Origin of the sequence: Kocuria sp., from assembly GCF_030530945.1 — a bacterium.
In the GTDB taxonomy this organism is placed as follows: domain Bacteria; phylum Actinomycetota; class Actinomycetes; order Actinomycetales; family Micrococcaceae; genus Kocuria.
On the sequence record NZ_JAUMTZ010000001.1, the window covers coordinates 144546 to 360634 of the forward strand.

196 protein-coding genes, 4 tRNA genes, 1 other RNA gene and 3 riboswitches are annotated in these 216089 nt (G+C 71.6%); of the genes, 93 read left to right on the forward strand and 108 right to left on the reverse strand.

What is annotated here, in order from left to right:
• Window positions 1-234: 234 nt before the first annotated feature.
• The gene (locus tag Q4A22_RS00650; protein WP_303176602.1) at window positions 235-1245 is read left to right on the forward strand and encodes a hypothetical protein; all 1011 of its coding nucleotides are present in this window, start codon (window positions 235-237) and stop codon (window positions 1243-1245) included.
• Between the two features lie 163 nt (window positions 1246-1408).
• On the opposite strand, the gene Q4A22_RS00655 is transcribed toward Q4A22_RS00650, so the two are convergent.
• Together Q4A22_RS00655 and Q4A22_RS00660 are read right to left on the reverse strand one after the other, a co-directional pair.
• Complete coding sequence (locus Q4A22_RS00655; protein WP_303176603.1) at window positions 1409-2323, reverse strand: hypothetical protein; 915 nt, start codon at window positions 2321-2323, stop codon at window positions 1409-1411.
• A gap of 4 nt (window positions 2324-2327) precedes the next feature.
• Window positions 2328-3134, reverse strand: coding sequence for an exodeoxyribonuclease III (locus tag Q4A22_RS00660; protein WP_303176604.1), 807 nt, complete (start codon window positions 3132-3134; stop codon window positions 2328-2330).
• Window positions 3135-3220: 86 nt separating this feature from the next.
• Here Q4A22_RS00660 and Q4A22_RS00665 point away from each other — a divergent pair, with 86 nt between their 5' ends.
• Window positions 3221-4480 carry a phosphatidylserine/phosphatidylglycerophosphate/cardiolipin synthase family protein gene (locus tag Q4A22_RS00665; RefSeq protein ID WP_303176605.1) on the forward strand — a complete coding sequence of 420 codons (1260 nt, stop codon included), beginning with the start codon at window positions 3221-3223 and terminating at the stop codon, window positions 4478-4480.
• A 139-nt stretch (window positions 4481-4619) separates the two neighbouring features.
• Here the strand turns inward: Q4A22_RS00665 and Q4A22_RS00670 are convergent, their stop codons facing one another.
• Window positions 4620-5960 (reverse strand): LLM class flavin-dependent oxidoreductase, encoded by a 1341-nt coding sequence (locus Q4A22_RS00670; RefSeq protein WP_303176606.1) that lies wholly within the window; start codon window positions 5958-5960, stop codon window positions 4620-4622.
• 1 nt (window position 5961) lies between these two features.
• Window positions 5962-6726 carry a 3-oxoacyl-ACP reductase gene (locus Q4A22_RS00675; RefSeq protein WP_303176945.1) on the reverse strand — a complete coding sequence of 255 codons (765 nt, stop codon included), beginning with the start codon at window positions 6724-6726 and terminating at the stop codon, window positions 5962-5964.
• A 47-nt stretch (window positions 6727-6773) separates the two neighbouring features.
• Window positions 6774-6911: riboswitch (TPP riboswitch) on the reverse strand.
• Window positions 6912-7072: 161 nt separating this feature from the next.
• Between Q4A22_RS00675 and Q4A22_RS00680 the strand changes: the two genes are divergently transcribed.
• The gene (locus tag Q4A22_RS00680; protein ID WP_303176607.1) at window positions 7073-7933 is read left to right on the forward strand and encodes a PadR family transcriptional regulator; all 861 of its coding nucleotides are present in this window, start codon (window positions 7073-7075) and stop codon (window positions 7931-7933) included.
• A 152-nt stretch (window positions 7934-8085) separates the two neighbouring features.
• On the opposite strand, the gene Q4A22_RS00685 is transcribed toward Q4A22_RS00680, so the two are convergent.
• The gene (locus Q4A22_RS00685; protein WP_303176608.1) at window positions 8086-8295 is read right to left on the reverse strand and encodes a hypothetical protein; all 210 of its coding nucleotides are present in this window, start codon (window positions 8293-8295) and stop codon (window positions 8086-8088) included.
• Window positions 8296-8691: 396 nt separating this feature from the next.
• Between Q4A22_RS00685 and nhaA the strand changes: the two genes are divergently transcribed.
• Window positions 8692-10050 carry a Na+/H+ antiporter NhaA gene (gene nhaA / locus Q4A22_RS00690; protein ID WP_303176609.1) on the forward strand — a complete coding sequence of 453 codons (1359 nt, stop codon included), beginning with the start codon at window positions 8692-8694 and terminating at the stop codon, window positions 10048-10050.
• 12 nt (window positions 10051-10062) lie between these two features.
• On the opposite strand, the gene nadE is transcribed toward nhaA, so the two are convergent.
• Complete coding sequence (gene nadE / locus Q4A22_RS00695) at window positions 10063-10890, reverse strand: ammonia-dependent NAD(+) synthetase (RefSeq protein ID WP_303176610.1); 828 nt, start codon at window positions 10888-10890, stop codon at window positions 10063-10065.
• Window positions 10891-11025: 135 nt separating this feature from the next.
• Here nadE and Q4A22_RS00700 point away from each other — a divergent pair, with 135 nt between their 5' ends.
• The 4 genes from Q4A22_RS00700 (at window position 11026) to Q4A22_RS11810 (ending at window position 15020) form a co-directional block, all read left to right on the forward strand.
• The gene (locus Q4A22_RS00700) at window positions 11026-11808 is read left to right on the forward strand and encodes an enoyl-CoA hydratase (protein WP_303176611.1); all 783 of its coding nucleotides are present in this window, start codon (window positions 11026-11028) and stop codon (window positions 11806-11808) included.
• A gap of 265 nt (window positions 11809-12073) precedes the next feature.
• Window positions 12074-12475: a molybdopterin-binding protein gene (locus tag Q4A22_RS00705; protein ID WP_303176612.1), complete on the forward strand. Its 402-nt coding sequence runs from the start codon at window positions 12074-12076 to the stop codon at window positions 12473-12475.
• 32 nt (window positions 12476-12507) lie between these two features.
• Complete coding sequence (modA, locus tag Q4A22_RS00710) at window positions 12508-13353, forward strand: molybdate ABC transporter substrate-binding protein (RefSeq protein ID WP_303176946.1); 846 nt, start codon at window positions 12508-12510, stop codon at window positions 13351-13353.
• Window positions 13354-13367: 14 nt separating this feature from the next.
• Window positions 13368-15020 carry an ABC transporter permease gene (locus Q4A22_RS11810; protein WP_368410534.1) on the forward strand — a complete coding sequence of 551 codons (1653 nt, stop codon included), beginning with the start codon at window positions 13368-13370 and terminating at the stop codon, window positions 15018-15020.
• Between the two features lie 22 nt (window positions 15021-15042).
• Here the strand turns inward: Q4A22_RS11810 and Q4A22_RS00725 are convergent, their stop codons facing one another.
• Together Q4A22_RS00725 and Q4A22_RS00730 are read right to left on the reverse strand one after the other, a co-directional pair.
• Window positions 15043-15846 carry a hypothetical protein gene (locus tag Q4A22_RS00725; protein WP_303176613.1) on the reverse strand — a complete coding sequence of 268 codons (804 nt, stop codon included), beginning with the start codon at window positions 15844-15846 and terminating at the stop codon, window positions 15043-15045.
• On the reverse strand, window positions 15843-16820 hold the full coding sequence (locus Q4A22_RS00730) for an ABC transporter ATP-binding protein (RefSeq protein WP_303176614.1): 978 nt from the start codon (window positions 16818-16820) through the stop codon (window positions 15843-15845). The genes Q4A22_RS00725 and Q4A22_RS00730 overlap by 4 nt, the downstream gene beginning before the upstream one ends.
• Before the next feature lie 188 nt (window positions 16821-17008).
• Here Q4A22_RS00730 and Q4A22_RS00735 point away from each other — a divergent pair, with 188 nt between their 5' ends.
• The gene (locus tag Q4A22_RS00735; protein WP_303176615.1) at window positions 17009-17302 is read left to right on the forward strand and encodes a putative quinol monooxygenase; all 294 of its coding nucleotides are present in this window, start codon (window positions 17009-17011) and stop codon (window positions 17300-17302) included.
• A gap of 79 nt (window positions 17303-17381) precedes the next feature.
• Here the strand turns inward: Q4A22_RS00735 and Q4A22_RS00740 are convergent, their stop codons facing one another.
• A complete protein-coding gene (locus Q4A22_RS00740; protein WP_303176616.1) occupies window positions 17382-18455 on the reverse strand; it encodes a permease in 1074 nt (357 codons plus the stop codon).
• Window positions 18456-18624: 169 nt separating this feature from the next.
• On the opposite strand from Q4A22_RS00740, the gene Q4A22_RS00745 reads away from it, so the two are divergent.
• Window positions 18625-19170, forward strand: coding sequence for a hypothetical protein (locus tag Q4A22_RS00745; RefSeq protein ID WP_303176617.1), 546 nt, complete (start codon window positions 18625-18627; stop codon window positions 19168-19170).
• A gap of 95 nt (window positions 19171-19265) precedes the next feature.
• Here the strand turns inward: Q4A22_RS00745 and Q4A22_RS00750 are convergent, their stop codons facing one another.
• The 3 genes from Q4A22_RS00750 to Q4A22_RS00760 form a co-directional block, all read right to left on the reverse strand.
• Window positions 19266-19727 carry a hypothetical protein gene (locus Q4A22_RS00750; protein WP_303176618.1) on the reverse strand — a complete coding sequence of 154 codons (462 nt, stop codon included), beginning with the start codon at window positions 19725-19727 and terminating at the stop codon, window positions 19266-19268.
• Between the two features lie 151 nt (window positions 19728-19878).
• Window positions 19879-20898, reverse strand: a complete 1020-nt coding sequence (locus Q4A22_RS00755) for an LLM class flavin-dependent oxidoreductase (protein WP_303176949.1) — start codon at window positions 20896-20898, stop codon at window positions 19879-19881.
• Between the two features lie 113 nt (window positions 20899-21011).
• Window positions 21012-22997 (reverse strand): AMP-binding protein, encoded by a 1986-nt coding sequence (locus Q4A22_RS00760; protein ID WP_303176619.1) that lies wholly within the window; start codon window positions 22995-22997, stop codon window positions 21012-21014.
• 341 nt (window positions 22998-23338) lie between these two features.
• On the opposite strand from Q4A22_RS00760, the gene Q4A22_RS00765 reads away from it, so the two are divergent.
• Window positions 23339-24097: an SDR family NAD(P)-dependent oxidoreductase gene (locus Q4A22_RS00765; protein ID WP_303176620.1), complete on the forward strand. Its 759-nt coding sequence runs from the start codon at window positions 23339-23341 to the stop codon at window positions 24095-24097.
• A 74-nt stretch (window positions 24098-24171) separates the two neighbouring features.
• Here Q4A22_RS00765 and Q4A22_RS00770 read toward each other — a convergent pair whose 3' ends face one another.
• Window positions 24172-25092 (reverse strand): NADP-dependent oxidoreductase, encoded by a 921-nt coding sequence (locus Q4A22_RS00770; protein ID WP_303176952.1) that lies wholly within the window; start codon window positions 25090-25092, stop codon window positions 24172-24174.
• Between the two features lie 179 nt (window positions 25093-25271).
• Entirely contained in the window at window positions 25272-26201 is a 930-nt protein-coding gene (locus tag Q4A22_RS00775) for a DMT family transporter (RefSeq protein WP_303176621.1), read from the reverse strand.
• Between the two features lie 333 nt (window positions 26202-26534).
• On the opposite strand from Q4A22_RS00775, the gene Q4A22_RS00780 reads away from it, so the two are divergent.
• The 5 genes from Q4A22_RS00780 (at window position 26535) to Q4A22_RS00800 (ending at window position 31023) form a co-directional block, all read left to right on the forward strand.
• Complete coding sequence (locus Q4A22_RS00780) at window positions 26535-27455, forward strand: CPBP family intramembrane glutamic endopeptidase (protein ID WP_303176622.1); 921 nt, start codon at window positions 26535-26537, stop codon at window positions 27453-27455.
• A 28-nt stretch (window positions 27456-27483) separates the two neighbouring features.
• Window positions 27484-28851 (forward strand): agmatine deiminase family protein, encoded by a 1368-nt coding sequence (locus tag Q4A22_RS00785; RefSeq protein WP_303176623.1) that lies wholly within the window; start codon window positions 27484-27486, stop codon window positions 28849-28851.
• Window positions 28852-28984: 133 nt separating this feature from the next.
• Window positions 28985-29608 carry a thymidine kinase gene (locus tag Q4A22_RS00790; RefSeq protein ID WP_303176624.1) on the forward strand — a complete coding sequence of 208 codons (624 nt, stop codon included), beginning with the start codon at window positions 28985-28987 and terminating at the stop codon, window positions 29606-29608.
• Between the two features lie 67 nt (window positions 29609-29675).
• Window positions 29676-30257: an orotate phosphoribosyltransferase gene (gene pyrE / locus Q4A22_RS00795; protein WP_303176625.1), complete on the forward strand. Its 582-nt coding sequence runs from the start codon at window positions 29676-29678 to the stop codon at window positions 30255-30257.
• 130 nt (window positions 30258-30387) lie between these two features.
• Window positions 30388-31023, forward strand: coding sequence for an RNA methyltransferase (locus Q4A22_RS00800; protein ID WP_303176954.1), 636 nt, complete (start codon window positions 30388-30390; stop codon window positions 31021-31023).
• Here the strand turns inward: Q4A22_RS00800 and Q4A22_RS00805 are convergent.
• Together Q4A22_RS00805 and Q4A22_RS00810 are read right to left on the reverse strand one after the other, a co-directional pair.
• Window positions 31002-31925: a LysR family transcriptional regulator gene (locus tag Q4A22_RS00805; protein ID WP_303176626.1), complete on the reverse strand. Its 924-nt coding sequence runs from the start codon at window positions 31923-31925 to the stop codon at window positions 31002-31004. The genes Q4A22_RS00800 and Q4A22_RS00805 overlap by 22 nt on opposite strands.
• A 38-nt stretch (window positions 31926-31963) precedes the next feature.
• Window positions 31964-33100, reverse strand: a complete 1137-nt coding sequence (locus Q4A22_RS00810) for a diaminopropionate ammonia-lyase (RefSeq protein ID WP_303176627.1) — start codon at window positions 33098-33100, stop codon at window positions 31964-31966.
• A gap of 193 nt (window positions 33101-33293) precedes the next feature.
• On the opposite strand from Q4A22_RS00810, the gene Q4A22_RS00815 reads away from it, so the two are divergent.
• The 3 genes from Q4A22_RS00815 to Q4A22_RS00825 all read left to right on the forward strand — a co-directional run bounded on the left by Q4A22_RS00815 (window position 33294) and on the right by Q4A22_RS00825 (window position 36571).
• The gene (locus Q4A22_RS00815; RefSeq protein WP_303176628.1) at window positions 33294-34655 is read left to right on the forward strand and encodes a lipase family protein; all 1362 of its coding nucleotides are present in this window, start codon (window positions 33294-33296) and stop codon (window positions 34653-34655) included.
• A gap of 232 nt (window positions 34656-34887) precedes the next feature.
• Entirely contained in the window at window positions 34888-35910 is a 1023-nt protein-coding gene (gene fbaA / locus Q4A22_RS00820; protein WP_303176629.1) for a class II fructose-bisphosphate aldolase, read from the forward strand.
• A 238-nt stretch (window positions 35911-36148) separates the two neighbouring features.
• Window positions 36149-36571: a DUF3151 domain-containing protein gene (locus tag Q4A22_RS00825; RefSeq protein WP_303176630.1), complete on the forward strand. Its 423-nt coding sequence runs from the start codon at window positions 36149-36151 to the stop codon at window positions 36569-36571.
• Window positions 36572-36775: 204 nt separating this feature from the next.
• On the opposite strand, the gene Q4A22_RS00830 is transcribed toward Q4A22_RS00825, so the two are convergent.
• Window positions 36776-38161 (reverse strand): amino acid permease, encoded by a 1386-nt coding sequence (locus tag Q4A22_RS00830; protein WP_368410535.1) that lies wholly within the window; start codon window positions 38159-38161, stop codon window positions 36776-36778.
• Window positions 38162-38300: 139 nt separating this feature from the next.
• On the opposite strand from Q4A22_RS00830, the gene Q4A22_RS00835 reads away from it, so the two are divergent.
• Window positions 38301-39479, forward strand: a complete 1179-nt coding sequence (locus tag Q4A22_RS00835; RefSeq protein ID WP_303176632.1) for a polysaccharide pyruvyl transferase family protein — start codon at window positions 38301-38303, stop codon at window positions 39477-39479.
• 169 nt (window positions 39480-39648) lie between these two features.
• Here the strand turns inward: Q4A22_RS00835 and Q4A22_RS00840 are convergent, their stop codons facing one another.
• On the reverse strand, window positions 39649-43509 hold the full coding sequence (locus tag Q4A22_RS00840) for a S8 family serine peptidase (RefSeq protein WP_303176633.1): 3861 nt from the start codon (window positions 43507-43509) through the stop codon (window positions 39649-39651).
• A gap of 283 nt (window positions 43510-43792) precedes the next feature.
• Between Q4A22_RS00840 and Q4A22_RS00845 the strand changes: the two genes are divergently transcribed.
• Window positions 43793-45082: an adenylosuccinate synthase gene (locus tag Q4A22_RS00845; protein WP_303176634.1), complete on the forward strand. Its 1290-nt coding sequence runs from the start codon at window positions 43793-43795 to the stop codon at window positions 45080-45082.
• Between the two features lie 205 nt (window positions 45083-45287).
• On the opposite strand, the gene Q4A22_RS00850 is transcribed toward Q4A22_RS00845, so the two are convergent.
• The 4 genes from Q4A22_RS00850 to Q4A22_RS00865 all read right to left on the reverse strand — a co-directional run bounded on the left by Q4A22_RS00850 (window position 45288) and on the right by Q4A22_RS00865 (window position 49717).
• Window positions 45288-46679, reverse strand: coding sequence for an amino acid permease (locus Q4A22_RS00850; RefSeq protein ID WP_303176955.1), 1392 nt, complete (start codon window positions 46677-46679; stop codon window positions 45288-45290).
• 271 nt (window positions 46680-46950) lie between these two features.
• The gene (locus Q4A22_RS00855) at window positions 46951-47292 is read right to left on the reverse strand and encodes a DUF202 domain-containing protein (protein ID WP_303176635.1); all 342 of its coding nucleotides are present in this window, start codon (window positions 47290-47292) and stop codon (window positions 46951-46953) included.
• A complete protein-coding gene (locus Q4A22_RS00860; protein ID WP_303176636.1) occupies window positions 47289-47681 on the reverse strand; it encodes a YidH family protein in 393 nt (130 codons plus the stop codon). The genes Q4A22_RS00855 and Q4A22_RS00860 overlap by 4 nt, the downstream gene beginning before the upstream one ends.
• Before the next feature lie 41 nt (window positions 47682-47722).
• Complete coding sequence (locus tag Q4A22_RS00865; RefSeq protein ID WP_303176637.1) at window positions 47723-49717, reverse strand: M13 family metallopeptidase; 1995 nt, start codon at window positions 49715-49717, stop codon at window positions 47723-47725.
• Between the two features lie 292 nt (window positions 49718-50009).
• Here Q4A22_RS00865 and Q4A22_RS00870 point away from each other — a divergent pair, with 292 nt between their 5' ends.
• Window positions 50010-50699, forward strand: a complete 690-nt coding sequence (locus Q4A22_RS00870; RefSeq protein ID WP_303176638.1) for a hypothetical protein — start codon at window positions 50010-50012, stop codon at window positions 50697-50699.
• Window positions 50700-50744: 45 nt separating this feature from the next.
• On the opposite strand, the gene Q4A22_RS00875 is transcribed toward Q4A22_RS00870, so the two are convergent.
• The 6 genes from Q4A22_RS00875 to paaA form a co-directional block, all read right to left on the reverse strand.
• Window positions 50745-51518 carry an enoyl-CoA hydratase/isomerase family protein gene (locus Q4A22_RS00875; protein WP_303176639.1) on the reverse strand — a complete coding sequence of 258 codons (774 nt, stop codon included), beginning with the start codon at window positions 51516-51518 and terminating at the stop codon, window positions 50745-50747.
• A 107-nt stretch (window positions 51519-51625) separates the two neighbouring features.
• The gene (paaE, locus tag Q4A22_RS00880) at window positions 51626-52828 is read right to left on the reverse strand and encodes a 1,2-phenylacetyl-CoA epoxidase subunit PaaE (RefSeq protein WP_303176640.1); all 1203 of its coding nucleotides are present in this window, start codon (window positions 52826-52828) and stop codon (window positions 51626-51628) included.
• Window positions 52828-53349, reverse strand: a complete 522-nt coding sequence (gene paaD, locus Q4A22_RS00885; protein WP_303176956.1) for a 1,2-phenylacetyl-CoA epoxidase subunit PaaD — start codon at window positions 53347-53349, stop codon at window positions 52828-52830. Before paaD ends, paaE begins: the two co-directional genes overlap by 1 nt.
• A gap of 65 nt (window positions 53350-53414) precedes the next feature.
• Window positions 53415-54251, reverse strand: coding sequence for a 1,2-phenylacetyl-CoA epoxidase subunit PaaC (gene paaC, locus Q4A22_RS00890; protein ID WP_303176641.1), 837 nt, complete (start codon window positions 54249-54251; stop codon window positions 53415-53417).
• Window positions 54248-54544 (reverse strand): 1,2-phenylacetyl-CoA epoxidase subunit PaaB, encoded by a 297-nt coding sequence (gene paaB / locus Q4A22_RS00895; RefSeq protein WP_055082364.1) that lies wholly within the window; start codon window positions 54542-54544, stop codon window positions 54248-54250. The genes paaC and paaB overlap by 4 nt, the downstream gene beginning before the upstream one ends.
• A 2-nt stretch (window positions 54545-54546) precedes the next feature.
• Entirely contained in the window at window positions 54547-55608 is a 1062-nt protein-coding gene (gene paaA / locus Q4A22_RS00900) for a 1,2-phenylacetyl-CoA epoxidase subunit PaaA (protein ID WP_303176642.1), read from the reverse strand.
• Between the two features lie 244 nt (window positions 55609-55852).
• On the opposite strand from paaA, the gene Q4A22_RS00905 reads away from it, so the two are divergent.
• The 4 genes from Q4A22_RS00905 (at window position 55853) to Q4A22_RS00920 (ending at window position 58786) form a co-directional block, all read left to right on the forward strand.
• Window positions 55853-56263 carry a PaaI family thioesterase gene (locus Q4A22_RS00905; RefSeq protein WP_303176643.1) on the forward strand — a complete coding sequence of 137 codons (411 nt, stop codon included), beginning with the start codon at window positions 55853-55855 and terminating at the stop codon, window positions 56261-56263.
• Window positions 56264-56268: 5 nt separating this feature from the next.
• Window positions 56269-57606, forward strand: a complete 1338-nt coding sequence (locus Q4A22_RS00910) for an AMP-binding protein (RefSeq protein WP_303176644.1) — start codon at window positions 56269-56271, stop codon at window positions 57604-57606.
• A 95-nt stretch (window positions 57607-57701) separates the two neighbouring features.
• On the forward strand, window positions 57702-58325 hold the full coding sequence (locus Q4A22_RS00915) for a TetR/AcrR family transcriptional regulator (protein WP_303176645.1): 624 nt from the start codon (window positions 57702-57704) through the stop codon (window positions 58323-58325).
• Between the two features lie 47 nt (window positions 58326-58372).
• Window positions 58373-58786, forward strand: a complete 414-nt coding sequence (locus Q4A22_RS00920) for a GNAT family N-acetyltransferase (RefSeq protein ID WP_303176646.1) — start codon at window positions 58373-58375, stop codon at window positions 58784-58786.
• 76 nt (window positions 58787-58862) lie between these two features.
• Here the strand turns inward: Q4A22_RS00920 and paaZ are convergent, their stop codons facing one another.
• Window positions 58863-60977, reverse strand: coding sequence for a phenylacetic acid degradation bifunctional protein PaaZ (paaZ, locus tag Q4A22_RS00925; RefSeq protein WP_303176647.1), 2115 nt, complete (start codon window positions 60975-60977; stop codon window positions 58863-58865).
• A gap of 236 nt (window positions 60978-61213) precedes the next feature.
• Between paaZ and Q4A22_RS00930 the strand changes: the two genes are divergently transcribed.
• Window positions 61214-61675 carry a hotdog fold thioesterase gene (locus Q4A22_RS00930; RefSeq protein WP_303176648.1) on the forward strand — a complete coding sequence of 154 codons (462 nt, stop codon included), beginning with the start codon at window positions 61214-61216 and terminating at the stop codon, window positions 61673-61675.
• Between the two features lie 36 nt (window positions 61676-61711).
• On the opposite strand, the gene Q4A22_RS00935 is transcribed toward Q4A22_RS00930, so the two are convergent.
• The 5 genes from Q4A22_RS00935 to Q4A22_RS00955 form a co-directional block, all read right to left on the reverse strand.
• Window positions 61712-62578: a 3-hydroxyacyl-CoA dehydrogenase family protein gene (locus Q4A22_RS00935; RefSeq protein ID WP_303176649.1), complete on the reverse strand. Its 867-nt coding sequence runs from the start codon at window positions 62576-62578 to the stop codon at window positions 61712-61714.
• The gene (locus Q4A22_RS00940; RefSeq protein ID WP_303176957.1) at window positions 62575-63321 is read right to left on the reverse strand and encodes an enoyl-CoA hydratase/isomerase family protein; all 747 of its coding nucleotides are present in this window, start codon (window positions 63319-63321) and stop codon (window positions 62575-62577) included. The genes Q4A22_RS00935 and Q4A22_RS00940 overlap by 4 nt, the downstream gene beginning before the upstream one ends.
• Before the next feature lie 181 nt (window positions 63322-63502).
• Entirely contained in the window at window positions 63503-64726 is a 1224-nt protein-coding gene (locus tag Q4A22_RS00945) for an acetyl-CoA C-acyltransferase (protein WP_303176650.1), read from the reverse strand.
• A gap of 67 nt (window positions 64727-64793) precedes the next feature.
• A complete protein-coding gene (locus tag Q4A22_RS00950) occupies window positions 64794-66206 on the reverse strand; it encodes an MFS transporter (RefSeq protein WP_303176651.1) in 1413 nt (470 codons plus the stop codon).
• Between the two features lie 225 nt (window positions 66207-66431).
• Complete coding sequence (locus tag Q4A22_RS00955) at window positions 66432-67643, reverse strand: cobalamin-independent methionine synthase II family protein (protein WP_303176652.1); 1212 nt, start codon at window positions 67641-67643, stop codon at window positions 66432-66434.
• A 13-nt stretch (window positions 67644-67656) separates the two neighbouring features.
• A riboswitch (SAM riboswitch) is annotated at window positions 67657-67747 on the reverse strand.
• Between the two features lie 295 nt (window positions 67748-68042).
• On the opposite strand from Q4A22_RS00955, the gene Q4A22_RS00960 reads away from it, so the two are divergent.
• From Q4A22_RS00960 to Q4A22_RS00970, 3 genes are all read left to right on the forward strand, one after another.
• Complete coding sequence (locus tag Q4A22_RS00960) at window positions 68043-69233, forward strand: acetyl-CoA C-acetyltransferase (protein ID WP_303176653.1); 1191 nt, start codon at window positions 68043-68045, stop codon at window positions 69231-69233.
• Between the two features lie 156 nt (window positions 69234-69389).
• A complete protein-coding gene (locus tag Q4A22_RS00965) occupies window positions 69390-69923 on the forward strand; it encodes a DUF2243 domain-containing protein (protein ID WP_303176654.1) in 534 nt (177 codons plus the stop codon).
• A gap of 116 nt (window positions 69924-70039) precedes the next feature.
• On the forward strand, window positions 70040-70882 hold the full coding sequence (locus Q4A22_RS00970; RefSeq protein WP_303176958.1) for a cytochrome c oxidase assembly protein: 843 nt from the start codon (window positions 70040-70042) through the stop codon (window positions 70880-70882).
• Here Q4A22_RS00970 and Q4A22_RS00975 read toward each other — a convergent pair.
• Window positions 70795-71292, reverse strand: a complete 498-nt coding sequence (locus Q4A22_RS00975; protein WP_303176655.1) for a GNAT family N-acetyltransferase — start codon at window positions 71290-71292, stop codon at window positions 70795-70797. The two genes, Q4A22_RS00970 and Q4A22_RS00975, sit on opposite strands and share 88 nt — an antisense overlap.
• 258 nt (window positions 71293-71550) lie before the next feature.
• Entirely contained in the window at window positions 71551-72057 is a 507-nt protein-coding gene (locus Q4A22_RS00980) for a TetR family transcriptional regulator (protein ID WP_303176656.1), read from the reverse strand.
• 123 nt (window positions 72058-72180) lie between these two features.
• Between Q4A22_RS00980 and bioB the strand changes: the two genes are divergently transcribed.
• From bioB to bioD, 4 genes are read left to right on the forward strand one after another with little or no spacing between them, the layout of a single operon-like run.
• Window positions 72181-73353 (forward strand): biotin synthase BioB, encoded by a 1173-nt coding sequence (bioB, locus tag Q4A22_RS00985; RefSeq protein ID WP_303176657.1) that lies wholly within the window; start codon window positions 72181-72183, stop codon window positions 73351-73353.
• On the forward strand, window positions 73346-74824 hold the full coding sequence (gene bioA / locus Q4A22_RS00990; RefSeq protein ID WP_303176658.1) for an adenosylmethionine--8-amino-7-oxononanoate transaminase: 1479 nt from the start codon (window positions 73346-73348) through the stop codon (window positions 74822-74824). The genes bioB and bioA overlap by 8 nt, the downstream gene beginning before the upstream one ends.
• Window positions 74821-76005, forward strand: a complete 1185-nt coding sequence (locus Q4A22_RS00995) for an 8-amino-7-oxononanoate synthase (protein WP_303176659.1) — start codon at window positions 74821-74823, stop codon at window positions 76003-76005. Before bioA ends, Q4A22_RS00995 begins: the two co-directional genes overlap by 4 nt.
• Window positions 76002-76823 carry an ATP-dependent dethiobiotin synthetase BioD gene (gene bioD / locus Q4A22_RS01000; RefSeq protein ID WP_303176660.1) on the forward strand — a complete coding sequence of 274 codons (822 nt, stop codon included), beginning with the start codon at window positions 76002-76004 and terminating at the stop codon, window positions 76821-76823. Before Q4A22_RS00995 ends, bioD begins: the two co-directional genes overlap by 4 nt.
• Before the next feature lie 33 nt (window positions 76824-76856).
• Here the strand turns inward: bioD and Q4A22_RS01005 are convergent, their stop codons facing one another.
• The gene (locus Q4A22_RS01005) at window positions 76857-78383 is read right to left on the reverse strand and encodes a gluconokinase (RefSeq protein ID WP_303176661.1); all 1527 of its coding nucleotides are present in this window, start codon (window positions 78381-78383) and stop codon (window positions 76857-76859) included.
• Window positions 78384-78705: 322 nt separating this feature from the next.
• On the opposite strand from Q4A22_RS01005, the gene ilvD reads away from it, so the two are divergent.
• Entirely contained in the window at window positions 78706-80544 is a 1839-nt protein-coding gene (gene ilvD, locus Q4A22_RS01010) for a dihydroxy-acid dehydratase (RefSeq protein ID WP_303176662.1), read from the forward strand.
• 207 nt (window positions 80545-80751) lie between these two features.
• On the forward strand, window positions 80752-82239 hold the full coding sequence (locus Q4A22_RS01015) for a sodium:alanine symporter family protein (RefSeq protein ID WP_303176663.1): 1488 nt from the start codon (window positions 80752-80754) through the stop codon (window positions 82237-82239).
• 167 nt (window positions 82240-82406) lie between these two features.
• Here the strand turns inward: Q4A22_RS01015 and Q4A22_RS01020 are convergent, their stop codons facing one another.
• The gene (locus tag Q4A22_RS01020; RefSeq protein ID WP_303176664.1) at window positions 82407-83648 is read right to left on the reverse strand and encodes a hypothetical protein; all 1242 of its coding nucleotides are present in this window, start codon (window positions 83646-83648) and stop codon (window positions 82407-82409) included.
• A 159-nt stretch (window positions 83649-83807) separates the two neighbouring features.
• Between Q4A22_RS01020 and Q4A22_RS01025 the strand changes: the two genes are divergently transcribed.
• On the forward strand, window positions 83808-84368 hold the full coding sequence (locus tag Q4A22_RS01025) for a hypothetical protein (RefSeq protein WP_303176665.1): 561 nt from the start codon (window positions 83808-83810) through the stop codon (window positions 84366-84368).
• A gap of 24 nt (window positions 84369-84392) precedes the next feature.
• Here the strand turns inward: Q4A22_RS01025 and Q4A22_RS01030 are convergent, their stop codons facing one another.
• Together Q4A22_RS01030 and Q4A22_RS01035 are read right to left on the reverse strand one after the other, a co-directional pair.
• Window positions 84393-85112, reverse strand: coding sequence for a succinate dehydrogenase/fumarate reductase iron-sulfur subunit (locus Q4A22_RS01030; RefSeq protein ID WP_303176666.1), 720 nt, complete (start codon window positions 85110-85112; stop codon window positions 84393-84395).
• Complete coding sequence (locus Q4A22_RS01035; protein WP_303176667.1) at window positions 85112-86104, reverse strand: hypothetical protein; 993 nt, start codon at window positions 86102-86104, stop codon at window positions 85112-85114. The genes Q4A22_RS01030 and Q4A22_RS01035 overlap by 1 nt, the downstream gene beginning before the upstream one ends.
• A gap of 142 nt (window positions 86105-86246) precedes the next feature.
• Between Q4A22_RS01035 and Q4A22_RS01040 the strand changes: the two genes are divergently transcribed.
• Window positions 86247-86966 carry a trans-aconitate 2-methyltransferase gene (locus tag Q4A22_RS01040; protein ID WP_303176668.1) on the forward strand — a complete coding sequence of 240 codons (720 nt, stop codon included), beginning with the start codon at window positions 86247-86249 and terminating at the stop codon, window positions 86964-86966.
• Between the two features lie 89 nt (window positions 86967-87055).
• Here the strand turns inward: Q4A22_RS01040 and Q4A22_RS01045 are convergent, their stop codons facing one another.
• From Q4A22_RS01045 to Q4A22_RS01095, 11 genes are all read right to left on the reverse strand, one after another.
• Window positions 87056-87601, reverse strand: coding sequence for a DinB family protein (locus Q4A22_RS01045; RefSeq protein WP_303176669.1), 546 nt, complete (start codon window positions 87599-87601; stop codon window positions 87056-87058).
• Between the two features lie 71 nt (window positions 87602-87672).
• The gene (cls, locus tag Q4A22_RS01050) at window positions 87673-89163 is read right to left on the reverse strand and encodes a cardiolipin synthase (RefSeq protein ID WP_303176670.1); all 1491 of its coding nucleotides are present in this window, start codon (window positions 89161-89163) and stop codon (window positions 87673-87675) included.
• Window positions 89164-89176: 13 nt separating this feature from the next.
• A complete protein-coding gene (locus tag Q4A22_RS01055; RefSeq protein WP_303176671.1) occupies window positions 89177-89692 on the reverse strand; it encodes a GNAT family N-acetyltransferase in 516 nt (171 codons plus the stop codon).
• Between the two features lie 41 nt (window positions 89693-89733).
• Window positions 89734-92031, reverse strand: a complete 2298-nt coding sequence (gene purL / locus Q4A22_RS01060) for a phosphoribosylformylglycinamidine synthase subunit PurL (protein ID WP_303176672.1) — start codon at window positions 92029-92031, stop codon at window positions 89734-89736.
• Between the two features lie 169 nt (window positions 92032-92200).
• Complete coding sequence (purQ, locus tag Q4A22_RS01065) at window positions 92201-92992, reverse strand: phosphoribosylformylglycinamidine synthase subunit PurQ (protein ID WP_303176673.1); 792 nt, start codon at window positions 92990-92992, stop codon at window positions 92201-92203.
• A gap of 2 nt (window positions 92993-92994) precedes the next feature.
• Window positions 92995-93252, reverse strand: a complete 258-nt coding sequence (purS, locus tag Q4A22_RS01070; RefSeq protein ID WP_303176674.1) for a phosphoribosylformylglycinamidine synthase subunit PurS — start codon at window positions 93250-93252, stop codon at window positions 92995-92997.
• Between the two features lie 267 nt (window positions 93253-93519).
• Entirely contained in the window at window positions 93520-94569 is a 1050-nt protein-coding gene (gene fepB / locus Q4A22_RS01075) for a Fe2+-enterobactin ABC transporter substrate-binding protein (protein WP_303176675.1), read from the reverse strand.
• Window positions 94570-94793: 224 nt separating this feature from the next.
• The gene (locus Q4A22_RS01080; RefSeq protein WP_303176676.1) at window positions 94794-95570 is read right to left on the reverse strand and encodes an ABC transporter ATP-binding protein; all 777 of its coding nucleotides are present in this window, start codon (window positions 95568-95570) and stop codon (window positions 94794-94796) included.
• Window positions 95567-96691 (reverse strand): iron chelate uptake ABC transporter family permease subunit, encoded by a 1125-nt coding sequence (locus Q4A22_RS01085; protein ID WP_303176677.1) that lies wholly within the window; start codon window positions 96689-96691, stop codon window positions 95567-95569. Before Q4A22_RS01085 ends, Q4A22_RS01080 begins: the two co-directional genes overlap by 4 nt.
• The gene (locus Q4A22_RS01090; RefSeq protein WP_303176678.1) at window positions 96688-97839 is read right to left on the reverse strand and encodes an iron ABC transporter permease; all 1152 of its coding nucleotides are present in this window, start codon (window positions 97837-97839) and stop codon (window positions 96688-96690) included. Before Q4A22_RS01090 ends, Q4A22_RS01085 begins: the two co-directional genes overlap by 4 nt.
• Before the next feature lie 68 nt (window positions 97840-97907).
• Window positions 97908-99287 (reverse strand): CitMHS family transporter, encoded by a 1380-nt coding sequence (locus Q4A22_RS01095; RefSeq protein ID WP_303176679.1) that lies wholly within the window; start codon window positions 99285-99287, stop codon window positions 97908-97910.
• 224 nt (window positions 99288-99511) lie between these two features.
• Between Q4A22_RS01095 and Q4A22_RS01100 the strand changes: the two genes are divergently transcribed.
• Window positions 99512-100966 carry an esterase-like activity of phytase family protein gene (locus Q4A22_RS01100; RefSeq protein ID WP_303176680.1) on the forward strand — a complete coding sequence of 485 codons (1455 nt, stop codon included), beginning with the start codon at window positions 99512-99514 and terminating at the stop codon, window positions 100964-100966.
• Window positions 100967-100994: 28 nt separating this feature from the next.
• On the opposite strand, the gene Q4A22_RS01105 is transcribed toward Q4A22_RS01100, so the two are convergent.
• The 6 genes from Q4A22_RS01105 to ffs all read right to left on the reverse strand — a co-directional run bounded on the left by Q4A22_RS01105 (window position 100995) and on the right by ffs (window position 107700).
• Window positions 100995-101354, reverse strand: coding sequence for a Rieske 2Fe-2S domain-containing protein (locus Q4A22_RS01105; RefSeq protein WP_303176681.1), 360 nt, complete (start codon window positions 101352-101354; stop codon window positions 100995-100997).
• Window positions 101351-102199 (reverse strand): 3-methyladenine DNA glycosylase, encoded by an 849-nt coding sequence (locus Q4A22_RS01110; RefSeq protein ID WP_303176959.1) that lies wholly within the window; start codon window positions 102197-102199, stop codon window positions 101351-101353. The genes Q4A22_RS01105 and Q4A22_RS01110 overlap by 4 nt, the downstream gene beginning before the upstream one ends.
• A gap of 148 nt (window positions 102200-102347) precedes the next feature.
• Window positions 102348-103634 (reverse strand): aspartate kinase, encoded by a 1287-nt coding sequence (locus Q4A22_RS01115; protein ID WP_303176682.1) that lies wholly within the window; start codon window positions 103632-103634, stop codon window positions 102348-102350.
• A gap of 155 nt (window positions 103635-103789) precedes the next feature.
• Window positions 103790-104395: a recombination mediator RecR gene (gene recR, locus Q4A22_RS01120; protein WP_303176683.1), complete on the reverse strand. Its 606-nt coding sequence runs from the start codon at window positions 104393-104395 to the stop codon at window positions 103790-103792.
• A 49-nt stretch (window positions 104396-104444) separates the two neighbouring features.
• A complete protein-coding gene (locus Q4A22_RS01125; protein ID WP_303176684.1) occupies window positions 104445-107540 on the reverse strand; it encodes a DNA polymerase III subunit gamma and tau in 3096 nt (1031 codons plus the stop codon).
• A gap of 63 nt (window positions 107541-107603) precedes the next feature.
• Window positions 107604-107700: signal recognition particle sRNA small type (gene ffs / locus Q4A22_RS01130), an RNA gene on the reverse strand.
• A 205-nt stretch (window positions 107701-107905) separates the two neighbouring features.
• Here ffs and Q4A22_RS01135 point away from each other — a divergent pair.
• Window positions 107906-107990: transfer RNA gene (locus Q4A22_RS01135), tRNA-Ser, on the forward strand.
• A 173-nt stretch (window positions 107991-108163) separates the two neighbouring features.
• On the opposite strand, the gene Q4A22_RS01140 is transcribed toward Q4A22_RS01135, so the two are convergent.
• The 3 genes from Q4A22_RS01140 to Q4A22_RS01150 all read right to left on the reverse strand — a co-directional run bounded on the left by Q4A22_RS01140 (window position 108164) and on the right by Q4A22_RS01150 (window position 110487).
• Complete coding sequence (locus Q4A22_RS01140) at window positions 108164-108556, reverse strand: hypothetical protein (RefSeq protein ID WP_303176685.1); 393 nt, start codon at window positions 108554-108556, stop codon at window positions 108164-108166.
• A 285-nt stretch (window positions 108557-108841) separates the two neighbouring features.
• A complete protein-coding gene (locus Q4A22_RS01145) occupies window positions 108842-109507 on the reverse strand; it encodes a TetR/AcrR family transcriptional regulator (protein ID WP_303176686.1) in 666 nt (221 codons plus the stop codon).
• A 152-nt stretch (window positions 109508-109659) separates the two neighbouring features.
• Complete coding sequence (locus Q4A22_RS01150) at window positions 109660-110487, reverse strand: hydroxymethylpyrimidine/phosphomethylpyrimidine kinase (RefSeq protein ID WP_303176687.1); 828 nt, start codon at window positions 110485-110487, stop codon at window positions 109660-109662.
• A 183-nt stretch (window positions 110488-110670) separates the two neighbouring features.
• Here Q4A22_RS01150 and Q4A22_RS01155 point away from each other — a divergent pair, with 183 nt between their 5' ends.
• Window positions 110671-111405, forward strand: a complete 735-nt coding sequence (locus Q4A22_RS01155) for a queuosine precursor transporter (RefSeq protein ID WP_303176688.1) — start codon at window positions 110671-110673, stop codon at window positions 111403-111405.
• Window positions 111406-111447: 42 nt separating this feature from the next.
• Here the strand turns inward: Q4A22_RS01155 and Q4A22_RS01160 are convergent, their stop codons facing one another.
• Window positions 111448-112272 (reverse strand): MBL fold metallo-hydrolase, encoded by an 825-nt coding sequence (locus Q4A22_RS01160; protein ID WP_303176689.1) that lies wholly within the window; start codon window positions 112270-112272, stop codon window positions 111448-111450.
• Window positions 112273-112821: 549 nt separating this feature from the next.
• Between Q4A22_RS01160 and Q4A22_RS01165 the strand changes: the two genes are divergently transcribed.
• Window positions 112822-113589, forward strand: coding sequence for a dienelactone hydrolase family protein (locus Q4A22_RS01165; protein WP_303176690.1), 768 nt, complete (start codon window positions 112822-112824; stop codon window positions 113587-113589).
• A 37-nt stretch (window positions 113590-113626) separates the two neighbouring features.
• Here Q4A22_RS01165 and tgt read toward each other — a convergent pair whose 3' ends face one another.
• Window positions 113627-114913 carry a tRNA guanosine(34) transglycosylase Tgt gene (gene tgt, locus Q4A22_RS01170; RefSeq protein ID WP_303176691.1) on the reverse strand — a complete coding sequence of 429 codons (1287 nt, stop codon included), beginning with the start codon at window positions 114911-114913 and terminating at the stop codon, window positions 113627-113629.
• A gap of 73 nt (window positions 114914-114986) precedes the next feature.
• Between tgt and Q4A22_RS01175 the strand changes: the two genes are divergently transcribed.
• The gene (locus Q4A22_RS01175; RefSeq protein WP_303176692.1) at window positions 114987-116063 is read left to right on the forward strand and encodes an FUSC family protein; all 1077 of its coding nucleotides are present in this window, start codon (window positions 114987-114989) and stop codon (window positions 116061-116063) included.
• Window positions 116064-116066: 3 nt separating this feature from the next.
• Here the strand turns inward: Q4A22_RS01175 and Q4A22_RS01180 are convergent, their stop codons facing one another.
• The 5 genes from Q4A22_RS01180 to Q4A22_RS01200 form a co-directional block, all read right to left on the reverse strand.
• Window positions 116067-116609, reverse strand: coding sequence for an NUDIX hydrolase family protein (locus Q4A22_RS01180; RefSeq protein WP_303176693.1), 543 nt, complete (start codon window positions 116607-116609; stop codon window positions 116067-116069).
• A 62-nt stretch (window positions 116610-116671) separates the two neighbouring features.
• Entirely contained in the window at window positions 116672-117844 is a 1173-nt protein-coding gene (locus Q4A22_RS01185) for a glycoside hydrolase family 76 protein (protein ID WP_303176694.1), read from the reverse strand.
• Window positions 117845-118050: 206 nt separating this feature from the next.
• Window positions 118051-118974, reverse strand: coding sequence for an NAD-dependent epimerase/dehydratase family protein (locus Q4A22_RS01190; protein ID WP_303176695.1), 924 nt, complete (start codon window positions 118972-118974; stop codon window positions 118051-118053).
• Between the two features lie 66 nt (window positions 118975-119040).
• Window positions 119041-119946: an acetoacetate decarboxylase family protein gene (locus Q4A22_RS01195; protein WP_303176696.1), complete on the reverse strand. Its 906-nt coding sequence runs from the start codon at window positions 119944-119946 to the stop codon at window positions 119041-119043.
• A 107-nt stretch (window positions 119947-120053) separates the two neighbouring features.
• On the reverse strand, window positions 120054-120644 hold the full coding sequence (locus Q4A22_RS01200; RefSeq protein ID WP_303176697.1) for a TetR/AcrR family transcriptional regulator: 591 nt from the start codon (window positions 120642-120644) through the stop codon (window positions 120054-120056).
• 134 nt (window positions 120645-120778) lie between these two features.
• On the opposite strand from Q4A22_RS01200, the gene Q4A22_RS01205 reads away from it, so the two are divergent.
• The gene (locus tag Q4A22_RS01205; protein WP_303176698.1) at window positions 120779-121477 is read left to right on the forward strand and encodes a type 1 glutamine amidotransferase domain-containing protein; all 699 of its coding nucleotides are present in this window, start codon (window positions 120779-120781) and stop codon (window positions 121475-121477) included.
• Window positions 121478-121510: 33 nt separating this feature from the next.
• Here Q4A22_RS01205 and Q4A22_RS01210 read toward each other — a convergent pair whose 3' ends face one another.
• Together Q4A22_RS01210 and idi are read right to left on the reverse strand one after the other, a co-directional pair.
• Window positions 121511-122449, reverse strand: coding sequence for a GDSL-type esterase/lipase family protein (locus Q4A22_RS01210; protein ID WP_303176699.1), 939 nt, complete (start codon window positions 122447-122449; stop codon window positions 121511-121513).
• A gap of 83 nt (window positions 122450-122532) precedes the next feature.
• Window positions 122533-123075: an isopentenyl-diphosphate Delta-isomerase gene (gene idi, locus Q4A22_RS01215; protein WP_303176700.1), complete on the reverse strand. Its 543-nt coding sequence runs from the start codon at window positions 123073-123075 to the stop codon at window positions 122533-122535.
• A gap of 74 nt (window positions 123076-123149) precedes the next feature.
• Between idi and Q4A22_RS01220 the strand changes: the two genes are divergently transcribed.
• Complete coding sequence (locus Q4A22_RS01220; protein WP_303176701.1) at window positions 123150-124130, forward strand: pseudouridine synthase; 981 nt, start codon at window positions 123150-123152, stop codon at window positions 124128-124130.
• A 209-nt stretch (window positions 124131-124339) separates the two neighbouring features.
• Window positions 124340-125347: a CAP domain-containing protein gene (locus Q4A22_RS01225; protein ID WP_303176702.1), complete on the forward strand. Its 1008-nt coding sequence runs from the start codon at window positions 124340-124342 to the stop codon at window positions 125345-125347.
• Window positions 125348-125454: 107 nt separating this feature from the next.
• On the opposite strand, the gene Q4A22_RS01230 is transcribed toward Q4A22_RS01225, so the two are convergent.
• The gene (locus Q4A22_RS01230) at window positions 125455-126552 is read right to left on the reverse strand and encodes a DNA-formamidopyrimidine glycosylase family protein (RefSeq protein WP_303176703.1); all 1098 of its coding nucleotides are present in this window, start codon (window positions 126550-126552) and stop codon (window positions 125455-125457) included.
• A gap of 131 nt (window positions 126553-126683) precedes the next feature.
• Between Q4A22_RS01230 and Q4A22_RS01235 the strand changes: the two genes are divergently transcribed.
• Complete coding sequence (locus Q4A22_RS01235; RefSeq protein ID WP_303176704.1) at window positions 126684-126887, forward strand: hypothetical protein; 204 nt, start codon at window positions 126684-126686, stop codon at window positions 126885-126887.
• Window positions 126888-126974: 87 nt separating this feature from the next.
• Here Q4A22_RS01235 and Q4A22_RS01240 read toward each other — a convergent pair whose 3' ends face one another.
• From Q4A22_RS01240 to Q4A22_RS01275, 8 genes are all read right to left on the reverse strand, one after another.
• Window positions 126975-127265, reverse strand: coding sequence for a hypothetical protein (locus Q4A22_RS01240; RefSeq protein ID WP_303176705.1), 291 nt, complete (start codon window positions 127263-127265; stop codon window positions 126975-126977).
• Window positions 127266-127326: 61 nt separating this feature from the next.
• Window positions 127327-127530 (reverse strand): CopG family transcriptional regulator, encoded by a 204-nt coding sequence (locus Q4A22_RS01245; RefSeq protein ID WP_303176706.1) that lies wholly within the window; start codon window positions 127528-127530, stop codon window positions 127327-127329.
• A gap of 86 nt (window positions 127531-127616) precedes the next feature.
• Window positions 127617-132662 (reverse strand): DEAD/DEAH box helicase, encoded by a 5046-nt coding sequence (locus Q4A22_RS01250; protein ID WP_303176707.1) that lies wholly within the window; start codon window positions 132660-132662, stop codon window positions 127617-127619.
• Window positions 132652-133446, reverse strand: coding sequence for a DUF4232 domain-containing protein (locus Q4A22_RS01255; RefSeq protein ID WP_303176708.1), 795 nt, complete (start codon window positions 133444-133446; stop codon window positions 132652-132654). Before Q4A22_RS01255 ends, Q4A22_RS01250 begins: the two co-directional genes overlap by 11 nt.
• Window positions 133447-133458: 12 nt before the next feature.
• Window positions 133459-136314: an FAD-binding and (Fe-S)-binding domain-containing protein gene (locus tag Q4A22_RS01260; protein WP_303176709.1), complete on the reverse strand. Its 2856-nt coding sequence runs from the start codon at window positions 136312-136314 to the stop codon at window positions 133459-133461.
• Between the two features lie 57 nt (window positions 136315-136371).
• Window positions 136372-136698: a 2Fe-2S iron-sulfur cluster-binding protein gene (locus Q4A22_RS01265; protein WP_303176710.1), complete on the reverse strand. Its 327-nt coding sequence runs from the start codon at window positions 136696-136698 to the stop codon at window positions 136372-136374.
• A 124-nt stretch (window positions 136699-136822) separates the two neighbouring features.
• Window positions 136823-137647, reverse strand: coding sequence for a thioesterase family protein (locus Q4A22_RS01270; protein ID WP_303176711.1), 825 nt, complete (start codon window positions 137645-137647; stop codon window positions 136823-136825).
• Window positions 137648-137833: 186 nt separating this feature from the next.
• Window positions 137834-138460, reverse strand: a complete 627-nt coding sequence (locus Q4A22_RS01275; protein WP_303176712.1) for a LysE family translocator — start codon at window positions 138458-138460, stop codon at window positions 137834-137836.
• Window positions 138461-138557: 97 nt separating this feature from the next.
• Here Q4A22_RS01275 and Q4A22_RS01280 point away from each other — a divergent pair, with 97 nt between their 5' ends.
• Window positions 138558-139010: an Lrp/AsnC family transcriptional regulator gene (locus Q4A22_RS01280; protein WP_303176713.1), complete on the forward strand. Its 453-nt coding sequence runs from the start codon at window positions 138558-138560 to the stop codon at window positions 139008-139010.
• 74 nt (window positions 139011-139084) lie between these two features.
• Here the strand turns inward: Q4A22_RS01280 and Q4A22_RS01285 are convergent.
• The 5 genes from Q4A22_RS01285 to Q4A22_RS01305 all read right to left on the reverse strand — a co-directional run bounded on the left by Q4A22_RS01285 (window position 139085) and on the right by Q4A22_RS01305 (window position 142772).
• A tRNA-Ser gene (locus tag Q4A22_RS01285) sits at window positions 139085-139174 on the reverse strand.
• Window positions 139175-139375: 201 nt separating this feature from the next.
• Window positions 139376-139807, reverse strand: coding sequence for a tRNA adenosine(34) deaminase TadA (tadA, locus tag Q4A22_RS01290; protein ID WP_303176960.1), 432 nt, complete (start codon window positions 139805-139807; stop codon window positions 139376-139378).
• A 50-nt stretch (window positions 139808-139857) separates the two neighbouring features.
• Window positions 139858-140538: a hypothetical protein gene (locus Q4A22_RS01295; protein WP_303176714.1), complete on the reverse strand. Its 681-nt coding sequence runs from the start codon at window positions 140536-140538 to the stop codon at window positions 139858-139860.
• Window positions 140539-140586: 48 nt separating this feature from the next.
• Window positions 140587-141867, reverse strand: coding sequence for an ABC transporter permease (locus Q4A22_RS01300; protein ID WP_303176715.1), 1281 nt, complete (start codon window positions 141865-141867; stop codon window positions 140587-140589).
• Window positions 141864-142772 (reverse strand): ABC transporter ATP-binding protein, encoded by a 909-nt coding sequence (locus Q4A22_RS01305; RefSeq protein WP_303176716.1) that lies wholly within the window; start codon window positions 142770-142772, stop codon window positions 141864-141866. Before Q4A22_RS01305 ends, Q4A22_RS01300 begins: the two co-directional genes overlap by 4 nt.
• Window positions 142773-142965: 193 nt before the next feature.
• Between Q4A22_RS01305 and upp the strand changes: the two genes are divergently transcribed.
• The 3 genes from upp to Q4A22_RS01320 all read left to right on the forward strand — a co-directional run bounded on the left by upp (window position 142966) and on the right by Q4A22_RS01320 (window position 145318).
• Window positions 142966-143601, forward strand: a complete 636-nt coding sequence (upp, locus tag Q4A22_RS01310; protein ID WP_303176717.1) for a uracil phosphoribosyltransferase — start codon at window positions 142966-142968, stop codon at window positions 143599-143601.
• 313 nt (window positions 143602-143914) lie between these two features.
• Window positions 143915-144703, forward strand: coding sequence for a winged helix-turn-helix domain-containing protein (locus Q4A22_RS01315; protein WP_303176718.1), 789 nt, complete (start codon window positions 143915-143917; stop codon window positions 144701-144703).
• A 93-nt stretch (window positions 144704-144796) separates the two neighbouring features.
• The gene (locus tag Q4A22_RS01320; protein WP_303176719.1) at window positions 144797-145318 is read left to right on the forward strand and encodes a histidine phosphatase family protein; all 522 of its coding nucleotides are present in this window, start codon (window positions 144797-144799) and stop codon (window positions 145316-145318) included.
• A 40-nt stretch (window positions 145319-145358) separates the two neighbouring features.
• On the opposite strand, the gene Q4A22_RS01325 is transcribed toward Q4A22_RS01320, so the two are convergent.
• Both Q4A22_RS01325 and Q4A22_RS01330 read right to left on the reverse strand, forming a co-directional pair.
• Window positions 145359-146594, reverse strand: a complete 1236-nt coding sequence (locus tag Q4A22_RS01325) for a DUF1524 domain-containing protein (RefSeq protein ID WP_303176720.1) — start codon at window positions 146592-146594, stop codon at window positions 145359-145361.
• Window positions 146595-146611: 17 nt separating this feature from the next.
• Window positions 146612-146687: transfer RNA gene (locus tag Q4A22_RS01330), tRNA-Arg, on the reverse strand.
• Window positions 146688-146961: 274 nt separating this feature from the next.
• Between Q4A22_RS01330 and Q4A22_RS01335 the strand changes: the two genes are divergently transcribed.
• The 3 genes from Q4A22_RS01335 to Q4A22_RS01345 all read left to right on the forward strand — a co-directional run bounded on the left by Q4A22_RS01335 (window position 146962) and on the right by Q4A22_RS01345 (window position 150666).
• Window positions 146962-148827, forward strand: coding sequence for a phosphoenolpyruvate carboxykinase (GTP) (locus Q4A22_RS01335; RefSeq protein WP_303176721.1), 1866 nt, complete (start codon window positions 146962-146964; stop codon window positions 148825-148827).
• Between the two features lie 121 nt (window positions 148828-148948).
• Window positions 148949-149425, forward strand: coding sequence for an Rrf2 family transcriptional regulator (locus Q4A22_RS01340; RefSeq protein WP_303176722.1), 477 nt, complete (start codon window positions 148949-148951; stop codon window positions 149423-149425).
• Between the two features lie 56 nt (window positions 149426-149481).
• Entirely contained in the window at window positions 149482-150666 is a 1185-nt protein-coding gene (locus Q4A22_RS01345; protein WP_303176723.1) for a globin domain-containing protein, read from the forward strand.
• Window positions 150667-150766: 100 nt separating this feature from the next.
• Here the strand turns inward: Q4A22_RS01345 and Q4A22_RS01350 are convergent, their stop codons facing one another.
• Entirely contained in the window at window positions 150767-152176 is a 1410-nt protein-coding gene (locus tag Q4A22_RS01350) for a phosphomannomutase/phosphoglucomutase (protein WP_303176724.1), read from the reverse strand.
• Between the two features lie 93 nt (window positions 152177-152269).
• Here Q4A22_RS01350 and manA point away from each other — a divergent pair, with 93 nt between their 5' ends.
• The 6 genes from manA to Q4A22_RS01380 all read left to right on the forward strand — a co-directional run bounded on the left by manA (window position 152270) and on the right by Q4A22_RS01380 (window position 157477).
• Window positions 152270-153520, forward strand: coding sequence for a mannose-6-phosphate isomerase, class I (manA, locus tag Q4A22_RS01355; RefSeq protein WP_303176725.1), 1251 nt, complete (start codon window positions 152270-152272; stop codon window positions 153518-153520).
• A 97-nt stretch (window positions 153521-153617) separates the two neighbouring features.
• Complete coding sequence (locus Q4A22_RS01360; RefSeq protein WP_303176726.1) at window positions 153618-154163, forward strand: TetR/AcrR family transcriptional regulator; 546 nt, start codon at window positions 153618-153620, stop codon at window positions 154161-154163.
• A 117-nt stretch (window positions 154164-154280) separates the two neighbouring features.
• Window positions 154281-154943, forward strand: coding sequence for an SDR family oxidoreductase (locus Q4A22_RS01365; protein ID WP_303176727.1), 663 nt, complete (start codon window positions 154281-154283; stop codon window positions 154941-154943).
• 85 nt (window positions 154944-155028) lie between these two features.
• Window positions 155029-155367 carry an acylphosphatase gene (locus Q4A22_RS01370; protein ID WP_303176728.1) on the forward strand — a complete coding sequence of 113 codons (339 nt, stop codon included), beginning with the start codon at window positions 155029-155031 and terminating at the stop codon, window positions 155365-155367.
• A 159-nt stretch (window positions 155368-155526) separates the two neighbouring features.
• On the forward strand, window positions 155527-156336 hold the full coding sequence (locus Q4A22_RS01375) for a di- and tripeptidase (RefSeq protein ID WP_303176729.1): 810 nt from the start codon (window positions 155527-155529) through the stop codon (window positions 156334-156336).
• Window positions 156337-156517: 181 nt separating this feature from the next.
• Window positions 156518-157477: a glycerophosphodiester phosphodiesterase family protein gene (locus tag Q4A22_RS01380; RefSeq protein WP_303176730.1), complete on the forward strand. Its 960-nt coding sequence runs from the start codon at window positions 156518-156520 to the stop codon at window positions 157475-157477.
• Here the strand turns inward: Q4A22_RS01380 and purB are convergent.
• Entirely contained in the window at window positions 157465-158898 is a 1434-nt protein-coding gene (gene purB, locus Q4A22_RS01385; protein WP_303176731.1) for an adenylosuccinate lyase, read from the reverse strand. The genes Q4A22_RS01380 and purB overlap by 13 nt on opposite strands.
• Window positions 158899-159085: 187 nt before the next feature.
• Here purB and Q4A22_RS01390 point away from each other — a divergent pair, with 187 nt between their 5' ends.
• The 6 genes from Q4A22_RS01390 to Q4A22_RS01415 all read left to right on the forward strand — a co-directional run bounded on the left by Q4A22_RS01390 (window position 159086) and on the right by Q4A22_RS01415 (window position 166679).
• Window positions 159086-159526 (forward strand): hypothetical protein, encoded by a 441-nt coding sequence (locus tag Q4A22_RS01390; RefSeq protein WP_303176732.1) that lies wholly within the window; start codon window positions 159086-159088, stop codon window positions 159524-159526.
• The gene (locus Q4A22_RS01395) at window positions 159523-161586 is read left to right on the forward strand and encodes a hypothetical protein (RefSeq protein WP_303176733.1); all 2064 of its coding nucleotides are present in this window, start codon (window positions 159523-159525) and stop codon (window positions 161584-161586) included. The genes Q4A22_RS01390 and Q4A22_RS01395 overlap by 4 nt, the downstream gene beginning before the upstream one ends.
• 61 nt (window positions 161587-161647) lie before the next feature.
• Window positions 161648-162808, forward strand: coding sequence for a histidinol-phosphate transaminase (locus Q4A22_RS01400; RefSeq protein WP_303176734.1), 1161 nt, complete (start codon window positions 161648-161650; stop codon window positions 162806-162808).
• A 95-nt stretch (window positions 162809-162903) separates the two neighbouring features.
• Window positions 162904-164085: a thiamine pyrophosphate-dependent enzyme gene (locus tag Q4A22_RS01405; RefSeq protein WP_303176735.1), complete on the forward strand. Its 1182-nt coding sequence runs from the start codon at window positions 162904-162906 to the stop codon at window positions 164083-164085.
• Entirely contained in the window at window positions 164082-165056 is a 975-nt protein-coding gene (locus tag Q4A22_RS01410; protein ID WP_303176736.1) for an alpha-ketoacid dehydrogenase subunit beta, read from the forward strand. Before Q4A22_RS01405 ends, Q4A22_RS01410 begins: the two co-directional genes overlap by 4 nt.
• Window positions 165057-165110: 54 nt before the next feature.
• Window positions 165111-166679: a dihydrolipoamide acetyltransferase family protein gene (locus Q4A22_RS01415; RefSeq protein WP_303176737.1), complete on the forward strand. Its 1569-nt coding sequence runs from the start codon at window positions 165111-165113 to the stop codon at window positions 166677-166679.
• Window positions 166680-166774: 95 nt separating this feature from the next.
• On the opposite strand, the gene Q4A22_RS01420 is transcribed toward Q4A22_RS01415, so the two are convergent.
• From Q4A22_RS01420 to Q4A22_RS01440, 5 genes are all read right to left on the reverse strand, one after another.
• Entirely contained in the window at window positions 166775-167449 is a 675-nt protein-coding gene (locus Q4A22_RS01420; RefSeq protein WP_303176738.1) for a DNA-3-methyladenine glycosylase I, read from the reverse strand.
• 120 nt (window positions 167450-167569) lie between these two features.
• Window positions 167570-168595 (reverse strand): hypothetical protein, encoded by a 1026-nt coding sequence (locus tag Q4A22_RS01425; protein ID WP_303176739.1) that lies wholly within the window; start codon window positions 168593-168595, stop codon window positions 167570-167572.
• Window positions 168592-169899 (reverse strand): ATP-binding protein, encoded by a 1308-nt coding sequence (locus Q4A22_RS01430; protein WP_303176740.1) that lies wholly within the window; start codon window positions 169897-169899, stop codon window positions 168592-168594. Before Q4A22_RS01430 ends, Q4A22_RS01425 begins: the two co-directional genes overlap by 4 nt.
• Window positions 169900-169918: 19 nt before the next feature.
• Window positions 169919-170635: a response regulator transcription factor gene (locus Q4A22_RS01435; RefSeq protein ID WP_303176741.1), complete on the reverse strand. Its 717-nt coding sequence runs from the start codon at window positions 170633-170635 to the stop codon at window positions 169919-169921.
• A 63-nt stretch (window positions 170636-170698) separates the two neighbouring features.
• Complete coding sequence (locus Q4A22_RS01440; RefSeq protein WP_303176742.1) at window positions 170699-171664, reverse strand: hypothetical protein; 966 nt, start codon at window positions 171662-171664, stop codon at window positions 170699-170701.
• 154 nt (window positions 171665-171818) lie between these two features.
• Here Q4A22_RS01440 and Q4A22_RS01445 point away from each other — a divergent pair, with 154 nt between their 5' ends.
• A complete protein-coding gene (locus Q4A22_RS01445; protein WP_303176743.1) occupies window positions 171819-173528 on the forward strand; it encodes a long-chain-fatty-acid--CoA ligase in 1710 nt (569 codons plus the stop codon).
• A 356-nt stretch (window positions 173529-173884) separates the two neighbouring features.
• Here the strand turns inward: Q4A22_RS01445 and Q4A22_RS01450 are convergent, their stop codons facing one another.
• Window positions 173885-174370, reverse strand: a complete 486-nt coding sequence (locus Q4A22_RS01450) for a MarR family winged helix-turn-helix transcriptional regulator (RefSeq protein WP_303176744.1) — start codon at window positions 174368-174370, stop codon at window positions 173885-173887.
• 49 nt (window positions 174371-174419) lie between these two features.
• Window positions 174420-175280, reverse strand: a complete 861-nt coding sequence (locus Q4A22_RS01455) for a hypothetical protein (protein ID WP_303176745.1) — start codon at window positions 175278-175280, stop codon at window positions 174420-174422.
• A gap of 161 nt (window positions 175281-175441) precedes the next feature.
• Between Q4A22_RS01455 and Q4A22_RS01460 the strand changes: the two genes are divergently transcribed.
• Both Q4A22_RS01460 and Q4A22_RS01465 read left to right on the forward strand, forming a co-directional pair.
• Complete coding sequence (locus Q4A22_RS01460) at window positions 175442-176518, forward strand: glutathione S-transferase family protein (RefSeq protein ID WP_303176746.1); 1077 nt, start codon at window positions 175442-175444, stop codon at window positions 176516-176518.
• Window positions 176519-176712: 194 nt separating this feature from the next.
• Window positions 176713-177558, forward strand: a complete 846-nt coding sequence (locus tag Q4A22_RS01465; RefSeq protein WP_303176747.1) for a CoA ester lyase — start codon at window positions 176713-176715, stop codon at window positions 177556-177558.
• An 81-nt stretch (window positions 177559-177639) separates the two neighbouring features.
• On the opposite strand, the gene Q4A22_RS01470 is transcribed toward Q4A22_RS01465, so the two are convergent.
• Window positions 177640-178350 (reverse strand): HAD family phosphatase, encoded by a 711-nt coding sequence (locus tag Q4A22_RS01470; protein WP_303176748.1) that lies wholly within the window; start codon window positions 178348-178350, stop codon window positions 177640-177642.
• A gap of 99 nt (window positions 178351-178449) precedes the next feature.
• Between Q4A22_RS01470 and malQ the strand changes: the two genes are divergently transcribed.
• From malQ to Q4A22_RS01525, 11 genes are all read left to right on the forward strand, one after another.
• The gene (malQ, locus tag Q4A22_RS01475) at window positions 178450-180681 is read left to right on the forward strand and encodes a 4-alpha-glucanotransferase (protein WP_303176749.1); all 2232 of its coding nucleotides are present in this window, start codon (window positions 178450-178452) and stop codon (window positions 180679-180681) included.
• A 513-nt stretch (window positions 180682-181194) separates the two neighbouring features.
• Complete coding sequence (gene rpmB / locus Q4A22_RS01480) at window positions 181195-181431, forward strand: 50S ribosomal protein L28 (RefSeq protein ID WP_012397434.1); 237 nt, start codon at window positions 181195-181197, stop codon at window positions 181429-181431.
• 1 nt (window position 181432) lies between these two features.
• Complete coding sequence (gene rpmG / locus Q4A22_RS01485; protein WP_012397435.1) at window positions 181433-181600, forward strand: 50S ribosomal protein L33; 168 nt, start codon at window positions 181433-181435, stop codon at window positions 181598-181600.
• A 4-nt stretch (window positions 181601-181604) separates the two neighbouring features.
• The gene (gene rpsN, locus Q4A22_RS01490) at window positions 181605-181910 is read left to right on the forward strand and encodes a 30S ribosomal protein S14 (protein ID WP_303176750.1); all 306 of its coding nucleotides are present in this window, start codon (window positions 181605-181607) and stop codon (window positions 181908-181910) included.
• A gap of 77 nt (window positions 181911-181987) precedes the next feature.
• Window positions 181988-182272, forward strand: coding sequence for an HU family DNA-binding protein (locus tag Q4A22_RS01495; RefSeq protein WP_303176751.1), 285 nt, complete (start codon window positions 181988-181990; stop codon window positions 182270-182272).
• A gap of 221 nt (window positions 182273-182493) precedes the next feature.
• Window positions 182494-183090 (forward strand): hypothetical protein, encoded by a 597-nt coding sequence (locus Q4A22_RS01500; RefSeq protein WP_303176752.1) that lies wholly within the window; start codon window positions 182494-182496, stop codon window positions 183088-183090.
• A 109-nt stretch (window positions 183091-183199) separates the two neighbouring features.
• Complete coding sequence (locus Q4A22_RS01505; protein ID WP_303176753.1) at window positions 183200-183838, forward strand: copper resistance CopC family protein; 639 nt, start codon at window positions 183200-183202, stop codon at window positions 183836-183838.
• 224 nt (window positions 183839-184062) lie between these two features.
• Window positions 184063-184803: a copper chaperone PCu(A)C gene (locus Q4A22_RS01510; RefSeq protein ID WP_303176754.1), complete on the forward strand. Its 741-nt coding sequence runs from the start codon at window positions 184063-184065 to the stop codon at window positions 184801-184803.
• On the forward strand, window positions 184793-186061 hold the full coding sequence (locus tag Q4A22_RS01515; RefSeq protein WP_303176755.1) for a Dyp-type peroxidase: 1269 nt from the start codon (window positions 184793-184795) through the stop codon (window positions 186059-186061). Before Q4A22_RS01510 ends, Q4A22_RS01515 begins: the two co-directional genes overlap by 11 nt.
• An 85-nt stretch (window positions 186062-186146) precedes the next feature.
• Window positions 186147-188315: a cytochrome c oxidase assembly protein gene (locus tag Q4A22_RS01520; RefSeq protein WP_303176756.1), complete on the forward strand. Its 2169-nt coding sequence runs from the start codon at window positions 186147-186149 to the stop codon at window positions 188313-188315.
• A gap of 125 nt (window positions 188316-188440) precedes the next feature.
• On the forward strand, window positions 188441-190396 hold the full coding sequence (locus tag Q4A22_RS01525; protein ID WP_303176961.1) for an NHL domain-containing thioredoxin family protein: 1956 nt from the start codon (window positions 188441-188443) through the stop codon (window positions 190394-190396).
• Window positions 190397-190433: 37 nt separating this feature from the next.
• Here the strand turns inward: Q4A22_RS01525 and Q4A22_RS01530 are convergent, their stop codons facing one another.
• Window positions 190434-191414, reverse strand: a complete 981-nt coding sequence (locus Q4A22_RS01530) for a hypothetical protein (protein ID WP_303176757.1) — start codon at window positions 191412-191414, stop codon at window positions 190434-190436.
• A 135-nt stretch (window positions 191415-191549) separates the two neighbouring features.
• Here Q4A22_RS01530 and Q4A22_RS01535 point away from each other — a divergent pair, with 135 nt between their 5' ends.
• Window positions 191550-192200, forward strand: a complete 651-nt coding sequence (locus tag Q4A22_RS01535) for a hypothetical protein (protein WP_303176758.1) — start codon at window positions 191550-191552, stop codon at window positions 192198-192200.
• Between the two features lie 224 nt (window positions 192201-192424).
• Here the strand turns inward: Q4A22_RS01535 and Q4A22_RS01540 are convergent, their stop codons facing one another.
• The 7 genes from Q4A22_RS01540 to Q4A22_RS01570 form a co-directional block, all read right to left on the reverse strand.
• Complete coding sequence (locus tag Q4A22_RS01540) at window positions 192425-193774, reverse strand: ABC transporter ATP-binding protein (RefSeq protein WP_303176759.1); 1350 nt, start codon at window positions 193772-193774, stop codon at window positions 192425-192427.
• A 45-nt stretch (window positions 193775-193819) separates the two neighbouring features.
• Window positions 193820-194656 (reverse strand): carbohydrate ABC transporter permease, encoded by an 837-nt coding sequence (locus Q4A22_RS01545; RefSeq protein ID WP_303176760.1) that lies wholly within the window; start codon window positions 194654-194656, stop codon window positions 193820-193822.
• Window positions 194657-194662: 6 nt separating this feature from the next.
• The gene (locus tag Q4A22_RS01550; RefSeq protein WP_303176761.1) at window positions 194663-195634 is read right to left on the reverse strand and encodes a carbohydrate ABC transporter permease; all 972 of its coding nucleotides are present in this window, start codon (window positions 195632-195634) and stop codon (window positions 194663-194665) included.
• The gene (locus Q4A22_RS01555) at window positions 195631-196947 is read right to left on the reverse strand and encodes an extracellular solute-binding protein (RefSeq protein ID WP_303176762.1); all 1317 of its coding nucleotides are present in this window, start codon (window positions 196945-196947) and stop codon (window positions 195631-195633) included. The genes Q4A22_RS01550 and Q4A22_RS01555 overlap by 4 nt, the downstream gene beginning before the upstream one ends.
• A gap of 130 nt (window positions 196948-197077) precedes the next feature.
• Window positions 197078-197998 carry an AEC family transporter gene (locus Q4A22_RS01560; protein WP_303176763.1) on the reverse strand — a complete coding sequence of 307 codons (921 nt, stop codon included), beginning with the start codon at window positions 197996-197998 and terminating at the stop codon, window positions 197078-197080.
• 54 nt (window positions 197999-198052) lie between these two features.
• On the reverse strand, window positions 198053-198505 hold the full coding sequence (gene panD / locus Q4A22_RS01565) for an aspartate 1-decarboxylase (protein ID WP_303176764.1): 453 nt from the start codon (window positions 198503-198505) through the stop codon (window positions 198053-198055).
• A gap of 89 nt (window positions 198506-198594) precedes the next feature.
• Window positions 198595-198665 (reverse strand) — tRNA-Gly (locus Q4A22_RS01570).
• A 125-nt stretch (window positions 198666-198790) separates the two neighbouring features.
• Between Q4A22_RS01570 and dcd the strand changes: the two genes are divergently transcribed.
• Window positions 198791-199369 carry a dCTP deaminase gene (gene dcd / locus Q4A22_RS01575; protein ID WP_303176765.1) on the forward strand — a complete coding sequence of 193 codons (579 nt, stop codon included), beginning with the start codon at window positions 198791-198793 and terminating at the stop codon, window positions 199367-199369.
• A 10-nt stretch (window positions 199370-199379) separates the two neighbouring features.
• On the opposite strand, the gene Q4A22_RS01580 is transcribed toward dcd, so the two are convergent.
• Window positions 199380-200750, reverse strand: coding sequence for an MFS transporter (locus Q4A22_RS01580; RefSeq protein WP_303176766.1), 1371 nt, complete (start codon window positions 200748-200750; stop codon window positions 199380-199382).
• Between the two features lie 212 nt (window positions 200751-200962).
• On the opposite strand from Q4A22_RS01580, the gene Q4A22_RS01585 reads away from it, so the two are divergent.
• The 10 genes from Q4A22_RS01585 to Q4A22_RS01630 all read left to right on the forward strand — a co-directional run bounded on the left by Q4A22_RS01585 (window position 200963) and on the right by Q4A22_RS01630 (window position 211418).
• Window positions 200963-204064 (forward strand): Na+/H+ antiporter subunit A, encoded by a 3102-nt coding sequence (locus tag Q4A22_RS01585; protein WP_303176767.1) that lies wholly within the window; start codon window positions 200963-200965, stop codon window positions 204062-204064.
• Complete coding sequence (locus Q4A22_RS01590) at window positions 204061-204591, forward strand: Na(+)/H(+) antiporter subunit C (protein ID WP_303176768.1); 531 nt, start codon at window positions 204061-204063, stop codon at window positions 204589-204591. Before Q4A22_RS01585 ends, Q4A22_RS01590 begins: the two co-directional genes overlap by 4 nt.
• Entirely contained in the window at window positions 204581-206218 is a 1638-nt protein-coding gene (locus Q4A22_RS01595) for a Na+/H+ antiporter subunit D (RefSeq protein WP_303176769.1), read from the forward strand. The genes Q4A22_RS01590 and Q4A22_RS01595 overlap by 11 nt, the downstream gene beginning before the upstream one ends.
• Complete coding sequence (locus tag Q4A22_RS01600) at window positions 206215-206883, forward strand: Na+/H+ antiporter subunit E (protein ID WP_303176770.1); 669 nt, start codon at window positions 206215-206217, stop codon at window positions 206881-206883. The genes Q4A22_RS01595 and Q4A22_RS01600 overlap by 4 nt, the downstream gene beginning before the upstream one ends.
• Entirely contained in the window at window positions 206880-207149 is a 270-nt protein-coding gene (locus Q4A22_RS01605; protein WP_303176771.1) for a monovalent cation/H+ antiporter complex subunit F, read from the forward strand. Before Q4A22_RS01600 ends, Q4A22_RS01605 begins: the two co-directional genes overlap by 4 nt.
• The gene (gene mnhG / locus Q4A22_RS01610; RefSeq protein WP_303176772.1) at window positions 207146-207511 is read left to right on the forward strand and encodes a monovalent cation/H(+) antiporter subunit G; all 366 of its coding nucleotides are present in this window, start codon (window positions 207146-207148) and stop codon (window positions 207509-207511) included. Before Q4A22_RS01605 ends, mnhG begins: the two co-directional genes overlap by 4 nt.
• A gap of 131 nt (window positions 207512-207642) precedes the next feature.
• The gene (locus Q4A22_RS01615; protein WP_303176773.1) at window positions 207643-207915 is read left to right on the forward strand and encodes a DUF4235 domain-containing protein; all 273 of its coding nucleotides are present in this window, start codon (window positions 207643-207645) and stop codon (window positions 207913-207915) included.
• Between the two features lie 69 nt (window positions 207916-207984).
• A riboswitch (TPP riboswitch) is annotated at window positions 207985-208091 on the forward strand.
• A 56-nt stretch (window positions 208092-208147) separates the two neighbouring features.
• Window positions 208148-208768 carry an ECF transporter S component gene (locus tag Q4A22_RS01620; protein ID WP_303176774.1) on the forward strand — a complete coding sequence of 207 codons (621 nt, stop codon included), beginning with the start codon at window positions 208148-208150 and terminating at the stop codon, window positions 208766-208768.
• A 119-nt stretch (window positions 208769-208887) separates the two neighbouring features.
• Entirely contained in the window at window positions 208888-210618 is a 1731-nt protein-coding gene (locus Q4A22_RS01625; RefSeq protein ID WP_303176963.1) for an ABC transporter ATP-binding protein, read from the forward strand.
• Complete coding sequence (locus tag Q4A22_RS01630) at window positions 210615-211418, forward strand: energy-coupling factor transporter transmembrane protein EcfT (RefSeq protein ID WP_303176775.1); 804 nt, start codon at window positions 210615-210617, stop codon at window positions 211416-211418. The genes Q4A22_RS01625 and Q4A22_RS01630 overlap by 4 nt, the downstream gene beginning before the upstream one ends.
• Before the next feature lie 12 nt (window positions 211419-211430).
• Here Q4A22_RS01630 and Q4A22_RS01635 read toward each other — a convergent pair whose 3' ends face one another.
• From Q4A22_RS01635 to Q4A22_RS01650, 4 genes are all read right to left on the reverse strand, one after another.
• Window positions 211431-212351 carry an aminotransferase class IV gene (locus Q4A22_RS01635; RefSeq protein WP_303176776.1) on the reverse strand — a complete coding sequence of 307 codons (921 nt, stop codon included), beginning with the start codon at window positions 212349-212351 and terminating at the stop codon, window positions 211431-211433.
• Window positions 212348-212974 (reverse strand): uridine kinase, encoded by a 627-nt coding sequence (locus Q4A22_RS01640; RefSeq protein WP_303176777.1) that lies wholly within the window; start codon window positions 212972-212974, stop codon window positions 212348-212350. Before Q4A22_RS01640 ends, Q4A22_RS01635 begins: the two co-directional genes overlap by 4 nt.
• Window positions 212971-213462, reverse strand: coding sequence for a low molecular weight protein-tyrosine-phosphatase (locus Q4A22_RS01645; RefSeq protein ID WP_303176778.1), 492 nt, complete (start codon window positions 213460-213462; stop codon window positions 212971-212973). The genes Q4A22_RS01640 and Q4A22_RS01645 overlap by 4 nt, the downstream gene beginning before the upstream one ends.
• A gap of 108 nt (window positions 213463-213570) precedes the next feature.
• Window positions 213571-214503 (reverse strand): TetR/AcrR family transcriptional regulator, encoded by a 933-nt coding sequence (locus Q4A22_RS01650; RefSeq protein ID WP_303176779.1) that lies wholly within the window; start codon window positions 214501-214503, stop codon window positions 213571-213573.
• A gap of 105 nt (window positions 214504-214608) precedes the next feature.
• Between Q4A22_RS01650 and Q4A22_RS01655 the strand changes: the two genes are divergently transcribed.
• Window positions 214609-216072: an MFS transporter gene (locus Q4A22_RS01655; protein ID WP_303176780.1), complete on the forward strand. Its 1464-nt coding sequence runs from the start codon at window positions 214609-214611 to the stop codon at window positions 216070-216072.
• Window positions 216073-216089 lie beyond the last annotated feature (17 nt).

A 216089-nucleotide genomic window follows, 5' to 3' on the forward strand; every position in this document is an offset into this window, starting at 1 on the left:
CGGCGAGAGGTAGAAGGGGGAGAGCCACACGGCTTCACCCAGACGCTTCCGGACCCCGCGCCCCCGCCCTCCGCCCCGTGTTGCCGCAATTGCTCCGTTGTTGCGGATTTCTGCGCCCCCGCGTGCATCTGCTCCACCTCACAGCGCGACAATGGGCGCATCAGCCCACGGAGGAAGCCGGTGGCCTGTGGACAGCTCCCGCCGGCGGGAGGCTTTTCTCCCTAGAGTCCGGACATGGCGACGTACCAGCAGCACCCCGTTCCGTTCCACCCCGAACCCGCCGTGGTGACCACCGCAGAAGCGGGTGGGCGGGCGTCCCAGCTCGTCAAAGCCTCGGGAATCCACCGGCTGGCACGGGGACTGTGGGTGCTGCGGGACCAGCCGCTCACCGGCGTGGAGAGAGCGGTTCTGCTGCAAAAGCATCTGGGTGGGCCCGGGGCTGGGCTCGTGGTGAGCGGGGTGCGGGGACTGGAGCTGCTGCGTCTTCCCGTGGGGGACACCGAGGCGTGGGTGCACGGTCTCCTCGCCTCAGGGCCGGTGCAGAGACCCTCACGGAGTTCTGCCGCCGCGGCCCAGGCACTCACGGCGGCCCAGCAACGGGTGGACCTGCTGTGGCGGGAGCGCCGGGTGCAGTCGCAGCAGGAGGGGATCAGGATCGCCAGGTCCCACGGCCTGCCCGCCCTGGAGGGCCCGTGGGGCAGCCGGATCGCGCATCCCCTGGAGTCCCTGGCGCGGCTCGCCCCCGCGCTGTCCCCGTGGCGGCTCACGGCCTGCCTGGATGCGCTGCTCTCCACACGGTTCGTCGTCCCGGGAACCTTTCAGCCGGTGGTGTTCACACGGGATCACCTGGAGGAGTGTCTGGGGATGCTTCCTCCCCACGCCCGCGGGGTCATCCGGCTGCACCGTGCGTGGCGGGAGGCTCGCCCCTCCTGCTGGTCCCCGGCGGAGACCCTCACCCGTCTGATCATCGCCCGCCGCGGACTGCCCGAACCCGAGCTCAACCATCGAGTGGACGCGGCGGGTCACGCCTTCCTCCTGGACCTCGCATGGCCCGGGAAGCGTGTGGCTCTCGAGTACAACGGTGCCGTGCACGCCCAGGAGATCGGTCAGTACCGGGACGAGATGTACCGCCTCTCCCTCCTGCGGGACGCAGGGTGGGACGTCTCGGTCCTCACGTGGGACGACCTCCGGTCACCGGCCCGCCGAGAGGCGTGGCTCACCCGTCTCCGGAGGGAACTCGACTGAGCGGCGCGCTTTCCTGTGGAGCAAACGCACGCCAGGGCGCCAAAATCGGCATTAGCGGAGCAAACGCAGCAAGAGATCGTGGGGCCTTGGGGCGGGGAGGGTTCTGCCGCTGGGGCTGGGGCTACCGCTGGGGGGGGCGACGGCGCGGCGTCGGGGTTTCGGGTCAGTTCGCCTGCTGCAGCTGGGCCAGGGGGGCCCAGCGCACGAAGATGCGGCGCAGCCCGGCGGTGGCCGATCCGAAGTCCCCCTCGCGCAGCAGCTCCACGGCGTCGGCCATGTCCTGCGGGGACTCGTCCGGCTGGATCCGGTCCGCCAGGGACCCGTAGTCCAGGCTCACCAGGGAGTCGGGGCCGAACGAGTCCAGCCACCGGCCCAGGCGGGTGAGGTCCTGGGCGAAGGCGGCGGCCTGCCGGGCCTCGTCCGGGAGGTCGTCCTCGGGGGCGTCGCCGGAGACGGCCCGGCCGGCGTCGTCCACGATGCCCGCGGCGCGGATGGTGCGCTGCGCGGCGGTGTCCGCAGGGGCGATCAGGCGGTGGACCTCGCGTCCGGAGTGCAGGGAGCTCACGTGGTCCGAGGGTGCGAAAGCTGCGAACCAGGACAGCGGCACCACGTACGCGGACTCGCGGGTGTGGACGGGCAGGAAGCTCTCCCGGTGGTTGGCCTTGGCGGCGGCGTCCACCTGGTCCTCGGGGACCAGCAGGGGCAGCAGCTGGGCGCTGTCCTCGTTCTCCGCGGCGGTGAACAGGCGCAGGGAGCGGCGCAGCCGCTGGGTGGGGTGGAACACGGGGAAGTCGCCGGCCCCGCGCGCCACCCGTCGGGCTCCGGCGGGTGCGGCGGAGAACGGCATGCTCCACAGCGGCTCGCGGGCGGGCGGGAGCAGGGGCTGGGAGGTGTCCGCCAGCCGGGCGAGCTGCTCGGAGAGCTCGTGCACCCCCGCGGTGAAGGGGTCCAGGGCCCGGGGGATGCCCGGGGCGTAGACGGCGTCGAGATCCTGCTGGGGGACGTAGACGCGCAGGGCGAAGCGCATGGGCGCGCCCGTGACGCTGCGGTAGGCGCTGCCCGCGTTGATCAGGGGCACGGGCTCAGTCGATCTCGATCACGACGGGGGCGTGATCCGACGCGCCCTTGCCCTTGCGCTCGTCGCGGTCGATCCACGCGTCCGTCACGCGCGCTGCGAGCGCCGGGGAGCACAGCTGGAAGTCGATGCGCATGCCCTCCTTCTTGGGGAAGCGCAGCTGCGTGTAGTCCCAGTAGGTGTACACGCCGGGGCCGGGGTGGCGCTCGCGGACCACGTCCTGGAACCCGGCGTTCTCGAGGAACGCGTGGAACGCCTCGCGCTCGGGCGGGGACACGTGGGTGTAGCCGCCGTCGCGGAAGAGCTGGATGTCCCAGACGTCCTCGTCCCGCGGGGCCACGTTCCAGTCCCCCACCAGGGCGATCTGCGCCTGGGGGTCCTCCCGCAGCCACTGCTCGGCGTGGCCCTCCAGGACCTTCAGCCACTCGAGCTTGTACGCCATGTGCGGGTCCTCCAGGCCGCGCCCGTTGGGCACGTAGAGGGACCACACGCGCACGCCGTCGCACGTGGCGGCGATCGCGCGGGCCTCCTGGACGGGCTCCTGCCCGGGCTTGCCGAACGCGGGCTGGCCGGGGAACGTGCGCTCCACGTCCGTGAGTCCCACGCGGGACGCGATGGCGACGCCGTTCCACTGGTTCAGCCCGAAGTGCGCCACCTCGTACCCCGCGAACTCGAACAGCTCCCACGGGAAGTTCTCGTCCTTGGCCTTGGTCTCCTGGATGGCCAGGACGTCCACGTCCGAACGCTCCAGCCACGCCTCGATGCGGTCGGCGCGGGCCCGGATGGAGTTCACGTTCCACGTGGCGATTCTCATGGCCTCCACGGTAGCCACCCGCACGGCGGGGGAGAAACCGGTGCGCCACCCCTCGGGGTGGAGATGGGGGGCAGTAGTGTGTGCTCATGAGTGCAATGCGGGCGCTGTCCGAGATCAGAGAACGCCGGATCCTCCTCAAGGCCGCCGGCGTGGGTGCAGGGTCCCTGCTGGGGGCGCAGGCGGTGGTGGTGGCGTCCCTGGCGGGGATCGACTGGTGGAAGCAGCGTGGCCGCAAGCAGCGCGACGCCCCCCGTCCGGGCACGTTCACGGCGCAGGTGCAGGACTCGGAGCTGACCATCTACACCTCCGGCCAGGACGTGTACGAGGACATGCTGGAGGCCATCGACAACGCCCAGCACTCCATCCACATGGAGACCTTCATCTGGAAGGGCGACGAGCTGGGGCAGCGCTTCCTGGACGCCATGAACCGGGCCGCGGACCGCGGGGTGGAGGTCTTCGTGATCTTCGACGGCTTCGCGAACCTGGTGGTGCCGAACACCTTCTACCGCTTCTCCGACAAGGTCAACGTGTTCCGGGTGCCGTTCCTGCGCCGGCCCTTCTGGAAGGGGCCGCTGCGCTTCTCGGGGCTGAACCACTCCAAGATCCTGGTGGTGGACGACGAGACCGGCTTCGTGGGCGGGTTCAACATCGGCTCCATGTACTCCCGGCAGTGGCGGGACACGCACATCCGGGAAGTGGGCCCCGCCGTGTGGGGGCTGCGCAACTCGATCGCCACGGTGTGGAACGAGGACCGCACGCCCGAGAAGGCGATCGAGTGGATCCCACCGCGCAGCTGGGACCCGGAGGTGTGGGTCTCCGCGAACCTGCCCATCCAGCTGGTGTACCCCATCCGCGGGATGTACATGAACGCGATCGACCGGGCGCAGGACCACATCTGGATCAACACCCCGTACTTCATCCCGGACCAGCAGATCCTGGACACCCTCCTGGACGCCGCCAAGCGCGGGGTGGACGTGCGGATCATGGTGCCGCGGGACTCCAACCACATCCTGGCGGACTGGGTGTCCCGCGGGTTCTACGGCCAGCTGCTGGAGGGCGGGGTGACCATCCTGCTGTACGCCGCGTGCATGATCCACTCCAAGACGGCCACGATCGACGGCAAGTGGTCCACGGTGGGCACCGCCAACTTGGACCGGTTGTCCCTGTCCTTCAACTACGAGACCAACGTGGAGATCGTGGACCCGGACTTCGCCGCGGAGATGGAGAAGGTCTTCCTCGCGGACAGCGAGCACTGCGAGGAGCTCACCTCCCCGCGCTGGCGGGACCGCCACCCCATGGCGCGTGTGGCGGAGACCATCCTGATCCCGCTGCGCCCCCTGCTCTAGACCGACGACGCCGCCGCACCCGGCCTCTCGCCCGCCTCGCACCGACTCCCCGCGGCGGGGTCACGGGGAGCGCCGAGGCCGGCACGAGCAACGCCGCCGTGCCCCGGGGAGGGGCGCGGCGGCGTCGTCGTCCGGCGGGTCAGACCGCGGTGAGGTGACCGCGCAGGGTGGAGGCGGTGTACCCGGTGCGGAACAGGCCGCGGCGCTGCAGCTCGGGGACCACCAGGTCCACGAAGTCCGTGAGCGAGTCCGGCTGGACGGGCGGCATGAGGTTGAAGCCGTCCGCGCCGCCGTTCTCGAACCACTCCTGCATCCGGTCCGCGATGGACTCCGGGGTGCCCACCATGGTGCAGTGCCCGCCGCCCGCAGCCAGGCGCCCGAGCAGCTGGCGGACCGTGGGGTTCTCGGCCTCCACGATCCGCAGGATGGTGCCGTAGCGGCCCTGCGGCCCGGTGAACTCCTCCAGGGGCGGCAGCGCGGGGACGGGGGCGTCCAGCTCCCACCCGGAGCAGTCCTGGCCCACGAACGTGGAGAGCTGCGCCAGGGACTGCTCCACCGGCAGCAGCCGGTCCACGCGCTCCTGCTTGGCCAGGGCCTCCTCGTGGGTGCGGCCCACGTAGGTCACCAGTCCCGGCATGACCACCACGGACTCCGGGTCCCGGCCGGCCGCGGCCACGTGCGACTTCACGTCCGCGTAGTACTCCTGGGCGGCCGGGAGGTCGTAGGCCACGGCGTAGATGCCCTCCGCGACGTCCCCCGCCAGGGCCTTCCCCGGCCCGGACGCGCCCGCCTGGAAGAGCACCGGCTCGCCCTGCGGGCAGCGCGGCACCGTGAGGGGGCCGTCCACCAGGAAGTGGCGGCCCACGTGGTCCACCGGGTGCACCTTGGCTGGATCCGCCCACTGGCCGTTGCGGTCCGCGGACACGGCGTCCTGGTCCCAGCTGGCCCACAGGGCACGGGCCACCGCCACGAACTCCCGGGCGCGCTCGTACCGCTCGTCCTTGGGAGGCATGGCCTCGTAGCCGTGGTTGCGGGCCTCCGCGTCCCACATGGAGGTCACCACGTTCCAGCCCGCGCGCCCGCCCGAGATGTGGTCCAGGGAGGCCAGCATCCGGGCCGCGTGGAACGGGGTGAAGAACGTGGCGGACACCGTGCACACCAGGCCGATGCGCTCGGTGGCCCGCGCCATCGCGGACAGCGTGGTCAGCGGCTCCAGGGACCACTGGGGTCCGCCGGAGACGTTGCCCACGCTGTGGCCGTCCGCGAAGAACACGGCGTCGAACAGCCCGCGCTCCGCGGTCCGGGCCAGCTCCTCCCAGTAGGCGATGTCCGTGAGGCGATCCACCGCGGAGTCCGGGGCGCGCCAGGCGGCCTGGTGGTGGCCCGTGCCGTAGAGGAAGGCGTTGAGGTGCAGTCGGCGGCCGGACCGGACCGCGGGACTCGGCGCCGCGGCGTCGTCGTGCTCGGAGGGTGCCGTCATGTCAGTCCACCACCAGCCCGCCGTCGACCACCAGGTTCTGCCCGGTTACGCCGCGGGACCAGTCCGAGGCGAAGAACAGGGCGGTGTCCGCGAACTCCTCCGGCGTGGTGACGCGGCCCAGGGGAGTGCCGGCGGCGATGTAGTCGAAGACCTCGTCCGGGGTGGCGGCGCTCGCGTCCGTGGTGCGCAGCAGGCCGCCGGAGATCATGTTCACGGTGATGCCCTGGGGGCCCAGGTCCTTGGCGGCGGTGCGGGTGAGGGAGAGCAGGGCGGCCTTCGCTGCGGTGTAGTCGTGGTAGGGAACCACGGGGTTCTGGAACAGGTTGGTGCCGATGTTGACGATCCGGCCCCGCCCCGCCTCCACCATGCCGGGGGTCACCGCCTGCATCACGTTGAGGGCGCCCACCACGGCGCCGTGGAACTGCTGGGTCAGGTTCTCCGCGGTCAGGGTGTCCAGGGTGGGGCGGGCATCCCCGTTGAAGCTGAAGTCCACCAGTGCGTTGTTCACGGCCACCGTGACGGGCGCCCCGAAGTGCTGGCGCGCCCGGACCGCCATGTCCCGGACCTGCTGGGCGTCCCGCACGTCCGCCTGGACAGCGAACGCCCGATCCTCCCCGAGCTCCCGGACCAGCGCGCGGGCGCGGTCCTCGCTCGCGTGGTAGTTGACGACGACGCGTGCGCCCTCCCGCGCGAACGCCCGGCTGAGGTGCTCCCCCAGGCCGCGGGCGCCCCCGGTGATCAGGACGATGTTGTTGTCGATCCGCATGCTCACTCCTGCGTGGCTCACGGCGAAGAACGCGGTGCGCCCGCTGGGCGGAGCCACCGTGACATCCCTTCGCCAGTACTAACTGGACAGGTTCGACGGGTGTGGTCTCAGCCGCTGCGGTCCTCCGCCCCGCGCCAGTACGGGCGCGGGGGTGAGGACGGGCAACGGCACCCCGTGTCACTGGGGCCAGTGTAGCCAGCGAGTTCTGCGAAGGGCCAAGGGCCTTGTGGGGGGTCTTGCGCCGGGCGAGAAGTGGCGATACTGTTCCGATATATCGGCGACAGAACGAAGAACATCGGGCGTCGTCGGTGCTCATCAGTAGAACAACGATTCAGGAGGATCGACCATGATGAACGTCAACGAGAGCGGCGAGGGCCGCGGAGGCTTCGACGAGCAGCAGGATCCCCGCCAGTTCGGCGGGCACGGTTTCGGTCGCGGGGGACACCGCGGGGCCGGGCGCCCCGGGTTCGGTGGCCCCGGCTTCGACGGGCAGGAGTTCGGCGGCGCCGGGCACCGTGGGTGGGGTCAGGCACCGGGATCTGATTCCCACGGTCCGCGCATGGGCTTCCAGCCCCAGGGGCCCGGCCGGGAGCAGGGCCCCGATGGCCCCGGCCAGGACTTCGGCTTCGGCGGTCCCGGTGGGGGAGACCCCCGCTTCGGTGGGCAGGAGGGCCCCATGGGCGGCTTCGGTCCCGGCGGGATGGGAAGGGGTCGTGGCCCCCGCGGCGGCGGACACCGGCGCGGCCCGGGCCGGGGTCGCCGCGGGGACGTGCGCAACGCCATCCTGGCTCTCCTCTCGGAGGAGGACCTCAACGGCTACGGCATGATCAACGCCATCGCCGAGAAGTCCAACGGCCTGTGGCGCCCCAGCCCCGGATCCATCTACCCCGCGCTGGGCCTGCTGGAGGACGAGGGCCTGATCGAGGCCACCACGGTGGACGGCAAGAAGGCCTACACCCTCAGCGAGGCCGGGCGCTCCCACGTGGCGGAGCACGCCGAGGAGGTCGCGGACCCCTGGGACCGCGTGGCCCAGCCCTACCAGGGCTTCCTGGACGTGCGCGGCGACCTGCGCCAGCTCGAGATGGCCGTGCAGCAGGTGGTCGTCACCAGCGACCGTGAGCAGATCGAAGCGGCCCGGAAGATCGTGGAGCGTGCCCGCAAGGACATCTACCGGCTCCTGGCCGGCGATGCCCCCACCGACGCCTGATGGCCCCGCGGCCACCGCGCGACAGCCCCTCTCCGCCCCCCGCCACCGCGCACGCACCCGGGTCATCCGGGTGCCGCGGCCGGGGGGAGAGGGGCTTTTCGGGTGCCTGGGACAGTGCGAGCCCGCTCCGGGAGGTGCTGCCGGACCGCGGGTCAGGAGCGGGCGACGTCGTCTGCTCGGCGACGCCGCCGGCGGGCCTCCGCGCGAAGAGCCCGGCCGGCGCCGATGAAGGCGAGGAGGGCCAGAACCAACTCCATGGTCATGACCACCCAGGCATCCCTGGCGCCGACGAAGGTCAAGACGAAGAGGACCAGCAGCGCCGAGCCCTGAACGAGGTACCCCGCCGATTTCCGCGTGACCATCTGGCCATCCTCAATGGACGCCGGGCCACGCGTCAACAAGGGAAGACGGCACGGCTGCTGGGTGGGTGAGGGTGCTACGGGCCTGGGTTGGCCGAAGAATCGGAGAACCTCACGACTCTTGAGAGCTGTTGCTAGCGTGTTCGCATGAGCCCAATGATGTGGGTCGCAGTTGTCATCGCGGTATTCGTGGGCGCGGGTGCTGTGTGGTGGTTTGCACGGCAGGACTTGAGGGGGCCTAGGAAAGGCGCCCCCACGCACGAGAAGCAGCCTTTCAACGGGCGCGAATGAGAACTTCCGGGGGTGACGCAGGGTCCTCCTGCTACCCTCAATGGCTGGTGTGCCGGGAAGTCTGGTCGGCGGAAGTGTCATGTTGCCCGTCGACTCCCGGAGGCCCACTTGCCCCCTCATCCTTCGCCCACCCCTGCCCTGGACACGCCCGGCGCCGCTGAGGCGCCCGCAGCGAATGGCTCTGCAGGATCCGCGCCGGCCCGTTCCCCCGAGGCTGAGACCGCCCCGGAGGGCCGGAAGCCCTCCGCCTTCTCCCGCCTCCTGGCTTTTCTCCGCCGTGAGACCGTGGCCGGCATCCTCCTGGTGGCCGCCGCGGCCGTAGCCATCGTGTGGGCCAACTCGCCGTTCGCGGACGGCTACTTCGCCCTGCGGGACCACGAGATCGGCCACGAGCCCTGGCACCTCCACCTGAGCCTGGGGTCCTGGGCCGCGGACGGTCTGCTCGCCATCTTCTTCTTCCTCGTGGGCCTGGAGCTCAAGCGCGAGTTCGTCGCCGGTGACCTGCGGGACCTCGGCAAGGCGGCGGTGCCGGTCGCGGCGGCCGTGGGCGGCGTCGTCGTCCCCGCGCTGATCTACGCGGCGGTCAACCTCTCGACCCCCGAGACCCTGGGCGGGTGGGCGATCCCCACCGCCACGGACATCGCGTTCGCCGTGGCGGTCCTCGCCATCGTGGGCTCGCACCTGCCCAGCGCGCTGCGCCTGTTCCTGCTGACACTCGCGGTGGTGGACGATCTCCTGGCCATCACCATCATCGCCGTCTTCTACACCGACGAGGTGCACGTCCTCCCGCTGCTGCTCGCCCTGCTCCCGCTGGCCCTGTTCGCGCTCCTGACCCACCGCTTTCCACGCTTCTTCGCGCGCCGTGCATGGGCCGCCTGGGTCATCCTGGTGCCACTGGCCGCGGTCACGTGGGCTCTGGTGCACGAGGCCGGGATCCACGCCACGGTCGCCGGCGTCCTGCTCGGTTTCGCGGTGCCCGTCCTTGGGGCGCGCTCCTCCGCGGAGCCGGTGGAGCTCGTGCACCTCCTGGAGCACCGCGTCCGGCCCCTGTCCGCCGGGTTCGCGGTGCCGGTCTTCGCGTTCTTCTCCGCGGGCGTCGCGGTGGGCGGCTGGGACGGCTTGACGACGTCGCTCGCGTCCTCCGTGACCCTCGGCACCGTCGCGGGGCTCGTGGTGGGCAAGCCGCTCGGGATCATGGGCGCCACGTGGCTCACCACGAAGCTCACGGGCCGCAGGCTCGACCCCTCGTTCCAGTGGCTCGACCTGACCGGGATCGCACTGCTGGCGGGCATCGGGTTCACGGTGTCCCTGCTGATCTCCGAGCTCAGCTTCGACCCGTCCGCAGGTTTCGACGACCAGGCCAAGGTGGCCGTCCTGACCGCCTCGGTGCTGGCGGCCGCGCTGGCCGGAGGGTTGCTGGCGTGGCGCAACCGCCGCTACGGGGACGCCGCCCCGGCCACGGCATAGGTCAGCGGGGCCTCAGCCTTCCCGCCACCAGTCGTCAGCCGGGGTGACCGGCACGGTGCGCTTGTGGCGGGAGCGCAGGAAGATCTGCTCCAGCTTCTCCGCGACCTGCTCGGGGACGTCCCTGCCCTCCAGGTAGTCGTCGATGTCCTCGTACGTGAGGCCCAGCTCGTCCTCGTCCGTGCGGCCGGGGTTGTCGTTGAGCAGGTCCGCGGTGGGAACCTTTCCGACCAGCCGCTCGGAGGCTCCCAGGTACTCCAGCAGCTGCCGGTTCTGCCGCTTGTCCAGCCCGGCCAGGGGGAGCAGGTCCGCCCCGCCGTCCCCGAACTTGGTGAAGAACCCGGTGATGGACTCCGCAGCGTGGTCGGTGCCGATCACCAGCAGGCTGTGGTCCCCGCCCACCGCGTACTGCGCGGTCATCCGCACGCGCGCCTTGGTGTTGCCGCGCGTGAAGTCGGTGAGCGTGTCCCCGGTGGCCGCGGTGTAGGCGGCCTCGAACCCGTCCACGGCCGGGGCGACGTCGTACGTGAGCACCCGGTCCGGCGCGATGAACGCAAGGGCGGCCTGGGCGTCGTCCTCGTCCTGCTGGGTGCGGTACGGCAGGCGCATGGCCACGAACTCCGCGGGAACCTCGTCCTCGCGCAGCTTCTCCACGGCCAGCTGCGCGAGCCGCCCCGCCAGGGTGGAGTCCACGCCGCCGCTGATGCCCAGCACGAAGCCCCTGGTGTGCGTGGCCCGGAGGTAGTCGCACAGGAAGTCCACGCGCCGCGCGGCCTCTCGCTCGGGGTCGATCTGAGGGGCCACGCCGAGTTCGGCGATGATCTGTGCCTGCAATTCACGCATGCGGCCATCGTACCGAGCGCGTGTTTCGGGGGTGTGACGGGCCTTCCCGGCGCACGACGCCGCCGGGCCACCTGCCGCGGGCCGGGCGCCCTGCGCGGACGAAGGGGCGCGGCGGCGTCGTGAGATGCTGGTCACATGAGCGAGAACACCTACGAAACCATCCTGGTCCGCCGCGAGGGGCGCGTGGGCGTGATCACGCTGAACCGCCCGAAGGCGCTGAACGCCCTGAACGAGCAGACCATGCGGGACGTCGTGGCGGCCGCCACCGGGCTGGACCGCGACCCCGGGATCGGCGCGATCGTCCTCACCGGCTCCGAGAAGGCATTCGCGGCCGGCGCGGACATCAAGGAGATGAGCTCCCGGTCCGGGCAGGACATGTACCGGGACGACTTCTTCTCCGACTGGGACGGCTTCGCCCGGCTGCGTACTCCCAAGGTCGCCGCGGTGGCAGGCTACGCGCTCGGCGGTGGCTGCGAGGTGGCCATGATGTGCGACGTGATCCTCGCCGCGGACACCGCGACGTTCGGCCAGCCCGAGATCACGCTGGGCGTCATTCCCGGCATGGGCGGCACGCAGCGGCTCACCCGTGCGGTGGGCAGGGCCAAGGCCATGGACCTCATCCTCACCGGCCGCCAGATGGACGCCGAGGAGGCCGAGCGCTCCGGACTCGTCTCCCGCGTGGTCCCAGCGGACTCCCTCGTGGACACCGCCCTGGAGGTGGCCGGGAGGATCGCGAGCATGTCCAAGCCCGTGGCCCAGCACGCCGTGGAGTCGGTCAACACCGCGTACGAGACCACCCTGGCCGCAGGCCTGCAGTACGAGCGCCGGGTGTTCCACGGCCTGTTCTCCACCGCCGACCAGAAGGAGGGCATGGCGGCCTTCGCGGAGAAGCGGAAACCGAACTTCTCGCACGAGTGAGCACCGGCACCGAACCGCGCGGGGTGGTGCCCGCCCGGTGACACGCGCCGACGGCGCCGTTCGGGGGAGACCCGGGGCGGCGCCGTCGTGCTGCCCGGTGGCTGCTGCAATAACGGAGCAGATGCAGAAATCGGGCGGTTCTGGTGCATTTGCTCCGTTGATGCAGGGGAAGGTGCAGGGGTGGACGTGGGTGCGCCTTGGTGATCAGTCCGCAGGTGCGGTCACAGGACCTCCAGACAGCCGCATCTGCGGATAGGCTGAGCGCATGACCTTCCTCCGTGTTGCCCAGGCGGCCACCTTCATGGGTGTCAGCGACGACACCGTGCGGCGGTGGATCGAGCAGGGGACGCTCACCCGGCAGAAGAACCCCGCGGGGCACACCGTGGTGGACGGCGGGGAACTCGCGCAGCTGGCCCGGCGCAGCGCCGTGCACCCCGAGGACCCCGCGAACGTGAGCAGCTCGGCCCGCAACCGGCTGGTGGGGCTGGTCACGGCGGTCACGTCCGACCGCGTGATGTCCCAGGTGGAGCTGCAGTGCGGGCCCCACCGGATCGTGTCCCTCATGAGCACGGAGGCAGTGCATGACCTCGGCCTGGAACCCGGTTCCGTGGCCACGGCCGTGGTGAAGTCCACCGCGGTGATCGTCGAGACGGAGGGACGCAAGTGACGGGACGTGAACGGGACACCAGCCCGCAGGGCATGAGCCCGGCTACCGGGGGAGCCCGATCGGGGAAGCGTGCGTCGGCCGCCGCCAGGATCACGGCGGTCACCGCCGCCGCCACCTTGGTGTTCGCGGTGCTCGCCGGGTGCTCCACCGGTTCGGGTGACGGGGGCGGGGGAGGTGACGCCTCGGCGTCGTCGTCCGGCGGGGACAGGACCCTGCGCGTGTCCGCGGCGGCGTCCCTGACCAAGTCCTTCGACGAGCTGTCCCAGGACTTCGAGAAGGACCACCCGGGCGTGCACGTGGACGTGAACTACGGGGGGTCCTCGAGCCTGGTGCAGCAGCTCACCGAGGGGGCACCGGCGGACGTGTTCGCCTCCGCGGACGAGAAGAACATGGAGAAGCTCACGGACGCTGGTCTCGCGAAGGGCGAGCCCGAGGTGTTCGCCACGAACGTGCTCACCCTGGTGGTGCCCGAGGGCAACCCGGCGGGGATCAAGAGCTTCCAGGACGTGGTGGACAAGGACGTCAAGCTCGTCACGTGCGCCCCGGAGGTCCCGTGCGGCGCGGCCACCGAGAAGGTGGAGAAGGCGGACGGTGTGACCCTGAAGCCCGTGAGCCAGGAGAACGCGGTGACGGACGTGCTCGGCAAGGTGACCAGTGGCCAGGCGGACGCGGGGATCGTGTACGTCACGGACGCGAAGTCCGCCGGGGACGAGGTGGAGACCATCGACATCCCCAAGGCGGACGAGGCCGTGAACAAGTACCCCGTCGTGGCCCTGGACAAGGCGCAGGACCCAGAGCTGGCCAAGGAGTTCGTGGACCTGGTCACGGGTGAGCGCGGCCAGAAGGTCCTGAAGGACGCGGGCTTCGGCGCCCCGTGACCCGCCGGCGCCCCGTGACCCACGGTTTCGCCGCGACCCCGCGGTGGGTGGTGCTGCCGGCAGCGGTGGGAGGTGCGCTGATCCTCCTGCCGCTGGTCGGCATGCTGCTGCGCATCGACTGGGGGCGCCTGGGAGGGCTGCTCACCAGCGAGTCGTCGGTGGCGGCGCTGTCCCTGAGCCTGCGCACGGCGGTGGCCTCCACGGTGCTGTGCGTGGTGCTGGGCTGCCCGCTGGCGCTCGTGCTGGCGCGCTCCAAGGCCCGGGGTCTCACGCTCTTCCGCTCCCTGGTGCTGCTGCCGCTCGTGCTGCCCCCGGTGGTGGGCGGCATCGCCCTGCTCCACACCTTCGGGCGCATGGGCTTCCTGGGGCGTCCGCTCGCCGCCGCCGGGGTGGACATCGCGTTCTCCACCACGGCGGTGGTGCTCGCCCAGACGTTCGTGGCGCTGCCCTTCCTGGTGGTGTCCCTGGAGGGCGCGCTGCGCACGGTGGGCACCCGCTACGAGCAGACGGCGGCCGGGCTGGGCGCCTCACCCACCCGCACCCTGTTCCGGGTGACCCTCCCCCTCGTGCTGCCCGCCCTGGCGTCCGGGGCGGCGCTGTCCTTCGCGCGCTGCCTGGGCGAGTTCGGGGCCACCCTCACGTTCGCGGGCAGCCTCCAGGGCGTCACCCGCACCCTCCCGCTGGAGATCTACCTGCAGCGGGAGACCGATCCCGACGCCGCCGTGGCGCTCTCGCTGCTGCTCGTCCTGGTCGCGCTGCTGGTCGTGGGTCTCAGCACCCCGGCACGACGACGCCGCGGCGCAGGCTTCCGCGCCACCCTCACCGGGTGGTTCGCACGGGACGGCGCTCAGGAACCGGGCGGCCCGTCCCATGAGGGGCCGCATGCAGGGGGCCACTCCCCGGAGGCGGGTGCGGAGCTGGCTGGTGCTCCGACCCCTTCCGTGGCGGAATCGAGAGGTGGGCCTCCGGACCCCGGCGTGGGCGCGGTCGAGGGCCCGGAGGAGACACCGGGCGGACCTGCCGGGCTGCGCGTGGACGTGGCCCACGACCGGCGCAGGGTGGCGGCGGAGTTCACGGTGGCTCCCGGCACCACGGTTGCACTGCTCGGGGCCAACGGTGCGGGGAAGTCCACCGTCCTCGGGATCATCGCCGGGCTTTTCGCCCCGGACCGGGGGAGCGTGCACGTGGGTTCCCGGTGCGTGGTGTCCGCTGAGTCGGGTGAGCGTCCCGTGTGGGTTCCCGCGCACCGCCGCGGGGTGGCCCTTATGGCGCAGGAGCCCCTGCTGTTCCCGCACCTGAGCGTCCTGGACAACGTGGCGTTCGGCCCCCGGGTGAGGGGCGTGGGGAAGGCGGCCGGGCGGCGTCGTGCGCTGGAGTGGCTGCGGGAGGTGGGCGCGGAGGAGTTCGCGGACCGGCGCCCGGAGGAACTCTCGGGAGGTCAGGCGCAGCGGGTGGCGATTGCGCGCGTGCTGGCGGCGGAGCCCCGGGTGATCCTGCTGGACGAGCCCCTCAGTGCGCTGGACGTGGCCGCCCGGCCGCGCATGCGCGCGGTGCTGCGGCGTGTGCTCGCGGGGCGCACGGCGGTGGTCGTGACCCACGACGACACGGACGTGGCCGAGCTCGCGGACGGCGTGGTGCGGATGGAGCGGGCTGCCTCCCGGGCCTGAGAGGAGCCCGCCCGTGATGGCCCTACTTCACCTCGCGCGTGAGCACCCGCCAGAGCCCGATCAGCAGCGGCACGCCGATCCACAGCAGCGAGGAGGTCCCCAGCTGACCCCACTGCGCGGCAGTGAGGTCCACGCCCGCCGCCAGCGGAGCGGCCGCCACCTTCAGGTCCACCCAGGCGCCGAGGTCCTGGAGGGCCGGCACGAGCATGGTGGCGGTGGTGAACAGCACGGGCAGGATGAAGTAGGCCACGATCGCCAGCGGCACGGACAGCAGCGCCAGACCGAACGCCACACCCTGCAGCACCACGAGCATCTGGGTGAGCCAGCCACCGGCGAGCTGTCCCCAGTCGGGGTCCGGCGTGAGGGGCTGGCCGGTGATCGCGGCCAGGACGAGGAAGGCCACGAGCGCGAGCACCCACGCCAGGAGCACGGCAACGGTGCCCAGCACCACGGCGGAGAGCAGCTTGGCGAGCACCACCCGGAGCCTTCGCGGCTCCTGGGTGAACGTGATCAGAGCGGTGCGCTGGCTCCACTCGTTGCACGCGGTGATGATGCCGAGCACGGGGAGCAGGAGGCCCTGCGGGGTGGTGGTGAGGTCGAACAGCAGCGAGAGGGGTGCCCCTGACTCCCGCGCCGCCCACATGAAGCCGCCCAGCACGAGCACCGTGAGGACGCCGATGGCGATCAGGAGGCCGCGGCCGGCACGGGTGTCCACCTGCTTGCGCAGCTCCACGCGCAGGAGGGTGGTGAAGGGCAGACCCCGCCCCTCCAGAGCGGGCTGCCCCCAGGGAGTGCTGGTCTTCGGAGTAGCGGGTGCGGTGCTCATGCGCGGGTCTCCTCTCGGACGGTGTCCTGCCGGACGGGTGCGTTCCGATCCGTCGGGTCCTGGTGGGGAATGCTGCCGCCCGGCGAGGTGCGGGCAGTGTCCGCGGTGAGCCGCAGGAACATGTCCTCCAACCGGGTGCCATCGGCGGGGCGGAGCAGGGTGAGGGGCACGCCGGCGTCGAGCGCCACGCGACCCACGCGGGCGGCGTCGGCCTCGATCTCCGCGGCACCGTCCGTGCGTCCCGAGAACGAGATGCCCGCGCCGCTCAGCGCGTTCGCGAAGGCCGCCCGGTCCTCGGCGTCCGCCACGCAGCCGGGGCGGGAGGTGAGCAGGTCTGCCATGCGGCCCTGCGCCACGATGCGGCCGTGGCCGATCATCACGAGGTCGTCCGCGATGAGCTCCACCTCGTGCAGCAGGTGAGAACTGAGCAGCACCGTACCGCCCTGCTCCGCGAAGTCCCGCAGCAGGCCCCGCATCCAGTGGATGCCCGCGGGGTCCAGACCGTTGGCGGGCTCGTCCAGGACGAGCACCTGCGGGCGGCCCATGAGAGCCCCGGCGAGGCCCAGGCGCTGGCGCATGCCCAGGGAGTAGTTCTTGACCCGGCGGGAGGCCTCGGAGCGTTCAAGCCCCACCAGGTCCAGCATCTCGTCCACCCGGGACCGGCCCATGCCGGTGATCGTGGCGGCGAGTTGGAGTACCTCCCGCCCGGTGCGCCCGGGGTGCTGGGCGGCGGCGTCGAGCATCACGCCCACGTGGCGGCTCGGGTTGGGGAGGTCCTCGTAGCGGCGTCCCAGCACCAGTGCGCTCCCGGAGGTGGCGGGCGTGAGGTGGGTGAGCATCCGCAGCGCGGTGGACTTGCCCGCCCCGTTGGGGCCCAGGAACCCGGTGACCCGCCCGGGCTGCGCCACGAAAGAGATGTCGTCCACCGCGGTGAACCCGCCGTAGCGCTTGGTCAAGTGCTCGATCCGAATCATGCCCACCATCCTGACCGCCGGACGGGGCGAGACGGCGGAGGTGGGGGATGCAGGCGAGTCCCGGAGTCCCGCATGCGCCCTCGGCTACAGGGGTGCCGGCCAGTTCCATCACAAACCCCACCCGCGCGGATCGGTAGCATGAGCCGGGCCGGTGACCGTCCGGCGTCGACGTCGAGAGAGGACACCCCATGGCCTTCGTCTGCAGCGCCACCTGGACCGCGAAGCCCGGCGAGGAGGAGACCGTTCGCGACGCGCTCGCCCAGCTCTCCCCGGCGGCGCGCGAGGAGCCCGGGAACCTCTACTACCAGGCGTACCAGAGCCCGGAGGAGCCCCGCGTGTTCCGCATCTTCGAGGTCTACGCGGACAAGGACGCCTTCAAGGCACACGTGAACTCCGAGCACTTCACTCGCTGGGGTGTGGGGCAGGCAATCCCTGCGCTGGAGAACAACGAGCACGAGACGTACCAGACGCTCGACTTCTGAGTCACCCACGCGGTCACCGGGGACGGTCTGACGCCACCGCGGCGCACGGTTTCTGCTCGGACCTCACGGGGCGGCGTCGTCAGCCCAGCACCACCAGGACCCCGGCTGCCAGGAGACCGCCCACCACGGCCCAGCCGGTGACGAGCAGCGTGGTGCGCACCCCGAAGTGGCGGGCCACCATCACGATGGATGGGATGCTCAGCGCGGGCAGGGTGATGAGCAGGACCCCGGCCACGCCGTAGCTGGCGCCCGCTGCGGTGAGACCCACGAGCACGGGGATCTCGCCGCCCGTGGGGATCACCAGGGCGGCGCCGATCACGCCCACCAGGAGCAGCGCGAGCGGTCCGGCGTGCTGGCTCAGTGCCGCGAAGTTCGAGAGCCACCCGGAGAAGAACCCGACGAGCAGGACGAGCACCACGTACTCCGGCACCAGCACCACCAGGTAGCGGCCCAGCGCCCTGCCGAAGCGGGCGAGCATCTCGCCCCACGTCTGCGGATCGGCGGGCAGCGCCTCGGGCGTCTCCACCTCCACCGTGGCGAAGCGCCGACTCACGAGCACGGCCCCCACCAGCACCACCAGGATGCCCACCACCACGCGCGTGGTCACGAACGGCCAGGACATGGTGAGCCCCAGGAAGACGAGCACCGCGGGGTTGAGCAGCGGGTTGGCCAGCCAGTAGGCCATGGTCGCGCCCGCGGGCGCCCCGGACCGGCGCAGACCCACGGCCACGGGGGCTGTGCAGCACGTGCACATCATGCTGGGCAGAGCGAGCAGCGCGCCGGAGATGCCCTGTCCCCAGGACGTCCGGCGGCTCAGGGCCCGCAGCAGCCAGCGCCGGGGCACCAGGGACTCCAGCGCGGCGGCCACCAGCAGGGCGACGGTCGCCGCTTTCCACACGGCCTTGAGGTAGACCACGGTGAAGTCGAGCGCGCCCCGCAGTGACGGCGAGGAACCGGCCGCGCCGAAGATCGCCTTCCCGTCCCACACTCCCGACTCCGCGAGCTTGTGCGCCTTCAGGTCGTAGGGGAGCCACTTGGCCCACAGCAAGCCCGCCACGAGGAGCAGGAGCGTGAGCGCCAGTCCCGCCCAGCCCAGGCGTCGTGCGGGAGCGGTGGTCTCGGGGGTTTCAGCGGGCGAGGTAGAGGTGCTCACCGGGGGCCTTTCGCGGCGGGGCTGGACGCGGCGTCGCCACCGGAGGACGACGACGCCCGGCAAGCCTACGCCCGGGTCTCGCCACCGCGCGGGGTGGCAGGAATGCGCTACGGGCACTGGGACGTGTCTATCTGCACCGGGTGGGTGTGGCCGGTGTCATACTGCCCCTGTGGAGAACCCCCAGCAGCGGCTGCAACCCCTACTGCGTCCCGGCGAGAAGCTTCTGTGGTCGGGCCAGCCCGACCCGCGCGTGCACTTCATGCCCTTCGACGCCTTCCTGGTGCCCTTCAGCGTCCTGTGGTGCGCGTTCGCGGTGTGGTGGACGTGGTTGGCGTTCACAAAGGACGGCCGTCCCGGGTGGTTTCCCCTTGTGGGGCTGCTCTTCGTGGCAATGGGCCTGTACTTCGTTGTCGGGCGGTTTGTCGTCAAGGCCCGGCGCAAACGGCACACGGTCTACGGCCTCACGGACACCCGCGCCATCGTCGTTGAGGGTGACCGAAAAATCTCGGACGTCCGCGTGGAGGACGAGTCCGCGCAGGTGCGGAAACACCGTGACGGCGTGCACGTGGAAGTCATTTTCGGCAGCTCAGGCCTCCAGACCGCCTACCTCAACAGTGGCATGGAGGGCTTCTCACCCGGGCGCCCCTCGCCCGTGGCCTTCTTCGACGTGGCGGACGGGGACGCGCTGCTGCGGGAACTGAACCGCGCGCGCTGAGAGCGGGGAGCAACGCACGCCGGGAGCACCGCAACCCGGCAGCGTCGCGGTTCGTCCCCGCCCGGCGACGGCAAGAGATCGCCTCCGCTGGGGGATCACACCGCCCTGAGGTACTTCCCGCTGGGCTCCCCGTCCGGGAAGGTGCCCCTCAGCTCTTCCATGAACCCGGTGGGGATCTTGTCGTCCCAGAAGGCGTTTCCTCCCTGCGGCTCCGCGCTTGGGTCCTGGTGGGTGAGGTCGAGTGCGACGGGCGGGCGGTCCACGGGGATAATCTCGTGCCGGTACTCGCGCTGCGTGGTTCCGTCCGACACGACGAAGTGCCCGTAGCCGCCCCGCAGGTGGGCCGAGACAACCCGGAGGTCGGGGTGCAGGTCGTCCACCAGCGCGGGTGTCAGCGAGAGGTCGTAGAGAAAACCCGCCCAGTTGCACCGCAGGTTCTCGGGGAGCTCCCCGTACTCCAGTTCCACGTTGCCGTTCTCCCGCACCGTGATGCCCACGATGTCCTCCCCGGAGGCGATGTCGCACGCGCGGTGGTAGAAGTTGTGCCCTGTGCCCATGGGTGCTCCTCCGTTGGTGGGTGGCCTGCTGGGCCGTGCAGCCGGCAGGCGCGGTATCGCCAGGATGCCAGTACGCGACCCTGCCCGCGCACAGGGTCGACGCCGCGGCGGAACCTGTCCGCCGCGTCGTCACCCCTGGCGCGTATGGCCGTCAGCGCCAGCCCAGCTCCGGTGCCACGTGGGTCAGGATCGACTCGATGACGTGCGCGTTGTACGCCACGCCCAGCTGGTTGGGAACCGTGAGGAGCAGGGTGTCCGCCTCCGCGATCGCCTCGTCCTGCCCGAGCTCCCGCACAAGCTGCTCCGGCTCTGCGGCGTAGCTGCGGCCGAACACGGAGCGGACGTCGTCGATCACACCCACCTGGTCCGAGTTCTCCCTGTTCACCCCGAAGTACGCGCGGTCGGTGTCGTTGACCAGCGCGAAGATGCTGCGCGAGACCGAGACGCGGGGTTCGTGGCCGTGCCCGGCCTCCGCCCACGCCTCACGGAACGCGCGGATCTGCTTGGCCTGCTGCACGTGGAACGGCTCCCCGGACTCGTCGGTCTTGAGCGTGGAGCTCATGAGGTTCATTCCCCGGGCGGCCGCCCAGCGCGCGGTGGAGTCCGACGCCGCTCCCCACCACATGCGGTCCCGGAGCCCCTCGGAGTGGGGTTCCAATCGCAGCAGTCCGGGAGGGTTGGGGAACATGGGCCGCGGATTCGGCTGCGCGAAACCCCTGCCCTCGAGCAGCTCCAGGGTCTTCTCGGTGTGGCGGCGGGCCATGTCCGCCTCGGTCTCGCCCTCGGCGGGTTCCATGCCGAAGTGGCGCCAGCCGTCGACCACCTGCTCGGGGGACCCCCGGGAGACGCCGAGCTGGAGCCTCTCGCCGGAGATGAGGTCCGCGGATCCCGCATCCTCCACGAACGCGTACGGGTTGACGTAGCGCATGTCGATCACGCCGGTGCCGATCTCGATGCTGGAGGTCCTGGCCCCCACCGCGGCCAGCAGCGGGAAGGGAGCACCCAGCTGGTGCGCGAAGTGGTGGACGCGGAAGTACGCGCCGTCTGCCCCGAGCTCCTCTGCCGCGACCGCCAGGTCGATGCTCTGCAGCAGGACGTCCGCCCCGGAGCGGGTGGCCGAGTGCGGGCTGGGTGTCCAGTGCCCGAAGGACAGGAAGCCGATCTTCTTCACGTCGTCTCGCTTTCTGGTGTGCGGTGGCTCGGGCCCCGCGGTGGCGGTGGTGGCGGCCACGGGGCCGTTCACCCACCAGAAGTCCTCGGGACCGCAAGTTATTCCCACAGAAACTATTGTCCCCGCAACGACGCGAAATCCGTGTCCGCGTACTCCACCGACTCGTGCGCCGTGGACTCCGAGCCGGACCCACCGTCGGCCCCACCCGCTGCGGCACCGGAACCGTCCAGTGCGTCCGGGTGCAGCAGCGCCTCCCGGTTCCGCAGCTCCACCCGGCGGATCTTGCCGGAGATGGTCTTGGGCAGCTCGGCGAACTCCAGGCGGCGGATGCGCTTGTACGGCGCGAGGTTCACCCGGCAGTGGTGCAGGATGCTCTCCGCGGTCTCCGCCGTGGGCTCGTGACCGTCCGCGAGCACCACGTACGCCTTGGGCACGGCCAGGCGGAGGGGGTCCGGGGAGGGGACCACGGCAACCTCCACCACGGCGGGGTGCTCGATCACCACGGACTCCAGTTCGAACGGGGACAGCCGGTAGTCGGAGGCCTTGAACACGTCGTCCGCGCGTCCCACGTACGTGAACACCCCGTGGGTGTCCCGGGAGACCACGTCGCCCGTGTGGTAGAGCCCGCCCCGGAACGCCTCCGCGGTCTTCTCGGGGTCCCCGGCATACCCGGGGGTGAGTCCCACGGGTCGGGGGTCCAGGCGCAGGCACAGCTCGCCCTCGGTCTCGTTCTCCTCCTCCGTGCTGGGGTCGATCAGCACCACGTCGTACCCCGGCAGCGCCCGCCCCATGGCCCCGGGCTTCACGGGCATCCCAGGTGTGTTGGCGATCTGCAGGGAGGACTCGGTCTGCCCGAACCCGTCCTGGATGTCCGTGCCCCACGCGGCCTTCACCCGCGAGATGATCTCCGGGTTCAGCGGCTCCCCTGCGGACACGGTCTTGCGCGGCGGGTGCTTCAGGTGGCCCAGGTCCGACTGGATGAGCATGCGCCACACCGTGGGCGGCGCGCAGAACGAGGACACGTGCTCCCGCTCCATCTGGTCCATCAGTGCCGCGGCGTTGAAGCGCGTGTAGTTGTAGAGGAACACGGTGGCCCCGGCGATGAACGGTGCGAAGAAGTTGGACCACGCGTGCTTGGCCCACCCCGGGGACGCCACGTTCAGGTGCACGTCCCCCGGCTCCAGCCCGATCCAGTACATCGTGGACAGGTGCCCCACCGGGTAGGACGTGTTGGTGTGCTCCACGAGCTTGGGCAGGGACGTGGTCCCGGACGTGAAGTACAGCAGCAGCGTGGCGTCCGCGGGGGAGGGCTCCAGCACCTCGAACGTCTCCGGCCCCTCGATGGACCGCGTCCAGTCCAGCACCCGGTGCCCGCCGATCGGTTCCAGCTCCGCCTCCCCGGACGACGACGCCGCTGCGCCGCCTTCCCCGCCCGCCGCCCTGTTCGGGGTGCTCGCCGCTGCGCTTTCCCGGGCCAACTCGGAGCTGGATGCGGCGTCGTCGTCGCGCGCCGGTCCCGCGGCGGGGGACGAGAACGCGTTGGAGGTGGGGCGCACCCGGTGGTCGGGCCGGTCCGGGACCACCACGAGCGTGAAGTCCCCGGGGACGTCCGCGAACTTCTGGGCGTTGCCGCGGGAGGTGACCACCCACGAGGCGTTGCCGCGGTCCACGCGGTCCCGGAGGTCGTTCTCCCCGAGCATCACCGTGGTGGGGATCATGGGCGCGCCCAGCTTGGTGCACGCGAGCATGGTCTCCCACAGCTCCACCTGGTTGCCGAGCATGAGGATCACCCGGTCCCCGCGCCGCACGCCCTGCGAGCGCAGCCAGGTGGCCAGCTGGGACGAGCGCCGGGAGAGCTCGGCGTAGGTGCGCCGCGTCTGGGTGCCGTCCTCCTCCACGATCACCAGCGCCTCGCGCCCCGCCTCCTCGCCCGTGCCGAGGGCGTCGAACCAGTCCAGGGCGAAGTTGAAGTGCGTGAACCGCGGCCACTCGAACTCGGCGTGCGCGGCGTCCAGGTCGGTGCGCAGCCGCAGCAACTGGTCCCGTGCGGCGCGGAAGCGTTCGGTGACGGACTGCTCGGTCGCGGTGGTCTCGCTCATGGGCTCCTCGTTCCGGTGCTGGGGTTCCGGTGCCGCGCCGGCGAGCAGTGAGGCTGGGTGGCCGCAGGGTCGCCGGGACCCGGGGGAGAACTTTCCCCCAAGGTACTGCAGGGGCCGGGAACAGTGTGGTCGCGGTCACAAAAAATGCAGCGGTCGGGGGAGGCGGACCGGATTGGTAGAGATGGAGAAGGCGTGCCGCACGGCGGCCCGGCGGAGAGGGGAGGAAAACCTGTGGGTGTCAGCCGGAATGTGACGTGAACTACTCCGCACGGACCGTACGATCGGCCGGGACAGCAACCGGGCGGCGTCGTGCGCCGCGCACCACAAGGGCAGGAGCGAGCATGGACATCACGGGGACCTCGGCCATCGTCACGGGAGCGGCCTCCGGGCTGGGGGCGGCAACCGCGGCGCGGCTCACCTCACTCGGCGCGCACGTCGTGGGCATCGACCTGCCCGGCGGGATCGAGAAGGCCCCCCGGGTGGAGGGGCTCACGTACGTGGCCGCGGACGTGACCAGCGAGGACGAGGTGCGGGCCGCCGTCGCCCGGGCCGCGGAGATCGCGCCGCTGCGCACCGTGGTGAACTGCGCCGGCATCGGACCCTCCGCGCGCGTGGTGGGCCGCAACGGCGTGCACGACCTCGCGCTGTTCGAGCGCGTGGTGCGCATCAACCTGGTGGGCACGTTCACGGTGCTCGCGCTCGCCGCTGAGGTGATGACCGCCCAGGACCCCGTGGACGAGGCCGGGCAGCGCGGTGTCATCATCAACACCGCATCCGTAGCCGCGTTCGAGGGGCAGGTGGGCCAGGCGGCGTACGCGGCGTCCAAGGGCGGCGTGCACTCCCTGACCATCGCCGCGGCGCGCGACCTCTCGTCCAAGGGCGTGCGCGTGATGACGATCGCCCCCGGCATCGTGGACACCCCCATGCTCGGCAGCGTGGGTGAGGACTTCCGGGCAGCGCTCGCCGAGTCCGTGCCCTTCCCGCACCGCCTCGCGCAGCCCGCGGAGTTCGCGCAGCTCGCAGGGATGATCGTGGAGCACGACTACCTCAACGGCGAGACCATCCGCATGGACGGTGCCCTGCGCATGGCCCCGCGCTGATCCGGTCGGCGGCGTCCGGGCCCCGGGGGTCGTGCCGCTGAGGTCGGCGCGGCCCCCGGGGAGCAAGGTGCGGCTCAGTCCACCGTGACCACGATCTTCCCCACGGTGTGGCCCTCCTGGCTGGCCGCGAACGCCTCCGGGAGCTGCTCGAGCGGGAAGGTGCGGTCCACGCGGACGGTGAGCTCGCCGGCGTCGGCGAGGCGGGCGAGCTCGGTGAGCTGCCCGGAGTCCGGGGTGACCCACATGTAGTGGCCGCCGTGCTCTTCCACCGAGGGGTCCGCGATGGAGCCGTGCCGGCCGCCCTCGGCGAGCACGGCCAGGGTGTCCTCCAGGACGCCGCCCACGAAGTCCGCCACGATGTCCACGCCGTTCGGGGCGAGCTCCCGCACGCGCTCCGCGAGGCCGTCACCGTACTCCACGGGCTCTGCGCCGAGCCCGCGCACGTAGTCGTGGTTCCGGGCGGACGCGGTGCCGATCACGCGGGCGCCGAAGGCCTTGGCGATCTGCGCACCCATGCTGCCCACGCCGCCGGAGGCCGCGTGGATGAGCACGGTCTTGCCCTCCGCGAGGCCCAGCCGGGTGAGCACCTGGTACGCGGTGAGCCCCGCCAGCGGCAGGCCCCCGGCCTGCTCCCAGGACATGCTCTCCGGCTTGGGAGCGAGCGCCCGCACGGGTACCGAGACGTACTGTGCGAACGTGCCGCCGTGGACCCAGTCCTTGCGGGCGTAGGCGATCACCTCGTCCCCCTCGGAGACGCCGGGGGTGTCGAAGCCCTTCTGCACCACCACACCGGCCACGTCCCAGCCCGGGACCACCGGGAACTGCGCGTTCATCACGGGGTCCAGCCCGCCGGACATCACCTTCCAGTCCACCGGGTTGATCCCCGCCGCCCTGACCCGCACCAGGACCTCGCCGGGCCCCACCTTGGGCAGGGGCTGCTCGGAGAGCTCCAGGACGGACGGGTCGCCGTACTGCTGATAGGTCTGCGCCTTCATCGTGGTCATGCCACGCGCAACGGCCCGCTCCCGGGGCCTTATTCCATGCCGTGGCAAGTTTCTTCTGGGCCCAGCCGGGCGACGATGCCCGGTCGCCGCGGTCCCGCACCGCCCCCTGGCTCGGGTCACCCCGCCCAGGCCCGCTCGGGTGGGGCCTGTGCGGGCCGAGCGGGTCCCGGTCAGACGGAGATCAGTGCGATGCCCGCCAGCACCGCCGCGCAGCCGATGAGCCGTGGCACCAGACGGTTCTCCTTGTAGATCCACCACGCGAGCAGCGAGCCCACCACGATGCTCGACTCCCGCAGCGGCGCCACCAGGGCCACCGGGGTGGACTGCATGGCGAAGAGCACCAGGATGTATGCGAGCGGGGAGAGCAGACCCACGGTCACGATCTTCACGCGGTCCAGCCGCCAGGACTCCACCATCCGGGTGCGCTGCCGCCACGCCCGGGGGGTCAGGGTCAGCACGAGCACCACGGAGGTCAGCGCGAAGTACAGCACGGGCGGGAGGTCCAGCGTGGCCATCGAGTGGTCGTCCCACAGTGTGTACCCCGCGATGCACGCACCCACCACGGCACCCCAGAGCACGCCGGTCAGGGACGCGCCATGCTTCGGGGCGGGGGCGGCGTCGTGCCCCGTGGAGGGGCGGTCGGCGGGCGCGGCGGCGTCGTCCTCGGCGGAGGTGGTGGGGGTGCCGAACGTGGCCACCACGGCCACGCCCACCAGCACCGCGACGGCCCCGGCGGCGGCGGTGGGGGACAGCGCCTCGCCCAGGAGCAGCACCGCGACGAGCATGGTGATCATGGGCCCGGTGCCGCGTGCCACGGCGTAGACCACGCCCAGGGGAGCGCGCTCGTACCCGGTCTGCAGGGCGATTCCGTACACGGTGTGCAGCAGCCCGGAGACCACCGCGGCGCCCACGAGCGGCCAGCCCCAGGCCTGCCACGCCCCGGGCTCCAAAAGGCTTGCGGGAACCAGCACCACGGCGGAGACGAGCCCGTACCACCAGACGAACAGCGTCCCGTCCCCGCGGATCCCCTTGGCGAGGATGTTCCAGGCCGCGTGGGCCACGGCGGCCAGGAGGATCAGGGAGACGCTGAGAGTGGACATATCCGTCCATTGGAGCGCACGGGGGAGGCTCGGGGCCAACTGGGTGGCGAAGTGTGTCGTCCCAGAATGACCGTGACCTGGCTCTGGTATGAACGGTTCGTGAACTCCGGCGCCCGGTGGTCCGCCCGGTGCGTCACCGGCTCAGCCGCGGCCTTCACCGTCTGGTGGGCGGCGACAGCCAGCCAGCACAGAGCTCCCCGCAGGTCCTCGTCCCCGGGGGCGCTGCCGCGGCGCCCCCGTCCGCCGCGGTCACGGATGCGGTGATCCGCGGCGGGCCACGTACCGTGGGGAGCACGCTCGGCCCTTCCCCCGTTCATCCCCTCAGGAGCAGCCATGGACGCACCAGCCCAGAGAACCCCGGACCGGGTGCTTCCCCCGCGCCCGTCCCGCTCCGCCCTGGAGGGCATGTCCGAGGCGCGGCGCCCCACCGGCCCCGTCCTGGCCATCGTGGTGGCGGTGCTGATCCCGCTGCTCGGCCAGCTCCCGGCGCTGCCGCTGGTGTCCCTCTTCCCGGATGACTCCTTCGGGGGTCAGCTGATTCTCACCGCCTCGTTCGTGCTGCCCATGCTGCTGTTCTTCGCCTGGGTGCGCTTCAAGGAGAAGCGGCCCGTGGCATCCCTGGGCTTCCGGGGTCCCGCCGGGCGCAGCATCGCGCTGGGTGCGCTGCTCGCGGTGGCACTGACCACCGTCACGGTCCTGCTCAACGTCCTCCTGGGCACGGCGAGTCTCGCGGCGCCCACGTGGGCGGCCCTGCCGCTCGCCCTCGTGCTGCTGCTCGGCTTCGCCATCCAGTCCTCCACGGAGGAGATCACGGACCGGGGCTACCTCATGCAGGCCGTGGCACCCCGCTGGGGCCTCGTGCTCGCCGTCGTCGTCCAGACCGTCGCCTTCGCCGCCCTGCACGGCGCGAACGGCGGTCTCACCTGGGTCGCGTGGGGCAACCTCTGCATGGTCGCGGTGTTCCTGGCCCTGTGGGTCTGGGTCACCGGCAGCCTGTGGGGCGCGTGCGCGTTCCACACGTTCTGGAACTGGAGCCAGGGCAACCTGTGGGGCGCGCCGGTCTCCCACATGAGGATGAGCACGTCCGTGGGCCACTACACGCCCGGTGAGCACAGCCCCACCCTGCTCACCGGCGGGGCGTTCGGCCTGGAGGGCTCCGTGATCCCGCTCGTCGTCTTCATCGTCCTCTCCGCACTCCTCGTGGTGGTGGGCCGACGCCGCCGCGCAGCCGCCGGCCGCGTCCGCAGCCGCTGATCCCCGCGCCGACCCGAAGAAGGACACCGTGAAGAAACGACTCGTTGCCGAGTGGGAGCCCGCTCTGGGCGCCTTCGTGACCTGGCCCGCGGCGCTGCCCGCCGCGCTGCTGCGGGACCTCGCGCTGGACGAGCACCTGTGGGTGCTCGTGACGGATGCCGCCTCCGAGGGCGACGCCGCCGCATGGTTCGCCTCGCAGGGGGTCGCCCCGGACCGGGTCACGTTCGTCCGCGCCCCCCAGGGCGACGACGCCGTGTGGGTCCGCGACTGGGGCCCCCACCCGGTGGTGGACGAGACCGGGCAGCTGTGGTGCGTGGGCGCGCGCTACGTGTACGCCACACCGTTCAGCGGCCCCGAGCCCGGTGACCCGCTGCTCACCGTGGACGGCGAGCCCCTGGCCCAGCTGGCCTACGAGCCCGTGGACCAGCGCGCCCAGCCGGTGCTCGCGCGTGCCCTGGGCCGCCCGTTCGCCCGGCTGCCCCACGCGTTCACGGGCGGCAACGTGCTCTCGGACGGCCACGACCTGCTGATCAGCACCGAGATCCTCGTGGCGGAGAACGAGTTCGCCGGGGCCACGCGCACGGAGGTGCTGGAGGACGTCACGGCGGTCACGGGCATGTCCCAGCAGGTGGTGCTGCCGAACTACGAGGACCACGGCATCCAGCACGCGGACTGCTTCCTGAAGGTGCTGGACGAGGAACGGCTGCTGGTGCTGCGTCCACCGTCCGGGCACCCCCTGCGGGAGCGCTACGACGGCATCGTGCGGGAGCACCTGGAACCGCTGCTCACCCGCTACGGGCGCCCCTTCGAGATCCTGCGCCTGGACACCGGGGTCAGCCCCCACGGCGGGCTGGCGCCCTACGTGAACTCGGTGATCCTCAACGAGACGGTCTACGTGCCCCAGTACGGCATCCCGGAGGACACCACCGCGCTGGAGCAGTGGCGCCTGGCCATGCCCGGGTACACGGTGCGCGGCTACACGTTCGAGTTCGCGGACGAACCCCACGCCGTGCACAACCCCCGCAACACCGGCCCCACGGGCTGGCGGGACGGGGACGTGCTGCACTGCCGGGTGCGCGGGGTGTTCGACCCGCGGATGGTGCAGCTCTCGGTGCGTCGGCCCGGACCCGAGAACTCGGCACTGGTGCGCGTGCACGCGGCGGGCGCCGGGGGCACCCGTGTGGTCTCCGTGACCCTGCTCTCCCGCACCTCTCAGGGCGCGGCGGTCACCCGCACGAGCATGCCCGCCACGGCCCTCGCGGGGGAGCACGCGGCGGAGCTGCCGCCCTCCGCGGGCGCGGTGGAGTACGCCGTGGAGGTCACCACCGAGGACGGCCGCGTGCAGCGCTGGCCCCGCCCGGCGGACGCGTGGCTGCGGGCGACGCCGCGTGCGTGAGGCGCTGCCCGCCGGGGCCCCCGCGCGTGGTCGCCCTCGGTGCGGGGCGCGCGGAACCCGGCGCGGCGGCGTCGTCCGCCCGGGGCGCGTGCCCGGGCAGGTGGCGAGCGCGGCGCCGATAGACTGACCGACCGTGGCCAAGCTCTACTTCCGCTACGGCGCGATGAACTCCGGGAAATCCACGGCGCTGCTGCAGGCCGCCTACAACTACGAGGAGCGCGGGCAGCGCGTGCTGCTGGCCAAGCCCCAGGTGGACACCAGGGGCGAGGACCAGATCCTGTCCCGGCTGGGTGTCACCCGCACCGTGGACTTCCTGATCCCGCCCGGCGAGAGCGCCATGGGCCTGTTCAAGCGCCACGCACTGGGGGACGACCCGGACGCCCTGCTCGAGCACGTGGCGGCGCAGCCCGTGGCGTGCCTGCTGGTGGACGAGGCGCAGTTCCTGGAGACCGGGCAGGTGGACGACCTCCTGCGCATCGCCGTGCTCCTGGAGGTTCCCGTGATGGCCTACGGCATCCGCACGGACTTCCGCACCCGCTCCTTCCCGGGCTCCGAGCGGCTCATGGAGCTCGCCCACACGCTGGAGGAGCTCAAGACCATCTGCCGCTGCGGCCGCAAGGCGCTGTTCAACACCCGCAGGGTGGGGGAGGACTTCGTGTTCGAGGGGGACCAGGTGGCCATCGACGGCGTGGCCGTGACCTACGAGTCCCTGTGCGCGGCGTGCTACCTGCGCGAGTCCGGTGGCCGACTGGGCTGAGGGCGCCGGCGGAGGGCGCCGCGGCGTCGTCCCCGCCGGCCCCGGCCCCGCCACGTAAGCTGGGGCCATGAGCACCGACTTCTCTCCCGTGGACCTGGACACCGCCCGCGAGCGCCTGCGCGACCTCATCAAGGACCTCGCCGTGGTGCGGGGCAGGGTCACCCTGGCCAGCGGCATCGAGGCGGACTACTACGTGGACCTGCGGCGGGTGACCCTGCACCACGAGGCGTCCCGGTACGTGGGCCAGGTGATGCTGGGCCTGCTGGACCAGGCGGGCATCGAGTTCGACGCCGCCGGCGGCCTCACCATGGGCGCGGATCCGGTGGGCAACGCGATCATGCGCACCGCCGGGGACCAGAGCCGTGCAATCGACACGTTCGTGGTGCGCAAGGCCCAGAAGTCCTACGGCATGGGCCGCCAGGTGGAGGGCCCCAGCGTGGTGGGGCGCAACGTGGTGGTCGTGGAGGACACCTCCACCACGGGTGGCTCCGCCCTCACCGCGGTGGAGGCCCTGCAGAAGGCGGGCGCGAACGTGGTGGCCGTGGCGGTGATCGTGGACCGCCGCACCGGCGCCAAGGAGCGCATCGAGGAGACCGCGGGCGTCCCGTGCCTGTACGCCTACTCCAAGGACGAGCTGGGGCTTGACTGAGCCGGGTCTCCCTGAGCCCGACGACGCCGCCCGCGCGCGGCACCGGCCCGACCGCACCGTGACGGCCGCGGCGTCGGCGACACCGTCCGCGGGTGACGGCAGGGCCGCGCAGGACTCCGGTGAGGATGTCTTGCCCGCCGCGCAGGCCCGTGAGGTCGGCGTGGGGCCGTGGCAGGGCGAGTGGCCCACCGGGGACCACTGGGACCCGGAGCTGCTGCGCGAGGGGGACCGCCGCAACGTGGCGGACCCCTACCGCTACTGGCGCATGGACGCGATCGTCGCGGACCTGGACTCCCGGCGGCACGCGTTCCACGTGGCGGTGGAGAACTGGGAGCACGACTTCAACATCGGCTCCGTGGTGCGCACCGCGAACGCGTTCCTGGCGCGCGAGGTGCACATCATCGGGCGCCGCCGCTGGAACCGCCGCGGGGCCATGGTCACGGACCGCTACCAGCACGTGAGGCACCACGCGAGCGTGGCCGAGTTCCTGGACTGGGCGCGCGCCGAGGGCCTGGCGGTGCTCGCGGTGGACAACGTTCCCGGCTCGCAGCTGATCGAGACGTTCGACCTCCCCGAGCACTGCGTGCTGGTGTTCGGCCAGGAGGGCCCGGGGGTCTCGGCGGAGCTGGTCGCTCAGGCGGATGCCGTCCTGGCGATCGAACAGTTCGGTTCCACCCGCTCCATCAACGCGGGAGCCGCCGCCGCGGTGACCATGCACGCCTGGATCCGGCGGCACGTCTTCGGTCAGCGGGTCACGGCCGACTGAACCTCTTGCGCGGCCCGCCGCAGCGCCTCCAGCACCGCCTGGGCCGCGCGGTGGTTCCGGGCACTCTCCCGCCACGCCGCCGTGACGGTCCGGCACGGCGGGGGGTCGCCCAGGGGCAGGGTCACGATCCCCTCGGGCGCGGATCCCAGCGCCAGCTCCGGCAGCACGGCCACCGCGTGGCCGCCCGCCACGAACGCCGCCTGCACCGCGAGGTCCTCGGAGACGCACGTGACGCGCGGTTCGAAGCCGCGGCGTCGGCACTGCTCCGCCAGCCACGCGCGCGGCGGGGTGTGCTCCGGCTCGCCCGCCCACGCGGCGTCGGCCAGCTGGGCCAGGACGTCCCGGCCCGGGTCCAGCGACGCCGCCCGCGCAGCACCCACGGCCAGTCGCAGCGGGTCCTGGAGCAGCGGCACCAGCACCACACCGGGTGCGGGCGGGGTGACCGCCCCCGGGTAGCTCTCCGCGAGCACCACGTCCACGCCCGCACCGGGCAGCGCGGCGAGCGCCTCGTCCGTCTCCCCGAGCCGGAACAGGACCTCCACCCCGGGGTGCTCCCGCCGCAGCACGGCCAGGGCTGCGGGCACCAGCGTGGTGGCCGCGGACTGGAACCCGGCCACGGTCACGGTGCCCCGCGGTTCGCTCGTGGCGGCGAGGACGTCGGCCTCCGCGCGCTCCATGTCCGCGAGGATCGTGTGGGCGTGCGCGGCGAGGACCGTGCCCTGGTCCGTGAGCACGAGCCGCCGTCCCGCGCGCGCCACGAGTAGGACCCCCACGTCCCTCTCGAGCTGGTGCAGCTGCTGGGAGACCGCGGACGTGCTGTAGGACAGGGACTCGGCTACCGCGCGCAGCGTGCCGCGGCGGCTGAGCTCGGCCAGGACCCTGAGCCGGTCCACGTTGAGCACGCTGGACCTCCTTGGTGGAAGACGGTCCGGTCAGTGTGTCACGCGGTCGGGAGGGGATTGGCGCGCAGGCCCTCGGTGCTGATGAGCAGCACGGTGGACCCGCCGTCCAGCCCCAGCTCCTCCCGGGCCCCCGGGGCTCCCAGCAGCTCCCGCACCCCCGCCAACGACGCCGCTCCGCAGGGTCCCGAGTCCTGGCCCAGCTCCTGCAGGTCGGCCACGGCGCGGCGGCACTCGTCCTCGGTCACGGAAACGGCGGCGCTCACCCCGTCCCGGAGCGCGGGCCACCCGATCCCGGAGGGGGTGCCGCAGTTGAGCCCGGCCATCACGGTGGGGGTGGAGGTGTCCACGGTGACGGGTTCACCGGCCTTCAGGGACTGCGCCACGCAGTCCGCGGTGCGGGGTTCCACCGCGAGCAGGACGGCGCTGCTGCGGATGATGCCCCGGTAGTGCTCCACCATGGCGTGCGCGAGGGCACCCACGCCCACGGGGCAGGCCACGAGGTCCGGGCCGTGGGCCCCCGCGGCCGCGAGCTGCTCGTCCGCCTCCGCGAACAGGGTGGTGTAGCCCTCCACGATCCACCGCGGCACCTCCTCGTAGCCGGGCCAGGAGGTGTCCTGCACCAGCAGCTGGTCGGGGCCGGTGGCCGAGGCGGCGGCGGTGGCCACGGCGTCGTCGTACGTGGGTCCGCCCGGCAGCACCGGGGCACCCTCTGCCTCGATGGCGGCGACGGCGGCATCCCCCACGCCCCGGGGGATGTAGACGCGCGCCCGCAGCCCGAGCAGTGCGGCCATGCGCGCCACGGCGCGCCCGTGGTTGCCGTCGGTCGCGGTCACGATGGTCAGTTCCGGGGAGCCGGCGGCGTCCAGCGCGGCGCGCAGGGACCCCACGGTGAGGCCCTCTGCGGGTGCCTCGATGCGCTGGGCCACCGCTCGGCACACGGCCCAGGAGGCGCCGAGGATCTTGAAGGCCGGCAGCCCCAGCCGGTCCGACTCGTCCTTGACGAACACGCGGCCCACGCCGAGTTCCCGCGCCAGAGCGGACAGTTCCCGCAGGGCGGTGGGTTCGTATCCGGCCATGCTGCGGTGCAGCTCGTGGGCACGCGCCTCCGCGGGAACGGTGCGCCACCGGGCGGCGCGGGCGTTGAGGTACGGGGCGGGGGTCTGGGTGGTGGTCATGCCTCCATGCTTCCGGGACGGGACCCGCAAGAAAAGCGGGATTTTGCGGACCGTACCGTCCGTTTTTGCTTCATGTTTTGGGCGATGGGAGAGACCCTGGCGGGGCAGAGCCGTCCGAACAGCTCTGGCCGTGAGCTGACATGTGCCGTAGGATTTTGTGAGTTGCATCACACTACGAGAGGGCCGTCCGACCATGTCTCGATCGACCACCCGACCACCGTTCCTGCGACGCTCCGCCGGAGCCCTGGTGCTCGGTGCCGGGCTGCTCCTGGCTGGACTGCCCCCAGCTCATGCGAGCACGCCCTCGGACGGCGGCCTCTCCGCGCTGACGCGCAGCGAGCAGGACCAGAAGCTGGAGGAGCAGGGCCTCACACGCGAGGACGTGGCCCGCGAGGACGCCCTGCAGAAGCTGCGCAGCTCCACGGATGCGGACTTCTACACCACCCCGGCCCAGCTGCCCGCCGCGGACGGCGACGTGGTGCGCTCCGAGCCCTCCACGTTCTACATGGACCCGGTCAAGCTCATCAAACCCGATGCCTCCGCCACCCGCATCCTGTACAAGACCACCAGCAGCAAGAACCAGGCCGTGGCCGCCAGCGGCACGGTGATGCAGTCCAGGAAGCCGTGGAAGAAGGCCACCCCGCGGCCGTTGGTGGTGCTGTCCCCGGGCACCCAGGGGATGGGTGACTCCTGCGCGCCCTCCCGCCAGCTGGCCATGGGCACGAACTACGAGGGCATCAACGTCTCGGGCCTGGTCAACGCCGGGTACAACGTGGTGGTGCCGGACTACATCGGGCTGGGCACGGCGGGCACCCACACCTACATGAACCGTGTGGACCAGGCCCACGCCGTGCTGGACGCGGTGCGCGCCGCGCAGCGCCTCGGCATGAAGGGCGTGGACGCCACCACCCCTGTGGCCGCGGTGGGGTACTCGCAGGGTGGCGGGGCCACGGCGTCGGCGGTGGAGAGCGCCGCAGAGTACGCCCCCGAGCTGCAGCTCAAGAGCGCCTGGGTGGGCGCGCCGCCCGCGGACCTCACGCGCACCGGCAAGCAGATCGACTCCTCCCTGTTCACGGGTCTGTCCTTCTACGTGATGGGGGCCGCCCAGGACTCCGGTGTGGACGTGCGCGGCAGGCTCAACGCGGACGGTCAGAAGCGCTACGACAGGGCGCAGGATAGCTGCATCATCCCCACGGTCCTGGGTGAGGCCCTCGTGCCGTCCACGAGGCTCACCGCGGACGGGCGTTCGTTCTCCCAGCTGCTGGGCGACCCGGAGCTGAAGGCGTACCTGGACGCGCAGACCAATGGCGTGGCGGGCCGGCACCCCCGCGTTCCGGTGCGCATCGCGCACGGGCTCGCCGACGACGTCGTCCCCTACCAGGCGGGGCGCACCCTCGCCCAGAACTGGTGCGGCCAGGGCACGAACGTCTCGCTGCAGACCCTCGCCACGCCCAGCCACCTGGGCGGGTACGTGGAGGGCATCCCCTCGATGCTCGCCTACCTGGACGCCCGCTTCAACGGCATCCCGCAGACCAGCTCGTGCTGGCGGCTGTGACCGGCCGGCGCAGCGGGGCCCGCCCGGGCCACAGGTGACCAGCCCCGGTCGGTGCTGATCCCCATGCACCCCCACCGGGTGGGTGGGACGCCCAGATGGCTCGCCCCGCGCCCATTCCCCCGTTTCCACTCGGCGCTTCCCCGGGCCAGGGGAGCGGCGGAGCACTAGAGTGGGAAGAGGCCTCAGGCCACGGTCCAACCGTGCATCGGGAACCCAGAAGAAGGAGCACTCCATGCCCATCGCAACCCCTGACGTTTACTCCGAGATGATCGACCGGGCCAAGGAGAAGGGCTTCGCCTACCCGGCCATCAACGTCACCTCCTCCCAGACCCTCAACGCCGCGATCCGCGGTTTCGCCGAGGCCGGTTCGGACGGCATCATCCAGGCCTCCACCGGTGGCGCGGCCTACTGGTCCGGTGCGTCCGTGAAGGACATGGTCACCGGCTCGCTGGCCATGGCGGCCTTCGCCCGCGAGGTGGCCAAGCAGTACGACGTCAACATCGCCCTGCACACCGACCACTGCCCGCAGGACAAGCTAGAGGGCTTCGTGCTCCCGCTGCTGGCCGAGTCCGAGAAGGCCGTGGCCCGCGGCGAGGACCCCATCTTCCAGTCCCACATGTGGGACGGCTCCGCGATCGCCCTGGACGAGAACCTCAAGATCGCCCAGGAGCTGCTGGAGCGCACCAACAAGGCGCACATCATCCTGGAGGTGGAGATCGGCGCCGTCGGCGGCGAGGAGGACGGCGTGGTCGGGGAGATCAACGACTCCCTCTACACCACCGTGGCGGACGGCATGAAGACCATCGAGGCCCTCGGCGCCGGTGAGAAGGGCCGGTACATCACCGCGCTGACCTTCGGCAACGTCCACGGCGTCTACAAGCCGGGCAACGTGCGCCTGCGCCCCGAGCTGCTCAAGGAGATCCAGGACGAGGTGGGCAGGCAGATCGGCAAGGACCGCCCCTTCGACCTCGTGTTCCACGGCGGCTCCGGCTCCACCCCCCAGGAGATCGCGGACGCCGTGTCCTACGGCGTGATCAAGATGAACGTGGACACGGACACCCAGTACGCGTTCACCCGTCCCGTGGCCGGCTTCATGCTGAGCAACTACGACGGCGTCCTCAAGATCGACGGCGAGGTCGGCAACAAGAAGAAGTACGACCCCCGCGTGTGGGGCGGCGAGGCCGAAGCCGGCATGGCCGCCCGCGTGGTGCAGGCGTGCCAGGACCTCGGCTCGGCGGGCACCTCCCTCAAGTAGGTCCCAGCCCCGCGTCCTCGGTGCCCCGCACGTCCGCGTGCGGGGCACCGCCGCGTTTTCGGGCCGCGCGCAGGGAACACCGCACCCGCGGGAGACCGCGGACGGAATGCGCAAAGCGGACGGTGTGCGCACGGGGACCGCGGGCGGAGGCGACGTCCGCGGCGGGCGGCGTGGAGCGGCGTCGTCCGGTCTGCGTACAGTGGCAGCGGACCCTGCACGATCGTGGAAAGGAACCACCGTGGCACTGCTCGGCAAGAACCTCCTGGACGAACCGGAGCCCACCTACCTGGAGGAGAACCAGGACCTCACCGCCCGCATCGAGGCCGGGGACGAGGCCGAGGACCTCGCGGCCGCGTTCCCCAAGGAGCAGCTGCCGTGGGCCGTCCTCGCGGAGGAGGCGCTCTCGGACGGCCGCACGCTGGAGGGCTACGCCTACGCGCGCGTGGGCTACCACCGCGGCCTGGACTCGCTGCGCGGCCACGGCTGGAAGGGCCACGGCGCCGTGCCGTACTCCCACGAGCCCAACCGCGGGTTCCTGCGCGCTCTCGCCGCCCTGGGCCAGGCCGCCGCGCAGATCGGGGAGCTGGACGAGGCCCAGCGCATCGCGAAGTTCCTGGACGACTCCGATCCTGAGGCGGCCGCACAGATCAAGGCCCGCTGAACTGTGGCCCGCTGCACCGCGGCCTGCGCCGGCCGCCTCGCAGCCCGCTGACCCGCTGCGACCGAGCGCCCGTCCCCTCACGGGGATGGGCGCTCGGTCGCAGTTCCGGTGTTCTGCCGCCCACCGCCGGGCACGGGCTCTCCCTGCGGTGCCCCTGCCCGCAGGGACCGCGCCCCTGCGGGTGGCGCAAAGCTGCGGGAGGGATCAGGCGGAGGCAACGGCGTCGTCCGCGGGGGTGTTCTCCGGGGCGCGGTCACGGATGAGCAGCTTGCACGCCAGGGCGATCAGGCACACCAGCACGAACGTGGCGATGAACTGGATGCGCACGGCGGGATCCAGCAGGCCCAGGACCACGATGGCCGCGAGCAGGGCCAGCGCGAAGTACGAGAGCCACGGGAACGCCCACATCCGCAGCGGCGAGGAGACGCCGGCCCGGTCCGCGCGCCGGCGGAGGATGATCTGGGAGACGAGGGCGACCCCCCACACCACCAGGCACGTGGAGCCGAGCAGGTTGAGCATGACGTTGAGCACCGTCTCCGGCCACAGGTAGTTCAGCACCACGGCGATGAAGCCGAAGACCACGGACGCCACCACGGCGGCCCGGGGCACATCGCGCGCGGTCGTGACCCCCAGGGCGCGGGGAGCGGAACCCCGGCGGGCCAGGGAGAAGAGCATGCGGGAGCTGCCGTAGATGTTGGCGTTCAGCGCGGACAGCAGCGCCAGGATGATCACCACGGTCATCAGCACGTCCGCGCCGGGAATCCCGGCCTCCGTGAGCACCGCGACGAACGGGCTGGCGGAGAGCCCCTCGTTGTTCCACGGCAGCACCAGGACCATCACGCTCACCGACCCCACGTAGAAGATCAGGATGCGCACCAGGATGGTGCGGATGGCGTGCGCCACGTTGGTCTGCGGGTCCTCGGTCTCCGCCGCGGCGATCGTGACCAGCTCGGTGCCGCCGAACGCGAAGACCACCACGAGCAGCGCGGAGGCCACTCCCGTGAACCCGTTGGGCATGAACCCGCCGTGCTCCGTGAGGTTGGACAGCCCCGGGCCCGGGGAGGGGAGCGCGTTGAGCAGGAAGAGGATCCCCACCACCAGGAAACCCAGCACGGCCGCCACCTTGAGGAGCGCGAACCAGAACTCCGCCTCGCCCAGCGTGCCCACCCGCACCAGGTTGATCACCGTGAACCCGGCCATGAAGATCAGGGCCCACGCCCACTGCGGCAGGTCCGGCCACAGCTCGGTCACCAGCTGGGCCGCAGCGGTGGCCTCGGCGGCCACCACCACCACGATCTGTGCCCACCACAGCCAGCCGAGGGCTCGCCCGGTTGTGGGCCCCAGAGCCTTTCCCGCGTAGGTGGAGAACGCCCCGGAGGAGGGGTCCGCCGCGGCCATCTCGCCCAGCGCCCGCATCACGAGCACCAGGAGCGTGCACGCCACCAGGTAGGAGATCAGCACCGCGGGGCCCGCCGTCCTGATCGCCGAGCCCGTGCCCACGAACAGCCCCGTGCCGATCGCGGACCCCAGGGCCATCATGATCAGGTGGCGCGGCTTGAGGTAGTCGCCCTGCTTCGGTCCCGAAGGCACGTGCGGGGTGTGCTCGCGGTTTCCCCCTTCCGTCACACTGGACGAGCTTCGGGTGGCGGAAGCACCGTGGGGGGTGCGGGGCGTGGTCATGGGAGACAAGGTTACCGGCCGCGCACCGGCTCACGGATAGCCTGCATGCATGCGCAACCTCCTGCAGGATCCCCGGCGGGTCCGGCCCTCCCGCAACCCACCCGTCTACCTGATCTCCTGGGCGGGCCACCCGAACTTCGGGGACGAGCTCATCGCGGCCACCTGGCTCACCCACCTGGCCAGGGTGGCGCCCACCACGGACGTGTGGCTGGACGTGCGCGAACCGGGGACCGTCAGCGCCCTGCTGCGCAGCATCCACCCGCGCCTGCACGTGGTCAACACGATCTTCCGCGCGCTGCACGAGATCGACCACGGGCTGGAGCGCACGGTGCGCAGCCTCGTCCAGGACCTCGGCTCCCCGAGGTACGACGCCGGTCTGGTCGCCTTCCGGGAGGCAGGCACCGTCCACCTGCTGGGCGGCGGGGTGCTGCACCGGGACTGGATCGAGAACCTGCGGGTGGTCGAGGCCATGCGCGCGGTGCGCGAGGTCTCCGGTGCACGGCTGGTCGCCACCGGTCAGGGGCTGATGCCCTGGGCCGGGGACACGCTCTCGGACCTGGACCACCTCAGCGTGCGGGACCGACCCAGCGCCGAGGCGGCCGGGGTGCCCCTGGGCTTCGACGACGCGTTCCTCCTGGCCGCGAATCCCCGTCACGCGCGCACCCTCGGGCTCCTCGCCGGGCACCGGGGGGACGGTCTGGCCACCGGTGCGACGGGGCGGGGAACGCCGCGCGAGGTGGTGGTCTGCGTGCAGTCCGACACCCTGGCTGAGGGCGCCTTCGAGCGCATGGTGGACTTCGCGGGGGCGCAGCTGCGGCGCTGGGGCGTGCCCCGGGAGTCCGTGCGCTACCTCGAGGCCATCCCCGGGGACGACCGCGTGGCCTACGAGCGGCTGCGGGACCTCGTGGCCCCGGACGGCTTCATCCCGTTCCAGGCCGCGTGGGAGGGGGACTTCACCTTCCGCCCGGACCAGGTGTGGCTGACCACCCGCTTCCACCACCACCTGGTTGCCGCCCTCCACGGGGCCAGGGGCGTGGCGCTCAGCGGCAAGCCCGGGTACTACGACGTGAAGCACCGGTCGGTGGTGGACGCGGGCTCCAACTGGTCCGTGGTCCACGCCGGGCAGCGGACGGAGACCGTGGGTCTGGAGGAGCTGGCGGCTCCCACGGGCTTCGCCGAGGCGGTGCGTGCCAAGCGGGACGAGGCGCGGGAGCTCTACGGCCGGTGACTGCGCGCCGCTGAGCCGCGTGCGGTGAGCGCCGGTCAGGGCGCCGGACGGGGCGTCGGCCGGACGTGAGCGGGAGCACGAGGACGGGCCCCCGGCAACCACGTGGTGGCTGCCGGGGGCCCGTCCCGGGTCTGGAACCGTGCGGTGCACGTCCCGGGGGGGTGCTCGGCTACTTCATCTGGTCGTAGCGGTAGAGGAACGCGGCCATCTGGTCACGCTGCACGGGCTGGGTGGGGCGGAAGGTGCCGTCCGGCCAGCCGCGGCCGATGCCCTGCGCGTTCATCCAGGAGATCTCCTTGTAGAACACGTGGGTGGTGGGCACGTCCTTGAACGGGGAGGTCTTCGGCGCGGTGTACGCCGGGGAGCCCGCCATCCGGTAGAAGAACGCGGCCATCTGCTCGCGGCTGATGCTCTGGTTCGGGCGGAAGGTCCCGTCCGACCAGCCCTTGGTGATGCCCTGCTCGCTCATCCAGGAGATCTCCTTGTAGAAGACGTGGCTGGTGGGCACGTCCTTGAAGGGGGACTTCGTGGGAGGCGTGTACTGCGGGGAACCGGCCATCCGGTAGAGGAACGCGGCCATCTGGTCACGCTGCACGGCCTGGTTCGGGCGGAAGGTCCCGTCCGGCCACCCCTTGGTGATGCCCTTGTTCGCGAGCCAGGAGATCTCCGAGTAGAAGACCCGGTCCTTGGGGACGTCCTTGAACATGGGGTTCTGGGTGTCGGGTGCCTTCGCGGCGGGCTGGAACCGCTTCACCTCGGCCTTGGCGCCGTCCTCCTCCTTCCGGATGCCGGCCAGGTCACCGGTGCCGTTGTGCAGGTGCAGGAACAGGGCCTCGCCCTCAGCGGTGGACGAACCGCGCTGGGCGGTCAGCTTCTTGCCGGGGAGGTCCGTGAACAGCGAGTCGTTGAACTTCTCGCCACTGAAGGAGACCTTGGGGTTCACCGGGTTGTAGCTGATGGTGCTCGAACGGTCCACCGCGCCGTCCACGTTCGCGGAGTAGGTGGCCACCCGGTAGCTCAGCCTGGTGTCCTTCTTGGTGGGGTCGATCCCCAGCTTCGCGGTGCTGGCCGGCAGCACCACGGCGTTGGTGTCGAAGGTGTTGGTGTCGGCGTCGCCCCAGGAGCCGTTGACCGGCTGACGGTCGATCACCGTGAGCTCACCGTTGACGAAGCCGTACAGGTTCGCCACCGGGTAGTCCAGACCGTCCACCCGGCCCAGGGCCACGTAGTTGTCGGGCCGGCTGTCACCGGTGGTGTCGATGGCGATCTCCATCTCCACGTCGGGCTTCATCGTGGAGGCGTTGCCCCAGCTGGAGACACCGAAGTTGATCATGCCGTTCTTGGCGGCGTCCCCGCCCTCGGCCTTGAGCTGCGGGAGGTTGGAGGAGGCGCCCACGTACTGCAGGTCGGCGAACTGGGAGTTGCCGCCCGCGAGCTTGGTGGAGTCCAGACGGTCCGACTTCCCTCCCAGCTCGAAGGCGCCCACGGCGGACTTCCAGCCGCCCTGGTCCAGTCCGGTGCCGGTCAGGGACACAGTGGCCCTGCCGTCCTTGTCCCACTGGTCCAGGGCGGCGTTGTCCACGCGCATGTCTGCGGCGGGCTTCGGGGCGATGGACATGGGCAGGCGCATGTCCTGGCCGTTCTCGGTCAGGACCAGGCGGCCGGACTCGGAGGCCAGGAACTGACGGGCGAGGCCCAGCTGGGTCACGGCCTCCGAGGGGTCGTGGGTCTTCTCGAGCCGCGCCCGGTCCACGGTGGCGGTCACCTTGACGGTGGCCCTGCCGCCCTTGGGAACGGTGACCGAGCTCGGCGCGGAGATGCTCACACCGGGGACGTCCGTGGAGGCGTCGAAGCGCACCGTGTAGGTGTGGGCGGCGGCACCGGTGTTGTCCAGCACCACCTCCCGGGCAAAGGTCTCCTTGCCGTTCTTGATCTCGGTGACCCCGAAGGTGGAGGAGACCACTGAGGGGTCCGCCTTGTCGTAGACCATCACCTCCTGGTTCACGGCGCGCAGCGCATCCACGCGGCCCGAGCCCACGCGGTCCACCGCGGAGGTCTTGCCGTTCGCGGCGTGCACGTCCTGGACGGCCGAGTTCATGATGGCGGCCTTGACGTTCTGGACGCTGTAGTTCTGGTGCTTCTGCTGCACGAGTGCGGCAATGCCCGCCACGTGCGGGGTGGCCATGGAGGTTCCGGTCATGACCGCCACGCCGTTGCCCCGGGCCACGCCGGCGGAGCCGATGTTCGTGCCGGGAGCCGCGACGTCCGGCTTGATCACGCCGTTGCTGCCGTGCTGGCCGCGGGAGGTGGAGTCGTTGACCTGGTCCTTGTGGCCGGTCTCCGCCCGCGCGGCCCCGATCCACTCCGGAGCCAGCTTGATCTTCGCTCCGCCGGCCTGGACCGCGGGCCTGATCTTGTCCACGGAGTTCTTGCCCATCAGCAGACCCGGGATCTTGGCGTTGCCCGCGATGGCCGAGGGGTCCACGGCGTAGTCGGACTCGAGAACCACTCCCTTGCCACCCGCGGCTGCCACGTTGTCGAAGCGGACCTTGGAGCCGCACGGGAACGGAGCGTTGTCTTCCCAGTCGAGCATGACCCACTTGCCCGCGAAGTTCTGCGAGAAGGGGGTGCAGCCGAACTTGTTGTCCGCGGGGGCGGCCACCACGTCACCCGGGAGGTCCTCTGGCTTGGCTCCCTGGTAGTCGTAGCTGCCGCTGTACGAACCGGTCAGCTCACCCTTGGCGCTGTCCGGGGAGAGGCCCTCGGCCTTGTCCTGCACGGCGGTGCTGCCCTGCGAGTTTGCGACCGTCAGGGCCGAGCGGGCGCTGCCCGGGGACCCGGAGATCTCGTGGAAGTCCCCGGCGTTGCCCGCGGCGATCACGGAGAGGACGCCCTGACGGGACAGGGCGTCCACGAGGTCGTTCTGAGGATCCGTGGCCGGCCCGAAGTCGGAGCCCAGGGACATGTTGACGATGTCCGCCTTGTCCGAGAAGTCCCCGTCCATGTTGGGGTCCAGGGTGCGGTCCAGCGCCTGCATGGTCAGGTTCGTGGAACCCTCGCAGCCGAAGACGCGGAAGCTCATCAGCTGGGCCTCGGGCGCGGTGCCCGGGCCGATCTTCATGGCCTTCACCTGCTCGGCGGTGAGCTTGGTGAAGTCACCCTTGAACGTCTTGCCGTCCGCGCCCACGCCGTAGCCGGCGGTGGTGCCGGCCACGTGGGTGCCGTGGCCGCCCGCCTCGCAGTCCAGCGGGTTGCTGTCCGGCGTGGGCAGGCTGCTGCTCACACGGGCGTCGTAGGCGTCTCCGGCGAGGTCGTACCCGCCCACGAACTTCTTGGAGTCGTACAGGCCCGAGTCCTTGCCGGGCAGGTCGGTGGAGGCCTTGGCCTTCTTGTAGGCGTCGGTGGTGCCCGGCCCGCCGAAGTCCGCGTGGGTGTAGTCCAGACCGGAGTCGATGACTGCCACCTTGATGCCCCTGCCGGTCTGGCCGGTCTGGGTCCAGGAGTTCAGCGCGGCGGTGTCCACCACCGAGCCGGCGTTCTCGCGGTACTTGGGGACGATCTTGGAGATCTTGACCACGTCGGAGCGCTTGCTCAGCTCCCGCAGCTGCGCGGCGTCGCCCTCCAGGGCCACCCCTCGCAGGGCGTTGGCGGTGGTGTAGAGCTGCTTCGCCCCGGATGCCGAGGCCATGTCTGATGCGGCGGTGTCCACCGCCTGACGGATGGCCTTGACCTGGGCCGCGGCCTGCACGGGGTCCTTGCCGCCCGAGCGGACGCCTGCCGGCTGGGTTGCCTCGAAGGCGCTGGGCCCCCGCAGCTGCACGAACACCGCCACCTGGCCCTTGGCGTCCCGCAGCTCGGAGCTGACCAGGTCGTCGGGGTTCTGGGGGCCGAGGTCGTCCGTCGCGGGGGCGGGGGTGATGTCCGCGGCGTTGGCGGGCAGCGCCGTGCCCAGGGCCAGTGTCAGGCCCAGGGCCGTGACCAGGCAGGTCTTGGCGGTTCTCCCGCGACCGGCTCGCATCTCATGGTTCATGTCTTGTCCTTTGACATCGGGCGATGCAGTGACATGCATCACAATGTCCCCAAGAATGATCCTCACCCCATCGAAAAGCAACAATTTCCTCAAAATTCCCTGTGTTACACCTGGTGAGAGCGGGTGCACCCCCGCCGCGGCGTCGGTTCCGGCGTCCCGTTCGTCCCGGTCCGCGCCCGTCCGTCCCGGGTGCTGCGAACCCCGCTCCGCGAAAGCGGTGCCGGGTAGAGTGGGCCGTTGATTCCCCCGGCCACCGGGCCGCACCCGCACAGAGAGTGTTTCCATGCCAGCAATCGTGATCGTCGGCGCCCAGTGGGGCGATGAGGGCAAGGGCAAAGCCACGGATCTCCTGGGTGGCCGCGTGGACTACGTGGTCAAGCCCAACGGCGGCAACAACGCCGGGCACACCGTGGTGGTGGGCGGCGAGAAGTTCGAGCTGAAGCTGCTTCCCGCCGGCATCCTCAGTCCCAACGCCACCTCCGTGATCGGCAACGGCGTGGTGATCAACCCGCAGGCGCTGTTCGAGGAGATCGACGGCCTCGAGGCCCGTGGGGCGGACACCTCCCACCTGCGGATCTCCGCCAACGCGCACCTGGTGGCCCCGTACCACCAGACCCTGGACCAGGTCAGCGAGCGGTTCCTGGGCAAGCGCGCCATCGGCACCACCGGCCGCGGCATCGGACCCACCTACATGGACAAGGTGGGTCGCCTCGGTATCCGCGTGCAGGACGTCCTGGACGAGTCCATCCTGCGCCAGAAGATCGAGGGCGCCCTGCGGCAGAAGAACGAGTTGCTGGTGAAGCTCTACAACCGCCGCGCGTTCGAGGTGGACGAGATCGCCGAGTACTTCATGGGCTTCGCGGACCGGCTCGCGCCCATGATCGTGGACTCCACGCGCCTGCTCAACGAGGCCCTGGACCGCGACGAGGTGGTTCTCATGGAGGGCGGGCAGGCCACCTACCTGGACGTGGACCACGGCACCTACCCGTTCGTGACCTCCTCCAACCCCACCGCGGGTGGGGCGTCCGTGGGTTCGGGCGTGGGGCCCACGCGGATCACGCGTGTGATCGGGATCCAGAAGGCGTACACCACGCGCGTGGGTGCCGGCCCGTTCCCCACCGAGCTCTTCGACGAGATGGGTGAGCGGCTGCGCACCACGGGCGGCGAGTTCGGCGTGAACACGGGCCGCCCCCGCCGCACCGGGTGGTACGACGCCGTCATGGCCCGCCAGGCCGTGCGCATCAACGGCTTCACGGACCTGTTCATCACCAAGCTGGACGTGCTCACGGGGCTCCGCGAGATCCCCGTGTGCGTGGCCTACGAGGTGGACGGTCAGCGCTTCGACGAGATGCCCATGGCCCAGTCCGACTTCCACCACGCCAAGCCCGTCTACGAGACCTTCCCCGGCTGGACCGAGGACATCACCGGCGCGCGCTCCATCGCAGACCTCCCGCGCAACGCGCAGGACTACGTCCGGGCGCTGGAGGGGATGTCCGGGTGCCGGATCTCCGCGATCGGCGTGGGCCCGGACCGGGACGACACCATCGTGGTGCGGGACCTCATCGCGGACTGATTCCGCGCTGCCAGCAGGCCCACCACGTGAAACCGCCCCGTTCCCTGTCAGGGAGCGGGGCGGTTTTCCCGGTCCAGGCTCAGAGCTTGGTCCGGGTGTCGCGGCACCTGCCGCGCTGCCGGGTCGGCGTGCGCTGCGGGAGGGGCCCGGTTGGGTGAGCGGGCGGCGTCGTACGACGGCGCCCGCGCACCTCCCCGGCGCGGGCTCAGTGCCCGGGGGTCACGTCCGCGGTGCGCAGGTCCACGCCCTTGTCCTTGGTGACCAGCTTGTGGACGAGCCACAGGGCCAGGAAGATCGGCAGGCCCAGGTAGGAGGACAGCAGGCTCAGGGGGTTGACGTCCCCGGAGGTGAAGATGCTGTACCCCTGGCCCACGATCACGATGGCGCACATGATGAGCGCCACCACGGGGCCGATGGGGAAGAACCGCGCCCGGTAGGTGAGGTTCTCCGGGTCCCCACCCTGCAGCACGTACGCCTTGCGGAAGCGGTAGTGGCTCCATGCGATGCCCATCCACACGATGAAGCCGGCCAGGCCGGAGGCGTTGATGAGCCACACGTAGGCCTCGCCCTCGCCGATCAGGGTGGTGAGGAAGCAGAACATGCCGATCAGCGTGGTGACCAGCAGGGCCGGCATGGGCACGCCGCGGCGGTTGACCCGCGCCAGGAACCGCGGGGCCTTGCCGGACCTCGCCAGCGCGTAGAGCATGCGCGTGGAAGCATAGAGGCCGGAGTTTCCCGCGGACAGGATGGCGGTGAGGATCACGGCGTTCATCACGGACGCCGCGGCCAGCACACCGGCGTGCTCGAACACCAGGGTGAACGGGGAGATCGAAACGTCCTCCACCTCGCTCGCCAGCAGGTGGGGATCGGTGTAGGGGATCAGGAACCCGATCACGGCGATGGCGCCGATGTAGAACAGCAGGATGCGCAGGAACACCGTGCGGATGGCCCGGGGAACGGTCTCGCCAGGATTCTCCGCCTCGCCGGCGGCCACTCCCACGAGCTCCGTGCCTTGGAAGGAGAAGCCCGCGACCATGAAGATGGACATGATGCCGGTGAACCCGTTCACGAACGGCGCCTCACCTGCGGTCCAGTTGTGGAACCCGGGCGTGGGGCCACCCAGGATCCCCAGGATCATCAGCACGCCCAGGGCCAGGAAGACCAGGACGGTGACCACCTTGATCAGGGAGAACCAGAACTCGCCCTCGCCGTACGCGCGGGCGCTGAGGGCGTTGAGCGAGAACAGGATGGCCAGGAACGCCGCGGACCAGATCCACGCGGGCACGTCCGGGAACCAGTACCGCATCACCAGGGCCGCGGCCACGAGCTCGGCGGCCACGGTGATCGCCCAGTTGTACCAGTAGTTCCAGCCGATGGCGAAGCCGAAGGAGCGGCTGATGTACCGGGTGGAGTACTCCTCGAAGGAGCCCGCCACGGGCAGGTGCGTGGCCATTTCGCCCAGGGACTGCATGAGCAGGAAGACCATCAGGCCGATTGCGGCGTAGGCCACGAGGGCGCCGCCCGGGCCGGCGGTGTTGATGGAGTTGCCGGAGGCCACGAACAGGCCGGTGCCGATCGCACCGCCCATGGCGATCATGGTCAGGTGGCGGGGCTTGAGCGTGCGCTGCAGGGAGCCTTCACCAGGGGAGTCCTGCGGTGTGCTCCGCGGGTCTGCGTGCTGGGGATCGGGCGGCCCGGAGGTCGCTGTCGTGGTCGCCCCACGGGACGAGGATGAAGACACTGGGCCCTCCCGGGAATTGTTGGTCCGGTGTCGAGCAGGTGTGCTGCGACGTCCCGTCATTATGCGGTGCGGGCCGCGCGGACGTGTTCCTCCCACGCCAGGGAGCCGCTGAAGTGGCCACAACTTCTCAGAAAAGAAGCATGGTGGTGATTCCCAGCGCGCCCAGGAGCAGGCACGCACCGGCCGTCACGAAGACCGCCACCACATCCGGGGTGAGGTTCTCCCCGTGGAGGCCCACCGTGGACCGACGGTACCGCATGCGCTGCGTGACATATATGCCCAGTGCCAGCAGCAGCGCCACGGTGAACAGGCTCAGCACGAACGGCCCGTGGGCGGGCAGCCAGCGGAGGTAGAGGGCTGCGGCGGTGCACAGGGCCATCATGGTGCGCCCCCAGGAGAGCACCGTCCGCTCGGGCTGCAGCCCCGGGTCCTCGTGGCAGCGGGCGGCCGGGGGCGGGGAGTCGCTCACCGGGTCAGGACCGCCACCACGAGCACCCCGGAGGCGACGGCCCCGCCCACCGCCACGAGGGGCGCGACCAGTGGCAGGGGCAGGGGTGCGCCGTGGCGCATGGAGCGTTCCACCCGCAGCCACCGGACGGCCGCCCCCGCGCTGAGCAGCATGCCCAGCAGCAGAAGGACCACGGCCAGGAACCGGCGCACCGGGACGGAGAAGACGTCACCGGCGAACGCCTCAATGGCGATGCCCCCGGCCAGGAACGCGAGGGACGTGCGGATCCACGCGAGGAACGTGCGCTCGTTGGCCAGGGTGAACCGCGGGTCCGGTTCCCTGCCGCCGCGCAGCAGCCGTTCACTGACGGTACGGCGACGCCGCTCGTCCGGGTCCTCGGGGTGGCTCACGGTTCTCCTCGGGTGCTCGTCGCCGCTCGTGTGCGGGGGCGTCACCAGATGGTGACGCGCTCGCCCTCCGGCAGCCACATGCCGTCGCCCTCCTGCACGTCGAACGCCTCGTAGAACGCGGCCACGTTGCGCGGCGTCTGTCCGGCCCGGAACTCCGCGGGGGAGTGCGGGTCCGTGGCGATGCGCGTGCGCAGGGCCTCATCCCGGGACTTCTCCTGCCACACGGCGCCCCAGGAGATGAACAGGCGCTGCGCCGGAGTGTAGCCGTCGATGCTCTCGGTGTCCGGGTCCGCCCTCTTCTCCTGCGCCCGCTTCCATGCCTTGTAGGCAATGGAGAGTCCGCCCAGGTCGCCGATGTTCTCGCCCAGGGTGAGCTCGCCGTTCACGTGCGGGGCGTCGTCGTCGCCCGCGAACTGTGCGGGGGACAACGCCGCGTACTGGCCCACCAGGCGCGCGGTGCGCTCCTCGAAGGCCGCGCGGTCCTCATCCGTCCACCAGTTGCGCAGCCTGCCCTCGCCGTCGCAGGTGGAGCCCTTGTCGTCGAAGCCGTGGCCGATCTCGTGGCCGATCACCGAGCCGATGCCGCCGTAGTTCACGGCGTCGTCCGCGGCCTCGTCGAAGAACGGAGGCTGCAGGATGGCGGCGGGGAACACGATCTCGTTGCGCAGCGGGTGGTAGTAGGCGTTCACGGTCTGCGGGGTCATCAGCCACTCGTGCTTCTCCACGGGCTTCCCGGCCTTGCGCGCGAGCTCCGCCACCGCGAACTCGGAGGTGCGCACCACGTTGCCCACCAGGTCGTCCCCGCGGACCTCCAGCGCGGAGTAGTCCCGCCACTTTTCCGGATAGCCGATCTTGGGGGTGAAGCCGGAGAGCTTCTTCAGCGCCTCCGCCCGGGTGTCCTCGGTCATCCAATCCAGGTGCTCGATGGAGTCGCGGTAGGCGTCCAGCAGGTTGGCCACGAGCTCGTCCATGCGGGCCTTGGCGGTGGGGGAGAAGTGCTGCGCCACGTACAGCTTGCCCACGGCCTCGCCCAGTGCGCCGTTCACCAGGCCCACGCCGCGCTTCCAGCGCTCCCGCAGCTGCGGTGTGCCGGAGAGCACCGTGCCGTAGAACGCGAAGTTCTGCGCCACGAACGTCTCGGGGAGGTACGCCGCGCGCGCCGAGACCACGTGCCAGCGGGCCCAGGACTTCCACGCCTCCAGCTCGTCCTGGGTGAGCAGCCCGTCCAGGCCGGTGAAGAAGCTGGGCTGGGCGTTGACCACGGTGGCCAGGTGCTCCGGGGTCAGCCCCACGCCCTCCAGCACCGCGTCCCAGTCCAGGTTCTGCGTCTGGCCCGCCAGCTGGGCGTAGTCCATGGGGTTGTACATCTTGGTGAGGTCCCGGACCGTGACCTTGTCCCAGTGGTGGGAGGCGATGCGCGTCTCCAGGTCCATGACAGCGCGGGCCTGCTGCGCGGCGTCGTCGAACCCCGCGAGCTCCAGCATCTTCTGGACGTGCGCCACGTACTGCTCGCGGATCGTCGCGTACTGCTCCTCGCGGTAGTACTCCTCGTCCGGCAGTCCCAGCCCGGACTGGCCCACGAACACCAGGTTGCGCCGCGGGTCCCCGGGATCCGAGTCCAGGTCGATGTCCAGCGCGGCACCGATGCCCCGTCGCATGGCCGTGCCGAACCAGCGGGACAGGGCACGCGGTGAGTCGATCGCGGCCACCGCGGCCAGGTCCTCGCGCAACGGCTCGGTGCCCAGCTCCTCGATGCGAGCGGTGTCCATGAAGGACCGGTAGAGCAGCGCGATCTTGGTCTCCGCGCTCTGCTCCCCGGACGACGCCGTCTGCTCGCCCCCCGTGCTCGCTCCCGTGATGATCTCGCGCACCGCCTGCTCGGCCTGGTCCCGCAGCTCGATGAAGCTGCCGGTGCTGGCCTTGTCGTCGGGGATCTGCGCGGTGCGCAGCCACGTGCCGTTGACGTGACGGAAGAGGTCGTCCTGGGGGCGGACCGAGCGGTCGAAGGCGTCGAGGTCGAACACGGAAGTCGTCATGGTCACACGCTATCGACCCGCGCGGTGCGGCTCCACGGGGGCGCGGGGACGTTTTCGGACAGCTAAACGGCAACGGCTCGGGGCCAGCGGAGGTGCGGGGGCGACGTCGCCCCCCCATCTCCCGCGCGGCGGTCCCCACGCCCTGCAATCCAGCTGCAACAACGGAGCAGACGCGGTTTCGGGGCCCGCTCGGTGCATGTGCTCCACTTTGCAGCGTGTGAGGAGGCCGTGGTTCGAGTCGTGCCACTATGTCTGTGGGCCTTTCGGGCCCGGACACGTGGAGCGGAGGGGCATGACGGCGAGCGCACTGGTGGGTGGCACGGTCTCCGTGCTGGGGCTCGGTCTGGTCATGGGGTTCTCCCCGACCAGCTACGCCCTGGTGCTGCGGATCCTCACCCACCACGCCCGGCCCGCCCGCGCCGTCCACTTCCTCACACTGGGCATGGCACTGGGGACCACGCTGCTGCTCGTGGTCTTCCGCACCGTGGACCCGCAGACGCTCACGGCGCTGCTCGAGGACCGCACCAAGGAGCTGCTGGTCCGTCGCGGCGTGGACCTGGTGGCCGGCGCGCTGCTCGCGGTCCTGGCGGTGGTCCAGTTCTTCCGGTGGCGCACCCGCCCCCGCAGGCCCCGCAGGACGCCCCGGGTGCGGGAGACGGAGTCATCCCGCCGCATGGTTGCCCTGGGCTTCCTCAACACCGTGGTGGGGGTGAGCGGCCCTGCCACCATGTACATCGCGGGACGTCTCTTCACGGGCCTGAGCCACCACCTGACCGGGCAGGCGGTGTACTTCGCGGTGTTCCTGGTGGCCGTGGTGGGGCCCTACTGGCTCATCACCTGGGCGTGGGGAAGGATCCCCGCCCTCTCACGCACCGTGGAGCGGGCCACCGGGTGGGTGGCCGCCCAGGACCCGCGCCCTCTCCTGGCACTGGGACTGGCGGTGGCCGCCGCCGTGTTCCTGGTGATGGGGGTGAGGGGATGAGCACCCGGGCAACCCACCTCTCCCCAGGAGCGAACCGGGTGCAGCTCAGCCCCTGCCCGTGAACTCCGGGGTCCGCTTCTCCTGGAAGGCCTTGAAGCCCTCGCTGTAGTCGGCGGTGGCGCACAGGGCGGTCTGGGCGGCGTTCTCCGCCTCCATGGACTCCCACAGCCCAATCCGCTGGTCCCGGATCTGTGCCACGAGCTCCTTGGAGGCCACGAACGCCTGCGTGGCACCGCGGGCCGCCTTCCGCACCCGCTCGAGCGTGAAGTCGAGCAGCTCCTCCGCGGGCACGGCGCGGGAGAACAGCCCTGCGGCCACAGCCTCCGCGCCGGTCATCAGCTCCGCCGTGTAGATCAGGTCCAGCGTGCGGTGCGCGCCCAGCCGCTCGGTGAACAGCGCGTGCCCGCCGGAGTCCAGGGTGGCCCCCAGGTTGGCGAACGGCGAGCCGATCTTCGCGTTCTCCGCCACGTACACCACGTCCGTGGCGATCGCCAGGCCCAGCCCCACACCCAGGCACGCCCCCTGCACCGCGGCGAACGTGGGTGCTGGGAAGCTCGACATCTGCCGCAGCAGGGGCGTGAGGGTTCCGGCCAGGTACCCCTCGGTGTCGTCCGTGGCGGGGTCCACCCCGGAGATGTCCCGCCCGGCGCAGAAGCCCCTGCCCTCCCCGGTCAGCAGCAGCGCGCGGACGCCCGCCCCCGCCGCCTCGGTGTACGCGGCGGCGAGCTCGCGCAGCGCGTCCTGGTCCAGCGAGTTCATCTTCTGCGGTGCGTTGAGCACCACGCGAGCGATCTCGTCCTCGATGGTCAGCTCGATCACGGTGTTCTCCTCGGCGTTCTCGGGTCCCCCGCGCGGTGCGGGAGCGGGCTCAGACGGCGACGACGCCGCCCGGGTGCCGGTGCGGCGTCGTCGTCGTGATCGGTGGGTCAGGCGTCGAAGTCCACGCTCAACTCGTCCGAGGTGGGGCGGGTCTGGCACGTGAGCACGTAGCCTGCGTCCACCTCGTCCTTCTCGAGCGCGAAGTTCTCCTCCATCTCGAAGTCGCCCCGGGTGACCTTGGCGCGGCACGTGCCGCACACACCGCCCGCACACGCGAAGGGGACGTCCGGGCGCACGCGCAGCGCGGCGTTGAGCACGGTCTCCGCCGCGGACTTGGGGGACTCCACCTGGGCGGAGGTGCCGTCCAGGTTGAAGACGATCTTGTAGTTCTCGCCCTTGGGGTCCGCCACGACCGGGCGGCCCTGCTGACCCTGCGGCGCGGTGGGCCTGCCCGTGGTGAACAGCTCGAAGCGCACGCGGGACTCGTCCACGCCGCGCTCCCTGAGCACGTCCCGGCACAGCTGCACGAGCTCGAACGGCCCGCACAAGAACCACTCGTCCGCGGAGTCCACCTGGATCACGTGGTCCAGCAGCTCCTCGAGCTTGTCGTGGTCGATCCGCCCGGACATCAGCGGGGAGATCCGCTGCTCGCGGGAGAGCACGTGGTGCACGGCCAGGCGCGCGGGGTACTTGTCCTTGAGGTCCCCCAGCTCCTCCGCGAACATCACGTCCATGGACGAGCGGTTGGCGTAGACCACGTCCATCTGGGCGGTGTCCGAGGCGCGCAGCAACGCGCGGGCGATCGCCATGATGGGAGTGATCCCGGAACCGGCGGCGAAGGCCACCAGGTGCACGTTGCGCTTCCTGGCCACCTCCTTCTCCGCGAGCTTCTCGGGATCGTTCATGGAGGTGATGTTGACCTTGGAGGTGAACGCACCCTGCGGGTTCATCACGTCCAGGGTGTCCCCGGCGGCCAGCTGCTCGTTGGCCCACGTGGAGAACACGCCGCCCATGTCCTTCTTGACGGCCACGCGGATCTCACCCGGGGTGGGCTCCGCGCAGATCGAGTAGGAGCGGCGCACCTCGTGGCCGTCGATCATGGCGCGGATGGCCACGTACTGGCCCGGGAGGTAGTCGTAGTCCGCCACGAGGTCCTCGGGGACGTCGAACGTGACCTCCACGGAGTCGGAGGTCAGCCTGCGCACCTCCGAGACGGTGAGGGTGTTGAACGTGGCGCGGCGCCTGCCGCCCCCCGCGCTGGCCTCGGTGGCGTCCTCCAGAGCGGAGGTGTCCGCGGTTTCGCTCGTCATCAATGCACCTTGAAGTAGTCGAATGGTTCTTTGCAGTCGTCGCAGACCCACAGGGCCTTGCAGGAGGTGGAGCCGAAGCGGGTCATCTCGTGCGTGCGCAGGGACTGGCACCGCGGGCACTTCACCGCGAGGCTCAGCCGCACCGGTCCGGAGTTGTGGCCGGCGGCGGTGCGTCCCGTGGGCGGGGCGATCCCGTACTCGGCGAGCTTGGCCCGACCCCCGGGGGACATCCAGTCCGTGGTCCACGCGGGGCGCAGCACCTGCACCACGCGCACGTTCTGGTAGCCCGCGGCGGTGACCACCGCCTCCAGGTCCGCGGCCATGGTGTCCATGGCGGGACAGCCGGAGTACGTGGGAGTGATCACCACCACGGTCTCGTCCTCCCCGGCGACGACGTCCCGCAGGACGCCCAGGTCCTCGAGCGTGAGCACGGGAACCTCGGGATCGCACACCGTGGCCGCGACGTCCCACAGGGCGGCGTCACGCGGATCGCTGGGTCGCCGCGAGGGTCCCAGGGGCACCTCGCGGGGCGCCACGCCCCCCGTGGGGGGCAGCGAGCGGGGCGGAACGCGGGAGAACACGGAGCTCACCACGTGGCGCCGGGATGCTGGCGGGCGAGCCACTGCATCTCGGCGAGGATGTACCCGCGGTACTCGGAGTAGGCGCCGTCCCGCGGGGCGGCGGACAGCCGCGCCTGGGCCACGTTCGGAACCTCCAGCCCTGCCTCGGCCAGCAGCGCGTTCACGCGGTCCATGGTGGGCTCGCGCAGCGTGGAGGGGCGCACGGCGACGCCCTCGAGCTCGTCGTGCAGCGGCTCGTCCGCGAACAGCTCGTCCAGGTAGGGCCACATGTAGTAGAGCCCCTCCTGGATCCGCCGCTTGGACTCCTCGGTGCCGAGCCCCAGGCGCAGGATCCACTGGGCCGCGTGGTCCTGGTGGTACTCCACCTCCTTGAGGGCCTTGTCCGCGATGGCCGCGAGCGTCTGGTCCGTGGAGGACTGCAGCGCCGAGTAGAGCTCGTACTGGTAGAAGGAGAACAGCAGCTGACGGGCGATGGTTTGCCCGAAGTCCCCGTTCTCCTGCTCCACGAGGCGCACGGAGCGGAACTCCTCCTCGTTGCGGAAGTACGCGAGCTCGTCCTCGGTCTTGCCCCACGCGGAGCCCGCGTAGGTGAGCAGGAACCGCGCGTGGCCGATGAGGTCCAGCGCGATGTTGCCGAGCGCGATGTCCTCCTCGAGCTCAGGGGCGCGGGAGATCCACCAGCCCAGACGCTGGGACAGCATCAGGGCGTCGTCGCCGAGCCGCAGCGCGTACTGGGCCACGGCCTCCGGCGCGCGACCACCCGTCTCCGCGATCTCCTCGGCGGTGATGGCGTCCCCCGCGGACTGCTTGGTGGCGGAGTCGTGGGAGGCGAAGGCGCTCACAGGTGCTTCACCCCTTCGCTCTTGGTGTAGTACGTGGCGTGGCGGTAGCTCTTGCCCTGCGCGGACTCGAAGTACCCGCCCTTGGAGTCGGGGTCCGAGGCCGTGATGGCGTCCGCGGGCACCACCCACACGCTCGTGCCCTCGTTGCGGCGCGTGTACAGGTCACGCGCGTTGCGCACGGCCATGGTGGCGTCCGGGGCGTGCAGCGAGCCCGCGTGCACGTGGGACAGCCCGCGCGAGGAGCGCACGAAGACCTCCCACAGGGGCCAGTTGCCGGTCTGGTTCTCGCTCATGCTCAGGCTCCGATCAGCTCGGCGGAGCCGCGGCCCGCCATCACGGTGGTCTCGTCGATCCCGGTCTCCGCCCCGGCGGACGACGCCGCCGCGCTGGCCTCTGCGGCCTCGCGCGCCTGCCGCTGGGCGTACGCCTCCGCGGCCTCGCGGACCCATGCGCCCTGGGCGTGGGCCTCGCGGCGGCGCTTCATGCGCTGCACGTTGCACGGGCCGGAACCCTTGATCACGGACATGAACTCGTTCCAGTCCAGCTGGCCGTAGTCGTAGTGCCCGCGCTCCTCGTTCCACTTCAGGTCCGGGTCCGGCAGGGTCAGGCCCAGGGCCTCGGCCTGCGGCACGATCATGTCCACGAAGCGCTGGCGCAGCTCGTCGTTGGAGAAGCGCTTGATGTTCCACTCCATGGACTGCTGCGAGTTGGGGGAGTCCGCGTCCGGCGGGCCGAACATCTGCAGGGCGGGGCCGTAGAAGCGGTTCACGGCGTCCTGTGCCATCTGCTTCTGCGCCTCGGTGCCGTGGGAGAGCTCGTAGAGGATCTCCCAGCCCTGGCGCTGGTGGAAGGACTCCTCCTTGCAGATGCGCACCATGGCGCGACCGTACGGGCCGTAGGAGGCGCGGCACAGCGGGACCTGGTTGCAGATCGCGGCGCCGTCCACGAGCCAGCCGATCGCGCCCATGTCCGCCCAGGTGCGGGCCGGGTAGTTGAAGATCGAGGAGTACTTGGCCTTGCCGCTCAGCAGCTGCTCGTTGAGCACGGAGCGCGGGGTGCCCAGGGTCTCCGCGGCGGAGTAGAGGTACAGCCCGTGGCCGGCCTCGTCCTGGACCTTGGCCATGAGCACGGCCTTGCGCTTGAGGCTCGGGGCGCGGGTGATCCAGTTGGCCTCCGGCTGCATGCCGATGATCTCCGAGTGCGCGTGCTGGGAGACCTGGCGGGTCAGGCTCTTGCGGTAGGCCTCCGGCATCCAGTCGCGGGGCTCCACGCGGGAGTCCTCGCTGATGAGGTGCTCGAAGTGCTGCTGCTCGGCGGAGGTCTCCGCCTGGTTCGCAGCGGTGGTCTGCTCAGTCATGGTGTGTCCTCGGGTCACGGGTGAGATGGGAGCGGAGGGTGAACTCGGTACGCTGCCGACGATAATAACTGACCGCTCGTTCAGAATATAGGCCCTCCGTGTGGTCGTCAACACATTCTGCGCCCGCCGGGGCGGAGCCCGTCAACGACCGCAGCGGCGCAACGGAACGGGAGCACGTTGACACGCGTCACATTTCGGGGTTGTCTACTGACCGATCGTTCACGAAATCTCCGAGGAGCGCACCGTGCCACACCATCCTGTTCTCGATGGAGACCGAGCCTCCGAGTGGCTGGGCATCACGGTGCGGCGGGCGGACCCCGGGCACTGCGAGATCTCCATGGTGGTGCGGGAGGAGATGGTCAACGGCTTCGGCATCGCCCACGGCGGCATGATCTTCTCCCTGGCGGACACCTGCTTCGCCATGACCTGCAACGACCCGGACCCGGACGGCACCACCATGACCGTGGCGCAGGGCGTTGACATCAACTTCCTCAGCTCAGCCCACCCCGGGCAGACGCTGGTGGCCGAGGGCCGCCAGATCGCCACCACGGGGCGCAGCAGCCTCTGCGACATCACCGTCACCACCGCCGAGGGCGAGGTCATCGCCCAGTTCCGTGGCCGCAGCCGCACCGTTCCCCGCCGTCAGAAAGCGTGACCACCATGACCACCTGCTCCGTGCCCAATCCGTACCGTCCCGTGGACTCGCAGGACCCCTCCCAGCCGGATCCCGAGGAGCTCATGAGCCGGGACCAGATCGAGGCGCTGCAGACCGAGCGGCTGAACTGGACCCTCCACTACGCCTACGAGAACGTCCCCGCCTACCGGGAGCTCTTCGACGACCACGGCGTGCACCCGGACGACTTCCGCGAGCTCGAGGACCTGGCCAAGTTCCCGTACACGGACAAGGAGTTCCTGCGGCGGGCGTACCCCTTCAAGGCGCTGGCCACGCCCATGTCCGAGGTGCGCAGGATCCACGCGTCCTCCGGCACCACGGGCCAGCCCACCGTGGTGGCCTACACCGAGGAGGACCTGCAGACGTGGGGCACCCTGGTGGCGCGCTGCTTCCGGCTGTCCGGGATCGCCCCCGGTGACAAGGTGCACAACGCGTACGGCTACGGGCTCTTCACGGGCGGTCTGGGCGCGCACTACGGCGCCGAGCGGCTGAAGTGCGCCGTGATCCCCATGTCCGGCGGGCAGACCGAGAAGCAGGTCCAGCTGATCCGTGACTTCGAGCCGCAGGCCATCCTCTCCACGCCCACCTACCTGCTGACCATCGCGGACGGCTTCCGCAAGCTCGGTCTGGACCCGCGGGAGACCTCCCTGCGGCACGCCGTGCTGGGGGCGGAGCCGTGGACAGAGGAGATGCGCCACGAGATCGAGAAGACGTTCAACATCACGGCGTGCGACATCTACGGGCTCTCCGAGGTGATGGGCCCCGGCGTGGCCGGGGAGTCGTGCGAGTCCAAGGACGGCTCGCACATCTGGGAGGACCACTTCCGCCCGGAGATCATCGACCCCTTCGACGACACCGTGCTGCCCACCGGCCGCCCCGGGGAACTGGTCTTCACCGCGCTGACCAAGCAGGCGCTGCCGATCATCCGCTACCGCACGCACGACCTCACCCGGCTGCTGCCCGGCACCGCCCGCCCGGGCCACCGCCGCATGGGCCGCATCACGGGGCGCTCGGACGACATGATCATCCTGCGCGGTGTGAACCTGTTCCCGTCCCAGATCGAGGAGCTCGCGCTGAAGATCCCGGCGCTCTCACCCCACTTCACCCTGGAGATCACCCGGCCGAACCGCATGGACCAGATGACCATCCACATCGAGCGCCGCGAGGACGCCACCCTGGAGGACGCCCAGGAGGGCGGGCGCCGGCTGCAGCACGAGATCAAGACGAAGATCGGCTCCAGTGCCGCGATCGACATCGCCGAGCCCGGCACCCTGGAGCGCTCCTCCGGGAAGCTGCGCCGCATCTACGACCGCCGCGACAAGTAGCCCTCGCCGTGGCCCCGGTCCCCGGTGGGACGGGCCCAGGTGACGACCCGGTAGCCTGGACATCCCGTTCCCCCGGAAGATCGAGGCCCGCGTCCATGCCCACCGAGCTCCAGCCCGCCGCCGACGACGGCGTCTCCGCGCCCCGGCGCGGCCGTCCCGGCTACGACCGCGAGACCCTGCTGTCCGTGTGCGTGGACGTCTTCAACCGCTACGGCTACGACGCGACCTCCATGGGGATGCTGTCCAAGCACCTGGGCATCTCCAAGTCCGCGATCTACCACCACGTGGAGTCCAAGGAGGAGATTCTCGGGCAGGCCCTGGACCGGGCACTGGATGCCCTGGAGGAGACCTTCGCCGCCGTGCTCTCGGGTGGCGGGGGCCCGGTGATCCAGCTCGAGCAGATCCTGGACGGCACCGTGCGGGTGCTCGTGGCTCAGATGCCGTACGTGACCCTGCTGCTGCGGCTGCGCGGGAACTCGGAGGTGGAGGAGGCGGCCCTGCAGCGCCGTCGTGCCTTGACCCGCACGGTGGAGGACCTGGTGCGGCAGGCGCAGGAGCGGGGGGAGCTGCGCACGGACATCTCCGGGAAGTCCGCGCCGCGTCTGATGCTGGGCATGGTCAACTCGATCGTGGACTGGTACCAGCCCGGCCGCTCGGGCAGCGTGGACCAGCTCGCGGCCACCGTGGTGACCATGGTCTTCGCGGGCCTGCGGGCGTAGGCAGCCCTCCGCGGGATCCTCCGCCCCGTCCGATCTAGGGTGCGCCCATGGAGTTCTCCCGTTCCCGAGCCATCGACCGCGCCGCGCTGCTCCGCCTGTACGACGCCGTGGGGTGGAGCTCCTACACGCAGCGCCCAGAGGACTTCGGGCCGATGGTCGAGAACTCCTGGCTGGTGCTCTCCGCATGGGACGCGGGCGAGTTCGTGGGACTGGTGCGCGTGGTGGGGGACGGCGCCACGGTCGCCTACATCCAGGACCTCCTGGTGGCCCCGGGGCACCAGCGCCGCGGCATCGGACGGGCCCTGCTGACCGAGGTGCTGACCGACACGGCACGCATCCGCCAGGTCTACATCACCACGGACGACCCCGCCTGGAACCGCCACGTGGTGGCGCTCTACCGTTCCCTGGGCTTCCGCCCCACCCCGGACCTCGGCTGCACCACGCTCGCGATCATGCGCTGACACGGCGGAGAGACCCCGCCTCGCGGGGCCTCTCCGCCACCCACGGGATTGCGGGGAGTCGACTCTCAGCGGATGCTCACACCTCCGGCGTGGGCCACTGCTTGGCCACCAGGGTCAGGACGTCGTAGGTGGCCACGATCTCGTCCTTCTGGTTGGTCAGCCGGGCGTCCCACGCGACCTCGCCGTACTCGTCCGTGACGCGCGGGGTGATCTTCTTGGCGGTCAGGGTCACGCGGATGGCGTCGTCGTACGTCACCGGGGTGATGAAGCGCAGGTTCTCCAGCCCGTAGTTGGCGAGCACCGGTCCCGGGGCGGGCTCCACGAACAGCCCGGCGGCCCAGGAGACCAGCAGGTAGCCGTGGGCCACGCGGCGCGGGAAGAACGGGTTGGCCGTGGCGGCCTCCTCGTCCGTGTGGGCGTAGAACGTGTCCCCGGTCTTCTCCGCGAACTCCAGGATGTCCTCTAGGCTCACGGTGCGCAGGTCGGAGACGAACTGGTCCCCGATCCGCAGGGTTTCCAGGGACTTGCGGAAGGGGTGCTCACCGGTGCCGTTCTCGACGTCCTCGCGGGTCACGGTGTTGGCGGCCGCGCCCCAGTGCCACTGCCCGGTGATCCCGGTCAGCAGGTCCGGGGAGCCCTGCACGGCGGTGCGCTGCATGTAGTGCTTCACGGCGCGCACACCACCCAGCTCCTCGCCACCGCCGGCGCGGCCGGGTCCGCCGTGCACCAGGTGCGGCACGGGGGAGCCGTGGCCGGTGGTGGTCTTGGCGTCGTCGCGGTCCAGGAAGAGCACGCGACCGTGGTGGGCGCCGATCCCGGAGAGGAACTGCGCCGCGAGCTCGGGGGAGTGGGTGCACACGGTGGCCACCAGGGAGCCCCCGCCCAGTGCGGCGATCTCCACCGCGTCCGCCACGTCACCCGAGTAGCCGAGCACGGAGGTGACGGGGCCGAACGCCTCGACCTCGTGGGCGGCGGGGGTGCGGGCGTCGTCGAAGGAGAGAACCGTGACCGGGAAGAACGCTCCGTCCTGGGGCACGGACGAGAGCTCCTCGGGCCCGCCGAGCTCCACGGAGGCGCCGGCGTCGATCAGGGCGCGCACGGAGCGCAGCACCTCGTAGTACTGGTCCTCGGATGCGAGCGGGCCCACGGTGGTGGCGGCGTCGCGGGGGTCCCCCACGACGGCGCGGGCGGTCACGCGCTCCTTGATCGCCTCCACCACGGCCCCGCGCATCGGCTGGGGCACGATCACACGGCGGATCGCGGTGCACTTCTGTCCGGCCTTGGCGGTGATCTCCAGGACCACGGACTTCACGAACGCCTCGAACTCGGGGGAGTCCTCGGTGACGTCCGGGGCCATGATCGCGGCGTTGAGGGAGTCCGTCTCCGCTGTGAAGCGCACGCCCCTCTCCTGCACGTTGGAGTGCGCCCGCAGGGACCGTGCGGTGGCCGCGGAGCCGGTGAACGCCACGTGGTCGCGGGCGTCCAGGTGGTCCAGCAGGTCACGGGCGGAGCCGGAGATCAGCTGCAGGGATCCCTCGGGCAGCAGCCCGGAGTCCAGCATGAGCCGCACGCACGCCTCGGTCACGTACCCGGTGGGGGTGGCGGGCTTCACGATGGTGGGCACCCCGGCGATGAACGCGGGCGCGAACTTCTCCAGCATGCCCCAGACGGGGAAGTTGAAGGCGTTGATCTGCACGGCCACGCCCGGCAGCCGCGTGTAGACGTGCTCGCCCAGGAACGAGCCGTCCCGCGAGAGCTGCTCCACGGGGCCGTCCACGATCACATTGGCGTTGGGCAGCTCGCGGCGGCCCTTGGAGGAGAACGTGAACAGCGTGCCGATGCCGCCGTCCACGTCGATCAGGTGGTCCTTCGCCGTGGAGCCGGTCGAGTAGGAGAGCTCGTACAGCTCCTCCTTGTGCTCCCCCAGGTACTGGGCGAGCTGCTTGAGGATGAGTGCGCGGTCGTGGATGCGCAGGGTCCCCAGGGACGCCTGTCCCACGGTGCGCGCGTGCTCCACGGCGCCGGCGGTGTCGATCCCGTCCGTGCTCACGCGGGCCACGAGCTCCCCGGTGGTGGCGTCGCGCACGTCCGCCACCTTCTGCGGGTCTTCCGGGCGCCACCACTGCCCCTGCACGAAGCTGGGCAGGATCTGCGGCTGCTGGGTTTCGGGTGCCTGGTTCTGGGTGCTCACGCGGGGTCCTCCGGACGGTCGCGGCCTCAGGCCGAACGATCGGTCAGTATTCAGGCCAGGATAACCTAGGTCACACAGAGGCACCATGGTCACCATGAGGGCCGCGCGGCGCCCGACGCCGCCCGGTCGACTTCCCAGGGAAGCGCACCCGGGCGGCGTCGCCCGCCCACCCCCGGTGCGGAGCCCCCTGGAGAAGTGCCCGTGGCACGGCAGAGACCCGGAACGAAGGAGCAGACATGCACGAGGACCCGACCCCCGCGGACACGCGCGCGGAGAACGAGCACCCGGCGAAGACGTTCGATCCCTGGAGCATCGAGCTCGGGGAGCTGGACCGCAAGATGGGCGTGGAGGTGGAGGAGCAGTCGGCTGAGCGGATCGTGGCCACCATGCCCGTGGAGGGCAACCGGCAGTCCCTCGGGCTGCTGCACGGCGGGGCGTCCGTGGCGCTGGGGGAGATGCTGGGGTCGTGGGCCGCGGTGATCCACGGCTCCACCATGGGCAAGGTGGCCGTGGGCACGGACATCAACGCCACCCACCACGCCTCCGCCACGAGCGGCAGGGTCCGCGGGGTGGCCACCGCCATCCGTCTGGGCCGCACGATGACCAGCCACGAGGTGGTCATCACCCACATCGACACCGGGCGTCGGCTGTGCACGGTGCGGATCACCAACTACCTGAAGGACGCCCCGAGCGCGTGAGGTGACGAACGCGCCCGGGGCGGTTCCCGGAGGACGTCAGGAGTAGTCGTAGAAGCCCTTCCCGGACTTCTTGCCCAGCTCCCCACGCTCCACCATGTCCCGCATGAGCTGCGGGGGCGCGAAGCGGGGGCCGAGCTCCTTCTCCAGGTACTCCGCGATCCCCAGGCGCACGTCCAGGCCCACCAGGTCCGTGAGGGCGAGCGGGCCCACCGGGTGCTTGTATCCGAGGACCATGGCGTTGTCGATGTCCTCGGCAGACGCCACGCCCTCCTGGACCATGCGGATGGCCTCCAGCCCCAGCGCCACTCCCAGCCGGGAGGAGGCGAAACCGGGGGCGTCCTTCACGGTCACCGGGGTCTTGCCGATCCCGGCGACCCACTGCTGCGTGAGGTCCCGCAGCTGCTGGCTGGTCCGCTCACCCATCACGATCTCCACGAGCTTGGACGCGGGGACCGGGTTGAAGAAGTGCAGCCCGCAGAAGCGCTCGGGCCGCTGCAGCTCGGCGGCCAGGCCGTCGATGGACAGGGAGGAGGTGTTCGAGGCCAGCCAGGCATCCGCGCGGAGGTTGGCCTCCACGTTCTGCAGGGACGAGACCTTCAGGTCCCAGATCTCCGGAACGGCCTCGACCACCAGGTCGCACTCCGCGAAGTCCGCGTAGTCCACGCTCACGGCGAAGTTCTCGGTCCACACGTCCAGGTTGCCGTCGATCTTCCCGCGCTCCAGGGACGCGGCGAGGTCCGACTCCACGCGCTCCTTCGCGGCCTCCGCGGCCTGGGCGTCCACCTCCACCACGGTCACGTGCGCGCCGGCGATCAGGAACGCGTGGGCGATCCCCGCTCCCATGCGTCCGCCGCCCAGCACCCCCACGGTTCCGGGAACGGCTGCTGCGGTGCTCTCGCTCATCTCTTCATCTCCTTCTTGCGGTCCAGGAATGCTTGCATGCGGTCGAACTTGGCCTGCGACTCGAACAGGACGGCCTGCGCGAGCTCGTCCACGTGCGGGTGGGCCTCGCGCGGCATGGCGAACACGCGCTTGCTCACGCGCACCGCCAGCGGGTCCTGCGCGGCGATGCGGTCCGCGAGGGCGTCAGCCGCCGCGAGCAGGGCGTCCGGCTCGTGGATCTCGGTGATGAGCCGCGCCTCCAGGGCCTCCTCCGCGGACAGGATGCGTCCCGCCATGAGGATGTCCTTCGCCAGGGCCTCCCCGGCGAGCTCCCTGAGCCGCCACAGTGCCCCGGCCGCGGCGATGATCCCCAGTCCGGTCTCCGGCTGCCCCACCTTCACGCGGGGTGTGCCGATCCGGAAGTCCGCGGCCCACGCGAGCTCCGCGCCGCCTCCCAGGGCGTAGCCGTCCAGGGCCGCGATCACCGGCATGGGCAGCTTGGCGATCCGGTCGAAGACCTGCGAGTTCACCCCGCGCAGCGCGTCCTCACGACGCCGCTCGCGCAGCTGGGCGATGTCCGCGCCCGAGGCGAAGATCCCCTTGCCGTTGACCCGCGTGCCGCTCAGCACCAGAATCTTGGGCTCGCGCTCCAGGTGCCCGCACACGGTGTGCAGCTCGTCCACCATGACCTGGTCGATCGCGTTGCGCACCTCCGGGCGGTCCAGGGCCACGTGCAGCCGGTCCGGGCGCTCGCCCACGCGCAGCGCCTCGAAGTCCGAGGCCCACGAGGGAGTCCGGTCCGTGCCGGCCGCCGGTGCGGGGTCACCGGCGGAGGGTCCGCCCGCAGCGGTCCCGTCCACCGGGGTCGACGCCGCGGAGGGGCCGTCCGCGCGCGGGTTGCGGGCGGCGTCGTCGTGGGGGGCGTTCGCGTCCGTCACGGCCGGATCACACCCGCTCGATCAGCATGGCGGCACCCTGGCCCACGCCGATGCACATGGTGGCGAGGCCCTTGCCGGTCCGCTCGCGCTCCATGCGCCCCATGAGCGTGATGACGATGCGCGAGCCCGAGGAGCCCAGCGGGTGGCCCAGGGCGATGGCGCCGCCGTCACGGTTCACGATCTCGGCGTCCAGGCCCAGGCGGCGGATGGAGCCGAGGGACTGGGTGGCGAAGGCCTCGTTGATCTCCACGGAGCCGAGGTCCCCCACGGTCCACCCGGCGCGCTCGAGGACCTTCTCCGAGGCGGGAACCGGGCCCAGGCCCATGATCTCGGGGGCGAGTCCCGCGGAGGCGCCGTCCACCACGCGGGCGCGGGCGTTGAGACCGTACCTGGTCACGGCGCGCTCGCTGGCCACGATCACGGCCGAGGCGCCGTCGTTGAGCGAGGACGAGTTGCCCGCGGTGACCACGGAGCCGCCCTTGACCACGGGCCGCAGCTTGGCGAGCACCTCCACGGTGGAGCCCTCGCGGGGGCCCTCGTCCGTGTCCACCACGGTCACGGCGCCCTTGCGGCCCTTGACCTCCACAGGGACGATCTCCTGGGTGAAGTGGCCCGCAGCGATGGCCGCCAGCGCCTTCTCGTGGGACTGCGCCGCGAAGGCGTCCGCGTCCTCCCGGGAGATGCCGTCCACGCGGGCGACCTCCTCGGCCGTCTCCGGCATGGAGTAGGTCATCTTGCCCCCGCGGGAGAGCGGGCCCTCCTGGAACGCCGGGTTGGTGAAGCGCCACCCGATCGAGGTGTCGAAGACCTCACCCGGTTTGGCGAACGCGGTGGTGGGCTTCTCCATGACCCACGGGGCGCGGGACATGGACTCCACGCCACCGGCCACCACGATGTCCGCCGCACCGGACTTGACCATCTGCGAGGCGATCGTGATGGCGGACATGCCCGAGGCGCACAGCCGGTTCACCGTGATGCCGGGGACGGTGTCCGGGTAGCCGTTGAGCAGCCACGCCATGCGGGCCACGTTGCGGTTCTCCTCGCCCGCGCCGTTGGCGTTGCCCAGGATCACCTCGTCCACGAGGGCAGGGTCGATCCCGGAGTCCTCGACCACGGAGCGGATGCACAGCGCCGCGAGGTCGTCCGGGCGCACCGAGGACAGCGCCCCGCCGTAACGGCCCACGGGAGTACGGGCGCCCCCGACGAGGAAGGCTTGTGGCATCTCGGACATGTGTCTCCTCATGCTGGAATAACTGACCGTTCGTTCATGCTCAGGTTCCCCGATCGTGTGAGCCACGTCAATTGCGCGCGCCGGTGTCCTGGGAGCCACCGTGCACCGGGGAGGTGGTCTCACCGGGGTGGGACTTCACGTACTCCTCGTGGACCTCGGCCACGTGGAGGTCCTTGCCCTGGTCCGACTTCCGCACGAAGCACACGGCGATGAAGGAGACCAGCGACAGCAGGGAGATGTAGAGCCCGATGGTCCACGCCTGGCCCGTGCGGCCCAGCAGCAGCTCGGCGATCATGGGGGCGAACGCGCCGCCGATGATCGATCCCAGGGCGTAGCCGATCGAGACGCCCGAGTACCGCACGCGGGCCGGGAACATCTCGGCGTACATGGCGGACTGCGGGCCGTAGGAGGGCCCCAGGCCGATGGTCAGGACGAAGATGGCGAGCGCGAACAGCGGCAGGGACGCCGTGTTGAGCAGCCACCACATGGGAACGGCCCACAGGATGATGATGCCGTAGCCGATCTGGAAGGTGCGCCTGCGCCCGACCTTGTCCGACATCCACCCGCCGAGCATGGTGAACACGAGCCACCCGACGCCGCCCACCAGGGAGGCGATCAGGGTCTCCGGGCGGGACATGTGCAGCGCCTTGGTGCCGTAGGAGGCGAAGAACGCGATCACCAGGTACCCCGCGGCGTTGTTGCCCGCGAAGATGAGCGCCGCGAGGAGCACCTCGCGGGGGTTCTTGCGGAACAGCTGGCCCAGCGGGGCGGACGACTCCTTGGCGCGCTGCTGCATCTCCAGGAACACGGGGGACTCGTCCACGGACCGTCGGATGAGCCAGCCCACGAAGATCAGCACCACGGAGAACAGGAAAGGCACGCGCCAGCCCCAGGACTCGAACTGCTCGGGGGTCAGGGCGGTGCTCAGTCCGAACATGAACAGGGTGGCCAGGAGCATGCCGATCGGCACGCCGATCTGCGGGTAGGCGCCGAACAGTCCGCGCTTGTCCACGGGGGCGTGCTCCACGGACATCAGGGCCGCCCCGCCCCACTCGCCACCGGCGGAGAAGCCCTGCAGGACGCGCAGCAGGATCAGGAGGACGGGTGCGGCCACCCCGATCTGGCCGTAGGTGGGCAGCAGGCCGATGAGCGTGGTGGCCGCCCCCATGCCGAACAGGGTCATCACCAGGGTGATCTTGCGGCCGAACCGGTCCCCGATGTGCCCGGCCACGATGGCGCCCAGGGGGCGGAAGAGGAAGCTGATGCCCAGGGTGGCCCACGTGACGATCTGGGCCAGCTGGGGGTTGTCCACGCTGAGGGGCTTGAAGAAGTGGGTGGCCAGGATGAACGCGGCGGCCTGGGCGTAGATGAAGAAGTCGTACCACTCGATGGTGGTGCCCACGAGGGTGCCCGCGAGGACCTTGCGCTCTTCTCGGGACATGGAGTGGCCCTGTGCGGGGGCTGCGGTGGTGGATGCCATGCGGATCTCCAGGATCGTCGGACCGTGAGGTCCGTGGGGAATCGGGGCGGTGGTGAGGGACCGAATAACCGACCGATTGGTCGTGAGGGGAATTCTAGCCATTGTGTGAGTCAGGTCACTTCACACGGTCCGGGAAATCGCGCATGTTACGCGGGCCCGCCACCTCCGCAGAGGTGGCGGGCCCGCGGGAAGGGGGGCGGCGGCGTCGTCCGGGGCGTTGCGCCCTCAGAAGAGCCGCTGCGAGGCGAGGCGCGCACCCGCCACCAGGGACTCGAGCTTGGCCAGTGCGATCTGGGGGTGCAGCCGCCCGCCCAGGCCGCAGTCGGTGGAGGCCACCACGTTCTCCCGGCCCACCACCGAGGCGAACTGCTCGATCCGGTCCGCCACGAGCTCCGGGTGCTCCACCACGTTGGTGGAGTGCGAGACCACGCCGGGGCAGAGCACGGTTCCCTCGGGCAGCTCGTGGTCCCGCCACACCTTCCACTCGTGGCCGTGGCGCGGGCTGGCGGCCTCGAAGCTGTACGCGCCCGCATCGATCGTGAGCATGAGCTCCACCAGGTGCTTGAGCTCCAGGTCCGTGGTGTGCGGGCCGTGCCACGAGCCCCAGCACAGGTGGAAGCGGACCTGCTCACGGGGCAGGCCCCGCAGGGCGTAGTTCAGGGCCTCCACGCGCAGCCGGGTGAAGTCCAGGTAGTCCGCCACGGTGGGCTCCGGGTTGACCTGGTCCCAGGACTCGGCGATGGACGGGTCGTCGATCTGCACCGTCAGCCCCGCGGCCACGATCGCCTGGTACTCCTCCCGCATGGCGTCCGCACACGCGTAGACGAGCTCCTCGTCCGTGGCGTAGTACTCGTTGCGCACGCGGGCGCAGGACCCGGGGGAGAGGGCGGCCAGGAACCCCTCGGTGGCGCCCGTGCGTTCCATGGCGTCCTTGAGCCGGCGGATGTCCCCGGCCACGGCCTCCTGGCCGGTGTAGGTCAGAGGCCCGGTGATCTTGGGCTGGGTCACCGACGCCCGGTGGGCGAGCACCCCGGATGCAGGGTCCTCGTACGCGTCCCGGAAGCGCTGCCGGTCCCGGCGGTCCGGGAAGCTCGTGAGCACCACGTGGCCGGGGGAGGAGCGGCGCACCTCCGCGGCCTGCCAGCGGTCCTCGTCCGTGGGTGTCAGCCCGCCCAGGCGGTGGAACGAGTAGTTCCACCAGGCGCCGTAGTCCACCGCGCCCGAGGTGGTGTGGCCGTACTCGCCGTCGTTGACCACGTCCAGCCCGATCTCCCGCTGGGTGCGCACGATGTCGACGACGCCCTCGTCCAGTGCCGCTCCCAGCTGGGCGAGGTCGATCTCCCCGGCCCGGAAACGGTCGTTCTCCGCCAGCAGCTCGGGGGTGCGGGGCAGGGAGCCCACGTGGGTGGTCTGGATGCGGTCGGTGTTCGGGTGCATGGGGCACCTGTCCTTTCCATCGGTCCTGGCGGTAGCACCGTGGGCGGAAGCCCTGGTTGCTGCGGCGTCGTCGAGCCAGATCTCTCGGCCGCTCTGGATGGGTGCCGCCCATTCAACAGCACGGACGGGGCGGGGTCCAGCCCCACGCCGTCACGAAGGCCCTGGCCAGGGGCGCCACCCGTGCGTGCGCCGCACTCCGGAGGGTGGCTTTGACCACGCGGTGCACCGTTCTACTCTGAGAGGCGCATCACAGTTGCGGGACGGAAGGGGCAACCGCGCCCGGGCTCGGGGACGACGTCACGGGGCTGTCGCCCGAGAACCCGCAGGCAGGTTCGAAGCGACCCACCGGGTGGAGCTGGTGGGCGTGACCCCCAATTCCGTACCCGTTCAGGAGGAACAGTGACCGACAACGCCAACGACATCGTGATCGTCAACGGGGCCCGCACCCCGCAGGGCAAGCTGCTGGGAGCGCTCGCGTCCCTGAGTGCCGTGGACTTGGGCGCGCACGCCATCAAGCACGCGCTGCGGCGTGCCGGGGTGGCCCCGGAGGACGTGGACCACGTCTACATGGGCAACGTGGTGCAGGCCGGCAACGGCCAGAACCCGGCCAAGCAGGCGGCCGTGGCTGCAGGGCTGCCCATGAACGTCCCCGCCATGAGCCTGAACAAGGTGTGCCTGTCCGGTCTGGTGGCCGTGACGGAGGCGGCCCGCATGATCCGCGCGGGCGAGGCGGACGTCGTCGTCGCCGGCGGCATGGAGTCCATGACCAACGCGCCGCACCTGGCCCTGGGCGCCCGGAAGGGCAAGTCCTACGGGGACATGACGCTCGCGGACTCGCTGGCCCACGACGGCCTGGTGGACGTGGAGCTGCAGATCCCCATGGGGGAGCTCACCGAGACCGGCAACGCCGAGCGCTCCATCACCCGTCAGGAGCAGGACGAGGTGGCCGCGCGCAGCCACCAGCTGGCCGGGAAGGCGCAGCAGGGCGGGGTCTTCGCGGACGAGATCGCGCCGATCGAGGTCCCGCAGCGCAAGGGTGACCCGGTGACCGTGTCCGAGGACCAGGGCGTGCGTCCGGACTCCACCGCCGAGGGACTCGGCAGGCTCCGGGCAGCCTTCACGAAGGACGGCACCGTCACCGCGGGCAACTCGTCCCCCATCTCCGACGGCGCCGCGGCCCTCGTGCTCACCACGCGCGGCTACGCCCAGGAGCACGGCCTGGACTGGCTCGCCGTGGTGGGCCGGCCCGGCCAGGTGGCCGGCCCGGACACCTCCCTGCACTCGCAGCCCTCCCGCGCGATCGAGCACGCGCTGGAACGGGCCGGGTGGACGGCGGCGGAGCTGGACTTCATCGAGATCAACGAGGCCTTCGCCGCGGTGTCCGTGCAGTCCGTGCGGGACCTCGGGGTGGAGATGGAGAAGGTGAACATCCACGGCGGCGCCATCGCCCTGGGCCACCCCATCGGGGCGTCCGGCGCGCGGCTCGCGCTGCACGCCGCCATGGAGCTGGCCCGGCGCGGCTCCGGCAGGGCCGCGGTGTCCCTGTGCGGCGGCGGTGGCCAGGGGGAGGCGCTGCTGCTGAGCCGCTGAGCGGGTGAGCCGCACTGCGCCGCTCCCCGCCGTCCGAGTCATCCGTCAGTATGCTGATGGTTGCACACGGTCGCATGGTGGGCGGCCCGGCGTGGCCGCCGCCTCCCAGGGCGCACGCCCCTCGGGTCCGGCCGAGAACGCGTTCCAGGAGAAAACATGGCGCACCCAGAACCCGCATCCGCAACGGCTTCCGCAAGGCCCGGGGACTCCGGCTCCGGCGCTCCCCGCACCACGGGCGACGCCGCCCGCACCCGCAGGCGCGCGGCGCTGTCCGGGCTCCTGTTCGGCTGCGGCATCGCGGCAGCCATGATCGACCTGTTCATCTTCCACCTGGGCCTGCAGTGGCACCACTTCTACGACCTCTCCACGCACGAGGTGGCGCTCGTGACGGACGGGTTCTTCCACGCCTTCGGCTGGTTCATCACCGTGTGGGGGCTGTTCCTGCTCGCGGAAGTGCGCCGGGGCGGCGGGGTCCACTGGCCTCACTGGGCTGGTGCCGTGGTCCTGGGCGTGGGGGCGTTCCAGCTGTTCGACGGCGTGGTGGACCACAAGTTGCTGCGGATCCACCAGATCCGCTACGGCGTGGACCTGCTGCCCTACGACCTCGTGTGGAACGGCACGGCGGTGATCCTGATGCTCATCGGATTCCTGCTGCTGCGACGCGGCGCCCGCGCCTACCGGGGCGCGTGATGCCCGTGGGGACTCCCCTCTTCTTCCCCGCGTTCCTGGCCCCTCTCAGGCACGAGGGGCACTCGGGGCACGGCGGACACGGCCAGCACGACGGCGCCGCGCACGCGAACCACGCGATGGTGGCCGGGTGGCCCGTCTTCGAGGGGCTCGTGGTGCTGCTCCTGGTCGCCGCCGCCGCGTACGGCTGGTCGCTGTGGGCCGGGCGCGGACGACGCCAAGTGAACCCCTGGCGTCCGGTCGGCTTCTTCGCGGGGCTGCTGTGCGTGGGTGCGGGACTCGTGGGCCCCCTGGCCCAGGCCGGACACGCGAGCTTCACCGCCCACATGGCGGGTCACCTGCTGGTCGGAATGCTCGGGCCACTGCTGCTGGTGCTGGGGGCGCCCGTACGGGTGCTGCTGCGCGGTCTGCCCACTACGGCCGCCCGGCGGGTCACGCGGGTGCTGCGATTCCGGTTCATCCGCGTCGTCACGCACCCTGTGGTGGCCGCTGTGCTCAATGCGGGCGGGCTGTGGCTGCTCTACACCACCGGACTGTTCCACTGGATGCATGCGTCCGCCCTGGGCCACGCGGTGGTCCACACGCACATCCTCCTGGCCGGGTACGTGTTCACCGCGGCAGTCGTCGGGTCGGACCCGGATCCCCACCGCTCTTCGTTCCGGGTGCGCGCGGTGGTGCTCGTTCTGTTCATCGCCGTGCACTCGGTGCTGGCCAAGTGGCTCTACGTGCACCCGCCTGCCGGTGTGCCCACCGGGGACGCCCAGGCTGGCGCCCAGCTCATGTACTACGGCGGGGACGTTGTGGACGTGGCGCTGATCGTTCTGCTGTTCCTGGGGCACTACCGGGACACGGCACCGCGTCCGGCTGCCCGGCTTCAGCGCACCATGCGGATCTCCCGCAGGTCCTCCAGCGCCGGGTCCACCAGTGCAGTCCCGTCCGCTCGGAAGCCGTTGCGCTCGTAGAAGCGGATGGCGCGCGGGTTGGCCTCTGCAACCCACAGCTGCGCGGGCCGCTCACCCAGAACGGCGTCGAGCAGCGCCTGCCCCGCACCCGTGCCGTGGTGCTCGCGCAGGACGTAGAGCATGTGGAGGGCGCACTCGCGGGCGGGCGCTGCCTCGCTGGGCCGCCCAGTGCCCGCGAACCCGATGAGCGCCCCGTCCGCCTCGGCCACGCGGATCCTGCCGCGGGTGTCCGGGTCCGCGAGCAACCCCGTCCACAGGTCCTGGCGGGCCCGCAGGGCTGCGTCCCCGAAGAACCGTGCGGGGACGAGCCCGGCATACGTCTCCCGCCAGGCACGGACGTGCACTGCCGCGACCTCCTGGGCGTCCTCGGGCGCGGGTGGACGCAGGGTGAAGGGGGCCTCCGTGGTCATGCAGACATTGTGGTCACTGCCCGGCCGGAGCAACACCCGTTCGCCGCTCTTTCCTGTCGCGGGGGAGGGGTTTGTCAGTTCCTCCACCCCGTGCAACAACGGAGCAAATGCGGTTTGGCGGGCGCTGCGGCGCATTTGCTCCACACCACAGCAGCAATTCCGGGCCCGCCCCTGCCTTTCATGCGCCCCGCCGTACGGCCCGGCCTGGCCCGGCCCGGCCCGGCTCACCGTATTGCGAGCGAGCGGGCGACGCCGCCGCTACGCGAGGATCGCGCGCACCCCCGCCTCGAACTCGGCCGCCATGGTGGCGGTGGGCAGGTCCATGGACTCGCGGGTCTGCTGCGCGGTCACCGAGCCGAGGGTGAAGCGCACGAGGGTGAGGGCGGTCGTCTCGGCGCCCTCCGGGGGAAGACCCTGGGCGGTCAGCTCCGCCACGAGCAGGGGCACGGGCTGCATGCCCAGGGGGTCCAGGGCGTGGGCCACGCTCACCACGTCCGCGCCGTCCCGCACGGCGAGCACGAGGGAGCGGAACCGGGTGGTGAGAAGGGCGGGGCCCTGGGCCCCGGCGGGGGTTTCCCCGAGCGGCGCCACCATCCGCCGGGCGAGGACCGCCAGGAGCTCCTGCTTGTTGGCCACGTGCCAGTAGAGCGCCCCGGGCTGCACGCCCAGCTCCCGGGCCAGCCGCCGCATGGAGAGGTCCCCGAGGCCGTAGTCCTGCAGGATGTGCCACGCGGCGTCCAGCACGCGGTCGCGGTCCAGGGCCACGGCGTTCCTCCTGCTCCCGGGCCCGGGCGGGCCACCCGCCAACTGTACCGAGCGGCGTCGTGGGACCGTCCGGAGGAGTGGGGCCTGAATTGACTTTGCTGAACGGTGTTCAATAATTGAACAATGTTCAAGAACCCCGCCCAGCTGGCCGAGCGCGTTCTCGCCGGCCACCCCGTGACCCCGGACGAAGCCCTGGACCTGCTGCACACTCCCGAGACCGGGATGCTGGACCTCGTGGCCGCGGCCGCCCGGCTGCGCCGTGAGCACTTCGGCATGACCGTGAAGGTGAACTACCTGGTCAACCTGAAGTCCGGGCTGTGCGCGGAGGACTGCGGCTACTGCTCGCAGCGCCTGAATGCCGGAACGGACATCCTCAAGTACTCGTGGCTGAGCCCCGAGCAGGCCGTGGAGCAGGCCGAGTACGGCATCAGGGGCGGTGCGAGCCGCGTGTGCCTCGTGGCCAGTGGCCGCGGTCCCTCCAACAGGGAGGTCGGCACCGTGGCCCGCACGGTCGAGGCGCTGAAGGAGAGCCACCCGGACGTGGAGGTCTGTGCGTGCCTGGGCCTGCTCAAGGACGGCCAGGCGGAGGCGCTCAGCGGGGCGGGTGTGGACGCCTACAACCACAACCTCAACACCGCGGAGTCCAACTACGCCTCCATCTGCTCCACGCACACCTACCAGGACCGCGTGGACACCGTGGAGCGCGCCAAGGGTGCGGGGCTGTCCCCGTGCTCCGGGCTGATCGTGGGGATGCGGGAGACGAACGAGCAGCTCGTGGAGGCACTGTTCGCCCTGCGGGAGCTGGACTCGGACTCCGTGCCCGTGAACTTCCTCATGCCGTTCGAGGGCACGCCCCTGGCCGGGACCTGGCAGCTGAGCCCGCAGAAGTGTTTGACCATCCTCGCCGTGGTGCGCTTCGTGTGCCCGGACAAGGAGATCCGCATGGCCGGTGGGCGTGAGATGCACCTGCGCTCCCTGCAGCCGCTCGCCCTGCACGTGGTCAACTCCCTCTTCCTGGGCGACTACCTCACCTCCGAGGGCCAGGCCGCCCAGGCGGACCTGGACATGATCGCCGACGCCGGGTTCACCGTTCTCGGCGCTCGTCCCGACCACGCCGCGGACGGTGCCGCCGCCCCCGGTTCCACGACCACCGGCACCGCGCTCTCCTCGGCCGCGGCCGCGCAGCTGAGTTCGGGGGAGGGCCCGGAGCGGGGCGAGGGCACGAAGGTGCGGATCGAGCTGAACCCCACGGTGCGGCGTCGGGGGGCGGGGACAGAGGTGGCGCCGAATGCCTGAGCCCGGAACGGGGGAGGACATGCCGCGTGGGGAAAGTCTTGCCTCGCGGGACCGGGGTCTGCTGTGGCACCCGTACGAGGCGCTCGACGGCCCCGCGCCGTACACCGTGGAGGCCGCGCAGGGGGTGACCCTCACGCTCGTGAGCCCCGAGGGGGAGCGGGTGGAGGCCCTCGACGGCATGGCGTCGTGGTGGTGCGCGGTGCACGGCTACCGCAACCCGGAGCTGGACCGCGCGGCCGTGGACCAGATCACCGAGTTCTCGCACGTCATGTTCGGCGGGCTGACCCACCGGCCCGCGGTGGAGCTCGCGGAGCTGCTGGTGGAGGTCACCCCTCCCGAGCTGCAGCACGTGTTCCTCGCGGACTCCGGATCGGTGAGCGTGGAGGTGGCGCTCAAGCTGGCCGTGCAGTACCAGGCCGCGAAGGGCCACCCCGGCCGGCGGCGCATCCTCACGGTGCGCGGCGGCTACCACGGGGACACCACCGGGGCCATGAGCGTGTGCGATCCCGAGGGCGGCATGCACGCGCAGTTCTCCGGGCTGGTGGCGGAGCAGCTGTTCGTGGCGCCCCCGCCCGCCGCGGCCACCGCCGATGGCCGGGCATGGGAGTCCGACGCCGCCGCCGTGCAGCGCTGGATCGCGGACCTGCGGGCCACGGCGGCCGCGCACCGGGACGAGCTCGCGGGCATCATCGTGGAACCCGTGCTGCAGGGCGCGGGGGGCATGCGCACCTACGACCCACGGTGCCTGCGGGCGCTGCGGGCGCTGGCGGACGAGCAGGACCTGGTGCTCATCGCGGACGAGATCGCCACGGGGTTCGGCCGGACGGGCGCGTGGTTCGCGTGCGAGTGGGCGGACGTGGTCCCGGACGTGATGTGCGTGGGCAAGGCGCTGACCGGCGGGTACATGACCCTCGCCGCGGTGCTCGTCTCCCGGGCCGTGGGGGCGGTCATCACCGCATCCGAGCAGCGGGCGCTCATGCACGGCCCCACGTTCATGGCCAATCCACTCGCCTGCGCGGTGGCGCTGCAGTCCGTGCGGATGCTCCGGGACACGTGGCGCGAGAGCACCGCCCGCCTGGAGAATGCCCTGCGGGACATCCTTCCGGTGGCCGCGGAGCTGCACGTGGTCAAGGACGTGCGGGTGCTCGGAGGGGTGGGGGTCATCGAGTTCCACCGCGCCCCGGACCCGGCTCTGCTCACGCGCACCGCCCTGGAGCAGGGGGTGTGGCTCCGGCCCTTCGGGCGGCTGCTCTACACCATGCCCCCCTACGTGTGCTCGGACGAGGAGGTCCGGGCGATCGCCTACGCCATGCTGCGCGCCGCGCAGGAGGTCGAGCTGCGCCGCAACGAGCCCGGCGCCGCGACGACGCCGCCCGCCCACTCCGGGCGCGGGCACGAACCAGGAGGCGCCACCCCCACAGGGACCGGTGCCGCGCCCGCTCCGGAAGCGGGTTCGGGGGACCACCCGTGACGGGACCCCTCGACGACTGGCTCCGGGAACGGGGCGCCCGGCGCGAGGAGGCGGGACTGCGGCGTCGGCTGCGGACGCTTCCCGGACGATGCGTGGACCTGGCCTCGAACGACTACCTGGGACTGTCCCGGGACCCGCGGGTCGTGGCGGCCGCCCGTGGAGCGCTGGACCAGTACGGCGCGGGATCGCGGGCGTCCAGGCTGGTCACGGGAACACTCGGGGTCCACGAGGCCCTGGAGCGCGAGCTGTGCGAGCTCACGGGCCAGCCCGCCGCCCTCGTGTTCTCGAGCGGGTACGCGGCGAACACCGGGGTGCTCACCGCGCTGGGGGACCCGGACACGCTCATCGTCTCGGAAGCGCACGTCCACGCGTCCCTCGTGGACGGGGCACGGCTGTCCCGCTCGCCCGTGCGGATTGCGCGGCACTCGGACGTGGCCCACGTGGCGCAGCTGCTGGCAGAGCGTACGGAGACCCGCGCCATTGTGGTGGTGGAGTCCGTGTACTCGGTGTGGGGTGACCACGCCCCGCTGGTGGAGCTGGCGGAGACATGCCGGCGGTGGAACGCTCTGCTGCTCGTGGACGAGGCGCACGGGATCGGCGTGGCCGGGGAGGGGCGGGGACTCGTGCACGGTCTCGGGCTGGCGGGCTCGCCGCACGTGGCCCTCACCGTGACGCTGTCCAAGGCGCTCGGGGCGCAGGGTGGGGCGGTGCTCGGCTCGCCCGCCCTGCGGGAGCACCTGGTGAACACGGCGCGCCCGTTCATCTTCGACACCGCGCTCGCGCCCACGAGTGCGGCGGCTGCGGCGGAGGCGGCGCGGATCGTGCGGGCCCACCCGGAGCTGACCGGGGGACTGCACGAGCGGGCGGGTCTCGTGGCGGCGACCCTGGGTGTGCCACGGGCCCGTGCAGCGGTGCAGTCGGTTCCCCTGGGCGGCGCGGACGCCGCGGTGCGGGCCGCAGACGAGCTGCGCACGCGGGGCATCGTGGTGGGCTGCTTCCGCCCGCCCTCGGTCCCGGACGGCATCAGCAGACTCCGCATCACGGCGCCCGGAAACATGGAATTACACGAATTGTCGGGGGCTCTGGGGGCTGTCGAGGAGGTCCTCCGGGACGTGGGCGGGGCCGCAGCCACCGCGCGGCCCCTCAACATCCCACCCACGAAACCGCAGGAGACACCGTGAACGATCCGCTGTCCGGCAACTTCACCACCCTGGGCCGCACGGTCCTGGTCACCGGCACGGACACGGACGTGGGCAAGACCTACGCCACGGCCGCGCTCGCGGTGGCCGGGTGGCACGCCGGGCGGCGACGGATCGCGGTCTACAAGCCGCAGCAGACCGGGATGCGCGGGGACGACCCGGGGGACGTTCACGACGTCGCCCGGCTGGTCCGCGCCGCCGGCGTCCCGCCCGAGGTGCTCACCGTGGCGGAGGGGCAGCGGCTGACCGAGCCCATGGCACCCCCGCCCGCCGCGGCCCTCGACGGAGTGGAGCTGCTGCCGCTCACCACCCACGTGGCGAAGATCCTGGAACTGCAGGAATCCCACGACCTCGTCCTGGTGGAGGGCAGCGGTGGTGTGCTCGTGGAACTGGACGGGGATCGCCGCACCATCGCGGACCTGGCGGTGGCACTGCAGGGGGTGGCTCCCCAGGAGACGGTTGACCGGGGCCCAACGACTCAGGGGCCAGACCCCGTGGGCCGGGCTGACGCGAGAGAAGAACGAGCGAGCGTCCCAACTGCCGCTGGCCCGGCCCCGGTGAGCACCGTGCTGGTGGCCCGCCCGGACCTCGGCACCCTGAACCACACGCTGCTGAGCCTGGAGGCCCTGCTGCACCGCGGGGTGCACGTGGCCGGTGTGGTGCTGGGCAGCTGGCCCGCAGAACCGGACCGCCTGCAGGAGACCAACCGTGAGTACCTGGCAGACCTGCCGGAGATCCTGGGACGGCGCATCCCGCTGCTCGGCGCGGTACCCCTGGGCTGGGGCGCGGAGGTCGGCTGACCCCGGGAGGCGGGTACCCGCGTCGTCGTCCGGTCAGGACCCCGCCGTGGTCGCCTCGTACAGCCGCTCGAAGCGGTCGTGGACCGCCCGGTAGTGCTCACGCGCCGACTCGCGTGGGGAGTACGTGCCCGCCGGCTCCGGGGAGGAGCGTTCCACCTCCGGCGCGAGGGACTCCAGCATGAGCAGCGCGTTGCCCCGGCACGTGGAGCGCTTCATGGTCTGGTGGATCACGGGGGTCTCCAGGTAGTCGCCCAGGATCTGCAGCCAGGACGGCAGCTCCTGGGTGACCCGCCCGGCGGCCACCACGCGCTCCACGTGGGGCGCGGCCCGCTCCAGCTCGTCCGCGACCCTGCGGTAGGACCCGGCGATCCCCTCGAGCATCCCCCGGGCCATGGCGGGGGCGTCCGTGGCGGCGGAGACGTCCGCGAAGACCGCCCGCGCGCTGCCCGCCCAGCCCGTGGAGCGCTCGCCGGTGAGGAAGGGCAGCACTCCGGGGGTGGCGGGGTCTGCGGGGGCGGCGGCGATGTCGTCCAGCACGGCGTGGTCCAGGGCCAGGGTGTCCCGCAGCCAGGAGACGGCCCGGCCCACGTCGTTGAGCGCACCCCCCAGCAGGCACCGGGAGGAGTCGACGCGGTAGCACCACAGTCCCGGCGGGATGTCCTGGGGGCGGTGGTGCAGCAGCACGCGCATGGCCCCGGAGGTGGCGGCGGAGGCCACGATGGTGCGCTCGTCCGTGCCGCCCACGCCGATGTTGGCGCACAGCCCGTCCGCCACCGGCGCGAACCACTGCGCCTCGGACAGTCCCCGCCAGCGGGCGGTGCGCTCCGGGTCCACGTCCGGCAGCGGCTCGTGGGGTTCGAGGACCGGGGACAGCTTCTCCTCGCCGACCCCCGCGGCGCGCAGCATCCGCTGGTCCCAGTGCCCGGACCTCCGGTTGAGAAGACCCGTCCACGCGGCGGTCGCGGTTCCGGCGGCGGTGGTCCCGAGCAGCCGCAGCCACACGTACTCGCCGATGCTCAGCCAGCGCGCGGCGGCACGGAAGGCCTCGGGCCGGGTCTGCGCGAGCCACCGGAAGCGCGGCGCCAGGTAGCTGGTGTGCAGCCGCGCGCCCATCTTCTGCTGCACCTCGAGCTCGTCCAGCTCCTCCCGCAGCTCGGCCAGCTGCGGGGCGCACCGGGAGTCCGCGTACGTGAAGCACTCGGTGACCGGGTGGCCCTCGGCGTCCACGCCCACCAGGGAGGACGCGAAGGAGTCCAGGCCCACCCCACGCACCCGCCCCGCGAGCTCCGGGCGGTCGCACACGCGGTCCAGGAGGGTGGCGACCTCGTCCGCGACCTGGTCCGGGTCCATCACGGAGGTGCCGTCCCCCGCGGTGGTGAACGCGTGCGGAATCTTGTCCCGGTAGTGCCGCACGGGTGTCCCCGTGGCGTCGTACAGCGAGCCGCGCGTGGCGGTGGAGCCGATGTCCAGCGTCATCACCAGGGGATCCCGCGCATCCGCCAGATCCACCGCGAAGTCCGTGCCGTCCCCGGGTCGCGGCGTCCTGCTGTGCTTGCCCATGCTTCTCCTGCTCCCCGCGCGTGCGCCTCGGTCCTGGTGGTCTGCGCCCAGTCTATGAACGGCCCCGGGTGCCGCGCACCGCCGCGGACGACGCCGCCCTCCGGGCCCCGCGCGCCCGGCACATCGGGCGCGGGGCCGGCCGGGCGGCGTCGTGGTGCGGGGCCTCGGCAGAGGGGAAACGAGACGGGTGTTCACAATGTGAGACCAGTGCCCGCGATGTGAAATCGGGTCGGGGGCTGCGCGTATTCTGGTGGTCACTGTGCGCCGGGGTGCGGCTTCCATGACGAGCCCGCTCCGGCCGGTTCTTCGGGAAGGAGTCGCAGTGCCCCAGCTGCGTTCAGCTACGTCAACCACCGGCCGCAACATGGCGGGTGCGCGTGCCCTGTGGCGCGCCACCGGAATGGGCAGCGAGGACTTCGGCAAGCCCATCGTGGCCATCGCGAACTCCTTCACCCAGTTCGTCCCCGGCCACGTGCACCTCAAGAACATGGGTGACCTGGTGGCGTCCGCGGTCCAGGAGGCCGGGGGTGTGGCCAAGGAGTTCAACACGATCGCCGTGGACGACGGCATCGCCATGGGCCACGACGGCATGCTCTACTCGCTCCCGTCCCGGGACATCATCGCGGACTCCGTGGAGTACATGGTCAACGCGCACTGCGCGGACGCCCTGGTGTGCATCTCCAACTGCGACAAGATCACCCCGGGCATGCTCATGGCCGCGCTGCGGCTGAACATCCCCGTGGTGTTCGTCTCGGGCGGGCCCATGGAGTCCGGTGAGGGCGTGGAAGGTGTGATCGAGCACCGCGTGGACCTGGTGGACGCCATGGCCCTGGCCGTGGACGAGTCCGTCACGGACGCTCAGCTGGCCCAGATCGAGGAGAACGCGTGCCCCACGTGCGGCTCGTGCTCCGGGATGTTCACGGCCAACTCCATGAACTGCCTCACCGAGGCGCTGGGGCTCTCGCTGCCGGGCAACGGCACCACCCTGGCCACCCACGCGAACCGCAGGCGGCTGTTCCTGGAGGCCGGGCGCCGTGCCGTGGAGTCCGCCAAGAGGTACTACGAGCAGGACGACGAGTCCGTGCTGCCCCGCAGCATCGCCACCAAGGCCGCGTTCGAGAACGCCATGGCCCTGGACATCGCCATGGGTGGGTCCACCAACACCGTGCTCCACATCCTGGCCGCCGCCCAGGAGGCGGAGGTGGACTACACCCTCTCGGACATCGACACCCTCTCCCGCCGGGTGCCGTGCCTGGCCAAGGTTGCCCCGAACTCCACCAGGTTCCACATCGAGCACGTGCACCGGGCCGGCGGCATCCCCGCGATCCTGGGGGAGCTGCGCCGCGGCGGGCTGCTCAACGAGGACGTCCACACCGTCCACTCCCAGACCATGGGGGAGTGGCTGGACGAGTGGGACATCCGCTCGGGGAAGGCTTCGGCGGAGGCCAAGGAGTTCTTCCTGGCCGCTCCCGGCGGGGTGCGCACCACCCAGGCGTTCTCGCAGGCCAACGAGTACGAGGACCACGACGTGGACGCCGCCGAGGGCTGCATCCGCTCCGTGGAGCACGCCTACACCGCGGAGGGCGGGCTGTGCGTGCTGTTCGGCAACATCGCCGAGGACGGCGCCGTCATCAAGACCGCGGGCATCGACCCGGAGCTGTTCCACTTCACCGGACGCGCCTTCGTGGTGGAGTCCCAGGACGAGGCCGTGCACGAGATCCTCTCCAAGAACGTGAAGGAGGGGGACATCGTGGTGATCTCGTACGAGGGGCCCAGGGGCGGACCCGGGATGCAGGAGATGCTCTACCCCACCAGCTACCTGAAGGGCCTGGGGCTGGGGAAGAAGTGCGCGCTCATCACGGACGGGCGCTTCTCGGGCGGCACGTCCGGGCTCTCGATCGGGCACATCTCCCCGGAGGCGGCCGCGGGTGGGGCCATCGGTCTCATCGAGCACGGGGACGAGATCGAGATCGACGTGGAGAACCGTGTGCTGCGGGTCAACGTGGACGACGCCGAGCTCGCCCGCCGCCGCCAGGAGCGGGGTGCAGCCCCCTGGAAGCCCACCAGGCCCCGCGAGCGCAAGGTCTCCAAGGCGCTGCGCGCGTACGCCTCCATGGTCACGTCCGCGGACAAGGGCGCGGTGCGGGTCGTCGAGGACTGAGCCGGGCGAGGCTCGGAAGATACAGGCACCGTCCCGGCGGGCGGGTCCCCGGGGCGGTGCCTGGCGCCGTCCCGGGGACTCTCGGCCGCGCACGGGAATCGGATACTGTGTCCTGAATCGGTGCGACAGCACCTCCCCTTCCCTGCCCGGACCCCGTGGCCACCCCACGCACGGACCGGGTGCTCCCCGTAGATCCCGGAGTTTTTCATGGACGCACTGACAGAGCTCGTCGGAACGGTGGGTGGCTACGTCTGGTACGTGGTCTTCGCCATCCTCATCGGCGTGGGCCTGTACCTGACCATCCGCACCAAGGCGATCCAGCTGAGGGGCATCCCGGAGATGTTCCGGGTCCTCACCGACCCCGCGGGTGAGGAGGACGGCCGCAAGGGCATCTCCTCGTTCCGCGCGTTCACCGTCTCGGCGGCCGCGCGCGTGGGCACGGGCAACATCGCCGGTGTGGCCATCGCCATCTCCCTGGGCGGGCCCGGTGCGGTGTTCTGGATGTGGGTCATCGCGGCGATCGGCGCGGCGAGCGCGTTCGTGGAGTCCCTGCTGGGTCAGCTCTACAAGGTCAAGACCGCGGACGGGTACGTGGGCGGTCCCGCGTACTACATGGAACGTGGGCTCAACAAGCGGTGGATGGGCATGCTCTTCGCCGTGATCATCACCGTGACCTACGGCTTCGTGTTCAACTCGGTGCAGTCCAACTCGATCGTGGACGCCGTGAGCGGCTCCTTCAACGTGGACATCACCAACGGCCAGGGCATGTGGTTCCGCGTGGTCCTGGGCCTGGCCGTGGTGGCGCTGACCGCCGCTGTGATCTTCGGCGGCATCCGCTCCATCTCCTCCGTCACCCAGATCCTGGTGCCCGCCATGGCCGTGCTGTACCTGGTGCTGGGGCTGCTGGTGGTGGTCCTGAACATCACCCAGGTTCCCGCGATGCTGGGGATGATCGTCCAGGGCGCCTTCGGCATCAAGGAGTTCGTGACGGGCAGCGTGCTGGGCGTGATCATCCAGGGCATGAAGCGCGGGCTGTTCTCCAACGAGGCCGGCATGGGCTCCGCCCCGAACGCCGGTGCCACCGCCTCCATCTCCCACCCCGCGAAGCAGGGCTTCGTGCAGTCGCTGGGCGTCTTCTTCGACACCATGCTGGTGTGCTCCATCACCGCGTTCATCGTGCTGCTGTCCAACCCCACCTTCGGGGACCAGCGCCAGGGCGCCTCGCTCACGCAGACCGCGCTGGGCATGCAGCTGGGCGAGTGGGCCGTGCACTTCCTCACGCTCGCCATCTTCCTGTTCGCGTGGTCCTCGGTGATCGGCAACTACTACTACGGCGAGTCCAACATCCGCTTCATGACCTCCTCCCGCACCGCCATGGGCGTCTACCGCTTCGCCGTGCTGGTGTGCGTGTTCCTGGGCTCGGTCCTGGCCCTGGACCTCGTGTGGTCCCTGGCGGACCTGTTCATGGCGTTCATGGCCACGCTGAACCTGGTGGCCCTGGTGATGCTCGCCGGGGTGGCCGCCAAGGTCCTGCAGAACTACATGGACCAGCGCAGGGCCGGTGTGGAGCCCGTGTTCAAGGCCGGGGACGTCCCCGGCATCCACGGTCTCGCCGCGTGGGACGGCACGGACACCGTGACCCTGCCCATCTTCTGGGAGCAGCGCGACCGCGACAGGAACACCGCGCGCGGCTGACCCGGTCCGGGCCGTCGCGTCCCACCCCGTGCGGGGACGACGACGCCGCCCGCTCGGCCCACACGAAAAGCCCCCGGCTGCGAGCCGGGGGCTTTTCGTGTGCCCTGCACGTGGCAGGGCGGGCGGGGTGCCCGGGGTGGGTGACCCCGCGGCATCGTCCGGGAAGGCTACTTCCCCTCGCCCAGGTCCTTGGCCACCTGGACCTCGATGGCCCCGGTGAGGGCCTGGTCGTCCGCGGGGGACTCCTGGGCGGCGTCGCGCAGCTGGGTCTCGTTGTAGGAGGAGAACTCCTTGGACTCGTCAACGCGCTTGGTGAGCAGGGCGCGCATGCGGGTGCGGCGTCCGGCCTCCTCGCGGATCTTGGAGCGGTTGCGGAACCACCACACGAACATGACGACCACCAGGACCATGCCCACGTAGCCGATGGCCGGGTAGACCACGCTCATCAGCGTGCCGAAGCCCACCAGGCTGACCACGTACCCCAGGGCGCACAGGCCCAGGAACACGGGGACGTAGCGCCTGCGGTGGTTCACGGTCACGCGGCGGCCCAGGGCGTAGAACATGCTGATGCAGGTGTTGTAGATCATCAGGAACGTCACCACCACCATGGCGATCGCGGCCACGGGGTGGATGGTCTCGAAGAGCTTGAGCATGGGCACGTCCGCGTCCCCCACGGCCTCGAAGTTCACGAGCAGCGCGAACGCGTTCATGAGCAGCAGCACGGTGTAGACCACGCCGCCCAGCAGCCCGCCGCGGCCGGCGTCCCGGGGGTCCACGGTGTTGCCGCCGATCATGAGGGACATGGACACCCCCAGCATCAGGGCCATGCAGGTGTAGTTGACGGCCGAGAGCCACCAGGGGCTCACGGGGGACTCCGCCTGGACGGCGAGGTCGTTGACGGTGCCCAGGTCCACGGGCAGCTGCAGGAGGGCGTACACGAACGCCACGATCACGGCCACGAAGATCACGGGGGTCACCGCGGAGATGATGTTGGTGACCTTGTTGACGTCCAGCAGCCCGGTGAGCATGACCACGCCCACCATGACGGCCGAGCCGATCCACGCCGGGAGGCCGAACTGCTGCTCCAGGGTGGAGCCCGCGCCGGCGAGCATCACGATGCCCATGGCCAGCAGGGTCAGGGACACGGAGATGTCCAGGAAGCGGGAGACCACCGGGGCGGACACGGAGCGGAAGACCATGAGGTGCTCGTCCGCCAGGAAGTAGCTGCCGATGTTGATGATCACGGCACCCGCGGTGATCATGAGGATCCCGGCGACAACCGCCCCGGCCAGACCCCACACCCCGAACGAGATGAAGTACTGGATGACCTCCTGGCCTGTGGCGAAGCCTGCGCCCACCATGAGGCCGATGAAGGCCAGGGCGACTTGCATGGTTTTCTTGGCGGACACGGGAACGACTCCTCGGGAGTGGGCGGTGAGTGGAGGACACGCTCACGACGGCGGGAGCACGTACCCGGACAAGCATAGAGAATGCGTCGTACCCGGTTCACGGGTGCGCCTGCGGCCCGGTGGCATACTCGAATCAGATCTCGAGTGGGAGGAGCCGTCGTGGCGCAGCAGTGGGAGGCAGACCTTCAGGCCTGGGCGCAGGGGTGGGACGCGGTGCTGGACGGCGCCGGGCCCGCGGTGCACGCGTGGAGCGGGGAGGTGCCCTCCGAGGAGGGCGCCGTGGTGGTCTGCCCGCCCGAGCAGCTTCGGGACGTCCGGGCGGCGGTGGCCGCCGCCGGCAGGAGCGTGGCCGCGGAGCAGGTGCTGCTGGGAGGGGCCGTCCGGGAGCTGGACCGCGGTCTGGGCTTCCCCGGGGAGTCCGGGATGTTCGACGCACCCATGGGCGAGTACTCCCGCTTCGAGGTGGACGAGTGGGGCCACCCCGTGGCGCACTCCACCATGTCGGTGCAGGGGGAGGTGGCCTTCGTGGGTCCGCTGCGCACGGACGCGAACCAGGACCGTGATCCCGCGGAGGTGCTGGACCCGCTGGTGGCGGCCATGGCGAACGAGGCATTCCTGGCGGACGCCGAGCGGCTCTACACCGTGGTCGACGAGGGTGAGGTGACCGGCCGCGAGTCCCAGGGCTGGGAGCGTGCGGCTGCGGTGCTCCGCCTGGCCTGAGCTGGGCGGGCCACACCCCGTGGCCTACTCCTGCTCGGGGCCCTCCGGTGCGGGGTAGCGCTCCGGGAACCTGCGGTGCAGGTTCTCCCGGGTCACGGCCGAGAGGTTCTGCAGGGGCAGCCCGGCCGGACAGACCTCGGTGCAGTCCCCCAGCAGGGAGCACGGCCCGAACTCCTGCTCCGCGGCGTCCAGGACCTTGGCGGCGCGCTCGTCCCGCTCCTCCGGGGTCTTGGCCAGCGGCGGCAGGTGCTTGAGCATGGTCCCCACGAACAGCTGCCCGGAGCCGTTGGGGCACGCGGCGATGCACGCGCCGCAGCTGATGCACCCGGCGTCGTTCAGGGCCTTCATGGCCACCGGGAACTTGGCCTCCTTGGACACCCTGCGGAGGGACTTCTTGTCCACGGCGAGGTCCTTCTTCACCGGCAGCGCACCCGCGCGCATGGGCTCGAGGAAGATCTCGTCCCCGTCCCGGTACGCCTTCAGGGACTGCATGCAGGACGCCCTGTTCCGGTCCGGACCGTGGGGGACGCCGTCCACAGTGACCCCGCACTTGCCGCAGATGCCCTCGCGGCAGCCGTCGTCGTAGCTCACCGGCTCGTCCCCCTGGCGCTGCAGGGTCTCGTTGACGGCGTCGATCAGCTCCAGGATGCTCATCTCCTCGCGCGCCTCCACCGGGTGCACGGTCTGGAAACCGCCCGGATCCTCGGCGTGGGCCTGACGCCACACGTGCACGGTCAGCAGCATCAGCGCACCACCTTGATCTGTACGGCCACGGGAATGCTCAGGTTGCCCACGGCGACGACGGCGCCCACGGCCTTCGCGGCCACGTCCACCCGGCGCAGCCGCTGCGCACTGGTGGTGAGCCCGGTGTCCAGTGCGGCGGTCCGCAGCCCGTGGACCATGTGTCCCGCGAGCGCGGCCATGGAGGCGGCGTAGAACGCGGCGGTCACCGGCCGGGAGAGGCTGCCCACCAGGTTGCCGTATGCGTCCCCGTGCTCGAACGAGCGGGCCGCCGCTGGGCGGGCACCCACGGTCAGGTCCAGCACGTGGTAGGTCACGAACAGTCCCAGCACCCCGCCCGTGGAGCGCATGGAGCGGGCGATGACCTGGGGGACCGAGCGGCGTCGTCCGCGGGGGCGTCGGCGGGGAGCGTGCGCGTCGAAGGTGTCGGGGAGGAAGGCACCGTTGAGGGCCGCGCGCCGGTAGCGGACGGGGCGGCCGCGCTCGGTGCCCCGGGGGAGCAGGACCGGGCGGGGGAGGCGGGCGGTCACCCTGCGCACCTGTGCCACGGCGTTGCGGGTGCCCTGCCGGGCCACCTCACCGGGGGTGCGACCCTCGGCCCGCCACGCGCGCAGGGTCAGTTCGGTGCCCGCCAGCACGTGGGCGCCCGCGCTCGCGAGCAGTCCCACGCGTGCCGCCCACAGCAGCGTGTTCGGCGGCAGCACCGGGGCGCCCGCGCCGCGCAGCAGCAGGGCGTAGCGGTTGTAGCGCTCACGGCCCGCGTACACCTGCATGTTCCCGGCCATGTGGCCCACCGTGAACACGCTCAGCGCGGTGCCGGAGGCCGCCATGACCAGCTTGAGGTCCGGGCCCGACGCCGCACCCAGCGTCCGCTGCCACACGCTCGCGGGTGCCGGGGCGGCGTCGTCCGCGGCGGCCGGAGCAGGGGCGGACGCGCGTGCGGCGGGACCGGGCGCGGCGGCGCGCTCACGCGCGGAGGCTGGGGTGGGAGTCATCACCGACCAATCCTAGGAGTTCGGGCGGCGATCATCAGTTCCGGCGGTCACACGCGGTCATTGCGGGGTGTGCGGGCGGCGTGGGGATGGTTCAGCGGGGGGCGTGGTTGTGGGGCGGGGTCCCGTGTGTGACGGTGGAGCCATGCAGCCCGGATACGACCGTCTCGCCGCGCAGTACAGTGAGGCCTTTCCCGACGCCTTCCGCACGCCCCTGGAGCGCCACGCCGTGGAGGCCTTCGCCGATCAGGTGGCGCTGTCCGGGCTCACCGGGCCCGTGGTGGACGTGGGGTGCGGGACCGGGCACGTGACCGCGGCGCTCGCGGACCGGGGCCTGCCCGTGATCGGGGTGGACCCCTCGGAGGCCATGCTGGAGATCGCCCGGGCCGCCCACCCCGGGGTGACCTTCGTCAACGGCACAGCGGACCCCCGCACGTGGGACGCCGCGCTCGCGGACGGCCTCGCGGACGCCGCCGCCGGAGGTGCTCCCGGGGGCGAGGTGCGGCCCGCGGCCGTGCTGGCACGGTACAGCCTCATCCACGTGACCCCGGACCGGGTCCCGGGCATCGTGCGCTCCTGGGCGGAGCGGCTGCCGGTCGGTGGACTGGTGCTCACGGCGTTCCAGTCCGTGGACGGCGGGCGGGCGGTGGTGTCCTTCGACCACGCCGTGGCTCCCGCGTGGCGCTGGCACCCCGAGGTGATGGCGGACCACGTCCTGTATGCCGGGCTCACGGAGCAGTGGCGCATCCTCAGCCGCCCGGACACCGAGCACCGCTTCCCGGAGTGCCACGTGCTTGCCGCCAAGGAGAGCGAGGAGACCCCGGCCATCCCGGTGAGCAGGGGCTGCGCGCCTGAAGGGTGCTGACCGATCTCAGATCGGTCGCCCCTCACGTGCAGGTGCCATCGTGGATCTCCTCGCACGGCGCGGGGAAAGCGGACTTGGCCGCCCGGCGCTCACTCTCCCGTGGCGCCGTCGATCGCCTCGCGCAGCAGGTCAGCGTGGCCGCAGTGGCGCGCGTACTCCTCGACCATGTGGGTGAGGACCCAGCGGGCGCTCATGTCCCCGCGGACGGGCCGTTCCACTGGGGCGTCCAGCGGGTTGGCGTGCTCGGCGGCGAAGAGGCCCCACTGCTGCCGGGAGGCGTCCACGGCGGTGGACCACAGGGCGCGCAGGTCCGCGGCGTCGTCCTCCAGGGCCGAGTCCCAGTCCCAGTCCGGGTCTTCCTGCCACTCCACGGCGTCCCACGGGGAGGCGGGCTCCCGGCCGCTCAGCACGTGGCGGAACCAGTGGTCCTCCACGTACGCGAGGTGCTTGAGCATCCCGCCCAGGGACATGGTGCTGGACAGCGGGCGGCTGTGCAGCTGCGCCGTGCTCAGCCCGTCCGTCTTCCACGCGATCGTGGCCCGCAGGTGCTCCAGGAAACCGAAGAGGGTGGTGACCTCGTCCCCGCGCTGCGGCGGTTCGGGGCGGCCGTGCTCGTCCACTGAGGGTGACGTCATGGGGCTCACCCTAGCCGGTGCCGTGCCCCGCGCACCCGGCCGGGCGGCGTCGTCCTCCGGAAGGAGTGTGCTCAGAGCAGGCCGGAGGTCAGGCGGCACACGTTCTCCAGGAACTTGCGCGGCAGCGGGCGCGCCTCCCAGGCGGTGACGTCCAGCAGCGTGGAGTGCACGGTGAACTGCTCCACGATCGTCTCCATGCGCTCGCGGACGTGCTCGTCCACGATCAGCACGGACACCTCCAGGTCCAGGGCGAAGGAGCGCTCGTCCATGTTGGAGGAGCCGATCACGGAGACGATGTCGTCCACGAGCACGAACTTGGCGTGCAGGACGGTGGGGGAGCTGTACCGGTAGATCTCCACCCCGGCGCGCGCGAGCTCCGAGTAGTACGAGTTCTGGGCGTGCTGGGCCAGGAACTGGTCCGAGGTCTCGCCCACGAACAGCTGGATCCGCACGCCCGCCTGCGCCTCGGTGGTGAGGGCGTGCAGCAGGGACTCGTCCGGCACGAAGTACGGGCTGGAGATCACCACGCGGTGGTTCGCGTTGTAGATGAGGTGGTTGAACAGCCGCAGGTTGTTCTCGGTCTCGAACCCCGGACCGGAGGGCACCACCTGCGCGAACACAGGACCGGTGGTCTGCTCCAGGGCGGCGGGGGACTCGTCCAGGAGCAGGTCCTCCGTCTCCGAGTACCAGTCCGAGACGAACACCGCGTTGAGCTCCGTGACCACGGCCCCGGTGGCCCGGACCATCAGGTCCTTCCACTCCAGGCCCCTGCGCACGTTCTTCCGCTTGTTGTACGAGCGGTGGATGATGTTCTGCGACCCCGTGTAGCCCACGAGCCCGTCCACCACCAGGATCTTGCGGTGGTTGCGCAGGTCCGGGCGCTGCCACTCGCCGCGCCACGGGCGGACGGGCAGCATCCGGCGCCAGGGCACACCGCTGCGGTCGAACTCCCTGACCAGCTCGGCGTAGCCCGGGTACCCCAGGGAGCCCACGTGGTCGATGAGGATGCGCACCCGAACCCCGCGCTCGTGGGCGCGGATCAGGGCGTTCAGCAGGTCCCGGGAGGTCCGGTCCACGGCCACGATGTAGAACTCGAAGTGCACGTAGTCCGTGGCGGCGTCCACGTCCGCGGCCATCCGGGCCATGCTCCCGTGGTTGTCGGTCAAGATCTCGAAGTCGTTGCCGCCCACCATGGGCAGGGCGCCCAGGTTCTGGTTCAGCTCCGCGGCGGTGCGCACCCACCCCGGGAACCGGTCCAGCTCGGGGCCCAGCGTGACGCCCTCCGGGGTGTTCTCCTGGATCACGTGGTTCATCCGCGCCTGCCTGGCCATGCGGCGGCGCGGCAACCTGCTGGAGCCGATCACCACGAACAGCAGGATCCCGGCGTACGGCACCAGGAAGATGGCCAGCAACCACGCCAGGGCCACGGAGGGGCGGCGCTGGTGGGGGATCCACCCCAGGGCCACGAGCTTCAGCAGCAGGTCCAGCGCCGCCAGCACCACCAGGATCCACTCCGGCACGGTGTCCGCCGGGAGCAGGTCGAAGGGTATCCAGGGATTCACGCGGGGCCTGCCGTCACGGGCGGGGGAGCCGGTAGACGTCCTCCGACCCGGGAGAGGGAACGGGGGCGAAACCGCAGTGCAGCAGGACCCGGCGGGCCGCCGCGCGGTCCTCGGGGACGGAGGCGTGCACGGCCTCGATGTCCGGATCCTCGAACGCCCGCTCCACCAGCGCCCGCAGCGCCTCCGTGGCCAGCCCGAGCCCCTGGCGGGACGGGACCACGGAGCCCTCGACCTCCAGCGCACCCTCCATGGGTGGGCCCACGAACCCGGCAATCCCCACCAGCTGACCGGAGGAGCGCTCCACCATGGCGAGCAGCGTGTGCTCAGACTCCGTGAAGAAGTGCTCTCCAGCCGCGATCACACCGCGGGCCCAGTCCACGTTCTCCGCGGAGGGGAACCCGTCCGCGAACCCTGGCGAGCGGCGGCCGCCCGCGACCGCCTCCAGCTCGTCACGGGTGAACGCCCGCAGCTCCAGCCGCTCGGTGCGCAGCGGTCGCGGGGGCTCCGGCTCCAGCAGCAGATCCACCATGGTCCAACCTCCCGTCCTGTGGTGTCCCGGGACGCCCGCCGTCAGCCGAAGTGACGGGGCAGCGTGGCCTCGTGGACCCGGCGCAGCTCGTCCAGGGGCACCCGGAACTCGCCCTGCACGTCCAGGGCGTTGTTCTGCGCGTCCACCACGCCGATCCGCGCGAACGGGAAGTTCCGCACGGTGCACATGTCGCTGAAGCGGACCTCCTCCGAGCGGGGGACGGCCACCACCGCACGGGCCTGGGACTCGGAGAACAGCAGGGTGAACAGGTCCACCCCGTCCCGCTCGGCCACCTCGCCCAGCCCGATCCGCGCGCCCACACCGAAGCGCAGGGCCATCTCGGCGAGCGTGGCACCCAGCCCGCCCTCGGCGACGTCGTGCGCGGCGTCGATCATGCCGTCCCGGGACATGTTGATGAGCATGTCACCCAGGGTGCGCTCCCGCGCGAGGTCGACGCGCGGCGGCAGCCCGCCCAGGTGGCCGCGCAGCCGCGCCCACTCGGAGCCGTCCAGCTCGTCCGCGGTCTCGCCCAGCAGGTAGATGGCCTGGCCGTCCTCGCGCCAGCCCGACGGCGTGCGGCGGGTGACGTCGTCGAACACGCCCAGCATGGCCACCACCGGGGTGGGGTTGATGGCCACGCCGCCGGTCTGGTTGTACAGGGACACGTTGCCGCCGGTCACGGGCACCCCCACCTCCTGGCAGCCGTCCGAGAGTCCGCGCACGGCCTCCGCGAACTGCCACATGATGTCCGGGTCCTCGGGGGAGCCGAAGTTCAGGCAGTCCGAGACCGCCACGGGCCGGGCGCCCGCGGTGGCCACGTTGCGGTACGCCTGGGCCAGGGACAGCTGAGCGCCCCGGTACGGGTCCAGGCGGGTGTAGCGCGGGTTCGCGTCCGTGGACAGCGCCACCCCCAGGTTGGTGCTCTCGTCCACGCGGACCACACCGGCGTCGTCCGGCATGGCCATGGCGGTGTTGCCCTGCACGTAGCGGTCGTACTGGCTGGTGACCCACTCCTTGGAGCACAGGTTCGGGGAGCCCATCAGCTCCAGCAGGGCGGGGCCGAGCTCGGCCCCGGAGGGGCGGGCTGCGTCCTCGGGGGAGCCCGTGAAGTGGTTCTCCTGCAGGGTGTCCTGGGACTCCGGCCGGGCATAGGGGCGCTCGTACACCGGGCCGTCGTGGGCCACGGTGCGCGGGTCCACGTCCACGATGACCTCGCCGTGGTGGTCGATGACCAGGCGGCCGGTGTCCGTGACCTCACCGATCCACGAGTACTCCACGTCCCACTTGTCCATCACGGCCTCGAAGTCCGCCACCTTCTCGGGGGTGACCACGGCCATCATCCGCTCCTGGGACTCGGACATGAGGATCTCGCCAGGCGTCAGGGAGGGGTCCCGCAGCAGCACCGAGGTGAGGTCCACGTGCATGCCGCCGTCACCGTTGGAGGCCAGCTCGGAGGTGGCGCAGGAGATGCCCGCGGCCCCCAGGTCCTGGATGCCCTCCACCAGGGAGGACTTGAACAGCTCCATGCAGCACTCGATGAGCACCTTCTCCGCGAACGGGTCCCCCACCTGCACGGCGGGGCGCTTGGAGGGCTTGGAGTCGTCGAAGGACTCGGAGGCCAGCACCGAGGCGCCGCCGATCCCGTCCCCGCCGGTGCGGGCGCCGAAGAGCACCACCTTGTTCCCCGTGCCGGAGGCGTTGGCCAGGCGGATGTCCTCGTGGCGCATCACGCCCACCGCGAGGGCGTTGACCAGCGGGTTGCCCTGGTAGCAGGGGTCGAACTCCACCTCGCCGCCGATGTTCGGCAGGCCCAGCGAGTTGCCGTAGCCGCCCACGCCGGCCACGATCCCGTGCACCACGCGCTGGGTGTCCGGGTGGTCGATGGCCCCGAAGCGCAGCGGGTCCATCACGGCCACCGGGCGGGCCCCCATGGAGATGATGTCGCGCACGATGCCGCCCACGCCCGTGGCCGCACCCTGGTAGGGCTCCACGTAGGACGGGTGGTTGTGGGACTCGATCTTGAACGTCACGGCCCAGCCGTCCCCGATGTCCGTGACACCGGCGTTCTCCCCGATGCCCACCATCATGTTCTTGCGCATCTCGTCCGTGACCTTGTCCCCGAACTGCCGCAGGTGCACCTTGGAGGACTTGTAGGAGCAGTGCTCGGACCACATCACCGAGTACATGGCCAGCTCCGCGGCGGTGGGGCGGCGGCCCAGGATCTCCTTGATCCGCTGGAACTCCTCCGCGTTCAGCCCCAGCTCCGCCCAGGGCAGCTCAGTGTCCGGGGTGGCGGCGGCGTGCTCCACGGTGTCCAGGTTGAAGTGCGTTTCACTCATGACGTCTGCGGTGTCCCTTACGTGAACGAGGCGCGGCACGACGGTGCGGTCACGCCGCTGCGTGGTGGTCTCTGGTGGTGGCCCGGTGCGGTGGACGGCGACGCCGCGGCGTCGCCTCCCGCGGGGCGGCGGTGGTCCCGCGGCGCGGTGCATCAGCGGGCCGGGCGGGTCAGCGGGTCAGGTGCTCCAGGGCGGAGACGAACACGTCCAGCCCGTCCGTGCCCTCGCGCATGCCCACGGCGCCGGTGCCGGAGAGGTCCGCGCCGAAGCCCGGTTCCACGGCGTGCTCCGGGTGGGGCATGAGACCCACCACGTTGCCCCGGGCGTTGGTGATCCCGGCGATGTCGTTGCGGGAGCCGTTGGGGTTCCCACCCGTGTAGCGGAACACCACGCGGTGCTCGGCCTCCAGCTCGTCCAGGGTGCGCTGGTCCGCCACGTACTGCCCGTCCTGGTTCTTCAGCGGCACCACGATCTCTTGGCCCGGGGCGAACCGCCCGGTCCAGACGGTATCCGTGGTCTCCACCCGCAGGCCCTGGTCGCGGCAGATGAACTTCAGGCGCTCGTTCTTGATCATGGAGCCGGGCAGCAGGTGCGCTTCCGTGAGCACCTGGAAGCCGTTGCAGATGCCCAGCACGGGCATGGCGTGCTCGGAGTTCGCGGCGGCCACGATCCGCTCCATGAGCGGGGCGAAGCGCGCGATCGCACCGGCGCGGAGGTAGTCCCCGTAGGAGAAGCCCCCGGGCAGGATCACGGCGTCCACGCCCTGCAGGTCTTCGTCCGCGTACCAGAGCGGCACCGCGGTGCCGCCGGCGAGCTCCACGGCCCGGGCGGCGTCGCGGTCGTCCAGGGTGCCCGGGAAGGTCACCACGCCCACGCGCACGTCCGCCAGGCGGGCGTCCGGGGCAGGCTGGTCCAGGTCCGCCACCAGGGGCGTCTGCTCTGCGGTGAGGTTCTGGGCCACGCTCAGTCCTCCTCGGGGAGCACGGAGACGTTCACCACGTCCTCGATGACCGGGTTGGAGAGCAGCTTCTCCGCGGCCTCACGGGCCTGCGCAAGCGCCTGCTCGGTGGCCTCGCCCTCCACCGTGAGCTCGAACCGGCGGCCCTGGCGGACCCCGGTGAACCCGGTCAGCCCGATGCGGGGCAGCTCGTTGGCGATGGCCTTGCCCTGCGGGTCGAGGATCTCCGGCTTGGGCATGACGTCGACGACAATTCGGGCCATGGAACGCTCCTGTACGCGGTGTGACGATGTTCGGCGCGCGGAGCCGGTGCCGTCTCACGCCGGGCGCTCCCGGGAGGGTTCCCAGGACGACGACGACGCTCCGCGAGCTTGCGCTCCCCACTCTAGTGGGTGCCCGTCACCCGCCGCGCCGCGGCACCGGGCGCGGCACGGCGCGGGTCCCGCAGCGCGAGCACCCCGCGCGTTCCGAGGTGCTCGGAACGCGCGGGGTGCTGGTGCCGCACGGTCGGTGGGCCGCCCGGTGCACGACTACTTCTTCAGCTGGGTCTCGATCGTGTCCAGCACGTTGTTGGACGAGTAGTAGTCCAGGCGGAACGAGTCCTGACCCAGCGCGTACACGGCCTTGTTCTTCACGGCCTCGGTGTTGGCCACCAGGCTGTCCTTCTCGTAGGTCTCCACGCCCTTGTCGTCCGAGGCGAAGAGGAAGACCGTCTTGCCGGTCGCGGCCTTGGACAGGTTCTCGCCGGTGATGGGCTTGATGTCGCTGCGCTTGCCCATCTTGGAGTTCGTGTCCACGGCGTCCTCGGGGACCTCGGCCAGCTTGAAGCCGAGCTGCTCGAGCAGCTTGCCCTGCGCGGAGTCGGCGGTCCAGATGTTGGCGCCGGAGTCGTCCTTGAAGGAGCCGGCGTTGTAGACCATGCCGGTCACGGGCTGCTCGGGCTCCTTGATGCTGTCCTTGACCTCGTTCACGCGGTCGTCGAAGGACTTCACGACCTCGTCGGCCTTCTGCTCGTGGCCGGTGAGCTCACCCAGCTTCCGGGCGACCTCCTGCCAGTCCTTGTCGCTGTAGTCCATCACGTAGACGGGGACGCCGGCGTCCTTGAGCTGGTCGTAGATGTCCATGGCGGAGTCCGCACCGCTCCTGGAGACGATGATCAGGTCCGGGTTCTCGGAGAGGACCTTCTCGGCGTTGGGATCGCCCGTGTACAGGGACGTGACGTTCTTCTCCTTGGCCCGGTCGCTCCACTGCGTGAAGAAGCCCTTGTCGTCCGAGATGGACGTGTTCGCGGAGGTGCCGCCGGAGGCGATGACCGGGGCGTCGATGGCGAGCAGCGAGCCGGTCAGCGTGACGGAGGTGGACACGATCTTCTCGGGTTTGGCGTCCAGCTTCACCTCCTGGTCGTTGTCGTCCTTGACGGTCTTGGGCCAGTTCTCGTCCGCGCTGGAGGCGGAGGCGGAGGCGCTGGAGTCCGCAGACGAGTTCTGGGAACCTCCGCACGCGGTAAGGGCGAAGACGGCGCAGAGGCCGACGACGAGTGCCGCGAACAGGCGGCGCAGGGTGGATGTCTGTGAGGTCACGAGGTTCCTCCGTGAAGTGGCGACTGGGTTGGAGCGCCGTTTCCGGGGCCGGTCCACGACGCACAAATTAGCTTAGCCTTAGCTAACTTATTCGCGAACGCCGAAACGCGCGTTGTGACGCAGATGTGTCGTAGAAACCTCGGTGCAACATCGCGCTGCGGCACGGCGGCGGTCGCCACGCCGCCTCTGCAGAGCACCCCGGCGGGGGTTCTGACGGGACGCCCTCAGCGGGGCACGACGAGTGGCCCGTCGGTCACCGGGTCCGGCACCACCAGGGCGTCCAGCCCGAACACGTCCCGCAGCAGCCGCGGTGTGACGACGTCCGCCGGTACGCCCTGCGCCGCCACGCGCCCGTCGCACAGCGCCACCAGGTGGTCCGAGAAGCGGATGGCCAGGTTGAGGTCGTGCAGGACCATCACCACGGTCTTCCCCTGCTCAAGCTGTAGGCCGCGCACCAGTCGCAGCACCTCGATGCTGTACGCGAGGTCCAGGTAGGTGGTGGGCTCGTCCAGCAGCAGCGTGGGGGTGTCCTGCGCGAGGGCCATGGCGATCCAGACGCGCTGCCGCTGGCCCCCGGACAGCGCCGAGACCGGACGGGTGCCCAGGTGGCTCAGACCCGTGGCCTGCAGGGCCTGGCGGACCCCCTCCTCGTCCTGCGAGGACCAGCGGCTCATCCAGGACTGGTGGGGGTGCCGACCGCGGGCCACGAGTCCCGCCACGGTCAGCCCCTCGGGAGCCACCGGTGCCTGGGGGAGCATGGTCAGGCGGCGGGCCCGGTCCGTGCGCCGGATCCCCTGGAGGTCCTCGCCCGCCAGCTCGACCGCGCCCCGGTAGGGCAGCAGTCCGCACAGGGACTTCAGCAGGGTGGACTTGCCGCACCCGTTCGGTCCGATCAGGGTGGTCACCCTGTCGGCGGGGATCTCCAGGTCCAGGTCGCGGAGCACGGGGTCCTGGCCGTAGCCCACGGTGAGGGAGCGTGCGGCGAGTCTGGCGGGGCTCATGCGCTGGCCTTCCGGTTGGTCTTCACGACCAGGTAGATGAGGACGGGGGCGCCGCAGAAGGCGGTCACGATGCCCACGGGCAGCTCCCACGGCAGGACGGTGCGGGCGAGCAGGTCCGCCCCGGAGACGAGCAGAGCGCCGCTGAGTGCGGAGCACAGCAGCGGGGGAGTGGGGGACCCGGCCATGCGCTGGGCGATCTGCGGCGCCACGAACGCGACGAAGGGCACGGGGCCCGCGGCGGAGACCGCCACGGCCACGAGCACCACTCCCACGAGCAGCTGCACGGCCTGCGCGGCACGGATGCCGTGGCCCAGCACCTGGGCCACCTCCGGGCCCAGGGCCAGGGCGTCCAGGCGGAAGGAGAGCCAGCCGGCGAACGCCACCGCCACGAGCAGGCACCCGAGGACCGGCCACGCCTGGTCCCAGCCGCGGCCGTTGAGCGACCCGGTGAGCCACAGCTTGGCGGTGGCCGCCTGGTCCACGCTTGTGGTGGCCATGAGCCACGTGGAGACCGCCCCCAGGAACATGGAGACGCCCACCCCGATGAGCACCAGGCGGATCATGGAGTCCCTGTCTTTTCCGGCGATGAACCACACGGCCACCGCCGTGAGGGCCGAGCCGATCACGGAGACCACGGGGACGCCCAGGACGTCGTTGCCGAAGCCGGCGACGGCGGCCACGATCCCGGTGCCGCCGGACGCGGTGATCACGAAGACCGCGGCGGTGGAGGCGCCGTTGGTGATGCCCAGGACGTCCGGGCTGGCCAGCGGGTTGCGTGCCACGGACTGGGTGAGAGCGCCCGCGAAGGCCAGGGCCGCTCCCACGAGCAGACCGACCACGGCGCGGCCCATGCGCCACTTGAAGACCACGGTCTCCTCGATGTGGCTCCCGCCGCCGAGCAGCGTGCGCAGCACCCGCGGCATGCTCAGCTGGTAGTCGCCCATCCCGATGCCCAGCGTGAAGGTCAGGGCGCACAGCACCAGCAGGGCAAGGCCCACGAGGAGCCGGCGGAGGCTGAACGCCGTGGAGAAGGGGCCCACGCGCAGCGCGGAGATGCCGAGATCGGGTGCCGAGGTGTGGACGCGGCGTCGGGAGCTGCGTGCGGTGCCGGTGGTGCTCACAGGGCGCTCACCTTCCCCCGGCGGATCAGGACCACGAAGAAGGGCACGCCCACGAGCGCCATCACGATGCCCATCTGCAGCTCACCGGGGCGGCCGATGACACGGCCCAGGACGTCCGCGCCGAGGGCCAGGACGGCGCCGAGCAGGGCGGAGAAGGGGATCACCAGGCGGTAGTCCGGCCCCAGCAGCCCACGCACCATGTGCGGGGCGGCAAGTCCGATGAAGGCCACGGGTCCGGCGGCCGCCGTGGCCGCCCCGCCCAGCAGCGCCACGGCGAGCAGGCCCAGGACGCGCTGGCGCGTCACGCTCACCCCGAGCGACTCGGCCACGGTCTCGCCCAGGGCCAGCAGATTCAGCGCCGGGCCCTGTGCCACGGCCAGCACGGCGCCCACCAGAACGAACGGCGCGGTGACCGCGGCCACCTCGAGCGTCACCCCGGAGACCGAGCCGGTGGCCCACTGGCGCATGCGGTCCAGGGTGTTCTGGTCCGAGAGGACGAGCGCGTTGACCACGGCCATGAGGATCGCGGACAGCGCCGCCCCGGCCAGGACGATGCTCAGCGGGTTCGCGGCGGTGGGTCCGGTGGAGGAGAGTGCGAACACGGCGGCGGTCACGAGCGCGCAGCCGATCAGCGCCGGCCACACGTAGCCCAGGGGCGTGCTCGCCCAGCCCCACACGATGGTGAGAACCACCGCCGCGGCGGCTCCGGCGTTGATGCCGAGGATCCCCGGGTCCGTGAGGGGATTGCGCGTGTGACCCTGGATCACCGTGCCCGCCATGCCGAGCGCGGCACCCACCAGCAGTGCGACCACGGTGCGGGGCAGTCGCAGCAGTCCCATCACGGTCACCAGGTCGTCGCCGCGCTGCTCGGCCGTGAGCCGCTCCGGCGCGAAGGCGTACACGAAGGCGCCGGGGATCCGCTGCCACCCCTCCGCGAGGGTGTTCAGCCGTCCGCCCACGAGGAGGCTCGCGAGCGAGAGCCCCGCGATGACCGTGACCAGCAGGACCGGCAGCCAGGCGACGACGCCGCGGCGTCGCGCGGGTGCCGGGGCCCCGGGTTCGCGGCGGGTGCCGCCCAGGGGTGCCTCCGGGGGGACCGGGTCGTGAGCGGCGGGGGCGTCGGCCGTGGCCGGTAGGCGCGGAGTCACCTAGTAAGGATAGGCATACCTAAGATCGATACCAAGGCGGCTCGGATCCATAACCTCGCGCCACCGGTTCAGCCGAAGCTCACCGCGCCCACGAGCACACCCACCACGAGCATCACGAGCGAGACCACCAGCGCCCGCCACAGCACCTTCTTGTGGTGGTCGCCCAGCTGCACGCCCGCCAGGGACACCAGCAGCAGGATGGCAGGGACCAGCGGGGACTGCATGTGCACGGGCTGGCCGGTGATGGACGCCCGGGCCATGTCCACGGCGGGGATGCCGTAGTGGGCGCCGGTCTCCGTGAGGACGGGGAGCACCCCGAAGTAGAAGGCGTCGTTGCTCATGAAGAACGTGGCCGGGATGCTGATCAGCCCGGTCAGCACGGCCAGGTACGGGCCCATGCTCGTGGGGATCACGTCCACGAGCCACGTGGACATGGCCTCCACCATGCCCGTGCCGGAGAGGATGCCCGTGAGCACCGCGGCGGCCATCACCATGGAGACCACGGCGATGATCGAGGACGAGTGGTTGGCCACCATCTTCCCCTGGTCCGACAGCCGGGGGAAGTTCACCACCAGGGCCACCGCGCTGGCCACCATGAACAGGTACGGCAGCGGGACCACGTCCACCACCAGCAGCACCATCACGGCCACGGTCAGGACCAGGTTGAACCAGAACAGCCGCGGGCGCAGGGACTCGCGGTCCGGGTCCAGGGCGCTCGCGGTGAGCCCACCGGTCACGCCCTCGGGCGACGACGCCGCGGCGCCAGCCCCGGGCCCGCCCACCGCCACCGCGGTTTCACCGGTCCCGCCGCGACCCCAGCGGGCGGGGTCCACCGCGGCCAGGCGGCGTCGTTCGGAGCGGCCCAGCATCACGGCGAAGACGAAGATGACCACGAGACCGGCGGCCAGGGAGGGGAGCATGGGCAGGAAGATGTCCGTGGCCTCGACCTTCAGCGCCGCGGCGGCGCGCGCGGTGGGCCCGCCCCAGGGGACGATGTTCAGCGCGCCGTTGGTCAGGCCCGCGATGCACGTGAGCACCACCGGGCTCAGCCCCAGCCGCTGGTACACCGGGAGCAGGGCGGCGGTGACCACGATGTACGTGGTGGAGCCGTCCCCGTCCAGGGAGACCAGTGCGGTGAGGATCATGGTGCCCACCACCACCTTGGCGGGGTCGTGGCCCGTGATGCGCACGATGAAGTTCACGAGCCTGTCGAACAGGCCCACGTCGATCATCAGACCGAAGTAGATGATCGCGAACATCAGCAGGGCCGCCGTGGAGGACATGTCCTTCACGGAGTCCATCACCATGTCCCCGATGCCCAGTCCCGCGCCGGCGAAGAGCCCGAAGACCGTGGGGACGATGATCAGCGCGAGCAGCGGGGTGAGGCGTTTGGTCATGATGAGCCCCATGAAGGTGGCGATCATCAGGAACCCGAGTAGGACCAGCATCAGTCTCTCCTGTTCGAAAACCGGGAAGCCGTGCCGCCCGTGGGTGATGTGGTTCACAGACTAGGCCCTGATCAGGGGTTTCGCCGCGTCGGTGCGCGGCGCAGTGGTCACGACCGGCGCGCTCCTGTTCGTCCGCTCGACACCGGGTGGTGGTTCACCGGACACCCGCGGCTGGTGATCTGGGTCCCACTGCACCGTCTGCACCTGAACCCCGGGGGAAAATCATGCGCGCGCCCGTCTCCGTCCTGTCTCTCGCCGCCGCCGCCGCCGCGGCCCTGTCCGTGTCACTGGTGGCTCCGGCCCACGCCGCACCGGCCGTGCCCCAGAAGGCGGAGAGCGCTCAGCACCACTCGAACGGGAAGGCCCGGGGGCAACGGTCCGGGGCGCAGGTGTTCGACACCTCCCTGCCGGACCTCGGCACGGTGGGCGGGGTTGCCGTGAAGAGTTCCGCCTACGGCTCCGCGCTCGCCCCCAAGCCGGGGACCAGGGACGTGTTCTACGGGCTGACCGACCGCGGCCCCAACGTGGACGGCCCCGGCGGCGTCAAGATCGAGCCGTACCCGGACTACGCCCCGCAGATCGGCGAGTTCAAGATGGTCAACGGCTCAGCGCGGCTGCAGCGCGTCATCACCCTCAAGGGCCGGGACAACAAGCCGTTCACGGGCCAGGTTTCCCCTCAGGCCAGCACGGGCGAAACCATCCAGGACCTGAACGGGCGCGTGCTTCCCACGTCGGACCACGGCTTCGACAGCGAGGGTCTCGTGGCGCTGCCGGACGGGACGTTCTGGGTCAGCGACGAGTACGGCCCGTTCATCACGCACTTCGACTGCAGGGGCCGGGAGATCGAACGGCTCTCGCCCACGGCGTCCGAGCGCTCTCGCAGCGCCCTGCCCGGCGAGCTGGGACAGCGCGACCCCAACAAGGGGATGGAAGGCCTCACCGTCACTCCCGACGGGCGGACCCTTGTGGGCGTCATGCAGTCCGCCCTGGTCACCGCGGATCTCAAGGGCAAGCCCAAGAACGTGGTCCCGGTGCGCATCGTGACCGTGGACCTCCGCACCCGGGCCACCCACCAGTATCTCTACATGCGTCACCTCGACTCCGCGTCCACCAACATCAGCGAGATCACCGCCCTGTCCTCCCACGAGTTTCTGCTCGACGAGCGGGACGGCGAGACGGGCAAGGACTCCTTCAAGCGGCTCTACAAGGTCGATCTGAAGAACGCCACGGACGTCTCCCAGCACTCCCCGGTCAAGGGCGCCACCTACGACGCCGCCAAGGGCGGTCTGCTCCTGGACGGCACCACGAGCATCGAGGGCCTGACCGGTAAGAAGAACGAGAAGGACGCCAGGACCGCCCTGGCGGACGCCGGGATCACCCCCGTGCGCAGCGAGCTCTACCTGGACATGACCCGTCTGGCCTGGGGCATTGATCCCACGGGCGGGTTCTTCGCCCACGACAAGATCGAGGGTGTGGCCGTTGCGCGCGGCGGGAGAGAGCTGTGGATCTCCAACGACAGCGACTACGGCCTCTCCGGTTCCACGGGCGCGCAGGCCCCGTACGGGCTGGTGGCCAAGACCCTGCCGGACGGTACCCAGGACGACGGCGAGTTCCTGCGCGTGGACATGGATCGGGTGTCGCGGGACGCGGTGGGGCCGGGGTACCGCCCCTGCCGGTGAGGCCGGCCCGCCGTGGGGACGGACCGGTCTAGAGCCACACCTCGATGCCCCCGGCCACCTCGCGGCACGGGTGCTCGCGCAGGTTCTTGGCCGGGTCCTCCGGCGCGGTGCGTCCCCGCTCCAGGGCCAGGCGGGACCCCCGGAACGTGCCGTCCAGGTCGAAGACCCAGTAGTGGTTCGGGCACTCCAGGGTGGTCTCCCCGCGCTGCGGGGCCCGGCACACGGTGGCTCCCTGGTGCGGGCACTCGTTGCCCAGCGCGTGCAGTGTGCCGGCGGTGTCCCGCGTGAGGACCAGCGGGACTCCCGCCACGCGCACGGGCACCGCGCTGGACGGCGCGGCGAGCTGCGGGACGAGCACGGCGGCGTCGTCAACCGGGTGCCAGCTCACGCGGCCGCCTCCAGCAGGCGGTCCGTGGCGGCCACCAGGCGGACCCGCAGCTCGGTGCCGCGCGCGGCGAAGGCGCGCTGGCGGCGCACGTACTCGGCCTTGCCCTCGGGCGTCTCGATGCGCACGGGCTCGTACCCCCGCTCCGCGAGGTCGTAGGGGGAGGCCTCCATGTCCGTGCGGCGCACGTCCCACGCGAGCTCGAAGCAGTCCGCGAGCAGGTCCGAGTCCACGGCGGGCAGCAGCTTGTACGCCCACTTGTACAGGTCCATGGTCGCGTGCAGGCACCCGGGCTGCTCCATGGTGCGCTGCGCCTGCCGGGTGGGCTGCAGCTCGTTGCGTTCCACCGCCTGGGGCTGGAAGAAGCGGAACGCGTCGAAGTGCGAGCAGCGGATCCGGTGCCCGCGCACCACCTCGTCCGTGCCCTGGGCGCCCAGGCGCAGCTCAACGCCCTCGTGGCGCACGCCGTTCTTCTCGGCCCGGTACGCCATGGCCCACTCGTGCAGCCCGAAGCAGTCGAAGGTCCCGGTCTTCGCCGCGGTGTTCGCCAGGATCTCCCGGGTGAACCGCACGGCCGTCCCCCGCTTGGCCAGGAACGCCTCCGCGTCCACGACGACGCCGCTCGCGCCCTCCCGCGCGCCCGCCGCCGCCAGCTCGGAACGGGTCGCGGGGCGGTAGAACGCCCAGTCCGTACGCTCGGGGGTGTCCAGCAGCACGACCCCGGGGCCCGGGTGCCAGCGGGTGAACTGGGCGGGGGAGAGCGTGTAGTACGTGAAGAGGAAGTCCTCCACGGGATGCTTCTGCCCGCGGGAGCGCCGCTCCAGGAACGGCTGGGTGTACGGGGCCACCCGGTCCGCATGGGCGTCCGCCCGGTGCGTCCACTCCTCCCGGGTCAGCGCCTCAACCGCCCTCCTGGTCCCGGGCCGCACCCGGACGGGCGGCTCTGGGGCACGGTGGGCCGGGGTGGGGTGCTCGGTCACGGCAGGAGCGCGGGGCTCAGCGCCCCGTGCCTCCGTACACCGTGGCCTGCTCGGAGGAGTCCAGGCCGAAGGCGGTGTGGACGGCCCGCACGGCGTCGTCCAGCTTCTCCACGGAGGTGACGATCGAGATGCGGACCTCGGAGGTGGAGATCATGTCCACGTTGATGTCGCTGTCCGCGAGCGCCTGGAAGAAGGTGAAGGCCACGCCCGTGTTGGTCTTCATCCCCGCGCCCACCAGGGACAGCTTGCCCACCTGGTCGTTGTAGTCCAGGCGGGTGTAGCCGATCTTCTCCTCGGCGGCGCGCAGCAGGTTCATGGCCAGGTCTCCCTGGGACTCGTCCAGGGTGAAGGAGACGTCCGTGAGCGGGTGCTCGCCCGTGGAGACGTTCTGCACGATCATGTCCACGTACACCTGGGAGTCCGCGAGCAGGCGGAAGATCCGGGACGCGATGCCGGGTCGGTCCGGGGCTCCCACGATCGTGATCTTGGCCTGGCTGCGATCATGGGCGATTCCGGCGATCAGCGGCTGTTCCAAGGGGATCTCCTTCTGCGGCGTGAGGTTCTCGTGGGGGCTCGGGATGACCCAGGTGCCCTGGTTGTGGGTGAAGGACGAGCGGACGTGCAGGGGGACGCCGAAACGCCGGGCGTACTCCACGCAGCGCAGGTGCAGGATCTTGGCGCCGTTCGCGGCCAGCTCCAGCATCTCCTCCGAGGAGACCCGGTCCAGCTTCTGCGCGGACGGCACGATCCGGGGATCCGCGGTGTAGACGCCGTCCACGTCCGAGTAGATCTCGCACACGTCCGCGTCCAGAGCGGCGGCGAGCGCCACGGCGGTGGTGTCCGAGCCGCCGCGGCCCAGGGTGGTGATGTCGTTCGTGGAGCGGTGCACGCCCTGGAAACCGGCGATGATCGCCACGTTCCCGTTCTCCAGCGCCTCGCTCACGCGCCGGGGGCTGACCTCCACGAGCTTGGCCGCACCGTGGGCGCCGTCCGTGATCATTCCGGCCTGGGAACCGGTGAAGGACTGCGCGGGCACGCCGAGGTCCGAGATGGCCATGGCCAGCAGCGCCATGGAGATCCGCTCACCGGAGGTCAGCAGCATGTCCAGCTCGCGGGCCGGAGGTTTGCGGGCCACCTGGCCCGCGAGGTCCAGGAGGTCGTCCGTGGTGTCTCCCATCGCGGAGACCACCACGACCACCTGGTGGCCGGCGTTCGTGGTCTCGGCCACGCGCCGGGCGACCCGGCGGATGCCGTCGGCGTCGGCAACGGACGAGCCGCCGAACTTCTGGACGATGAGGCTCATGCATTCCTCTCACGGGCGGGCGCCCCGCGCCGGTGCGCGGGCGGTCTCGGGGGTCCATGCTAGTCGGTCCGGGTGGCCGGCACCGCGCCGCGGCCGTCCTCCGGGGCAGTGCGCGGGTGGGCAGCGGCGGCTGCGGGCGGGCCCGTGGGGACCCCCTAGTTCCCCTCCGAGACCACCGTGCGGCCCTCGAACGCCCGGCCCAGGGTCACCTCGTCCGCGTACTCGAGGTCGCCGCCCACGGGCAGCCCGGAGGCCAGGCGGGTGACGCGGATGCCCAGCGTCTTCAGCATCCGGGAGAGGTACGTGGCGGTGGCCTCGCCCTCCAGGTTCGGGTCCGTGGCCAGCACGATCTCCTGCACCGTCTCGTCCGACAGCCGGGTCATCAGCTCCCGGATGCGCAGCTGGTCCGGGCCCACCCCCTGCAGCGGGGAGATGGCCCCGCCCAGCACGTGGTACAGCCCCCGGTAGCTGCGGGTGCGTTCCACGGCCATCACGTCCTTGGACTCCTCCACCACGCAGATCACGCTGCGGTCCCGGCGGGCGTCCCGGCAGATGGCGCACTCCTCCTGCTCGGTGACGTTGCCGCAGACCGTGCAGAAGGACACGGAGGTCTTGACGGTGCCGATGGCATCCACGAGCTGCTGGACCTCGTCCTTGTCCGCGTCCAGCAGGTGGAACGCGATGCGCTGGGCGGACTTGGGGCCCACCCCGGGCAGCCGCCCGAGTTCGTCGATGAGGTCCTGGACCGGTCCTTCGTACACCGTGCTCCTTCGTGAAGATGGTCGTGGTCAGCGGCGGTGCCGCCCGCTCTCACTGACCCGTGTCGTGGGCCCGCTCGTCGATGAGCATGCCGCCCAGGATGCGCTCGATGGCCGCCCGTCCGTACAGGGCCGAGTCCTCCAGGGACTCGTCGTCGGCGCCCGGCACGAAGTTCTCGTCCTCCCCGCCGGGGCTGCGCGTGCTGGGAGGGGCGCCGTCCGGGGACTGCCGGTCCGCCACGGCGATGGCCGCCGCGTGCCGCTCGCGCCACCCGGGACGGCGCCCTCCCGGGGCCGCAGGGGGCGACGACGCCGCGGGGCCCGGTTCGTCGTACATGTCCGCCGGGGGCTCGTCCTCCGGTGGCGGGGGCGGTTCCTCGGGGCTCCAGTACTCGGGCCCGCGGTCTCGGGCCGGGGGATGGCCGCCAGCGGGGGCGCGGCCGGGCGCCGTCGCCCGGTCGTGGGCCGTCTGAGCCGGGTCACTCGGGGACCGGGGGGCCTGCGCGGCCTGCGGCGGCGCGGCGCCTTCCTCCGAGTGCCGCCGGGAGGGGTCCTCCGGCGTTCCGCCCGCGGTCTCCCCCAACTCCTCTACGGCCACGGCGGGCGGTGGTGCCGTGGGTGCATCCGAGACCTCACCCGACCCCGCAGAACCGTCCCGCGGTTCCGGGTCCGAGGACTCGTCACCGGCGGGTGTGGCACCGGGCTGCGGGATGGCCGCCACTGTCCAGGAGGTGACGGGTTCGTCGTCCTCCGGGGAGGGTGCGGACTCTCCGCCCGGGGAGCGGCCGCCCGCTCCGGAGCTGCCCCGCTCCCTGTCCCGGGTCTGCCCCTGGTCTCTCTCCCCGCCGCGGTTCTGGCCACGGCGATCACTGTTCGCCCTGTTCGCCTGCGCGTCCGAGTCCGGCTGCGCGGGCGCGTTCCGCCGGCGGTTGACCCCGAAGCCCTCCGGCTCCCGGAAGTAGTCGGGCTGCTCCGGCCCGCGGCCAGCGTCCGGAGCCCGGCCCGGCCCGCCGCTCGGACCGCGCCCGCCCCCGGGAGGCGGCCCACCGGCGTCGCCCCCCGGGCGGCCACGGGTGTCCCCGGGGCGTACGGCCTCCACGGCGCAGTCCAGGCCCACCACGGTCTGGATGGCGGCGCGGACGTCACCCTCGAAGCGGGGGAAGTTCATGATGTCCCCGTCCCCCTCGAAGGCCACCCGCAGCGTGTTGGCCTCGAAGGAGATGGGTGTGCCCCGCACGGTGATGGCCCAGGCCACACGGCGGATCTCGGCCAGGGCGGAGACGATCTCGGGCCAGGAGGAGCGCAGCAGCTCCAGCTCGCCGCTGGTGACGTCGCTCGGTGCAGTGCCCTCGGCTGGCTCCTGCGCGGGGCGGGTGCCCGGCCGCCCGGTGTCCTGCGCGGCGGCGGGAGAATCACCGGACGGGGCGTCGCCCGCACGGTCGGTCCCGGTGGAACGGCTCGGCTCCTGCTGCTCCGGACGGGAGGCGCCGCGCGTGGCAGGGGAGAGCTGTGCCTGACCGGCCTCCAGGTCCGTGGTGGTGCCGTCCGCGGGCGGGTGCTCGCCCTCGGGGCCGCGGTCCTCACGCGGCACGGGATCACCCGCGGCGGGGTGCTCGCTGCCGCGAGGGTCCTCAGCCTCGTCCTCGGGCACGGCGGGTTCGGCCACGTCCGGGGTCTCCACCGTGGGGTGTCCCGCCTCGGAGCCGTCCTGGCGCACGGGTCGCGAGGGCTCAGGCCCGGTCGCCACGACCTCCTCCTCGGTGCGGCTGGCCGGGACTGTCCTAGGCTCCCCGGCGTCCTCGCGCTCCGGCCCTCCGTTCATCTCACCGGCGGGGCCGCCTGCCGAAGGTGCGGACACGGCACCGTCCTGGGAGGAGGTGGCAGGGGCGCCGGAGGTGACGGGCGGGGTGGGGGCGGCGGGCGGCGTCGTCCCGGCGGCCGCGCCCACCCCGTCCTGGACACCCTGCCTGATCCCCGCACCCCGGGGGATGCTGAGGCGCCGCTCGAGGCGGTCCACGCGGGAGGTGATCCCGCGGGTGGTGTCGTCCGCGGAGGGCAGCAGGATGCGCGCGCACAGCAGCTCCAGGTGCAGCTGCGGGGAGGTGGCGCCCGTCATCTCGTTGAGCGCCTCGTTGGTGATGTCCGCGGAACGGGACAGCTCCGCCGCGCCCAGCTGGGTGGCCTGGTTGCGCAGCCGGTTGATCTGGTCCGTGGGCATCCCGTGCAGGATGTTTGCCGCGGAGTCCGGCACGGCGTTGACCACCACAAGGTCCCGGAAGCGCTCCAGCAGGTCCTCCACGAACCGGCGCGGATCCTGGCCGGTCTGGATCACGCGGTCCACCGAGGAGAACACGGTGGCGGCGTCCCCGGCGGCGAAGGCGTCCACGACGTCGTCCAGCAGGGCCGCGTGGGTGTAGCCCAGCAGGGCGACCGCGAGGTCGTAGGTGATCCCCTGCTCGTCCGAGCCCGCCATGAGCTGGTCCAGCACGGAGAGGGAGTCGCGCACGGACCCGCCGCCGGCGCGCACCACGAGGGACAGCACCCCGGGCTCGGTGGTGACGCCCTCCTCGGCGCACAGCTGCTCCAGGTACCGCATGAGCGGCTCCGGCGGGACCAGGCGGAAGGGGTAGTGGTGGGTGCGGGAGCGGATGGTGGTAAGCACCTTGGAGGGCTCCGTGGTGGCGAAGATGAACTTCACGTGCTCGGGCGGCTCCTCCACGATCTTCAGCAGCGCGTTGAAGCCCTCGCGCGTGACCATGTGGGCCTCGTCGATGATGAAGATCTTGTAGCGGTCCCGCACCGGGGCGAACGTGGCGCGCTCCCGCAGGTCACGGGCGTGGTCCACACCACCGTGGGAGGCGGCGTCCATCTCGATCACGTCCAGGGAGCCGGCGCCGTCCCGGGCGAGGTCCCGGCAGGACTCGCACCGCCCGCACGGGGTGGCGGTGGGGCCCTCCGCGCAGTTGAGGCAGCGCGCGAGGATGCGCGCGGACGTGGTCTTGCCGCAGCCGCGGGGGCCGGAGAAGAGGTAGGCGTGGTTGACCCTGTTCTTGCGCAGCGCGGTCATCAGAGGCTCGGTCACGTGCTCCTGGCCGATGACGTCCTCGAAGGTCTCCGGGCGGTAGCGGCGGTACAGGGCGGTAGTCACGGTGCAACTTTAGCCGGGGGCTCGGACGAGCACAGTGCGTCCAGGAGGCTGGGGAGCCAGGAATGAGAAGACCCCCCGTGCACCCGCCAGAGCCCATATACCCTTGCTGCCTTCCGGCCCTGGGGGAGTTTTACGAGATGGCGCCACACGAGGGGCTGAGCACTACTTTAGCCCAACTCCGCGCCGAGTTCGAACCGGGGTGGTGCGTTGCTCTGACACGGGGGACGACGGCGCGGTACCCCCCTCCCCGTCCTGTTGCCAGGGATCCCGTGCCGGTGGCGGACGGGCGGATTCGCGCGGCGGCCGGGATTTCCGCTATGCTGATTGCCGCACGTGCCCCACAGCTGTGGAAGCCGTGCACGCCTGGAGGATTCGCCTAGCGGCCTATGGCGCACGCCTGGAACGCGTGTTGGGTTAACGCCCTCGGGGGTTCAAATCCCCCATCCTCCGCGGTCGTAGAAACCCCCGAACCGTTTTACGGTTCGGGGGTTTCTCATTCCTGCGGGCATGCGTGCCGATGCACGTCGCGCGGGTATGCACAGCATGAGAAGAACGCCGCAGATCTGCAGTGGATCTGCGGCGTTCTCGCTCCCTGGGCCCCGGCGAGCTGGGGCGGCGCCGGGCTACTTGTGCCGCGGGGTGAAGGACGTGGAGCACTTCCAAGTGGTCCCGCCCGAGGTGGCCGTGACGTCCACGACCACCTTGTGTCCGGGGGTGGCCCTGGCGATCGGGTACTTCACCGCGGCGGTTCCCCGGCTGGTGGCCTTCGTCTGCTTGGTGTTGGTGGTGGTCTTGTACTTGGCGCGCGTGGTGACCTTCGCGTTCGCGCCCACGCGGGACACGTTCACCACCGTGGTGGTGTACTGGCGGGGGTTCTTCACGGAGACGCTCGCGGTGCAGGGGCGGACACCGGCAGCCTCGGCCGGGGCGGCGTCGGTGAAAGAGACGCCCGCGGCAAGGGCGAGCGCTACGAAGGTGGCGGCGAGGGAGCGGCGCAGGGGTGCGGCAGTGACCATGGGGGAATCCTTTGCGGAGAGGGGCGCGCGGAGATTCCGCAGTGGTCGCTGACCGGCAGCCCAGCCGATCCGTGCGTGCGCCCGGAAGAGTGTGAACAGCGTGATCGTAACCGCGGGCACACGCCCCCATGAGTGTGCGTCCGAAAATTACGAATGCATTTGCAACTACCTGAGGTGCTCGCCCGCACTCTCCCTCGGGGAACTGCTCGTGGTGCCACCGCTCCCCGTGGCAGGGCTGCCCCGCTGGACTTCCGGGTCTCGGGAGGGGTTACCCGGGGTGGCCGTTCAGGACACCGCGCTCAGCTCCGGCGGCTGCACGGGCAGGCGCACGGGGCGCATGCGGGAGTCGAACTGGGCGCCGAGTCCCCGCTGGATGAACCGGACGGTGGCGAGGGCGCGCTCTTTCTGTGCGCGGGCGCTCTCCATGGCCTTGCTGCGGTCCGCGGTGGAGGTGAGGGATCCGTGCACCAGCTGGGACAGCTCCTGGGTGTCGCCCTCCGGCAGGTATCCCTCGTCCATGGCGCGGCGCAGGATGTCCGAGAGCACCGACTGCAGCTGGCCCACGTGCTTGCCGAGCTTCGCGAAGTCCTCCGGGGAGAGGACGGTGCGCATGGCCTGGCCGGGGGGAAGGTGGCGGCGGCTGAGGTCCTCGATCTGGTGCTGGATGTACACCCCCAGCTGGTCCACGGGGTTCTCCGTGACCGCGAGCTCGCGATTGAGGTCCGCCACGAAGCGCTCGGTCTTGTCCAGGGCGTAGGCCACGAGCAGCTCGCCCATGTCCGCGAAGTAGTTGTAGACGGCCGTGCGGCCCACCCCGGCGGTCTTGGCCACGCGGGTCATGGTGAGGTCCGTGAGCCCGTTGCTGTACAGCAGCTCCCCGAACGCGTCGAGAATCGCACGCTGGGTGCGCTCCCGCTGAGCGGCGTTGCTGGGGGCTGTGATGCGAGGCATGACGACACCTTACCTGTTTCTGTCAGCAAGAGCATCCCCTGCCGACACGTCGTTGTGGGTTCGGTGTCCATTCCACCCCATGTGAGCGGGGAATGCCCTGCGAAACAGGGCATTCCCCGAGGGCTCCCAGGAACCTCGCCGCCGGCGTCGGGTCAGTGCTCGGCGGCCCAGCCGCCCTGCCACAGGGAGTCGAACGGCAGGTGGGACTCCAGCCGGTGCCGGATGCCCGCGGTCACGAAGCTCTTGGCGGTGCGGGCGGCGTCGAGCGGGGTGGCACCCTTGGCGAGCTCCGCGGTGACGGCCGCCGCCAGGGAGCAGCCCGCGCCGGAGACGGGGACCTCGCCCACCTTGGGCTCGGTGAGGACCTCCAGGGTGGAGCCGTCGTAGAACACGTCCACGGCCTCCGCGCCGGACAGCCGCACCCCGCCTTTGGCGAGCACGGTGGCCCCGGAGGAGTCGTGGATCCGCTGGGCGGCCTCCTTGAGGTCCGCCACCGAGTCGATGGCGTCCATCCCGGACAGGGAGAGGGACTCGAAGTGGTTGGGCGTGACGAACGTGGCCAGCGGCAGCACCTCGGCCTTCAGCGCCTGGTCCGTGTCCAGGGCCGCGCCCGGCTCCTGGCCCTTGCAGATCAGCACGGGGTCCAGCACCAGGTGCTTCGGCTTCAGCGCCGTCATGGCGGTGGCCGTGGTGCGGATGGTGTCCGGGTGCCCGAGCATGCCGATCTTCACGGCGTCCAGGTCGTACGCCGCGGTGATGGTCTGCAGCTGGTTCGCCAGGGTCTGCTGGTCCACGGGGGTGACGCGGTGGCCCCAGTCGTTCTCGGGGTCGAACGCCACGATGCAGGTGAGGGCCAGGGAGCCGAAGACCCCCAGGGACGTGAACGTCTTGATGTCCGCGAGCGCCCCGGCGCCGCCGGTGGCCTCGGAGCCCGCCACGGTCATGGCGACGGGCGGCTGGTTGCGTGTGGTTTCGCTCATGCCCGTCATTGTGCTCCGCCCGCCGTGGCCCGCGCGAGTCCTGCGCCGCACCATCCGTCCCAGGACCCCTCCGTGACGCCACCTCGCCGCTCCCGGGGCTCGGCCGGGCCCCCACTACACTGGGCGGCGGCGTCGGGTGGCAGGCGGCGTCCCCTCACGTTCCTCGCGACCCCAAGGACACCCGTGTCTTCTCACGTCACCCCGCCGCGGCCCGCGCACGACGCCGCCCCCGCACCTGCCGCCTCCGGGCCCGCCTTCGCGCGCCGCCCCCGCACGTACTTCGACCTCATCCTGGCCGCCTACTGCGTGATCCTGGTGCTCTCCAACATCGGCGCCACCAAGGGTGTGCAGTTCGGGCCGGTCATCACGGACGGCGGGTTCTTCCTGTTCCCGCTGGCGTACGTGCTGGGGGACGTGGTCTCGGAGGTCTACGGCTTCCGGGCGGCCCGCAAGGCCATCCTGACCTCGTTCTTCTTCGGGGCGTTCTCCTCGCTGGTCTTCTGGATCGTGATCGTGCTGCCCGCCGCGCCCTTCTACGAGAACCAGGGGGCGTTCGAGGCCGTGCTGGGCCCGGTGCCCCTCATCGTGGCGGGGTCCCTCTTGGGGTACCTGGTGGGCCAGCTGCTCAACGCCTACGTGATGGTCAAGGTCAAGGAGCGCACCCAGGAGAAGCACCTGTGGGCCCGGTTGATCTCCTCCACCCTGGTGGGCGAGCTGGTGGACACCGTCGTCTTCTGCACGGTGGCCGCGCCGATCATCGGCATCGACTCGTGGTCCGGGTTCCTCAACTACGTGCTCGTGGGCTACGTCTACAAGTGCCTCGTGGAGGTGGTGATCATGCCCGTGACCTACGCGGTGATCGCCTGGGTCAAGCGGCGCGAGCCGAGCTACGCGGAACTCGCCCCGCACCAGGGGTAACGGGCACCGGGAGGGTGCGGGCGGCGTCGTCGTCCGGGGGGCTCAGCGCCGCAGGTGGGCGAGCTGGGCGGCGATCGAGTGCTCCGCGGCGGGGCGCACCTCGGGCGGGACGTCCCCGTAGACCGCGTCCGTGACGGCTTCCACGGTGGCGTCCGGACCCAGCCGGGCGACGACGCCGCGCACCTGCTCCAGGCGCTCCAGCCGGTGCTCCGCGAGCTGCGCGCACGCACCCTGCAGGTCTGGCACGGGCGCTCCGTGGGCGGGCAGGCCCACGGTGCCGGCGCGCGCGCCGAGGCGCTCGAGTGAGCGCAGGTAGTCCTCCAGGGTGCCGTCCGGGTGGTCGATCATGGTGGTGCCACGCCCAAGGACGGTGTCCCCGGTGAGGATGGTCTCGGGCGAGTCGTGGTGCAGCAGGAACGAGACCGAGTCCGAGGTGTGCCCGGGGGTGGCCAGCACGCGGATGCTCACGCCCGCCGCCAGCACGCTGTCCCCGTCCCGCAGGGGCTCGCCGCTGTCCCGGCAGAACTCGGGCAGGGCGGCCCGCACGGGGGCGCCGGTGATCTCGTGCAGGCGGTCGATGCCGTCCGTGTGGTCCCCGTGGCGGTGCGTCACCAGGATGAGGACCACGGTTCCCGTGGCCGCCACGGCCTGCAGATGGTCCTCGTCCAGGGGCCCCGGGTCCACCACCACCACGTCCGGGCCGGGCCACTCGCCCCTGCCCTGCGCGGACGGGTGCTGGCCGTAGTTCGGGTGCTCCGGGCCGGGCCCGGGAGCGGAGAGGACCCAGGTGTTGGTGCCCTCCAGGGTCATGGGGCCGGGATTCGGGGCGAGCACCAGCCCCGCGCACGCGCTCACGCGGTGCAGCACGCCGGGAACCGCGGGATCGGGCCGCAGGCTCCTCACCGGAGGCCGTCCCGTCCGGCGACCGCCCGGTTCACGACGCCGCCGCCGGCTCCCGCGGGCCGGGGCGTGGCACGCGGGGCGCGGCTGAACGATCCCGCACCCGGGACGCGCCTGGTCTCGCTCAACACGTGAGGCCCTCGAACCTGCGGATCCGTGACCCCCGCCGAGCATGGCCGGGGTGCCGTGGTGTCGTGCCGGGGGCGTCCTCCCCGCTCCCGGAAGGTGTGCCCACCCCGGTGGCCGGTGCCCTCTGCGGCGCCCCTGCCGGTTCGCGGGAACACCACACCCGGTGTGGAGCACCTGCCCTCGACCCCCACCGGGACCGTGGATCCGCATCCTGTGGGACTCCCGGTGGGTTCTGAAAGTTCACCGCAGTCTAACGCGGGGGAAGATGCCGAGCCGGCGGGTGAAGGGCGCCGGTCATTGTGCGGGGTGCCTCGGCGCATCGCGGTCTGCGTGCGGGCTGCGGGCGGCGGTCCCGCTGGGCGGCGGGGGGCGGGCTAGGGTCTAGCCATGACTGAGCTGCAGACCGTCACGCGCACCGTGGACCTCGCCGACCTCTCCCGGGAGAACGGGGGGTCGCAGCACCTCCGCGCGTTCGTGGCCGAGCCCGCCACCCCGGGCCCCAGGCCGGGGGTGGTGCTGGTGATGGAGATCTTCGGTGTCAACGACGACATGCGCGCCCACGCCGAGCGCATCGCGGGCTGGGGGTACACGGTGGTGGTCCCGGACCTCTACTCGGACGGCGGCGCCCGGCGGTGCCTCGTGGCCACGATGCGCTCCCTCACCACCGGCACGGGCAAGGCCGTGGCGGACATCGAATCGGCCCGGCGGTGGCTGGAGCTGCAGCCGCAGGTCACCGACGCCGTGGGCATCATCGGCTTCTGCATGGGCGGTGGGTTCGCACTGCTCACGTGCGACCGCGAGCGCTATGCCGTGGCCAGCGCCAACTACGGCCGTGTCCCCGAGGACCTGGGGCACGCCTGCCCCGTGGTGGGCTCCTACGGCGCCAGGGACCGGCAGAACCCGGACGCCGCGCGACACCTGCGGGACCGGTTGGAGAAGGCCGGTGTGGCCCACGACGTCCGCGAGTACCCGGACTCCGGCCACGCCTTCCTCAACGACTCCCTCCCCGGCCCTCGCGCGCTCGCCCCGCTGTGGCACGTCGCCGGTTTCGGCGGATCCCGCGAGGACGCGGAGGACGCCTGGGCCCGGATCGAGCGCTACTTCGCGGCCCACCTGAAGCAGACCCCGGGCACCGCGGGCACCGCGACGGCGTGAGCCACGCCGGGTTCCCAGCCCCGCGGCGTCGTCGTCCTCAGGCGCTCGGCTGGGTGGTGCCGTAGTAGGTGCCCAGGAAGTCGTCCCGGTACTCGAAGTAGGTGCCCGCCTCGATGGCGGCGCGGGCGCCGGCCACGAGGTCCAGGACGAAGCGCTCGTTGTGGATGGACGCCAGAGTGGCGGCGTTGCGCTCCTTGGACTTGAACAGGTGCCGCAGGTACGCGCGGGTGTAGTGCGTGCAGGTGTAGCAGGGGCAGGTGTCCGAGATGGGCGTGAAGTCCCGCTTGAAGCGGATGTTCGTGAGGTTGAACCGGCCCGTGGGGGAGTAGACCGCGGAGGAGCGGGCCACGCGGGTGGGGGAGACGCAGTCGAAGGTGTCCACGCCGTTGTCGATGGCGGTGAAGATGTCGTCCGGCTCGGAGATGCCCAGCAGGTGCTTGGGGGTGTTCTCCGGCAGCTCCTCCGTGCACCAGCGCACGATCGTGCCCAGCTGCGACTTCTCCAGTGCGCCGCCGATGCCGAAGCCGTCGAAGCCCATCCCGGAGAGGTCCCGGCACGCCTTGCGGCGCAGGTCCTCGTACTGCGCGCCCTGGATCACGCCGAACAGCGCCTGGTACGGCTTGGCGGCACGCTCCTCCGTGAGACGGCGGTGCTCGGCCACGCAGCGCAGCGCCCACTTCCGGGTGCGCTCCAGGGCGGTCTCCTGGTACTCGCGGGAGTTGTGCAGGGTGGTGAGCTCGTCGAACGCGAACATGATGTCCGCGCCGATGTTGTGCTGCACCCGCATGGATACCTCGGGGGTGAAGCGGTGCAGGTCCCCGTTGAGGTAGGAGCGGAACCACACGCCGTCGTCGTCCACGCGCGCCATGCGCTTCTGCCCCGGGGCTGTGTGGGTGTCCCCCAGGGGGCTGGCCACGGCGGTCATGTCGATGACCTTCCCGAGCCCCGATCCCAGGGACATCACCTGGAACCCGCCGGAGTCCGTGAACGTGGGGTGCGGCCAGTTCATGAAGGTGCTCAGCCCGCCGGCCTCGTCCAGGACGTCGTCCCCGGGCTGCAGGAACAGGTGGTAGGCGTTGGCGAGCATGGCCTGTGCGCCCTCCGCCGCCATGGACTCGGGGAGCACGGCCTTCACCGCCGCCTGGGTGGCCACCGGGATGAACGCGGGGGTCTGGATCTGTCCGTGCGGGGTGGTGATGGTGCCCGTGCGGGCCTGGAACTGTCCGCCGTTCTCCCGCACGCGCTGCGGGGTGGCGGAGCCGCCGTCACGCAGTCTGGTGTGGAGCTCGAAGCTGAACGGGGGCGCGGATTCTGAGGCTGGCACCCCACCATTGTGCCGGGTCGCGGCCGCAGCGGGACAATGGTGGTGTCCCCGTTCCCGAACCAGAAGGTCGTGCGTGCCCCCGGTGAGTCAGGTGTCCCAGTTCTTCCACGTTCCGCCGTCCCAGCGGGACCACGTCCCCGCGGCGCGCATCGCGCTGTCCGTGGCCATCCCGCTGCTGGCGCTGCTCGCCACGGACCGCACGGACCTCGCGATCTACGCGGCGTTCGGGGCGTTCACCTCCATCTACGCGCGCAACGAGCCGATCGGGGCGCGGTTCAAGCACCAGGCCCAGGCCGGGGCCATCATCACCGCGTGCGTGGTGCTGGGAACCCTGCTGAGCACCCTGCACACCCCGCAGCCCCTGGTCCTGCTCGTGACCGCCGTGGTGGCGGGGCTGGGAGCCCTGCTGGCGGCCCACCTCACGCTGAAGCCCGCGGGCTCGCTGTTCTTCATCTTCGCGGTGGGGGCCATCGGCACCCTGCCGCAGGCCGCCCCGGTGTGGGAGGCGGGGCTGATCGCGGCCGCCTCCGCGGCACTGTCCACGGTGCTGGGGCTGGCGTTCCGCTGGGTGGGGGAGGGCGTGCGCGGACCCGTCACGCCCGTGCCCGTGCACCACGGCCTGACCACAGCCCAGCTGTGGGCCCACGCGGGCCGGTTCTTCCTGGCCACCGCTGTGGCCGGTGGTCTGGGACTGCTGAGCGGACTGTCACACAGCTACTGGGCCATGGTGGCGGCCGCCGCCCCCATCGCCGCCCCCGACCTCTCCGCCCGCCTGCAGCGCGGCGTGCACCGCGTGGTGGGCACCCTGGGAGGCGTGGGCGTCACGGCGTTCCTGCTGTCCCTGCAGCTGCAGCCGTGGCACATTGTGGTGTTCGTGATCATCCTGCAGTTCCTGGGGGAGCTGTTCGTGGGCCGCAACTACTCGGTGGCACTGCTGTTCATCACACCGCTCGCGCTGCTCATGACGCAGCTGGCCGCCCCCAGCGGCGAGTACACGTCCCTGCTGCAGGCCCGCGCGCTGGAGACCGTGATCGGGGCCGCCTGCGGGCTGGCTGTGGTCTACGTGTTCCGCTCCCGTGAGGAGCGGATCGCGGACACCCAGGCGGTGCCGCTGATCCGTCAGGCCACGGGCGCCCGGGACGGGGACTGAGTCTCAGCGCCCCCAGCCGGCGTGGGCGATGGCCTGGCGGACCAGATCCTCGCGCCCGCCCTCGAACTCCTCCTGGACGTCCAGGGAGAGGGCCTCGTCCGGGGTCATCCAGGACAGCTGCAGGGCGTCCTGGCGGGGTTCGCACTCACCGCGCACGGGAACGATGTAGCTCAGCGCCACGGCGTGCTGGCGGTCGTCGGTCAGTCCCGTCTCCGAGGGGGACGGGAAGAACTCGGACACGGCGAACGGCACCGTGGTGGAGGGCATCTGGGGCATCGCCAGCGGCCCCAGGTCCTTCTCCAGGTGGCGCAGCAGGGCCGCGCGCACCGTCTCCCGGTACATCACGCGCCCCGAGACGAACGTGCGGACCATGCGGCCCTCGTCGGTGGCGGTGAGCAGCAGACCGATCTCGGAGAGGCACCCCAGCGGGTCCAGGCGCACGGGAATGGCCTGCACGTACACGATGGGCAGCGAGGCGCGGGCTCGGTTGAGGTCCTCCTCGCTGAGCCAGCCAGGGTTCGGGTCCGGGGTGCGTACTGAACTCATGGTTCGTTTCTACCCTCGCCACACCCCTGCGGGCCAGGCTCGCTCCGCGTGACGCGCCCGGTTCAGCCTTCAGCCGAACGCGCGGCCGCCTCCAGCACCGTCCAGGCCTGCACCTGCGTGCCCAGCTCCACGGGGGCGCCCACGCGCTGGGCCTGGTTCGCGTGCTGGGACGGCTCGGGGGAGAACACCGCCACGGTCTCGCCTCCCGTGGCGCCCGGCCGGGAGAAGTCCTCGGCCGGGTCGAACTCTCGGCGCCCGTCCCACAGTGCGTCCGCCGTGGCGGCCACCAGGGTCCGCGCGGTCTCCCGCGCCTCGGCATCCAGAGCGGACGACGCCGCCGCCTCGCCCAGATAGCGCGCCAGGATCCCCGTGAACAGCCCGGCGTCCCCGCCGCCCTGCCCCTTCAGCACGGGGAGGTCGTGGGGCCCGGGCACCGTGAACTCCCGGGCGGCGCCGTGGACGAGGGCCGTGGCGCGCGACAGCCACAGCTGCTTCTCCTGCGGGTTCGTGACGTGCTCGGCCAGCTCCAGCACGCCACCCAGCACCGGGCCGCCGTTGTAGGTGTACACGTGCGGGTCCACCGCGGTGACCTCCGAACCGGAACCGGCCGCGACCATGCGGATGCCGTCCAGGAACACTCCCCGTTCGGCGTCGAAGAGGGTGTCGAAGAGCCACGTGAGCAGCTCCTGTGCCTGCTCCACCCGGTGCATCCGCAGGAAGGTCAGCGCCACCGGGGCGGTGGACGCGGTGTTCTTGTAGTCCCGGGTCATGTTCCACCACGTCCCGCCGCCCAGGTTCGCGTCGCATCCGGACTCCAGGCGCTTCGCCAGCGCCACGCCGGCGTCCTGCACTGCGCGCGTGGTGGCGCCCGTGGCCGCCACGTCCTCGTCGCGCAGCCGCCCCAGCGCGAGCGCGAGCCAGGCCATGTCGTCGAAGAACACGTTGTGCGTCACCCGCCCGCCGCTGTGCACGGCGATGCCCCGCAGCAGCTGGTGGGCGCGTGCCCGGGCGCGGTCGGCGTCCTCCGCATGGCCGGCCAGGCGCTCGCGGGTGGCGGCGTCCACGAAGGAGTCCAGCAGGTGCGCCTGCCACCAGTAGTGCCACGGGCCGCGGCGCGGGTGCGGGAACGCCACGGCGCCCAGGTACGTGCCCGGCACGTGGAAGGCCCGCGAGCCGAAGAGGCGGTCCACGGAGCGGGCGGCCGTGGCGGCGCGGTGGGCGGGGGACTCGGACATCGCGGTGCTCCTGCGGGACGTGGCGGGGGTGTGGCAGAAGCCTACCGGGGGTGGTGGATCGGGGCCTGGTCGACCGGGTGGCAACCCCAAGCCCGCTTCCGGCGCGGCCCCGACGCGTTCGCCGGTGCGTGGTCGACGTCCCCGGGCTGAGGTGCGGGACCTCGGGGAGGGGTCTGGCGGCGTCGTTCGCAGGTATGCGCGGTGGCTCAGGACTGCGTGAGGATCTCCTCGATGCCCTGACGGTACGTGGTGACCTGGAACTCGGGGAAGCGTTCCGCGAACCGGGACGTGTCGAAGAGGTTGTCCCCGCGGTAGCGCGGCAGCAGCTCGTTGGCCTCTCGCAGTCCGGACGAGAACCGCGCGCCGGCCGCGAACACAGCGCGGGGGAGCACCGTGTACCCGATCCTTCGGCCCGTGATCTCCGAGGCGATCTCGACCATCTGGCGGTACGTGAGCCGGTCCTGGTCGATCGGCAGGTGCCAGGTCTGGCCGTAGGCGTCAGGGGTGTTGCCCAGCAGGGCGAGCGCCCGGCTCGCGTCCGGGGTCCAGATCAGGGAGCGTCGCGTGTCCGCGCTGACGGGCACGAACGGCCGCCTGCCCGCGCGGATGCGGTCGAAGATGAGCGCGTTGGTCCAGCTCTTGGTCTTGCCCGGCCCGTAGAACTCCGGTGCGCGGCCGATCAGGGCCTCAACGGTCCCGGCGCGCATTTCCGCCAGCAGCATGGTCGCGATCTCGGCGCGCACCGCGCCCTTGCGGCCGTGGGGCGCGAACGCGGTGTCCTCGGTCTGCGGCTCGGGCGTCCCCGCGTACATGTAGGTGTTGTCGAAGAACACGAGCTTTGCGCCGTGCTCCTTCACCGCCGCGAGGGTGTTGCGCATCATCGCGGGGAACTTCTCCTCCCACAGCCCGGAGTCCATGGGCAGGCCCACGGTGAGGTAGACGACGTCGCTGCCCGCCACTGCGCGCGAGGTCGCCTCCGCGTCGGTGAGGTCTGCGGCCACCAGCTCGTCGGTGCCGTTGACCTGGGATGGGTGGCGGCTCACCAGCCGGATGTCGTGCGTGTGGTGGCGGTGCAGCTCGCGGGCGAGCTCGTCCGCGATGGGTCCGCCGGCTCCGAGGATGGTCTGCATGGGTGGTCCTTCCGATGGCATTTTCTGTGAACGCAGATGTTCTGGGCGCTGCTGTCCGGCCCGTGCCTAGACCGAGATGACGGTGGGCATGTGCAGGGCGGCCTGGGCGGAGGTCGTGGCGTCGAACGAGAGGGTCCGGACCGGCCGCAGGGAGCGGATGTCGTCGGAGACCCGTCCACGCCCGAGGCTCAGTCGCACGTCCTTCGGCAGCACCCTGGTGCCCGTGGCCAGGACATTCGTCTGATTGAACGTGGAGTGCCACGCGCCCTCGACCTGCGTGTAGGAGGTCAGGGAGGAGACGCGTGTGCCACTCGGGTGGCGTTTCTGCCCAGGCGTTGGGGCCGAGAGCTCGAGGTCGGTGCCGCCGTCCTCGGCGCCGATCCGTGCGGCCGTCCGCTGCTCGTCCACCGTGACGTCGATGGGGGCCACCCACTTGGGGAACCCGTAGCCGTCGTGTCCTCGCACCTGCGCGATCTCCGTGTTCACGGGCAGGGACAGCACGTAGGCGTGCAGGTGGTTGTTCTTCAGCGCGGCCAGGGTGTCCACCGCTCCGAAGCGCCCGTGCCGGGGTGGTTTCACGGCGATCCCCACGGCGGCCTCGGTGTAGAAGTCGATGTCCGCGACGTCGTACCGGAAGAGCATGAGGGAGGCCAGCCCGAACCCCGGGGCGATCTCCAGGGGGTCGAGCTCCCCGGGGAGGCGGCGCCGAAGGGCCCTGGTGGGAGCAAGCATGCTCAGTCGGGCGCTGGACATCGCGTAGTAGAAGTTGGGCGTCCACGTGGTGCCGATCCTGGAGGCGACCTCGGTCTTCGGCTGGTCCCGGAAGAAGTCCACACCCGGCACGCGGGAGTCCTGGGCGACCACGTCCAGATCGGTCTGCATCCGGTACCTGTCGTACAGCCCGCCCCGCGGGACCGTCACGGTGCGGTCTCCGAGGGCGATGTTCACGGTGTCATCCTGGTGCGCCGTCATGGCGACCACTTCCTCTTCCTGCTGGGTTCTCAACCGGTGCTCACCGGTGTGTGAACACTGTAAACATCATATGTTGACAGTGTCAACAGGGGTGGCTGGCCTGCCGCCTACGCATCCTCCCCCGCTGGTGCGGACGGCAGGATCGCGGAGAATGCGCCGGTCACACGGGCGTCCAGCTCCTCGGGGGTGGTGACCGGGAGCTGACCGCTCAGGAACAGGGAGGCCAGGCCGTGCGCCATGGACCAGCTGGCGGTTGTGAGCCCATAGGTGTCCGCCTGCGGATAGTGCTCGGCCACGGTCCCCTCCAGCAGGGAGAAGACCTCCGCGGACGCGGGGAGGCGGTCGTCCCCGCAGGTCGAGATGGAGAACATGAGGTCGTAGAGTGCGGGGTTCTCCGCGGCAAAGCGCACGTAGGCCACCGCGAGGTCCGTGAGGACCTGCGAGCGCGGCGTCGAGTGTGCGAGCACGTTCTCCATGCGCCGCTTCATGGTCTCGAAGCCGGTGCTGGCCATTGCGGCCTCGAGGTGGGCCTTGTCCGGGAAGTGCCGGTACGGCGCTGTCTGGGAGACCCCCACCTCGCGGGCGACGGCTCGCAGCGAGAAGCGCTCCCCCCTCTCGAGCATGGCGATCCCCGCCGCCACGAGGGCGGGGCGGAGGTTCCCGTGGTGGTGTGACTGCTTGTCCTCGGTGGTTGACACACGAACTTCTTTCCTTAAAGTTGACAGTGAACACTTTAGGCCCCGGTGGCGTCGCGCGCCACCGCCGCTGCACGCGGGCACGGCTGCGGACAGGAACCGCCACGCCAGGGGCACCCCCACGAAAGGACACGCCCATGACCGAGGTACTGTTCGTCGTCACCGCAGCCAGCGGCTGGACGCTCAAGGACGGCACGGTGCACCCCACCGGGTACTGGGCCGAGGAGCTGGCGGAACCGCACCGGCTCTTCGCCGAGGCGGGATGGAGCATCACGGTGGCCACGCCCGGGGGAGTCGCTCCCACGCTCGACGAGTTGAGCCTGGGCGTCGCGGGCGGGCTGCCGAAGCGCCGCAAGGAGGTACGTGCGTACCTCAACTCCATCCGGGAGCAGCTCGACCACCCCGTGCCTCTCGACCGGGTGGACGAGTCCGAGTACGACCTCGTGTTCTACCCCGGTGGCCACGGTCCCATGGAGGACCTCGCCTTCGACCCCGTCTCGGGAGAGCTGCTGCGGAAGCGGCTCGCATCCGGCAAGCCGCTCGCCCTGTTGTGCCACGCCCCCGTCGCCGTGCTGGCCGCCGCGAACGAGGACGGCAGCAACCCCTTCGCCGGCAGGCGGATGACGGGGCTGTCCAACACGGAGGAACGCCTGAACACCTTCGGGTGGAAGGCCAAGTGGTACCTGCAGGATGCCCTCACGGAGGCCGGGATCGACTACCGCAAGGGGCTCCTGCCGCTGCGCCCCTTCGTGGAGGTGGACGGTGCGCTCTACACGGGTCAGAACCCGCAGTCCGCGGACGCGCTCGCGGAGCGGATCCTCGCGGACCTCGCCTGACCCACGACGCCGCCTGCCCCGTCTGGCAGGGGTCTAGGCCTCAGATGGGTTGATTCCGGGGAGCGCCGCAAACAGAGCGGCATGCCCTTCCGGAGTGGGGTGAACTCCGTCCGAGATGAGGTCCGGCCGGTCCTCCAGGACGGGCCACAGGTCCACCACGTCTCGGCCGGTGGTCTCGCCGAACCTCAGAAGCTCGTCCCGGTACCTCTGCAGGACGCCCGGTTCCAGGTTCAGCCCGAACCCCTCTGCCGCTCGCTGCTCGTCCGTCCAGATGGGGCCGAGGACCACGGGCCGCGCGCCTCGATCCTCGATGTGGGTGCACAGCGCGCCCATGGCCTCCACCAGGTCTCCGGGGGAGCGCCGCGTGGCATCGGTTCCCGCAAGGTCGTTGATGCCTGCGTGGACCAGAACGGTGTCGGCACGCCGCCGGTCAACTTCCCCCGGCGCCCGGTGGCAGGTCTCCACCAGGGTCGCGCCGGGAATGGCCAGCTGGAACAGGCGGTGGTTTGCCTCGTCCGCCTCCACGTGGTGCCGGCCCAGCGCCGCCGCCCAACCTCCGGCCGGGTCGGTCCGTCCATGGGCGATGCTGTCCCCGATCACGGCGATCCGCTCGGCTGCTTCCAGCGGGTTCGCGGCCACGTACGCCCAGGCGGGGTCCCCGTTCTGCAGGCGCACCCGACGTCGGACGTAGGCATCCACCTCGTAGGCATCGGCCTGGGCGAGCTGCTCGGGAGACAGCTGGAGGACGCCGCCGGTCACTGCAGCGCCCGTGCGGCGTCGCAGGCCCCTGTGGACTGCGGACCCGCTCACCTCGATCACGTGCGGGTCGGTGATCGCCACGTCGACCACGTCGTGCCCGGCCAGCGCGGCGCGGCGGGATGCGACTGGCGCGCCGAACACCGCCTGTTGCACCGGCTCGTCCACCAGGGTGCCGAACGAGAAGAGGAGAGTCGGGGCGTCGCGAGCTGTCATACGCGAAGCATAGAGAGAGCGGCGCGTCGACGGCGCCTCCGCGCCGCCCGGCCTGGGGGCCAGGGGGGGCGCCGCCTGCCCGGTCAGCCCAGCGCCTCCCGCAGCGCGGGTTCCCGGAGCTGGTCCGCGAGCCACGGGCTGAACGCGTACGGTGCGCTGGTCACGGCGGCCACTAGGTCCTGCGGGGCCGTCCACGCGTGCTCCGCGACCTCCGTCTCGGCGGGGTGCGGGTCGCTGTCCGTGGCGGCCACGAACACGGGGCAGAACTCGTTCTCCACCACGCCGGAGGCGTCCGTGGCGCGGTACTGGAACTCGGGCAGCACCAGCGCGAGGTTCCGGATCTCCAGGCCGAGCTCTTGGCGGGCGCGGCGTGCGATGGCGTCCTCGAAGGACTCGTCAGGTCCCGGGTGACCACAGAACGCGTTGGACCACACGCCGGGCCACGTGCGCTTGCTCAGCGCGCGCCGGGTCACCAGGACCTGTCCCCGCGCGTTGAGCACGTGGCACGAGAACGCCAGGTGCAGGGGAGTGTCCTCGGTGTGCACCTCTGACTTCAGGGCCGTCCCGGCCGGCTGGTGCGTCTCGTCCAGGAGAATCACGCGCTCCGGGGTGCTGTGCTGGTCCACCTGGCCGCCTCACGCTCGTGTGTTAGGTTCCTCGCCATGGTAGTGGCCGGGGGAGACATCACGTGAGGCGCCGGGTGAGCCCGCCGCTTCCCACGGTGCGGGGTGTGGGCCCCGCGCGGGTGCGGATGCCGGGCCCCGGTGCCCCGGACCCCGTGCTGGACGCGCTGCCCGGTCTGCCGGCCACCGCGGTGGAGTACGTGCAGCGACGCTTCCCGGACGACGCCGCCTGGTTCCGCGAGCAGGTGGCTGCCGGTCGGGTGCTGGGGGACGGCGGCGTCGTCGTGACCCCGCAGACACCGTACGAGGCGGGGGTGTCCGTGTGGTTCCACCGCCCGGTCCCGGACGAGGACGCCGCCCCCGTGACCCTGGACGTGCTCTACGAGGACCGCTGGGTCCTGGCCGTGGACAAGCCCCACGGGCTGTGCAGCACCCCCAAGGGGGAGAACGTGCGGCGCTCGGCGGTGGTGGCCGCGCGGTGCCAGTTCGGCAACGACGAGATCTCCGCCCTGCACCGCCTGGACCGCTCCACCGGAGGGGTGCTGCTGCTGTGCAGGAACGCCCAGGACCGTGGCGCGTTCCACCGGCTGTTCCAGGAGCGCACGGTGCGCAAGACGTACTGGGCCGTGGCCGGGGTGGGCGAGCGCGTGGGGGAGGAACCCGTGCGCGTGGAGTCCCGGATCCGCAAGATCCAGGGCGTGGTGCAGGCTTTCGAGGAACCGGGGGAGGTCAACGCCGTCACGGACGTCCGTCTCGCGGAGACCTTCGAGGACGCGGAGGGGCGGTGGGGGCTGTACGAGATCGCCCCGCTGACCGGGCGCACCCACCAGATCCGGGTGCACATGACCTCGCTCGGACTGCCCCTGCGGGGGGACAGGCTGTACCCCGAACCTCGCGAGGACTTCGACGTGGAGGATCCGGACAACCCCCTGCAGCTGATCGCCCGCTCCCTGGAGTTCACGCACCCCATGACCGGCCAGCCCGTGCGGATCGAGTCGCGGCTGACACCGAGCAGCCATGCCGCGGCCCGGCAGAGCGGCAATGTCACGATTGCGTAACATGTGACCCACCGCACCGCCCCATGCCCCGCCGGGGTACCGTGGCCGCGGGTCTTTCCTCCCCTTCTGGGCCCGCGCTGCACACGCCGACATCCGGTGTGCGCCGCACTGGTCGGCGTCTGCCGACGTGAGCTGTTCCCGCCAGCGCGTACCGCCCCGCCGCACCCCGCGGTGGAGTGCCTGCGCGCCCGACGACGAAAAGATCCCCCATGCCCCCTCGCCACCTCTCTGTCCGCACCCGGCGGACCGTCCTCCCCCGCCCCCTCACGGCCCTGGTCGCGGCCGCGGCGGCAGCCGCCGTGGTGGTGACCGGCAGCCTGGTCACGGCTCCGCAGGCGCGGGCCGCGTCCTCCGACATCGTGTCCGTCTCCGCCGCCACCCGGGCCGCGGACGCCCAGAAGATGCTCGGGCAGATCAACAGCCACCGGGCCTCCAAGGGCCTGAAGCCCGTGAAGTACTCGCCGTCCCTGTCCGGGATCTCGCAGGGCCAGTCGGACCGGCTGGTTCGCCAGGAAGTCGTGAACCACGCGAACACGTTCCTCACGGACCGCCGTGCCGCCGGGTACGACGCCGCCGGGGAGATCCACGCCCTGTCCTTCCAGAACTCGGTCACGGACCTCACCACCTGGTGGAAGGGCTCACCCGCGCACAACAAGGTGCTCACCGACCCCCGCATGGAGGTGGTGGGCATCGGCCTCACCTACGTGGACGGACGGCTGTCCGGGACCGGGCAGGGCTGGCGGCTGGTGGGCACCGTGGACTCCTACGGCTTCCCCGGCTCCGGGGCCCCGGCGGACACCCGCAGCAGCGTGACGGGCGGTGCCGTGGCACCGCAGTCGAGCACCGGCGCCGCGGCCACCGTCTACTCCGTGACGGGCGGGATCCGCACCCGCTACCTGGCGCTGGGCGGCAGCCGCGTGCTGGGCACACCCACCACTCCCGAGCGCGGCGGTCTCGTGGGCGGCGGCGTCTACCAGAGCTTCCGCACCCCCGGCGGGGCCCAGTGGAAGATCCTGTGGTCCCCGCGCACCGGCGCGCACGCCGTCAAGGAGTCCGGCGGTATCGGCAGCGCGTGGAAGGCAGCGGGCTTCGAGCGCGGTTGGGGCTACCCCCTCACGGAGGAGTACGGCGCCGGTTCCGAGGTGCGGCAGCGCTTCTCCAACGGGTGCACCGCGCACTGGTCCCGCACCACGGGCCGCACCTGGGTCACGCGCTGACCCCCCTGCACCTCCCACCGCCACGACGACGCCGCCCCGCGAATCCCAGCCCCAGGCTCGGGTTCGCGGGGCGGTTGCGTGCCCGTCCGCCGGTTCCCGGTGCGCGGTCAGTCCGCCGCCTGGCACCGTGGGCACCACGTAATGGTGCGCAGGTGCTGCACCGCGGTGCGGGAGGGCTCGGGATCCACGGTGAGCAGGGCGTCGTCGATCTCCCCGCGCTTCAGCAGGGCCCCGCAGCGGCGGCACGGCTGACCGTCCTTGCCGTACGCCCAGAAGAGGGGGCGGCCCTGCGGCGCCTGGCCCACGGTGGAGCGCATGGAGCGGTCCTTGTTCAGGTGCAGCAGCTTGTGGGCGAGCACGACGATCTCCCGCAGCTTCCCCTCCGGCAGCGAGTCCACTCGGGCCCACGGGTTGGTGCGGGACATGAACAGGGTCTCCACGCGGTACACGTTGCCGATCCCCGCCAGGTTGCGCTGGTCCATGAGCGCCGTGCCGATCGCGCGGTCCGGCTGCGCGCCCAGCCGCTCCAGGGCCTTCCCCAGATCCCAGTCCGGGCCGAGGATGTCCGGGCCCAGGTAGCCCACGAGCTCCTGGTCCTCCAGGCGGGTGGGCACCAGGCGGACGTCCTTCACGTCGAAGCCCACCGCCTCCACGTCCTGGGTGCGCAGGACCACGCGGATGGTGTGCGAGCCCTGCCCGATGGCCACGTCCGCGCTGATCCGGGTCCGTGCCTCCGCGGCGGACCGCACGCTTCCGCCCCGGCGCGCCTGCCCGCGCGGGCGGTAGGGGCTCGCGCCGGGTCGGCTCCGTCGCACGCCGCCCCGCCCGGACGACGACGCCGCACGGCCTGGTCCGCGCACATCTGCGCCGCCTCTGTCTGCGCCGGCTCCCCTGGTGCGGTGCTCGCTCGGGTGCCCGGCGTCGTCATCCTGCCGCCGGTCGAAGACCCGCCAGGTGCCGTCCATCATCAGGTGCGAGTGCAGGGTGAGGGGCTCGGCGCCGGAGCGCATCTCCTCGGCGTTCGGCGCGGCGGAGAGCCGGATGAGGATGTGCTTTCCACGCGGCACCACGGCCACCACGGTGCGCCCGGAGACGTCCGAGGTGGCGAGTGCGGGCACCCGGAAGTCCGAGCTCTCGATCACCGCGCCCTCCAGCGCGCCGCGCAGCATCTTGCACTGGCGGTAGACGGAATCACCTTCGGGCACGGGGGGCCTCCTGGGTTGGGGGTGTGGTGTTCAGCGTATGCCGTAGCTCCTCACGTGTGGCCGAATGGCCATTGTGGACGGTGGTGAACCGTGGTGTCGTGGATGGTTCAACTCGACGGGAGGAGAATCGAATGACCACTCAGGGAAGCACTGCACTGGGCCAGGAGAAAACTTGTGCGCTGGCCGTGGGCCTGGGCCTGGTGGCGCTCGCCGGCCTTGTGGTCGCGTTCTTGGCGGACACGGACAGCGTGTTGTACCTGCGGGTCATCGGAATCGTGGTCTTCGGTGTGGCCGGCCTGGCCTCGCTGCTGACATTCGTGAAGAGCAGGAAGTAGGACGGCTCCCAGGCGAACGGTGCCGTGCGGCAGCCCCGGATGTCCCACTCGAAGCTGGGCGATGCGTGAGTCCCCAGGCGCGTGTGGTTACCGGAACTCGGACGGGTTCAAACCCAGTAGGTGCGCTGTTTCCGACAGCGGGGCCGACCCGCCCTTGCCGACACGGGTGCGGACAGTCGCCGCGATGGTCAGGTCCTCCAGCAGAGGGGCGAGGGCTCTGCATGCCTGATAGGGGAGGATGACAGCCTCGGGTTTGCCCTCAGCCCCGAAGATCACCGGCTCTGCAGCCAACCCCTCGACGCGGAAACGCCGAAAGGTGTCGCCGAGACTTTCGCGGGCTTCGCGAGTCATGCGGAAGCGCGTGTGGGGTGAGGCCATGGAATCACCGTAGGCGAGGGGCGCGCCTCAGGCCACACACTTTTGTGGTGGGGTGACTACGTCACCCGCCGAACCGGTCCAGCACACCGGCGTACCGCGCGCGGGCGCGAGCCGACGACTCACTCACCCGGCGCTCATGGCCGCGGCGCGCGGCCATCTCGCGAATGGCCCGAATCGTCGCCTCCTGACGGCTGATGCCCTCCGCCTCCGCGAGCTCCGCCAGGACGCGCTCGTCATCCGCCGTCAGTCGCAAGGTCATGGCCATGCAACCCATGGTATCGAGGCGGTATCGCGTGGAGGGGGCTGAAGACGCGCAACGGGTGCCCGTCCCGGCACGGTGACGCAGGATCGTCAGCTCCCGCCCCCACCCACCGGCGCCCGCATCCGCACACCCTTCGGCGTCTGGTAGAACCCGCCCGTGAGCAGCCCGTCCCGCACCGCGGTGACCAGCTCCTCCGAGGAGAGCACCGAGTCCCCGTTGACCTTCTCCACCACCAGGGAGTCCACGGCCTTGCGCTGCACCAGCCCGGCCACCGCCTCTGCGGCGAGGTGCAGCAGGTCTGCGTCCGCGACGAACGCCAGCGCCGTCTTCCCGCCGCGCTCCAGGTAGAGGGTCAGGGCGCCGTCCACGAGCACCACCACGGCACCGGCCTTGCGGCCCGGGCGGTGCTTGGTGCTGGACTCCAGCACCACCGCCTCCGGCCACTCCAGCGCCGCCCCGTACGGGTTGGCCGGGTCCGTGGCCGCCAGGGCGAGAACCTGGGGGTCACCCTTGCGGGCGGCGTCGTCGTCCGTGAAGCTGCGCAGCACGTCAACCGTTGCCGGTTGCGTGAACTGGGCGGCGCCGAGCCCCTCGATGAAGTAGCCGCGGCGTGCGCGCCCCGCGTCCTCCAGGGCGCGCAGCACCTTGTAGACCGTGGAGAATCCGCCGGGGACGTCCTCCACCGCCACGGGCCCGCGCGTGAGAATGCCGTAGCGGTCCAGCAGCAGCTCCGCCTGGGCCTGCGCCCGCACCGTGGGGTTCAGCGGTTCGGGGCGCAGCACGGACCAGCGCCCGGCCGTCGCCCGGTCCTCGCCACCCCCGGAGGCGCGCGCCACGCGCGTCCCGGAGGGGGCGGCGTCGGCAGAGGACCCCGCGGGGTCGAAACCGGCGGAACCACGTCCCACCGCACGCAGCCGCGCCGCTCCGCGCCGGCCCGCCGCACGCGAGCGTGCTGGGCGCTTGGGAGTCTTGTGCGCCGAGTGACCGCCGGAGATCAGGGCGCGCACGGGCGCGTAGGTGTCGTTGGTGACGAGCCCGGCCCACAGCAGGTTCCACAGCGCGGTCCGCAGCTGGGCCATGTCCACGGCCACACCGGCGTCTGCGAGCGGCTGGACCAGCTGCCACGCGAAGTACGCACCGCCGCGCTGCAGCACCGCGAGCAGCTCGCGCTCCAGCGCGGAGTCGAGGGCGTCCGCGGCGGCGTCCAGCTGCGCGACGGGCGGCAGGGACAGCTCCGCGGCCTCGGCCAGGTGGAACGCCACCCAGCCGTCCTCCCCGCCCAGGGACCCGGCGCCGGAGAAGACCACCTCGCCCGTGGCCATGAGCTCGTCCAGCATGGCGGGGCGGTAGTCCACCACGCGCTGCGCGAGCACGAGCGGCTCCCACGCGGACGCCGGGATCGGCACGCCGGCCAGCTGGTCGATCACGGTGAGCACACCGTCCAGCCCCCGCAGCTGGTGCCCCTTGACCGCGTGCTGCCACGCGGGCAGGAACGTGGCGTACGCCTGCGGGTCCACGGGCTCCACGTCCGCGCGCAGCGCCGCGAGCGAGCGGCGCCGCAGGGTCCGCAGCACCTCGATCTCGCACCACTCCGAGTCCGACGCCGCCGGGTCACCGCTCGGGCGGAACGCCCCCTCGCTCACGCGCCGCTGCTTGGCCAGCCCTCGCAGCGCGGACTCCACCACGGCCGGACCCAGGCTCAGGGCCTGCGCGGCCTCCGCCACGCTGAACGGCCCGTGGGTGCGCGCGTACCGGGAGACGAGGTCCCCCACGGGGTCCGCCACGGGTTCCAGGAACGCGAGCGGCACCCCCATGGGCAGTGGCTGCCCGAGCGCGTCCCGCATCCGGGCGGCGTCCTCCACCGCGCAGTACACCTCGCGCCCGCCCACGCGCAGCACGATCGCGCGGTTGCCCTCCACGAGGGCGTCCAGCAGCTCGCGGGCCGCCTCCGGGGTGATGGCGCGGTACGCGGGGTCCTCGGCGCGTTCCTCTCGCTCGTCCTCGGCGGGCCCGTCCGGTGACGACGCCGCCGGGCCCGGCCCCGCGCCCCCGGCACCCTGGTCGGGCGCCCCGGCGGAAACGGGACCGTCCGCGCGCAGGCGCAGTGCGGCGTCGTCGGCGGTCATGGGCCCGAGCAGGCGCAGCAGGTCCGCGGCGCCCTCCACCCCGCGCAGGCGGCGGTCCGGGGCGAGGCGCTGCAGCTGCAGCACGGTGGTCTCGATGACCTCGGGGTCCAGCAGCTCGCGCAGCTCGGCACGGCCCAGCAGCTCGTTGAGCAGTGCGGGGTCCAGGGACAGAGCGGCGGCCTTGCGCTCAGCCAGCGGGGAGTCCCCCTCGTAGAGGAACTGGGCCACGTACCCGAACAGCAGGGTGCGCGCGAACGGGGAGGGGGAGTCCGTGGTGGTCTCCACCACCCGCAGCTTCCGCCCGGCCAGGTCCCGCTGCAGCTGGAGCAGGGCGGGGACGTCGTACACGTCCTGGAGGCACTCGCGCACCGTCTCCAGGATGACCGGGAACTGCGGGTACTTCCGGGCCACGTCCAGCAGCTGGGCCGAGCGCTGGCGCTGCTGCCACAGCGGGGTGCGCTTGCCGGGGTCCGCGCGCGGCAGGAGCAGGGCGCGGGCCGCGTTCTCCCGGAACCGGGACGCGAACAGCGCCGAGCCGCCCACCTCCTCGGTCACGGTGCGCTCGAGCTCGTCCGGGTCGAACAGGAACAGCTCCGCGCCCGGGGGCTCCTCGTCCGTGGCTGGCACGCGCAGCACGATGCCGTCGTCCGCGGCCTGCGCGGAGGCGTCCAGGCCCCAGCGCTCGTCCAGCCGCGCACGCACGGCCAGCGCCCACGGGCCGTGCACCGGCGTGCCGAACGGGCTGTGCAGCACCACGCGCCAGTCCCCGAGCTCGTCCCGGAACCGCTCCACCATGAGCGTGCGGTCGTCCGGCACGTGCTCCGTGGCCTCGCGCTGCTCCGCGAGGTACGCCAGCAGGTTGTCCTGCGCCCACTCGTCCAGCCCGGACACCGCCAGGCGCTCGCGGGCCTCCGCGTCCGAGGCTCCGGCCAGCTCGCGGGTGAAGCGGCCCACGGCGCGCCCCAGCTCCACGGGCCGCCCCAGCCCGTCCCCGTGCCAGAACGGCAGCTTGCCCGGCACGCCAGGGGCGGGGGCCACCACCACCCGGTTGTGGGTGATCTCCTCGATCCGCCAGCTGGAGGCGCCCAGGGCGATCACGTCCCCCACGCGGGACTCGTACACCATCTCCTCGTCCAGCTCGCCCACCCGCTTGGGGGACTTGGAGTCCTGCTCGCCCACCAGGAACACCGGGAACAGGCCGCGGTCCGGGATGGTGCCGCCGCTCGTGGTGGCCAGGCGCAGCGCACCGGGGCGGGCCTGCAGGGTGCCCGTCTCCCGGTCCCACACCAGGCGGGGGCGCAGCTGCGCGAACTCGTCCGAGGGGTAGCGGCCGGCGAGCAGGTCCAGCACGGCGTCGTACGCGGAGCGCGGCAGGGAGCGGAACGGGGCGCTGCGGCGCAGGGTGTCGTACCAGGCCTCCACGTCCACGTCCTCGGCGGCCACCGCGGAGACCGTCTGCTGGGCCAGGATGTCCAGGGGGTTGGCGGGCACCGAGAGCGGCTCCAGGTTCCCCTGCAGCATCTGCTCCGCGATCACGGCGGCGTCCCGCACGTCCCCGCGGTGCTTGGGGTAGATCCGCCCAATCGACACCTCGCCCACCTGGTGCCCGGCGCGCCCCACACGCTGCAGGCCGGAGGCGGCCGAGGGCGGGGACTCGATCTGCACCACCAGGTCCACGTGGCCCATGTCGATCCCCAGCTCCAGGGACGAGGTGGCCACCACGCACCGCAGCCGCCCCGTCTTCAGGTCCTCCTCGATCAGGCTGCGCTGGTCCTTGGACACCGAGCCGTGGTGGGCGCGCGCGAGAACGGGGGACGCTCCCTCGTGGCGGTTGCTCTGCCGGGGGATCGCGGCCGGTTCCCGCTCGCTCCCGGAGGGGACGACGCCGCCCGCCTGGCCCGCTGCTCGGGCGGCACTCTCCGCGAGGAGCCCCGAGAGCGCATCTCCGAGAGCCACGGGGTCCCCGCCGCCCGCGCGGTCCCCGTCGGACCGCCCCGAAGCCTCTTCCGCGTTCTCCAGCCGGAACTCGTGGATCTCGTTCAGCCGGGCGGTGAGCTTCTCCGCGAGCCCGCGCGAGTTGGCGAACACGATCGTGGAGCGGTGGGCCTCCACGAGGTCCACGATCCGCTCCTCCACGTGCGGCCAGATGGACGCCGTGGCCTGTCCGGAGCCACCCAGGTCCCCGTCCAGGTTCGGGGACCCGTCCGAGGACGGCGACGCCGCCGCCCCGCCCAGCACGGTCATGTCCGGGATGGGCACCGAGACCGTGAGGTCCCAGTCCTTCTCGGACGGGGGCCGCACCACGTCCACCGGCTGGGAGCCGCCCAGGAACCCGGCCACGGTGTCCACGGGCTCCACGGTGGCGGAGAGCCCGATGCGCTGGGCGGGCCGCTCCAGCAGGTCGTCCAGGCGCTCCAGGCTCACCGCCAGGTGCGCACCGCGCTTGGTGCCGGCCACCGCGTGCACCTCGTCGATGATCACGGTGTCCACGTGGCGCAGGGTCTCCCGGGCCTTGGACGTGAGCATGAGGTACAGGGACTCGGGGGTGGTGATCAGGACGTCCGGCGGGTGCGCCAGCAGGGCACGGCGGATCGCCTGCGGGGTGTCACCCGAGCGGACACCCACGGAGATCTCCGGGGGCTCACCCCCGGCGGCCTTCGCGGCCTGCGTGATCCCGATCAGCGGTGCCCGCAGGTTGCGCTCCACATCCACACCCAGGGCCTTGAGCGGGGAGATGTAGAGCACCGAGGTGCGGTCCGCGGGGAGGGCCGCGGCGGCGTCGTCGGCCTCGGCAGCGGCGGGAGCCTTGGCCGTGAGCAGCCGGTCGATGGACCACAGGAACGCGGCCAGGGTCTTGCCGGAGCCCGTGGGGGCCACCACCAGGGCGTGGCGGCCCGCCGCGATGGCCTCCCACGCGCCACGCTGGGCCGCCGTGGGGCCGCTGAAGGCGGCGTCGAACCACTGCGCAGTGGCGGGGGAGAAGAGGTTCAGGACCGGGTCAGCCGCCAAAACCCTTGACCTGCAGCTGGGAGACCTTGGGGTTGCCGCAGGCCTGTCCCGGGTACGAGACCACCAGCGACTCGTGGCTGCCCGGCGGGTAGACGCGCAGCCCGGTGGTCTCGTGCGGGTTGCACACCTGTCCGATCACACCGGGTCGGGTGATGCTCAGCCCCGCGCTCGCGGACGCGCCCGGCTGCAGCGTGACGGCGCCCGCTCCGGCACTGTCCCGGGACGCGGGGGCGCCCACGGTGGCGCCGGAGGCGTCCACGAAGGAGACGCCGGCGTACCCGTCCAGGATGCACGGGGCGGAGCCCGTGTTGGTCAGGGTGAGGTTCGCGATGGTGTGTCCCGCGGCCCCCTGCTCGGGCGTGGCCGTGCCGCTGAGCTGCGCGGCGCTGCACACCTCGCCCGCGGTCACGGCGTCTGCCGCCTGCTGGTCTAACGGGCTCGCGGTGGGCATGCCCGCCTCCGGCGCGGAGGCCTGGCGCGTCTCCGCGGGAACGGGAGTGGTGTCCTCGGAGGCCTCAGCCGTGGCGGTCGGCTGCGCGGTTCCGGTGCTCGGTGCGCCGCTGGAGGAGGCGGACTCCGTGGCGGAGGGGGACGCGCTCGTCCCGCTGGGAGAGCTCGTGGCGGACGACGACGCCGTGGCACTCGCCGAACCCGCGTCACCGGCGGGTGCCTCGTCCGTGGAGCCGCAGGCCGACAGGGCCAGCAGGGCGGTCAGCGCGGTGGCGGCGAGCAGCGGGCGGGAGGTGGTGTGGGCGCCCCGGGGGGTGGGCGAGGTGGTCTTCATGGCACCAGTGTCCTACTTTTCGGAGCGCAGTGCGGCCTGCATCACCTGTGCGAGGTGAACGCCCTCCGCGTCCGTGCCCTGGGCGATCTGCGTGCGGCACGAGAACCCGTCCGCGAGCACGATGGCCCCGGGTTCTGCCGAGCGGATCGCGGGGAAGAGGGTGCGCTCGCCTAGGCGCTGGGAGATCTCGTAGTGCCCCGGCTCGAAGCCCCAGTTCCCGGCCAGGCCGCAGCAGCCGCCGCCCACCACGGAGGTGTCCACGCCCAGTGTGCTCAGCACCCGCAGCTCGGGGGAGTAGTCCCCCTGCGCCTTCTCGTGGCAGTGCACCTGGCACACCGCGGTGCCCGGACCGGTGCGGGTCTCCAGGGTGTCGAACGGCCACGGGCCGCCGGCCTCCAGGTGCGCGGCGGTGAACTCACCCAGCGTGCGCACGAGCGCGGTCACCGCGTGGGCGCGGGGGTCCTCGGGCAGCAGCTCGGTGATCTCGTGCTGGAGCATCACCGTGCAGGACGGCTCCAGCCCGATGACCGGGTACCCCGCCTCCAGCAGCGGCGCCATCACGTCCAGCGTCTGCCGCAGGGTCCGGCGGGTCATGTCCAGCTGGCCGGTGGAGTGCCACGTGAGCCCGCAGCACACGGGGCCCGAGGGCATCAGCACCCGGTAGCCCATGGCCTCCAGGACCTCCACGGCGGCCTTGCCGGGGCCGTCCGCCGCGAAGTTCGTGAACGTGTCCGGCCACAGCACCACCGACGGGCGCTCCTCGGCGTCACGGCCGGGGGCCCGGGTGCCGCGCGAGCGGAACCAGGAGGTCAGGGGGGCGTTGTTGAAGCGGATCATGCGGCGGCGGGGCTCGATCCCGCCGAGCCGCTTGGTCAGGGCCTCCACCGGGGCCAGGCGCTCCAGGGCGTTGACCGCCGGCAGCGCACCGGGGACGCGGGAGACAACGCGCATGAGCCACGGCATCCACCCCATGGTGAAGTGCGCCATGGGCCGCCGGCCCCGACCCACGAACGCGGTGAGGCCCTGGCGGAAGTGGTGGTGCAGGAACTCTGCCTTGTAGGTGGCCATGTCCACGTTCACGGGGCACTCGGTGGCGCACGCCTTGCAGGACAGGCACAGGTCCAGGGCCTCGTAGGTCTCCCTGGACCTCCAGCCGTCCGTGATGTGCTCGCCGCGCAGCATCTCCGCGAGCGAGCGCATCCGCCCGCGCGTGGAGTGCACCTCGTCCCCGGTCGCGTGGAAGGAGGGGCACATGGCGCCGGTGTCCGAGCGGCACGCGCCCACGCCCACGCAGCGGTTCACGGCCTGCCCGAACGAGCCGCCGTCCGCGCTGAAGGCGTGCACCGGGGTGAGCTCGAACGTGCGGGCGCCCGGCCCGGGACGGATGCCACGGTCCAGCGGCTCCGGGTCCACGACCACACCCGGGTTGAACAGGTTCTCCGGGTCGAAGATCCGCTTGAACCGTGCGAAGGCGTCCAGCGCCTCCGGGGTGTAGATGGTGCTCAGAAGCTCCGAGCGGGCACGGCCGTCCCCGTGCTCGCCGGAGACCGACCCGCCGTGGCGGTGCACCAGCTGCGCGGCACGCTCGATGAACCGGCGGTAGTGGGCCACTCCGTCCTCGGTGTTGAAGTCGAACGAGATCCGGATGTGCACGCAGCCCTCGCCGAAGTGGCCGAACGGGATGCCCCGCAGCCCCATCTCCTCCAGCAGGGCGTAGAGGTCCCGCAGGTACTCGCCCAGCCGGGCCGGGGGCACCGCGGAGTCCTCCCACCCGGGCCACGCCTCGCCGCCGTCCGGCAGGCGGGTCACGATCCCGGCGCCTGCCTCGCGGATGTGCCACAGGGCGCGGGCCTGTGCAGGATCCCCCACCACCACGGAGTCCACCACGGTCTCCTCGACCAGCGCGGGCAGGCGGCGGGCGGCGTCGAACGCCTCCTCGGGGGTGTCCCCGGCCACCTCGCAGTACAGCCAGCCGCCGCCGCGCGGCAGCTCTTCACCCGCGTGCTCCTGGCCCGGGCGGGTGCGCAGGGCGTCCAGCAGGTCCGAGCCCATGCCCTCGATGGTCGTCACGCCCGGGACGCGGAACTTCGGCGCCGCGGTGGCGGCCTGGATGGCGTCCTCGAAGCCCATCACGGCCAGTGCGGTGTGCGCGGGCTTGGCCACGAGCTTCACGGTGAGCTCCGTGATGATCCCGCACGTGCCCTCGGTGCCCGCGAACGCCTTGGCGGTGTCGAAGCCGTTCTCGCCCAGCAGGTAGTGCAGCCCGTAGCCGGAGACCTGGCGGGGGAACTGCCCCAGCTCGGTGCGCAGCATGGCCAGGTGGTCGTTGCGCAGCCGCTCCAGCTGCGAGGTCAGGGCGGGCTCGGAGGTGCCGCCGGCCTCCAGGGTGACCAGGCGCCCGTCGCCCAGCATGACTGTGACGGAGACCAGGTTCGCGGCACTCGTGCCCCACGCGACCGAGTGGGAGCCGCACGCGTTGTTGGCCACCATCCCGCCCACCGTGCACCGGGAGTGGGTGGAGGGGTCCGGGCCGTAGGTGAGGCCGAACTCGGCGGCGGCCTCGCGCAGCTGGTCGCAGACCACACCGGGTTCGATCCGCGCCGTGCGGGCCTGCGGGTCGATCTCCAGGACGCGGCGGAAGTGGCGGGAGGTGTCGATCACCAGTCCGTCGCCGATGGCATTGCCCGCCACGGACGTCCCACCCCCGCGGGGCACCACGGACCAGCCGTTCTCCCGCGCGGTGGCCAGCAGCTCCCGGATCTCCGCGACGGAGTGCGGCTCCGCGACCGCCGCGGGGAGCCGGCGGTAGATCGAGGCGTCGGAGACGTACGCGGCGCGTGTGGTGAGATCGTCCCGGAGCTCTGTCATGCCCCAACTCTCACCCACGCGCCGCGAGGTGTCCAAGTGCGTCTCAGCCGGAGGTCCTCACCACTCGGGGGCGATCTCGATCTCCGCCCCGTCCAGGGACTCGGACCACTCCACCTGGCACGCCAGGCGGGAGGTGTCGTGGCGGGTGTCGTCCAGCATCTCCAGGAGGTCCTCCTCGTCCTCCTGGATCACGTTGGCCTTCACGAAGGTCTCCTGGTCCAGGTACGAGTGGCACGTGGAGCACGAGGCGTTGCCGCCGCACGTGGCCAGGATGGGGAACTTGTTTCGCGTGAGGCACTCCATGAGGGACTCGTGGTCCTTCCACTCCACGCCCTCCGTGCGTGCGCCCTCGCGGTCGGTCACGTTGATCTGGATGCTGCTCACTCGCCTGGACCTCCTGGGGTTCTCGCCCCGTCGGAATTCTTCTGGGAACCAGCCGCCATTCTAGGCGGGCGCGTCAATCCGACGTCACGGGACGACGCCGCACGGTCTCCTCCCGCGCGCCCGCTCAGCTCGTGCGGCGCACGGTCAGCGCCTGGGCCACCCTGCCCAGAGGTCCCTGCTCGTCGAAGAGCTCGGAGTGGGTCAGGCCCACGCCGTCCCCGCCGAGGTCCACGCTGGTGTCCAGGCCCACCCACTCGGAGACCGGCGCCCGGAACATGTGGATCCCCAGGTCCACGTTCGGGAAGGCCCACGGCCCGATCTCCGCCCGTGGCGCCAGGCCGTTGGCGGCGTCCACCGCGCTGATGAACCGGGCGGTGGGGGAGGACGGCTCACCGGCCACCACCTCCTTGGTGATGCGCAGCCACCCGGCACCGCTGCCGGGGCGGGGCGTGCGGGCCACGCGGGCCTCGAGGGAGCGGATGTAGCCGCCGCCCCACACCTCGTACATGTCCAGCGGCTCGCACTGCTCCAGCGGGGTCAGCGGCTGGATCTCACCGCCGGCCACCTCCCGGGTGTCGGAGGTCTTCAGCCGCCACAGGCTCAGCCGGATGCAGTCCCGCCCGCCGCTGCTCATGGTGGCCTCCAGCAGCTCGATGGTCCTGCCCGGGCGCAGCACCCGGGTGTGCACCTCGATCTCACCGCCCGCGATGAACCCCAGGATGTCGAACGAGAAGCGCGCCGGCAACACGTCCTCCCGCGGGTGGTTGCGCTCGATCTCGTGCACCAGCAGCCCGGAGGACGCCGCCATGTGCTGCTCCAGGGGACTCCACGCTCCCTGCGTGTACAGGGTGGTGCGGAAGCTGTGCTCCCCGGTGCGGACGTAGTGCGCCTGCGGGATATCCTCCCCGTTCGCGCCCAGGTGGCCCAGGGGCTGCTGCTCGTCGCTCATGCCGTGCTCCTCGTGGTCGTCGGTGCCCGCCGCGTGGTCGCAACCCGGCGCCGGTCGTGCGTCGGAGCGCAGGACCGGGCATGCACGAGCGGGCGGGCAGGATGTGGTCTGCGCAACATCCTAGGGCGGGTGCGTGGCGACCCCTGCCGCGGGGCCCCCGTGGCCCCCGGCGGGCGACGGCGCACGTCAGCCGAGCAGCTCGGCCGCCTTCTCGCCCAGGATCCCCAGCCCCACCACGAGCATCATGACCCCGGCGAGCTTGGTGATCACCGTGCCCACCCCCGGTCGGGAGCTCAGCAGCCTGCGGGACAGCAGCGCCACCGCGAAGTAGACCACGGCGCAGTTGAGCACGTGCACCGCCCCCAGCACCAGCATCTGGCCGGTGGAGAACCACCCGTGCGGGCTCACGAACTGGGGCAGCAGGGCCATCAGCAGCAGGAGCCCCTTGGGGTTGAGCGTGCTCACCCCCATCCCCTTGAGGAACTGCGAGGGGCCCCTGTCAGCCAAGGGGATGTCCCCGGTGGTCACGCCGCCCACCGTGGCGGTCAGCGCCGTGGTGCCCAGGTACAGCAGGTAGCCGGAGCCCACCACGGAGAGGGTGGTCAGCGCCACCGGGTACTGCGTGACCAGGGTGCCCAGGCCCACCGCCACCACGGTGGCCACCACCGCGTAGCCGGAGAGCATTCCCAGCACGGAGGGGGACACGGAGCGGGCGCGCAGTCCCGCGCCGATGGCGTAGGCCCAGTCCGGACCCGGTGTCAGCACCAGCAGGAAGCCCAGCACCCAGAACTGCACCAGCAGCGTCACATCCATGTGATTCCCCTTTCCGGGCGAAACACTATGCCGGACACTGCGAAATGTGATTGTTTTTTTCCGGGAAAAACGGGGCTGCAATGGAAGAATTACAGCCATGGACGCATGTGACCGGAAAATTCTTTCACTGGTGCAGGACGATGGCCGGATGAGCACCACGGACCTCGCGCAGCGGGTGGGCCTGAGCCTCTCCTCGTGCCACCGGCGGCTCAAGGAGCTGGAGCGCTCCGGGGCCATCGAGCGCTACCGTGCGGTGCTCGCCCCGGAGGCCGTGGGGCTGGGGTTCGAGGCCCTGGTGTTCGTGCGCATGGAGCACACCGTGCCCGCCGTGATCGCACGGTTCGAGGCCATGGTGGAGCAGATCCCCCAGATCATCGAGGCAGAGCGGCTCTTCGGTGAGCCGGACTTCATGCTGCGCGTGCTGGCCCCGGACCTCACGGCGTACCAGAAGTTCTACGACACCGTGCTCAGCGGGCTGCCGGGGGTGCAGCGGCTGAACTCCACACTGGTGATGAAGCGGATCGGCCCGGACCGGGAGATCCCGGTGTGAGTCACCGGGGCGGCGCGGGCATGACAAAGGCCCCCGCGCTCCGGTTCTCCGGAGTGGTCGGGGGCCTCAGCCGTTGGCGGTGACGGTGGGATTTGAACCCACGTTGGCTTTGACACCAAACATCATTTCGAGTGATGCACCTTCGGCCGCTCGGACACGTCACCAGCTCACAGCACTTTACAGGCCGGGGTGCAACCCCTCCAAACCGGGCCCGGGGTGCCGGTGCCGCCGGGGAGGGTGCGGTACGCGGCCGGGGTGCGCGGGCGGCGTCGTCCGCCCGGCATGCTCCGGGGTCGCCCCAGGGCCATCGCGGAGCCTGTTCCAACGCACGCCAGGAGGGCGGCGCTGGGCGGCGGCGCCGGTGCTCAGCGGTGGCCGCGGAAGAAGTCCTGGAGCAGTGCGGCGCACTCGTCCTCCCTGACCCCGCCGGTGACCTCCACCCAGTGGTTGAGGCGGGGGTCCCGCACCACGTCGAACACGGAGCCGCACGCCCCCGCCTTGGGGTCCCACGCGCCGAACACCAGGGTGGGCACGCGGGCCAGGACGAGAGCGCCCGCACACATGGCGCACGGCTCCAGGGTGACGACGAGCGTGCACCCCGCCAGCCGCCACTCGCCCAGGCACGCAGCCGCCTCGCGCAGGGCCAGGACCTCTGCGTGGGCGGTGGGGTCCCCGTCCGCCTCCCGGCGGTTGTGGCCGGTGCCCACCACCCGGCCCGCGGCGTCCAGGACGACGGCGCCGATGGGGACGTCACCGGACGCGGCGGTGCGCTCGGCCTCGGAAAGGGCCAGGCCCATCCAGCCCGAGAGCTGGATGGACCTGGCGGTGCGCGGAAGGGCCACTCGGGTCAGCGCTGGATCTGGTGCTGCTTGAACCAGGCGGTGTTGGGAGCCCGGTACGCGGTGACGATCCAGAGGATGTCCACGATGATCTTCACCACGGTCAGCAGAACCATGATGATGTTCCACGGTGCCGGGTAGATGAAGATGTTCATGAACCCGAACAGGCCGCCGAGGATGGAGATGGCGGCGAAGACCGTGCCCAGGATGCGGGCCCAGTTCTTCCCCTTCTTGAGGTTGCTCCAGACGAGCAGGTAGAGCGCGATGCCGATGACCAGCGAGATGATCGAACCGATCGGGCCACCGACGCCACCGACCTTGCCTGCCATCTCGGTGGCGGTGGCCGAGTCCATGCCCATGTCACGGTAAACCAGGACGAAGTCGATGCTGTTGACCGCGATCATGCCCAGGATGCCGCTGACCACGTAGACGCCGAGCGAGATCATGGTGAGCTTCAGCAGCCGGTCGAACACGGCGGGGCGCTCCACGGCGCTGGTGTACTGGCCCGGGTTGTACTCGGTGGTGCCGTACTTCCCGCCAGCCTGGCCGTACTGCTGGGAGGCGGGCTGGCCGTCGGCCGGCGCCTGGCCGTACGGAGCGGGCTGGCCGGGCTGCGCGGGGCCGGTGTGGCCCTCCTGCCCGGGGACTCCCGACTGCGGGTTCCTGGGCTCGTTGGGGGTGGTGCTCATGGTTGCCGTCCTTTCGTGGGGGTGGAGCGGATGGTGCGGTTCAGGCCATCACTCGTAGCGCAGGGCGGTGATGGGGTCCTGGCGGGCGGCCCGCACCGCGGGGATGGTGCCTGCCAGGAAGGCGATGAACATCACGGACAGGATGATCAGCGCGGTCTTGAGGGGGTCGAAGAGGAAGAGGCTCAGCCCGGGCAGGGTGGATAGCAGCCCGTGGGAGAGGACTCCGCTGATGATGCTCCCGGCGGCCACGCCCACGGCCGCGCCGATCGCGGAGCCCAGGAAGCCGATGAAGATCGCCTCCAGCGAGAACAGGCCGAAGACCCTGCCCCCGCTCATGCCCAGGGCCTTCATCAGCCCGATCTCGCGGGTGCGCTCCTGCACGGACATCAGCAGCGTGTTCACGATCCCGAAGCCCGCCGCGAGCAGCGCGATGATCGCGAAGGAGTTGAGGATCCACACGATCCCGTTGATGACAGCCCGGAACATGCCCAGCTGGTCCTCCACGGTGTTGCCGCTCATGCTCTCGTCCGCGAGCTGGGACTTGATGGATCCCACCTTGGACATGTCGTCCACGGTGGCCGTGGCGGTGAAGTACGAGTTCGGGACGGAGCGCGGGCTACCGGAGGTCTGGTAGTCGTAGAGCTTCTTGTTCAGGTCCGCGGACGGGATGGGGTTGTCCGAGGCCCCGGCCAGGGACGCCTGGGCCACACCGGAGATGGTGACGGAGAACGTCTTGTCCTTCTCCACGGCGTTGCGCATGTCGATCTTCACGGTCTTGCCCACGGCGTCCTGGTTGGAGCCCAGGCCCAGGGGCTCCACCCACGAGGCGGGCAGCAGGATCTCGTCCTTGCTGCGCTCGGGGGCCTCGCCGGCCTCCAGCTGCAGGCCGTCGGCCTCGGGCGGGGAACCCAGGCTGAGCTGGAACTTCTTGCCGTTCGGGCTCTGCAGGTAGGTGGGGGTCACCATGTACATGGGGTCCACGGAGCCCACTCCGTCGATCTTCTTGATCTTGTCGATGTCGGAGTCGGTGAGACCGCTCACCGAGCCGAAGCCCAGCTTCACCTCGGAGGAGTCCGGGTCGTACTCGGTGGGGCCGCTGTCCTGGCCCGTCCCGGCGGACTGCTCGGAGACCTTCTGGACGAACAGCGCGTTCTCGTTGCCGAACGCCGCCACGGTCTTGTCGATGTAGTCGTTCACGCCGGTGCCGATCCCGGAGGTCAGGGTCAGCGTGAAGGACCCGATGAAGATCGCGATCACGGTCAGGATGGTGCGCGCCTTGGACCGGAAGGTGTTGCCGATCGCCGTGCGCAGCAGATCGATGAATTTCACGCGGTGGCTCCTGGCTGCTCGGGGGTGCGGGGTGCGGCGTGCCGGCCGGGGCGCGCGGGCTCCTGCGCGGCGCGGGCGATCTCGGCGGCGTCGTCCGCGCTGAGGGTGACGACCGCGCCCGTGGTGGGCTCCGTCACCTGCTGGGCGCCGGTGCCCGGGGCGGCGGACCAGGGCTCGGACGCGGCTCGGTCCCCGCCGGCGACGACGCCGCCCGCTGGCCTGTCGAGACTCGGCACCACTTCTCCGTCCACCAGGTAGATCTGCCGGGAGCAGCGCCGGGCGAGGTCCTCGTCGTGGGTGACGACCACCAGGGTGATGCCCTGCTCGCGGTTGAGCCCGAAGAGGATGTCCTCCACCACCTTGGAGGTGGTGGAGTCCAGGTTGCCCGTGGGCTCGTCCGCGAAGATCACCGAGGGGTTGTTGATCAGGGCGCGGGCGATCACCACGCGCTGCTTCTGCCCGCCGGAGAGATCCGTGGCCTTGTTCTCGGCCTTGTCCGCCATCTCCAGCTGCTCGAGGGCCTCCAGGCCGCGGCGCTTGCGCTCGGCAGCTGGGACGCCCGCGATCTTCAGGGGCAGCGTGACGTTCTCCAGCACGCTCTGGTTGGGGGTCAGGAAGAACTGCTGGAACACGAACCCGAAGGCGGAGTTGCGCAGCTCGTTGAGCTCCTTGGCGCTGAGGTCACCGGTGGGCCTGCCCTCCAGTGCCACCACGCCGTGGGTGGGCCCGTCCAGCAGCGCCAGGAGGTGCATGAGGGTGGACTTGCCCGAACCGGACTTGCCCACCACCGCCACCGACTCGCCCTTGCGGATCTCCAGGTTGATGCCCTTCAGGGCGTCGAACCGGGTGTCTCCCCGCCCGTAGATCTTGACCAAATTCTCCGTCTCGAGAACCGGATCAGCCATGTGTGGTGTTCCTTCCGGGGGTCGTGGTGCGTGGGAATCGAGGGGGTTCCCTCACGTCTCCTCCCTCGAGAATAGGGCACGCCCTCCCGGTTCCCGGGGCAATTCCGGCGCATGACGGCGCCGTGCTCCGGGCCGGTGGAGCGCCCGGCCCGGTCCGCGGCCGGGCCGCGTGGACGACTGCTAGATTCTGGGTATGCGAGTCACCGTCTTGGACCATCCCCTGGTAGCCCACAAACTCAGCGTGCTGCGCGACAAGGACACCTCCTCCCCGGTGTTCCGGCTGCTGGTGGAGGAGCTGGTCACCCTGCTGGCGTACGAGGCCACGCGGGACGTGCGGGTGGAGCCCGTGACCGTCCAGACCCCGGTGGCCGAGACCGTGGGCACCGCGCTCTCCCGGCCCCGTCCGCTCGTGGTGCCCATCCTGCGCGCGGGCCTGGGGATGCTCGAGGGGATGACCCGGCTGATCCCCACCGCCGAGGTGGGCTTCCTGGGCATGGCGCGGGACGACACCACCCTGGACATCATCACGTACGCGGAGCGGCTGCCGGACGACCTCACGGGACGCCAGGTGTACGTGCTCGACCCCATGCTGGCCACGGGTGGCACCCTGAGCGAGGCCATCAAGTTCCTGTACCGCCGCGGGGCCGAGCAGATCACCTGCGTGTGCCTGCTCGCCGCACCCGAGGGGCTGCAGCGCCTGGAGCGCGAGCTCACGGACAGCGACGTCAACGTGGTCCTGGCCTCCGTGGACGAGCGCCTGGACGAGAACTCCTACATCGTGCCCGGCCTGGGGGACGCGGGGGACCGCCTCTACGGGGTGGTGGACTGATTCCCCTCGGCGGGGTGAACGGATGCTTTCCCATTGACTTCGTGTCACATGTGTGATTTTTCAGTTCACATCTGAGGAATGCCCCGGGAACCCTGGAATGCAGGCGTCGGCGGAGGGGTGGATCATCCCGCACAATGCACCGAGCGCAACGGATTTCCCCTGCGGGCCACGCGGGAGGCCCCGAAGTCTCAGCATGTGAGAAAAAAGCGGATATATTACTTGCCAGTCGAACCGTGTTTCCCGGACGATTGGCGTATAACGCCGTTTTCCAGGGAACTCACGGGAATCGGGGCTTCACGAGGCAGGGGTTCTAATGTCAGGCGCACCGGGTTACGTCCACATCTCGCAGCGGCACCGGCTGGCGGGCTCCTCGTCCTCGGCCCGTGACCGCGGGATGCGCCGGGGGTCCACCACCGCCGAGGACCGCCGACATCTGCGCTCGGTGACCGCCGACTACACCCCCGACGTCCCCGCCGCCGGAGACCAGCAGCCCACGGAGGCCCGCGGCTTCGTGCTGTACGTGGGCGTGGACGAGCAGGCCGCCGCGGACCGGGGGATCAACCTGGTGCAGCTCGTGCAGGACATCCGCCAGTACATCCGCGCCACCGTTCCCGAGTCCGACTCCTACGCCGCGGTGGCCCTGGCGCCGCTGCACGCGGAGGGCACGGACCTCGAGGTGGTCCGCAGCGCCCTGGGGGACCCCACCTTCACGGACCCGGTGATCGAGCCCATCACCCCGCTGCCCGCGTGCGGGGCGGGCAGCGGCATCGACCACCAGCGGGTGGGTGTGCTGATCGACCTCTCCCGGCGCGAGGTGTTCCTGGACGGGGACCTGCTGAACCTCACCCACCGGGAGTTCGAGCTGCTCAACTACCTGGTGGAGAACGGCACGCGCACGGTGGGACGCACCGAGCTGCTCGAGAACCTCTGGGGGGACGCCGAGGAGGTGCCCTCCGAGCGCACCATCGACGTCCACGTGCGGCGGTTGCGCTCCAAGCTCGGGCGCCTGGCCAACACCGTGCGCACCGTGCGCGGGCAGGGCTACCGGTTCTACGACCACCCCGAGGTGGTTGTCTGGGCCGCACCCGAGTACTCCATCTGACCCGCCCCGCGGGGCGGGGGGACCCGCGCGCGGAACGGGGCCGGGCGGCGTCGTCTGCGGTGGCCGTGCACGCCGCGTGACAGACTGGCACGCATGGCACGCCACGACCTCAAGCACCTGGTGATCATGCGCCACGGGGAGGCGGACTTCCCGCGGGGGGTCCCGGACCACGACCGTCCCCTCGTGCCGCGCGGCGCCCGGGAGGCTGCGGCGTCCGGGCGGTGGCTCGCCGAGCACGCTGCCCCCGACATGATCCTCGTGTCCCCTGCACTGCGCACCCGTCAGACCGTCACGTGGGTGTGCAGCGAGCTGGGGGAGAAGGCGCCCACGCCGCAGCTGTGGGACGCGCTCTACAACGCCACGGACGCGCAGCTGGTGGCCGCGGTGAACCACGTCCCGGAGACCGTGCGCACCCTGCTGGTGGTCGCACACATGCCCGGCGTGGTGGACGCGGTGCTGCGCCTGGCCTCCCGGGACTCCGAGCAGGACGCCATGATGGACGCGGCGAGCGGCTTCCCCACGGCGGGCACCGCGGTGCTGGAGGTTCCCGGCCAGTGGGCCGCCCTCGACGGCGCGGACGCCCGGCTCACGGAGTTCTTCACCCCGCGCGTGTGAGCGGCCTCGCCCACGGGCTCACCGGGGCGCGGGCCGCCGCTCAGCGGCCCGTCTCGCAGGCCACGCCGTCCCCGTCCCCGTCCAGCTCGGAGCTGTAGCCGGGGGAGCCTGCGTAGAGCGGGGCCGCCCCGGCCGCGCGGGCGTCGGCGCAGCGGGCGAAGGGCTCGCCCCCGGTCTGCGCCCGCTGCGCGGACCCGGCCGCGCCGCCCGCACCGGCCGCTGGCTCGTCCGCCCCGGTCCCGGCCTCGGCCGGTGCCGTCTGCTCTGCGCCGGGCGCCTCGGTCTGCGCGGCCTCGGCGGGGGTCGCGTCGGTCTCTGGGGCGCCCGCCTCCGGTGCCGCGGCCTCGGGATCGTTGCCGGGGGCGGGGACCGCCCGCGCCTGCGGCACCGTCTGGTCCGGGCACGCGTCCAGGACCGTGGTCATGGCCTTCTTCTCGGCGTCCGTGACCCACAGCTCGTAGCGCTGCTTCACGGCGATCTGGGTGGCCACGTACTCGCAGCGCGCGCCCGTGGCGGAGGGCAGCCACGTGGCGGCGTCCGCGTCCGACTTCTGGTTGTTGCTGGGGCCGTCCACTGCGACCAGGTTCAGCGGGTCGTTTGCGAGCTCGGTGCGCCGGGCGGCGTCGAGCTGCTGGGCGCCCTTCTGCCACGCGTCGGACAGGGCCACCACGTGGTCGATCTGCACCTGCGAGCTCGTCCGCTCCCCGGCCACGAAGTCGATCCCCTGGCCCGTGTAGAGGCTCGTGAGCTCACCCGTGGCCACGTTGCAGCCATGGGTTCCCGGCTTCACGGTGATCCCGGTGAGGTCCCGGCGCAGGATGTCGTTGCGGGTGTCGCAGCCGTTGTGGTCCGTGTCCGCCCAGCGCGGCCCGAACTCGTCCCGCGAGTAGCCGGTCTTGGGTGCGCGCCCCTTCACGGGCAGCTCGTCCAGTGCGGCCAGCGCCGTCCCGGCCGCGGCCTTCTCCCCGCCGCCGTCCGACGACGCCGCCGCGTCCCCGGGCGCGCCGCTCGCCGTGGGTGCCGGGCCGGTGGGATCGGCAGCAGAGGTGGCGCGCGGCGTCGTGGTGGTGCCGGGGGTGGTGGCCGAAGGTGCGGCGGTCTCCGGTGCCGAGCACCCGGCGAGCGCGAGGGCCAGGGCGGCCGCGCCCAGCAGGAGACGGTGGGCGGGGGAGGTGCGGGGGGAGGACAGGGCGGTCTCGATCCTGGGAAAGTGGCGGACGTGGTGGTGGCGCACCGGTGCGCCGGACAGCAGAAGACCCCGGCTGCCGTGAGGCAACCGGGGTCTTCCGTGGGTGGTGCGCCCGATAGGATTCGAACCTACAACCTTCTGATCCGTAGTCAGATGCTCTATCCGTTGAGCTACAGGCGCCCTTGCTGCGGTGGCCGGGGCCGTTGCAACGGGTAACAACGTACACCCGGTGGACCCCGGGCCACAAATCCCCGTCCGCACGCCCCGCCGCGGCGGTGGCCGTAACCCTCCGGTGGGGGCGGGGGCACCGGGTTAGACTGCCGACACACCCCACGTGCACCCTGGCGGGACCCGCCCTCGATGCCGTTCCACAGTGACGTGGAGCGGCCGGAGAGGCGGTGTCTGCCCGCCGGGTGCGCGGCACGGACGACGGCCTCAACGAGGAGACATGTCAATGGCTGAGAACAGCACTGCCCATACCGGGACCGCGGAACTGAACCCGGAGGTCCGGCAGTCACTGGAGAATCCCCCCACGGACTACCCCGAGCTGGTGGAGTGGGTGCGTGAGATCGCGGAGCTGGCGCGGCCGGAGCGCATCCACTGGGCGGACGGCTCGGAGGCCGAGTGGGACCAGCTGACCACGCAGATGGTCGAGGCCGGCACGCTGGTGCGCCTGGCAGAGGACAAGTTCCCCAACTCCTTCGCGGCCTTCTCCGACCCCGAGGACGTGGCGCGCGTGGAGGAGCGGACCTTTATCTGCACCAAGACCCAGAAGGGAGCGGGGCCCACCAACAACTGGGAGGACCCGCAGGTCATGAAGGAGACGCTGTCCAAGCGATTCTCCGGGGCCATGCAGGGCCGCACCATGTACGTGATCCCGTTCGTCATGGGGTCCCTGGAGGCGCAGAAGCCCCAGTACGGCGTGGAGATCACCGACTCCCCGTACGTGGTGTGCTCCATGCGGATCATGGCCACCATCGGCACGCCGGTGCTGGAGAAGATGACCCGGGACAGGGCGCCGTTCGTGGAGTGCGTGCACTCGCTGGGGGCGCCCCTGCAGCCCGGCGAGGAGGACGTCCCCTGGCCGTGCAACCCCGCCAAGTACATCGTGCAGTTCCCCGAGGACCGCGCCATCTGGTCCTTCGGCTCCGGCTACGGCGGCAACGCCCTGCTGGGCAAGAAGTGCTACGCGCTGCGCATCGCCTCCGCGATCGCCCACGACGAGGGCTGGCTGGCCGAGCACATGCTCATCCTCAAGGTCACCGACCCCGAGGGTGAGGCCCGCTTCATCGCCGCCGCCTTCCCGTCCGCGTGCGGCAAGACCAACTTCGCGATGCTCGAGCCCACCGTGCCCGGGTGGAAGGCGGAGATGGTCGGGGACGACATCGCCTGGATCCGCTTCGGCAAGGACCACAGGCCGCGCGTGGTGAACCCCGAGGCAGGACTCTTCGGGGTGGCGCCGGGCACGGGCTGGTCCACCAACCCCAACGCGATGCACGCCATTGCCCGCGGCAACACCATCTTCACCAACGTGGCGCTGACCGACGACGGCGGCGTGTGGTGGGAGGGCATGACGGACGAGACCCCCGAGCACCTCACGGACTGGAAGGGCAACGACTGGACCCCGGACTCCGGGCGCCCTGCAGCGCACCCCAACTCCCGGTTCTGCACCCCCATCAAGCAGGTGGAGATCCTGGCCCCGGAGTACGACGACCCCGAGGGTGTGCCGCTGTCCGCCATCGTCTTCGGCGGCCGCCGCAAGACCACCGTGCCCCTGGTGTCCGAGTCCTTCGGCTGGGAGCACGGCGTGTTCCAGGGCGCCACGCTGTCCTCCGAGACCACTGCCGCCGCGAAGGGCGCCGTGGGCGTGGTGCGCCGCGACCCCATGGCCATGCTCCCGTTCATCGGCTACAACGCCAACGACTACCTGGAGCACTGGCTGGACACCGGTGCGCGCATGGGCGAGGAGAACATGCCGCGGATCTACTACGTGAACTGGTTCCGCCGCACCCCGGACGGGGGGTTCGCGTGGCCCGGTTTCGGGGAGAACTCCCGCGTGGTCAAGTGGATCGTGGAGCGCCTGAAGGGCACCGCCGGAGGCCACGAGACCCCCGTGGGCATCCTGCCCGCCAAGGAGGACCTGGACCTCACCGGCCTGGACATCTCGGACGAGGAGCTGGACGCCGCCCTGCGCGTGGACACCGAGGAGTGGCTGCACGAGCTGCCCGGGATCGACGAGTGGTTCGCCCGGCTGCGGGACGTGCCCGAGGTCATCCTCGAGCAGCGCGCCGGTCTCGAGGAGCGCCTGAGGAGCGCCTGACCCGGTCCCGGGTGCCGGCCATGACGGCGCACACCCGGATGCCCTGTAAGATCGCGCCGCGCGGCCACACCGGCCGCGCGGCGTCGTCACGGGTGGGGCGGCCGACCACGAAGGGACAACTGTGCGGCTCACGGCATTTTCGGACATCGCCCTGCGGGTGCTGCTGCTGATGGGCGGGCTGGAGCCGGACACCATGCTGTCCACCCAGCGCATCGCCGAGGGGGTGGGCGCCCCGTACCACCACGTGGCCAAGACGGTGGCCAGGCTGCGGGGGATGGGCCTGCTGTGCTCCCAGCGCGGACGCTCCGGCGGCGTGGTGCTCACCGCCGAGGGGCGCGAGGCCAGCGTGGGCCGGGTGCTGCGGGAGCTCGAGGCGGACACCGCGATCGTGGAGTGCGAGGCGGACGAGACGGCCTGCCCGCTCAACCACGGGTGCAGGCTGCGCCGCGCCCTGGCCGGGGCGCGCGAGGCGTTCTACCGCGAGCTCGACGGTGTCACGGTCGCCTCCCTCGTGAACCCGCGCCAGGTGGGTCCCATCGCGGTGCAGCTCGGGCTGCGCCCGCCAGGCCAGGACGCCGCTGCCGCCGCCACCAAATAAACAGCATGTAAAATGCTAAATTGGCTTCCGTCCCATGACGACGAGAGGAAGCCACCATGCTGTCCGAGAAGTCACGCCCGGTCATCGAAGCCACCATCGGTGTGGTCGCCGAGCGCATTCCCCACATCACCCCGCTGTTCTACCGCTCGATGTTCGATGCCCGCCCGGACCTGCTGGACGGCATGTTCAGCCGCTCCAACCAGCGCAACGGCTCCCAGCCGCAGGCCCTGGCCGGCTCCATCGCCATGTTCGCCTCCCACCTGCTCACGCACCCGGACTCCTACCCGGACGAGGTGCTCTCCCGCGTGGCGCACAAGCACGCGTCGTTGGGGCTGCCGGCGGACGAGTACCCCACGGTGCACGAGCACCTCTTCGGCGCGATCGCCGCGGACCTGGGGGACGCGGCCACGCCGGAGGTGGTGGCGGCGTGGGACGAGGTGTACTGGCTGATGGCCGATGCCCTCATCAAGCTCGAGAAGGGCCTCTACGCCGCACAGGCCAACGACGTGATGTTCGTGCCCTTCCGGGTGGCCGGCAAGGAGGAGGTGGCGGAGGGGGTGCTCGCCTTCGACCTCGAGCCCGCGGACGACACCCCCATGACCCCCGCGGTCCCCGGACAGTACGTCTCCCTCCAGGTCACCGTCCCGGACGGGCTGCGCCAGCCGCGCCAGTTCACCCTGGTGCCCGGCGAGGCGGGCCACCGGCGCATCGTGGTGCGGGAGGACCCCCAGGGGGAGGTCACACCCGTCCTGCACCGGGGTGTCCGCGTGGGGGACGTCCTGGAGGTCTCCAACCCGTACGGGGACGTGGTCCTGGACCCGGACGCCCACGGACCGCTCGTGCTGGTCTCCGGCGGCATCGGGGTGACCCCCATGCTCGCCTTCCTGGACCAGCTGGTGCGGGAGGACCCCCAGCGGGAGGTCCTGGTGCTCCACGCGGACCGCTCCGAGGCCGCCTGGCCGTGCCGTGAGCTCGTGCGCGAGCACGTCTCGCGGCTGCCGCACGCCCGCCTGGTGTCCTGGCTGGGCGCCGAGGGCGAGGGCGACTTCCACGGACGCATGGACGTCTCCCGCGTGACGGTCCCCGCCGACGCCGAGGTCTACATGTGCGGCTCCCTGCCCTTCATGCAGTCCGTGCGCTCGCAGCTCGTCGACGCCGGGATTCCCGGCCGTGCGATCCACTACGAGATCTTCGGCCCGGACCTGTGGATGCTCCACGACGAGGCGCGCACCGCCGCCTGACGGCCGCACCCGGCAAGGACGACGCCGCGCGGCCGGGGTGGCCGCGCGGCGTCGTCGTCCGCTCTTCCCGGGGCGGTGGAGAAGCCCGGGCGGGACCGGCTCAGGCCTGGCGCACCAGACCCAGCACGGTGTCCCGCACCCGCTCCATGGTGGCAGGGTCCGGGCCCTCCACGTTCAGGCGCAGGAACGGCTCCGTGTTGGAGGGGCGCAGGTTGAACCACCAGCCCTGCTCGGGGTGGGTGAAGGTGGTGCCGTCCATGTCCTCCACCGCCACGGCGGGATCGGTCGCGGCGAAGTGGGCGCGCACCCGGTCCACCGCGGCAGCCTTGTCCTCGATCTCCGAGTTGATCTCCCCGGAGGCGGTGTACGGGTCGTAGCGGTCCATGAGCTCGCTCAGGGTGCCGTCCTGCTCGCCCAGGGCGGCCAGCACGTGCATTGCGGCGAGCATGCCGGTGTCCGCGTTGAAGAAGTCCTTGAAGTAGTAGTGCGCCGAGTGCTCGCCGCCGAAGACCGCGTGCTCCGAGGCCATCACGGCCTTGATGAACGAGTGGCCCACCCGGGTGCGCACGGGACGCCCGCCCCGGGACTCGATGAGCTCCGGCACCGCCTTCGAGGTGATGAGGTTGTGGATCACCACGGGGTGCTCCTCGCCCGAGGCCTGGGCCCGGGCGATCTCCCGCTCGGCCACGATGGCGGCCACCGCCGAGGGGGAGACCGGGTCGCCGTTCTGGTCCACCACGAAGCAGCGGTCGGCGTCGCCGTCGAATGCCAGGCCGAGGTCCGCGCCGTGCTCGCGCACGGCCCGCTGCAGGTCCACCAGGTTGGCGGGCTCCAGCGGGTTGGCCGGGTGGTTCGGGAACGTGCCGTCCAGCTCGAAGTACAGGGGCACGATCTCCAGGGGCAGCGGGTCCAGCAGGGCGTCGCCCAGCACCGCGGGCGTGGTGAGACCGGCCATGCCGTTGCCGGCGTCCACCACCACCTTCAGGGGGCGGATCTCCCGCAGGTCCACCAGGGAGCGCAGGTAGCGGGCGTAGTCGCCCAGCACGTCCCGGCGGGTGACCTGCCCGCGGGAACCGGCCTGCGGGATCTCACCGGCATCCAGGTAGCCCTGGGCGGTGTCCCGGATCTCGTACAGCCCGGTGTCGGAGGACACGGGAACAGCCCCGGCCTTGGCCATCTTGATGCCGTTGTACTGCGCCGGGTTGTGGCTCGCCGTGAAGGTGGCCCCCGCGCAGTCCAGGGTGCCGCACGCGAAGTACAGCTCGTCCGTGGAGATGCTGCCGATCACCGTGACGTCCGCGCCGCGCCGGGTGGCGCCCTCAGCGAAGGCCTCGACGAACTCCGGGGAGGACGGGCGCATGTCACCGCCCACCACCACGGTGGAGCCGGGGAGGCCCAGGACGTCCACGAACGCGGCCCCGGTGGCGCGCACGCTGTCCGCCGTGATGCTCTCGCCCACGATGCCGCGGACGTCGTAGGCCTTGAATGATGAGGAAAGATCTGTGGTCACGCTCGGGAGTCTACGTGAGCGCGGAGGGCCGGTCCCCGGGCGGTTCCCGTCCCGCAACGGGCTGCCCGGGGATTCGTGGGGCGCTGTGGTTACATGAGTGCCATGCGCGAGTTCCTGAGGATGACCAACCCGATCCAGCACTACACCTGGGGGTCCCGCTCGGTGCTCGCGTCCCTGCAGGGACGCCCCGGGCCCACGCCGGAGCCGGAGGCCGAGCTGTGGATGGGCGCCCACGCGAGCGCCCCGTCCCGCGTGCACCACCGCGGCCGCCAGTGCGGACTGGACGAGGTGGCGCCCCACTTGCCGTTCCTGCTCAAGATCCTGGCCATCGCGGCACCCCTGTCCATCCAGGTCCACCCCACCACCGACCAGGCGCGGGAGGGCTTCGCGCGGGAGGAGGCCCAGGGCGTGGCCCGGGACGCGCCCCACCGCAACTACAAGGACGAGCACGCGAAGCCCGAGACCGTGGTGGCGCTCACGGACATGTGGCTGCTCGCCGGGCAGCAGCAGCGCGAGCCCCTCGCGGCGCTCGCGGCGGACCTCGACCTGCCCTGGCTGGCCGTTGCGGCCCAGTCCGAGTGCCCCGTCCGCCACGCGCTGCAGCTGCCGGAGGACGACGCCGCGGCCGCCGTCCGCGCGTGCGTGGCCGCCGCGGGCCCCGACACGGCGGTGTCCGCACAAGAGGGGACCCTGGCGCTGAGCCCGGACATGTCGTCCACCGAGCGCGCCCGGTGCCTGATCCGGCTGCTCACCCACCACTATCCGCAGGACCGGGGGCTGCTGGTGGCACTGTGCATGAACCTGGTGCACCTGGCCCCGGGCCAGGCACTGTTCACCCCGGCCCGCCAGGTGCACGCCTACCTCAGCGGCACGGCCGTGGAGATCATGGGCTGCTCGGACAACGTGCTGCGCGCGGGGCTGACGTCCAAGCACGTGGACGTCCCGGAGCTGCTGGACGTCATGGGGGACACCCAGGAGCCCGTGGCCCTGCTGGAGACCACCACCGCGCCGGACGGTGCGGTGGTCTACCCCCTGTGGGACCCCGCGGTGAGCCTCGTCTCCGCCCGGGTCGCCCCCGGTGAGCCGCTCGTGCGCGAGACCGCCGGGACCTGCATGCTCCTCGTCACGGAGGGTGAGGTCACGGCCCGGGCCCACACCACCCCGGCTGGGGAGGGCACGTCCACCTCGGCCCGGGAGGGCGCACCGGCGGGTCCGGACGCGGTGCCGGGCACGGCGGCGTCGTCGGGCGAGTCCCTGGTGTGCCTGGAGGGCCCGAGCACCATCGCCGTGGAGGGCACGGGACGGGTGTTCCTCGTGGAGGCCGTCACGCACACCACCGTGTGACGGGCACGATCTCACCCTTTGCGGTGTCGCGGGGGGTCTGCAGAGCGCGTTGAATGGCGGGGCCCTTTCGACGGACGAGCATGCAACGGGAGAAACGATGGACCGGCGGATCGAACGCACCCGCGCCGCAGTGGTGCGAGCCGCAGTGGAACTGGTGTCCCACCGCGGCTCACAGGTGGGGATGACGGAGATCGCGGACGCCGCCGGGGTCAGCCGCAAGGCCGTCTACGAGAACTTCGGCTCCCGGGACCAGGTGCTGCGCAGCGCCACCGAGTGCCTGCTCGCGGGTGCGCCCCCGCGGGTGCAGGCCCTGGACCGGGAGCGCCCGAACCCCTGGGACGCCGTGCTGCCGCCCCTCGCCGAGCACATCGAGCGCTTCCGGGACTACTACCGCGCCGTGCTCTCCGGGCCGGGCTGCTTCCTCACGCGTGACGCCGTGGTGGGCCACGCCGTCAGTGGGCTGCGGGACGTCCGGGACCGCCAGCGCCTTCCGGCGGACGGCGCCGCGGGGGCGTGCGACCGGTTCATCGTCCACGGTCTCGTGGGGGTCGTGGCGGACGCGCTGCTGCAGCAGGGGGACACGGACCTGCGCGGGCTCGTCGAATCCCTGACCGCGGGGCTCGCGGTCTCCGCCCTCTCCTGAACGAGGCCCCTTCCAGAACCGGGAGCGCCCCGGAATAATCGGCGTTCCCCGCATGCTGTACGAGGCCCGGGGACCTCCGCGGTTCCCGTCAGCCCCGTTCCGACAGGAGGACCCGCAATGTCTGAGATCACGATCATCGGCGGCCACGGCAAGGTGGCGCTGCAGCTGGCCCGGTTGCTCTCCACGCAGGGTGAGACGGTCAACGCCGTGATCCGCAAGGAGGAACAGGCCCAGGACATCGAGAACACCGGGGCCACCCCCGTGGTGGCGGACGTCCAGGACATGGACGTGGCCGCCCTGACCGAGCTGCTCTCCGGCCAGGAGACCGTGGTGTGGTCCGCGGGCGCCGGCGGAGGCTCCCCCGAGCGCACCTGGGCGGTGGACCGGGACGCCGCCATCCGCTCCATGGACGCGGCCCAGGCGGCAGGCGTCTCGCGGTACATCATGGTGTCCTACATGGGAGCGGGCCAGGACCACGGCCTCTCCGAGGACGACGACTTCTACCCCTACGCCCAGGCCAAGGCGGACGCGGACGATCACCTGCGCGCCAGCTCCCTGGACTGGACCATCCTGGGCCCGGGCGCGCTCACCGACGACGACCCCTCCGGCTCGATCACGCTCGGCAAGGTCGACGGTGGAGGGGACAGCAGCACGGCCCGCGGCAACGTGGCCCTCGTGGCCGCGCGGGCCATTGCGGACCCCAGGGGCACCTCCGGGAAGTTCATCGAGTTCGCGGACGGGGACACCCCCATCGCGCAGGCCCTCGACTCCCTGGACTGACACCCGGTCCGCGTCCCACCGCCTCCGGCCCGCGCCACGCCTCCGGGCAGCCGCGCGGGCCGGAGCGTCTTCTAGGCTGGTGCCCATGGAGATGCCATCGATCCACCCGCACGCCTCCCACGACCGGAGCCCCGAGACCCTCGACCTCGACGAGGTCATCGCGCTGGAAGCCGTGGTGCACGGACAGGTGCAGGGTGTGGGGTTCAGGTACTGGTGCTGGCGCCAGGCCGAGGAGCTGGGCCTCACCGGCTCCGCCACCAACAACGAGGACGGCACCGTGACCGTGGTGGCGGAAGGTCCACGTCGCGCCGTGGGCGACTTCCTCAAGTCCCTGATCTCCCGGGACACCCCGGGTGCCGTGATCACGGTGGACGAGCACTTCGGCCCGCCCACCGGGCAGTACACGGAGTTCAGCACGCACTGAGGCTCCACCCGTTCGCTGGTGCGGGTGGGGGTCCTGTGTGCCCTGGGCGTACGCAGTCCCGTCCGGGTGCGCGCCGCCGGAGGCCCTGTGTCATAGTGAATCCCGATGGCTCCGGCGCCCAGGCCGGACGACCCCTACCCGTTCCGAGGAGTGTCACTGATGGGCATCAACCCCCTGAACAAGGTCTTCGACGACAACGGCAAACCCGCACCCGCCGTCAGCAAGTTCCTGGACCACACCCTGCGCGTCCAGCGCCCGTGGGTGGTCAAGATGATCAAGCACATGCGCCGGCAGCACCCGGACGAGACCCCCGCACAGCTCGCCAAGCGCGCCCAGAAGCTCTACGTCCGTTCCGTCACGGCGGGCGGTGGCGCCGTGGGCGCCACCGCGGCCGTGCCGGGCATCGGCACGATCGCCTCGCTGGGGCTCTCCTCCGTGGCGGTGGCCGGCTACCTCGAGGGCACCGCCCTCTACGCACAGGCCGTCGCGGAGCTGCACGGCGTGGAGCCGAAGGACGAAGAGCAGAACCGCACCATGATCATGGCGCTGATGCTCGGTGAGGACGGCCAGGCCCTCATGGGTCAGCTGCTCTCGAGCTCCTCCGCGAGCAAGAGCCTCTCCGGCAAGTGGGGGCTCATGGTCGGGAAGTCCTCCCAGGACTCCAAGCGCTTCGACGTGGGCCGCACCATCCGCAACATGTTCGTCAAGCGTTTCCTCGCCCGCCAGTCCGGGGCCGTGCTGGGCCGCGCGCTGCCCTTCGGCCTCGGCGCCGTGGTGGGCGGCGGCGCCAACCTGGCGATGGCCCGCCAGGTCATCCGCTCCACGCAGGAGGCCTTCGGGGAGTTCCCGGACCAGTTCCCCCCGAGCCTGTCGCTGGGGGAGCGGGCCGAGAAGTTCGACGGCGGCACCACCGCCACCCAGCAGGACTCCATCGAGTCCTCCGGGAAGAAGTCCCGCGGGAAGAAGTAAGTTCTCCCTGCAGCGGTGCACCGGACGCCCCGGGTGGTCACGACCACCCGGGGCGGTCCTGTCTGAGGGGCCGTGCACTGCACGCGGCGTCCCGGATCGTTCACCCGCTGCTCACCCCACGGTCACGGCCGCGCCGCGTGGCGCTCGACGTCGCGTCGCTCCGCGCTCCTATCCTGGCGGCGTGGCTGACCTGACCGAGAGTTCCCCCGCCCGCCCCCTCGTCTACGCGCACCGCGGCTCCTCGCGCCGCTACCCGGAGCTCACCCGGGCCGCGTTCGTGCAGGCCCTCGCCGACGGCGCGGACGGCGTGGAGTGCGACGTCCACCTCACACGCGATGGCCATCTGGTCCTGCACCACGACGCGCACCTGGGGCGCACCTCCGACGGCTCCGGGCCCGTGGCCCGGCACACCCTGGCGCAGCTGCGCCGCCTGGACGTGACGAGCTGGAAGGGTGTGCGGATCCCGGCCTCCCACGGCGCGGCCCACGAGCAGCTCATGACGCTGGACGAGCTGCTGGACCTGCTGCTCGCGGCGGGGCGGCCGGTGGGCCTCGCGGTGGAGACCAAGCACCCCAGTCCGTGCGGGCAGGCGCTCGAGGAGGCGGTGCTGGCGCTGCTCATGCGCCGCGGCTGGAACCCGGAGACCGGGTGGCTGGGCACCGTGCTCGTGTCCCTGATGAGCTTCCACCCGGACGCCGTGCGGCACCTGCTGGACTACGTCCCTCCGCGGCACGTGTGCCAGCTGCTCTCCCACGGGCCCGTGGCGCTGGGCGAGCGGCCCTCACGCGTGGGTGCCGCAACCGCCGCGCTGTGCCGGGCGGGCATGCGGTTCGTGGTGCCCCCGGCGGTGCCCCTGATCTCCCGCGGTGAGGTGGGGATCGCCGGGCCGGGCATCCAGTGGGTGCGGGAGAACCCGTGGCAGGTGGAGCAGTGGCTGCGCAACGGGTCGGTGCTGCGGGTGTGGACCGTGGACACGCGCGCGGACGTCCAGCTGTGCCTCGCGCTGGGGGTCCAGCAGATCACCACGAACGTCCCCGCGCTGGTGCGGGCGTGGACCGACCCGCAGTACGGTTCCGGCCCGGCCCCGGGGGCGCTGCCCCGGACGAGCCAGCCGGAACTGGTGAACGCCTACAGGCCGTAGGTGTCCACCAGGCGCTCGGCCAGGCCCGTGTACTCACCGGGAGTGAGGGCGCTGAGCCGCTGGGCGGTCTTTTCGGACAGTCCCAGCGAGGCGATGAAATCGCGCATCCGCTGCGCGTCCACCCGGTGGCCGCGGGTGAGGTCCTTGAGGCGTTCGTAGGGGTTGTCCATGCCCTCGCGCCCCGCAACGGCCTCGGCCCGCATGGCGGTCTGGACGGCTTCGCCCAGCACCTCCCAGTTGCCGTCGAGGTCCTCCGCCAGGGTGGCCTCGGCCACGTCCAGGCGGTCCAGGCCCTTGACCACGTTGGAGATGGCCAGCAGGGAGTGCCCGAATGCCACACCGATGTTGCGCTGCGAGGAGGAGTCGGTGAGGTCACGCTGCCACCGGGAGGTCACCAGGGTGGCGGCCAGGGTGTCCAGCAGCGAGCAGGAGATCTCCGCATTCGCCTCTGCGTTCTCGAAGCGGATGGGGTTCACCTTGTGGGGCATGGTGGACGAGCCGGTGGCGCCCTCCACCGGGATCTGCTGGAAGTAGCCGATCGAGATGTAGGACCACACGTCCGTGCACAGGTTGTGCAGGATGCGGTTGAAGCGGGCCATGTCCGCGTAGAGCTCGGCCTGCCAGTCGTGGGACTCGATCTGGGTGGTCAGCGGGTTCCAGGTGAGCCCCAGACCGGTCACGAAGGAGCGGGAGATCTCGGGCCAGTCCGTGTCCGGTGCGGCGGCGGTGTGGGCCGCAAAGGTACCCGTGGCGCCGTTGAGCTTGCCCAGGAACTCGGTGCCGGCCACACGCCGGACCTGGCGGTCCAGGCGGTGCGCGAAGACCGCGAGCTCCTTGCCCAGGGTGGTGGGGGTGGCCGGCTGCCCGTGGGTGTGGGAGAGCATGGGAACGGCCTTGGAGTCACGGGCCATGGCGCTCACGGCCTCCACGACGCCCCTCGCCGCCGGCAGCCACACCTGCTCCACGGCATCCCGCACGCCCAGGGCGTAGGAGAGGTTGTTGACGTCCTCGCTGGTGCACGCGAAGTGCACCAGCGGCGTGAGGCGCTCCAGACCCAGCGCGGGCAGGCGGCGGCCGATGTAGTACTCCACGGCCTTCACGTCGTGCACCGTGACGGCCTCGATCTCCGCGAGCTCGGCCACGGAGGCGGCGTCGAAGTCCGTGACCAGGGCTCGCAGGCCGGCCTTCTGCTCCTCGTCCAACGGGCTCAGACCGGGCAGCGCACGCTGCTCGCACAGGTGGATGAACCACTCCACCTCCACGTGCACGCGCTCACGGTTCAGGGCCGCCTCGGAGAGGAAGTCCACCAGGACGGCCGTCTGCGGGCGGTACCGCCCGTCCAGCGGCCCCAGCGCGATGGCGGGGCTCTGCTGGCCCAGGGCCACTCGTCCGGACGGGAGGGTCTGCTCGGCGTTCGACATGGCCCTCATTCTTCCACGGCCGCCCACCCCGGTGCCGCGGCGGACGCCCTGCACCGCGTCCGGTCCCGTGGCTCCGCCGCCGGGTGCGTCCACACCCGGCGCTCGAGGCGTCGATGCCGGTGCGCGCGTTCCTACCGTGGCCCCAGGCGCCCGGACGGTCCCCCGCGGCGCGGGAAAGGAACCCGTCATGTCACCTGCCGCGAGCGCCGCGCCACCCGGCGCCCACCCCTGGGCGGTGTCCGCCGCCGTCCAGGAGCACCTGGCCGCACTCTCCCGGCGCTACGACGACGCAGCGGAGCGGCTCACCGCGCTCGCCGCTCGGTGCTCGGACCCCGCCCTGGTGCGCGCCGAGTGGACAGGTCCCGGGTCCCGGGCCTACCGCGCGCGGCTGGAGCGCCACGGCGCGGACATCCGCGAGGAGGTCGAGCGGTGCCGGGACACCGCCCAGTGCCTCCGGTGGGGTGGGGCGGCGCTCGCGGAGCGGGTCGCAGCGGTGGAGTCCGCCGTGGACCTGGGCGGGCCGCTCACGGCGGCGCTCGGCGCGGTGCTGGGCCCTGGACTCCTGGGCTCCGCACCGGTGGGCCGCGCGCCGGTGCCCGGCCCTCTTCCCGCCGGGGGTGCGTGGTGAGCGCCGCGCAGGTGGGGCACGATGCCTCGCCGCCCGAGGGGGAGTCGGACCCCGGGGTCACCGAGGTGGTGGGCCGGGCAGAGGACCTCCAGGCCCAGCTGTTCGGCCCGGACACCGGCCACCGCCCCGCCGCGGAGGGCTTCGACTCCCCGGAGCGGACGGCCGCGGCGGTCGAGGGCGCCCGCACCAGCATCGAGGTGCACGGCGGCGCGGGCAGCGGTGCCGGTGCTGGCGGCGAGGCCGGTCCCGTGAGCGTGGACACCGAGGCCCTGCAGGCCACCTCCGGGGACGTGGGGCGTCTCGCGGCGGACCTGGGAGGGGTGCTCACCGACCTCACGCCGCTGCTGGCGGAGCTGGAGCTGTGGGCGCTCACCGGACAGCCCCTGCTGGGGGAGGCGGTGTCCGGTGCGCGGTTCCTCGTCGCAGACCTGCTCGGGCGGGTCACGCACGTGGAGGCCACCGCGTCCCGGCTCCACCTGGCCCGGCTGCACTACGAGCTGACGGAGTCCGCGCTGGTCGGCTCGTTCGCGTCGGCTGCTCTGGAGCGGCCGCTCGGCGTGGTGTCCTCGTCCCTCGTCCGTGACGCGGTGCGCACCGTCGAGGACCTGGACGCCGCCCTCACCCGGGCGGACGTGACCTCCCCGCAGGACTTCCTGGACAGGGTCGAGATCTCCGCGCTGGGGGTGGTCGTGCGCGGGGGTGGCCCGAACGGCACGGACGCCGTGGTCCGGGGGCCAGGCCTGGACGACGCGCTCGACGCCGCGCTCCTCGCACCCACGGGCGTGTCCCCGGGGCGCCCGGGCACAGAGGGTGTCTCGGGGGCGGCACCGGGTGGGGCGCCGTCGTCCGGAGCTGGAGCCGGAGCAGACGGGGGCGGGAGCGCGGGGCGCGCGGACGGGATGACACTGGGGCAGTACTTGCGCGGGGTCGGCGTGGGGCTGCTCACCGAGTACGGCCGCGTCGGCTGCATGCCGCTGGACCCCGCGGACGAGCGGGCCCTCCTCGCGCCCGTGGTGGCCGCCATGACGGCGGCGGCGCCGGGCATGCCGCCCTGGTACCGGCACGTGATCTCCGGCAGGCACCTCGCGCCGGGGGAGGAGCCGCAGCCCTCTCCGGGAGCGTGGGTGCGGGGGCAGCTCGAGGCCCACGCCCTGCGCCCGGCGCGGCGCGAGGTCTTCACGGGCCTCACCCCGGCCAACGGGCCCGCGCACCACCTGACGGGCGCGGCGGGCCGTCCCCTGCCGGCGGGCGTGGCGTACGACGGCGCCGTCCCCACCACGGTCGCGGGCACGGCGGCCGCGGTGAGGGAGGCCAAGACCATCGTCTCGGGCACGGGCTCTGACGCCGAGCAGGTGGACAACAGCACCGTGCTGGTCCAGAAGGCCGTCGACGAGCAGGGGCGCACGGCGTACTCGGTGGTCCTCACCGGCACGGAGGAGTGGACGGACGGCTCCGGGGTGCACGATCTCAAGGGCATCGGGGAGGCGATGACGGCGTCCCCCTCCGCCGGTCTCACCGAGCTGCCGCAGGCGCAGCGCATGGCCGTGCAGGCGCTGCGGGACGCGGGCATCCGCCCGGGGGACACCGTGGTGCTCTCCGGGCACAGTCTGGGCGGCATCGACGCCGCGGGGCTCGCGTCCAACCGCGAGTTCCGGAAGCTCTACGACGTCGCCGCCGTCACCACCTTCGGTGCCCCCGTGGGGGACGTCGAGATCCCGGGGACCACCTCGGTGATGGCCGTGGAGCACCAGGACGACCTGGTCCCCACCCTGGACGGGGTGCCCAACCCGGACTCCCCGCACCGCTCCACCGTGCGGGTGGGCACTCCCTACGACAGCTCCTCGGACCCGGTGGGCGCGCGGCTGGGGATCACCGCCCACGAGATGAGCCTCTACACCCTCGGCGCGCAGGGGATCTCCGCCGCGCAGCACCCCGCGGTGCAGGAGCACGAGCAGCGGATCGCGGCGGCGGTGCCCCACGGCGCCGGCGTGCGCACCGAGAGCTACGTCTACGAGGGCCGGGAGGAGCACGCGGCCCCCGCCGCGGGGCGCACGGGGTGAGCCCGTGCCGTGCCCGCCGCGGTCCCGGGCGTCGGAGGGTGCTGGCGCTAGCATGACAGGCATGGACACATCCACGCCCGCCCCCGAGCCGTCGCCGTCCCCGCGCGAGGTCCGACGCATCACGCCCCGCGCCGCGCTCGCCAAGCTGCCCGCCTACGCGGCGGGCAAGCCCGCGGCCGAGATCCCGGGTCTGGTCGCGTACAAGCTGGCGTCCAACGAGAACCCGTTCGGCGCCGTTCCCGCGGTCCGGGAGGCGCTGGCGTCCTTCGACGCGTACCACCTCTACCCGGACCCCGCGGCCACCACGCTGCGGGAGGCCCTCGGGGAGCACCTGGGTGTCCCCGCGGAGGACATCGTCGCGGGTGCCGGCAGCCTCGGGGCCCTGAACCAGCTGCTCGCGGCGTTCGCCGGCACCAATGAGGACGGACGCCCGGACGAGGTCGTCTACTCGTGGCGCTCCTTCGAGGCCTACCCCATCTCGGTGGGGCTCGCCGGGGCCCTCAGCGTGCAGGTGCCCAACCTCCCGGACGGCTCCCACGACCTCGAGGCCATGGCCGCCGCCGTCACCGACCGCACGCGGGTGGTCCTGCTGTGCACCCCGAACAACCCCACCGGCCCCAGCCTGCGGGCCGACGCCGTGCGCGAGTTCCTGGGGCGCGTCCCCTCGGACGTGGTGGTCGTGGTGGACGAGGCCTACTGGGAGTTCCAGCGCGGGGAGGGACTCGCGGACGGCATCGAGCTGTACCGGGAGCACCCCAACGTGGTCTCCCTGCGCACGTTCTCCAAGGCCCACGGCCTGGCCGGGCTGCGGGTGGGCTACACCGTGGCCCAGCAGGAGGTCACGCGGTACCTGCGGCAGAGCGCGCCAGCCTTCGCCGTCACGGAGGTGGCGCAGCGCGCGGCGGTGGCGTCACTCACGAACGGCGAGCAGGTCCGCGAACGGGTCCAGCTCCTCGTGGACGAGAGGGAGCGCGTGCTCCGCGGACTGGACGAGCTGGGGTGGCAGCACCCGCAGACCCAGGCGAACTTCGTGTGGCTGCCCCTGGGGGAGAACAGCGAGGCGTTCGCGCGGCTGTGCGACGAGCACGCCCTGTCCGTGCGGCGGTTCGGCTCGGAGGGGGTCCGTGTAAGCTTCGGGGAACCCGATGCGAACTCCCGATTCCTGGAACTCTGCGCGTCGTTCCCGCACCCCAGCACCATGCCGGCCGGCCGGCGGGACTGAGACCCGCACCCGCACCGAGAACCTGCGCTCGCACGGCGCGACACGACCGGGGTGATCCTCCGGTCGTGATGACAGCGGAAGGACCGAGACCCACCATGGAATCACGCCCCCGGCCCGAGGGTGCGCCCGAGATCCCCCAGCGCCACCAGCTGCTGGACGAACGCGGCGTCGTCACCGAGGACCCGCTGCTGTCCCCGTACACCCGGGACATCACCCTGGAGGAGCTCCAGCACCTGTACCGCTCCATGACCGCGGCGCGGCGCATCGACGAGGAGGGCACCTCGCTGCAGCGCCAGGGCCAGCTCCTGCTGTGGGTTCCCCTGCGGGGGCAGGAAGCTGCCCAGGTGGGCTCTGCGTGGCCCACGCGCCCCACGGACCGCATCTTCCCCTCCTACCGCGAGCACGCCGTGGCGTTCGAGCGCGGTGTGCCCCCGGCCGAGCTGATGAGGCACTTCCGGGGCGTGACCGCCGGCGGCTGGGACCCGGAGGCGTACAACGTCAACCTCTACACCCTGGTGCTCGCCTCCCAGGTGCCCCACGCCGTGGGCTACGCCATGGGGACCACCCTCGACCGCAGGGCCGCCGAGGCCGCGGGAACGCCCCTGGAGACCGAGCCCGAGGCGGTGCTCGCGTACTTCGGGGACGGTGCCAGCACCGAGGGTGAGATCCACGAGTCCATGGTGTTCGCGGCGTCCTACGACGCACCGGTGCTGTTCTTCGTCCAGAACAACCAGTGGGCCATCTCCGTGCCCTTCGCCACGCAGTCCCGGGTCCCCCTGGCCACCAGGGCAGCCGGGTACGGCTTCGAGGGCCTGCGGGTGGACGGCAACGACATCCTCGCCGTGGTCGGTGCCACGCGCTACGCCCTCGAGAAGCTGCGCCGCGGGGAGGGCCCCGTGCTGATCGAGGCGGAGACCTACCGCATGGGAGCCCACACCACTGCGGACGACCCCACCAAGTACCGGGAGCGGGAGGAGGAGGACCGCTGGGGTCTGCTGGACCCCGTGGAACGGCTCGCGGCGCACCTGCGCACCGCGCACGGCGTGGCGGAGTCCTTCTTCGAGACCGTGACCCGTGAGAACGACGAGACCGCGCGGCAGCTGCGCGCGGACGTCCTGGCCCTGACCCCTCCCGAGTTCGTGGACCGCTTCGAGCACGTCTACGCCGAGCCGCACTCCCTCGTGGCCGCCGAGCGGGCGGAGTACCTGGACTACCAGGAGGGCTTCGAGAGCGAGGACGGCGCCCCGGGCGCCGAGTCGGAAGGAGCGGGCGCATGACCACGCTGACCATCGCCAAGGCCATCACGGCGGGACTCGCCCGGGCCATGGAGGAGAACCCCAAGGTCATGCTCATGGGGGAGGACATCGGCTCCCTGGGTGGCGTCTACCGCGTCACCGAGGGCCTGAAGGCCCGCTTCGGTGCGCACCGCGTGCTCGACACCCCGCTGGGGGAGGCGGGCATCGTGGGCACCGCCGTGGGGCTCGCCGAGCGCGGCTACCGGCCCGTGTGCGAGATCCAGTTCGATGGCTTCACATTCCCCGCCTACAACCAGATCACCACCCAGGTGGCCAAGCTCCACGCCCGCTCGGAGGGCAGGCTCTCGGTGCCCCTGACCATCCGGATCCCCTACGGAGGGGTCATCGGCTCCATCGAGCACCACTCGGAGTCCCCCGAGGCGCTGTTCGCCCACACCGCCGGCCTTCGCATCGTCACCCCATCCAACGCCCACGACGCCTACTGGATGGAGCAGCGGGCCATAGCGTGCGACGACCCCGTGATCATCTTCGAGCCCAAGCGGCGGTACTGGCTCAAGGGCGAGGTGGACGAGAGCGCTCCCCACGGCGACGTCTTCACCGCGTCCGTGATCCGCCAGGGTGAGGACGCCACGGTCGTGGCGTGGGGCCCCATGGTGCCCGTGGCTCTTGCCGCCGCCCAGGCCGCGGAGGAGGACGGGCGCAGCGTGGAGGTCGTGGACCTGCGCAGCCTCTCGCCCATCGACTTCGACACCGTGACCGCCTCGGTCCGCAAGACGGGTCGTCTCGTGGTCGCCCACGAGGCCCCCACCTTCGGGGGCCTGGGCGGGGAGATCGCCGCGCGCGTCACGGAGCGGGCTTTCTACTCCCTCGAGGCGCCGGTGCTGCGCGTGGGCGCCCCGCACATGCCGTACCCGCCCGCCACGGTGGAAGAGCACTACGTCCCCGATCTGGACCGCGTGCTCGAGGCGCTCGAGCGCTCCTTCGCCTACTAGAGCCGTGACCCCGTCGCCGTCCTGCGCGGGGTGGATCCCCAGGAGGGAGAACTGATGTCCCAGGTTTTCACACTGCCCGACGTGGGCGAAGGACTGACCGAGGCCGACATCCTGTCGTGGAAGGTGTCCGTGGGGGACACCGTCACCGTCAACCAGGTGCTCGTGGAGATCGAGACCGCCAAGTCCGTGGTGGAGCTGCCGTCCCCGTACGAAGGAACGGTCCAGGAGCTCATGGTCGAGGAGGGCGAGACCGTGGAGGTGGGCACGCCCATCATCGCCGTGGGCTCCGCGGAGGACACACCCGACGGCGGCACGGATCCTGGCTACACGGGCTCGGTGCCGGAGGACGGGCTCGCGGGCAGCGCCGGCACGGACCCCTCTGCTCCTGCCCCGCACACCGAGGCCGCCGCCCGTGACGACTCCCCCCGGGAGCCCGCGCAGGGGCAGGCGCTCGTGGGTTCGGGGCCCAAGGCCGATCCGGTGCGCCGGCGGCGTCGTACGCGCGTGGGCATGCGGACGGACTCGGACCTGCCCCGGGAGCAGAGCCACGCGGACGCCGACGCCGCGGAGGCCGGTTCCCACCGCAGGCCCGGCTGGGCGGGGCGGCTCTCCAAGACGGGACTCTCCGGCGCCGCCGCTGACCTGGCCGAACGCGCGGGCAAGATCCGCGGCCGCGGCGGCTCCCTGCTGCGCTCCCTGGAGGAGAGCTCCTCCGAGCAGCCGGCCGGGCACACCGTGCCCCGACGTCCCGGTCTGGCGAAGCCGCCCGTGCGCCGGGCGGCCAAGGAGCTGGGCATCGACCTCGCGGACGTCCGGGCCACCGGCGACGGCGGGCAGGTCACCAAGCGTGACCTGCTGGCCCACGCCGAGCGCACCGGCAGGACCACGGACGGGCCGAGCACAGCGACTGCGCCCACCACTCCGGTGACCGACGGCCGGGTGGAGCGCGTCAAGGTCAAGGGCGTGCGCAGGGCCACGGCGCAGAACATGGTGAAGTCCGCGTTCACCGCCCCGCACGTGTCGATCTTCGTGGAGGTGGACGCCTCCCGGACCATGGAGTTCGTCAAGCGGCTCAAGCAGTCACCGCACATGGAGGGCGTGAAGATCTCGCCCCTGCTGGTCGTTGCCCGGGCCGTGATCTGGGCGGCAGAGCGCAACCCGGGCGTGAACGCCACGTGGGCGGACGCGGAGATCGTGGTCAAGCACTTCGTGAACCTGGGCATCGCCGCGGCCACCCCCCGCGGTCTGCTGGTCCCCAACATCAAGGACGCCCAGGACCTCACCCTGCGCGAGCTGGCCGTGGCCCTGCAGGAGCTCACGCAGACCGCGCGGGCGGGGCGCACCCAGCCCGCGGACATGCAGGGCGGCACACTGTCGATCACGAACATCGGCGTGCTGGGTGTGGACACCGGAACCCCGATCCTCAACCCGGGGGAGTCCGCGATCGTGGCGTTCGGCACCATCAAGCAGAAGCCGTGGGTCGTGGACGGGGATGTGGTCCCCCGCTGGGTCACCACGCTCTCCGGCTCCTTCGACCACCGAGTGGTGGACGGCGAGCTCGCCGCGCGGTTCATGTCCGACGTCGCCCGCATCGTGGAGGAGCCGGCCCTGCTGCTGGAGTGATCCCGGGCCCAGGGCCCCGGGCCCCGCGCCCAGTCCGACCCTCCCCGGCGTGGCTCTGTCCGCCCGGCAGGTGCCGGCCCCGGCACTCCGGGCCGTCAGAGCGTGGCCGGCACCCCCGCCCGGAAGCACCCGGCCACGTGGCCCGGCGCACGGCCGGTGCGCTGCAGCCAGCGGTGCGCGCTCACGGGGCCCACGAGCACGATGCCGCGAGAGCGCAGCACCTGGGAGAGCCTGCGTGCCGCCGCAGTGGTGTCGGGGAGGTCCAGGGCGTTGCCGGGCGGGGGACCGCACGGCGGGACCTCCGCCTCCTCCAGCAGGGCGGTCCACTCCGCCACGTCCCAGTCCCGGCACACCTCGGCGTTGTGCACCACAGCCTCCAGCTTGGCGCGGTTGCGGATCAGGTCCGCGTTGACCATGAGGTCGTCGATGTCGTCCTCGTCGAACGTCGCCACCCGTTCGGGGCGCAGGTCCGCCAGGTGCAGGTACCAGGCGGGGTGACGGGCGGACTGCGACCAGCGGGCCAGCCCGGAGTCCACGAGCTCGAGCACGAGCGCGGCGAAGTGGCCCTGGGCGTTCGCGGGCGCGCTGCCCCAGTGGTGGTCGTGGTCCTCGAGAGCCCCCGCCGTGGCCACTGCCCACGGGCAGCGGTCCAGGCCGTCCCCGCAGCGGACGGCGCGGAAGGCGGCGCGGGACCCCACCGTGTCCGGACCGTGTGCGACTGAGGCGGTGTGTTGTTCGGGTTCCGGGAGCATTCGCGCGGTGGTGGTCATGCGAGAACGCTAGGACGGTGGAACGGAAGCCGGGGACACCCGGGGCCGAGCTGGGGACGGGCACGCCGCACCACGGCTTCCGGCGAGCCGCTGTGCAGTGCGCTCGCCGCGGGCACCAGATCAGAAGACGGAGGCGGCCCCCGTGACGTCCTCGATCTCCACGGCCAGGGGGTCGTCGTCCGGGTTCTGTGAGTCGTGGACGATGAACACGGCGGCGGTGTCCCCCGGGGGCAGGGCGCGCACCGTCACCACGCCCGTCCGTGCCTGGGCGAGGACCTCGCTCAGCTGGGTGGCGGTGGCGGCGAGCACGGCGTCGGAGGGCCGGGTGCCGCGCTCGTCCAGGATGTCCACGGCGATCCCCCGGGCGCGGGCGGCGCGGGTGATCTCCAGGACGTGGGGGGTTGCGATGGAGCGGCCCCGGATGCTGTCGCGCAGCTGCGCCTCGGTGAGGCGGAACTGCTGGATGTCGTAGTCGGTGACGTCGGCGGGGTCGTGGGCGATCTGCTCCAGGAACCCTCCGGCGAGGCGCCGCACCTCTTCCACGCGGCGGCTGGAGGCCCGGCGCATGCCCTCCTCGGTCTCACCGCCGCTGCGTGCGGCGTCGAGGATGCGCTGGGTGTCCTCCCGGCGGCGCATGAAGTAGTCGTACTGCCGCTCGACCATCCAGGTCACGATCATCACGGCCACGCCCACCACGTGGTATGCCTCCACGGGAATGGGAATGCCGTTCACCACCGGCCACCGGGCCAGGGAGAGCACGGTGACGCCCAGCCACACCAGGAACGCCCACCCTGGCCGCCGTCGCATGCCGAGGGCGAAGAGCTCAGCGATGAAGCCCAGGTGGAACCACGGTGTCTGGCCCGCGTTCAGGGTCACGGGTGTGGCCTGGTAGCCCTGCTGGGCGGCCACGAGGAACAGCACGGTGGACAGTGCGGTGGGGGCCAGCGGGAAGGCGCGGTCGTCCCACCGGGGCAGCGCCACCACCAGTCCGGCGGCGGCGTAGGCGCACATGGAGACCACCATGCTGATGGGGCTGTCCGTCCCGTCCAGGTGGCCCAGGGAGTCGAAGAACGGGGCCGCGAAGGCTGCGATGACGAACAGGCCCATGTACCGGGGGGCCAGCACCGCGCGTCTGACCTCGCTCACGGCTGCGCGTCCCCGGGCCAGACCAGGGTCACGGTGGTGCCGCGGCCCGGTGCGGTGTCCAGGTGGACGCGCCCTCCGATGGTCTCGACGTTCTCCACGATGGAGACGCGGACCCCGAGGCGACGGTTGGGGACGTCGTGGTAGTTGAACCCGCGTCCGGCGTCGCTGATGGTGAAGCGGAGGAAGAACCCCTCGGGATTGCCGTCCGTGGGGTCGCACGTCTCGCCCTCCATGGCCACCGTGGTGACCGGGACGCCGGAGTGGCGGGCGCTGTTGGACACCGCCTCCGTGACGGCCTGGGTCAGTCCGTGGGCCACGTACGCGGGAACGAACGCCCGGGGCTCACCCACCGGCCGCACGGGGCCCTGCAGCCGCGTGAAGCGCACCCGTGTGCGCCAGGGCGCCAGTGCGTCCATCAGCTCGTCCATGAGCTCGTGGACCATCACGGTGTGCGCGCCCGAGGAGCGGCTGGTCTCCTCCTCAAGCACCTCAAGGGCGCGGACGGCGAGCTGGCGCGTGTGCCTGGGCAGCGTACCGTGGGAGCGTGAGGCGTCGAGCAGGGCCGCCATGACGTTGTCGTGGATCAGCCGGTCGATCCGCTCCTGGTCCTCGGTCTCCGAGCGGCTGCGGCGCATGGCGAGGTCCTGGGAGAGGGCCTCGGCGTAGTTCAGGTCCATCCGCTCCACGCCGCGCTTGCCCCCGGTGAGGATCATGACCAGCATCAGGCCGAACACCACGCGGGAGAGACCGGCGGCCAGCCACGACTCGGCGTGCGGGTCCACGCTGATGACCTGGCTGGCCACCGCGGCGTAGGCGAGCTCCAGCAGGAACATGTAGAGGATCGCCGCGCGGGCGCTCCACAGCACGGCCGCGGCGCCCACCGCCAGGATGATGAATCCCGAGATCCAGGGGTTCTGGGGCAGCACGCCCCCGGTCCAGGCCAGGGGCAGCGCCAGGACAGAGGCGGCCACCACCGCTGTGTAGGCCAGGAAGACCCACGGGCGGACGGAGTGGCGCAGACCAAGGTAGAGCGTGATCCCGGTGAGCACCCCGAGCGCCACCAGGAAGACCGTGTACCAGCCCCGGATGGAGGACTGCTGCTGGGCGTAGATGGGCAGCACCTCTATCAGGTGGGTCACTCCGAACACGCCGAAGCCGATCAGTCCGAGCCAGTGGGCGCGGTAGGTGTAGACCCCCAGCTCGCCCGGTGCCGTGGTGGCGAAGAACCGCTTCCACCGCAGCCGGATGTTGACCGTCCGGTAGGAGCGGTCCCGGCCGGTGGAGGTCCTGTGCAGGAGCGTCACGGGGTCCCCGAGGGGTGGGTCACAGCTTCTTCTCCGCGGTGGTGACGTCGTCCTCGGGGTCCACCAGCCCGTCCTCGATGGCGCGGATGCGCAGGTCGATCTTGGTGGGCGCGGGGCGGCCGATGCGCGCGTACTTCTCGCGGATCCGGTCGATGTTGGTCTTCACGGCGGACTGCTTGATGCCCATGCGCCGTGCCACCTGCACCTGGGCGAAGCCGGAGGCGTACAGCCGCAGGGTCTCGCGCTCCCGGGGGGACAGGGCGGCGCGGGAGAACTCGACGTCACCGTCGATGGCTGCCGCGAGCTCCTTGGTGATCACGGGCTTGCCGTCCGCGATCGCGCGCGCCTCCTCGATGGCGTGCTCGAGCGGGTCGGACTTGCGCACCAGGCCCAGCGCACCGGCGCGCAGGGCCTCGCGGATGAGGCTCGCATTCTCGGCGATGCTGAAGATCAGCACCTTCATGCCGGCGCTGCGCAGCCGTTCCACGTTGCTCGCCGGGCGGGACTTGTCCGCCAGTGAGAGGTCCAGCAGGACCACGTCGCACTCGATGCGCTTGGCACCCTGTGCGGTGAGCGCGGGATTCTCCGGGTCCCGGCCCAGCTGGTCCAGCAGGGTGGTCACCGAGTCCGAGGACCCCACCAGTTTGACGTCCGCCAGCGAGGTCATGGACACGAGACGCACGCCCTCGCGGACCACCTCGTGATCGTCCACAACGGCCACCAGTGTTGAAGGCATAGCTGTTTCCTCCGTACTCCCCAGTGGAGGCCCAGCCCAGGCCTCCTACACCACGGAAGTCTACTATTCCCATGCATTCGAAATTGTCCATGCGTCCACTTTTCGGTGGTACCGCATGCCCCACGCGCCGCCCAGCAGCGCCCCCGCGAGACCCAGCACCAGCGTGCCCGCGAGCGCCACGGCCCCGGTCTCCGGGTGCGCGCCGATCACCTCCTGCACCGCCCAGCGGGATGCCCCGCCGGTGAGGGCGTCCGCCCACAGCAGCGCGAGCGCCGAGACCGCGGCGCGGACCACCAGGGACCACAGCCACACGCCCAGCCCCTGGGCCACCCCGGAGAAGCGCGCCATCCGCCCGGCCACGTAGCCTCCGGCGAGCAGCGAGAGGAGCTCCACGAGCCCCAGGACGACGACGCCGCCCCACAGCTGCGCGTTTCCGGGCCCGTTCCACGCCCGGGTCAGGACGTCCCCCGCGCTGCCCGGGGTGTCGACACCCAGTCCGGGCCCCAGCGCCGCGACGATCCCCAGCAGCACGCTGCCGAGTGCGAGGGCAGTCAGGACGCCCATGAGTCCGGGGAGGAACTGCATTCCCCCGAAGCGTTCGCGCTGCCGTGTCCGCACGCGCTCCGCGCTGGGGCGGGTGGCCGCACCGGCACCGTCGGGGCGCACCGCCGGACGCATGGTGTCCCACGCGGCCTCGGCGGAGATGCGCTCCTGCGGGCGGGTCAGGTGGCCGTCCCCCACTGGCCTGCCGGGCTCGTCCTGGCGGTCGCGGGGGAGCAGCCGGCCGGAGGCCACCCCGGTGCGCCCCGCGCGGGGCGCACCGCCCCCGGGGCCGGCGGCGGCGTCGTCGTGCGCCGGGACAGGGGGGAAGGCGGCGGTGTCGCCGTCCATGCCGCCGTGGTCTCCCGCGAGCCCGGCGTCCGCGCGGGGGAGGGGGCGGGTTTCCTGGGGCCGGGCCGCAGGAAAGGAACCTGTCCAGGGGGCGTTGCCGTCGTCGAGAGGATCGCGGGCGGAGGAGGAGGGAGACATGCGGGGCCTCGATTCGGCGGGGAGTCCGGTGGCGGGTCCCCAGAAGTCTAGTCAGGACCGGGGCGTCCGGCCGGGGCCGGACGTGGACGGACGGCGCGGGGTCACGGGCGCGCGATCTGCGGCGCGGCAGGACCGGGCGGGTAACCTCGCTCCCATGGTTGACGCGAATTCCCGAGACTTCCTGGCCTCCCGCCCCTGGACCACGAGCTACGACCCCGGGGTGCCCCGGGATCTGAACCTGCCGGAGACGTCACTGGTGCACATGCTCGAGACCTCCGTGGCCCGGCACGGGTCCAAGACGGCGGTGGAGTTCTTCGGCGCGGGCATGACGTACGCGCAGCTCGGGGAGCGTGTGCAGCGCGTGGCAGAGGCGCTGCGCGTGCTCGGGGTGCAGGCCGGGGACCGCGTGGCGATCGTGCTGCCCAACTGCCCCCAGCACATCGTGGCGTTCTACGCCGTGCTGCGCCTCGGGGCCATCGTGGTGGAGCACAACCCGCTCTACACCACCCCGGAGCTGCGCCACCAGTTCGAGGACCACGGCGCCCGGGTGGTGATCGCGTGGGACAAGGTGGCCTCGCGCATCACCGGGATGCCCAAGGACCTGGCCGTTGAGCACGTGGTCTCCGTGGACATCACCCGGGCCATGCCCGCCGCCATGCGCCTGGGCCTGCGGCTGCCGCTGAAGAAGCTGGCCGCCCAGCGCCGCGAGCTCACGGGGGACGCGCCCGGGACCATTGCCTGGAAGACGCTGCTGGAGTCCGAGCCGCTGCGCCCGGACCACCCGCGGCCCACTGCCACGGACATCGCCCTGCTGCAGTACACCTCCGGCACCACCGGCCGGCCCAAGGGCGCCATGCTGAGCCACCGGAACCTCGAGTCCAACGCCCTGATGGGCCGCCACTGGCTGGACAGCTCCTCGGACGAGGTGGTCTACGGGGTGCTGCCGCTGTTCCACGCCTTCGGGCTCACGCTCGGACTGACCTTCGCCATGTCCCTGGGCGCCAAGCTCGTGCTGTTCCCCACCGTGCGCGCTGACCTCATCCTGCGGGCCATGAGGAAGAGCATGCCCACCGTCCTGCCGGCCGTGCCTCCCGTCTACCAGAAGGTGCTCGACGCCGCCGCGGAGAGCGGCCGGGACCTCTCGGGCATCCGCGTGGCCGTCTCCGGAGCCATGAGTCTGCCCGTGCCCCTGGTCGCCACGTGGGAGCATGCCACCGGGGGCATGCTCATCGAGGGGTACGGGCTCACCGAGTGCTCGCCGCTCGTGGCCTGCAACCCGCTCAACGAGCACCGCCGCGCGGGCTCCATCGGCATCCCGTTCCCCAGCACCGACGTGCGGATGGTGGACCCCGAGACGGGCGAGGACGTCCCGGTGGACGGCGAGGGCGAGCTGCTGGTCAAGGGTCCCCAGACCACCCAGGGCTACTGGAAGCGCCCCGAGGAGACCGCGAAGCTGTTCACGGAGGACGGCTGGCTGCGTTCCGGGGACATCGTCACCGTGGACCAGGACGGCTTCCTGCGCGTGGTGGACCGGATCAAGGAGGTCATCATCACCGGCGGGTTCAACGTGGCACCCACCGAGGTGGAGACCGCGCTGAAGCTCCACGACGCCGTCGCGGACGCCGCGGTGGTGGGCGTACCCAACGAGGACGGCAACGAGACCGTGGTGGCCGCCGTGGTCCTCGAACCCGGTGCCGTGCTGGACGAGGCCGCCCTGCGGGAGCACTGCTACCGCAAGATCACCCGCTACAAGGTCCCGCGCCGGATCGTCGCCATGGAGGATCTGCCCCGCACGATGCTCGGCAAGACGCTGCGGCGTGCGGTCAAGGAGGAGATCCTGGAGAAGGGGCTGCTGGACTCCTGACGGGGACCGGGGGCAGAAAATCGCGTGCAAATCTGTGTGACGAAAGAAGTCGTGCTTCGTGTCACACGGAAAATCATCGGCGCAGGTCAGCCGACACGCCGCCCGGAATTCCGAAGGTTACTTGCGTGTCGATGGAGTTGCCACATAAAGTGAGGACGTCGGCCGAAGTGGCCCGGGCGCATCCCCCCAAATCAGCGCCCGGATGATCCCCCGGTTGGCCGGCGTCCCGATCTCCCCCAGATTCGGGATGTCCGACGGGTCCTGCCGATCCCCCAAGTGGCAGGACCCGTCCCCTGTTAACAGGCCCTTTTCGCCCCGGTGCCCACGAGAGTGTGCCGAGCCGTGCCACGCGCCGCTCAGCCCGGCTCCATCGTCTCCAGGTGGGGCAGCACCTTGCGGGCGATGCTCAGCAGAGCGGCCTTCTCGCCTTCGTCCAGCCGGTCCACGAACGCCTCCCGCACGGTGAACAGGTGTCCGGGTGCCGCGCGGCCCGTGGTCTCGCGCCCGTGCTCGGTGATGGCCACCAGCAGGCCGCGCGCATCCCTGGGAACGGGAGCGCGGCGGATCATCCCCCGCCGCTCCATGCGGGAGAGCATGTGGGACAGCCGTGAACGCTCCCACCCCAGCACCCGCAGGAGCTCACGGGAGGTCAGTTCCCCGGTGCCCGACTCGGACAGGGGGACCAGGATCTCGTACTCGGAGCGGGAGAGCTCGCTGTCCCGCTGCAGCTGCCGGTCCACGGCGTGGTCCATCCCGTGGGACAGTGCGACAAAGCTGCGCCACACCTCCTCGTCCTCGGGGCTGAGCCACGGCACGGGGCGGGGGTCGGGTGAGCCGTCCACGCTCCCTCCCTTCCTGGGGTGTGCCCGTGCCGATGACGCGGGGACGAGGTCACTGCCGGGGGTCGTGCTTGATCCAGTCCGAATCGTAGTGGGTGCCACCACCGCGGCGCGGGCCCAGCCGCTCGGCGTAGTCGGTGGGCCGCAGTGGCGCGTCGTCCTCGTCCGGGCGGGTGAAGCGCGCGGTGGCCACGAGTCCGAAGCCCAGACCGGCACCCACCACCATGGTCATCCCGCCCACCACGAACGCCAGGACGTAGTCGTCCAGCAGGTCCGCGGGCACGGAGGGCCCGAGCCAGCCGGGGACCACGAAGGCCATCCCCAGGCACCCCAGGCCGGCCGCCAGCAGGGCCACCGGGATCAGCCACAGCTTGGACCAGGAGGCCCGGGCCGGTTCCACCGGATCCTGGAACACGGGCAGGGAGCGGGTCTGCACCACGGCGTAGCCCAGCACGCCGAGCACCACCACCGTGGCGCCCACGACCCACCCGATCCACAGGCCCGTGGCCACGAGCGCGAGACCCGACAGCAGACCCAGCATGACCACCGTGAAGGACAGCCCGCGGCCCATGCGGCGCGCGGCGACGGCAGCCGCGGACCGCGCCGCCGCGTCGTCCCCCACCCCGGGGCCCGACGCCGTCCCCGCACCCTGTGCGGCGGCGTCACCGTGCGTGCTGGGGTGGGCATTCTGTCTGGCGGAGTCGTGACCCGCCCCGGGTGCCGGGGTGCCGGTGCCCCGGGAGGAGGCGGCACCCTCGGCGGATGCGGGGTCCACGCGGATGCCGTACCGCGGGCGGTCGTCGTGCTCCTGCCGTGCCGTGCGTGCGGCAGTGGATCCGCTCTCCTGCGAGGGGGTCCGCGAGGAGGGGGCCGAGGGGTCGTGCTCTTCCCTGGGGCGCTGAACGGGGTTCATGATGGTATCCAGACGAAGTGGTCACCGGTGCCGCCCGGTCGCTGCCGCGGACGGCCTGGACAGGGCCACTGTAGTCCCCGGTGCCGCTGAGCGCGTCAGAATGCGGACCCCACCAGGGGGCACGCGGCACGTCATTGAAGCAGACGACACAGGAGGCCACCATGCCCCGGACGAACAGTGAAAAGTCTCATTCCACCGCCGGCATGTACGTCCACTCGGGGGAGGAGTACACCCGGGACACCACCTACATCGAGGACCGGATCGTGGCGGACCCGGAGCACGCCCACCTCGCTCCCGGGGCCCAAGCCTGGCCCGTGGAGGCGGGCCGGTACCGGCTGATCGCGGCGCGGGCGTGCCCCTGGGCCAACCGCACGCTAATCGTGCGGCGGCTCCTGGGCCTGGAGGACGCGATCTCCGTGGGCATGCCCGGCCCCACCCACGACGCCCGCTCGTGGCGCTTCGACCTGGACCCCGACGGCCGGGACCCGGTGCTGGGGACGGAGCGCCTGCAGGAGAACTACTTCGCCCGGTTCCCGGACTACCCGCGCGGCATCACGGTCCCGGCCATCGTGGACATCCCGTCCGGCGGGGTGGTCACCAACGACTTCGAGCAGATCACGGAGGACTTCAGCACACAGTGGAGGGACCACCAGCGCGAGGGCGCCCCGGAGCTGTGGCCCGAGGACCTCGTGGACGAGATGCGCCCGGTGATGCGCCGGATCTACACGGAGATCAACAACGGCGTGTACCGCTGCGGTTTCGCGGGCTCGCAGGAGGCCTACGACAAGGCCTACGACCGGCTGTGGACCGCCATGGACTGGGTGGAGGACCGGCTGTCGGGCCGCCGCTACCTCATGGGAGACCACATCACGGAGGCGGACGTGCGCCTGTTCACCACCCTGGTGCGCTTCGACCCCGTCTACGTGAGCCACTTCAAGGCCTCCCGGAACAAGCTCACGGAGATGCCGAACCTGTGGGGCTACGCCCGGGACCTGTTCCAGACCCCCGGGTTCGGGGACACGGTGGACTTCCAGCAGATCAAGGAGCACTACTTCGTGGTCCACGAGGACATCAACCCCTCGCAGATCGTCCCGCTGGGCCCCGCACTGGAGAACTGGACCACGCCGCACGGCAGGGAGGCCCTCGGTGGTTCGCCGTTCGCCCCCGGCGCCACCGCTCCGGGCCCGGTGCGCGCCGAGGAGCGGGTCACCGCCGGGCACAATCCCCTGGTCCCGTAGCGGAGCGCCCCGCGCGTCCGGGGAGGGTCTCTTGGTGGAGATCCCACAAAGCGGGGGCGGGGGCATTTGTGCCGGAGCCTCCCGGCGCTTCGTCCGGACCCGGGACTAGGGTTGAGACGACGTGCTCCCGCGGCCCGCCCGTGGGGGAGTAGCCCGTTCCACGATCCGCAGCCCCCCACCTCCCGAGGAGATCCATGGCCCCGTACCGCAACCAGCGCGCCGCAGCACTTCCCGCCCGACTGTCCCGTTCGTGGTTGCTGACCTCAGCGGCCGACACCTCGCTGTTCGCCCCGGCGATGGCGTCGGAGGCGGACTCGGTGATCCTGGACCTCGAGGACGCGGTGCCGGAGGGGGACAAGGACCGGGCGCGTGCGGAGACGATCGCGGCCATGGAGAAGGGCGTGAGCGCCTGGGTGCGCATCAACGACATCTCCACCCCGCACTGGGAGAAGGACCTGGCAGCCCTGAGCGAGGTGCGCAATCTGCGGGGCCTCGTGCTCGCCAAGACGGAGCACCCGGACCACATCACCAAGACGGCCATGATGAGCCGGGCGGGAACGCCGGTGGTCGCCCTCATCGAGTCCGCCGTGGGCCTGATGAACGCGTACGACATCGCCCGCGCGCCGGGTGTCTTCCGCCTGGCCTTCGGCGTGGGGGACTTCCGCAAGGACACGGGAGCCTCGGGGGACCCCATGGCCCTCGCGTTCGCCCGCTCCACCCTGGTCACCGCCTCGCGCGTGGGAGAGCTCCCCGGGCCCATCGACGGCCCCAGCAACGGGGCGTCCGGGGAGGAGCTGGCGGCCGCGTGCAAGGTCACGCAGTCCATGGGGATGACGGGCAAGCTCTGCCTGGACCCGGCGCAGACGGACGGGATCAACCGTGCGCTGGCGCCCAGCGAGCAGGAGATCCACTGGGCGCGGGAGATGATCGAGCGCGCGGACTCCGGTCACGGGGGAGCGGACGGCTCCTACCTGCCGCGCCTGGCCCGCGCCCGCAAGGTCTCGGAGCTCGCGGAGACCTACGGCCTCTGGAACAGCTGAGCCCCACCGGGGGCGGGCCACGGCCGTGACCCCGCTCCCGGGCTCAGGCGGTGCGCACCGGCTGGTGCGGCATCCCTCGGCTCACAGCGGCATGTCCCAGCCGGCCAGTAGCCGCCCCACGGCGGGATCGGCGAGGGAGCCCACCAGGTAGTCGCTCGTGAGCGGCTCGTCGTGGCCGTTCGGAGCCCCGAGCACGCGGAGTCCAGCCTTCCCGGCCGCGGTGGCACCTGCGGGAGAGTCCTCCACCGCGAGCGCGTCCGCGGCGTCCACGCCCAGTCGGCGCACCGCCTCCTCGTAGATGTCCGGGGCGGGCTTGCCGCGGGGGACGTCCTCCGCGCTGACCCAGGTCTGCAGGGTGTCCGCGAGGCCGACGGCCCGCAGCTTGCGGTCCAGGATCCTGCTGGTGGAGTTGCTGGCCACGGCCACGGGAACGTGGCGGGCCACGGCCTTCACGGTCTCCACGGCCCCCGGCAGTGGCTCCAGGACGGAGCCGACCACCTCGGCCTCGGTGTCCACGAGTGCCCGGTACACCTGCTCGACGCCCGGTGCCCGCGTCCCGTCACGCCGGTCCGCGGCGGCGGCCCGCTCGGCGATGAACTCCGCGATGTCGCGCGCGGACAGGCCCATGAGGGAGACCTGGGTGCGCTCGTCCAGCTGCACGCCGAAGTCCGCGGCCACCCGCTTCTGCACGCGCGCCCACGCGCGTTCCGTGTCCATGAGGACCCCGTCGCAGTCGAAGACGACCGCGCGCGGTCGCCAGGGGGAGTCGGGCGTGGGCAGCGTGGGTTCCATGCGCCCAGTCAACCACGCGCGGGCCGTGACCCGGGGCGGGCGGGTGCGGCGTCGTGGGCGGGAGCGGGCGGCGTCGTGGGCGCTGGCTAGAGTGGACGCATGGCTGAGACAGCAGGAACTTCAGGGCAGACGGCGCTGCGGCGCCTGGCCGAGCACCACCGCGTGGCCACCGAGTACGAGGGCTTCGACGGCACCACCGTGACCGTGCCGGAGGCCACCCTGCGCAGCGTTCTCGCGGCGCTGGGTGCGGACGTCGCGGACGACGACGCCGTGGCCCGCTCCCTGCGCGAGCGCGAGCTGGCGCCGTGGCGGCGGCTGCTGCCCCCCGTGGTCGTCGCGGAGGCGGAGCGCGGGGACACCGTGGCCGTCACCCTGGCGGAGGGGGAGTCCGTCCGGGTGAGTCTGTGGCCCGAGGACGAACCGGAGGAGAGCCGCGAGCTGGAGCCCACTTCGGGGACGGGCGCCGAGACGCGGGAGGTGGACGGCGCGAGCGTGAGCCGCGTGCTCTACTCCCTGCCGCGGGACCTCCCCCTGGGGTGGTACCGGCTGGAGGCCGAGACGGGCTCCGGGCGGCGGGAGCGCATCGACGTGGCCGTGACCCCGCGGCGGCTCAGCACCACGGACCGGCTGCGCGGGCGCCGCAGGTGGGGCTACATGGCCCAGCTGTACTCGGTGATGTCCTCGCGCTCGTGGGGCGTGGGCGACCTCTCGGACCTCGCGTCCCTGGCCGCGATCAGCGGCGTGGAGGGCGCCGACTACGTCCTGATCAACCCCCTGCACGCGGCGGAGCCCGAACCGCCCGTGGAGCCCTCCCCGTACCTGCCCTCGAGCCGCCGGTTCTTCAACCCCCTCTACCTGCGCATCGCGGACGTGGCCGAGTTCCCGTACCTGCGCCCCGCGGACCGCGAGGTGGCGGACCGGCTCGCCGCGATCCAGCGCAAGGCCGTGCTGGAGCCCGACTCGATCGACCGCGACTCCGCCTTCGCGGCGAAGCTCAAGACCCTGGAGCTGCTCTACACGGTGCGTCGCTCCCCCTACCGCCAGCAGCAGCTCGAGGCCTTCGTGGCGAGTGCGGGCCAGCCCCTGCAGGACTTCGCCCTGTGGTGCGCACTGCGGGAGGAGCTCGGCGCGGACTCACCGCTGTGGGAGACGGAGGCGAGCTCCCCGGAGTCCCCCTACGCCGAGGAGGCGCGCTCACGGCTGAGCCACCGCGTGAACTTCCACGTGTGGCTGCAGTGGCTGCTGGACGAGCAGCTCGAGGCCGCCCAGCGCGCCGCGCACCGCGCGGGCATGGACATCGGCGTGATGCACGACCTCGCGGTGGGCGTGCAGAAGAACGGCGCCGACGCCTGGGCCCTGCAGGACGTCATGGCGTCCGGCGTGAGCGTGGGTGCCCCCGCCGACATGTACAACCAGCTGGGGCAGGACTGGAGCCAGCCCCCGTGGGACCCGGAGAAGCTCGCCGCCGTCGGGTACCGCCCGTGGCGCGAGATGATGCGCACCATCTTCCGCCACTCCGGGGGTGTGCGGATCGACCACGTGGCCGGCCTGTTCCGGCTGTGGTGGATTCCCGAGGGCAACGATGCCTCGGACGGCACGTACGTCTACTACGACCACGAGGCCATGGTGGGAGTGCTCGCCCTCGAGGCGGAGCTCGCCGGCGTGGTGGTCGTGGGGGAGGACCTCGGCACCGTGGAGGACAGCGTGCGCGAGTACCTCGGCGAGAAGGGGGTGCTCGGCACCTCCATCCTTTGGTTCGAGATGGACGGGGACGAGCCCCTGGACCCCTCCCGCTACCGGGAGCTGTGCATGGCCTCGGTGAACACCCACGACCTCCCGCCCACACCGGGCTACCTGGAAGGGGTGCAGCTGCAGCTGCGGGAGGACCTCGGTCTGCTGGCCCGCTCCCCGGAGGAGGAGCGCGAGGACGCCCGCAAGCAGCTCGAGACGTTCTTCGCGGCGGTCGAGGACGCGGGATACCTGCCGGAGGGCGCGGAGGCGGATGCGCCCACGAAGATCCGCGCGCTTTACCGCTATTTGTGCGACGCGCCCTCGCTGCTGCTCAACGTGGCGCTGGTGGACGCCGTGGGGGAGAAGCGGATCCAGAACCAGCCCGGCACCAGCGACGAGTACCCCAACTGGCGGGTCCCCCTCGCGGACTCCGAGGGGCGGCCCGTGATGCTCGAGTCGCTGGCCCGCTCGGAGCGGGTGAACGCGCTGGTGGACGTGGTCAACGAGGCGCTGGGGACGAGCCGGCGCGCCCTCACCACGCGGGCCCCGAAGCAGCCGGAGCGCCGGGACGCCGCGGACCCCTTCCGCGGCGCCTCCTGAGCGCTGCCGGACGGGGGTTGCCCTCCCGAGGGAATTAGGTAAGACTGTCCTTACCTAATCTCCTGGGTGAGGAGATGGGACCGAGGAAGAACGCATCGGGGTGGTGTGCCGGGTCATGGACGGCGCGCCACCCCGCTGCTCATTCCGCTCCCCCTCGGTGCCGCACGGCCACCGCGCCGGATTGGCGCCGTGCGGGTCACCGGCTAGGATCGGGGGGTGCTCGATCGCACCGTTTCCGACTGCGTATTTGCGAGCGAGTCCGCAGGAGCCTAGAATCTAAGGCTGTCGTGTGGTGGAGTCCATCTACCGGCGCCTTGAACTTCACCGTCTTCGTCGTAGCGAGTGCCCTCACCGGTACTGCCGCGGGTCGATAACCATCACGCCCGGCGTGCGAACGGTGGCATTTTCTCGAGGTGGCGGATCGCTCTTGGCTGCGGCTGCCGGCGGAATGCCGCCCGGCGGCCACCATGCGCGCCGTCATTTCGTCGACATTGGACATTGGAGGAGAACACTATGGCAGCGCACTGCCAGGTGACCGGGGCCCAGCCGGGCTTTGGCCACAGCATCTCGCACTCACACCGCCGCACGAAGCGCCGGTGGAACCCGAACATCCAGAAGAAGCGCTACTGGGTGCCCTCGTTGCGTCGCAACGTGACGCTCAACCTGAGCGCCAAGGGCATCAAGGTCATCGACGCCCGCGGCATCGATGCCGTGGTCAACGAGCTCATCGCACGTGGGGAGAAGATCTGAGATGGCCAAGGACAAGGACGTACGTCCCATCATCAAGCTCAAGTCCACGGCCGGCACCGGGTTCACCTACGTGACCCGCAAGAACCGCCGTAACAACCCCGACCGCCTCGTCATGAAGAAGTACGACCCGGTGGTTCGCAAGCACGTCGATTTCCGCGAGGAGCGCTGAATCCATGGCCAAGAAGTCCAAGATCGCCAAGAACGAGCAGCGCAAGGTCATCGTCGAGCGCTACGCCGCCAAGCGTGCCGAGCTGAAGAAGACCCTCGTGGACGAGAACGCGTCCCCCGAGGCCCGCGAGGAGGCCCGCCTGGGTCTGCAGAAGCTGCCCCGCGACGCCTCCCCGGTGCGCGTGCGCAACCGCGACCAGATCGACGGTCGTCCCCGCGGCACCTTCCAGCGCTTCGGGATCTCCCGCGTGCGCTTCCGCGACATGGCTCACCGCGGCGAATTGCCCGGCATCTACAAGTCCAGCTGGTAATTTCTGGACCGGAAGGGCCCTGACCCCCGGTCGTCCCTTCCCCAGAGAGTGCCCATCGAGTCCAGGAGGACAAGCACATGGCTATGAACCGCAGCGAACTCGTCGCCGCAGTCGCCGAGAAGTCCGGCAACACCCAGGCTGCCGTCAACGGCATGCTGGATTCCCTCTTCGAGGTCTTCGAGAGCTCCGTCTCCAAGGGTGAGAAGATCACCGTTCCGGGCTGGCTGTCCGTGGAGCGCACCGACCGTGCCGCTCGTCAGGGCCGCAACCCCCAGACCGGCGAGGCCATCCAGATCCCGGCCGGCCACGGTGTCAAGCTCACCGCGGGCTCCAAGCTCAAGGCTGCTGTCTCCTCCAAGTGAGGCAGGCGCGCGGGCGCTTCCTGCCCGCGCAGCACCCGAGGGACCGTTCACGCACGGCGTGAACGGTCCCTTCGTGCGTTCCGGGGTCCCGGCTCCGCTCGGGGTGGGGTGGACCGTCTCTGCACGGCGCGCGCGGGGCCCCGGCGGAGCTCGAACTCGCGCGCGCCGTGGCGCATAATGAGGGTGTCCTGTTCCCGCCGCTCTCGTCCCGGAGGTGTTCGGTGTCCCCTCGCGCCCACCGGCTTGCCCGGGGCTGGGTGGTCGCCCTCGTGGCCACCACCCTCGCGGCCGGTTCGCACGCCGCTGTGGACGGGAACTGGCCCTCGCTCCTGATCATCGCGCTGAGCACCTGCCTGGCCGCTCCCGTGTGCATGCTCCTGGGTGGGCGAGCCCTCTCCCGCTGGAGCATGGCCGCCGCCGTGGGGCTGTCCCAGGCGCTGCTGCACATCCTCTTCGCGAACTCCGCGGGCGGGATGCAGCTGGTGGACCACACGCACCACCACGTTGCCGCCGCGGGTGACGGACCGGCCGTGGTGATCTCCGGTCTTCCCGACGTGGCGCACCACGGGGCGGGCATGCTCGCGGCACACGCGGTCGCCGCGCTGGCCACCTACGCCCTGCTGCGCCGTGGGGAGGTCACACTGTTCCGGCTCGTGGCCGCACTGTCCCTGCGGGTGCTGCGCATCCTCCGCGTCGTCGTGCGTCCCGTGCTCGTCGCCGTGCCGCGCCGGGTCTCGTGGAGCTCGCCGCGGGCGCTTGTCGACCAGCTGCTGCTCTCCTGCGTCTGCGGCTACCGCGGTCCTCCCGCGCTCGGCTAGGCATCGCCCCAGGACACCTCGTGGAGCGATGCCGTGCCCCGCAGCCATCGCATCCACCTAGCCGCCCCGTGCGGCCAGCACGCGCCCACCGGCGCAGGAGAACATCCTCATGACCTCTCAGCACTTCCCGCTCCACCTGACCACCTCCCACCACGACGCCGGCGCGGCGCCGCTGTCCCGTCGCTCGCCGGTGTGGGCGACGGCACTGATCGCCGCGCTGCTGGCCCTGGCGGCCGTGCTCGTCACGGCAGGCCCGGCCAGTGCGCACGACGAGCTGCTGCGCACCAACCCCGAGTCCGGTGCCACCCTGGAGAAGGCGCCCACCACGCTGGACCTCACCTTCTCCGGGAACATCCAGGACATCGGCAGCGAGGTCCGGGTCACGGACTCCCACGGCACGGACATGACCCGCGGCACCCTGGCGGTGCAGGGCACCAAGGTGTCCCAGCCCCTGCGCGAGGGCGGCGATACGGACGAGACCTACACCGTGACGTGGCGCGTGGTGTCCCAGGACGGCCACCCCATCGAGGGGACCTTCACCTACTCGGTGGGTGACGGTGCCGGGACCACGGCCTCTCCCGCCCCCGTGGCCGGCAGCGACCGCACCGACGCCGCCACACCGGGCGCGTCCGAGGACGTGAACGGCTCCGGCGTCCCCGGCTGGGTGCTCCCGGTCCTGGGCGGTGTCCTGGCCCTCGTCGTGCTCGTCGTGGTGCTGGCCGTGGCCACGCGGCCCCGCCAGCGCTGACCCGCACCGCCGCGGGGCTGGGTGCAGCCATCCGCCCCGCCGCGGTCACTGCTTCCTCCACGGTCGACGTCGCCTGAGCGGCACGCCCGCCACACGCGCTCTCCCGGCGTGGTTCCGGCGAATCGCATGCCCACCGGATCGCAGTCCCGGAGGGGGCGCCACCGGACGGCGGCCTCACGCTCTCTGGGCGTCGACCCCACCACAGCTTTCGAAGGACTCGCACCATGAACACCATGAACACCACCGCCTCGACCATCCCGGCACACCGCTCAGCGGCACCGCGAGCTGCGGGCTCCGCGCGGCCCGCCCGCCGGGCCCTGGCCGCCGCGGCGGCACTGGGCCTCGGGCTCGCCGCGCTGACGGGCTGCTCCACGCAGAGCGGGGACCAGGCGGCGTCGTCCGCGGGGGAAAGCTCCGCCACGGCAACCGCCACCGGACCCCTGGAGCTGAAGGACGGCTGGGCCAAGGCGGCGGACTCGGACATGACCGCCGTGTTCGGCACGCTCACCAACACCTCGGACAAGGACGTGACGCTCACCGGTGCCGCCGCCGAGGGCACGGCCGAGACGGTGCAGCTGCACGAGACCGCCAAGGACTCCGGGACCGGCGCCATGCAGATGAAGGAGAAGGACGGCGGGTTCACGATCGCCGCGGGCCAGAGCGTCACGCTGGAGCCGGGCGGGAACCACATCATGCTCATGGGCCTCACGTGCTCCCTGCAGCCCGGCAGCGACCTGGGCCTGCAGCTGCGCACGGACGCTGGCACCCAGGACGTCACCGTGCCCGTGCGGGACTACTCGGGGGCCAAGGAGAGCTACGCGCCGGGTGAGGACGCGAGCAGCTCCGCCGGGGACCACGACGAGCACGCCTCCCACGAGGGGATGGACATGTCCTCCCCCGGTGCGGACGAGCAGACCGGGGCCTCGCCCTCGTCCTCCGCGCTGCCAGAGTGCCATGGCCACTGAGAACCGAGCTACCCGTTCGGGCTGGAGCCGGCGGTCGCTGCTCACGGGAGCGGTCGCCGGCGCCGGCGCCACGGGGATCGGCGCGGCCTCCGCGGCGGCCCTGGGCGCCACCGTTCCACAGCTCGGGGCGGCGGGCGGGCAGCCGCGCCCCGGGCTGCGCACCGAGCCGTTCCACGGTGCCCGGCAGGCGGGCGTGACCACCCTTCCGCAGGCGTTCTGCGCGTTCGTGGGCCTGGACCTGGACTCCGGTGCCACCCGGGACGCGCTGCGCCGGCTGCTGCGCGTTCTGACGGACGACGCCGCCGCACTCACCCGCGGGGAGGCGCCCGTCAACGACCAGGAGCCGTGGCTCGCGCAGAACCCGTCCCGGCTCACCGTCACGGTGGGCTTCGGCCCGCGCGCCGTGGCCCTGGCCGACGCCGCCCGCGCACCGCGGTGGCTGCGGCCACTGCCTGCGTTCTCGGTGGACCGGCTCCAGCGGCAGTGGAGCCACGGGGACCTGCTCCTGCAGCTGTGCTGCGACGACAGGCTCACCCTGGCGCACGCCCAGCGGGTGCTGCTCAAGGACGTGCGCTCGTTCGCCACCGTGCGCTGGGTCCAGGAGGGGTTCCGCAACACGGTGGGGGCCACCGAGGACGGGCAGACCATGCGCAACCTCTTCGGCCAGGTGGATGGCACCGCCAACCCGTACCCGGGCGAGTCCGAGCACGAGAAGGTGGTGTACGGACAGGGCGGTTTCACGCCGTGGATCGAGAACGGCACCTCCCTGGTGATCCGGCGCATCCACATGAACCTGGACACCTGGGACGAGGCGGACACCCCGGCACGGGAGGACGCGGTGGGGCGCCGGCTCTCGGACGGCGCACCGCTCACGGGCAGCCAGGAGCACGACGAGCCGGACTTCGCGGCCACGGGCCCCCTGGGGTTCCCCGTGATCTCCTCCTACAGCCACGTGCGCCGCTCGCGCAGCGACAACCCGGACGAGAAGATCTTCCGCAGGGTCTACAACTATGATCTGGCGGTGAGCGGTGCGTCCGGGCGCAGCCGGTCCGGGGACGTTGCCGGAGGGGTCTCGAACACCGGGCTGATCTTCGCCTCCTACCAGGCGGACCCCGAGAAGCAGTTCGTGCCCATCCAGCGGAGACTGGACGAGCTGGACATGCTGAACACCTGGACGGTTCCCATCGGCTCCGCGGTGTTCGCGATCCCACCCGGGTGCGAGCCCGGAGGGTTCATCGGGGACGCACTGCTCGGGTGAGCCCCGCACCCACCACACGCCACCCGTCCGATGCCCCGCACCGGTGTCCGGGAGACAACCACCAACGGGCCGGAGGAATGCCACGATGAGTACCACCGCACGGACCAGGAACCCGCGCCCGAAGGGGGAGCGCCCCGCGCCCGTCCCCGGTGGGGCGGGCTCCCCGCAGGGCGCGGGCGTGAGCGTGAGCCCGTGGAGCATCGCCGTGGTCCTGGTGGCCGCGATGGTCGGGATGAGCGTCGCGCTGGTCGTCGGGGGAGCCGCCGCCCCCCGCCAGGTCGCGGACCCGGGAGCCCTCGTCCGGTGGGGCCTGCCCGCGGTGGAGACCGTGCAGAACATCGCCATGGCAGTGGTGATGGGCGGGCTCCTGCTGGCCGTGGGCGTGGTGCCCCGTTTCGCGGACTCCTCCCGCACGCGCCCGCCGCGCAACAGCAGGGACCAGGCGGGGGAGCCGGAGCACCCGGTCTTCCGGGCCGTGCTGCAGCTCGTGGAGGCCGCCTCCGTGGTGTGGACGGTGGCCGCGGTGGCGGTGCTGGTGTTCACCTACTCGGACGTGTCCGGCACGGGGATCGGTGGGGGCGCGAGCTACACCCAGGAGCTGCTGCACTACGTCACGGGGATCGGCACAGGGCAGTCCCAGGCGGTCATCGTGATGGTGGCCGCCGCGGTGACCACCCTGGTCTTCGGGGTGCGTGCCCTTCTCGGGCTGCTATGCACCCTGGCGCTGTCCTTCGTGGCGCTCGTGGCGCTCGCCCTCAGCGGCCACGCGGCCGGGGGCGCGGACCACATGGGCGCGGTGAACTCCCTGGGCCTGCACCTGCTGGGTGTGTGCCTGTGGGTGGGCGGGATCCTCGTGCTGGTGTGGGTGGGCCCGCTGCTCTCGCGGGAGTCCACGGTGGTCAGCCGCCGCGGCGCCACCACTCACACGGAGCCCCTGCTCGCGGTGGTCCTGCGCCGCTACTCCGTGGTGGCCCTGGGCTGCTACGCGCTGGTGCTGCTGTCCGGGATCATCAACGCGGCCGTGCGCATCGGCTCCTCGGAGCAGCTGATGTCCTCCTACGGGCTGCTGGCCCTGAGCAAACTGGTGCTCACGCTCCTGCTGGCGCTGGCGGGCTTCGCGCACCGGCAGTGGCTGATCCCCGGTGTGGCGGACGGCTCCCGCTCGCGCACCGCCACCCTGTGGCGCGTGATCGTGGTGGAGGTGGCGGTCATGGGGCTGCTCATGGGCATCGCCACCGCGCTGAGCCGCACCGCGCCCCCGGTGCCGGAGAACCTCGCGCCGGACGCCTCCCCCGCACGGATCCTCACGTGGTACGAGCTGCCCCCGGAGCCCTCCCTGGCGAACTGGTTCCTGCTGTGGCGGTGGGACTGGTTCTGGGTGGCCGTGGTGGTCTTCCTGGCCGTGGTGTACCTGTGGGCCGCCGTGAAGGTGTGGCGGCGCGGGGACACGTGGTCCCCCCTGCGCACCGTCTCCTGGCTGGTGGGCCTCCTGGCGCTGCTCTACGCCACGTGCGGCGGGGTGGCCATCTACGCCCGGGTGCTGTTCTCCGCGCACATGGTGGAGCACATGAGCCTCACCATGATCGTGCCCCTGTTCCTGGTCTCCGGTGCTCCCGTGACCGTGGTCCTCAAGGCCCTGGAACCCCGCCGGGACGGCACCCGTGGTCCGCGCGAGTGGATCCTGCGCCTCGTGCACTCCACGTGGGGCAGAGTGGTGACCAACCCGGTCTTCGCGGCGGCCAACTTCGCGTTCTCGATCGTGCTCTTCTACTTCACGGACCTCTTCCGGGTGACCCTGCGCTACCACGTGGGGCACGAGTTCATGATGCTGCACTTCCTGTTCACCGGGTACATGTTCGCCCTGGTGCTGATCGGCATCGACCCCATTCCGCGCCGGCCCACCTATCCCATGCGCCTGGTGCTCCTGCTGGCCACCATGGCCGCGCACGCGTTCATCGGCATCAGCATCATGAGCCTCACCACCGTGCTGCAGGCCTCGTGGTTCGGCAACATGGGCCGACCGTGGGGTGCCGACGCGCTGGAGGACCAGCACCTGGGCGGCATGCTCATGTGGGGCATCGGGGAGTTCCCCACGTTCCTGCTCGCGATCATCATGGCCGTGCTGTGGGCCATGGAGGGCACCAAGGAGAACCGACGTGTGGACCGGCAGGCGGACCGCACGGGTGACGCCGAGCTGCGAGCGTACAACGAGATGATGGCGCAGCTCGCGGAACGGGACGAGACCCGGCGCTGATACCCCTCCCCACGCCGGCGTGTGCGCGGCGTCATGCGGTGACGGGGAAGCGGGGGCGAAGGGATAACGTTGCAGGGAGAGAACCCCGCACACCTCCTGGAAGGACATCCGTGACCGCTGCACGCATGACCACACCCGTCCGCGCCTCGGAACTCACGGGACGGGCCTGGCTGAACACCGGGGGTGAGCAGCTGGACCTGCAGAGCCTGCGGGGGAAGATCGTGGTCCTGGACTTCTGGTCCTTCTGCTGCATCAACTGCCTGCACGTGCTGGACGAGCTGCGCCCGCTGGAGGAGGAGTACGGGGACGTGGTGGTCACGGTGGGTGTGCACTCCCCCAAGTTCGAGCACGAGGCGGACCCGGACGCGCTCGCCGCCGCGGTGGACCGCTACGAGATCACCCACCCCGTGCTGGACGACCCCCGGCTGCAGACCTGGGACGCCTACACCGCGCGCGCGTGGCCCACCCTGGTGGTCGTGGACCCCGAGGGGTACATCGTGGCCCACCTCTCCGGGGAGGGCCACGCCCAGGGTCTGACCTCCCTCGTGGAGGAGCTGGTGGCGGAGCACGAGGCCAAGGGCACGCTGCACCGCGGCACCGGCCCCTACGTCCCCCGCCCGCAGCCCGAGGGTGACCTGCGCTTTCCCGGCAAGGTGGCCGCCCTGCCGGACGGCTCGTTCATGGTCAGCGACACCGGGCACCACCGCCTGGTGCAGCTCGAGTCGGACCTCACCACCGTGCGCCGAGCCATCGGCTCGGGCACGCGGGGCTGGTCGGACGGGCCCCGCGAGGTGGCGCGCTTCAACGAGCCCCAAGGCATTGCCGTGCTGCCCCCGCGCGTGCGCACCGAGGTGGGCTACGACCTGGTGGTCGCGGACACCGTCAACCACCGGCTGCGCGGCGTGGACCTGGGCTCCGGTGCCGTGCGCACCGTCGCCGGCAGCGGCGTCCAGCGCCTGCTCGACGACGCCCGCGCCCGCGGGGTGGACCCCAACGCCGTGCCGGACGGCGACCCCGCCGAGGTGGCGCTGTCCTCCCCGTGGGACCTCGTGTGGTCCGACGCCGCGGATACCCTGGTGGTGGCCATGGCCGGAACCCACCAGCTGTTCTCCTTCGACCCCCGCACGGGTGCCCTCGCGGTCCTGGCGGGCACGGGGGACGAGGGGCTGCGCGACGGCCCCGCCCCCCACAGCTGGTTCGCCCAGCCCTCGGGCCTGGCGCAGGACGCCCACGGCACCCTGTGGGTCGCGGACTCCGAGTCCTCGGCGCTGCGCAGCGTGCGCTTCCCCGCCACAACCCACGACGCCGCGGGGCCGGTTCCCGGGACCGACGGCGAGGGGCCTGCGGAGGCCGGGGACGGCGTCGTCGAACCCGAGGTGGACTCCGCCGTGGGACTGGGGCTTTTCGACTTCGGCTTCCGGGACGGGCCCGCGGAGCAGGCACGGTTGCAGCACTGCCTGGGTGTGGCGGTGCTTCCGGACGGTTCCGTGGCCGTGGCGGACACCTACAACGGGGCGGTGCGCCGCTACGACCCCGCCACCCGGGAGGTGACCACGCTGACCCGCGGTCTCGCCGAGCCCTCGGACGTGCTCCTGGACACCAGCAACGATGAACCCGTCCTGGTGGTCGTGGAGACCAACGCCCACCGGCTCGTCCGGGTGGCCGTGCCGCAGCAGGCGCAGACCGTGGACGAGGGCGCCGCGCAGATGCAGCGCAGGCGCACCCCGGTGGCGTCCGGGGAGCTCGAACTCGCGGTGCGGTTCGCCGCGCCCATGGGCCAGAAGCTCGACACCCGCTGGGGTGATCCCACCCAGCTGAAGGTCTCGTCCTCGCCCGAGGACGCGCTCGCGGCCGGCGGGGGGACCTCGCGGGGCCTCACCCGCACGCTGCGCCTGGCCGAGGGCGTCACCGAGGGCGTCCTGCACGTCACCGCCCGCGCGGCGGCGTGCGACGGCTCCCCGGACGGGGAGATCCCGGAGCACGCCGCGTGCCACCTGTACCAGCAGGACTGGGGCATCCCGTTCACGGTGGACCCCGCCGCCCCGGCGGAGCTGACCCTGGAGCTGCGCGGGCTCGACTGAGCCGCGGACCCGCGCGGAACCCTGCCGGGCGCGGGGCCTACCTCGGGGTGACGCTGACCCTCTCCCCGCTGACCTTCAGGTCCGCGGCGAAGGTGAACGGCACGTCCTCGGAGACCTTGGTGGTGTGCCCGTCGTACAGGTCCACCGCGGTGAACTCGATGTGCGCGGTGCCCCTGCTGTCCGGCAGCGACCACCGGTCCGCGTGCGGGCCTCCCAGCTGCGGCTGCGGCGCCGGGTAGTCGGTGATCCGCCAGGTGACCCTGTCCTGGATGCGTCCCGGGAACTCGAAGGAGAACGGGCACCCGCTCGGGTACAGGCTGTCCTGCCCGGCGCACGCGTCCAGGTGCTCGTGCACCTGCTGGTCCACCTGCTGCTTGAGCTTGGCCGAGGGCACGGCGGTGAGCTCCATGGTGGTGCGGGCAGTGGCATCGCTGACCGCCACCTCGCGCGGGTCCGCGGAGATCATGGGAGAGCTGTAGGAGCCGGTGTAGATCCCGGGGTAGAACACCGCGAAGTCGCGGGAGGAGTTCTTCAGCGCCACGGACGCGCCGTTGATGTCCACGGCCGTGGAGCCAGGCATGGTCACGGTCATGGTGGGCAGCGTGGAGGGGTCGAAGTCCCACACCGTGAAGAAACCCCACTGGGTCTCGGCGGGGTGCAGCGTGAACTCCGAGGAGGCGTCCCTGCCGTCCAGGCGGTAGGTCGCGCGGACCACGGCGTGGTCCCCGTCGGAGGAGACCGTGGAGACCTGCACGTCCGCCAGGTGGCTGCCCGCCTGCTTCAGGGCCTCACCGTCCAGCAGCGCGGGGTTGGAGTCCGGGACACGGGCGTTGAGCAGACCCAGGGCCTTGCCGCCGTCGCCGTCCTGCAGGGCCTTGAAGTACTCGCGCACGTCCGTCTCCGGCCCGTACTGGTACTTGTTCACGAGCGCGATGGTCACCGCCGCGGCCGCCACGGCCAGCACGATGAGGAAGAACCACGCGCCCACGGCCCGGACAATGCGATCACTGCGTTCCATGGACCCTCACGTTAGTTGATGCCCGGGGCGGGGGAGCTGCTGCCGGGGCCAGAGCCACTAGGCTGAACCGGGCGGCGGCGCCACGAGGGCGCGCGCGGTCACCCGGGAACCGCAACGGCAGGCGCGAGGCAGCACATGGCAGAGACCGTCCGACAGATCCCCCCGAGGTACGGAGCACCGCAGCACGTGTTCCACCCGCGCATCGGGTCCTACGGCCGTCGCATCGGTGCGGCGCTGCCCCCGCTGCTCGTGGTGGCCCTCGCCGTGGCCATGATCTACTACCGCCGCCCCGCCGGGCCCGTCATGGGCGTCCTGGGTCTGTTCGCCCTCGTGGGGGTGGTGGCCGCGTACGCCTACCTCCGCCCGGCGCTCGCGGTGCTCACCGAGGAGCACGTGCTGCTCTCCCGCTGGGTGGGCTTCCGGGCCGTGCCGCGCGAGCGCATCGTGCAGGTCGTCACGGTGGAGAGGCTCATCCCGCAGCGCGCTCCGCGGGGCAGGACCCGCGGACGCCCCCAGCTGTGGTTCGTCACCGGTGCCGGTCGCTGCGCACTCGCCCTGGACGGCACCGTCTGGGACGGGAAGTCGCTCCAGGAGCTCGCCCGGCTCAGCGGTGCCGAGCACGTCAACTTCTCCCGGGCCACCCCGGCGCAGGTCAGTGACCACTGGCCCCGCCTCGTCTCCTGGCGGATCCGCTACCCCCGCCTGCGCTACGCCGCCACCTCCGCCGCGCTGCTCGCGGTCGTCGCGCTGCTCGCCTGGTGGGCGTTCAGCCAGGGCACCGCCTGACGGGTCTCCCCGCAGTCCGTCTCGCCGCCGCACCGCCGCACCGCCGCACCGCTGCCCCGGGTGGGCGCGGGGCCGGTCGCGTCCATCACGCCCCCCCGGACACGACGGCGGCCGGTCCCCTCGGTGGGGGACCGGCCGTTCGCGTGTGGCGGGGTCTGGTCGGGGCCGGCCGTGGCGGGGTCCGGAGTCAGGACCTCGTCCGAGCGGTCCCGGACTCAGGGCCCTCAGACGGCGGAGGAGCCGCCCTGGGTCGCAGCACCCTGTTCCGTGCCGTCCTGCGTGGCGGTTTCGGCACCACCCTGCGCGGCGGGCGCACCTGCGCGCCCGGCGTCGCGCCGTCGAGCGCGCTCGATCTCCGCCTTGCGCTCCTCGTTCGCCTCACGGGTCAGAGCAGCACCGGCCTCGGCGTCACGCGTGAGGTTCTCACCGGTCTCCGGGTTGAACACGTGCATCCGTCGGCTGTCCAGCCAGATCTTGGAGGTGGAGCCGCCGCGGATGCGGGAGGAGGCATCCAGGGACACGACCACCTGCGCGGGCATCTCGTCCGCGTCCAGCTCCTGCGCCAGCTCGTTGAGCTTGTGCTGCACGGTCTCGTCCTGCTGGTACTGGATGTAGCCGTACTGCTGGTTGCCCAGCCACTCGGTGTGGGTGAACTCCGACTCGAACACGGTGCCGTGGCCCACCTTGGCCTCGTCCACGAACTTCGCGTCCTCGAAGTGCTCGGGGCGCAGGCCCAGCAGCACGATCTCCGGCGGGTTCACCAGACGGGTGCGCACCCGCTCCGGGATCTCGATCTCGCCGAGGGGAGTGCGGAAGACCGCGCCGTCCACCCGGGCCGGGATGAAGTTCATGGACGGGGCACCGATGAAGCCGGCCACGAACAGGTTTGCGGGCTGTTCGTACAGCTCCCGCGGGGACGCGATCTGCTGCAGCTGCCCGCGCTTGAGCACCGCCACACGGTCCCCGAGGGTCATGGCCTCGGTCTGGTCGTGGGTCACGTACAGGGACGTGATGCCCATGCGACGCTGCAGCTGGGCGATCTCCGTGCGCATCTGGCCGCGCAGCTTTGCGTCCAGGTTGGACAGGGGCTCGTCGAACAGGAAGGCGTCCGCGTCCCGCACGATCGCGCGGCCCATGGCCACGCGCTGGCGCTGACCGCCGGAGAGGTTCGCGGGCTTGCGCTCGAGGTGCTCGTTGAGGTCCAGCGTGTCCGCGGCCTCCCGCACCTTGCGGTCGATCTCCTCCTCACTGTGCTGGCCCTTGGCCAGGCGCAGCGGGAAGGCGATGTTCTCGTACACCGACAGGTGCGGGTACAGGGCGTAGTTCTGGAACACCATCGACAGGTTGCGGTCGCGCGGCTGGCGGTCGTTGACGCGCTCGCCGTTGATCAGCAGGTCCCCGCTGGTGATGTCCTCGAGACCCACGACCATGCGCAGCAGGGTGGACTTGCCGCAGCCGGAGGGGCCCACGAGGATCAGGAACTCGCCGTCCGCGATGTCGATGGAGATGTCGTTGACCGCCGGGAAGCCGTCGTCGTACTTCTTGACGAGGTGCTCCATGGTGATTGATGCCATGTCTTCTCAGTCCTAACTGTGTCTAAGCGTGAAGGGGAGGGCGGATCAGCCCTTGACCGCGCCCTGGGTCAACCCGGAGACGATCTGGCGCTGGAACGCCAGCACGAGGAGCACCACGGGGATCGTGACGATGATCGCCGCCGCGGCAATCGCACCGGCCGGGTCCTCGAACTGCGAGGCGCCGGTGAAGAACGCGAGGGCGGCGGGCACCGGACGGGCCGCGGAGGTGGAGGTCAGGCCGATGCCGTAGACGAAGTCGTTCCACGCGATGAAGAACGCGATGATCGCGGTGGTGAACACGCCGGGCATGGCGAGCGGGACGATCACCTTGCGGAACGCCTGCCACGTGGTGGCGCCGTCCACCTGGGCCGCCCGCTCCAGGTCCCACGGGATCTGCTGGAAGAACGCGGTGAGCGTCCAGATGGAGATCGGCAGCGTGAGGGAGAGGTACGGGATGATCAGGCCGAGCCAGGTGTCGTACAGGCCCACCTGGCGCCACAGGTTGAACAGCGGCGTGACGATGGAGATCACCGGGAACATGGAGACCATCAGTGCGGTGGTCAGCACCAGCTTCTTGCCGGGGAAGTCCAGACGCGCGATGGCGTAGGCGCACAGCGTGGCCAGGACCACGGCCACGAACGTGGCGATCAGGGAGATCCCGATCGAGTTGCGCAGCGCCGGGAGGAACAGGTCCTTGGCGTCGCCCGCGAAGATCTGGTGGTAGTTGTCACCGACGAACTTGGTGGGCAGGAACTTCCCGGAGTTCAGGTCCGAGGGGGACTTGAACGAGGTCATGAGGATCGACAGCACCGGGAACAGTGCGTAGACCAGGACCAGGACGGATATGACCGTCCAGCCGATTTTCTGTTTCGTGCTCAGCATGGCGGGTTACTTCCCCTTCCCAGAGCCACCGGTGAGGTCCACCTTGAAGACCTTGATGGCCACGAGCGCGATGACCATCACGCAGATGAACAGGATCACCGAGATGGCGGAGCCCAGACCGATCTCGAGCCGGCCGATGGACGTGCGGTACGCCAGGAGGGAGAGCGTCTCGGTGCCGTACTGCCCCTGGGTCATGATGAAGATGTTGTCGAAGATGCGGAAGGCGTCCAGCGCGCGGAACACCACGGCCACCATGATGGCGGCCTTCATGTTCGGCAGGATCACCCGGGAGAGGCGCTGCCACGCGGACGCCCCGTCCACGCGTGCGGCCTCGGTGAGCTCGCCGGGGACCTGGGCCAGGCCGGAGAGCAGCAGCAGCGAGATGAACGGGGTGGTCTTCCAGATCTCGGAGGCCATGATCACGATCAGCGACGGGGTCGCGGAGGCGAACCAGTTGAAGTCGGGCCCGATCACGGGCAGCCAGGAGAGCCAGTTGTTCACGTAGCCGGTGGTGATGTCGAACGCGTAGAACCACGCGAACGCGGAGACCACGGTGATGATGCCGTACGGCACCAGGATGGCGGTGCGCAGCAGCCCGCGGGTGGCCTTGACGGCGCTGTGCATCACGAGCGCCAGAGCCAGCCCGAGCACGAGCTCCACCAGGACGGTGACCACCGTGATCAGCACGGTGACCCCCAGGTCACGCCAGAACACGTGGTCCGAGAGGACCGTGGCGTAGTTGCCCAGGAACACGAACTCCTTGTCCCCCGGCGCGGTGAGCCGGAAGGAGAACAGGGAGTCCCACAGGGCCTGGACGATGGGGTACAGCGTGACCAGGAGCATGATCACGAACGCCGGGCCGGCCAGCAGCCATCCCAGCTTGCGCTCCGAGCGGGCCCGGTCCGAGAGCTGAGCCTTCTTGGGGCGGCTCTTCCCGGGCGCGGCTGCGCGGGCGTGAGAATCGACGGTGCTACTCACAGCAGCGCATCTCCCTTCAGGACTTCCTTGATGAATTCGGTGGTCTCACGAGGGGTGTCCTCGGTGACATCGCTGGGCGGGGTCCAGTCCTGCTGGATCGCGCTGGAGATCTCGTTGTAGTACGGGGTCTGGGCGCGCGGCTTGGCGGCGTCCAGGGACTTCCGGATGGTCTCGGCCATGGGGTAGGCCTTCTTGACCTCGGGGTCCTCGAACGCCTTGGCGGAGGAGGGCGGGTTGCCGTTGGTCGCGAAGTACTGGGCCTGGTGCTCGGAGGAGACGATGCACTGGACGGCCTGCCACGAGAGGTCCTGGTGCTGGGAGGAGGCTCCCACCCCCAGGTTGATCCCGCCCAGCGGGGGAGCGGAAGGGGTGTCGGCGTCCACGCGGGGCCACGTGGTCCACTTGATGTCGTCCACCACGGACTGGTCCAGGGAGCCCTCCTTCACAGCGGCCTGGGAGGCCGAGTAGATGAAGGGCCAGTTGACCATGAACGAGCCCTTGTCCCCCTGGAACTGGATCATGGAGGCGTTCTCGTCCTGGGTGGCGAGCCCGGGTCCGCCCAGGCCCTCCCGGCCGATGGTCCCGATGATCTCCGCGGCCTTGCGGCCCTGCTCCGAGTCGAGGTCCACCTGCGCGTCCTGACCGTCCTCGCCGTTGGTGACGATGTGGCCGCCGCCGGACTCCACGAGCCCGTTGACCCACACGGACATGGACTCACCGCGCACACCCTGCACTCCCAGGTACTTGTCCTGGGTCTTCGCGGCGTCGATGAGCTGGTCCCAGGTGACGGGCTTGGACATGTCCAGACCCGCGGCCTTGGCGGCGGACTCCCGGTACCAGAGCAGCTGCGTGTTGGCCCAGAAGGGGATGGCCACCAGCTCGCCGTTCCACTGGGCGCCCTTGAGGGGGCCTTCGAGGGTGTCCTTGGTGGTGGCCTCGACCACGTCCGAGGGCGGCTTGGCCAGGAACCCGGGCTCCGCGAGCTCGGGCACGTACGGCGGGTCCAGGCTCATGATGTCCATGGAGGTGTCACCGGCCGCGAGGCGTCGGGCGAGCTGCTCGCGCTGGGACGACGCGTCACGCGGCAGCAGCGAGGTCTGGATGGTGTACCTGCCGCCCGAGGCGTCCGAGCACTCCTGGGCGATGACGGCCTGGCCGCCGTCGTCGGGGTTGATGTACCACGTGAGAGTGGGTGGGCCGGATTCCCCGCTGCTGCACCCCGTGAGCAGCATGGCGGACGCGGCGGCGACGGCCGCGGCACTGCGGACGGCGCGCGGTTTCCCGGCCCTGCGTGAACGGTGAGTGGACTTCACGGTTGTTCCTCCCCTGACGAGCGACACTGCTGACAAGGACCGTCCGCGCACCCCCTGGGGTAAGCCGGGCGATTCAGCATTCGTACAGTCTACGGGTGGTGTGGGTCACTTCTGGCATGCGACGCGGTGCTCAGGAGAGAAGAGCCGCTATCAGCATCATGCTGAGCATGGATGTGGCGGTGGTGAGCAGGACGGTGTCCCGGCACACCGTGGTGGCGCGGTCGTAGCGCACGGCCGCCACGTAGAGGTTCTGGGCCGTGGGCAGCGCCGCCATGACCGCCGCCGCGTACAGGGCGTGGCCCTCGAGGCCCAGGGTCCCGGCGAGCAGCAGCGCCAGCACGGGGTGCACCACCACCTTGGCGCCGGTCGCCAGAAGGGTGTCCAGCCGCGCCCCGGGGACCGAGAGGGGTCGAGCCCGGACCAGGGAGATCCCGAACGCCAGCAGCATCGCGGGCACGGCGGCGCCCGCGACGATCTGCACGGGCTGCATCACGAGATCGGGGAGGGTCACGCCCGTGGCCGAGGAGAGGATGCCGAGGGCCGAGCCCACGATCAGGGGGTTGGTGCCGATGTTCTTCAGCACCGATCCCACGGTGGGCCGCTCACCGCCCGTGAGGGTGTCCATCACCGTCAGGTACAGCGGCGTGTTCAGGGCCAGCTGGAACAGCATCACGGGGGCCACCTGGGAGGCGTCCCCCAGGACGAACATGGCCACCGGGATCCCGAGGTTCGCGGCGTTGACCTGCCCCGCGGCCTGCGCGCCCATCACCACGGTGGAGGCGTCCCGGCCGAGGACGAACCGGGAGAACAGCCCGTACGCGAGCATGGTGAGCCACGCGGAGGCCGCCGCCACGAGCAGCGGTGCGGAGAAGATGCGGTGGACGTCTGCGTGGGACAGGGTGGTGAACAGCAGCGGGGGAGAGCCCACGTAGAACGCGAGCCGGGACAGCACCTGCTGCCCCTCCGCGCCGAGCACGCCCGCACGGCCCACGGCGTACCCCGTGCCGATCACGGCCCACACCACGAAGAACCCGGAGAGGACTCCTGTCACGGGCGCGCCTCCTCGGCTCGGCGGAACCCCCGGGAGGGGTGGTGGGAACGGGGCCTACTCGTGGGCGGGCGAGGCATCCTCCCGGGCGCGCTCGTGGTCCCGGGCGTGGGGAGGGCGCACCATGTCCCCGACCACGGCGTCCGCCGGGTCCGAGCCCAGCGCCACGATCCGGTTGTGCTGGTCCACGTGCACCACCCGGGGCTCGTACCCCGTGGCCTCGGCGGTGTCCATGAGGCCGTAGGCGATCAGGATCACCAGGTCCCCGGGATGCACCAGGTGGGCGGCCGCGCCGTTGATGCCCAGCACCCCGCTGCCGCGCTCGCCGGCGATCGTGTAGGTCTCCAGACGGGCGCCGTTGGTGACGTCCACGACGGCCACGAGCTCACCCGGGAGAATGTTCGCCGCGTCCAGGAGGTCCTGGTCCACGGTCACGGAGCCCACGTAGTGCAGGTCCGCCTGGGTCACGGTGGCACGGTGGATCTTCCCGGTGAACATGGTGCGCAGCATGGGTGCTCCTGTGACGGCGGGTGACGGGTCCCGGCACGCAAACGCCCCGGGACCGCTGCGGGTCTCGGGGCGTTCGTGGTGCGGTGCTGAGCGGCTGACGGGAATCGAACCCGCGTATCAGGCTTGGGAAGCGTGCGCTCTACCATTGAGCTACAGCCGCAGTGTGCCGCTCGGTCGCCGAAGTGCTCCGACGCCGGTGCAACGCCCACCACTGTACAACACGCGGCCCGCCCGTGGTGTTCCGTGCGTGGCTGGGGCGCACGCGCCGTGGACTACCGTGGTGCCGTGCTCATCTCCGACCGGGACATCCGCCGCCAGCTGGACTCCGGGCGCGTGCGCCTGGAGCCGTACGACCCCGCCATGATCCAGCCCGCGAGCGTGGACGTTCGCCTGGACCGCTGGTTCCGGCTCTTCGACAACCACAAGTACGCGCACATCGACCCCGAGCAGGAGCAGCCGGAGCTCACCCGGCTCGTGGAGGTCGCGCCGGACGAGCCGTTCGTCCTGCACCCGGGCGAGTTCGTCCTGGGGGCCACCTACGAGAAGGTCACCCTGCCGGACGACGTCGCCGCGCGCCTCGAGGGCAAGTCCTCCCTCGGACGGCTGGGTCTGCTGACGCACTCGACCGCGGGTTTCATCGACCCCGGCTTCTCTGGGCACGTGACCCTGGAGCTGTCCAACATGGCCACGCTGCCGATCAAGCTGTGGCCCGGCTCCAAGGTGGGGCAGCTGTGCTTCTTCCAGCTCTCCTCCGCCACCGAGCACCCCTACGGCAGCGGCGCGTACGGCAACCGCTACCAGGGCCAGCGCGGGCCCACGGCCTCGCGCAGCCACGTGAACTTCCACCGCACCGTCATCGAGTAGCGCCCGCCCCTCACGCCGCGGTGGTGGTCAGCCCCTCCGGCGGCCGGGGCGTGACCAGCAGCAGCACCAGCCCAGCCCCCACCACCACCAGGATCCCCAGCACCCCCCAGATCTGCGCGCCCAGCAGCGAGACGAACAGCCCGAACAGGCCCGGGGCCAGGAAGCTCACCGCGCGGCCGGTGGTCGCGTACAGGCCGTAGATCTCCCCGTCCCGCCCCGGCGGGATCAGCCTGCCCAGGTACGTGCGCGACGCCGCCTGGGCCGGTCCCACGAACAGGCACAGCGCCAGCCCGCACACCCAGAACGCCGGCTTGCCGTCCCAGAGCAGCAGTGCGGTTCCGGCCACCATGATGCCCACGAGCGAACCGGTGATGACCGCGCGCGGTCCGAGGGCGTCGTCGAGCGGGCCGCCCACGAACGCGCCGAGCGCGGCGAGCAGGTTGGCGGCCACCGCGAAGAGGATGACCTCGGTGAGGGAGAAGCCGAACGTGCCCGCGGCGAGCACGCCGCCGAAGGTGAACACCCCGGCCAGGCCGTCCCGGTAGACGGCCGAGGAGAGCAGGAAGAAGACGGTGGCGCGGGAGGTTCGCCACAGAGAGGCGATCGTGGCGAACAGCTCGCGGTAGGCGCCCACCAGGCCGGGGCGGCGCTTGGGGGTCGAGGGTGGACGAGCGGGGCCGGCGGCGTCGTATGCTCGAAACGGCATGGTGCGCGCGGCGCGCATCAGGGGCAGGCAGAACGCCAGGATCCACGCGGCACTGAACAGGGCCACGGCGCGGTAGTTGAGGGCGTCGTCCGTGGGGATGCCCAGGAACCCCGGGGTGACGAAGCCGAACAGGACGAACGCGAGGGCGAAGATCCCGCCCACGTACCCGGCGCCCCAGCCCCAGCCTGAGATCCTGCCCATGCGGTCGGGCCCGGCCAGTGCCGGGAGCATGGAGTTGTAGCCCACCGTGGCGAACTCCTGCGCCACGCTGCCGGCCGCCACGAGGCCCACACCGAGCAGGAGGCACCCCGGTTCGGGGCGGGCCAGGAACGCGAGTGCCGTGCAGGCCACGAGCAGCCACGTGTTCAGGGTGAGGAACCGGGCCCGGGAGCGGGGGGAGTCGCCGCGCTGGCCGATGAGCGGCGCGGTGGCGGCGATCACGAACCCGGCCACCGTCATGGCCGCGCTGAGCACGGCGGAGGTGTGCTCGGGCGAGCCGAAGGGCTTGCTGGTGAGGTAGACCGTGAAGACGAACGTGAGCATCACCGAGTTGTAGGCGGAGGTCCCGGTGTCCCAGAGGCACCAGGCGAGCACCCGACCGCGGGAGCCGACCTGGGCGGCGGGGGAGGGGTGTGCGGGGTGCTGCTGGGCCGTGGCGGCACGGTCGCGGGTCATGGGGCCACCCTACGGTGTGGCGGTGGTCACCGGGGGTCCTCGACGCTGTGCCCATCCGCGGGTGGCCGCGGACCGGGGCCCCGCTGTCCGGGGTCGTGGCAACACACCGTCTTGTTAGGATGGACCCCCGCACATTCTTCCCCCGACCCCATGACCACCGCCGTGCCCGGCCCGGGTGCGTGGGGCGGTTGCGGCCCGAAAGGCAGGGTTCCATGATCTCGGTGCTGCTTCTCCACGGGATCGCCGCCCTGTGCGCGCCCCCGCTCCTGAAGCGCACCGGCCGTTCCGGGTTCTACCTGGTGGCCCTGGTCCCGCTCGCGAGCTTCGTGTGGCTGTGCACGCGGGCCCCGCGCGTCTACGGCCCGGAGGGTGGCTGGAGCACCACCGTCCCCTGGATCCCCCAGCTGGACATCTCCCTGGCCTTCCGCATGGACGCCCTGGCGTGGATGATGTGCCTGCTCGTCCTGGGTGTGGGCTCGCTCGTGCTGGCGTACTGCGCCCGGTACTTCAAAGCGGACGCCCAGGACGTCGGGCCCTTCGCCGGGCAGCTCGTGGCGTTCGCCGGGGCCATGTTCGGCCTGGTCACCGCGGACGACCTCATGGTGCTGTTCGTGTTCTGGGAGATCACCTCGGTGCTCTCCTTCCTGCTGATCTCCTACTCCCGCACCAAGCTCGCGGCACGTCGTGCCGCGCTGCAGGCCCTGGTCATCACCACGGCCGGCGGGCTCGCGATGCTCGTGGGCCTGCTGATGCTGGGCCACGCCGCCGGGACCTACCGGATCTCCGGGGTCCTGGATGCCGCCCCGGGCATGATCGGCTCCCCCGCGGTGGACGTGGCCGTGGTGCTGGTGCTCGCGGGCGTGGTCACCAAGTCCGCGCTGTTCCCCACCCACTTCTGGCTGCCGGCCGCGATGGCCGCTCCCACGCCCGTCTCCGCCTACCTGCACGCGGCGGCCATGGTCAAGGCCGGGATCTACCTGGTGGCGCGCCTGGCGCCCGGGTTCGCGGACACCCAGTGGTGGCTGCCCGTGACCCTCACGCTGGGGCTCGGGACCATGGTCTTCGGCGGCTGGGTGGCCCTGCGCCAGTACGACCTCAAGCTCATCCTGGCCTACGGCACGGTGAGCCAGCTGGGGTTCATCACATCCGTCGTGGCCTTCGGCACCGCGGACACCGCGCTGGCCGGCATGGGCATGGTCATGGCCCACGGGCTGTTCAAGGCCCTGCTGTTCCTGAGCGTGGGCGTGATCGACCACCAGGCCGGCACCCGTGACATCCGCAGGCTCTCCGGCGTGGGGCGCATGGCGCCCAAACTGTTCACCGTGTCCGTGATCGGCGCCGCCTCCATGGCCGGAATCCCGCCCCTGCTCGGGTTCGTGACCAAGGAGGGTGTGCTCACGGCCTTCGTGGAGCACCTGTCCGAGCCCGCCGCGGTGGTCGCCCTCGCGGGGGTCACCCTGGGCTCGGTCCTCACCGTGGCCTACAGCGCCCGGTTCCTGTGGGGCGGCTTCGCCCGCAAGTCCGCCGAGTTCTCCGCGCTCGACGCCGCCCCGGACGGACAGTCCGTGATCAGCGAGTTCACCCCGGCGTCCTGGGCCTTCCTCATGGCGCCGATCGTGCTGGCCGTGTGCACCGTGGTCCTCGGCCTTTTCCCGGCGCCCCTCGAGGCGGGCATCCTGCCCTACCGGGACCTGTTCCCGGACGCACCCGAGTCCCACCTGCACCTGGAGCTGTGGCACGGGCTGACCCCGGCGCTGGGGCTCTCCGTGCTCATCATCGCCGCGGGTCTGGCGCTGCACGCCGTGCGCGGTCCGGTCAACCGGTTCCAGAAGCGGCTGCCCGCCCTGCCCACCGGCGACTACGTCTACCGCCGGGTCATCAACGTGCTGGACGTGGTGGCCGTGTGGCTCACCGGGCGCACCCAGCGTGGTTCGCTGATGTTCTACCTCTCCGTCATCCTGGTGACCGCCATCGTGGTCCCCCTCGTGGCACTGTTCTGGTACCAGACTCCGCCGCTCGCGGACTTCCGCCTGGCGGACTCCCCGGCCCAGATGGCCACGGGGATCGCCATGGTCGTGGCGGCGCTGCTCGTGCTCACGGCGGGCAAGCGGTTCCTGGCCGTCCTGCTGGTCTCCGTCACCGGGTACGGGCTGTCCCTGCTCTTCGCGCTGCACGGCGCCCCGGACCTCGCCCTGACCCAGATGCTCGTGGAGACCATCTCCCTGGTGGCCTTCGTGCTCGCGCTGCGCTCGCTGCCCGCCCCGCTGTGGAACCGCCGCCGCGCGGGCCACCGGGTGTTCCGGGCAGTGTTCGCCGTGGCTTTCGGGCTGTTCATGATGGCACTGGCGGCGTTCTCCATCTCCTCCCGCAGCGCCGAGCGGATCTCCCTGGACCTCCCGTCCATGGCGTACGAGATCGGCCACGGTGCGAACGTGGTCAACGTGATCCTGGTGGACATCCGCGCCTGGGACACCATGGGCGAGATCTCCGTGCTCACGGTGGCCGCCACGGGCATCGCCTCCCTGATCTTCGTGAAGGGCCGCGGGGACCGGCTGCGCAGCGAGCGCCACGAACTGGACGCGGAGCGGCTCGAGGCCCTGCGCGGGGCGGACTCCGCGGCACACTCGCCGCAGGCGCACACGGAGCAGCTGGAGGCGGCCCGGCGCTTCACCTCCCGCCCGGACGCGGACCCGTTCCTGCTCGCGGGGCGCACCCTGGCCCCGGAGCGGCGCTCCATCATCTTCGAGGTCGTGGCGCGGCTGCTGTTCCACACCTTCATGATCGTGTCCCTGTACCTGCTGATCGCCGGCCACAACGACCCCGGCGGGGGCTTCGCCGGTGGGCTCATGGCCTCCCTGGCCCTCACGCTGCGGTACCTGGCGGGCGGGCGCTACGAACTGGAGCGCGCCACCCTGGTCAACGCCGGCTGGATGCTCGGCGCGGGGCTGGCGATCGCCTCCCTCTACGCCGTGACCCCGGTGCTCTTCGGCGGCACGGTCATGGAGAGCTACACGTACGAGTGGGACGTGCCGCTGTTCGGCCACGTCAAGTTCGTCACGGCGCTGGTCTTCGACGTGGGCGTGTACCTGATCGTGGTGGGGCTGGTCCTCGACATCCTGCGCTCGCTCGGCGGGCGCATCGACGAGCGCATCGAGCGTGCCGCCCTGGAGTCCGGGACGCGCCGCACCGGTCGCGGCTCCAGGATCCGCCTCACCCGCAGCGGCGCGGGCGTGTCCGCCACCCGGTCCGACGACCCTGACGTGCCCACGGGCTCCATTGTCTCCGGCGACGAAACCTCGGAGGTGCGGCCGTGACCGTGAACCTGACCATGCTCGTAGTCATGGGTGTGCTGTTCTCCGTGGGGGTCTACCTCCTGCTGGAGCGCTCCCTCACCCGCGTGCTGCTGGGCCTGATGCTGCTGACCAACGGCGCCAACCTGCTGATCCTGCACACCAGTGGAGTTCCCGGTGCAGCCCCGCTCTACGACTCCGCGCTGGACGGCTCCGACTACTCGGACCCGCTGCCGCAGGCCCTGGTGCTCACCTCCATCGTGATCTCGCTGGCCACCACGGCCTTCCTGCTCAGCATGATCTGGCGCTCCTGGATCCTGGCCCGCCGGGACGAGATCCAGGACGACCTCGAGGACCGTCGCGTGGCGCAGCAGTCCTCCTACGACGCCGAGGACGACGACGCCATGCCCCAGGACACCTCCGAGTTCAACCACGGGGACGCCCGGTACACGCCGTCACGGCACAACGAGGAGGAGGCCACGGAATCGCCGGGTCACCACAGGGCCGAGAAGCGCCAGCAGGACGAGAAGAGGCACACGCATGAGTTCTGACCTGGCGCAGCTGGCACCGCTCGCGGTGCTGATCCCCTTCCTGGGAGCGGCCCTGAACTTCGTGATCGTCCACCGCAACCGCCTCCAGCGCACGGTGACGGTGGGCGCCATGGCCCTCACCCTGGTGCTCAACGCGGTGCTGCTCGCGAACGTGTGGACCCAGGGCCCCCAGGTGGTGCACCTGGGCGGCTGGGCGGCCCCGTACGGGATCGTGATGGTGGTGGACCAGCTCTCCGCGCTGATGCTCGTGGTCTCCGTGGTGGTCTCCCTCGCGGTGCTCGTCTACGCCGTGAGCGAGGGCGTGGCCGGCGGCGACGACGAGGGTCCCATCTCGATCTTCTACCCCACGTTCCTGCTGCTGGTGGCCGGGGTGTCCAACGCGTTCCTGGCCGGGGACCTCTTCAACCTCTACGTGGGCTTCGAGATCCTCCTGACGGCGTCCTACGTGCTGCTCACCATGGGCGGGACGGCCCAGCGCATCCGTGCGGGCATCACGTACGTGGTGGTCTCCGTGATCTCCTCGATCCTCTTCCTGATATCGCTCGGCATGATCTACGGGGCCACGGGCACGGTGAACATGGCGGACCTGTCCCTGAAGCTGGCGGACCTGCCACAGGGCACGCAGCTGCAGCTGCACCTCATGCTGCTCATCGCGTTCGGGGTCAAGGCGGCCGTCTTCCCGCTGTCGTTCTGGTTGCCCGACTCCTACCCCACGGCCTCCGCGCCCGTGACCGCGGTGTTCGCCGGTCTGCTGACCAAGGTGGGCGTCTACTCGATCATCCGCACGGAGACGCTGCTGTTCCCGGACCGGCAGATCAACGGTCTGCTGATGTGGGTGGCCCTGCTGACCATGCTGGTGGGCATCCTGGGCGCGCTCGCCCAGATCGACATCAAGCGCATGCTCTCGTTCACGCTCATCAGCCACATCGGGTACATGATCTTCGGCATCGCGGTGGGCACCCCGCAGGCACTGGCCGCGGTGGTGTACTACATCGCCCACCACATCGTGATCCAGACCAGCCTGTTCCTGGTGGCGGGACTGATCGAGCGCCGGGGCGGGTCCACCAACGTGGACCGCCTGGCGGGGCTGCTGCGGATCTCCCCGGTGCTGGGGGTGCTGTACCTGGTCCCGGCACTGAACCTGGGTGGCATCCCTCCCTTCTCCGGCTTCCTGGGCAAGGTGGGTCTGCTGGAGGCGGGCACCGCCAGCGGGACCTGGCTCGACTACCTCCTGGTGGGCGTGTCCGTGCTCGTTTCGCTGCTCACCCTCATGGCGCTGATCCGGGTGTGGAACCGGGTGTTCCTGCGCCGCGTGGACGACGCCGAGTACCCGGATCCCGTGCTGCGCGCCACCACCGCGGAGGGCCGCAGCCCCCGCACCTCCCGGGTGGTGTCCCGCAAGCCCGGCAGCAGGTTCTCGGGCTCCGCCCCCGTGGTGCTGCTTCCCCGGACCATGATGGGCGCCACGGCGGCCCTGGTGGTGGTGGGCGTCTCGCTCACGGTCTTCGCTGGCCCGCTCTTCGACCTCGCCGGCAGCGCCGCCGACAACCTGCTCCACCCGGATCGATACGTCAACGCCGTCCTGGCCCCGGTGGGTCAGGGCGGGGTGAGCGAGGAGGCACCGTGAGCACGTCCGCCATCCGCAGGCAGTCCCGCAACTCCCTGCGGGCCGAACTGCCCCTGATCCTGTGGCTCGTGGTCGTCTGGGGCGCACTGTGGGGGGACTGGAGCCCCGGAAATCTGGTCTTCGGCCTGGTGCTGGCCGTGCTGGTCACCAGGACGCTGGTCCTGCCCCCCGTGCGGCTGTCCGGGCGCTTCAACGTGCTGCACTTCGCCCTGTTCGTGGTCACGTTCGTCTGGGAGGTCGCCAAGGCGAGCGCCCAGGTGTTCTGGGTGGCGCTCTCGCAGGGGCCCCGGGTGCGCAACGCCGTGCTGCAGGTGCCGCTGCGGCAGAACAACGACCTGCTGATGACCGCCGTGGGGCACACCATGGCGCTGATCCCCGGCTCGCTGGTGGTGGAGGTGGACCGCGGCAACGGCATCCTCTACTTCCACGTGCTGAACGTCTCCACGCCCGAGCAGGCGGAGAGCTTCCGACGCTCGGCGCTGGACATCGAGGCCGCCTGGATCAGGATCATGGGCACCCGCGAGGACCTCGCGCTGCTGCCCGTGAAGGGTGATCCGGACCGCACGGAGGCCACGGGCGCCGTGGAGTCGCCCACCGAGAAGATGCACGAGACCGAAACCGAGACCGAGACAGCGGCCGAGGGCCGGGGACAGGAGCGATCATGACCGTGTTCGACGTCGCCGTGTGGGTGTGCGGAGTCATCCTCGCCCTCGCGGCCGCGGGGACCATCTACCGCCTGGCGAAGGGCCCGTCCCTGCTGGACCGGGTGATCGCCTCGGACGTGCTGCTGGCCATCGTGGGTGCGTCGCTGGCCGTGGAGATGGTGTACCACCACAACACGGACAACATCCTGCTGCTCGTGATCGTCTCGCTGGTGGGGTTCCTGGGCTCCGTGACGGTGGCCCGCAACGTGGGGCTGGACCGCTCATGAGCTGGCACACGGTGGTGGACGCGGTGGCACTCGTGTGCATGGTGGTGGGGGCGTTCATGTCCCTCGCCGCGGCGGTGGGCCTGGTGCGCTTCCCGGACCTGCTGTCCCGCATGCACGCGGGCACCAAGCCGCAGGTCTTCGGGCTGCTGCTCCTGCTCACGGCGCTGGCTCTGGAGAGCGGTGAGCCCCGCATGATCCCGCTGCTGGTGCTGGCGTGGATCTTCCAGCTGCTCACGGTGCCAGTGTCCGCGCACATGGTGGGACGGGCGGCCTACCGCTCCAAGCACCTGCACGAGGAGAACCTGGTGGCGGACGAGCTCCGGGACGTGGTGGCCCGCGCGGGCGGCGACGACTCCCGCTGAGGACACGGACCGTCCGAGCCACCCGGCAAGGTGTCCCCGCGCGGGCCGCGAGGTTCGTATGCTGGGGGAGGAACACGATGCCGCTGACCACCCGGTGCCGGCGGCACGTCACGAGAACCAAGGAGATACCCATGAACAAGGTGATGGATCTGCTCGGCACGGCCGCGTCCCTGGGCGGCGTGGCACTGTCCAACAAGGCACTGTCCGCGGTGTGGAAGAAGGTCACGGGCAACGAGCCCCCCGCCAAGAACCCGGACGAGGACGAGGCCTGGCGCGACATCATCATCTGGGCCATGGTCACCGGTGTGGTGGGCACGGTCATCAAGGTGGCCATCTCGCGGCAGGTTGCCAAGCTGGAGTCCGACGACAAGGACTCCGCCAAGACCTCGCAGTCCGAGATCTGATCCGGGACCCGTCCCACGACGAACGGCCGGGTACCCCGCGTACCCGGCCGTTCGTCATCTAGACTGGGAGCTCAACGACAGGGGAGCGCCGCAGCGGCGCTGAGAGTGCGCGTCAGCGCAGACCCTCGAACCTGATCCGGTTCATACCGGCGCTAGGAAGTCGAGTATCTCAGGGGCACGGTCGCACGGGCGGCCGCGGCCCCTCCCCTCCTGGAGCCTTCAGGAGGATCTCATGACGCAGTCCCGCACCACCGCACCCACCTCACCGGCACGCTCCTCACGACGCAGGTCCTGGCGGGTGGTGGACATCGTGGTCGCCGCAGTGCTCTCGGCCGTGTGCGCCGTGGTCTTCTGGCTGTGGTCCAACCTGCTCTCGCCGGTCGTCTCGGCGGGCACCGTGGCCTACCCGCCCACCGCCGGGCTGATCGTGGGCGGGTGGCTCGTGGCCGGTACCCTGGGCGCGCTGATCATCCGCAAGCCCGGGGCGGCCCTCTTCTGCGAGCTGCTGGCCGCCGTGCTGGAGATGTTCCTGGGCACGCACGCGGGCTGGCTCGTGGTCCTCTCCGGAGTGGTCCAGGGCCTGGGTGTGGAGCTGGTCTTCCTGGCCACCGGCTACCGTCGTTTCGGTCTGGGCGTCGCCACCGTCGCCGGTGCGGTCTCCGGGCTCTTTCTCGGCGTGAGCGAGGACATCATGTACAACTACGAGTGGGCCACCGACCAGAAGGTTGTCTACGCCGTGCTCACCACCCTCTCCGGCGCCGTGATCGCCGGCGCCCTGATGTGGCTCGTGGTGCGCGCCCTGCAGGCCACGGGGGTCCTGGGGGCGCTCGCCTCCGGCGCCGCGCGTCGATGAACGACCCGGCGGCGTCCGAGCCCTCGGCACCCGATCGTTCGGCTCCCGACCCCACAGCGTCCGGGCCCTCGGCACCTGAATCCCCGGCATCCACCGCACCCGCGGGAGCCGAGGTCCGTCTGGCCGGTTTCGGCTGGCACTACCCGGGCCGGGAGAGTCCCAGCCTGAGCGACGTCACCGTGGACATCGCCGTGGGGGAACGTGTTCTGCTCCTGGGTCCCTCCGGGGCGGGCAAGTCCACCCTCCTGCAGGCACTCGCGGGCGTTGAGCAGGACCCGGACGGGCAGTCCCGCTCGGGTGAGGTGCTCGTGGACGGAACGGACCCCCGCGACGCCCGAGGCGCCGTCGGCTTCATGCACCAGGACCCCGAGACCCAGGTGGTGCTCTCCCGGGTGGGGGACGACGTCGCCTTCGGGCTCGAGAACCTCGCCGTGCCCCGTGAGCAGATCTGGCCGCGCGTGCGCGAGTCCCTGCACCGCGTGGGCCTGGACCTGCCGCTGGAGCACTCCACCACCGCGCTGTCCGGTGGGCAGAAGCAGCGCCTGGCGCTCGCCGGGGTCATGGCCATGCGCCCCCGCCTGCTGCTGCTGGACGAGCCCACCGCGAGCGTGGACCACGAGGGCGCGGAGGAGCTCTGCGCGGCCGTCGCCCGCGTGGTGGTGGAGCGTGGGATCACCCTGGTGGTCGTGGAGCACCGAGTGGGGCTGTGGGAACCCGTGGTGGACCGCGTGGTGGTGCTGGACGAGCGCGGCCGGGTGGCCTTCGACGGCCCCACCCGCGAGGTGCTGCGCGACGCCCGCACGCTGCTGCAGGAGCAGGGCACCTGGGTGCCCGGCTGGGTGCCGAGCACCCGCCGCCCGGCCCACCACGGCCCCGTGCCGGCCGCCCGCAGCGCGTCCCCGGGCGAGGAGCGTCCGGGCCGGGAGTGCCGGAGCGGCACGGCTCCGGGCGGTGCCACCGCGGACGCGGCGACTCCAGCCGAGGCATCTCCGGGTGCGGCCACCTCGGGCGTGGTCGCCCCGGGAGGGGCGGCTCCGTTGCCGGGCGCCGCGGCGTCGTCCGAGGACGGCCGTGTGCTGCTGAGCGCCCGCGGGCTCGCGGTCTCACGCGTGCAGCCGTCCCGGCGCGCGATCGCCCGCAGGCGGCGCCGTGCCCGGGCGGCGTGGCGCCGCCGTGAGGTCTTCGCGGAGCAGGCCGTCAGCGGGGACGTCCTCGTGGCCGCGCAGGACATCGACCTGGACGTCCGCGCCGGGCGCGCGCTCGCCGTCACGGGCGTCAACGGCGCGGGCAAGTCCACGCTTGCGCTGACCCTCGCCGGGCTGCTGGTACCGGTGCGCGGCACGGTGCGTGCGAGTGGCGCGCTCGCGGCCGGTGCGCCCGCGGACCCGTCCCTGTGGGACGGCGGCGAGCTGATCTCGCGCGTGGGCACCGTGTTCCAGCACCCCGAGCACCAGTTCCTGCGCCCCACCGTGCGCCAGGAGCTCGAGTTCGGCCCCGAGCAGCTGCGCCGTCGGGCCGCCGCGACCGGACGTGCGGCCGCGGGAGGCGACGACGCCGCCCGGGTCGCGGAGCTGCTGCGCCGCCTGCGCCTGGAGGACCTCGCGGACGCCAACCCTTTCACGCTGTCCGGGGGCCAGAAGCGGCGGCTGTCCGTGGCCACGGTGCTCGCGGCGGCGCCCGAGGTGCTGATCCTGGACGAGCCCACGTTCGGCCAGGACGCGCGGACCTGGCGGGAGCTCGTGGAGCTGCTCGTGAGCGAGCTGGACCGGGGCACGGCCGTGGTGGCCGTGACCCATGACCGTGACCTGATGGCGGCCCTCGAGGCCGAGGAACTGAGGCTGGGAGCATGAGCGTCACCGCCGCACCGTCCCTGTTCGCCCCGCGCACCGGGCTGCTGGCGCGCGCCAACCCCGTGGTGAAGCTGCTGGGGGCGCTGCTGATCACCCTCGTGATCGTGGTCAGCGCGGACCCGGTGACGAACGCCGTGGCGCTCGCCGGGCAGCTGGTGCTGCTGGCGGGAGCGGGCATCCGACCGTGGCGGCTGCTCACCACCCTGTGGCCGGTGGTGGTGGCGGCGCTCATCAGCGGATGGGGCACGGCCATGCTGTCCACCGCGGGCGGCCCCGTGCTGCTGCAGCTCGGCTGGGTCACCGTGACCACGGGGTCGCTGGCCGCCGGCGCGGCGATCGCGCTGCGCGGTCTGGCGATCGCCCTGCCCGGGATCACCGTGCTGCTCACCACCGATCCCACGGACCTCGCGGACGGGCTGGCCCAGACCCTGAAGCTGCCCGCGCGGTTCGTCCTCGCCGCACTGGCCGCCATGCGGCTGGTGGAGGTCATGATCTCCGAGTGGGGCGTGCTCGCCTCGGCCCGCCGGGCCCGGGGCGCGGGCGGGGAGCGGGGGCCGTGGGCCGTGGCGCGGGAGTTCGGTGGGCAGGCGTTCACCCTGCTGGTGCAGTCGCTGCGCCGCGCCACCCGCCTGGCCATGACCATGGAGGCCCGGGGCTTCGGCGCCGGGCCCCGCACCTGGGCCCGCGAGCTGCACTACGGTCGGGTGGACGTGCTGGTGGGGAGTGCTGTGGTGCTCACCGCGGTGGGCGCGCTCGCCGTGTCCCTGGCACTGGGCACCCACCGGTTCATCTGGCAGTGACCCCCTGGCATCTCAGCGGGAGCCGGAACCCACCAGGAAGCCCGTGAGGGTCCGGGTCAGCTCGGGGTCCGAGCGGAGCGGGTGGCCGTCCACGGAGGTCACCGGGGCCGCCAGGCGCACCGAGGAGGTGAGCCACACCGCGCTGGCCCCCAGGAGATCCCGCGGGTGGAGGGGGCCGTACTCCACGCCCCAGCCGTGGCGGCGCGCGGCCTCGAAGATCCGTGCCTGGGACGTGCCCGGCAGGACTCCCCGGGACGGCTCGGGCGTGAGGAGGACCGGAGGGGCGTCCTCTTGGACGCGGGCGCAGACCACGGAGGACGTGGCGCCCTCCAGGATCCGGTGCTCGGAGGAGGTCATGAACACGGCGTCCTGCGCACCGTGGGCGCGGGCGTGGCGCACCGCGGCCATGTTCACGGCGTAGGAGAGGGTTTTCACGCCCGGCAGCAGCCACGGCAGCCCGGAGTCCTCAGCCGGGTCGTGCCCGCGCTCCAGCAGCAGGACCGCGACACCGCCCCGCCGGGCCGCGAAGGTTCCCGGCGGCACCGGGTTCACGGTGAGCCACGCCCAGGGCTCCCCGTCCGGGGTGCCGCGGGCCACCGTGAGCTTCACGCAGTGCTCGGCCCCCAGCCTGAGGTGGGGGTCGTGGGAACCCGGGGCGGCGGCGTCGAGACCCAGGGCCAGGGCTTCACGGCACACCCGATCGGACGGCACGGGCAGGTCCGCGGCGGTGGCGGACGAGCGCAGCCGCTCGTGGTGCGCGGCGAACTTGTAGGTGCGCCCGTCCAGCACGTGCATGGTCTCGAAGACACCGTCTCCGCGCGTGAGGGCCTGGTCCTCCAGCGAGACGTGCGGGCGGTCCGGGTCCACGAGCCGGGGCTCGCCGGTGACGGGGGAGACGAGCACAGTCGCGGGGCCGGCGCCTCGTGGGCTCACGGGGTCTCCCGCTCCTGCGCGGCCGGGTCCTCGGTGGACGGGCCGGGGTGGATGATCTCCGCGTTCTCCCACACGGGGTCCTCGGCGAGGTACTCCTCCTCCTGGGCGGCCCACTGCTCCCAGTGGGCCTCGTACGCCCCGCCGTCCCGGGCAAGGGCGCGCTGGCGGCGCTGGGAGGTGGGCAGCTCCACCCACACGGAGGTGTCCAGCAGCTCCCGGGCCTCCCGGTGGCACGCCCCCACACCCTCCAGGAGCACGATCTGGGCGGCACGGGTCAGCCGTGGCGTGCCCGGTTCGCTGGTGAGCCAGTCCCAGGCCGTCCAGTGGGCGTCCTGGTCGTCGCGCAGGGGCCGCAGCACGTCGGTGCGGTACTCGTCCATGCCCCGTCGCAGACCGTCCCACCCCGGGTAGATGTCCTCCAGCCGGAACACCACCACGTCGTGGGAGCGGCGCAGCACGGCGGCGAGCTGGTCGGTGAGCGTGGTCTTGCCCGCCCCTGAGCGGCCGTCGATGCCCACCAGGAACGGTTTGCGCGTGGGGGGAGGCAGCAACCGCGCCAGGTTGATGCCGTCCGTGAGTCGTGCGATCTCGTCGTCCTGGAAGCTCTCGTCCGGGGCGATCACCGGGCGTCCGTCCGCTTGCGGAGCCAGGTCACCAGACCCGGGGTTGCCGCGCGGATCTGCTCCCACGCGGCGTCGAAGTCCTCAGCGCCGCCGTACCAGGGGTCGGCGATGTCGAGGTCGGTCTGCGTGTCCGCTACGGCGGGGTCGAAGCTGCGCATCAGGCGCACCTTCTCGGCGTCCCCGGCGGGCAGCCGCTCGCGCAGCCGACGGGCGTGGTCCGCGGTCATGGCCACCAGCAGGTCCGCGTCCGCGAGCTCGCGGTCCGTGATGCCGTGGGCGCGGTGCTCCGGCAGCTCCAGGCCGTTCTCCGCGAGGACGTCCCGAGCGCGGGGGTCCACGCCGTGCCCGTGCTCCTCGTCGCTGACGCCCGCGGACGAGACCGCGACGTGGTCGGCGAGCCCGGCCTGTTCCACCTCGTGGCGCAGCAGGGCCTCGGCCATGGGGGAGCGGCAGATGTTGCCTGTGCAGACCGTGACGATGTTGAACATGGTGCCCACTCTACGGAAGATCCTGGGGCGGCGGAGGGCCAGCCCCCGGCCGTCCTCCGGTCCGCGGTGCCGCCCTCCCGCTCACGCGGCCGTGGCGGCACCCCAGAGTCAGGCGCTCCAGGTCAGGCGTTCCAGGCCGGAGAGCAGCAGGTTCAGCCCCGCCATGTACTCCGCACGGTCGTCGTGGCGGCGGAACTGGTCCAGGACCGAGTGGACGAACGGGAACTCGCCGGTGTCCACGTGGTCCCAGCGCTCGAGCTGCTCCCGGAACATCTCCTCGGCGTCCTCCGCGTCCCGCAGGTCCTGGCGGTGGGAGATCTCCGCGCCCATCCCGGAGGCGTAGTTCGTGATGGCCAGGGACGCGTGGAACTGCTGGGCCGCGTCCAGCTCCATGCGCTGCAGGATCCGCCCCGTGTACTCCCACGTGCGCAGGGCGTTCTCCTCGTCCGGGCCGGCGTCGAGCAGCTGCCCCGCGAGCCAGCGGTGCTCCAGCATCTCGGAGAACAGGCACAGGGACAGCAGCCGCAGCTCCCCGAGGGCCGCGCGCGTGACCGGGCTCGTCCGCGGGTCCGGCTCCAGGGCAGGGAACTCGGCGAACTGCTCCGGGGAGAGCTGCCCCCGGTCACGCAGCTCGTGGAACCGGTGCAGTGCCCGCCCCAGCACCTCGTCCGCGACCATGGCCATCAGCTCGTCCTTGCCGGAGGCGTACCAGTAGAGGCTGGCCACGCCGCTGTTCAGCTCCGCGGCCAGGCCGCGCAGGGTGAGCCGCTGGGCGCCGTCGCGGTCCAGCATGGCGATGGCCGTGTCCACGATGGTCTCCACGGACAGCGACGCACGACGCCGCCCCGTCGGCTTCCCCGCCCCGGTGCGCCCCCGCTGGCCGCGAGTTCCGCCGGGGAGGTGACGCTCCGCCGTCGTGCTCCCGGGAGCGGGGCCGTTGCCGGACGTGGGGCGGCCTTCGGGGTTGTCCGCCGGCCGCGGCGGGGCGGCGGGGGCCGTGGCGGGGGAAGGCGCCTCGGAGGGGTCGGTGGTGGGAGTCATGGGCATCACCATAGGCAGGCTGTTGCGCGGTATCAAACAACGTTCTATTCTCGAACACGATTCGATGCGTCGAACAGTGTTCGACAGGAACGGAAGGTCTCTTTCATGTCACAGATGCTCGCCGGCGAAGCCCGGCACCGGGGCTCGAGTGCCCCGCAGAGTTTCCGCGCGGCCTGGCCCGCGCTCCTGGGGCTGTGCCTCACCCAGCTCGTGGAGATGGTGGACAACTCCATCCTCAACGTGGCCCTGCCCGTGGTGGGCCGGGACCTCCACGCCAGCCCCACCGACCTGCAGTGGATCGTGGGCGCCTACTCCCTCACCTTCGGAGGCCTGCTCATGGTGGGCGGCACTCTGGGGGACAAGCTCGGGCGGCGCCGCACGATCTCCTGGGGACTCGCCCTCTTCGGGCTCGCGGGTCTGGCCGTGCTGCTGGTCCAGACCCCCGGCCAGCTCATCGCGGTGCGTGCGGTCTCCGGTGCCTTCGCGGCGCTGATCGCCCCCATCACCATGTCCCTGCTCTTCCGGCTCTTCGACCGCGACGACCTGCGCAACAGGGCGATCGGGCTCATCATGACGGTCTCCATGATCGGCTTCGCCGTGGGACCCACCCTGGCGGGGCTGGCGCTGGAGCACATGCCGTGGCAGATGCTGCTCGTGCTCAACGGTCCTGTGGCGCTGGTGGCCTGGCTCGGCGTGCGGATGGGCCTGGACAAGGACCGCGCCGAGGACCTGCGCGAGGGCCGCGCGGACGTCCCCGGTGCCGTGCTCTCCGTGGCCGCGCTCGCCCTGCTGCTCTACACCTTCACCGCGGGTGTCGAGTTCGGCTGGCTCGACCTGCGGACCCTCCTGATCCTCCTGGGTGGGCTGCTCGCGCTCGCCGGGTTCGTGTGGCGCGAGCGGACGGCGGAGGACCCCATGCTGGACCTCTCGCTGCTGGCCATCCCCACCGTGCGGGGCTCCGCGATCCTGCAGACCTCCGTGATGACCGCGATGGCGGGCGTCATGTTCGTCTCCACCCAGCTGTACCAGTTCGCGTGGGGCTGGACGCCTCTGCAGGCCGGTCTCGCCAACCTGCCGTTCGTGGTGGGCATGATGAGCGCCGGGCCGTTCGTGGACCGGGCCGTGGCGGCATGGGGCCACCGACGCACGTCCGCGTACGCGGTGCTGCTGCTGCTGGCCAGCCTGGGCGTGTGGATCTACGCCGTGGACCACGGCTTCGTGTGGTGCGCGATCGGCATGTTCATGATGACCATGGCCATGCGCACCATCATGACCACCGGAGCCGTTGCGCTGATGGGGGCGCTGCCCGCGTCCCACACCTCCATGGGCTCGGCCATGAACGACACCTCCCAGGAGCTCGGCAACGCCGTGGGTCTGGCGCTCGTCGGGACCGTGATGGCCTCCGTGGTGGGCAAGGTCCTGCCCACCGGTGCGTGGGACGACGCCACGGTGCAGGGTTTCGTGCACTCGCAGCAGATCTCCTTCGCCCTGCTGGGGCTCCTGGTGATCGCGCTCGCCGCCGTGGGGATCCGCACCCTCACCGACTCCCGGGAGACCGAGGAGCACTGAGGCCGGGAGCACCCCTC

Bases quoted from the DNA above. Each gene is read 5' to 3' on its own strand.
- Q4A22_RS00650 (WP_303176602.1), top strand. From the start codon at position 235: ATGGCGACGTACCAGCAGCACCCCGTTCCGTTCCACCCCGAACCCGCC.
- Q4A22_RS00660 (WP_303176604.1), bottom strand. From the start codon at position 3,134: ATGAGAATCGCCACGTGGAACGTGAACTCCATCCGGGCCCGCGCCGAC.
- Q4A22_RS00665 (WP_303176605.1), top strand. From the start codon at position 3,221: ATGAGTGCAATGCGGGCGCTGTCCGAGATCAGAGAACGCCGGATCCTC.
- Q4A22_RS00670 (WP_303176606.1), bottom strand. From the start codon at position 5,960: ATGACGGCACCCTCCGAGCACGACGACGCCGCGGCGCCGAGTCCCGCG.
- Q4A22_RS00675 (WP_303176945.1), bottom strand. From the start codon at position 6,726: ATGCGGATCGACAACAACATCGTCCTGATCACCGGGGGCGCCCGCGGC.
- Q4A22_RS00680 (WP_303176607.1), top strand. From the start codon at position 7,073: ATGATGAACGTCAACGAGAGCGGCGAGGGCCGCGGAGGCTTCGACGAG.
- Q4A22_RS00685 (WP_303176608.1), bottom strand. From the start codon at position 8,295: ATGGTCACGCGGAAATCGGCGGGGTACCTCGTTCAGGGCTCGGCGCTG.
- nadE (WP_303176610.1), bottom strand. From the start codon at position 10,890: ATGCGTGAATTGCAGGCACAGATCATCGCCGAACTCGGCGTGGCCCCT.
- Q4A22_RS00700 (WP_303176611.1), top strand. From the start codon at position 11,026: ATGAGCGAGAACACCTACGAAACCATCCTGGTCCGCCGCGAGGGGCGC.
- Q4A22_RS00705 (WP_303176612.1), top strand. From the start codon at position 12,074: ATGACCTTCCTCCGTGTTGCCCAGGCGGCCACCTTCATGGGTGTCAGC.
- modA (WP_303176946.1), top strand. From the start codon at position 12,508: ATGAGCCCGGCTACCGGGGGAGCCCGATCGGGGAAGCGTGCGTCGGCC.
- Q4A22_RS00725 (WP_303176613.1), bottom strand. From the start codon at position 15,846: ATGAGCACCGCACCCGCTACTCCGAAGACCAGCACTCCCTGGGGGCAG.
- Q4A22_RS00730 (WP_303176614.1), bottom strand. From the start codon at position 16,820: ATGATTCGGATCGAGCACTTGACCAAGCGCTACGGCGGGTTCACCGCG.
- Q4A22_RS00735 (WP_303176615.1), top strand. From the start codon at position 17,009: ATGGCCTTCGTCTGCAGCGCCACCTGGACCGCGAAGCCCGGCGAGGAG.
- Q4A22_RS00750 (WP_303176618.1), bottom strand. From the start codon at position 19,727: ATGGGCACAGGGCACAACTTCTACCACCGCGCGTGCGACATCGCCTCC.
- Q4A22_RS00760 (WP_303176619.1), bottom strand. From the start codon at position 22,997: ATGAGCGAGACCACCGCGACCGAGCAGTCCGTCACCGAACGCTTCCGC.
- Q4A22_RS00765 (WP_303176620.1), top strand. From the start codon at position 23,339: ATGGACATCACGGGGACCTCGGCCATCGTCACGGGAGCGGCCTCCGGG.
- Q4A22_RS00770 (WP_303176952.1), bottom strand. From the start codon at position 25,092: ATGAAGGCGCAGACCTATCAGCAGTACGGCGACCCGTCCGTCCTGGAG.
- Q4A22_RS00775 (WP_303176621.1), bottom strand. From the start codon at position 26,201: ATGTCCACTCTCAGCGTCTCCCTGATCCTCCTGGCCGCCGTGGCCCAC.
- Q4A22_RS00780 (WP_303176622.1), top strand. From the start codon at position 26,535: ATGGACGCACCAGCCCAGAGAACCCCGGACCGGGTGCTTCCCCCGCGC.
- pyrE (WP_303176625.1), top strand. From the start codon at position 29,676: ATGAGCACCGACTTCTCTCCCGTGGACCTGGACACCGCCCGCGAGCGC.
- Q4A22_RS00810 (WP_303176627.1), bottom strand. From the start codon at position 33,100: ATGACCACCACCCAGACCCCCGCCCCGTACCTCAACGCCCGCGCCGCC.
- Q4A22_RS00815 (WP_303176628.1), top strand. From the start codon at position 33,294: ATGTCTCGATCGACCACCCGACCACCGTTCCTGCGACGCTCCGCCGGA.
- fbaA (WP_303176629.1), top strand. From the start codon at position 34,888: ATGCCCATCGCAACCCCTGACGTTTACTCCGAGATGATCGACCGGGCC.
- Q4A22_RS00835 (WP_303176632.1), top strand. From the start codon at position 38,301: ATGCGCAACCTCCTGCAGGATCCCCGGCGGGTCCGGCCCTCCCGCAAC.
- Q4A22_RS00840 (WP_303176633.1), bottom strand. From the start codon at position 43,509: ATGAACCATGAGATGCGAGCCGGTCGCGGGAGAACCGCCAAGACCTGC.
- Q4A22_RS00845 (WP_303176634.1), top strand. From the start codon at position 43,793: ATGCCAGCAATCGTGATCGTCGGCGCCCAGTGGGGCGATGAGGGCAAG.
- Q4A22_RS00850 (WP_303176955.1), bottom strand. From the start codon at position 46,679: ATGATCGCCATGGGCGGTGCGATCGGCACCGGCCTGTTCGTGGCCTCC.
- Q4A22_RS00865 (WP_303176637.1), bottom strand. From the start codon at position 49,717: ATGACGACTTCCGTGTTCGACCTCGACGCCTTCGACCGCTCGGTCCGC.
- Q4A22_RS00870 (WP_303176638.1), top strand. From the start codon at position 50,010: ATGACGGCGAGCGCACTGGTGGGTGGCACGGTCTCCGTGCTGGGGCTC.
- paaE (WP_303176640.1), bottom strand. From the start codon at position 52,828: ATGACGAGCGAAACCGCGGACACCTCCGCTCTGGAGGACGCCACCGAG.
- paaB (WP_055082364.1), bottom strand. From the start codon at position 54,544: ATGAGCGAGAACCAGACCGGCAACTGGCCCCTGTGGGAGGTCTTCGTG.
- paaA (WP_303176642.1), bottom strand. From the start codon at position 55,608: ATGACTGAGCAGACCACCGCTGCGAACCAGGCGGAGACCTCCGCCGAG.
- Q4A22_RS00910 (WP_303176644.1), top strand. From the start codon at position 56,269: ATGACCACCTGCTCCGTGCCCAATCCGTACCGTCCCGTGGACTCGCAG.
- Q4A22_RS00915 (WP_303176645.1), top strand. From the start codon at position 57,702: ATGCCCACCGAGCTCCAGCCCGCCGCCGACGACGGCGTCTCCGCGCCC.
- Q4A22_RS00920 (WP_303176646.1), top strand. From the start codon at position 58,373: ATGGAGTTCTCCCGTTCCCGAGCCATCGACCGCGCCGCGCTGCTCCGC.
- Q4A22_RS00930 (WP_303176648.1), top strand. From the start codon at position 61,214: ATGCACGAGGACCCGACCCCCGCGGACACGCGCGCGGAGAACGAGCAC.
- Q4A22_RS00935 (WP_303176649.1), bottom strand. From the start codon at position 62,578: ATGAGCGAGAGCACCGCAGCAGCCGTTCCCGGAACCGTGGGGGTGCTG.
- Q4A22_RS00945 (WP_303176650.1), bottom strand. From the start codon at position 64,726: ATGTCCGAGATGCCACAAGCCTTCCTCGTCGGGGGCGCCCGTACTCCC.
- Q4A22_RS00950 (WP_303176651.1), bottom strand. From the start codon at position 66,206: ATGGCATCCACCACCGCAGCCCCCGCACAGGGCCACTCCATGTCCCGA.
- Q4A22_RS00955 (WP_303176652.1), bottom strand. From the start codon at position 67,643: ATGCACCCGAACACCGACCGCATCCAGACCACCCACGTGGGCTCCCTG.
- Q4A22_RS00965 (WP_303176654.1), top strand. From the start codon at position 69,390: ATGGCGCACCCAGAACCCGCATCCGCAACGGCTTCCGCAAGGCCCGGG.
- Q4A22_RS00970 (WP_303176958.1), top strand. From the start codon at position 70,040: ATGGTGGCCGGGTGGCCCGTCTTCGAGGGGCTCGTGGTGCTGCTCCTG.
- Q4A22_RS00975 (WP_303176655.1), bottom strand. From the start codon at position 71,292: ATGACCACGGAGGCCCCCTTCACCCTGCGTCCACCCGCGCCCGAGGAC.
- bioB (WP_303176657.1), top strand. From the start codon at position 72,181: ATGTTCAAGAACCCCGCCCAGCTGGCCGAGCGCGTTCTCGCCGGCCAC.
- bioA (WP_303176658.1), top strand. From the start codon at position 73,346: ATGCCTGAGCCCGGAACGGGGGAGGACATGCCGCGTGGGGAAAGTCTT.
- Q4A22_RS01005 (WP_303176661.1), bottom strand. From the start codon at position 78,383: ATGGGCAAGCACAGCAGGACGCCGCGACCCGGGGACGGCACGGACTTC.
- Q4A22_RS01015 (WP_303176663.1), top strand. From the start codon at position 80,752: ATGGACGCACTGACAGAGCTCGTCGGAACGGTGGGTGGCTACGTCTGG.
- Q4A22_RS01030 (WP_303176666.1), bottom strand. From the start codon at position 85,112: ATGCTGCTGACCGTGCACGTGTGGCGTCAGGCCCACGCCGAGGATCCG.
- Q4A22_RS01035 (WP_303176667.1), bottom strand. From the start codon at position 86,104: ATGACTCCCACCCCAGCCTCCGCGCGTGAGCGCGCCGCCGCGCCCGGT.
- Q4A22_RS01040 (WP_303176668.1), top strand. From the start codon at position 86,247: ATGCAGCCCGGATACGACCGTCTCGCCGCGCAGTACAGTGAGGCCTTT.
- Q4A22_RS01045 (WP_303176669.1), bottom strand. From the start codon at position 87,601: ATGACGTCACCCTCAGTGGACGAGCACGGCCGCCCCGAACCGCCGCAG.
- Q4A22_RS01055 (WP_303176671.1), bottom strand. From the start codon at position 89,692: ATGGTGGATCTGCTGCTGGAGCCGGAGCCCCCGCGACCGCTGCGCACC.
- purL (WP_303176672.1), bottom strand. From the start codon at position 92,031: ATGAGTGAAACGCACTTCAACCTGGACACCGTGGAGCACGCCGCCGCC.
- purS (WP_303176674.1), bottom strand. From the start codon at position 93,252: ATGGCCCGAATTGTCGTCGACGTCATGCCCAAGCCGGAGATCCTCGAC.
- Q4A22_RS01080 (WP_303176676.1), bottom strand. From the start codon at position 95,570: ATGAGCCCCGCCAGACTCGCCGCACGCTCCCTCACCGTGGGCTACGGC.
- Q4A22_RS01095 (WP_303176679.1), bottom strand. From the start codon at position 99,287: ATGCTGGTCCTACTCGGGTTCCTGATGATCGCCACCTTCATGGGGCTC.
- Q4A22_RS01100 (WP_303176680.1), top strand. From the start codon at position 99,512: ATGCGCGCGCCCGTCTCCGTCCTGTCTCTCGCCGCCGCCGCCGCCGCG.
- Q4A22_RS01115 (WP_303176682.1), bottom strand. From the start codon at position 103,634: ATGAGCCTCATCGTCCAGAAGTTCGGCGGCTCGTCCGTTGCCGACGCC.
- Q4A22_RS01140 (WP_303176685.1), bottom strand. From the start codon at position 108,556: ATGGTCACTGCCGCACCCCTGCGCCGCTCCCTCGCCGCCACCTTCGTA.
- Q4A22_RS01145 (WP_303176686.1), bottom strand. From the start codon at position 109,507: ATGCCTCGCATCACAGCCCCCAGCAACGCCGCTCAGCGGGAGCGCACC.
- Q4A22_RS01150 (WP_303176687.1), bottom strand. From the start codon at position 110,487: ATGAGCGAAACCACACGCAACCAGCCGCCCGTCGCCATGACCGTGGCG.
- Q4A22_RS01165 (WP_303176690.1), top strand. From the start codon at position 112,822: ATGACTGAGCTGCAGACCGTCACGCGCACCGTGGACCTCGCCGACCTC.
- Q4A22_RS01180 (WP_303176693.1), bottom strand. From the start codon at position 116,609: ATGAGTTCAGTACGCACCCCGGACCCGAACCCTGGCTGGCTCAGCGAG.
- Q4A22_RS01185 (WP_303176694.1), bottom strand. From the start codon at position 117,844: ATGTCCGAGTCCCCCGCCCACCGCGCCGCCACGGCCGCCCGCTCCGTG.
- Q4A22_RS01190 (WP_303176695.1), bottom strand. From the start codon at position 118,974: ATGCAGACCATCCTCGGAGCCGGCGGACCCATCGCGGACGAGCTCGCC.
- Q4A22_RS01195 (WP_303176696.1), bottom strand. From the start codon at position 119,946: ATGACGGCGCACCAGGATGACACCGTGAACATCGCCCTCGGAGACCGC.
- Q4A22_RS01205 (WP_303176698.1), top strand. From the start codon at position 120,779: ATGACCGAGGTACTGTTCGTCGTCACCGCAGCCAGCGGCTGGACGCTC.
- Q4A22_RS01210 (WP_303176699.1), bottom strand. From the start codon at position 122,449: ATGACAGCTCGCGACGCCCCGACTCTCCTCTTCTCGTTCGGCACCCTG.
- Q4A22_RS01225 (WP_303176702.1), top strand. From the start codon at position 124,340: ATGCCCCCTCGCCACCTCTCTGTCCGCACCCGGCGGACCGTCCTCCCC.
- Q4A22_RS01235 (WP_303176704.1), top strand. From the start codon at position 126,684: ATGACCACTCAGGGAAGCACTGCACTGGGCCAGGAGAAAACTTGTGCG.
- Q4A22_RS01240 (WP_303176705.1), bottom strand. From the start codon at position 127,265: ATGGCCTCACCCCACACGCGCTTCCGCATGACTCGCGAAGCCCGCGAA.
- Q4A22_RS01245 (WP_303176706.1), bottom strand. From the start codon at position 127,530: ATGGCCATGACCTTGCGACTGACGGCGGATGACGAGCGCGTCCTGGCG.
- Q4A22_RS01255 (WP_303176708.1), bottom strand. From the start codon at position 133,446: ATGAAGACCACCTCGCCCACCCCCCGGGGCGCCCACACCACCTCCCGC.
- Q4A22_RS01260 (WP_303176709.1), bottom strand. From the start codon at position 136,314: ATGACAGAGCTCCGGGACGATCTCACCACACGCGCCGCGTACGTCTCC.
- Q4A22_RS01270 (WP_303176711.1), bottom strand. From the start codon at position 137,647: ATGAGCGACGAGCAGCAGCCCCTGGGCCACCTGGGCGCGAACGGGGAG.
- Q4A22_RS01275 (WP_303176712.1), bottom strand. From the start codon at position 138,460: ATGGATGTGACGCTGCTGGTGCAGTTCTGGGTGCTGGGCTTCCTGCTG.
- Q4A22_RS01280 (WP_303176713.1), top strand. From the start codon at position 138,558: ATGGACGCATGTGACCGGAAAATTCTTTCACTGGTGCAGGACGATGGC.
- tadA (WP_303176960.1), bottom strand. From the start codon at position 139,807: ATGGGCCTGGCCCTTTCCGAGGCCGAGCGCACCGCCGCGTCCGGTGAC.
- Q4A22_RS01295 (WP_303176714.1), bottom strand. From the start codon at position 140,538: ATGAGCACCACCCCCAACGAGCCCAGGAACCCGCAGTCGGGAGTCCCC.
- Q4A22_RS01305 (WP_303176716.1), bottom strand. From the start codon at position 142,772: ATGGCTGATCCGGTTCTCGAGACGGAGAATTTGGTCAAGATCTACGGG.
- upp (WP_303176717.1), top strand. From the start codon at position 142,966: ATGCGAGTCACCGTCTTGGACCATCCCCTGGTAGCCCACAAACTCAGC.
- Q4A22_RS01315 (WP_303176718.1), top strand. From the start codon at position 143,915: ATGTCAGGCGCACCGGGTTACGTCCACATCTCGCAGCGGCACCGGCTG.
- Q4A22_RS01320 (WP_303176719.1), top strand. From the start codon at position 144,797: ATGGCACGCCACGACCTCAAGCACCTGGTGATCATGCGCCACGGGGAG.
- Q4A22_RS01335 (WP_303176721.1), top strand. From the start codon at position 146,962: ATGGCTGAGAACAGCACTGCCCATACCGGGACCGCGGAACTGAACCCG.
- Q4A22_RS01345 (WP_303176723.1), top strand. From the start codon at position 149,482: ATGCTGTCCGAGAAGTCACGCCCGGTCATCGAAGCCACCATCGGTGTG.
- manA (WP_303176725.1), top strand. From the start codon at position 152,270: ATGAGTGCCATGCGCGAGTTCCTGAGGATGACCAACCCGATCCAGCAC.
- Q4A22_RS01360 (WP_303176726.1), top strand. From the start codon at position 153,618: ATGGACCGGCGGATCGAACGCACCCGCGCCGCAGTGGTGCGAGCCGCA.
- Q4A22_RS01365 (WP_303176727.1), top strand. From the start codon at position 154,281: ATGTCTGAGATCACGATCATCGGCGGCCACGGCAAGGTGGCGCTGCAG.
- Q4A22_RS01370 (WP_303176728.1), top strand. From the start codon at position 155,029: ATGGAGATGCCATCGATCCACCCGCACGCCTCCCACGACCGGAGCCCC.
- Q4A22_RS01375 (WP_303176729.1), top strand. From the start codon at position 155,527: ATGGGCATCAACCCCCTGAACAAGGTCTTCGACGACAACGGCAAACCC.
- purB (WP_303176731.1), bottom strand. From the start codon at position 158,898: ATGTCGAACGCCGAGCAGACCCTCCCGTCCGGACGAGTGGCCCTGGGC.
- Q4A22_RS01390 (WP_303176732.1), top strand. From the start codon at position 159,086: ATGTCACCTGCCGCGAGCGCCGCGCCACCCGGCGCCCACCCCTGGGCG.
- Q4A22_RS01400 (WP_303176734.1), top strand. From the start codon at position 161,648: ATGGACACATCCACGCCCGCCCCCGAGCCGTCGCCGTCCCCGCGCGAG.
- Q4A22_RS01405 (WP_303176735.1), top strand. From the start codon at position 162,904: ATGGAATCACGCCCCCGGCCCGAGGGTGCGCCCGAGATCCCCCAGCGC.
- Q4A22_RS01410 (WP_303176736.1), top strand. From the start codon at position 164,082: ATGACCACGCTGACCATCGCCAAGGCCATCACGGCGGGACTCGCCCGG.
- Q4A22_RS01415 (WP_303176737.1), top strand. From the start codon at position 165,111: ATGTCCCAGGTTTTCACACTGCCCGACGTGGGCGAAGGACTGACCGAG.
- Q4A22_RS01420 (WP_303176738.1), bottom strand. From the start codon at position 167,449: ATGACCACCACCGCGCGAATGCTCCCGGAACCCGAACAACACACCGCC.
- Q4A22_RS01435 (WP_303176741.1), bottom strand. From the start codon at position 170,635: ATGCCTTCAACACTGGTGGCCGTTGTGGACGATCACGAGGTGGTCCGC.
- Q4A22_RS01440 (WP_303176742.1), bottom strand. From the start codon at position 171,664: ATGTCTCCCTCCTCCTCCGCCCGCGATCCTCTCGACGACGGCAACGCC.
- Q4A22_RS01445 (WP_303176743.1), top strand. From the start codon at position 171,819: ATGGTTGACGCGAATTCCCGAGACTTCCTGGCCTCCCGCCCCTGGACC.
- Q4A22_RS01455 (WP_303176745.1), bottom strand. From the start codon at position 175,280: ATGAACCCCGTTCAGCGCCCCAGGGAAGAGCACGACCCCTCGGCCCCC.
- Q4A22_RS01460 (WP_303176746.1), top strand. From the start codon at position 175,442: ATGCCCCGGACGAACAGTGAAAAGTCTCATTCCACCGCCGGCATGTAC.
- Q4A22_RS01465 (WP_303176747.1), top strand. From the start codon at position 176,713: ATGGCCCCGTACCGCAACCAGCGCGCCGCAGCACTTCCCGCCCGACTG.
- Q4A22_RS01470 (WP_303176748.1), bottom strand. From the start codon at position 178,350: ATGGAACCCACGCTGCCCACGCCCGACTCCCCCTGGCGACCGCGCGCG.
- malQ (WP_303176749.1), top strand. From the start codon at position 178,450: ATGGCTGAGACAGCAGGAACTTCAGGGCAGACGGCGCTGCGGCGCCTG.
- rpmB (WP_012397434.1), top strand. From the start codon at position 181,195: ATGGCAGCGCACTGCCAGGTGACCGGGGCCCAGCCGGGCTTTGGCCAC.
- rpmG (WP_012397435.1), top strand. From the start codon at position 181,433: ATGGCCAAGGACAAGGACGTACGTCCCATCATCAAGCTCAAGTCCACG.
- rpsN (WP_303176750.1), top strand. From the start codon at position 181,605: ATGGCCAAGAAGTCCAAGATCGCCAAGAACGAGCAGCGCAAGGTCATC.
- Q4A22_RS01495 (WP_303176751.1), top strand. From the start codon at position 181,988: ATGGCTATGAACCGCAGCGAACTCGTCGCCGCAGTCGCCGAGAAGTCC.
- Q4A22_RS01505 (WP_303176753.1), top strand. From the start codon at position 183,200: ATGACCTCTCAGCACTTCCCGCTCCACCTGACCACCTCCCACCACGAC.
- Q4A22_RS01510 (WP_303176754.1), top strand. From the start codon at position 184,063: ATGAACACCATGAACACCACCGCCTCGACCATCCCGGCACACCGCTCA.
- Q4A22_RS01515 (WP_303176755.1), top strand. From the start codon at position 184,793: ATGGCCACTGAGAACCGAGCTACCCGTTCGGGCTGGAGCCGGCGGTCG.
- Q4A22_RS01520 (WP_303176756.1), top strand. From the start codon at position 186,147: ATGAGTACCACCGCACGGACCAGGAACCCGCGCCCGAAGGGGGAGCGC.
- Q4A22_RS01525 (WP_303176961.1), top strand. From the start codon at position 188,441: ATGACCACACCCGTCCGCGCCTCGGAACTCACGGGACGGGCCTGGCTG.
- Q4A22_RS01530 (WP_303176757.1), bottom strand. From the start codon at position 191,414: ATGGAACGCAGTGATCGCATTGTCCGGGCCGTGGGCGCGTGGTTCTTC.
- Q4A22_RS01535 (WP_303176758.1), top strand. From the start codon at position 191,550: ATGGCAGAGACCGTCCGACAGATCCCCCCGAGGTACGGAGCACCGCAG.
- Q4A22_RS01540 (WP_303176759.1), bottom strand. From the start codon at position 193,774: ATGGCATCAATCACCATGGAGCACCTCGTCAAGAAGTACGACGACGGC.
- Q4A22_RS01545 (WP_303176760.1), bottom strand. From the start codon at position 194,656: ATGCTGAGCACGAAACAGAAAATCGGCTGGACGGTCATATCCGTCCTG.
- panD (WP_303176764.1), bottom strand. From the start codon at position 198,505: ATGCTGCGCACCATGTTCACCGGGAAGATCCACCGTGCCACCGTGACC.
- Q4A22_RS01580 (WP_303176766.1), bottom strand. From the start codon at position 200,750: ATGACCCGCGACCGTGCCGCCACGGCCCAGCAGCACCCCGCACACCCC.
- Q4A22_RS01585 (WP_303176767.1), top strand. From the start codon at position 200,963: ATGATCTCGGTGCTGCTTCTCCACGGGATCGCCGCCCTGTGCGCGCCC.
- Q4A22_RS01595 (WP_303176769.1), top strand. From the start codon at position 204,581: ATGAGTTCTGACCTGGCGCAGCTGGCACCGCTCGCGGTGCTGATCCCC.
- Q4A22_RS01605 (WP_303176771.1), top strand. From the start codon at position 206,880: ATGACCGTGTTCGACGTCGCCGTGTGGGTGTGCGGAGTCATCCTCGCC.
- mnhG (WP_303176772.1), top strand. From the start codon at position 207,146: ATGAGCTGGCACACGGTGGTGGACGCGGTGGCACTCGTGTGCATGGTG.
- Q4A22_RS01615 (WP_303176773.1), top strand. From the start codon at position 207,643: ATGAACAAGGTGATGGATCTGCTCGGCACGGCCGCGTCCCTGGGCGGC.
- Q4A22_RS01620 (WP_303176774.1), top strand. From the start codon at position 208,148: ATGACGCAGTCCCGCACCACCGCACCCACCTCACCGGCACGCTCCTCA.
- Q4A22_RS01630 (WP_303176775.1), top strand. From the start codon at position 210,615: ATGAGCGTCACCGCCGCACCGTCCCTGTTCGCCCCGCGCACCGGGCTG.
- Q4A22_RS01645 (WP_303176778.1), bottom strand. From the start codon at position 213,462: ATGTTCAACATCGTCACGGTCTGCACAGGCAACATCTGCCGCTCCCCC.
- Q4A22_RS01650 (WP_303176779.1), bottom strand. From the start codon at position 214,503: ATGACTCCCACCACCGACCCCTCCGAGGCGCCTTCCCCCGCCACGGCC.
- Q4A22_RS01655 (WP_303176780.1), top strand. From the start codon at position 214,609: ATGTCACAGATGCTCGCCGGCGAAGCCCGGCACCGGGGCTCGAGTGCC.